Source organism: Dyadobacter pollutisoli, assembly GCF_026625565.1.
GTDB classification, from domain to species: domain Bacteria; phylum Bacteroidota; class Bacteroidia; order Cytophagales; family Spirosomataceae; genus Dyadobacter; species Dyadobacter pollutisoli.
Genome location: NZ_CP112998.1, coordinates 406,200 through 636,885, shown reverse-complemented (window position 1 = coordinate 636,885; position 230,686 = coordinate 406,200). Strand labels below are relative to the sequence as shown.

Genomic DNA, 230,686 nt, shown 5'->3' with positions numbered 1-230,686 from the left:
GGTTGATTCCACCAGGTCTACTTCATAGTCTACATAAGCATTCTTGCGCATCACGCCTACATTAAAGCCCGGTTCGATAAATTTGGTACGAACGATCAAAGTATAGGCCGCATCTGGTCTTCCCTGAATAGCCTGCAAGCCTTTGTCGCCCAGCCCCTTATTGAACAACTCTTCGAATTTCGGCTCGAAACGGGCTTTACGGTCTTCTACCCAGGCCTTTTTCCAGGTATCGCCTTTCCCTGCTTCCTTGGAATTGTACTCCGCAGATTTTTTGTCAAGATACTCCTGTTCGGTGGCAAACTTTCCTACTCCGAAGCTGGAATAGTCGTATTCGATATTAACTGTCTTCTGTCCGGACAAGGCACTTACATCTCCTGACCGGAGATCAACCCGTTGGGCAAAAGAATCGTCGTTGACGCCCAACGCGGCCACGGTTAACATGGATGCGTAAATAAAATTTTTCATTGTATTAATATGATTTTACGGTAATAGAGGCTTCAAATATAGATCAATTTTTCAGGTTTGCGTTTTTCCTGTTTGTATATTCTCAGCGAGAGTTCTTCAGCGGTTATAAACTCAAAAGTGGGCGTTACCCGAAGCCTCGATTTGAACAGAGAATGCAGCATTTCCCTGAAAACCTGGGTATCCAATGACGCGGGAATGAGTATCTTGATGTCATCATTTCCGTACTCATTTTTAGAGACCACTACCTGGTACAGATCTATTTCTTTGACCATATCCAGCACATCGAACAGCGCAGGCGGGAATATTGTCGTGCCCTTGAATTTGATCATTTGCTGCTTGCGGCCCACGACCGGGCCCAGCCGCGCACTTTTACGTCCGCAGGCGCATGGCGCGTAATATACATGACACAAGTCCCCGGTTTTGTAGCGCAGCATCGGCATTCCTTCCACGCCTAGTGTCGAAATGACCACCTCCCCCATTTCACCCTCCTTTACCGCCTCGCCATCCTCATCGACCACTTCGAGTATCAGCAGGTCTTCATTTAAATGTCCCCCCTTACCTTCGCCACATTCTGTAAACGCCGCGCCCATTTCAGTGGATGCATAGGTAGAGTACAATTTAACATTCCACTGGGAAGTGATCCGCTTACCCAATTCATTGTAGGTAAAATCCGGGTTACGGACCGGCTCGCCAATGCATATGACCGATTTGACGCTGGAAGAACTGAAATCGATACCATTGGCCTGTGCGTAGTCGATCAGGCGTGGAATGAATGAGGGGATGGCGATAATCACTGTCGGAGCAAAACGCTGAATGGACTCCCACTGCAAAAACGGCGCGCCAGGCCCGACCCGGATCATACCCGCACCCATTTTGCGGGCGCCCATCCAGTAAGCCAGGCCTGCCATAAACCGACGGTCAATGGTGGTCATCAGCTGGTAAATATCGTGTTCGCTGCCGTCCGCACACCGAAAAGAATCGCATTCATTGATAGCAAGCCTTTCGACGTCGGAATCAGTCAGGTAAAATGCAACGGGGTCTGCCAATGTCCCCGACGTGGTCACATAGTCGGCGATCCTGCTTTTGGGCACACACAGAAAATCATCATTGGCAGCCGCCAGATCATCTTTGGAGGTAAATGGCAGCTTGGTAAGGTCCGCACGGCTGACAATGGAATCAATATCGACACCGTATTCCCTAAAAACTCTGCGGTAATAGGGCGAATGAGCTGATACATAAGCCAGCAAATGTTTCAGTTTTTGCTCCTGCGTCTCACGGTTCATAGCAGAGGTCATTTTTCAGTCGGGTTATAAGTAAACATCATGAACTTCACTTTTTGCATTCTGAAATCCGTTCGCGAATGGCGTTTTCTTCATTGAGGGAAGCAACATCATGCTTTAATGCTTCCTGATAATAATGGATGGCTTTTTTAAAATTTTTGTTCTTTTTGAAATAATCGCCCAAGAACAAATAGGTCAGGTAACTCTGTGGATTATTGCTCACAAATTCCCTTTCTTGCTCAGGCGAAAGCTCAAAGGCAATGTCGAGCATCACATACCTGCTGATTTTTTGTTTGGTGGCTTTAAATGCTTCAAATTTCTTGTAATCGACAGAATTCAGAAAAGGGTCTTGCTTGATTTCCAATGAATCCACCGCCTGAAAGGATCCTTTGCCTGAAAAGACATCATTTAAATTATAGCAAATGAACTTGCCCAATTGGTAAGGAGGGGTGGAAATCCACATTTCCTTTTTTGCCGGTTTGAACAAAATTCCATGATGGGCAATGAGCTGATTTAGTGATTTGGAATTACCATAACCTATAAACTGATCGTTCAGGCCGCTTTTATCCCGTAAAATAAAAGCTGCCTCATTCACTCCGAGCGGGTAGGACCGGCTCATCAGCTGGTTCATCCGATCGAATCGCGACTTGGAATCCGTGTCTTTAATATTGTTGATATTGACTGAATCACGAATGAATGCATTGCCCTGATAATGGTTGGCACACACCAGATAGTCCTGGCCCGATTCAAAAACATCCATTTTCTGAGGTGACTTTTCAATGATAACCGCCTTGTCATCCGCAGCCGAGCCGATCAGCAACGACTCGGATACGAATGTTTCGCTTCGCTGAGCGATCCGGTTTGCTTCCTGAATGGTGCCGGCATACTGCAATATTTCCCTTGCCAAAATAGAAATAGGTTCTTTGGCCGCAAACGGAATGTCCGACTTGGAAGCATTCAACGTGACTGTAATGCCTTTCTCATTCATACCCGAAACCACGCCCGTAAGCCCTGCCCATGCGTAAGAGGCAAACTTATACCCTTTATCGGGCTTCATGAAAACGATCAGCTTATCTTCCGCGAAAGCATCGCCCATATAGAAATCAAAATTCCGGGCGATCAGCAGGGTCGAATCTTTGGAAAGCGAGTGGTTCACTGCAAAAGAAGTGCAGCCAACCATGTTCAGATCTGTCAACGCATGGCCAATGTCGTGGGCAGCATGGTAATTGAGTATCCGGTAGTACTTCGGTCCGATGTAATTGAACTGCTCGGAAAATGACTGCGAAACACCATAAATTTCCTGCTGGTTTTCCTGGGGAATGTACTTATAAATATCCCTGTTGAACCAGCCAACGAAGCCTTTGAGCACTTGCAAAAATAAGGCGCCCGGGATCATTTCCTTGATTTGTCCCACGAAATGCACCTCCTGCTTTTCCATCAGTTCTTTCGCCAGGATCCCATAGATCAGGCCCCTTTCGTAGGGAGCGCCTTCCAGATACATTTCCCAGATGCCTTCCTTATTTTTCCGGAGCCAGTTGTTGCCAACAGTATAATGGTTTTCCGCCACTTTGACCCGCTTGTAACTATCAACGGTTTTATTACTTTCAAGATTCGGAGCCGGCACGGTGATGCGCCAGATGAATAAACCGAAAAGTATGACGGTAATCAGCAGGAAAATACCGAAGAATTTGAGGACTGATCTGGTTACTTTATTTTTTGGCCACATATAGTATAAACAAACAGTTACCCGCAAATAGGGCAGCTCGTATAGGATCAAAATTAATAATAAATGGGTATCTCTTATATAAAAACCGTTTCACCGGATGCAGTATTGGGACTTTGGCACATTTCCGAGCCGTGGCAGGAGTTGAAGACAATGCTTGATTTGCCCGCCCAGGAGCTGGCGCCATTGAAAGAAAAAAAAACAGACCGCCGGAAACAGGAATGGCTTGCGTGCCGCGCTTTATTGCAGCAAATGACCGGTAGCCAGCCCATTATAAACTATGATATCAACCGAAAACCTCACATTAAAAACACCGATCAGCAGATTTCAATGTCTCACTCCGGCGAGTACGCATGCGTGTATCTGCACAAAACCCGGCCAGTCGGCGTGGACATTCAGCAAATGAAACCGAGTATCTCCAAAGGCTGCGATTACTTTTTAAATGAGGATGAAAAGCGCTGGGTTACTATCGAAAACAATGTGCAGCTTCACCTGATCTGGTCTGCGAAGGAATCGGCATTCAAGTATGCCGGGGATATGGATATGGATTTGAAAAAACATATCATTACAAATGCATTTAACAGCAACCAAAACAGCGTAATTCAGGTTTCTATCCTGAAAGGGAACATGACCGAAAATATTCTTGTGCAATCCGAGACTTTTGACGACTATGTACTGACCTGGACCATATAAAACCACCTTAACCTTAAAGCCGAATATGCTCAGATTTATTACGATCCTCTTTCTTCTTTCAGCTTTCAAACTTTCCGCACAAGTACCCACGCTGTCTTCCAGTGAAATTTTTCAGAACATTAAAAAATTGAATGTACTGGGTTCAGTCCTGTACATTGCCGCACACCCGGACGATGAAAATACATTGATGCTCTCCTATCTGTCCAAAGATCAGCTGGTAAGAACAGGGTACCTATCTTTGACCAGGGGAGATGGCGGGCAAAACCTGATCGGTGCCGAACAAGGCTACAATATCGGCGTGATCCGTACCCAGGAATTGCTCGGCGCACGCAAGATTGACGGTGCGCAGCAGTTTTTTTCAAGGGCCTATGATTTTGGTTTTTCCAAAACACGCGACGAAACATTGAATTTTTGGGACAAGGATAAGGTACTCGGCGATGTGATATGGATGATCCGCAAGTTTCAGCCGGACGTGATCATTACCCGTTTTCCACCCGATGCGCGCGCTGGACACGGCCACCACCAGACTTCCGCTTTCCTGGCTGAACAAGGTTTTGCCATGGCCGCGGATCCAAAATCTTACCCCGACCAGCTCCAATTTGTGAAACCCTGGCAGGCCAAGCGACTCGTTTGGAATACCTACACGCCCGGGTTCACCAATAAGCAGCCGCTGGAAGAGAAAAGTCCATTTATTTCCATTGAAATCGGCGGTTATAATCCTGTTTTGGGAAAATCCTACACCGAGATCGCCGCCGAAAGCCGCAGCCAGCATAAAAGCCAGGGATTTGGAAGCTCTGCGCAGCGGGGCGAGCGGATTGATTATTTCCTGCATAAAGTGGGGCAGCCCGCCGATAAAAACCTGTTTGACGGCGTAGACCTGAGCTGGAAAAGAGTAAAAGGAAGTGAGAAAATCCAGTCACTGATCAATGCAGCTATCAAGAATTTTTCTGTCAACAAACCCTCTGCGTCTATCGCTGATCTGCTGAAAATCAACGCGGAACTTAGCAAACTGGATTCGGCTGATTTATATATTAAAACCAAAAAGGAAGAAGTAAAAGACCTGCTGGTACAGTGCGCGGGGCTTTGGTTTGAAACCAATCCTGCCAACTTTTCGGGAGTTGCCGGTGATTCGGCTGCTGTGGTTGTTTCGGTTGTAAAACGATCTGACTATCCTGTAAAGCTGGTCTCGATGCAATGGACGGGGAAATCGCAGGACAGCTTGCTTAATCTGACGCTGGGCGACAATGAATTGAATTCGTTTGCCAAAAAGGCATTGCTGCCTGCAACATTGAAAATCAGCCAGCCCTACTGGCTTGAAAAACCCATTGATAAGGGCTTATTTCAAATCGACAAACAGCAAGACATTGGCTATCCGCAAAACCGTCCGGAGACTGTAACACGGTATACTTTTGAGATCGGCGGTCAGCGGTTTACTTTTGAGCGCCCCTGGATCTACAAGTTTACCGACCCTGCCGAAGGAGAAATTTACCGCCCGTTCGAGATCAGGCCGCTTGTGACGACTACGATTACTGAGCCTGTGTTTATATTTTCTTCTCTGGATCCCAAAACCGTTACCATGGTCGTGGAGGCTCAGCGCGCAAATGTAAAAGGTACATTGAAACCAGTGCTTCCCGCCGGATGGAAGTCGGTACCTGAAACTGCGGATTTCAATTTGGCTGGGAAATATCAGCAGCAGTATTTTTCATTTATCATCACACCGCCATCGGCTAACTCAGAAGTAACGTTAAAAGCAGTAGCCACAGTTGACGGCAAAACTTTTGACAAATCCATTAAAACCATTGCATACCGGCACATTCCCAGCCAAACCATCTTCCCCGTTTCGGAAGCCAAGCTTGCTCACATTGACGTTAAAACTTCGGTAAAAAATATCGGATACATTGCCGGAGCAGGCGATGACGTTCCCACTGCATTGCGGCAGATGGATTGCCAGGTTACAATGCTCAATGAAGCGGGACTGTCCAAAGATCTGAGTATGTATGATGCCATTGTGGTCGGCGTAAGGGCCTATAACACCGAAGATTACCTTGCCAACTACCAGAGCAAGCTCATGGATTATGTTAAAAATGGTGGAACCATGCTCGTTCAATATACCATTCCAGGCCAAAAAGTGAAACAGATCGGACCATTCCCGATTGAGCTGGGCCGCGAGAGGGTAACCGAAGAAGATGCTGAAATGAGGTTCTTACTGCCCGAACATTCATTGTTAAACTACCCGAACAAAATCACGCAAAAGGATTTTGATGGATGGATCCAGGAACGCGGACTATATTTCGCCCAGGATTGGGATAAGAAAAATTACCAGGCGCTTTTTTCCAGCAATGATAAGGAGGAAGGTAAAAAAGAAGGTAGCGTGCTTTATGCCCAATATGGCAAGGGACATTACATCTACACAGGCTTGTCGTTTTTCCGAGAGCTCCCAGCCGGGGTGACCGGGGCATATCGCCTGTTTGCGAATATGATTTCAGTTGGAAAGAAATAGGGTTTTGAAGCCCTATTTCACATTTTTTCTGCGGTTGCGTTGAAAATCTTCCAGTACAAAACCACCTAAGCCCTGCAAATTGCTGTAATAGGCACGGCCATTGTTGACCTGGGTAAAGTTTTGTACAAACTGTTTAAGGTATGGATCGGTAGCAATCATAAAGGTTGTTACCGGTATATCCAGCCGCCTGCATTGCGCAGCCAGTGTCAGTGTTTTGTTGATGATCTTGCGGTCGAGGCCGAAACTGTTTTTGTAATAACGGATCCCTTCTTTCAAACAGGTCGGCTTTCCGTCGGTAATCATAAAAATCTGCTTGTTACGCGTTTTCTTGCGGCGCAAAATGTCCATAGCAAGCTCCAAGCCGGCCACCGTATTGGTATGATAAGGTCCTACTTCCAGGTAAGGAAGGTCCTTGATCTGGATTTGCCAGGCATCATTGCCAAAAACAATAATATCCAGTGAATCTTTCGGGTACTTGCTTCTGATCAGCTCGGCCAAAGCCAGGGCTACTTTCTTGGCAGGTGTAATGCGGTCCTCTCCATACAATATCATCGAATGGCTGATATCGATCATGACCACCGTAGCCGTGGTCGTTTTTTGCTCGCGCTCCACCACTTCCAGGTCATTTTCCATCAGCATAAAATCTCCGATGCCGTGATTGACCTGCGCATTTTTAATGGATTCGGTCATCGCGATCTGATCCAATGTATCCCCAAACTGAAACTGACGGATATCGCTGCTGAGCTCATCCCCCACTCCCATATGTGGCGTATGGTGATTTCCTCCTGATTTGGAGCGCTTCAATTTTCCGAATATTTCGTCCAATGCACTTTTACGGATGCTTTTCTCCGCTTTGGGCGTCATAATGATCTTGCTCTCGCCATCCTGCTTTTCCTCTGTGATATAGCCTTTCTTTTTGAGGTCATCAAAGAAATCGCCGATACCGTATGAATCATTGGTGAGGTTATACTGGCGGTCCAGTTCGCTCAGCCAGGACATAGCCTCGCTGACATCGCCGGAAGTCATCAGAAGCAACTGCTGAAAAATATCAAACAGCTGCTCGAACTTACTGTTAGCGCCCTGCTCGGCCGGTATGAATTTGGAAAAACGATGTCCACGCATAAGAATTCAGCTAAAAATATCCCTAAAATGAGACGGCTACTTTCAAAGTTAATCGAAAGTAGCCGCATATTACTTACAAAATCTGGTCGAATTATGCCTCTTCTGCGCAGAATTCTTCGAATGCCATTTGCAAATGTTGTGCAATCATTTCAGCTGAACGGCCTTCAATGTGATGACGCTCAACGAAATGGATCAACTCTCCGTCTTTAAAAAGCGCTACTGCTGGTGATGACGGTGGGTATGGTAATGTATACTCACGCATTTTGGCAGTAGCTTCCAGGTCAGCGCCAGCAAAAACAGTCGCCAGATGATCGGGCTTGATTTCGCTGCGTGACAAAGCCGCTCTTACGCCGGGACGTGCCGCGCCAGCTGCACAGCCACATACTGAATTGATCACAACCAATGCAGTACCTTTTGTTGTTTGCATGAAGTTATCAACTTCTGCCGCTGTTGTTAAATCCTGAAAACCGACATTAACAAGTTCAGCTTTCATCGGAGCCACTAATTGTGGTGGATACATATTGTTTTAAAATTAAAGTTTATAAGATAGTTTACTGGCCGTCGGCAGTCAGCTTTCGGCCTTCAAATTTATTTATGTTTGACTGCCGATCGCCGACAGCCGAAGTTCTCTATAACTGACTGCCGATCGCCGACAGCCGAAGTTCTTTAATTGACTGCTGAAAGCCGACAGCCGAGGTATATTTACATGAACCCCAGTTCCAGTTTCGCCTCTTCGGACATCATTTCTGTGGAATAAGGAGGATCGAAGGTCAGTTCGAGACTTACATCGTTCACGCCCTCTACTTCCCTTATTTTTTGCTCCACTTCGCCAGGCAATGTTCCTGCCGACGGGCATGATGGCGAGGTCAGCGTCATGGAAACAAAGACATTGTTTACCGGGAATATCTTCAAATCGTAAATCAGCCCAAGCTCATACACGTCCACCGGAATTTCCGGATCATAAACCGTCTTGATCGCTCTTACTACTTCTTCCCTTAATTCTGACTCTGACATTTCAATTTATTTATGGTACGACGACTTGGCCTTATTCTACATTTACTGATTTGGCCTGATAGGCAAATCCGTAAGCTTTCATTTGTTTTAGCATCGCAGCTAGCCCATTGGATCTGGTTTGCGCCAAGTGCTGATGTAAACCGATCCGCTCCATGAAGTAAAGGTTCGCACTGGCAATCTGCTCCGGCGTATGCCCTGAAAGTACTTTAACCAGCATACTCACCAGCCCCCGAACGATGATTGCATCACTGTCGGCTTCAAATTTCAAAAGCTCCCCGTCCATGTAAGCATTCAGCCAAACGCGGGATTGGCAACCCTTGATAATGTTATCCTCTGTTTTAAACTGTTCTTCCAACGGAGGGAACTGCTTTCCAAGATCTATAATGTACTCGTACTTGCTTTCCCAATCATCAAACAATTCAAAATCAGAAATTAGTTCGTCCTGTATCTCGTTTATGGTCATTGTATCACTAATTTTTATGCATCTGCGGTTCTGGTTTCAACCCAATTGATGATGGATTCGGCCACTTCCAATCCTATTTTCGAAACTTCGGAAACTGGATTTCCGTCGTAACCCATAGCTAAATGAAGTGTATCGTAAGCTCCATTAAATGCGTTGAGTACCTTTTTATCCATCTTCGCTAACCGCTCTTTATACCAATCTACGTCTTTCCTACCCTTTGTTTTATTTTCAAACAATGCGTCCAGTGCCACCAAAACTCCGGTGTAGGCTGCATGTCCGGCTAGCTTTACATACTTTTTGTCCTGGTAATAGCCATCTTCCTTCTTAGCTTTTTCTCTTAAAATCTCCTTCGCATTATCCAGATAACGCTTTGCTTCCTGTACTGTACTAGGCATATGTGTATATAGTTTGGTTTCAATGAGGAGGCCCGCCGCGCCGGGTAAATTTAAGCAAAATTATCCGAGCATTTTCTTGACCTTATGCAGGCCTTTCACCAGCAGATCTATTTCTTCGAATGTATTATAAACAGCAAATGAAGCCCGTGAGGTTCCTGAAATATTGAAGCGGTTCATCAGTGGCTGCGTGCAATGATGTCCTGTTCGAACCGCAATCCCCTGCTGATCCAGCAGTACGCCAATGTCCTGATGGTGAATTCCGTCAATGACAAATGAGAGCACACTTACCTTTTCTTTGGCCTTACCGATAATTCTCAAACCTTCGATCTCACTCACAGCCTCGGTCGCGTACGTCAGCAATTCATGCTCATAAGCTGCAATGTTGGATTTACCCAAAGTATCGACATAGTCCAAAGCATACTTGGCCGCTACTACATCAGCAATGTTGGGCGTCCCTGCTTCAAATTTGTACGGAAGTTCATTATAAGTAGTCTTGGCGAAAGTCACTTCTTTAATCATCTCGCCACCGCCCCGGTAGGGAGGCATGGCATTGAGCAGGTCTTTCTTTCCATACAAAATACCCATCCCAGTCGGACCGTAAATCTTATGTAGAGACAGTGAGTAAAAATCGCAATCCAGGTCCTGCACATCCAGGTGAATGTGGGAACTAGCCTGAGCGCCATCCAAAAGTACCTTTGCTCCTACCCGATGCGCTTTTTCAATGATCTCCTTGACGGGATTGATCGTGCCCAAAGAGTTGGAAACATGTACTACCGATACGAATCTGGTCCGCTCAGTCAGCATCTTTTCATATTCGTCCATCAGCAACTCTCCATCATCATTGATAGGGATTACTTTCAGGATACACCCTTTTTCTTCGCATAGCATCTGCCAGGGCACAATATTGGAATGATGCTCCATGGTGGAAATGATCACTTCGTCCCCCTCTTTCAGGAATTTCCGGCCGTAGCTGGACGCCACCAAATTGATACCATCTGTTGTTCCATATGTAAAAATGATCTCTTCCGGGAATTCTGCATTCAGGAAGGTCTGTAACCTGCGACGCGAAAGTTCAAATGCAGAAGTCGCTTTCTCGGCCAGATGATGAATGCCACGGTGAATATTGGCATTGTAATGTTCGTAATATCCTGATAATGCATCCAGCACCAGCCTTGGTTTCTGAGTAGTGGCCGCGTTATCAAAATAGACCAGCTGTTTCCCGTTAATGATTTCATTCAGGATCGGAAAATCATTTCTGATTGACGCTATATTGAGATTGTTGCTCATTGTCATGGGTATTTAAGAAAAATACCCAACCCAAAAAATTGAAGGTTGGGTAGCAATAAGTTTGGTATCCTTTGAAAAAGCCTCGGGATATTATTTTGAAGCCAGTTTCTGCGCGATCACATTTTCCAGATATTCCCGAACTGAATCGATCTTGATCTGAGAAACTACGTCGGCGCAAAAAGCAAACATTAAAAGTGATAACGCTTCTGACCTTGAAATTCCGCGTGAACGCATGTAGAACAATGCCTCTTCGTCGATCTGGCCAGTGGTAGTTCCGTGTGAGCATTTCACGTCATCCGCAAAAATTTCGAGCTGCGGCTTGGTGTTCATCGTCGCCTCGGGAGACAATACGATATTTTTACAAGACTGGAAAGCATTGGTCTTTTGAGCATCCTGGCGTACAAATATTTTGCCGTTGAAAACTCCCTTTGCCTTGTCCCTCAAAATTCCTTTGTATAATTCATTACTTTCGGAATTAGGCTTGCGATGATCAGCAACCGTATGGTTATCAACGTGCTGCGTACCATCCGGGAAGTACAACCCGTACATATGTGCCTCACAACGCTCTCCATCCAAAACAATGTTCAGATTGTTGCGTGTAAAACGGCCATTTAATGTCACTGTCCCGGCGTAGAAATGCGAACGGTCCAGCATTCTCACCTGCGTGGTTCCAATGTGGTAAGCATTATCGCTTTCGTTCTGCACTTTGTAGTATTCCACACCTGCCTCTTCGCCCACATATATCTCGGTGACCACGTTTGTAAACGAACGCTGCTCACCCAGTGTACGGAAAGCTTCCGCCAGTTTTACATGTGCATTCCGGCCAACTGCAATGATATTTCTGGGCTGGCTGCCTACATCCTGGCTGCGTGCATCGCTCACAAAACGAAGGATCACAGGATGTTCCACCGTTTTATTATCGGCAACGTGGATAAAAATACCATCCTGGGCAAAAGCCGTGTTCAAGGCTGTAAAAGCATCTTCACCTTCTTTCGCAAGCTCGTTGAAATAATTGTTGACCAGCTCCGGATTCTTTTTGTAAGCCTCTGAAAGTGGTTCAATGGTGATCTGGTCCTGCGAAGAGATGAGTCGGGACAATGCGGCGTTATAATGTCCGTTGACAAAATAAACAATGTTGGCTTCCTGCTCAGGTATGTTCAGGTCCTCCAATTCAGCCAGGCTAAGCGTGCTGTCTGCATTAAAATTATAATTAACGCTGATCAGGTCCTTTACATTGGAATATTTCCACTCTTCATTACGTGGGGTCGGAAAGCCCAACTTATCAAACTGAGCCAGTGCTGCACGTTTTTTCTGGTGAAAATCCGAAGAAGCTTCACCATTCATAACGGATTCACGGGCATGAAAGTCCGTGATCAGCCTGGTTTTCAAATCTATTGTTTCGGTACTCATTGATGTAGTAATATGTACTTTTAATGTTAAGAATTACAGCAAGGCAAAACCTTCATTTCTTTCTTAACCAACGGCTTCAACTTCCGCTTTAATCCAGTCGTAACCTTTTTCTTCCAGTTCCAGGGCCAGTTCCTTTGGACCGGATTTCACGATGCGCCCTTTGTAAAGCACGTGTACATAGTCAGGCACAATGTAATCCAGCAAACGCTGATAGTGGGTTACCACAATCGCAGCACGATCCGGAGAGCGAAGCGAATTAACTCCTTCTGCTACAATACGCAACGCATCAATATCCAAACCTGAATCGGTTTCGTCGAGGATCGCCAGCTTGGGTTCAAGCACCGCCATCTGGAAGATTTCGTTACGTTTTTTCTCACCACCCGAAAAGCCTTCGTTCAAAGCACGTTTCAGCAAAGAGTCGTTCATACTGACCAGCTTGGCTTTCTCACGCACCATTTTCAGGAACTGAGCAGCGTCCAGCGGGCTTTCTCCTTTATATTTACGAATTTCGTTAACAGCAGTTTTAAGAAAATTGATGGTAGTTACTCCCGGAATTTCAACAGGGTACTGGAAAGCAAGAAAAATACCTTCCGCTGCTCTTTCCTCAGGAGCCATTTCCAATATGTCTTTTCCGTCAAAAACAACACTACCGCCAGTAACCTCGTATTCCTCTCTTCCAGCCAAAACAGATGCCAAAGTGCTTTTTCCGGAACCATTCGGCCCCATAATCGCATGCACTTCACCTGGCTTAACTTCCAGGTTAATGCCTTTTAATATTTCTTTGCCTTCAATTGAGGCACGCAAGTCATTAATAGAGAGCATAACTAATTAATACTTAATATATAGTTCGTGGTAATTTACCGCAAAAGTAACACGCTTTAAGCGTAAAAGAAAATGAATGCCAAACCCGGCAGACACCGGACTTATATATTGATTAACCTTTTTATAAGACGCCTTGTTCCCCGGAATTATATATTTCTCAGTGAAATACCCACATTATGAAGAGGTTGAAACGGGTGCTATTTTTAATTGGCAAAGAAAGATTTACTTTGCGACAAAGGCCTTTCAACACTTCGTTTATGATAACAGACGCTGCACCCGATAACACAATCAATGTCTCTTCCGAAACAGGCACCCTCAAAAGACTGCTCATCCACAGCCCCGACCGCGGTTTGGGCAAGGTAGTGCCCAGCAAAGCCCAGGACTGGCTTTTTGAGGACATTGTCCATCTGGATACCATGCGCCGAGATGAGTATGACTATTACGTAAAACTGTTGCTGTACTTTCTGGACCCTGATAAAATCAAAGGAAAACTAAGCCAGATTGATAATGATCCCACAAGGGCTTTCTACATCCCGGGAACCGATGAATATTACGATTCCGACCGCGTAGTGGACATTCAGAAGCTGCTCGGACAGATCCTTGAAGAAAATAATGTGCGGGTCAAGCTGACCGCGGCGATCTGTGGTATAGAAAGATGCTCTTATCGCATTCAGGAGGAATTGAATGCATACGATCCCCATGAGCTGGCCAAGATCTTCATTTCAGGCTCCTGCCCGGATAAACGAATGCTTTTCGCTCCCCTGCCCAACCTGATTTTCATGCGGGATATTGGTATCGTTATCAATGATCATATCCTGCTCAACAAACCCGCGAAGACGGCACGTACCCGGGAATCCATTCTCGCCCAATTTGTCTTTTTCTACCATCCTATGTTTGCCCATATCAAGGATAACCTCATTGAAATACCTGAAAATGAGCGGCATTTCCTCTTACCGGACGACGAAAAAGCCAGTGATTACCACCGCTGCACCCTGGAAGGTGGCGACGTGATGATGGTCGCTCCCAACCACCTGCTGATCGGCTGCAGCGAGCGAACCTCGATTTATGCTGCGCAACAGGTCATGAAAATCCTGTTTGATAAAAATGTGGTCGATAAGATTACCATCATTAAAATACCGAAAAAGCGGGACTACATGCACATTGACACTATTTTCACCCAGGTCAAAAAAAATGTGTGGGTACTGCTCGGTTCGCTGGCGAGGCTGGGCGACGAAGCCCGAAAAAAAGATGTACTGCATTTTTTCGCGCCGACTGCCGCCAATAAAGAGTTCAGGATATTACAATTTGTAAAAGGTAGTGAGCAACAGCCAAGAGAAATCGAAAATCTGGAAGATCTGCTAGCCGAAATCAGTGGAAAAGATCTGGGGTCGAACGAGCCTGTGCGTTTTATTTACTCGGGGGACAATGAATTTCCCTATGGCGAACGCGAGCAATGGACCGACTCCTGTAATTTGCTGGCGTTGAAAGACGGCGTGGTCGTAGGATATGACCGCAATGATAGGACATTGGATGCTTTCAGAAGGCAAGATTTTACGGTGATCAGCGCGAAAGAGCTTTTGGAAAAATTTGAAAATAATGAGCTGTCCCCAGCCACATTGGCCGATACATTCATTACACTGCCTTCTGCCGAGCTGTCACGGGCGCGGGGCGGATCGCATTGCATGAGTATGCCTGTATTGCGGGAGCCCCTGCTTAGTGAATTTTAATGTTGTAATCGACATATTTCGGTCGTAAATTGCATTAGACAACTTCAACATTTACTCCTATGCGCGTTATCACTTCATCCGCTCAAATTCAGCCACAATCTACCTCGCGGATCATGATGATCAGGCCGGTCAGATTTGGTTTTAATGAAGAAACTGCCGAAAGTAATGAGTTTCAGCAGGAATCTTTTGCCCAAAGTACCCGTGAGACGGCGCAGCAGATTGCAAAAGAGGAATTTGACCTGATGATCGATCAGCTAAAAAAGGCTGGCGTTAATCTGCATATTTTTGAAGATACTGATGATGTTTACAGGCCCGATGCGGTGTTTTCCAACAACTGGGTGTCCTTTCACCAAAGTGGCAAAGTGGTACTCTACCCTATGATGGCCGAAAACCGCCGTGCTGAACGAAGGCTCGATATTGTTGACAGGTTAGCCAACGATTTCAATGTAGAAGAAGTAATAGATCTGACCCATTTTGAAGCGCAGGGCAAATTTCTCGAAGGTACCGGCAGCATGGTACTCGACCGCCGCTACAAAATTGCATACGCCTGTCTTTCCCCGCGCACGCATATGGAGGTACTGGACGCATTCGCGGATGCGCTCGGGTACGAGGTTATTGCTTTTTCTGCTTCGGACGAAAACGACAAACCTATTTACCATACCAATGTTTTAATGTGTGTTGGCGATATATTTGCGGTGGTCTGCCTGGAAGCCATCAAAGATCCTGACGAACGCTATCTGGTGCGCTCGGCACTGGAAGAAACGAAAAAGGATGTGATTGAAATTTCGCTCGAACAAGTAAGGCATTTTGCCGGTAATATGCTGATGGTAAGGAATGACAAATCAAACAAATTTCTTGTCATGTCCACCCAGGCCTACGATTCACTGACCCGGCAGCAGCGGCAGGCATTGAGCGAGCACGCCCGGCTATTGCACACCGATCTGTCTGTAATTGAGGGAAATGGCGGCGGTTCGGCCCGATGTATGATGACTGAGATACATTTGCCAAGAAAGTAAAAAAAATGCTCCCCAAAAGAGGAGCATTTTTTCATCATTCGTAACCCTAATAAAATTCTCTTCTTAGTCTTTCAGGTCAGCCTTTGCTTTGGCTATCTTTTCCTTAGTTTCAGCTTTAAAAGTATCCCACTTGTCAGCGGTTTCGTCCTGAACTTCCTTCCAGGATGCTTTCAGGTCTTCTTTTTCGTCGTTCAACTCTTTTTTCCGTTCCTGCCATTTGGCTTTTTCTTTGTCGCTGGCCTTTTCGATTTTAGCGTCAGCTTCCTCTATTTTCTTATCAAGCTTGGCAACAGCCTCATCGATGTCTTCTTTGAGAGATGCTTTATCCTCTTTTATTTTGGCTTCAAAATCATTGCCGGCCTCTTTTATATCAGCTTTTGCCTCCTCGACATTCTCTTCCATATCATTTTTTGCTTCCGCAACCGTTTCGTTTGCCGAATCTTTGGTCTTTTCGGAACAGCTTGCGAATGTCAGCATTCCCAAGGTTAGCATTGAAGCTACCATCCAGGTGATCTTTTTCATATTTGAGGTTTTAATAAATTCATTTGATAAATAATCTCATTACAAAATACCATCTTACAAAAATCCTACCAGGCCGCCACGCGTATGATATCAATGGTTTTGTAGAAAATAATGCTCAAAAAAACGGTTGATCCGTTTCGGTTTTCACCGGAATGTTATGAACTACCTCACGATGTCACAGGTTATGACTGGTATATATCTTGACAGTCTTCCCTTTTATGATCAGATTTGTATTTTATTGATATCCATCTCACTCGTTATGCACAAATTTTATCTTCCTAGCCTCTTAATTTCTTTAACCGTTTTTATTAATCCTGGAAAATCACTGGCCCAAAGCGACAGTCTGAAAGCCCGGGACTTGCAGGAAATCACCATTAATGCCTTTGAGTCCAAAACTAACCCGCTCACTACTACCGCAACGGTAGGTTTGCTCAGTTCCAGGACTTTGAACAGGTTTTCCGCCACTACCTGGACCAATGCGGTCAATACCCTTCCTGGGGTGAGAATGGAAGAACGCTCTCCCGGCAGCTACCGGTTTTCGGTCCGTGGAAGCCTGATCAGGAGCCCTTTTGGTGTGCGTAATGTTAAATTTTACTGGAATGGCATTCCTTTCACGGATGCCAGTGGAAACACGCCGCTGAACTCGCTGGATTATGGCGCAGTACAAAGTATGGAGATCATCAAAGGGCCAGGAAGCAGCTTATATGGCGCGGGTACCGGCGGCGTGGTTCTTTTGCAAAGCCACGCTGAGAACGACTTTCAAAACCGTGCCGAACAAAGTGTCAGTTTGGGCAAATACGGCTTTCAGAGCAGGAATTCAACTTTGCAGATCGGCGATATTTCTATCCAGTACGGACATAGTGAGCAGGACGGTTACCGTGACCACAGTGCGATGAAAAGGGACGCGATCCGCTTTGCTTCGACATCTAAGATTGGAGAAAAAGGCACTCTGTCGTTGCTGGGGATGTATTCAGATCTATATTACCAGACGCCGGGCGGCATCAACATCGCCCAATATCAGAAGGACCCAAAGCTGGCACGTCAGTCAACCGCTACGGTACCGGGCAGCGAGGCCCAGCAGGCGGCGATTTATACAAAACTGGCAATGCTTGGCGGAAACTATGTTTTGCAACTTTCGGACAGCTGGACACAGTCTTCGGCCCTTTACGCGACATTCACTGACTTTGCCAACCCTTTTATTTCCAATTATGAAAAAAGGGATGAGAATGGCATCGGCGGCAGAAATATCTGGCAAAACCGGTCTCAAATTGGAAATGTAAAAACCAACTGGACCAGCGGCTTCGAATGGCAATACGGCAAATCAGCCCAGAGAAATTATGATAATATTGGCGGTCGGCCCGACAAACAGCAAACCGTTGAAGATATCAGAACTTCCAATTTGTCTGTTTTTAGCCAACTGGAAGCCGTCTTGCTCACAGACCTTACGCTGAGCGCTGGTGTGAGCTATAATACGTTCAAATACAAGTACGAGCGCTTTTTCGCACTTCCTTACAGCAAAGAACAACGCACGTTTGACGGCATATTCATTCCACGTTTTGCGGCAAATAAGGTCATTGCCAAAAACTGGGCAGTTACTGCTTCTTACAGCGGCGGCTTCTCCCCTCCTACCTTGCAGGAAGTACGTCCGTCGGCCGGCGGGTTTCGCAAAGACCTGGAAGCCGAAAGAGGTACCAATGTGGAAGTGGGCATCAGAAGAACCGGAAAACGCATTACCGGCGAGATCAGCGCATATCATTTTGGGTTGAAAGAAACCATTGTAAGAAGGACCAACGAAGCAGGCGCTGAATATTTTATCAATGCAGGAAAAACCAAGCAAAAAGGGCTTGAATGGACCATTGCCTACGAAATTCTTTCCGATCCACGGCTACCGGTGATGCTGAAAATCTGGAATGCAGGTACTTATACCAGATATACCTTTGACGACTTTAAGCAAGCAGACGTAGACCTCAGCGGAAAACTGATTCCCGGAATCCCGCGTTTTTCTCAGAATACAGGCCTGGATGCATTGTTCAAATACGGTCTTTCGGCATATGTCACTTATCAGCATGGCGACTCATTTTATTTGAATGATGCCAATACCGTTAAAAATACTGCCTATAATCAATGGATTGCCCGTATTAGCTGGAAAAAAAGCTGGGGACAACATTTTTACAGCGAGCTGTCAGCCTCAGCCGAGAAAGTGAATGCAGGTATTTATAGCCTCGGCTATGACCTTAACGCATTCGGGAACCGTTACTATAATGCTGCTCCGAAAAACAATGTTTGGGCCGGTGTGAAAGTGGGTTGGGAGTGGCAGAAAAATTCTAAATAATGCATTTATACCTTCATATTCCTTTTTGCCGGCAGGCTTGCCATTACTGTGATTTTCATTTCAGTACCAATACTTCCAACAAACGCGCTGTTGTGGAAGCCATTGCATCCGAGATTATACTGCGCAAAGATTACCTGCCGGAAAAAGCGATTGAAACCATATACTTTGGAGGCGGAACACCGTCCATGCTCGACGAAGCCGAACTTGGTTTGCTATTGGAAACGATCCACAAACATTTCTCGGTCCATAAGGATGCGGAGATCACATTGGAGGCCAATCCTGATGATCTCAATGCCGACAAACTCCGGCAGTTTTATGCTGCGGGGATCAACAGGTTGAGCATTGGTATCCAGTCATTTCACGAGCCTCATTTAAAATTCCTGAACCGCATTCATTCTGCTTCGGAGGCAGCTGAATGTGTGCGAACCGCGCAGGATATTGGCATTCAAAACATCTCCATTGACCTTATTTACGCCATTCCTGCTGAAAATCACACAATCTTGCGAGAAGACATGCAGAAGGCTTTTGACCTAAATATTTCACATATTTCAGCCTACTGTCTCACCATTGAGCCTCAGACTGCATTTGGGAGCTGGCTTAAAAAGAAGAAGATCCAGCCCATTGATGAAGAATTTGCAGCCCGTCAATTTGAAATCCTGGTGAAATCACTGGCGGAGAATGGCTACGAGCAGTACGAAATTTCCAATTTTGCAAGAAACGGACAGTATAGCCGTCATAATAGCTCCTACTGGAAGCAGCGCCCATACCTGGGCGTCGGCCCAAGCGCGCATTCGTACAATGGTGGTAGCCGGGAATATAATGTGTCCAATAATGCTCAGTATTTGAAAGCCATCCAGGGCAATGTTATTCCTGCTACCTTGGAGCAGTTGTCTGTGGCTGACCAAACTAATGAATACCTGCTTACCGGCCTGAGAACAAAATGGGGAGTAAACCGCGAAAAGCTGGAATTACTCTCGGGAGGAACCTTTGGCATGGTTCATGCGGAGGACTTAAAACGAATGTCAGCCAGCGGCTGGATATGGGAAGACACCCAATCCCTATACCTGACCGAGTCAGGAAAACTATTCGCCGACCGCATCGCAAGCGATTTGTTTATTGATTAGAAATCCCTTGTCTGAGCGCAGTCGAAGTGCAAATGCACACTGCAAAAGGCGTAATTCCAAGCTGGTAACGACCTTCGACTGCGCTCAGGAAGACAAATACTTTACTACCCAACCAACTCCGCATTCAAAGTAATCTCTGCATTCAATAGTTGCGAGATAGGGCATTCTTTTTTGGCTTTGTCGGCGATCTCGGCGAACTGCTCTGCGGCAACTCCGGGAACCTTGGCTTTCAGGTCAATCGCACTTTTCGTAACCTGACCTTTCGCCGGATCCAATGTAACTGTCGCGGTAGCATTCAATTCGTCCGCAGTGAAACCGGCAGCATTCAGCTCAAAGCTCAGTTTCATTGCAAAACAGCTGGCGTGTGCTGCTGCGATCAGTTCCTCAGGGTTGGTACCCTTACCTTCCGCAAAACGGGTATTGAACGAATATTGCGTATTTTCCAGAACGGTGCTTTGCGTGCTTACCGTTCCTGTTCCTTCTTTGCCAGTTCCTTTCCAGACTGCTGTTGCTTTACGATTGATCATATTTGTGGTTCTTTTAATTTTTAATTTGATTCAATTTTGGACTGTTTTGAGTGAAAAGTAACATCTATTGCTCTTCTACGCAAATTATTATATTATTAAAATACGCAATAAACCAGCATTTACCTCAGTTCCAGAGTATGCCGGTGCGGCTGCCAATTTAGTTAACGAAAGTTAATAGCCTATACCGATTTAAACTTTATTATTGCATTGTCATCTAATTTCAAAATTCATTCAAATCTCAATTTAATTAGCACAAACATGAACAAAAAACTCATTCCCCTACTGCTGGTACTAGTTGCGCTTTTTCAAGGCTGTACCGGACCGGAAGGCCCTCAGGGACCCGAGGGAGGAAGCATAGATGTAACAGGCACTACCTTTGACCTGGTTAATGTAAACTTTACCCCTGCTAATGAATGGCTGTATTCAATGTCTTATGCAGATGCAAAAGTGACGGTTTTGGAATCCGATGCTGTGCTAATTTATATACATTGGGGAGATGTTACCTCAGGTGGAGAAAAAGTGAAAGCGTTCAGGCTATTGCCGCAAACCGCATTTTTGGATGAAGGCATCCTGAGCTATAATTTTGACCAGACCAAAAAGGATTTCTCTATTTTCCTGGACGGCACCGTGAATCTGGCCAACCTTGCAGACGACTGGACCAAGAATCAAAATTTCAGGATAATAATCGTTCCTGCTGACTTCGCAGCCCGTAAAAGCGGTTCAGTGGATTACAATGACTACAATGCTGTCATAAAAGAATTCAATATTGACGAATCAAAAATCCGCACTGTTTCGGCACAATGATTGGCACGAATTTTTAATCAGTAGGGTTTCTGGAAAATTTTTAATAAAATCCGGTAATTTTTTACCGGATTTCCTTTTGTTTACTATGAAAGACATTATTAACACACTGTTTCTGCTGCTTATTGTCGGTTCTTTCGCATGCGCCCAAAATTTTAGGGATCAAACCGATGAATACCGCGATAAGTACAAGAAAGAATTTTTACACACTTCCAATTCTCCTTTAAAAGAGGGAGATCTTCCTTTTCTACAATTTTTCGACCCAGATTCCACTTACCGCGTGATCGCTAAATTCGAGAAAAGCAAGAGCGAATCTTTTGAAATGCCCACTTACAGCGGCGTTAAAAAGACCTATGTAAAATATGGCACCTTGAAATTCAAGCTGAACGGAAGGAAACATTCATTGAATGTGTATAGAAGCCTTAGTCTGCTCGCCGTTGCCAAGTACAAGGATTATCTCTTTATTCCTTTTAAAGACAAAACCAACGGAAACATCTCTTACGGTGGCGGCCGTTACCTGGATCTCAAAACCACTGATTTGAAGGACAACACCTACATTCTGGACTTCAACAAGGCATATAATCCTTATTGTGCTTACAGTGACGGGTACAACTGTCCGATACCGCCTGCTGCCAACCACCTGGCTGTCGAGATTAAGGCCGGCGAGAAAAAATTTGATAAAACACACCAGGAGGCTCGTTTAAGATAGTACTCTCGGCATTGCCTTCCATTCAATACATCAAAACGCCCGGCTTGTGGATCACAAACCGGGCGTTTTGATAACAATCAATGTTATTTCAGGCTTTCAATAAATCCTTCTGTTTGAGGATTCTTTCAAAAACTTTAATGTCGTGCTCCGAAGTAAAGATATTGAATGGAAGATGTACAAACTGTCCTTTTGAGATCACCAGCACGTACGCATCCTTGTCCTTATAGCCGTCCAGGATCTGCTCCCATTTCATAACACTACCTTCCTTCTGGTTCAGTTTCATCAGGATCTGGCGGTTGTCAATTTCATATTGAAACTTCTCAAACATCGGTTTGTACTGTGCCAGCTGCGTAATACCTGTAAACTGGATCAGCCAGAACAAAACGTAAAGGATCGCGCCGACAAATACGGTAATATAAATCCAGAGGTTAGGATACACGCCGGTCAGGTTCAGTATGGCGTTGATCAGGATCAGGGCCAACGGGATCAGTCCCCATTTAAGCTGCGTTTTGAAAAAATAACGCATGGCCAGGGTAATGTATTTCTTTGTGGGTAAGGCGTATTTTTTTGTACGGACCGCCGCTGGGTTCGTAGGCATTTGATAGACGGGCTGGTGTTTGTTCACCGAAACTTTGGCCATAATTCAATTTAAATTAACAATTCTGTTTTTCCGGGCGCAATATAAATGTTGGAATTGACGCACAAAAATGAAGTGCAAAGTTAGAAAAAACCAGTTGACATATCAGAAAGGTGCTGAAATAAAAAGTAGTTATGAGATTTTAGTGTAATTTGTCTTTCTTAACTACGTTGATCATTGAAATGGCTCTTCACAGGCCCATATCAGTCCCGACCTTTGAAACGATAATATCCAAAACTAAATGAGTTTTCTGTTTCCATCTTTTTTATGGGGTTTACTGGCTATATCTGTTCCGATCGCCATTCATATATTTAATTTCAGGCGAACCAAAAAGGTCTATTTTACCAATGTTGCATTTCTAAAAGCGGTTGAAACCAAAACCCGCTCCATCCGTCAGATCAAGCACTGGCTGATCCTGGCTGCCCGTATTCTGGCCATTGCCTGTCTTGCGCTGGCATTTGCACAGCCATTTCTCCCGGCCGAAAACAGGTTATCAGTCGATAAAAGAGGCATTACCAGCCTGTATTTGGACAATTCACTGAGCATGGAAAGTGAGCTGAACAATAAAAGATACCTCGACATCGCGACCAGCAAACTCAGCGATCTGCTGGGTATATTCAAAAACGCTACCTCACTGCAACTCGTTACCAACGATTTTTCGGCTCAGGAACAAGGCCTTTATCCCGCCGAAAAAGTCCGTGACCGGCTCACTACCATTGGATTATCTAATACGCCCCGAACGCTCGAACAGATTTACAAACGTCAGGAAAACCTGATGGCACGCCACGCTCATACCGGCAAAAACCAGTTCTTCTGGTTCTCCGATTTTCAAAAAAGTACCGTAGGCAACCTGTCTGAAATCAAGACTGACAGTACTAATCAGCTTTTTCTGGTGCCGGTACAGGCCGAGGCTGAGAAAAATGTTTTCGTCGACTCAGCATGGCTTAATACGCCGTTTATCCGTGAGCTGCAAAACAATATCCTCTTTGTCAAAGTCAGCAACTCCGGCAAGCAGGAGACAGGAAATGTGGTTCTTAAACTGAGCCTGGACAATACGCAGGCCTCCACGGCATCGGTGAATGTGCCCGCTAATGGCAGTGCGACTGCGAGATTTAATTTCAATCTAAAAGGCAAAGGCTTCAAAAAAGGACAGATTACATTTGACGACTTTCCGGTCACATTCGACAACAATTATTACTTTGTCCTCAATGCTTCGCCGCTGATCAGGATCCTGCATATTTACGGCCAGAAATTTGCTGGTAACTACATTGAGAATGTGTATGCCAATGACAGTCTGTTTTCACTGCAGAGTTACAGTGCGCAGAATGTAGATCCCGGCCTCATTAAAAACGCCGATCTGGTAGTACTGGAAGGTGTAGGTCAGCTCTCAGGCTCATTGCCTCTCGATTTACAGGATTTTGTGCGAAAAGGCGGAAGTCTTGCCGTCGTTCCTTCCACATCTCCTAATGGTGAGAGTTACGGCCGTTTTCTTTCCGGACTAGGCATCAATGGCCTGGAAGCATTCACCAATACCAGCCCGTCGCCCGTCGCTATCGCCCCTCCTGATCGGAACAATCCGTTTTTCAGCGATGTTTTCGAGGAGTCGGTCCGGCAGGAAATTAACCTGAACTTACCTTCGGCTTCGGCCGTGTGGACCTGGGCCAATGCAGGCCAATTGTTACTGGCACTACGGGATGGGCAAACCTATCTCAATCAGGCTACTTCGGGTACTGGCAAGATTTACATGTTTGCAGCACCGTTCATGCCTGAGTATGGTAATGTACCTCAGCATGCGATTTTTGTTCCGGTCATGTATAAAATTGCCGCATCCAGTGTACGGGCGCAGCGGACTTCGTACAAATTTGACGAAAACCCCATTGTGCTTTCGATGGGCAACTCGGAAAGCAATTCGGTTTATAAACTGCGTCGGGGCAAAGTGGAGATTATTCCATTGCAGCGCATCGCCGGCAACCAGCTTTTACTCGAAATCCCCGAAGGCGATCAGCTGGGCGAAGGCTTGGACGCAGGATATTTTGATCTCGTGCGGGATAATAAAGTGGAGCAGATCATTGCATTGAACCACAACAATTCAGAATCCAGGCTGCAATACTACTCCCCGGACGAACTGCGGGCTGCTTTTTCAGGACAAAAAAATGTACAGGTTTTTGACCGGATAGATGACGATGCTTTTTCGACGGCATTTCAGCAGCAGAACATGGGTACCAGCCTCTGGAAGTACTTTTTGTACGCCGCGCTATTCTTTTTGCTGACCGAAATTGCGTTGATCAGGTTTATGAAATAAGTGATCAAGCCTGTCGCGATTTCGGAACAAATTTTGTCGAAAGATTTTAATGGGGTTTTATGTTAGCGGTTTTTACACCAATTTTGCATCATACATTCTCTTTAATAAATGCTTTCATCCCGAATAGGTATTCTTGGCGGCGGCCAGCTTGGCTTGATGCTTTTGCAAGCTGCCGTGGACTGGAACCTTGACATTCACGTTCTGGACCCCGATGCCGACGCACCGTGCAGAAATATTGCCCCCCATTTCACTCAGGGTTCATTACAGGATTACGATACAGTTTACGAATTTGGTAAAACACTCGATGTCATTACCATTGAAATAGAAAAAGTAAATGTGGAAGCGCTCGAAGCGCTCGAAAAAGAAGGAAAACGGGTTTATCCGCAGCCTTCTGTGATCCGTCTGATTCAAGACAAACGCGTTCAGAAACAGTTTTATCGCGACCATAATCTTCCTACCGCAGATTTTATATTGACGGACAACCAGGAAGATGTTGCCCAACATACTTCGTTTTTACCGGCATTCCATAAGCTTGGCAAAGATGGTTACGATGGCCGCGGCGTTCAGCGCCTGGCCAGTGAAGCCGATCTCGACAAGGCATTTGACCAGCCAGGATTACTGGAAGAAGCAGTATCCTTCGACAAGGAACTGGCGGTAATAGTAGCAAGAAATGCCAGCGGTCAAATCACCACATTCCCGACTGTTGAAATGGTTTTTCACCCGGAGCTCAATCTGGTCGAGTATCTTTTTGCACCTGCTGAAATCAATGAAGACATTGAACGCAAAGCGCAGGAAATTGCCAAAAATACAGCCGAAGCTTTTGGTATTGTCGGTCTGCTGGCCGTGGAACTTTTCCTGACAGCAGAGGGCAAGATACTGATTAATGAAGTGGCTCCAAGACCACATAATAGCGGACACCACACGATCAGGGCTAATGCCACCTCACAATATGAACAGCACTGGCGCGCGATCCTAAACCTCCCACTGGGTAGCACATTGGCATACGGGCCGTCGGCGATGGTTAATTTATTGGGAGAGGCCGGATATGAAGGTCCTGCCGTATATGAAGGTATGGAGACGCTTTTGGCGACCGACGAGGTTTTTCCTTTCCTATATTGGAAGGCCATCACCAAGCCATTCAGAAAAATGGGGCATATCACCATTATGGATGCAGGTATTGACGCTTTAAAAGAAAAGGTTGAGTTTGTTAAAAAAAATATCAGAGTAATCAGTAAAGAGATTAAGCAATAATATAATGGTAGGAATTATCATGGGAAGCCTTTCGGACAGAAAGGTAATGCAGCAGGCAGCGGATGCACTTTCAGAGCTAGGTATTGCGTTTGAGATGGAGATCGTGTCTGCGCACCGTACTCCCGAGCGTATGCTGGAATACGCATCCTCGGCCAGAAGCCGCGGCTTGCAGGTAATTATTGCAGGCGCGGGCGGCGCGGCGCACTTGCCAGGTATGGTAGCTTCGCTAACCTCCCTTCCCGTTATTGGTGTGCCGGTACTGTCGAGCAATTCCATTGATGGCTGGGACTCAGTACTTTCTATCCTGCAAATGCCTTCGGGCGTGCCGGTAGCGACGGTAGCGCTGGACGGTGCAAGGAATGCTGGAATTTTGGCCGCTCAGATCATTGGAGCGAGCGATCCGGAGACAGGAAAACGCCTTGATGCATTTAAAGAAAGCTTGAAAGACAAAGTCGCGGCGATGAATGAGGAATTGAGAAATCAACTTGTAAAGTAGACGCTCTTTATTATTTTCGTGTAAAATTAACTCCACTAAAAAATTGAATCCCTGCCACGCTATGGAAGACGAATTCCCTAAAAAAAGAAACATCCGTCCTACTGAAAAGTCGAATTTACCGATTGTAACGCTCCTGGTACTAGTACTTTTGGTATTGGCAATGCTATACGTCGGATACGAATATATTTCTGACAGTTCGTCCAATTCGGGAGAGCTGACTTCTGTGGTCGTAGATTCGACATTGGAAGAATCCGCGGTGAGCGAAACGATTTCCGATGAGCCTGAAGCAGCCGAAGATGAGCCGGAAAAGAAAAAAGCGGAGCCAGAAAAAAAACCTGAAAAAGAGAAGAAACCAGCCATATCTGCATCCTCCCTGGGAGGAGAACAAATTACCCACACCGTTCAAAGTGGCGAAACGCTTTCCAGCATCGCATCTCGTTACAATCTGCAAACGGAAACATTACAAGGACTAAACCCTTCGGTTTCTGATATCAAATCCGGTATTACTAAACTAAAAATACAGGTTCAAGCAGTTCATACGGTGGGCCCTGGTGACGTGCTCCGCGTTGTGGCAAGTAAATACAACGTCAGCAAAGAAGCGATCATGAAAGCGAATGCAAAGACCAGGGATTTCTCCGAAAGAGGTGAAAAACTGATCATTCCTTTTTCCAACAGAAGATAAGACACTGAACGCATTAACATAAAAAACCCGGTCTGATCACTCATTCCGGGTTTTTCTTTGCACTGATTCGAAGGATTTAATATCGTAAGTTCTTAATTAAAGCCTCTGCCGCCGCGGTCGCCGCCCCCGCGAGGGAATCCTCCGCCCTCGAATTCACGTCTCCGGTTGTTGTCATTGACCGGCATCTTGCCGAAGTTTTTAAGGGTATAAGTGAATGTCAGCATTGCATATTGTGTCAAAACACGGCTGGTAACATCCTGCACATAGGTTTCAGTCACATTCCGGCTGATACTGTTGTTTTGTTTCAATATATCGAACACCGTCAGTTTCAGTTCACCTGCATTGTTTTTGAGAAATTTCTTGCCAATGCTCGCATTCCAGAGGGTGAAGTTTTGGTTATATCCCTGACCCAAACCACGATAAGACTGATTGTTGATATCGCTTTGCACCACAAATCCTTTTCCAAAAATCCAGTTCACCCGGCCGGTAATACCCTGAGTATAGTAGTTATTGTTCAGCTTAGGCTGTATCGTGTTCCGCACCACATTGTAATTACCTGAGTAGGAAACCGTAAAGTCCAGTTTCTCGCTAATGTTACTGCTGATCACCAGCCCCTGCGAAACGGCGTACGTATTGGAATAATTTGAAATATCATTGATCATCCCCGGCGATCTCACATAATTGAAACCAGTCGTCAGGTTAACGTTCAATTTCAATGGCGCTACCGGTTTTCCGTAGGCCAAAAACGTTCTGGCATTCCAGCTGCCGTCCACATTGATAGGTGTGGTAAGCTTCGAACCACGTTCCATGACAACGCCATTGGGCAAAGTAGTCGGCTCCTGGGCAATGAATGTCGAGTTAACGATCGCATTGTTGGTCTGGGTTACAAACACCATTGCATTGAAACTATATGGTCTGTTGGCACCGGCCAGCGCGTAGCGTACATTGAACATATTGCGATACTCCTGTTTCAAATCCGGATTACCCGCAGTCAGCGATAAAGGATCACTGTTGTCAATCACGTTTTGCAGCTGCGAAATCGATGGCTGATTCGTTGAGCTACGGAAAAACGTCCGGAACTGCGTACCTGATTTCGATCTGTAACTCAACATAAAGTTAGGCAGCACATTGGTAAAAGACTGATCAACCTTGGCGTTGTTAGGCGCAAGCTGCTGACTGTAGAGACCCGTGTTCTGAAAATCCAGACCCAGGTTGGCAGACCAGCTGTTTTTACGGTAGCGGTACCCTATTCCCGCACGGTTGGTAATGTAGCGGTTATCGAAATTGTTGGAAAGCAACGTGTCCAGATCTGAATAAGTGTTTGCGTCAAAGCTCATATTGTAAGTTTCTCTGCTCGAATTGCTGTTACTGACTGTCAAACCATAATTGAACAGCAACTGGCCTGTTGTACTGATCGGCTCGGTATAGATCAGGTTACCGCCCAAAGTGATCCCGTCGGATTTGGTAAAGCTGCGCTGGTCAATGGTGTCGCCGCGCATCGCCGTGTCCGGAAGTGTGATTCCGTAAAACATGTTTTTGGAATACAGATCACGAATACCATCGCGGTCATTCAGCTGCGTGTTGACATTCAAAGACAATGTGCGCCCTTTTTTGGCAAAACTGTGACGAAACAGCAGGTCATTGGAAAAGTTGTAACCCTTATTCTGGCTTCCCTGGGTATTATCCGAGCTGTTGACATTGCTGCCATTTGCCAGCGTGGTAAGCCCTGCTTTTACACTGCTCGAATGGTTGTCCTGAAAGCTCAACCGCGGCGTAACGATCAGCGAGTTATTGGCATTAATGTTGTATTCTACCCGGAAATTGAGCCGGTGATTGGAGTTTGTGCTCGACGTACGGCTGTTTTCATTGTAAAACTGGTTTCCGGTACCACCCGAGAGAAAGTATTCCTTTTCTGTGGTTTGAGCATTGGTATTGCCGGTGCGGTTATAAAAATAGCTTCCGGAAACATCCACTTTCTTGCCAAATTTGTTGGCGTAATTCAGACCAAATGAGTTGGTACCCGTAATCCCGCTTTGGTTGCCTACCAGAAAATTATTGGATGCACCTCCGCCACCACCGGCACCGCCTCTTCCGCCACCGCCGCCGCTACCGGTCACACCGAGCAAGTCCTGGCTGGAAAAATTCTGCACATTGATATTATTGCTCAGCCCAATGACCGAAATCCGTTGATTGCCTTTGAAGAAACTGATATTACCCCCTGCCTGGTAGCGGTTATCAAGGCCGTAGCCTGCGAAAACCTTGCCAAACTGCCCCATTTTGCGGTCAGCCTTGGTTACGATATTGATCGTTTTTTGCCCGTTCCCATCATCAAAACCAGTAAACTGGGCCTGGTCGCTGAGCTTGTCAAAAACTTCGATCTTATCGACGATTTCTGCTGGTAGTGACTTCAATGTAAGCGCCGCATCGTCTCCGAAAAAGGGCTTACCGTCAACCAGTACACGGTTTACCGTTTCGCCATGCGCCGTAACAGTACCATTCGTAACGGTTATGCCAGGCATTTTCTGGATGAGATCTTCCGTTGTAGCGTCAGGATTGGTTTTGAATGCGGCTGCATTGAACTGGGTTGTATCCCCTTTTTGTTCCATGGCAGTAATCTGGCCTACTACTTTTACTTCCTTCAAATTGGCGACAGCCTCGGTCAGCGTAATACTGCCCAAATCCTCTGAATCATTATGAAGCGTTACCACCTGGGTAGCATCTTTGTAGCTCAGGTATGAAACCTTTACCAGATAAGTCACTTGCTTGGTTAGCCCTGTAAACGAGAATTTACCGTTTACATCTGTCGTTACATATTCAGGCTTGGCCTCGGGCGTATTGCGGCTCACCGCTACATATGCTCCCACGACGGGGGCGCGGTTTACGCTGTCGAGGACAGTTCCGGTAATCTGCGCATTTTGTGCTTGTGCCAAAGCCGGAAACGCCAGAGTGGCAAGCAAGAGGACGATGGAAGTAATTCTGTTCATGATCTCTGTAAAGGTTTATTGCAGTTTAGAGCAACCTTTCCTTCAAAAGTTTAATCACTCTAAACAATTAACCCTTACAATCGACAGAAACCTATGCTTTCATAGATCAAGTCCCGCTTCCAGCCGACGAAAAAATGTACGCTAATCAATGCGCTTTTCCATTATTTCAGCCATTCTTTCAGCAGGCCTTCATAGTTAGCCAAAAATTTGGCATAAGCTTTTTCCAGTTGGGGAAGCGCCTCGGCAAGTGTGCTGGTATCGTCGGATTTTAAACGCCATTCAGCATCCCGGGCGATTTCAGCCACCTGGGATACCCCTACGGTTCCGCCGCTTCCTTTTAATGTATGCAAATTGCTTTTGACCGTCTTGATATCCCCATTGGCAAAAGCAGTAATTGCGCCCTCGACGAGCTCGTTGGATTCAGTTACAAAATCTTCAAAAACAGACCACACCAGGTCAGCACCGCCAATACCATTGAGCTGATCAATGATTTCACGATCCAAAATAGGAAGAATTGTTTCCTGGGCAATTTCCTTTTGCTTTGTTTCCAGCTTCCGGCCTTCTACATTGCTCATCAGGTCCTTCACTTTCGACACCAGGGTCTGCGCGCGGATAGGTTTGGCAATGTAATCATCCATTCCCTGGCTCATGAAGCGGTCACGATCTTCTTTCATGGAATAGGCTGTCATTGCGACGATCGGCCCCAACGCCCCCGGGAAACGCTTTTTTAGTTCCTGTGAAGTCTCCACACCGTCCATATCAGGCATTTGAATATCCATAAAAATGATATCATAACCCTTGTCAGCCGAAGCTTCCCTTGCCTCTACCATTTCAATTGCTTTGAAACCACTTTCCGCCAGATCGACATAGCAGCCTGATTTTTTCAAAATCTCATTCGCGACCTTCCTGTTCACCGCGTTATCATCCACCAGCAATATCACCGGATGGTAAGTGGCAAACACATTCTCTATCGGCGTTTCCTCTATCAATGTAATGGTGCTCACCTGCGCGATGGAAGTCTCTTTGGTTTCAAACGTAAACCAGAACGTACTACCCTCTCCCACAGTGGATTCCACACCAATTTCCCCATTCATCAGGGCACACAACTGTTTTGAAATCGCAAGTCCCAAGCCGGTTCCTCCGAAAGATTTGCGGGAGGAATTGTCCAACTGGGTGAATGATGTAAACAATATTTGCTTGTCCATCGCACTGATCCCGATCCCCGAATCCTGCACGTCCACCTTAATTTTATGGAACAAACCATCCTTTTTGATCAAGCTAAGCAGCACTTTCACCGATCCGTTTTCGGTGAACTTCAAGGCATTGGAAGTCAGGTTGGACAAAATTTGCAGCAGCCTGGTCTGATCCGCAATAATGAACTTCGGAATGTCCGGCGCAATGTGGTAGGTAAGTGTATTTCCTTTGCTTTTGGCTGTTTGTCCAAACAGTGAGACCAGTTTCAGCAATAATTCCTCCGTCGCAATCGGCGCCTCATGCAGCTCCATTTTCCCGGCCTCGATCTTGGAAAGGTCCAGAATGTCGTTCAGGATGTTCAGCAGCGTCTCCGATGAACGTTTGATGGTCAGTACGTAATCCTTTTGCTCGACATTCAGAGGCGTTTCGCCGAGCAGGTCTATCATTCCGATCACCCCGTTCATCGGCGTCCGAATCTCATGGCTCATGTTGGCCAGGAAGCCTTCTTTTACTTTTAGAGAACGCTCCGCATGCTCCTTCGCTTTCAGAAGTTCCAGCTCATTCCGTTTAAGTTCGGTAATGTCCCTGGCCAGAACCGCTACTTCTGTCGGCTTACCTTTATCATTGGTAAACATCAGCATGTTGATCATAAACTGACGTTCGGTACCATCTTTCCGGTTTAATGTAATTTCAAAGTTCCGAAGGCTTTTCGTCTTCCGAAGGCGGATCAGCGCTGAATGAATTCGCTTTTTATCCGAAAAGAACTCGGTGACCTTATGACCGATCACTTCTCCCGGCAAGTAACCCAACCGTTTCAGTACCGACTGACTGATCATCGTGATCGCTCCCAGCCTGTTGATACGACAATAAATGTCCTGAAGATTCTCAAATATCCCTCTAAAAAGTTCCTCACTATGCCGTAATGATAGTTCAGCCTCTTTTCTTCTGGTAATGTCGCGGGCAATACCAGACACTTCCTCAATCACACCATCGGCATAATGAATGGGGTTCAGGTAAAATTCCAGCCACATTTCACCCTGGTCTTTCCGGTCAATTTTGAACTCAAAATATTGCGGTTCGCCACGTAACGCCTGTCTGTATTTGGTCTCAAGGGTACGCCTGTTACTGTTACCCACCATTCGCCAGCCGAATTTCTCAGCACTCGATTGCAGCGAAGGCCTTACCCCGAGCTGGTTTTGGATCAAATCAGCGTAATTCCGGTTGAAGGAGGTAAGTTGCAACGATTTGTTGACAGACCATATCAAATGGGAGCTGCTATCGAAAATGGCGTTCAAACGAGCCAGGTACTTGCTCAGTTCCTCCTCGCTTTGCTTTCTGGCGATCGCCATCGCCACTTGCCCGGAAATAAATTCCAGCAGTTCCAGGTCCCTGGTATCAAACATATTGGCATCGTCATAAGACTTCACACCAATGATACCCGTCACCCTGTCCCCGATCCGCAGCGGCACACAGAGCAGTAATTTCGGCGTCACTCCATAAAGATACAGACTATTGGTTTTGGCCAGCTGTTCAATGTCAGTCCCCGAAAGAAACAGGGGCTTGTTGGACGCAATCGCGTATTCGGTCAACCCATTTCCAAGGCGTCGTTTGGTAAACCTTACATTGCCCTGAAAATACTGATCGACGTAGTAAGGGAAATAAATGTAACTTTTGCTGGGATCGTAAAGCGCAATGAAGAAGTTTTTCACATCAATGATCTTTCCGAGTTCCTCATGGATACTCTGGTAAAAATCATCGAGGTTCTGTGTGTTAACAGTCCAGTTGGCAATGCTATAGTAAAGGTTCTGCGCTTTTTCAGCTCTTATTTTTTCGGTAAAATCATTTAATATGCAACGAAATGCAGTCGGTTTGCCGTATTCAAAACGGCAATTGACGCTCCCCGCGACAAAAACCTTCTTCCCCTCCCTATTCAGGAATACCGCTTCAAAATTTGGATTCGAATTTCCCTGCTCGATCAGTTTCAGCTGCGCCAGTGCCTGCTCTTTGTGCTGCGGATGCAGGATATCCTCCATACGCATAGACGCAATTTCGTCCAGGCCATAGCCGAGTACTTCGCGCCATGCTTTATTAACAAATATGAATTTTCCGTCAATCGCTACGAGCTGGATCAGGTCACTGGTATTGTCGACCAGATCTTGCAATTGTGAGTTGGACTTCGCAATGGCTGATTCCATCCGTCGACGGCGGGTAATGTCATCACCGACCAATGTAACGCATTCCACTTCATCATGGTCACTATGCATCAGTACCGAGTTGATCGAGAATGTACGTAATGTGCCTTTTTGGGCTAAAAAAGGAATTTCCCTTTGTTCCAGCTTGCGTTTTCCCTGAATCCCCTCTTCCAGCATCTGCCTCACCTCCTCTTCCTCTTCTTTTGGAATGAGCTTATCGAATATGCTTTGGCCCACCAGATCAGATTCCAGCCAACCCGTTTTCATGAGCGCATGCGCACTGATATTCCTGATGATGAAATCCGGAGAAAATGTAATTCCGATCAGATTGAGATGCTGAAGTGTTGCGTGTATAGTCTGCCAGTCGGTATGGGACAAAATCATTTCCATAGTTTCAGGGTAATCGCACTTTTAAGGTTCCTCACAATTCTTTATTCGATAAATCTACGAATTAAGCCGTAATTTTGGTTCGTGAAAATAAATTATAAAAAACGGGATGATTCGAAGGTCAGGGCTAAAAAACATTTAGGCCAGCACTTTCTGAAAGACTTAAATATTGCTCAGCGTATCGTGGACGGATTGTCGGGGCACGGCGATTATGACCGGGTTTTGGAAATAGGTCCGGGGATGGGTGTACTCACTCAGTTTCTGCTTCAAAAAACCACATTCAGCACTTATGTCATCGAAATTGACACTGAATCGGTTGCCTACCTGCAAAAACATTACGAAGAACTTTCACCCAGGATCATTGAAGGAGATTTCCTGAAATTTAATCCGGAGGAATTCTTCCCGAAGCCATTTGCGATCATTGGCAATTTCCCTTATAATATTTCATCACAGATATTTTTCAGGGCATTGCAAATCCGTGACCGCATTCCCGAAATCGTTTGCATGCTTCAAAAAGAAGTTGCACAGCGCATTGCATCACCTCCGGGAAACAAGGATTATGGCATACTGAGCGTGTTGTTGCAGGCTTTTTATGACATTGACTACCTGGTTTCGGTGCCTCCTGGTGCATTCGATCCTCCTCCGAAGGTACAGTCGGGTGTGATCAGGTTGCGAAGAAATGCAGTTGCAGCGCTTGACTGTGACGAGAAACTGTTTTTCAGGGTAGTAAAAACTGCATTTAACCAAAGAAGAAAAACCCTGAGAAATGCGTTAAAACCGGTAGGTGAATTTCCGGACCATCCGTTGCTCACCAAGCGCGCAGAACAGCTGAGTGTTAGTGAGTTTGTAACGCTCACCCAACTGGCGGAAACGCTCGCAACGCAGATGTAAACTCCCAAAACGAGAGTATATTACCAAGCTAAAGCTATTTTGCCAATCGCCAAAAGCTAGTGAACGATGACGTTTGAATTAACCAAGCTATACGTAGACCACATTCAGGAATTAATTGAAAAGGAGGATTCTGAGGCGATCAGGTCGGAGATGGACAGCCTTTTTTCGGCAGATATCACCAGTCTTTTATCTGAGCTGGAAACCGAAAGTGCCAAATTCCTGGTCACTCAGCTCAATATTGAAACCGGCGCTGCTATTCTCGCGGATATGGAGCCCAACGAGCGTCGGGAATTTCTGAAAGTTTTTACTTCCGAAGAAATATCAAGGTTTGTCAATCTTTTTGATTCTGATGATGCCGTGGATTTGCTGAATGAACAGCCGATCCGCGTCCGTGAGGAAGTGATCGCATTGCTGGAAGATCGCGAACAGGCCCGGTTCATTCTCGATTTGCTACATTATGATGAAGATGTGGCAGGTGGTCTGATGCAGAAAGAGTTGGTGAAAGCCAATGTTAACTGGACTGTAAATCAATGCATTGAAGAGCTCAGAAAACAGGCAGAAGACGTAGGTAAGGTATATGCTGTGTATGTGGTGGACGATTTTGGGAAGTTGCTTGGGATACTTTCCCTGAAAAAAATTGTCCTGGCCCACAAAAACACCAGGATCGAAAGTCTGTACGACAAGGATGTAATTTTCGTGGAAACATACCGGCCGGCGGAAGAAGTAGCCGAGCTGATGCAGCGATATGACCTTGACGCCCTGCCGGTTGTGAACGTACAAAGCAAACTTCTCGGGCGGATCACCATCGATGATGTGATTGACGTGATCACAGACCAGGCCAGTTCCGATACCCTTGCCATGGCGGGTATTACCGGTGATGTAGAGGAAGATGACACGATCTGGCAACAAACCAAGGCTAGACTTCCCTGGTTGCTAGTAGGAATGATGGGAGGAATCCTGGCGGCCAAGTTTATCAGTTTTTTCGAGGGAGATCTCAAAATTATCCCCGCTATGGCCGCATTTATCCCCATTATTGGTTCAACGGGCGGGAATGTAGGTATTCAAACCTCCTCCATTATTTTACAAAGTCTGGCTGACAAAACAGGACTTGATACCACTGTCGGGCAGAGACTGATCAGGATGTTTGCCGTTGCCTTTATCAATGGGCTGATCATCAGCTGCATTGTCTTCGGCTTTAATTTACTGATCGGCAATGATGTGCAGCTAGCTCTGGTTGTATCTACCGCTTTGATGTCGGTGGTTTTCCTGGCCTCATTTATGGGAACAATTACGCCTATTCTGCTCGAAAGGATCGGCATTAATCCCGCTGTGGCTTCCGGCCCGTTCATTACAACTGCGAATGACCTGATCGGCTACGGCGTATATTTCGGCCTGGCGCACTTATTACTAAATCTCTGAGATTACATAAAAAACAGCTGCTAGCATTCACTCAAACTGATGGGAATGTTAACGGCAAGCCCACCTTCTGAGGTCTCCTTATAGCGATTATTCATGTCCAGAGCAGTTTCCCACATGGTTTTCACGACATTGTCGAGGGACACTTTTGCATTTTCAGGATTGCTTTGCAGAGCGAGTTGTGACGCGGTAATCGCTTTGATAGCGCCCATTGTATTTCGCTCGATGCAAGGTATTTGCACCAATCCTCCTACAGGATCACAAGTGAGCCCCAAATGGTGCTCCATGGCGATCTCAGCTGCCATTAGACATTGTTCGACAGTCCCTCCCGAAACCTGGGTAAGCCCGGCCGCAGCCATTGCCGACGATACGCCTATCTCCGCCTGACACCCGCCCATCGCGGCCGATATCGTAGCGCCTTTTTTGAAAATGCTTCCTATCTCGCCGGCCGTCAGCATAAATCTGAAAATATCCTCCTCGGTGCCGCCGCAAAATGTCATGTGAAATTGCAAAACCGCCGGGATCACGCCAGCTGCGCCATTTGTAGGGGCTGTGACTACCCTGCTGTAAGATGCATTTTCTTCATTTACAGCCAGTGCAAAGCAGCTTACCCAGTCCAATGTATAGTTGAATCCAGCGCCGCCACTACGAATCGAGTCGATCCACTCATCGCAGCCGCTGCATATCTTACTATTCAATAATTTCTGATTCAAAGAGGCTGCGCGCCTTTGGACATTTAGTCCGCCAGGTAATATACCTTTGGTCTGGCAGCCGTGAAAAATGCTTTGCTGCATAATGTGCCAGATATTCAGCAGGTCCTTGCGAATAACCTTTTCATCTTTCCAGGCCTTTTCATTTTCCAATACCATCTCCCAGATCGATAATCCGGAAGCCTTATGCCATTTGAGCAGATCACCAGCATGGTCAATCGGAAACGGTAACACCACAGACTCTGCCGAACTCTCACTACCGCTCCCCTCCTGCACTACGAAGCCGCCACCCACCGAGTAATATGTTTCTTGAACTACCCCCTGCGGACCGCAGTCGGCAATGAATGTCAGCCCATTGGGATGAAAAGGCAAGGATTCCGTAAAGTGAAAAAGGACGTCTGTTTTGGGAGAAAACGAAATCTTCATTTCGCCATGCAGCAGAATAGTTTCGCTCGAAGAAATTTCACTTAAAATCCGATCGATGTCCGCTGTTTCAATGGTTACCGGGTCGTATCCGCTCAGGCCGAGAATAACTGCAATGTCTGTTCCATGCCCTTTGCCGGTTTTGGCAAGGGAACCATACAAATGTGCTTTAACGGAGATAACCTGCGCTAATCCGATTGTGGATTGCAACGATTTTAGAAATTGTTGGGCAGCGCGCCAAGGCCCCAAAGTATGGGAACTGGAAGGGCCAATCCCAATTTTAAATATATCAAAAACAGAAATTCGTTCTTCTTTCATTGATGCGGGAATTCTCCCGAATTCCTAACTTGAAGTTACTTTTTAAGAGAAGATGGTAGCACAGCGCCCCTTTTTAGTGGAAGCGCGGCTTTCAAAAGTGTTGCTTTTGCAATTGCGGTTTTTACAGGAAATAGATCAACATTTTCCAGTTTGCCTAAGTCGTTCTTGTGCATTACGGCTCTGGGATCGGGTTTGGAAACTGAACTGTTTTTCATGGCAGTTACTTTTGATTCTGATAAAGTTATAACAATTTTGAAACCAGAAATGACTCATATCTTATATTTTTTCTAAATCTCTCCCAACGTTCATTTCTGAATCCGTAGATCTCAAAGTCTTCTTGCAGATCTTCCAAATTCATATTGATAATAATTTGGGAAAGCCTTGTTCTCGAATTTGTACTACCCGTCAGGAAAATTCCCGCATCCGGAAAACTTAGAAGGAACTGTTGGATGATCGCGATTACAGTTGCAAAAATCATTTCCATATCTCCATTGTCGGTGACCACTGTATCGTCGATCAAGCCAAGCTCATCGCTGAAATCTCCAAAACCGAGATTAAACACATTCGAGTGAATAAGTTTAAACTGAACTACTTTCTTGATTACACCTCGCTTACCCTGACTATGAAATTCGTAAAGTTTTTCTTCTCTCGCGTATTGGAAAGAATAGTGTGTTTGATTCACTTAAACTTATAATGCAATAATGTGTGTGTAATGCCCACAATGTACAAACGTTCGCCGAGTCGCACTAAATTTATTTTCGGGTCCGGTCGAAGACTCTCCTGTTTTTTTAATGTTCTGTCTAAATTGAAAATCCTGAAAAGCTTTTTGAGAGAATGGAGTGTATTACGACATTACATTTTACTTTTGATCCTGGTGGGATAATTCATTAAATAACCAATATGATTGCAGTGATCCAGCGCGTCAGCAGCGCATCGGTAACCATTGAAGACAAAGTTCATGGACAAATAGAAGCAGGTTTTTTGGTACTATTGGGAATAACACATTCGGATACGCAGGAAGATCTGGAATGGCTGGGCAGAAAGATCATCGGTCTGCGTGTTTTTGGAGATGAGGAAGGCAAAATGAATCTAGATCTCAAATCAGTGAATGGAGACATTCTGCTGATTAGTCAGTTTACTTTGCATGCCAGTACCAAAAAGGGGAACCGCCCCTCATTCATTGAGGCAGCCAGACATGATGTGGCTATACCGCTCTACGAAAACATGATCAGGTTCCTGGGAAAAGAACTCGAAAAACCAATTCAATGCGGACTGTTCGGTGCTGATATGAAAGTAGCATTGCTCAACGACGGCCCCGTCACCATTGTCATTGATTCCAAAAACAGAAGCTAGCATTCATCGCACCGGCACCCCGGTCATTAACTCATTAACTCATTAACTCTTAAAAAATGACAATCGAAGAAGCACAGCAGCAGGTGGACCAATGGATTAAGAGCTATGGCGTCCGCTACTTTTCGGAACTCACCAATATGGCGATCCTGACAGAGGAAGTGGGCGAGCTGGCCAGGATCATGGCCCGAACCTATGGCGACCAGTCTTTTAAAAAGTCTGATCTCGGTAAGGATCTTGGGGACGAAATGGCTGATGTGCTGTGGGTACTGATCTGCCTCGCCAACCAGACCGGCATTAATCTTACCGAGGCTTTTGAAAAAAATATGGCCAAGAAAACGGATCGCGACAAGGACCGACATAAGGAAAATCCGAAGCTTAGCTAGCCTGGGCTACAACAAAAACGAGAGCCTGATGACAAGCTCTCGTTTTTGTTGTTATTTATTTCCGAAATGATCTTACATATCAAGCAATAAGCGCATTGGGTCTTCCAAAAGCTGTTTCAAGCGAACCAGGAAGCTCACTGAGTCTTTACCATCGATCGTGCGGTGATCATAAGACAATGCTACGTACATAATCGGACGAACTACGATCTGACCATCCACTACTACTGCGCGTTCCACAATGTTGTGCATTCCAAGGATTGCAGATTGCGGTGCGTTAATGATAGGAGTAGAAAGCATCGAACCGAAAGTTCCGCCATTGGTAATGGTAAAAGTTCCGCCCGACATTTCATCCAGCCCCAATTTTCCATCACGTGCACGAACGGCCAGACGTACGATCTCTTTTTCAATCGCCGCGAATGACAAGGTTTCCGCATTACGGATCACAGGGACAACCAATCCGCGAGGTGTTGAAACCGCCACAGAAATATCACTGAAATCATTATAAACCAGCTCTTCGCCGTCAATGTAAGCATTCACTACCGGGAAGTCTTTCAACGCCACAGTAACTGCTTTTACAAAGAATGACATAAAGCCAAGTCCTACTTCGTGTTTCTCTTTAAACTTGTCTTTGAATTTCGAACGAAGGTCCATCACCGGCTTCATATCCACTTCGTTGAAAGTGGTAAGCATGGCCGTTTCGTTTTTCACTGCTACCAAACGGCGTGCAATAGTCTTGCGAAGTGATGACATTTTCTCTCTGCGCTGGCCTCTCGCTCCGGCTGGTGCAGCACCGACGGGTGCCGCAGGTGCCGCAGCCGCTGGTTTGGCGGCAGGAGCGCTGGCAGGCTGCGCTGCCGGTGCAGGTTTGCTGCCTGCTTTCAGAGCATCGTCCTTCATGATCTTACCTCCCGATCCAGAGCCATTTACGTCTTTCGGATCGATTCCTTTTTCAGCCAGTATTTTGGCAGCGACAGGAGATGCATGTTTTTCATTATAACCTTTATCCGCAGCTACTGCTGTTGGGGCCGTTGTTTGCGGTGCAGGGGCAGCCGCAGAAGATCCGGCGCCAGCTTCAATCGTGCATATCAATGCGCCGATCGCCAATGTATCGCCTTCTTTTCCAACGATTCTGAGCGTTCCGGCGGCTTCGGCAGGTAGTTCGAATGTCGCTTTGTCTGATTCCAGCTCGCAAAGGATTTCGTCCACTTCAACGTGATCGCCATCTTTTTTGCTCCATGAAGCAATGGTAACCTCGGTAATGGACTCTCCTACTGCAGGAACTTTCATTTCATATGCTTTACCAGGAGCGCTACCAACAGCGGCAGCAGCCACTGCGGCTGGTTCAGCTTTATCCTGTATTTTCTCTGGGGCAGCTTCCACTGGCGCTGATTCTTTTGGAGAAGCTGCTTCCTTTTTCGGAGCGGTTTCTTTCGGTGCACCATTTGACGCAGAGTCAATGGTCGCGATCAGGTCGCCAATGTTCAATGTATCGCCTTCCTGAGCTTTGATATGCAAAACACCTTCCGCCTCTGCGGTCAATTCAAACGTTGCTTTATCTGAATCAAGCCCGCAAATGACTTCATCCATTTTCACAAAATCGCCATCATTTTTGAACCAGTTTCCTATTGTAACTTCGGTAATCGACTCGCCAACGGGCGGTACTTTTATTTCAATTTCAGCCATTTTATCTGCAATCTTGTTATCGAATTAAGTGTCTTAAAATTATAGGAATAATCATTCAAAAGCTCTGTTCACGATTTCAGCCTGTTCCTTCGCATGGATTTTCGAGAAACCGGTAGATGGCGAAGCGCTTGATTCTCTTGCGATTACCTGCAACGGCTCCGCACCTTTGTACATTCTTAACATGAAAGTCCAGCCACCCATATTGAAAGGTTCTTCCTGTACCCAATATACTTTTGCATTTTCATATTGACTCAAATGCGCGTCAATCTGCTTTTGCGGGAACGGATGCATTTGTTCCAAACGAATGATCGCGACGTCGTCGCGTTTATCAGCCTGCTGTCTTTCATAAAGCTCATAATACAGCTTTCCAGTACATAGCAACACTTTTTTTACCTTTTTGGGATCAGCATAAGCATCTCCTATTGTCTCCTGGAATGATCCACTCACCAAACTCTCCAATGGCGAAACGCAAAGCGGGTGTCTCAACATCGATTTTGGCGACATTACCACCAACGGCTTGCGGAATGGGAACTTCAACTGCCTGCGTAGCAAATGGAAGAAGTTAGCAGGAGTCGTTACGTTGGCAACAATCAGGTTATAGTTAGCAGAAAGCTGCAAATAACGTTCCGGACGTGCATTCGAGTGCTCTGGTCCCTGGCCTTCATATCCGTGTGGCAACAACATTACCAATCCGGTCCAGCGGTCCCATTTGGTTTCACTTGATGTTACAAACTGGTCAATAATCACCTGGGTACCATTTGCGAAGTCACCAAACTGTGCTTCCCAGATTACCAGGGCATTCGGGTTGGCCATTGAGTAACCAAATTCAAAACCCAGCACCCCATACTCAGAGAGCAACGAGTTGTAAATCATGAATGGTCCCTGACCTTCTTCAATATGATCCAGATTGCTGTAAGCTGCATTGGTTTCAACGTCTCTCAACACCGCATGACGGTGAGAGAAAGTCCCACGCTGCACATCCTGGCCGCTCAACCTGACAATGTTACCCTCAGTCAGAACTGATCCGTAGGCCAGCAATTCAGCTGTCGCCCAGTTCACTTCTTTTTTATCAAAGATCATTTGCTCACGATCTTTCAGCAACTTATCGATTTGTTTCAATCGGCTGAAATTCTCAGGAGTACTGATCAGTGCTTTTCCAATTTTTTCAAGTACTTCAAGCGGTACGCCTGTTTCGGGCGACTTCTCGAAATCTTCTGGTTTGGATTTGCGTAAGCTGTGCCATTCCTGCTCCAACTTAGGCAATGTATATGGAAGCGCTTTTTGCTTCACCATATCCAGACGTTCCTGCAAAAGCTGCTTGAACTCTTTGTCCATACCAGCCGCCAGCTGCGCATCTACATCGCCGCGCTCTGCCAATGTCTTTTGGTAGATTTCGCGCGGATTCTGATGGTTTTCAATGGATTTGTAAAGGACAGGCTGCGTAAATTTCGGCTCGTCAGCTTCATTGTGGCCATGACGACGGTAGCAAACCATGTCAATAAAAATGTCCTTGTTGAATTTCTGACGATATTCCACAGCCAGACGCATACAGAATACAACCGCCTCAGGATCATCTCCGTTAACGTGCAGTACCGGTGCATCAACGATCTTCGCAATATCAGTACAATAGATACTGGATCTTGCGTCAATAAAGTCTGTCGTGAAACCTACCTGGTTATTAATTACAAAATGAATGGTACCTCCTGTATAGTAACCGTTCAGGGCCGACATCTGTGTTACTTCGTACACAATTCCCTGACCTGCCACTGCGGCATCACCATGGATTAAAACGGGCAGAACGCGGTCGTAATCACTATCATACATACCGTCGGCACGTGCGCGGATATAACCTTCGACAACCGGGTTAACCGCTTCCAGGTGAGACGGGTTGGGAGCCAGTTTCAAATGTACTTTTTCTCCGTTCTTGGTGGTGATCTGGCTTGCGAAACCCATGTGGTATTTCACGTCGCCATCACCCCAAACCTGGTCTGGCAAATTACCTTCAAACTCGTTAAAGATCTGTCCGTAAGTTTTTTGCATGACGTTGGCCAGCACGTTCAAACGTCCTCTGTGGGCCATACCGATCATCACTTCTACTACGCCCATTTCTGCCGCCTTGTTAATCATGGCATCCAGCGCGGGAATAGTTGTTTCGCCACCTTCCAGCGAGAAACGTTTCTGACCTAAATATTTGGTATGGAGGAAATTTTCGAAAACAACCGCCTCATTCAATTTGGAAAGAATATGTTTTTTCTCGTCAACTGAGAAAGTCATATTCAGGGCTTCCTTCTCGATTTTCTTACGCAACCAGCTTTTTTGTTCTCTGTCGCGTATATATAGGTACTCAAAACCAATGTTCCTGGTGTAAATCGTTTTGAGCGAATCTACAATCTCACGCAGTGTGGCAGGGCGTCCGAAAACTTCAACACCTGCTTCAAAAACCGAATCAAGATCCTCCGGGCCGAGGTTAAAGTCTGCAATGTCAAGTTGTGGCTGACGATCCTTGCGCTTCTGGATCGGGTTGGTAGTCGCAAGCAGGTGACCTCTCGATCTGAACCCGCGAATCAGGTGCACCACTTCCATTTCCTTGCGGATACGAGATGGATCAACCTTGCCGGGTGTGGCTACTTCCTTACCATTGGCAGCGCCATTTGCATGCCCGTTACCATTAACAGGGTACTTTTGAGAGAAGTCGAATCCTTCAAAAAACTTTTGCCAGCCTTCGTCTACTGAAGCTGCATCTTGCTTATAGGAATTGTACAATTCCTCTATGTAAGCGGCGTCGGAATTTGCTATATAGGTGTATTTATCCATCACTAAAGTGAGTATTTCATTTACGGCACAAAGGTACGAGACTTATGTAAACATTACGAATAAAATCTCCTTTTAACTTGGCTGAAAAACATTTTCCAACCCTTCAATCGCATCAATATTTCTGAAAACCTTTCGGGTTTGGAATAAATTTAAGCATCAGCTCGTGTATCCCTTTCGGGCCCGAATAGGATGCATAAATCTGTTCCACTTGCCGGGTACTGTAAAAGTAGCCCAGCCGCACATTTCTGCCTGCCTGGGCTTCGACGGATATCTGTAAATAATCCACATTTGCGGAAAATGAATTATATCCGCCACCAACCCTGTAGGAAGCCCCGATCCCTACCTTTTCCTTGAACCAGAAACGGGACCCAAAATCAACCCTGATTTTGTGGTCCTTCTCCTGAATGGCGAGGATGTGCGGCAGTAACATCACATCGGTACTGAGGTTGTAACTCCCGCCAGCCATGATGTACAACGGTCTCCTGTAAAAGTTATTGATTGCCTGATTTCCAAATTTTTGGGATAAGAGCTCAGGCTTGGAGATTCCCAGATACAACTTATCAGAGCGCAGCCACGCACCCAGCCCAAAACTTCCCAATGCCCGGTTGGTACTATTATAAAGGTCCGAAACAGGAAGTACATTAATACCGCCCTGCGCTCCCAACCCCAGTTTCCATTGATCTGACAAACCGAGGTGAAATGCGAAAGACGCGGAGAAACCGGTGGTGGTAAAATAGCTGGTCTGATCATTCAATGCCTGAAAACCGACGCCAAACTTACCGTTGGCAAAGGTTCCATCGGCCGCAAAGGTCTGACTGGAAGGTGAATTCTGGATATTGAACCATTTCCTTCTGAACATGGCTGTCATATTGAAATCTTCCCTCACTCCCGTGAATCCCGGATTGATCGCCATCGGATTTTGAACATATTGCTCATATAAGACTTCACGCTGGCCAAATGCCCCTGACAAGCCGGATAGTAAAAGAATGGCAGAAAAGTAAATTCTGACTAACGTATGATGTGTGTTCATTAAAACTGATTTTAGTACTTTTTGCTAGTGTTTATAAAAACTAAAAATGGCAGGAGAATCGCTCTCATGCCACCTTTATAACCGTATTTTTCGTTTTTATACTGATCGTTTTTCTCAAAAATCGTAACCTAGTGTTACATAAGGAATTGGTTTGTTGGTATATCCATTGTCAACTCCCCAGGCATAATCAAATTTGGCATAGAACCCAAACAATGTTGTTCTTACACCTGCTCCGTAACCCATTAAATAGGGGTTTTTAAAGTTGGTAACGGTTGCACGGAAGGGATCATCCTCACTACCAATGATCTGGGTATTCAAACTGTTATTTTCGCTAAACGGCCCTTTTCCTGTCCAGGCTGTACCAATGTCCCCAAACCCAACGATTTGGAAATTACGCAGGAAGCTGGAAGTGATAGCCCCACGGTAGAGGTATTTTACCAAAGGAATGCGTAGCTCTGCATTCAGCAACATATAGCTTGTTCCTGAAAGGCGGTTCAGATTGAAACCTCTTAGATTGGTCGCGAAATCGGCAAAGAAAATATCGCGGTTGTCTTTCTGGAAATTCAATGGATTGTCGCCTGTTCTGGTTTCTTTCCGGTTGCCGAGCCAGTTCTCCATGCCACCCAAAATGTTTTGCTTAGGTGCCTTACCGCCGGAATGACTTGCCGACGCACGAATCGCCAGGATCAGGTCACGGTGTATTTTTTGATAATGACGAAAATCAAGACTAACACGGTTAAAGCTTTCGTTACCATTTGACAGCCCCTGATGCATGTCATAGCGCAGTTTCACGCGGGTACCCTCCATCATATTCATACCATTCACACGTGTATTATCAAACACATATTCCGTACGCAAACCGCCATAGCTCGAAGCCAGATCAGGATTTGGCAAGATATATACATCGATCATACGGGTCGAGGTGAACATCGGAGACACTGAAAACCTGCTGGTAGTCGAGAAAGGATAGGATGCCGTAAAGATCAGCTGGTTGAACCTGTATTTCTGAGGCGCCCCTTCTGTGTCCACGTAGAGGCTCTTTCTATCGACACGAACCCCGAAATCAATGCGGTAGGTGTTGTTATTATATTCTGCAAAAAGATCGCTGTTTCTGAAATTGGACGAGATGAATAGGCCAGCCTTGATCACATGGTTTTCTAAAAGATCGTTCATTGAAATGGATTGCGCAAAACCAAATCCCCGGATCGGGTCAATGCGCCAGTCTGAATTCGCATCATTGGTGATAAACAATCCCTTGTAAGGATACGGACCTTTGACAGCAATATTTTCACGAGTTGTTTTGGACCTGGAAAGCGAACTTGGAGTTGTAGGGAAACTACCTCTGTTTCGGCGTGATTCGAAAGCTTTCAGAACGTCCTCGTCAAACTCATAATTATCCGTGTCTACTTCACCGTCTTTCAATGCCAGTTTCTGCGTGTCCGCGACCTGGGCAGCTTTTGCAGCCGAATCAGCTTTGACGGCCTGCGCTTTAACATCACCGCCAGCACTACTACCTGCTGCATTCAGCGAAGGGGTATTGACTGTTGCATTGATATCAAAACCGTTTTTGAATGCAGCAGTGTAATAGCCGTCATTCAAATAAGTGTAAGCAAGGGCCCCACCCGATTTGATGGTAATGTCTGCGTTTCTGATATTCTGAATGTAGTTGGTCAGCTGTGAGCTGCTGGTCGAGGCGCGGTTGTATTTAAACAAATTACTTACGCCTTTTTCGTTGGAAAGGTAAACCACGTCGCTTTCATCTGCATAGATCGGCAAAATCTTCGATTTCCCCTCTGCCTGTACCAGTTTGATCAGATTATCGGACTTTGGCGTACCGTCATGCTCAAATATGGTAAATGCAGACGATATGGATTTGTAATTTCCCTTATCTCCTGTTCCCAGCGAATCAAGCGGCCGATTAGAAGTAAAAACCACTCTTCTCGAAGAACCCTGTACAAAGCGGGGTGAAAGATCGTCGTAGAGGTCATTGGTCAACGGTAATGCCGAAGCTCTTGCGACGCTGATCAGGAATAAATCATTTTGTCCCCCCTTATCGGCACTGACCGCCAGCATGGTACCGTCGTGCGACACATCCATATCCACAATCTGATCCAGACCGCGAATGTTACGTTTCAGCTTAACCTTAACCTTTTTGGTACCAAGGTTTTCATACATATAAAAATTCTTGCGATCGTTTTCCGAAGCAAGGATCGACAATGTATTGTTTCTCGACCAGCCTAAAAGCGGTGGCTGCGTTTTTGCCCTTCCGCCAATAAAGTCCAGTTTTCCCTGACGCACTATTTTCTTGGAACCGGTTTCGCTATCGAACAGATACACTTTGTACCTGCCATTTTTAATTTCACTTACGGCCGTAAATTTCTTGTCAGGAGACACCTTAATAACCGCGCTGGCATCGGAAACACTGAATTCATTCAGCTTGTACTTCCATGTCGGACTAGGATCGGTATAAAATTGCTCTGCGTTTTTGTTCTGATTGAGATAATAAGCCCGCCAGTCTCGCAGGAATTTGTTATAGGATTGGATACCCAATGTACTTGTGATGCTGGTCTGCTCGGTGCGGATAATGCGGGTCAGGTTGAGAATGTCGGATATTTTGTCTTTTCCGTACCGCTCGGCAATGTAATTCCAGATTGAATGCCCGATCAATGTCGCGTCATTACCGGTCATCAATGTTGGTTTTCTGACATTACGGTTTTTGAAAAAATCACGCATATAATCATTCAGCTCTGGCGACCAGCCCTCGGCGATATAGGCCGCAGTACCTGACATAAACCATTCAGGAAGCGTCAGAAGCAACGAACTTTGTAATGCCTCCTTCATATTGCCTCCATAAAGCATGTCGTAAACGAACAAGAGACTGATGTCTTTTACCAGTTTTTTACGAAATCCGATCTGGTCTCCTGTGTAAGCAACCTCCACGCGTGACTGGGAAAGATCCAGCTTTTGCTCATTGAGATTGTCCAGCGTGGACAGTCCCATGTTACTTTGTTCGAGCTCAGCCGGCGAGTTGTACAGAAAGATTTTCACGCGGCTGTAAGGTGTCCAGCCGAGCACATCGGTTATTTTATCAAACTCGCTTTCAGCGTATTGGGCAGTTAGTTTGGCAAGCGCCGTGCCACCCTGATAATGGTATATTTCGAAGTTGGTGGTCCTAAAAATCTTCCAGTTGAAAGTTTTGTATTGCACCCTGTTTTTTCCAAAAGTCTCCTGAGAAGGATAGCGTTGTGCTAGTGATTCGGCAAATAATCCTAAAACTGCGATAAGGCCGACCGAAAAGGTTAATTTGTATATATATCTTATGCTCATAGTACTAGGGCTGACTTCAACGGAAATATAACGAAAAATACCTTTTAATATTAACTAACGGATTCAATTCTTTGCCGTTTTCAAGATGCTGAACAAGCTGATTCGCAAAAAATGGTGCCAACGTTACACCTTTCGTCCCTAACCCATTGAAAAGAATAACATTACTATGTTCGGGATGCACCCCAATGAGCGGTCGTCGATCCTTCACAGACGGCCTGATACCGGCCGTAGCCGAACAAATGCTATATGGTATCCTGATCAATGCTTTCAACTTGCTTTCCAACTCTTCGGTCGCCTGCTGCGTAGGCTCCCAGTCCAGCGGGTCCCACGAATAGGTGGCCCCTACCCTGCACGTATGCTCCGAAACGGGAAGAATAAAAATCCCCTGATTAACAATATACGGCTTTACAGCGCTTTCTGTGGCAATTTCAAGAATCTGTCCTTTGACCGGAGCAAATGGAAGCCAGTTGAAAAAGTCATTCTGCAAAGCCATAAAACCCTGACAAAAAACGACTTTTCCGAAGGTTATATTTTTCCAGGTTACCGAATCATTTTCAATGTGCAGATCTTCCAAATCGAAGTGCGCTTCCGTATACTGACCATTCCTGATAAAATAGTCCCTCGCCTTAGTCAGTAACAATGGCAAATCCACCCACCCCGACCGGATCACTTCCAGCCCGCCGAACTCAGCATGAATGTAGTCAGTGAGGTCAGCACCATTCGTTGCCTGTGAAATGTAGGGTGAGATCCCGGGGTCAGCCGTCTGAGCCAGATACGTATTCTGCTCTTCGATAGATCTGAATGGACGATAAATGGAGGCGGAATGAAGCACTTCACAATCCAGTTCCCCTCCTATATTCGTGTAAAATGCATTGGCATAAGGGAAAAGATCGTCCGCCAGCCAGGTTTTGACCAGTTTTTTTCCAGTCAATGGGTTAAATATTCCGGCTGCTACTTTGGAGGACGACGGCAGGGATGAATCCCCTACAATCAATATTTTTTTCCCAAGTTCCTTTAAATGCCAGGCCAGCGAGGTACCCGCAAGACCTTGACCTACAATGAGGTAATCGTAATCTATCGTAGCCATGCAGGTATTATTGGTGTTTGCGGCGAAGCGATAAACCGATCTGCTCGTCGGCAAGCCTCACTACGAGCTCCACCTGCTCATCAAGTGTCATCATTGAATTATCAACGTAGATCGCATCCTCGGCTTGTCTTAGCGGACTTTCGGCGCGGTGGGTATCAATGTGGTCCCGCATTCTGAGGTTTTCTGAAATTTCTTCCAGTCCTACTAATTCGCCCTTTTCCATTAGTTCCAGCTGCCGTCTTTGCGCCCTGATCAACGGGTCGGCCGTCATAAATATTTTCAGTTCCGCTTGCGGGAATACGACGGTACCAATGTCACGACCGTCCATGACGATTCCCTTGCTTTTACCCATGCGCTGTTGCTGGGCTACCATGGCGTGCCTTACCTCGGCAATAGCGCTCACGTCGCTTACCTTTTCGGATACATACATTTTACGGATCTCGTCCTCAACATTCAACCCATTGAGGTAAGTATCATTCCGGCCAAGCTCTGCATGCCTGCGGAAGGAGATCTGAATGTTACTCAGTGCCAATTCTATTTCTTTTGGATTTGTAAGCCCGATGTGATTTTGTACAAAGTACAGTGTTACAGCCCGGTACATGGCTCCGGTATCGATATAGGGGTAATTGAGTTGCCTGGCAACGAGTTTTGCAGTAGTGCTTTTGCCACAGCTGGAATAGCCATCAATTGCAACGATTATTTTGGGCATATAAGTAAGACGTGGTTTTTCGACAGGTTGTAAAAGTACATCCTACATTCCTGAGAAAATAGTAAAAGAGAACATTGCAAAAATAAAAAAGAATAAGCGCGGAAGGCTATTCAGGGAGGGTTTTTAAAGCCGCGGGAAGGAATTATTGTCGCGGAGTATTACAAACAAATGTTCGTCAAGCATTTGGCCATTTTTGGTAATGGCTTTGCGGTGAATCGCTTCCAAATGGTACCCTGCTTTTTCCAAAACCCGCATCGATGCGAGGTTTGTTTCAAATACCCCGGCAAAAAGACGATGGATACTGGTATTTTCAAAGACCCAGGACGTCATTTGTTGCAACGCCGAAGTCATAATATTCAGTCCCCAGTAAGGTTCTCCGAGCCAATATCCTATTTCTGCATTGTACCGGTGAATGTCCTCCTGTCGTAGCACGCCTATGCCTCCGACAAATTCGTCACCATAAAAAACGGCCCGGTGGAAGCTTTCATCGTTCCTCCTGCTGTTGCAGAAATCGATCCAGTAATGGGCGTCGGAAAGTGTATAAGGATACGGAAAGTTATCGCGGACCTGGGCAACAACATTTTCATTATTAGCGAGCATTGACAGTCGTTCTGCTACCTCTCGTTCAAATGGCCTGAGTGTTACCGTTCGATCCATTCTTTTGCTATTCTTCCTCTTCTATCAAAAAGATTACCATACTTCTGGCACCATGCGCACCAATCACCAGTGACTGCTCGATATCGGCGGTTTTGGACGGCCCGGCTATAAAACATCCCCAACCGGTAGTGTCCAACAGACGTTCATAAGCATCATGCATATTGTTGACCAATGCTTTTCTCGGTATTACAAAAGCGAGGTTCTGCGTAATAAATGGTAAAACCCGGTGGGACAAATATTTATCCGAAATCCAGACCGCACCATTCTCGGCCACACCGAATTCTGCTTGCAAAATAGCAATTTCGATCATTTCCAGCTCATGCGGGTCGGAAACATTAAGACTGAAATCAGCCCAGCCGCCCAGCTCGGGAATGGTAGTAGCACGATTGACAACCGCCCCATAAAGCTCTGCGGCCTTAGCCAGCAACGCTTCTTTATTTTTAACCACTATTACTTCTGTGTAAATGGCTGTCAGCGTTTCGATGAACTTGCTTTCTGTATTTTCAAAGTTGCTGTCAAACCGAAAATTCGATGGCAAAGCCATTTCAGAAGGCTTATTCAGTTTGATCTGCTGCAATATTTTTTCCCTGGAAGTCATTAGCTATTCTTTTCTGTTACGAACATACCAATCTCTGAAACTTTCCTTTGGCGGCTCAGGCATTTCCCGCTGCTTGTACCACGGGTTCATACTATTATTAACCATAAAAGGTATCGTGCGCATCACAGAGCGTCCAAGCCTGCCCGACCATTGATAAAACCGCGGCTGAGACAATACGATCGACATTGCCTTGATCCCTATTTCTTTCGCCTGCGGTACGTGTCCGCCTTTGACAAGCACCTGCCTCCATTTATACAGCTGGTCGTGAATGTCAATCTTCACTGGACATACATTGGAACAGCTGCCGCACAATGTACTTGCAAAAGGCAGGTCAGCATTCTTGGTCATATCCAGGTTAGGTGCGAGGATAGAACCGATCGGACCGGCGACAGCATTATGATAACTGTGCCCACCGCTTCTCCTGTAAACCGGGCAAGTGTTCATACAGGCGCCACAACGGATACATTTCAATGAATTCCGGAAATCGGCCCGCCCAAGCTGCGTGCTTCTGCCATTATCGACAATGATAATGTGCATTTCCTGACCTTCGCGTGGCTTTTTGAAATGACTGCTGTATGTAGTAATCGGCTGGCCGGTGGCGCTTCGTGCGAGCAATCTAAGGAAAACACCCAGGTGCTCCTGTTTTGGGATTATTTTCTCAAAACCCATGCAGGCAATGTGAATGTCAGCCAAATGCGCGCCCATGTCCGCATTACCTTCATTGGTGGAAACCACAAAGCCGCCGGTTTCAGCGATCGCGAAATTGACACCGGTCAATGCCGCCCTTCTTGTCAGAAATTTGTCTCTTAAATGTTGTCTTGCCGCCTCAGTCAGATATTGCGGGTCAGTGGCGCCGGCCTCGGTCCCCAGGTGTTCATGGAAAAGGTCACCAATGTCTTTCTTCTTTAAATGGATCGCCGGAAGCACAATGTGGCTTGGCGGCTCATTTCTCAGCTGCACAATCCTTTCTCCCAGGTCAGTATCGATCACATCAATACCGTTTCTGGACAAAAACTCATTCATGTGACATTCCTCGGTCAGCATGGACTTGCTTTTGACCATCTTGTCAATGTTGTGCTGCTTCAAAAGTCCAAGCACGATCTCGTTATGTTCCGCTGCGTCGGCTGCCCAATGCACATGAACACCATTTTGCTTCGCATTTTCTTCAAAAGCGGTCAGCAGCTCGTCCATATGAGACAAAACATAGTTCTTGATCCCGGACGCCGCCTCCCTCAAATGCTCCCATTCCGGCAACAATTTGGAAGATTTATCCCTTTTCTGGCGCACAAACCATAGGGTTTCATCATGCCAGTTAACGTATGGTTCGTCCTTATTGAATGTTTCCGAAGCAACTGAATGCTCAATAATTGCCTTAGACATAGTTATCTTAACAATTTGATAATAGTATTTTATAAAGAATAAGAATTGTACTTTTCACATTCGTAGTACTATTCCAAGTTTGCAATTTGTTTAATAAACAACTTTTTAAAATCCTTTAAAAAGCTATTTTATTGTAATGCAATATCTTATAATTTTGAATTACAAAGTTTTTCGATCGGGGCATCGGAGTCTGAAACAAGTTTATTTTAACTTTTTTTAGACACAATTAAATTTTAACTCCTATGAAAACCAAAAACACTCTTATTATCGCAGCCTTGACTGGCTTGCTTCTATCAGGATCCGCATTTAATTCAAATGCTCAGGACAACATCGCTACTTCAGATAAAACCGAAACAGCTTCTACCAAGCTGAACATTCTGCAAGTTAAACCTATGCAATTCCGCGTTTCATATAAAAATCCAATTTCAAAAACAGTTGTAGTTCGTATCCTGGATACTGACCACAATGTCTTGTTTTCTGAAAACAGACGTGTAGATGCAAACTATTTGAAGTATTTCGACTTATCGACCTTGATGGATGGTACTTATACCTTCGAAATCACGGACGGTAAAGAGAAGGCTGCACAATCGTTTGACATTTTGACTACAACCAGCCGCGTTGTTTCTTCAATCAACTAACGACGGGCTCTTCTCAGATTCTGACTTCCGTAAACTTTGTAAAATACCGGTGCTCACATAATGGGCTCCGGTATTTGTTTTTTAACAGCGCTGTTCAATATTTCTGCAATGTGTTTGATCTGCACATTGGAATTACCCCTTTTCAGAATCCCTCCCAAATGCATCAGACAGCTCATATCTGAACCAGTAATGTATTCAGCATTGTGACGGATGTGATCCGACACCCGATCTTTGCCCATTTTGACGGAAACCGCCTCTTCACTTACACAAAACGTCCCGCCGAATCCGCAACATTCATCCGTGCGGTCCAAATCAATCAATTCGAGTCCTTTTACTTTTTTCAGAAGTGTCACCGGTTTGGAAAATGGCTCCGCATTCAGCTCCGACATTTGCGAAAGATAAAGCCCACGCTGCCCGTGACATCCCTGATGTAACCCTACCCGGTAAGGAAACTCAGCCTGAATGGAGTCAATTTTCAATATATCGGTGATAAATTCCACCAGCTCGTAAACCCTTTTTCTCAGTACTTTGGATTCGTCGACCTTATTTTCAACTTTCAAATGCTCCTTAATATGCAGCACGCAGCTGCCGGAGGGGGAAACCACGTAGTCGCAGTCAGCAAACTGATCGTAAAACAGCCTGTCGCAGTCCTTCGTCAGGTGCTCAAATCCCGAATTAGCCATCGGCTGGCCGCAGCAAGTCTGGTTCAGCGGAAAAGTGACGGTACATCCCAGCTTTTCAAGCAATTCCAATGTCGCTATCCCAACCTGCGGATAAAACTGATCGACATAACAGGGAATAAATAATCCGATTTTCAAATTTGAGTAATTCATTGGTTTACCAAAATTCAATGGTGGCAAGTATGGGATAATGGTCAGAAACGGTCGGGTAATTCCTTACCACTTTGTAATTTTTGACGCGTACCTTATTATTAAGCAATGCAAAAATATAATCCAGCCGGTCGCCCGGTAAGCCTTCATTCCAGGTCCGCATTTGTGATCCTTGAGCTGCATCGTGCCAGTTGGTACGGAACGAGAAGTACGGCTGCTCATTGGGCCTGGCACCCATATCCATACCCAGCACCACTGGCTGTACGCTATTCACAAGCATTTGATTGATATAGGCCGCCTGCAATGCCCTGTCCATCACAGAAGCATATTCGAGTCTGGCATTACAAAACCTGAATGTCAATCCACGAGCAGGTTTGATCAGGCCACATAACAATATTTTGGGATCCGAACCAGCCGTTTTGGGAAGCTCAATAGTCTGTGCATTTTCAAATGGCCAGGCTGAAAGTATCCCCACTCCCTGCGATCCATTGTCCGATTTGTCGGCCACGCCATATAAATAATGCATGCCGGTTTGAACCGCAATCTGCCTTAGCTGGAACTGGACCTTGTTTTTATCAACCAGGCTGTCAACCGCCTGCAGTGCGATCAGATCCGGTTTATGTTCTTTAATGATCCTTAATATCTCAATCAGATTAGGCTGGTCCGCCATATTCAGGCCATGGCGGATGTTGAAACTCATTACCTTAATTTCAACGGCCCGCCGGGGCTGTGATGCAAGCAATGCGAATGAAAAACCAAAAATGAATACCAAATAAGCTAATCTACTCAACCTGATCGAATGCTAGTTCACGAATCCTTTCATTGTTCTTTGAGGGCGAATATTTGATCCATCAGCACCCACTTCTCCCCCGGCTTGGCCAGGGGGAATGCTTGCTGGTACTTCCACATCAGCTGCTCCCACTCCTGAACTTTCGGATTGGCAGCATCCATTTGTGCTTTATTTTCAAAACTGAAATCATCCTCCGTCTCCATGATCATAAAGAGGCGGTTACCGCTCCGGAAAATATCCATCCTGGTGATGCCTGCATCGGTAATGCTCTTCTGAATATCAGGGTGTACCCTTGTATGGTAATCTTCGTATTCTGCTATCATCACAGGATCGTCTACCAGATCCACTCCAAGGCAATACTGTTTCATATTATTAAGTCCTTATAAATCAAGATTATAAAAACGGATAGCATTCGTACCCATCACCTGTTTCATTTCAGAATCCGAAAACATGCTGAGATAATCGGTCAAGATTCCTTTCGCACCTTCATACTCCGCAGCTACGAGGCATGCAGGCCAGTCGGAACCAAACATCAATCTCTCCGTACCAAATGCTTCGAAAACCACGTCCAGATAAGGCCGGAAATCTTCCTTTTCCCAGTTTTGCCAATCCGCCTCGGTAACCATTCCGGACACTTTGCAATGTACATTAGGCAATTCTGCGAGTCTCCTTATATCGTCCGCCCAGGGCTGTATTTCTCCTTTTTTGATCAATGGCTTAGCAATGTGGTCCAGCACAAAATGTACATTGGGCAGCTTCACCGCAAAATTGAACGCCTCCCGGACCTGACGCTGATGGATGAGGATATCATAAGTAAATCCAAATGCAACCAGCTGGCCTACGCCTTTGATAAATTCGGGCTGCAATAGAAATCCGTCGGGTTCACCCTGCACTACATGCCGGAAACCCTTTAGTTTTTCGAATTGCGAGTACTTTTCCAGCTTACCATACAAATCGTCAGCACGCAAATCTACCCAGCCTACTACCCCTTTCACAAAACCATTCGCCTCAGCCTGTTGCAGCAAAAAATCTGTTTCCGACTCGGATTGTGACGCTTGCACCGCCACGCAGCCGTCGACGTGATTGGCTTTCAAAATCGGCCTCAGATCCTCAGCAAGAAAGTTTTTGCGGATAACCTGCATATCAGGAGTTATCCACGAATCCCGCTCCTCGTCATATATCCAGAAATGCTGATGCGAATCAATAACCATATTATAATGGCTTCCAGGCAATTGCTTCCTGCTTTTGAACGCCAAGTTTTTCAATTCCCAATTCCACTACATCACCTGGTTTAAGGTAAACCTGAGGCTTCATGCCCAACCCTACACCTGCTGGCGTTCCAGTTGTAATGACATCCCCCGGAAGCAAAGTCATGAATTGGCTTAAATAGCTTACTAAAAAAGGAATGTGGAAGATCATGTCGGAAGTATTACTATCCTGAATTTTCTTTCCATTCAAAATCAGCCATAAATCCAGCGCATTAGCGTCACCCACTTCTTCGGCTGTAACCAGGTAAGGCCCCAGCGGCGCGAATGTATCGTTACTTTTTCCCTTTACCCACTGTCCTCCGCGTTCCATTTGGAATGCGCGTTCAGAATAATCGTTATGGACTGCATAGCCCGCTACATAATCCAGCGCATCTGCTTCTTCCACATAGCTTGCTTTCTTGCCGATCACCACTGCCAATTCCACTTCCCAGTCTGTTTTTTCAGAATTTCTCGGAATAATGACCTGATCAAAAGGTCCGCAAAGCGCAGACGTCGATTTGAAGAAAATAATAGGCTCCTTAGGCAATTCCGTTGCGCCAGACTCGTACGCATGCTTCGCGTAGTTCATTCCAATGCATACGATTTTGGACGGACGAGCCACGCATGAACCGTACCTGAAACCTTCGGCTACTTTGGGGCAGCTATCCGCGTTGGTACCCAGCCACGTGCTCAGTCGCGCCAGGCCGTCGGTAGCAAAAAATTTCTCATTGTAGTCTTCACCAAATGCGGACACATCCAGTTTTGTACCGTCTGCAAGTTCTACGCCAGGTTTCTCCTGTTCAAATGCACCAAATCGAAAAAGTTTCATATTTTGACTTCGGCTTTCAGCTGTCAGCTTTCGGCCATTTTTTTAAGGTTACTTCGGCTTTCGGCGATCGGCCGTCAGCTTTTTTAGATATATTAATTTTTATAAAAACACCAAGCAAACAAATAACCGACTGCCGATAGCTGACGGCCTAAATCCTCTAATTATTCAGCTTCTCAAATCCTCCGTCAATCAGATAATCACATCCTGTGATGAAGCCCGCTTCGTCTGAGCAGAGGTATAATGCCAATGCCCCAATTTCTTCGGGCTTGGCCATTCTGCCGATCGGCTGTGTTTTGGAAAGTTTTTCAAACATTTCCTCCTCTTTTCCCGGATAATTTTTTGAAATAAAACCATCTACAAAAGGTGTATGGACACGGGCCGGCGAAATGCTGTTACACCTGATACCGTCTCCCAGGTAATCGCGGGCAACCGATAATGTCATGGAATAAACTGCCCCTTTGGCTGTTGAATAGGCAAACCGGTCGGGTATCCCCACCGTCGCTGCAATGGATGCCATATTAAGCACTACTCCACCACCATTCGCTTTTAAATGAGGAATGGTAGCCATCAGACAGTTGTAAACGCCTTTTACATTGATGTTAATGACCCGGTCGAAATCAATTTCAGCGGTAGTATCTGCCTTTCCAACGTGCGCGATCCCAGCATTGTTGACCAGGATATTGATCGGTTTTTCAGATGCAATGGCATTCACCACATTAACCACATCGGCTTGTTTGGAAATGTCCAGTGCATGTGCAGCCGCTTTTCCGCCCTCCGCAATGATTTCATTAGCTACCTGATTGGCGAGGTCAATATTCAGTTCAAGAATATGTACAAAAGCGCCTTGTTTGGCAAAGGTTTTGGAAATCGCCAGCCCGATTCCGCTAGCTCCCCCTGTTACCAATGCTGTTTTACCACTCAAATCAAACATGTACTTCGTATTATATGATTGTAAGAAAAGTTCTTTCCTTTCGGTGTTTACCCGTCTTGGGGGCTGATCTGTCCGCATCTCTATGCTGCGTGGATCTGCATCTCTGGCCATGACCAGGGGTCTCCGGTCTGGCCCCAGCATCTCCGGTCTCGCCTCAGTGTCTCCTGCCTGGCCCCAGGGTCTCCTGCCTGGCCCCAGGGTCTCCTGCCTGGCCCCAGGTCTCCTGCCTGGCCCCAGGGCTCATGCCTGGCCCTAGGTCTCCTGCCTGGCCCCAGGGCTCCTGCCTGGCCCCAGGGCTGAAGCCCTGGGTTATAGGGATACGCCTCGTTTCCAGGGGATGAAGTCGTCTTGGCCAAGTTGCTGGGCTTTGGTGAGGTCTCCACTGGCTACTTTGATAACGTATTCGAGCAGGGCTTCTGCGTTTTGTTCTATGCTTTGCGTACCGTCAACTACTGCTCCGCAGTCAAAGTCAATGACATCCGGCATTCTGTTTGCTAATGCTGTGTTGGTAGCTACCTTCGCAACCGGGCAAATTGGGTTACCTGTTGGTGTTCCCAAACCGGTCGTGAAGAGAATAATATTGGCTCCTGCGGCAGTTTGCCCAGTGGTCGCTTCTACATCATTACCAGGTGTGCAAACCAGTTGAAGACCCGATTCAGTCGCTCTTTCTGTGTAGTTCAAAACATCGGAAATGAATGCATTTCCTCCTTTTTTCGCAGCACCGGCTGATTTTATTGCGTCTGTGATCAAACCATCCTTAATGTTTCCCGGAGAAGGATTAAAAGCAAATGCCGAACCTACCGCTTCTGCTTTACCCGCGTAATCCCGCATGAGTTTTTCAAATTTGGCCGCTTTTTCTTCGGTTACACAACGGTTCAAAAGCTCTTGCTCCACACCATTCAATTCCGGAAATTCAGCCAGTAACGTTTGTCCACCAAGTCCTACTACCAGGTCAGACAAATGCCCGAGTACCGGATTGGCAGAAATGCCTGAAAATCCATCAGAACCGCCGCATTTAAGTCCTACCGAAAGTTTAGACAATGGTGCGTCACTGCGTTCAAACTCATTGATCTTGGTTAGACCCATGAATGTTTCCTTGATAGCACCTGACATTAATGAATATTCAGTCCCTTTCTGGTGTTCAAATGCAAAGAAAGGTTTGTTGAAATGCGGATCTCTTTTTTTGATCTCGTCTTCCAAAGTTTTCAGTTCCGAATTCTGGCAACCCAGGCTCAGAACCGTGATTCCAGCTACGTTAGGATGAACCGCATAAGCTGCAAAAAGCGCGCATAATGTATTCGCATCAGCCCTGGTACCGCCACAGCCACCTTCGTGGGTCAGGAATTTGATACCGTCGACATTTGCAAATGGCCGCTCTGGTTTCTTCCTAGCCACTGGACTTTCTATAAATGCTTCCAGGCTTTTGATTTTCCTCATATCCCCGGCCTGGTATAAATGCAAAAATTCTTTCACCTGCTCGCGATACATATCCGTTTGCGCATAACCTAGCTCACGCTCGAAAGCATCCTTCATGATCAGCACATTGCGGTTTTCACAAAATACCAGTGGTAGTACCAGCCAGTAATTGTAAGTCCCTACCCTGCCATCTTCCCGATGATATCCTTTGAAAGTCCTATTTTGCCACTTGCTAACGTCAGGCTGCGTGTAGGAATAAGGCTGGCGGTTTGCAGTACTGTAATCGCGCGAATCATGTTTCAGATTGAATGTCGTGATCGGCTCGCCCTTTTTGATCGGCTGGGTAGCACGGCCAACAAGCACGCCGTACATAATGATAGCGCCGCCGGTTTCGATGTCTTCCGTAACAAATTTATGTTTAGCCGAAACACCATACTGCAACGCATAATGGTTACCATCCCAGGCTACGTCCGCGCCTGCCGGCAGATCGCGTAAAGCAACAATTACATTATCGGAAGGATGGATTTTTAAAAGCTGGGACGCCATAGTTAACTTCTAATGATTTTATTTTAAAAGGATATTCCAAATAGAATATATCAACAAATGAACAGAATTATTTCAATACATCGAACTGGAATAATAGCAAATTTTTCAACTATATTGGCATATATTTCTCTTTTAAGGAATAAACGTGTAATTATTTGTGAAACCACAGCTTCTCAAAGTACCAAAAGGATTACAAAAGTCGTTCAGCATCAGGCAGGATGTGGTGCTTTACTTCTATAACAGATGGCACTATCATCCTGAATTAGAGCTCATTCACATTGAACAAGGCTCAGGAACACAGTTTGTCGGGGATAACATTCAGAATTTTCAGAGCGGAGACCTCTTGTTGATAGGCCCTAACCTGCCACATTACTGGCGATGTGACGAAAAATACTTCCAGCGCGAAAGCAAACTTTACGCACAAGCCACCGTCGTGCATTTTTCGGAAGATCTTTTTGGTAAAGCATTTCTCAGTCTTCCTGAAAACAAGGCGATTTCAGAGCTACTTTTTAAAGCAAAACTGGGAATGAAACTGTCAGGTGAAGGCACTGAAAAAGTGAAGGAGCTCTTGCGAAACCTGCTGAATCAGACGAGTGGTAACCCTGTCATATCACTACTTCAGATACTGGAAACCCTTGCTCAATGTGCCGAAGTAAAACTACTTTCGAATACGCAATACCAGCACGAGTATGATCAATACGATACGGATCGAATCAACCAGATCTACCAGTATTCGATCAGCCATTTTCAGAAAAAGATATCCATTGAAGAAATTTCGGAAGTGGCGAATATCAGTCCGCATTCTTTTTGCCGGTATTTCAAAAGTCGCAGTCGCAAAACTTACTCGCAGTTTTTGCTGGAATTGCGCATTGGACACGCCTGCAAACTGCTTTCAGAAACCAAATTACCTGTTGCGCAAGTGTGTTTTGAAAGTGGTTTCAACAATTTTGCCAATTTCAATAAATACTTTAAAGTACATACCGGCAAAAGTCCGTTGCTTTATCAAAAGGAATTCCGGAAAATCCCGATCAGTCATTTACCCAATCTTTCCCCCGTCACATGAAAGCCAATATTGTCGATATTCTTAATAAAACAGTTTATGAAGCGGAGTTAAGCATTGAAAATTCGCTCATTAAAGATATCGCGCAGCTCGGGCCGGAGAATCCCGCGTTACATTATATAATGCCCGGGTTTGTCGACGGGCACGTACATATAGAAAGCTCCATGCTTACACCCTCGCAATTTGCACGGTTGGCGGTTGTCCACGGAACGGTAGCCACGGTTTCGGACCCGCACGAGATCGCGAATGTGTTGGGAGTTGCAGGCGTGGAATTTATGATCGAGGATGGGAAGCGGGTACCTTTCAAATTTTGCTTCGGGGCACCATCCTGCGTCCCGGCAACCGTTTTCGAAACCGCCGGTGCTACCATTGACGCCGACGAAGTTGGAGCACTTCTTTGCAAACCTGAAATAGGTTACCTGGCAGAAGTAATGAATTTCCCAGGTGTGCTGCACGAGGACCCGGATATGATGGCCAAAATAGCTTGGGCTAAACATTATAATAAGGTAATAGACGGCCACGCGCCCGGTCTCCGTGGCGAGGATGCGAAAAAGTATGCATCTAATGGCATTGGCACTGATCACGAGTGCTTTACATATGATGAGGCCAGGGAAAAGATTGATTATGGTGTCAAGATCCTGATCCGGGAAGGTAGCGCTGCTCGAAATTTCGATGCATTGATACCATTGATTGCCAAGTTTCCGGATCGCATCATGTTCTGTTCCGACGACAAGCATCCCGACAATCTGGTGGAAGGGCATATTAATGTACTTGTCAAACGTGCCTTACGGTCGGGCTATGATCTCTGGGATATCCTGCTGGCGGCCTGCATCAATCCGGTGTTACATTATTCTTTACCTGTTGGCTTGCTGAAACCCAATGACCCGGCGGATTTTATCATCGTCGACAACCTGAATGACTTTAACATACTGGAAACCTGGCTGAATGGAGAGCTGGTAGCTCAGAACGGGCAGTCATTGCTCCCGGACCTCAGAAGCGCTCAGCCTAACCAGTTTAACTGCCAATTTAAGAAAGCGCAGGATTTTAAATATATAGTAGAAAATGCGGCAACCCAAGTAAGGGTAATTGAAGCATTGGAAGGTCAATTGATAACAAATGAACTGATCAGTGCAGCCAGATATCAAAATAATGAACTGGTCGCTGACCCGGACAAAGACATACTGAAAATTGTGGTGGTTAACCGCTATCATGATGCCAAACCGGCGATTTCATTTATCAAAAATTTCGGACTGAAAAAAGGTGCAATTGCATCTTCCGTAGCCCATGATTCCCATAATGTTATTGCTGTGGGCTATGATGATGAGCGTATTGCAGAGGCGGTCAATCTTGTAATCGGTGCAAAAGGCGGTGTTTCAGCAGTCGGTAATGGTGACAAACATTTATTACCGTTACCAATCGCTGGTCTGATGAGTGACGTGGATGGCTACGAAGTGGCCAAATCCTATACAAACCTGGATAGATTTGTAAAAGACGAGCTCATGTCCACATTGCAATCCCCTTATATGACGCTCTCTTTCATGGCGTTACTCGTAATACCATCATTGAAACTAAGCGACAAGGGGCTTTTTGACGGTAAAAACTTCAAATTTGTCTCATTAAGTATTTGATTAGTTACATTTTTTTAGAAATTGCATCATTAAACTTTGAAATATAATTTTCTGATGAAAATATTTTTTTAATACGTTTTTTTATAAATATATTTACAAGTGTAATAATGACCCTTATTAACATACATTCCTAACCCCAATCAAAATCCTTTCCAAACAATGGCTCACCTACGCTACAAGCAAGAAGAAGAACTCTGTTTTTGGGATCAGTTCAGAAAAGGCGATGAAAATGCTTATGCATGCCTGTACCGCTCTTACGTTCACATTCTTTACCAGTATTGTTCTCAGTTCACGATTGACAAACCTCTGATTAAAGACTGCATTCACGATTTATTCGTCGAATTATGGAGAAACCGAATGACGCTGGGTGACACCACTTCCGTTCGGTTTTATCTTATGGCCTCAATCAAAAGAAAGCTGGTCCGCCATTTAAATGCTCAGCAGAAGCATACGAGCAACGAAGATATTCCGGTAGAATATTGGCATATCAACACTCCTTCTCACGAAAATCACCTTATTTCGGAAGAAGAATTCGAGTCAACCAATCAACACCTGAATGTAGCGATCAACGGATTGCCACGCCGCCAGAGAGAAGCCATTTTCCTGAAATTTTACATGAACCTGAATAACCACGAAATCGCTGATCTGATGAAAATCAACATTCAGTCGGTTTATAACCTGGTATTTGGCGCATTGGGAAATCTCAAAAAACAAATGACACTGGAAAGGCTTACATTCTAAAACCTTCACCTTACGACATACGATTACAAGCGTGGCGAACTATGCCACGCTTTTTTTGTTAAATAACCATATCATTAACAAACAAAAATAAACCTATCTGCATGACGCTGATGTCAACTCCCCTCGCCGAACGTCTTCGTCCGAGAGTGCTGGACGATTTTGTGGGGCAGGAAAAGTTATTGGGAAAAAACGGCCCGTTGCGCCGTGCCATCTTGCAAAACACCATTCCTTCAATGATCTTCTGGGGCCCTCCCGGTGTTGGCAAAACCACACTGGCATTACTGATCGCAGAAACGACGAAGAGACAATTTTATAATCTCAGTGCGATTAGTTCCGGGGTCAAGGACTTGCGGGAAGTGCTGGCACGTCCGTCCGGCCTTTTCCCTGCCATTTTATTTATTGATGAAATTCACCGCTACAATAAAAGCCAGCAGGACGCATTACTGGGTGCAGTCGAAAAGGGCCAGGTTACACTTATCGGGGCAACTACCGAAAATCCCTCATTTGAGATCAATTCGGCACTTTTGTCCCGCTGTCAGGTTTACATTCTGGAAGCATTTGGCGAAAGCGAACTGAAAGACCTGATCGCCAGGGCGCTGTCAAAAGATCCGTGGTTGAAAGAAAAGAACATCAAATTCACCTCTTATGATGCTCTTTTGCGACTTTCCGGCGGAGACGGCCGAAAGCTGCTGAACCTGTTGGAACTGGTCGTTCTGGGCAAAGGCGAAGTTTCCGAAATCGAGATCACCGACGAATGGGTTACCGAGGTAGCCCAGCAAAATATTGCCCGCTACGACAAATCCGGAGAGCAGCATTACGACATTATTTCCGCGTTTATCAAATCGTTAAGGGGCAGCGATCCCAATGGTGCGATATACTGGATGGCCAGGATGATCGTAGCCGGGGAAGACCCGTCTTTCATCGCCCGCCGGATGCTCATTATGGCTTCGGAAGACATAGGAAATGCCAATCCTACGGCTATTATTATGGCCAATGCTTGCATGCAGGCTGTAAATGTGATCGGTTATCCCGAATGCCGCATTATCCTCTCGCAGGTAGCCATTTACCTGGCCACTTCGCCAAAAAGCAATGCGAGTTATCTGGCTATTGCGGACGCCATTGAAGCTGCCAAAAACACTGCGCACTTACCAGTACCCTTACACCTGCGCAATGCGCCTACGAAGCTTATGAAGCAGATCGGATATGGCAAGGAGTACAAATACTCGCATGACTTTGAAGGTAATTTTGCGAAGCAGAACTTTCTGCCGGACGAAATCAAAGGAAGCAAATTCTTCGAGCCAGGTTTCAACGCCCGTGAGGAAGAAATCCGCAAAAAATTACAAAGCTGGTGGGGTGATTGGTACGGTTACTGATCCTTGGTTCTTTTTAGCTTGTCAAGAAACTCTGAGAACGGCAGATTTGGAACCTGATCTTTTTTGGCTGGTTCATTCCATTCTTTGGCTAGCTTTTTAGCAAGTCTTTCGATATTTTCGTCTGTTTCCAGTTCCTCCGCGAGCGTGGAAAGCAAGGCAGGGTCCGGTGCCTGGTTTTCAGGTGGGTGTGATTGTTCCTGCTGGTCCTGCGAAGAAGATTCGGTCTTCATGCGATCTGATTGAGAGGAAAATAAGTAAGAAAGAGCATTGAGTTAAAACTTCTGCAAAGATGCGTTTATCCAATGATAAATTCAGAAATATTCCACACAATTATGCAGGGAAATTGAAATTTATGAAGTTAAATTGCTGTGCAACAGAACAACTAACCCCATGATCCCAGAAAGTATACCACTCTTGGAGCGACAGATATTGATCAATCAATGTAAGATCCTTTACCTCAGCAGCGACGAAAAAGAGCGCGAAGTGCTCGAAAGACGCATTGAAATTTTAGAAAAAGGATACACTGGTCTTTATCCCAAGGTTTTCAACACATTATACGAAGAAGTGCCCATTAGTGTTTATAATGAAATTTCGGATATCATGAGAATGTATAGCCGTATTAATGAGTCGATCAGGCTGCTGTCCGATGCCGACAAGGAACTGCTTGACCTCGCCTCGCTCGAATTCGAAGGATTTGACCAGGATAGTGGAATGCATTATTATATGATGTCATACCTGGTAGACCGGATGGATGAGCATGGCGACTACAAAGGACGGCAGCTAAAAGCCCACAACAGTTTGTGTATGATTAAATATGGGAAAATGCTATCCGTATTTTCAGAATATGAGGCGCAAAGGAAATTGAAATATTCTTCTTTGGATTTGCAAAAATTCATTGACTCTGTGACTTCCACAGCGGAGCATTTGCAAAGCTGAGTCGCCAATCAAAACCTTTAAATAAAAAAAACATTCATTTTAGCGATAAAAAATATTATTTGTCAAGCAAAAGCAGGAGTTATATAAAGAAATGATTAAATTTGTTATTGAAAACCAGTCAAATGGTTATCAATAACGTTGAGTAAAATCGAACATCCCGGCTACTTTGTATCCGGGATGTTTTTTTATGCTTATATCATCGATCAGTGTAGCTGCATTTTCCTCAGTCGCGTGGCATTGCGCTTCATATAAAGCCTGTCACTGACGGAAAAGTGTTGTGTAGTATTGCCGGACTTCCTCAATTGTAGCATCAGCCACACACCGCCAACAGTTGCGCCTATCAACACAAGAACAAAAAGATAAGGAGCAATAAGATAGAGATTTTGAAGGAGCTGTGTCATAATTTCCAATGTTTAGCCAGGTCTACCATTTTCTGACAACATTAGATAAAATAACCGTACCAGCACCCACTATCTTATTTAGTGGTAGAACTAATGCGTAAGCGGATAAATTTGTGGAATTGAGACAGTTAAATGTAGAATTTCGGCCACTAAACGCGGAGCAGCCAAAAGGCCAGCTCGCTAGATCGTAGCATTAACCACTTTGATATCACAGCCCACAACCGCATTGTTCACATATCCCACACTCACCCCGGAAACCTTGGTTGATTTCTTTGGTGGAAGCGGTGTTTTCAATGTAATGATTTTGGAAGTCAGGATAGATTGGGTATCAGAAAGATATTTGAATTCTACTTCAAGATTCTTGATGGTCTTGTCGGACATATTCTCGATAACCAGACTGTGAATCGCGATCCCTCCTACAGAGTGCCATTCGTTTTCAAGAATCTTGACTTTTCCCAGCAAAGTTGATTTGTCATTCCCCGGGATAGCACTTGAAGAATCGGCTCCACCGATGATCTCTGTTTTGGACTGCACAACCGCTTCGGGTTTCAGGAAATCAAACTGTTTGTAGTAATAAAGGATGTAAATAAATGCGCAAACCGGGACAATGGCGCTGATCCATTTCAATAAGGGTATAAGTATCTTCTTGAATTTGGCCTTTTTGCCTCTTCTTCCTGCCATAGATATTCTGTTAACGTTACTCTAAAGGTGCGAGATTAGGTTCTTGACGCAAATATACTACTCGCGAATACAAATTAACGCTAACTAAATGTATTTGACGTACTATTTAGACACAAAAAAACAAACCGCTGATGGCCACCAGCGGTTTGCATGTGTATCGTGTTGAACAGGACTATTGTCTTACAAACTTGTGAGTGCTGACGGAACCGTTGCTATGAATCATCTTCAGAATGTAAGTACCAGCGGAAAGATTTTTGGTATTGATTCCCGAGGATAGTGCGTTTGACGATTCAAAAACAGTTTTACCGGTCGCATTGATCACTTTCACCAGTTTAATTTTACTCCAGTCGGTCAAGTTGATGCTCAGGTTTTCATTACTGCTCACAGGATTCGGATACAGATAGTCTGAGATAGCGAATTTCACATTTTTGATCTGGCTATATGCGAAAGTTCCATCCAGATCCACCATTTTAAGACGATAGAAGTTCTGGCCATCCAAAGGTTTGCTATCACTGAAACTATAATACTGCAATGAAGTACTTTCATGATTAGACATTACAGTACCTATTTTAGACCAGTTTTTACCAGTTTGGCTACGCTCAATGTCAAAGCGGTCGCTGTTCGTTTCGGCAGAAGTAGACCAGGACAACGCTGTCGTGCTGCCCTCAGCAGCAGCATCAAATTTCACAAGCGTTACCGGCAGGTTGGTTTCGATGGTGACAATGAAAGCTGTAAATGCGCTCTGCCCAAATTGATTTGTCGCCAGTACGTCAAAATTATAAGTGTCGTTTTCATCCAGTTCAGGGCTTCCTGTCAGCTGACCTTCTGGGCTCAGAACGAAAGAGGGAGGTAAGCTTCCACCTAATGTCCTTGCAGACTGGTCAACTTCATATAGACTGTAAGTATGCTGCTCTGGGGTACTGCAACCAATGCTGAACCCAGCTAACGTTGGTGACGAGTTGGCCGTCGCTACTAAAATACTGCTGTTGACAGCTTCGCCAGCGATACTGCCCACGACACGACCGCCTGTAAATGCGACGGGGGGACGTGAACCCAGTTCATGAATACGCAAGCCGGTAAAAACATCCGCAACACCTGTGGAGGTAAAAACAATTCTATCAAAAGGTGCTCCTGGCGTAAACACTAAGTATGCCAGGTTGTTGTTTTGAAAATCGAGTAACTTGAGTCCTATCAGCACGCTCGAAATACTAACAGCGGCTCCTGCAGCAGTCGCCCCATTATAAGCCTGAATAGAAATTCCGGAGAGCACCGATAAATCAAGCAGCAACGCCGGCCTGGAAATTATAGCGACAACTTCATTAGTTCCCGGCGCTGTTTTACCCAGATAAATTGTCTGCTTCACTGTTGAGACAGCCCCAACATTTCCGTTTTGTAATAGAGAATAATTGCCTAAACTCACTATGCCATCAATCGCTTTTTCCGGATCCTGCAACGATTCTGAGAGTGTTAGCTCTATACCAACGGCCTCAGGGTCTATACCAGTAAAGGCATACTGACTTGCGTCACAAGGCGTGAAGCCACCGTTCTCATAAGTAACGACATGATAAACCTTCAAACTTAGCGTACCCAAAGCTAAGACTGATCCCAGCGAAGTAGTACTTCCGCCGAAATCCAAAGTCACTGTAATGCGATTGTATGCGAGTGTGGAAGTCACTTGCAGATATAAGTTACCAGAAGCATCCTTTACAAAGTGGCTTTGGGCTGTACCTGCGTTTGTAGTAACAAGTATGGTGTGGTTTTCCAATAAGCCCAAAACATTAACTAAACTCCCCAAGTCAAGGTTAATGCCCGTTTGGGTAGGCGCATCTACCCGCACATAGGAATGCTTGCCAGCTGCTACATTTGCGGGTAAAGTCAGGTTTATTATTGCCTTGCTGGCTATCGTCACCAAACTGGTCGCTTTGAGTCCTTCTGTATAAAGTGTCGCAAAATTCGCATCCGGCGCACCTACTGCGTTTGCTCCATTTGTAACAGAGCCCACTGCATCAAGAAGCAAGAAGCTGTCATCAACATGGCTGTTTGTCTGGCTGACCGCATACTCCTGTCCGTATGATACATTGCCAAGCGCGAGCAGCATTGCGACTACTAAAATAAGACTCCTATTTGTTTGACTTGTTAGACCTCGGATCAGATGGCTGATAGAACTTTTCATAGTAGTAGAGATTTTGAGATAAATAAAAAATCGTTTAAGTGATATAGAAAGTTTATAAACTCCTCGCGGAGCGTGATAAATAAACGGCTAACTGTTTATATACAGATAGTTAAAATCATTTCCAAACTGATAACCGGGCACAACGCTAATTTACCGATAGCTATATACGTCGGCATTCAGGATAATTTCCTAATTTTATTGTAGAGGTGTTTTCAGCATGCCAGCCAACCGAAGAGATGGGTTGTACCAGGTACTCGATAACTTAAAAATTAAGTAAAGTTGTCTCGTTTTTTAATGGTTTAGAACGTTAGATGAACCCCAAAATCTTGTAGTATTAGCTGGATCAGAAATGCCTTTTAGACACAACAGAATAGTACTTGTTGCAAATGTATCTATAAATATATCAAAACAAACCCACAAAATATTACTATTATTTGCCCCGCAATAATTGGTGGGTGTAGAATTAATTTTGGCTACATATCTTTTCCAGAGCGATGACGAGATTTACCGTTAAATAAGATTGGCACTTGTTTATAGTTGATTTTGATCGTTATTTCGTAAATAATTGCATTGATCAAAGAAAATATTAAATTAGAGGCATACTGTTTTTCAACGACCACACTTTTTTAGCAACCCATTGAACCCGCGCTAGTTTTGATAACCATCCAACTAGATGACGAATAGCACAAATTAGTTTTATGAATATAGTTTTAGTCGATGAACACCAGCTTTTAACGGATGCTCTACAGAATCTACTAGTCCTAATGCCGGAGGTAGACGATGTAGGTACTTATATAGACGGTAAAGAATTTTTAGCACACAGAAGCAATAACCCACCGGACATTCTGATCATGGATCTCATGATGAATGGTCTCAACGGACTTGAACTGCTTGACGTATGTAGAGCACGGTTCCCGAAAGAAATGAAGGTGATCATTCTCTCGGCCGTGGCAGACGTTCAGACAATCAAACACACGATCAGACGGGGAGCAAATAGCTTTCTATCCAAGTCGACCACATTTCAGGAATTCAAAGAATCCATTTTGCAGGTCAGTGCAGGCAAGCAATATATAGGACGGTCGATAAGAGATAATCTCATCAATAGCGTTTTTACGGACGAGCAAGTTGTTTTGCACCTCTCTCCCAGAGAAAAAGAGGTGCTTCAAAAGGTGTGCAGTGGACGCACGATCAAGGAGATTGCCTACGACCTGAAATTGAGTGCACATACTGTTCAGTACTACCACCGCAGCGTCATGGATAAGCTCAAAGTCAAACGTACCACCGATCTGATCGTTTATGCCATGCAGCACGGACTATATATTCCGGAAATGAAATAAGGGGGCCGAATCAGCTATCTTAGTTTTCCATAAAAGTCGGGAAGCGGATTCAAAGCCAAATTGTTGCGCTGGTGCCAATACGGATAAACGGGGGCCTTTTCGCTTGCAGTATCCAATTTCTTTATTTGCTCCAAAGTAAGGTCCCACCCTATTGCACCGAGGTTTTGTTTCAACTGCTCCTCGTTTCTGGCACCGATCACAATATTGGAAACGGTTGGCCTTTGCAATAACCAGTTCAATGCAACCTGGGCGACAGATTTCTGTGTTTCGGCAGCAATTTCGTCCAGGACATCGATCAGATTGTAAAAAAAATCGTCGGGAACAGCAGGCCCCTCTCCGCCTCCTTGCGCAATCCTTCCATCGGCAGGAATTGGCTGATTACGTCTGTACTTGCCCCCTAGCCGGCCTGCAGAGAGGGGACTCCAAACCAGCGTGCCGATTTTCTGATCAAGGCCTAGCGGCATCAGCTCCCATTCAAACTCCCGGCTCAGCAGTGAGTAATGTGCCTGGTGTGCTATATATTTCGCCCAGCCATATCGCTCCGAAACCGAAAGCGACTTCATCAGATGCCAGCCTGAAAAATTGGAACAGGCAATGTAACGGACTTTGCCGCTTTTGATCAGGTCGTTGAGCGCGCTCAGCGTTTCCTCAACCGGTGTATTGCCATCGAAACCATGCATATGGTAGATATCAATATAATCGGTTTGTAGCCTCCTGAGGCTATCCTCACAGGACCTGATGAGATTAAAGCGAGAAGAACCGAAGTCATTCGGTTTGTCTCCCATACGGAATGTCGCCTTCGTGGATAGCAGGATTTTATCCCTCAGACCAATGGTGGCTTTGCCTAGGATCTCCTCGGACAACCCCTGCGAATATACATTGGCCGTATCGAAAAAATTAAGTCCCACATCCATACAAAGACTTACCATCCGTGCCGCTTCGTCAACCTGGGTGTTACCCCAGGCTTTGAAAAAATCGCCGCCACCACCAAATGTTCCCGTCCCAAAGCTCAAAACCGGCACCTTTAAGCCCGACCCTCCTAATTGTCTGTGTTCCATTGTGATGATTAATTGACGTCAAGCTGGTTGACTTCGTATAATAAATATATAATAAATTCTACAATCTATAAGTAACATTTGATACCGTTTACTATATAGTTATTACCATTTGGTAATTGTTTTTGTGAATAAACTGAGTGTACATTTCCTTAGCAAATCCCACTTCAACAACTAAAAAAATGTATACCATGGTTTATTACAGCACCTCCATTCCACTACTAATCGTGACAATGCTTGTTATATTATCCTCCTTGCGAGCGTGTCTTGCGGGTGCAGGAATCCAACCCATTTGCCGTTACGGGGTTGAATCCGACGCGATAATATTAAGTATAGAACTTATAAAAGCCAAAGAGAGCGGATCATTGGGGAAAATTAAATTTCGCGTACAGGTCCAGCCCTACGACCAAAGAAACTATATAGCGGAATTTGATCAGGCTAGCGCCCGCTTTCAATTTAACCAACGCGATGTTGGAAGAAAGGTCAGGATCAGATTCGATCCTAAATGCCCCGAGCAGGTACTCCTCATCAAAAGGTTTTGAACAGACCCACATAAGAAAAAAAGGGCTGGGAAAATTTCCCATACCCTTTAAGCAACACACACCGTGTAACATTTAGTAGTCACATTGTTTAGACGCATTGAGCTGCGTTTCGTCACAAGATATATTTAGTCAGGTTTATTATTTCTTCATCAGGACAGAAAAATAACTCATTTATTGATAGTTAACAGCAATAAAAAAGCCTGTTAAAAAAATATCTTTCCTGAAATTTCAGGAAAGATATTTGCATTATTTACTCAACGTTCCTCTATTACTTAACCTCTAAACTTGAAGATTAGATTAAAATCTAATGCTTCGCCTAAGCCTCGGTTCAGAATATTAATCAAATGTGCACATTCCCTTTCAATCAAATGAAATGCGATGTGCAAACGGCGCTATTCGTTGAACCTTTGGAAAATCACCCCTAAAATTCACCGTATTAGCAGCCAATTTGATCGAAATAAATTAAAGTCGTGCTCCGAAAAGTGGGGAACTAGCTTTACCTGTCTTCTTTCTTGCTTAACGATGCGGTAAGAACCCCGATCATTATTATATTTATAAGTTTAATTGTAACATATTTCATTTCCTGACTTAAATCCTCGACCAATGAACCGTAGAGAAGCAGTTCAAAAAATAACCTTTCTGCTCGGAGGGACGATTTCCGCTCCCCTCATGGCAGGCGTGATGGGCGAAAAGCTAAATTTCGGGCCGTCCGTTACCATTTCCGACCAGCAGGAAGCATTACTGGCGGATGTAGCTGACGTCATTATTCCCACAACCGGTACCCCGGGGGCCAAAGCTGCTGGCGTTGAAAAATTCATTACCCGCATTATGCGTGATTGCTATCCACTGGAGGATCAGAAGAAATTCTATTCGGGACTGGAGAAAATCGATGCGCAAAGCAAAGAAGTGTATGGAAAAGGGTTTTCATCTCTGGACGCCACCCAGAAGAACGACATGGTTAAACGTACCACCGTTTCAGACAAACCATTTTTCCTGCAACTAAAAGGTCTTACCGTGACTGGCTATTTCACGTCCGAGATTGGAGCTACGCAGGCTTTGGATTACCTGCCGATCCCCGGAAGATTTGACGGCAGCTGGCCGATGCCCAAAGGCCAGAAAAGCTGGGCACTCTGATCTTGAAATGACTTATCCTCAATGAAATATTAATAGCACTCAAAATGGCGAATTTAAATATAGATGCAGTAAAAGAAATCACCTATGATGCGATCGTGATCGGTTCAGGGGTATCAGGAGGCTGGGCTGCCAAGGAATTGACCGAAAAAGGTTTAAAGGTGCTCATGCTTGAAAAAGGCAAAAACCTGGAACACGTTACAGGTTATGAAAATGCCCTGAAAGCACCCTGGGAATCGCAGTACAATGGCAGGCTGACCGTTAAACAAAAAGAAACACATCCATTCCTGTCCAGGGACTATCCGTATAATGAGATGACGGAGAAGTACTGGATGAATGACATGGATTCCCCATATGAAGAAAAGAAACGTTTTGACTGGTTCCGCCCTAATATCGTTGGGGGCAAATCCATTATGTGGGGACGCCAGTCGTATCGTTTGAGTGATATCGATTTTGAAGCAAACCTCAAAGACGGCGTTGCTGTCGACTGGCCGATCCGTTACAAAGACATTGCTCCATGGTACTCCTATGTTGAAAAGCACGTTGGGATCTCCGGAGAGAAACTAGGACTTCCCCAGTTACCAGACAGTGATTTTATTGCGCCAATGGATATGTACTTTGTAGAAAAAGAAGTACGTAAGAGACTTGAAAAAGAGTTTCCGGGACGGAATATGACTATTGGCCGTGTTGCGAACTTGTCACAGCCAACTAAAATTCAGCTCGAAGGAGGACGTTCTCCATGCCAGTACCGCAATCGCTGCTCGCTGGGTTGCCCTTATGGCGCCTACTTCAGCACCCAGTCCAGTACGCTTCCGCCCGCTGTCAAAACTGGTTTATTAACACTACGTCCTGACTCCGTCGTAAGAGAAATTATTTACGACGCGAAAAAATCCGGCGGCAACGGGGTTGGTAGTGGTCGTGCAACCGGGGTACGGGTTGTGGATTCTGTTACTTTACAGGAAAAAGAGTACTTCGCGAACATCATATTTGTTTGTGCGAGTGCATTGGCTTCGACAGCACTATTACTCAATTCTACGTCTGACCGTTTCCCAAATGGTATGGGTAATGATTCGGGAGAGCTGGGACATAACCTGATGGATCACCATTTCCGTACGGGAGCAAGTGGTGTTTGGGAAGGTGACCTCGACAAATACTATTTCGGACGTCGTGCCAATGGTATCTACATTCCACGTTACCGCAATATCGGTTCCGACAAGCGTGACTACCTGCGCGGATTCGGATACCAGGGTGGTGGCGGTCGTCAGGGATGGCAGCGTAATGTGGCCGAACTTGCTTTTGGAGCAGATTTCAAAGAAGAGCTAACCACGCCAGGTGCTTGGACGATGGGTTTTGGCGGTTTTGGCGAGACATTGCCATACCATGAAAACTATATGTATCTCAGCAAAGAGAAGAAAGATAAATTCGGAATTCCTACCGTAGTTTTCGACGCTGACCTGCGTGAGAATGAGAAAAAAATGAGGAAAGACATGATGAATGATGCTGCTGAAATGCTCGAAAAATCAGGCCTCAAAAATGTAAAAACCCACGACAACGGCTCTTACCTTGGAATGGCCATTCATGAAATGGGAACAGCCAGAATGGGACGCGATCCAAAAACATCGGTATTGAATGGTAACAATCAGCTGCACGCTGTGAAAAACGTATTCGTTACCGACGGAGCTGCGATGACTTCCGCTTCCTGCGTGAATCCATCGCTTACCTACATGGCTCTAACCGCCCGTGCCGTCGATTTCGCAGTAAAAGAGTCAAAAAAGAAGAATATTTAACAAGTACGGAAGGAAGACTTTCCAGGTTTTTGAAACCTGGAAAGTCTTTTAAAAAATCTCCAATAAACCAAATGTTTAGTATTCTCCTCACGGTTAGCCGCGAATGCAAGTGCTGCAAGAATATCCTCCTTGCTCAAAGCTGGAAAATCTTCAATCACTTCATCATAGGTCATGCCACTGGCAAGCCATCCCAGAATATCCCAAACGGCTATCCTAGTACCCGTAATACAAGGCTTCCCGAAACGAATTTCATGATTGATATTGATTCTTTGCTGCCAGCTTTGCATAGACTCTTCCCGTTTTACTCAAATTCACAATTTTCACAGAACTTTCACTCCAAGCCTTTTAAAACCCTCGAACTTTTTATCGGTGGAATCCACTTCAGTGACGATGTAGTCCAGGCTTTCGATGGGGCACACCCGGTATAACTCAAATGTCCCTACTTTTTCGAATGTGCTCAACGCGACTGCTGTTGCCGAATGTGCCAGCATAGTCTGCTTCAATTCCGCTTCTTCCAGGTAGCTAGCAGTAACCCCTCTTTCCGTGTCCAAAGCACAGATCCCCATCATATACAAGTCGGCCTGAAAATTCTCAACCATTCTGATGGCCTGCAGCCCCACAATAGTCTCAGATTCCTTCAAATAGGTTCCACCTAAAATGATCAGTTTGATGCCATTGTAAGCCGAAAGTGCAGGAATAATAGCAGTATTATTGGTAATGACCGTCAGTTTAATATCTGCTGGTAAAAGCGAAACCAATGTAAAAACCGAAGTCCCACCGTCCAGAAAAACAGTCTGTCCATTCTTCACCAGGGATTGCGCTTTCAAAGCAATCACCTCCTTGTCGTCCTTCAGGTATCCGATCCGCTCTTTGAAACTGAGCGGATTATGTGACCGAGGAATGGCCCCTCCCCTGATTTTCAACAGCAAACCGCTGTTATTCAATGCGTCAATGTCCCTTCTTACCGTATCCTCCGACACTTCCAGTTCGCTGCTCAGTTGCGCAAATCCGACTTCATTTGAATCCCGAAGCCTTTCCAGTATATAGGCGAATCGTTTTTCCTTTACCATTCCAATTTCTTTTTTGCAATTTTATGCAAATTTGCATTTATTTGCAAATCTAATGATCTCAATTTATTTGAATGCATGGAAGAGAAACTCAAAATAAGCGCCGCACGCAGGGCTACTTTACTTATTTTTCTGGTCTGCGGGATCGGGCTCTCAAGCTGGGCGCCTATGGTTCCTTTTGCCAAAATAAAACTGGGACTCAATGATGCCGATCTCGGCATTGTATTGCTTTCATTAGGTGCAGGCGCCATTTTTACCATGCCGGTCACCGGACTATTGATCAATAAATTTGGCAGCCGTCGTATGGCGCTTATTTCCGCGCTGATCATTGCATTCGTACTTCCGTTGCTTTTAATGGCCCCTACTTCCTATCTGCTGGCAGTTGCGCTATTCATATTTGGAGCAGGAATTGGATCTGTTGATGTCGCCATGAATGCACAGGCCGTACTGGTCCAGGAGCGTCATGGCAGCCACATTATGTCGTCATTTCACGGAATGTTCAGCGTAGGCGGGCTTCTTGGCTCCATTGGCTTAGGGTTTCTGATCAAAGCCGGATTGTCCCCCACGGTAGCCGCTGTGAGCATTTCCGGGTTGCTGATTCTGATTACCGTTACGCAGTTCAAATACCTGCTACCACATGCCGAGGAAGCCAAAATGGACAGTACTAATTTCGTACTACCAAAGGGTGCGGTACTGGTTTTGGGACTAATGTGCTTTATATTGTTTCTAGCAGAAGGCTCATTGTTGGATTGGAGCGCTGTATTTTTACAGTTTTCAAGAGGTTTTGATCCATCACTTTCGGGTGTAGGGTACGCTGCATTTTCTGTTGCAATGGCAATGATGAGACTTACCGGGGACGGCCTCATTCACCGCCTGGGCTCCGCAAAAGTGGTATTTTACGGTACATTACTGGCCGGCTCCGGCTTCCTGATCGCTGTCCTGACGCCCTGGGCCGCAGTAGCCATTGTTGGGTTTGTATTAGTGGGACTTGGTGCGGCGAACGTAGTGCCAGTATTTTTCACCGCCGCCGGAAGCATTCCCAATGTCCCTCCTAGCATAGCCATATCCGCAGTTACCATTCTGGGATATTCTGGACAGCTTGCCGGCCCCGCATTAATCGGAATTATCGCAGAATTTACCTCTCTTTCTCTTGCGCTGGGCCTTGTAGGAGTAATGCTGTTCGTGGTCGCAGTCACCTACCGGCACCGGGAATAATTTGGGCAAAAAATCAGAAGTTTCTCCATGTTCCTATCCCGGTACCTGCTCTAGCAATAGCCGACATGATCGTTAACGGGTATGAGAACCTCACGTCCATATTAATTCGCTGAAAATTGAAATTGCTCCCGAGCTAAGGGCCGAACTTCAGAAAGGAAATTTCTCCAAAAATCCCTTCCGGACATTCAAAACATTATGACGATTGTCATATTGATGTCTATTTGGATAGCGAACTATCTTTTGAGCCAATACAAAAAACTGGCGTTTAAAAGCCTTCATTCCATTCAGTAGAACCCAATTACTTCCTCACTTTCCCCTTAAACGACCTTCAATCAGAATGAAAAAGTTATCTGCGCTGATTTGCCTTCTTATTTTTACCCAAAATATTGTTGCTCAAAAGCCTGCTGGAAAAGACTTCTGGTGGAAAAGAAACAATCTCCGGGTCATTCAAATGAACCTGCCTTCCTACGAGGCTGCGACGATCAATGCGGATTCGATTGTGACCGACCTCGTTCATTTTTCGGCCAATACATTATTGATTAATGCAGGAGGTATCATGGCTTTTTATCCTTCTAAACTGGATTTTCATTATATCAATCCGTATATGAGGCCGGGAGTGCTGGCCGATATCGTCAAAAAATGCCACGAAAAGGATATCAAAGTAATCGTTCGCTTCGATTTCAGCAGGGTACACGAAAATATATACAAAGCGCATCCCGACTGGTGTTACATTTCTCCAAAAGGCGAACGGATCATCAACACCGATATGTATGTAGTGTCGATCAATGCGCCTTATGTGCAGGAAAAGGCATTCAAGATCATTGAAGAAGTGATTGACCTGTTTCCTATAGACGGGATTTTCCTCAATATGCCTGGCTACCAGGTCAATAATCCATACGAAGGCAAGTACCACGGCATTGACCAGAATGATTACGATAAAAAACGATTTGCCGAATTTTCGGGTGGACAAACTCTTCCTACCGAGGAGAACAAAGCGGATCCTTTGTTTCAAAAGTATCTGGAATTCAAAAAAAGTACAGTGGAGGATTGGTCGGAGCGATTACATAAGCTGGTCAAATCAAAAAATGAACAAATAGCGATCTGTACGTATTCCGACAAATTCGTTGACATTATCAGGCACGAGTCGCAGAGCATGACAACCCTGCCCTACTGGCCCTACACCGCTTCGGACAATGTCGGGAATGCCGTCAATTCATTTCCTGATCACATTGTCAGCAATGCAAGTATCCAGCAGATTTCATTCCAGTCGCGCTACAATGCTGTTGAGCCTCAGGAAGTTCAGATCCGGCTCTACGAGAATATTGCCAATGGCTCGGGCCTGGATATGAGTATGATGGGTGACATGCGGGGCTACGAGGACGAGCGTAATTATGAGGTTTTCAGAAAAGTTTATGCATTTCACAAAAAGCACGAGCCCTATTTTGGTAAATATAAATCCGTTGCAAAAATTGCCATTGTCGCCCCCGGCGCGTGGCCAAATGGCGAGCCCATGCAGGAGTACCGGGGCGTCCAACTGATGTTACGGGAAGCGCACATTCCTTTTGATATCATTGAAGACGGGCAAATCGCCAATCTGGCTGATAAGGTCAAGGCCTATAAGTTGTTGATACTTCCCGAGATCACGTATTTGAAACCCGAGTCCATTGAGATACTTAAAGAGGCCTCCAAGCTGGGCACCAACCTTATAGCCACGAACAGAACACTGTTTGATAATCCTGAAACACTGTACCAACTGTTCGGTGCGAAGATTGAAAAGAAAGATAATGATGGCGCAGGAAATTATCTGGTGCCCGATAACCGTCAGATCTTCAAGAGCTTTCCAGGCCAGTCAATGCTTTTCTGGAAGTTTAACCTCGGCTTGTACGACCTAAGCGGAACCGACGCAAAATATCTCCCAATATTAGCGAAAGGTCGGCCCGGACCTCCCGAAATCATAGGTGGCCACGACCCTACCGGGTATTATGCCATGGGCATTAAAAACCACGCAAAAAGTAGAGGGATTATTTTCCCCGTAAATCTCGGTCGCATTTATTACATGCATGGCTACCAGGAGCATAAAAACCTACTCTTGGATGCTATCAACTACATTTTACCGGAAGCTTCGCAAACCGTACAAACGAATGCCCCGGCAAGAGTTGAAACTATTTTAAAGGAATTTACCCGCAATACCGTCATCAATAAAGAGAAGACTTCGAGCGACGGAATGATCCTGCATTTGGTGAATCTGACGGGTTTTAGTGGCAATACTTATTTTGAACCACTACCGCTTTACAAACTGACATTCAGGGTCCGGTCGGAAAAGCAGCCTAAGAAAGTATTTGGTCTGACAAACGGGCAACCGGTGAAATTTACTTACAAAGGCGGTTTCATTGATTTGGAAATACCAAAACTCGAAGGATTTGAAGGTATCGTAATGGATTGGAATTAAAGCTGTCGACCAACAAAAAACATCACCATGGAAAATGATCTAAACAAAATCCCCAGCCTCTACGAATGGGCAGGTGGTATGCCGGTATTTGAAAAACTGACCGATTTATTTTATAAAAAAGTACTATCTGACGAGCTTCTGGAACCGGTTTTCAGGCATATGTCGCGGGAACATCAGTTGCACGTCGCCCACTTTATTGCCGAAGTTTTCGGAGGCCCTGAAATGTACAGTACCAGTGAAGGAAGTCATTTCAAAATGATTCAAAAGCATTTATCCAAACACCTCACGGAACAGCATCGCCAGCGCTGGGTTTCGTTGTTGCTGGAAACGGCCAATGAAATAGATTTGCCTGCTGACCCGGAATTCCGTTCTGCATTCGTCGCCTACATTGAATGGGGTACCCGCATTGCCGTCATCAATTCCAATGTCGATGATCTCGCCATGAATCCCGGCGAGCCCATGCCAAAATGGGGCTGGGGCGTACCGGGCGGGCCTTATTTGGGATAATTTTGATTGCTGGCTATACTAGCTCTTCGAATATGTATTTTTCATCGAAATCAATGTCCCTCTCTTTCAGCATTTTCATAAATTCCCCTCTGAATTGAATGTTTTGATGATGTTGATCCTGGTTGAGAATGTATTTGACATGCCGGTCAATGTCTGACATGCTAATTGAAAAAGCACCATAACCACTTTGCCAGTGAAATTTGACAGGTGTAAATTTATTTTTGTTGATAAACTCCGAACTGTCTCCTTTCACCAGTCTCATCAATTCAGCTACGGCCTGTGTAACATTGTAACCGACCAGCATATGTACATGATCCGGCATCGAATTGATTGCCATCAATTTGTGCCCGTTGTTCTGAGTAATTCCGGTAATGTATTTGTGAAGAGATTCCCGCCATTCCGGCGAAATAGTGGCATTTTTAAATTTTACAGCGAAGACGAAGTGAATGTAACATCGGGAATAGATATCGTTCATCTGAAATTACGTTTAAATGGATGCCATTTAGACGCGGATTGAATAAAACCGTCACATACGTTAAAAATACGTGCAATGCGGTAGCCCCTACGGGGCATCAACAACCACGATATTCATTTTTTTCTAGTAACGGGTAGCCGCTCTGCGGCATTAATTTTGCCGCAGAGCGGCTACCCGTTACTGGAAAAATGTTTGTGATTAGGATTAAATGCCCCGTAGGGGCTACCCTGTTTCAGCGATGCGATTGGAAAATTTGCCGTTATTCACAATTTGGGCGCATCCGGTTTGTTCGGCACATCCCAGTTATTGGCTCCTCTCACTTTCAGTTTTCTGCGATAGACTTTATCATTGGCAGTAACATAGATCACGTCAAAGTCCTTGCCGCCGAAAGCAACATTGGAGGCAGCACCGTTGGGTGTGGGCAGGATCGCATTCACTCGCCCTGTCTGGTCGAGTATTTGTATTCCGGCACGTGTTGCCACATAAATACGCCCGTCGCGGTCACAGGTAATACCGTCGGCCCATGCGTTTTCTTCGGTATCACGCACGTGCAGCCACCCGAATTTTTGTTTGTTGGTCAATGTCCCGTCCGGTTTGATCTGGTAGGACCAAACCCAGTGAGAGGTTGACTCAGTTACATACAAAAGTGTTTGGTCGGGAGACAATGCTGCACCATTGGCATAAAGAATTCCCTGATCCGCAATGACCTTTTCCCCGATGGGTTTGATCAGGTAAATCGTACTGGGTTTTTCCTTGCCGTCCGGAGATGTAACGTAAATATTGCCGCTATTCGAAACAGTCAGATCATTCCCGGAAATTTCTTTGACGATATCCTCCTTTTTGTTTTTTGAATCATAGCGAGCAATTGAAAGTGATTTTTTGGCAACCTCCAACCGGTTTCCATCTTTGTCAAACTCAGTTCCGCTGGCATTCTGCGAATCCTCATTGACGATAACTGGTTTCCCGCCAGCCGCTACCTTGTATGTTTTGGAGTTAGGAATGTCCTGGTAAAAAATTTCACCTGCCTGATTGGCTGTTGGACCTTCCGTAAATCTATAACCCTCTCCTACCAGCTCCCAGCCTTCCCCCGGAAGCATGATCGTAGCAAGTACCTGATTTTGTGAAGCGCCGGACTTGATACTTTCGGGCCACCCTTTCCATAAATAACGCATCGCCTCGGGAAACAATGCTGTTCCCTGCTTACCATTGTGACCGCCCTCTCCCCATTGGTGCTTTACTTCATACCCCGCAAATGTCAACGCACGCAACATAGTTTGATTGGCCATCCACCAGTCGCCTGCATAAATATTGAGGTCATTGGCACCGTCCTGCATGTAGATACGGATCGGTTTGGGCTCGTACTTTCTGACCAGTATCGGGTAACGGTCGGCGCCACGCAGTCCTACATACGTTCCTATCGCGCTATACACGCGGGAGAATGCATCCGGGCGCTCCCACGCAGCCGTGAATGCACACACAGCCCCGCTGCTCGATCCTCCGATAGCGCGGTCGTTACCATTTTTCGATAACCGGATCGCCCTCCCGTCGCTGGTTTTCTGCTTTTCCACTTCCGGCAATATTTCATCGAGTATAAACTTTGCATAACTATCACCAAGCCCGTCAAATTCAAAACTGCGGTTAAAACGGTCATTCGCTTCGGTTGGGTTCGCCGCTTTTACCCTGCCGTGCATCACGAAAACACCAATCGTGACGGGCATTTCATTTTTATGAATGAGGTTGTCGAACACCACAGGTGCATTCCATTGAATGCCGTCCTGGTTCACGTACACGCAGGCCGGTTTGTCGGGCTTGTACTGTGCCGGCACATACACCCAGTATTCGCGCCAGGTGCCGGGGAATATTTTGGACTGATCAAATGTAAATTTCAAAACTTCACCTTTCGGAACACCTGCCTGTTCAGTGGAAGCGGGATCAACCGGGTAGCTCTCGACCGGGGCCTGAGCGGAAAGTTTTTGGACAAAAATGCAAAGCGCAATCAGTACAATGTGTTTCATAAAACAGTCAGAAAGGATTTTATAAATAACTCAGCCACCATTGCTTAGCCCTGGCCCTGTACGCACCAAACCATTTACAGGGAATATAAAGAGAAGCCACGATCAACAACCAGATCACATAAACGATACCCAGCTCGTAGCCAAAATCTAACGGCCGGAATTTAAAAAACAGTTTATCGTCCGTAGCCTGCTGCCAGGTGTACCCGGAAGAAAGTACCGCGATCATGATGAGGATATGGATCAGGTAAAAATGCAGCATGAAGTAAAAAAATGGTACTTTTCCGTAGACCGTGAATATCCTGGCCAATGCATTATCGGCTTTTTCAGTAAATGCGAGAATAATCAGGATTGGCCCCTGGGTCATCAATGTAAACAGCAACGACGGCGGGTATTTACTTACATTCATAAATGAGAGAAATGTCTGGAAACCCGTCTTTTGCACGGCCCAATGGGCGGTGTCGCCGTAACCGTTTATGAATCTTAAAACGATAAAAAGAATGGTCAACACGATACCAGAGGTCAGTAGCATCTTCCTTCTTCTTTCCTCCGGGAAACCTCTTTTATACAATGTCCCCAGTCCATAACCGGCCATCATGATCCCCGACCACGGCAGAATGACGTATAAAAACCCGATCGTACCGCCATCACCTCTCGGCAGGAATGTTCCTCGGCCGGTGAAGAATATGCGCATTACAATGTCCAGCGTCGAGTTTTCCGCCACCTTCACATAGTTCAGAAAATTGTGCCCAAAAATCAGAATGCAACCTACTACCATGATGGTTTTAGGAGAAACAAAGCGTACCAGCAAGCCCAGGACGATCATACTACATCCCAGCGCCCAAAGTACCGCGAGGAAAATCGTTTTGAATGTAATGTCGAAGGAAAAACCGAATGTCATGAAAACGATTTCCACGAAAATAAGCCAGAAACCGCGTTTGATCAGAAACGAAGAGGTATCAGTAACCGTTTTATTTTGTCCTGCCAGATAGGCCGAAATGCCGGATAGCAACATGAAAGAGGGAGCACAGAAATGAGTGATCCATCGTGTAAAGTAAAGTGCAGCGGTTGTACTCTGAGGATCGAGCGGATCGGCGGTGAATGCGGTAATGTGAAAATAATCGCGAACATGATCGAGAGCCATAATGACCATGATAGCACCACGAACTATATCAATAGATTTTATGCGGTGGAGTGTACCGGCTGTTGTCATACCGCTTGGCTAGGAATTCAATGTAATTTACTCACTAAGAAGTGACTTAAAACATTGATTTACTGGCTAATGACCCACTATCAGTCACAAATGCATAAAAAAGGGATGACTAGCATCCCTTTTCTGGTTCAATCTTATCTTTTTCTTCGAAGGTCCATTACAGTAACGCCGCCCCGAACACGCCCGCACTATCGCCCAGTTTCGGTTTAAGGATCGGAGTAGTCACAACGCCTTTGTTGAAAATGTACTTCCTGATTCGCTCGTAACCAGCCGTGTATAGCAGCTCTACATTACCTACTCCTCCTCCAATCACGATCAGCCCCGGATCCAGCACATTGATAAGTGTCGAAATAGCTCTTCCGTAATATTCCAGCAACCGCTCGATGGTAGCATTGGCATGTTCATCATTACCAAGGTGAAAACGTTCCAAAATCACTTTCATAGACACTTTTTCGCCGCTAACACGCTCGTAGTAACGTTCCAGCGCCGGGCCGGAAATAACTTGTTCCACGCAGCCTGCCTTGCCGCAATAGCACGGCTCGCCACCTTCTTCAAGAATATTATGGCCCCATTCCCCTCCAATTCCGTGATGTCCGGCGATGATCTTATTGTTCACTACCAATCCTCCGCCAACACCTGTCCCCATGATCACTCCGAAAACAACCTCGGCAGTCGGATGCTCTTTACCGGCTCCGATCAATGCTTCCGCTAGTGCAAAGCAGTTGGCATCATTTGCAAGCTGACATGGCACACCCAGTATTCTTTCAAGATCCGCTTTCAATGGTTGCCCGTTCAGACAGATCGTGTTGGAATTTTTCATGAGGTGGGTATCCGGTTCCAGCACGCCCGGCGTCGCAAAACCTACCTTGTTCGGCCTTTCGCCAACTTGCTCGGCTACCATATCGATCAGTCTTTTAATCTGATTCAGGATGTGGTCATAACCGTTCGCAGATTCTGTCGGAAGTCTCATTCGAACCACTACTTCCAGGTTCCGGTCTGAATCCAGTACCGCGCATTCTATTTTTGTACCTCCTAAGTCAATTCCCCAGAGTTTCATATTTTTTGGCAATCGGCTGTCGGCAATCGGCTTTCAGCTTTCGTTTTAATGATTTTATTAACTAATTATGGCCTTTCGGCCCTCGACATAACATGCTATGTTACTCAACTTTGTAAAATTTGTAGCCGAACATGAAAATCACCGCGTAGCAAATGATTGGCAGATAGTAGGCGTGCGCTACGTTTGTTTCTGCTACTGCACCCATTGCAAAGGGGAAAAATGCTCCTCCTACTACACCCATTGAGATAAATGACGATGCTTGTTGCGTATGAGCACCCAGGTTTTTTAATCCAAGACTAAAAATAGTAGGGAACATGATACTGAAGAAGAAGTTTAGCATCAGCAATGCGATAAATGATGGCCAGCCCAGGCTTTGCGCGATGATGAGACACATTACAATATTGCAGGCAGCAAAAATCGCAAGCAGGGAATGAGGCGCAATAAAACGCATCAAGAATGTGCCTACGAAACGGCCAGTAAGCATCAACACGAAGAAAATGATCATGTAGTTGCCAGCCACAGCGTCGGTGAAACCCATTTTTTCGTGACCGTAGTTGATAAAAAACGCCCAGGTACCTGCTTGTGCAGCTACATTGAAAAATTGCGCCAAAACAGCCCATTTGAAATGTCTGTGCTGGAAAAGGCCTTTTTCAGGATGCGTATCCACATTGGCAGCAGCAGGATCAACGGCTCCGTGTGGATCAATCAGAGCTGGTACTTTAACAAATGAAAACAAAACTGCGATCGTAGCGATCACACTTCCGATGACGATGTACAATGTTTTGACAGAAGTAAGGTCTGTACTGCCTTCCACATTATTTCTTAGCAAAAAATAAGACCCAACCGCCGGTCCGATAATGGTACCCAATGCATTGAATGCCTGGGCAAAGTTGATACGCATATCACTGGTACGCTGGTCGCCAAGCGAAGCAACAAATGGGTGAGCCACCGTTTCCAATGTGGAAAGACCGCAGCCCAGAATGAACAATGCTCCTCCAAAGAATGGAAATGAAGCCGCAGCAGCAGCCGGCACAAACAAAAACGACCCGATTGCAAACAGCGTCAGTCCAAAAAGTACACCGTTTTTATACCCGAACCGCTTCATGAACAACCCCGCAGGGATACCCATGACCCCATACGCTCCGAAAATCGCGAATTGTACGAAAGCAGACTGGGTTTTAGTCAGACTTAAAACGTGTTGAAAGTGCTTATTTAAAACATCTCCCATCGTAATGGCAATTCCCCAGAACATGAAAAGCGAGGTCACAAAAATCAGTGTGATGAGATACTTATGCTCTGTAAATCGGGGGGGTGTTGTGTTTACTGTGCCGGAAGACGGGATGTTGCTCATTTAGTTGAATAGTAAAATTAAATATTAGGTCAGGTCTATTTCTGCAAATGTAAATCAGAGAAAGTTAAAAACTGTATCCAGTCGAACATTTTAACGTCGTGCCCGCCGGGGCGAATGTGAAAGCCTATTTGGCCGAAAACTGGCTCATTCAGGGCTGGAAATGTGGTTCCGGCAAATCCTTTGGTACCTAAAAACTTATAAATGCCGTCAGACGCCTTCGCAGTTTCGAATTCCCCGGCAGGATCAGCATTTCTATCTTCCTCAGCAGTAGCCAGATAAACCGGTCTCGGAGCGATCAATGCCATCACAAAATGCTGATCGAAGGGTAGCTCCGAATCTTTGTCCATATATTTTCTCAAACTTTTGGCATACCAATGCGGAAACACGGTGCAGAGCCTGGTGATATTTTCACCGATACCCCGACGAAACTGTTTCCCGCCACCCGCTCCTGACTCATTGCTCAGCACCATTGCAAAGCGCTGATCGGTCGCACCGGCCCAGAATGCGGCTTTTCCTAATCTAGAAAAGCCAAAAACCGCTACCCTCTTTGCGTCAATGTCCTTGTCCGTTTCAATGTAATCCATCCCGCGACTCAGTGCCCACGCCCAGGCGGCCATGGTACTGAAATTATCTTCCCGGTTTTGCAATTCGGGATAAAGTGTATGGACGCCGGTCTGGAACATGGTTTCCTTTCTGTCCGAGGCAATTTCCTCCCGGTACATCGTCACCAATGCATAACCTCTGTCCAGAATGCTGTCCACCGCCCATTGACTGGCATTGACGCCCCGACATGTCTCGGTTGCCTTTCCGTTTTCACCACACGGGAACATTTTGCTGTTTTCTACCCAGGCGGTTGTCAATTTCACTCCGGGATCAGCAATAATGGCCTGATTACCAATAAAATTAATACCGATAATGGCAGGTACAGGATGCTTTGCTTTGTTGGGAATGTATATCAGAAGATCAAACTGCGCCTCTTTGTCTTTTTCTTTAATGTGAACGGTGACCTGCTTGCGGGTAGCTTTTCCACCTAGCGCCTTGGGATCATTGTCAAAGACTTCGAAACGCATATTTTTCGGGCGGCCGGGTGAGGTGCCGTACATTTGCGTTGTCATGATTTCAAGGATCTCTTTCCTCCGCGCAGGCCATTGTTTTACGGATTTCACCTTTTGACCATTGTTAAATAGTAATGGATCAGGTAAAGGATTATTCTGGGCGGATACTTCGTTCAAGCCAGCCAGGCAGATTATCAAAAACAACCGAAATAGCTTCATAATGTAATTGGAGAAGGCTTTTGTATTGAATCCTAAATGTTATTAACCCACTAGTCCCAGTGTTGGACCCGCTTTTTCCAGCCAGAACCTGGCCATCAGCTCGTGGTCGGCTGGCATAGGGTGAATGCCGTCCCAGATCCAGTATTCCGCCGGTGCTTTTGCCAATGCATCATTAAATGCGGACTGAAATGGAATGTAAACCGTGTTAAATTCCTCCGAAAGCAGCTTCACAATTTTCTGACGCTTGGCAATTTCGGTCTGGTATATTTCAAGGTTTTCTTTCACTCTTCCTACCGGCAGCAAAAACGGTTCGCAAAGCACCAGTTTCACGTCCGGGAGCTTTTCCTTCGTCAGTTTTAGTAATGCGCGGTAATCATTTTCAAACTGTTCGGGCGTGCAGGATGCATTGCCTTTGATGGCAGCTTCCGTATCATTGATGCCCACCAAAATGTTGATTACATCGGGTTTCAGGTCAATCGTGTCGGTCTGCCAGCGTTCGGCCAAGTGTGTGATCCTGTTTCCGCTAATGCCGCGGTTGAAGAAATGCAGTCCTTTGGCCGGAAAATCATACCACAGCCGACTGGCGATAATATAGGCAAAGCCATGCCCCATCGCGTGGTTCCAGTCCGTATTTCTGGTCCGGTTTCCATCCGTAATGGAGTCTCCCTGAAACAGCACGGTCAGGTCCCCTTCTTGTTTATTTAGTTGCCCTAATGAGCGTGAAAACAATTTTTCCGGTACCATTGCCGATATAGTCGCGCCGGCAAGAGCATTGAGCAAAAACTTCCGTCGGTCGTTCATCAGCGTTTTGTAAACGTTATTTTTTATTGAAATAATTACTCATAAACAGGAGCTGATACTGTACTGCATTGGTCCAGTAAGGCCAGTTATGTCCGCCGGGACGGGTAAGATAGTCGTGTGGAATGTTGCGGTACAAAAGCTGTTTGTGCAAATTTTCGTTGACTTCATAAAAGAAGTCCTCCGTTCCACAATCGATGATGAGAGCCAGATTATTGGGAGTCAGCAGGTGCAACATATTGACGACGGTATTTTTCTCCCAGCGTTCCGGCTGTTCTGCCAGTTTGCCAAGTCGCTTGGCCATATCCCAATTGTTTGGAAAAGGACGGATATCCACGCCGCCGCTCATGCTACCCGCCGCACCAAAGACATCCTGATGCTTGAATGCCAGGTACAATGCGCCGTGGCCACCCATGCTCAGCCCGGTTATAGCCCTGCCTTTGCGGTCCTTCACCGTTTTATACTGAGCATCCACAAATGCCACCAGTTCTTTGGAAATGTAAGTTTCATACTGCGACTGGGCATCCACCGGGCTGTCCCAGTACCAGCTGCTATATCCACCGTCGGGGCACACGATGATCATATTATGCAGGTCAGCCGCTTTTTGGAAACCCGCAGCCTTGGTAACCCACCCTGCGTGGTTGTCGCTATATCCGTGCAAGAGATAAACGACTGGTAATGTGGTGGCTGAATTGTAATTATCGGGCTTGATAATGACTGCTTTCAACTTCTTTTTCATGACATTACTGTACACTTCTACCGTATCAACAACCGATGCCTGAGCCCATGAATGGATAATGGTGAAAAGGAAAATGGTAAGTAAAACGCTTTTTTTCATTGGTAATCAAAAATATGCTTTGAGAAAATTTTCTACAACTTACAGTTTTAAATCATATCTGCATCGCAAATATTGTAGAATACGGGGAATAAAAAGGCCTCATTCCCGTGCCATTGCGCTGGCACTTAAATTGATATAATCCTGGTATATATAAAATAACTCTAACTCAAAATATCAAGACAATGGGAAATCTTCTTTATACAATAGCTGTCATCCTGGTTATACTTTGGCTGATCGGCTATTTCGGCTTCGCAAGCTTTGGACTAGGTAACATTATCCACATTCTTTTGGTGATTGCAGTAGTTGCAATAATTCTTCGGGTGATACGTGGCGACAGGGTTGTGTAGAGAGTATCCATTCAATAAGAAAGGCCCGTAACTTGTTTTTATAACAGGTTGCGGGCCTTATTTTTTTGTAATTTAGAACCAAATACCAACCTCCTCCATATATGCACATACTTCTATCTAAAACATTCCTATACCGCCAGCGTACCCTTTTATTGATTTCAGCTTTTGCACTCGGCAGCCACTTTGTCGTTGGGCAAACCTATTTGGGAAACGTGGAATTCACCAGCCAGAACGCGCTCAATTCGTGGAGTTCAAGCTGGAAATCGGTTTCAGGAAATGTATACATTACCAGCCTTGTCGATAATGTGATAACCAGCCTGTCGCCCCTGCAAAATCTTGAATCCGTAACCGGTTCGGTTATCATCAGTGAAAATCATAGCCTGACCACATTAGCTGGTTTGGACAAGCTGAAAACGGTCGGTGGCCTTGAAATTTCCTTCAATTCAACGCTGACGAACATCAATGCAATCCAGATGTTGACGACTGTGAATGGTTCCGTCAATATTCTGGGCAATCAAAACCTTACCACTTTGAATGCATTAAACAATGCCCTGAGCATAACCGGCGACCTCACCATTAAAAACAATCCCAAACTTTCTCAATGCAATGTCAATGCAATCTGCGAGTTTCTGAACAATCATTCATCTTTTACTTATCTCAATGTTTCCAACAATGCCGGTAGCTGTTTCAATGAAGCATCCCTCAATACCGGCTGCAATGGAGCTTTGCCCGTAGTACTTGCAAACTTCGAAGTGATCGTTGAAGGAGCGACTGCGCTGCTGCGCTGGGCTACCTCACAGGAAACCAATATTCGCGATTTTGAGATTGAAAGCAGTAATGATGGCACTCAATGGCATTGCGACGGTACCGTCAAAGCAAATGGTGAAAGCACCGCCTTACTCCAATATATGTTTATAGATTCATCGCCGGGAGAAGGAAATCACTACTACCGGCTCAAAATGAATGATTTGGACGGCTCATTTGCGTATAGCCGAGTGCGTTCCATCCATTTGGGCAAATCGGGCATTTCACTATACCCTAATCCTGTCGCCGATCGGCTGTATATCCGGGGTGCCGGCACATTCAATTTGCTTCAGGTATTCGATTCACAAGGGCGTTCCGTTCTGACAATGAGAGAAAATCCGGCCAGAGGGATTCCGGTTGCTACCTGGAAAAAAGGTTTTTATATGATCAAAATAGTCGGCCAGAAAGGGTCTTCTAAAAATTTCCGGATCATCAAAAACTAGTAATTTTAAAGCAGTCCTTGAATTTTCTCCCAGACATTCTCGGCCACGATTTTGTGGCCTTCTTCGGTAGGGTGGATTCCGTCCGGCAGGTTCAGTTTGGCCTCGCCGCCTACGCCCTCCAGTAAAAACGGTATGAGCGTCAGATCGTTTTTCGCGGCAATGTCAGCGTAAACAGCCCGGAATTCGGAGGCGTATTGTTGTCCCATATTGGGCGGGATCTGCATGCCGGCCAGTACCAGCTTGGCATCCGGATACTTGGCATGCACCTTATCGAGAATGGCTTGAAGGTTCTTTTTAGTTTCCGAAACAGGAATACCGCGCAGGCCATCATTCCCCCCAAGTTCGAGTATGAACACATCCAGGGGTTGTTTGAGAAGCCAGTCGATGCGGCTGTTACCACCCGAAGTAGTCTCCCCGCTCACGCCTGCATTGATAACTTTATAGTTGAGCCCCAGCGAATCGATCCGCTTCTGGATCAGGCCAGCAAATGCCTTCGACGGGTCATCCAGGCCATATCCTGCGGTGAGACTGTTGCCAAAGAATACAATGGTTTTCTTTTTGGCAGCGGGCTTTTTGGCAGTAGTTGCGACGGAATCGGGCTTGCTTGTGGCGTCTTCTTTCTTTTCACCTGAACAAGAAACCAAAAAGGATACGGCTATCAGGTACAGAAACAATAATGGGGAGCGGTTCATATTTATATCAAACTAAAAATCAATACAGGTAGCGGGTGTAGCCACGGTCTTTCCCATTCATTTAGTTTTAAACGCCGTTTACACTATATTTATGTGCAACAGAAATCGAAAAGAACCAAATTCGGATAAATGCAGTTGCCCAGACTTAGCACCACGCAAACATAAAATTAGAAACAATTGATGGATACCATACTCGATCTGCAGCAAGTAAGTAAAATTTATAAAAGCGGAGACCGTTCCTTGACTGTTTTAGATCATATTAATTTCTCAGTAGAGGCCGGCTCGACCATGTCGATCGTAGGCCCATCCGGAAGCGGCAAAACGACATTGCTTGGCTTGTGTGCAGGTCTGGACCGGTCTACCTCAGGCGTGGTGGAGCTTCACGGCACCAAATTGAACGGCCTTAGTGAAGATCAGCTGGCTGCCGTCAGAAACTTGTATGTAGGCTTTATATTTCAAAATTTCCAGTTGCTTCCGACACTCACAGCACTGGAAAATGTAATGGTCCCATTGGAATTAAGGGGAGAAAAAAACGTCAAGCCAAGAGCCCTGGACCTGCTCGACAAAGTAGGCCTCTCGGAGCGAAGCCACCACTACCCTACCCAGCTCAGCGGCGGTGAGCAGCAGCGCGTTTCCCTTGCCAGGGCTTTTTCAAATAAACCTCAGATCCTTTTCGCGGATGAACCCACGGGAAACCTCGATGCAGAAACCAGCGAAAAAGTGGTCAAACTGCTTTTTGACCTGAATAAAGAGGCCGGAACGACATTGGTAGTCGTGACCCATGACCTGGAACTGGCTGCGAAAACACAGCGCATTATCCGTATCAAAGGCGGCAAACTGGTTGAATAGCAAAAAAGACTTACCAAGTCTTGAAGACGGGGACGCCTAGTCTTGGTAAGTCTACATCCGAACTAACATGCAACAAGATAAACTGAATTTTCCCTGGCTGCTGCAAATGGCGTGGCGCGATAGCAGAAAAAACCGCTCCCGTCTGGTACTTTTTATTTCCTCCATTATTCTTGGAATAGCGGCGCTGGTGGGCATTTATTCGCTTGGGGACAACCTGCGGGAAAATATTGACGAGCAGGCGGCAACATTGATTGGCGCCGACCTCGCATTGTACGGAAACAAGGCGGTAGAGGGCAAAGCGAAAGCATTGGTGGATTCATTAAGCAAAACCCGGTCGGAAGAACGCAGCTTTGCCTCAATGGTTTATTTTACAAAAAATGGCGGAAACCGCCTTGCCCAGGTAAAGGCATTATCGGGCGAGTTCCCCTACTATGGCAAGCTGGAAACCATTCCGGCAACTGCTGAGAAGACATTTCGAACTGGTAGGGAAGCATTGGTAGATCAGACACTTATGCTGCAATACCAGGCCAAAGTTGGTGACTCGATCAAAATCGGAGAAGTAACATTTGCTATCGCGGGCATTCTGGAAAAAGCACCGGGATCAACCGGCCTTACCAGCACAGTAGCGCCTTCGGTGTACATTCCAATGGCTTACCTGAAACAAACCGGGCTCATGCAAAAGGGCAGCCGGGTCGGGTATCGTTATTATTTCAAATATCCGCCCAAAACCGACATTGAAAAGCTGGTCAAACAACTGGAACCTCAGTTTGAGAAGTATGATCTGGACTATAATACCGTGCAGGGCCAGAAGGAAGATACCGGCAGGTCGTTTCAGGATTTGACGCGTTTTCTGGCATTGGTTGGCTTCGTCGCTTTGCTGCTCGGCTGTATTGGCGTGGCCAGTGCCATTCATATTTACATCAGGGAAAAACTCAATTCTATCGCAATTCTGAGGTGCCTCGGCGTGAAAGCCAGACAGGCATTCCTCATTTATTTGATCCAGATCACCGGAATCGGCATCATAGGGTCTGTTTTGGGTGCATTACTGGGAACAGCCATTCAGCAATTTTTACCCATTGTAATTAAAGACCTGCTCCCTTTTGAGCTTACCACCACTATTTCCTGGCCAGCCATCGGCCAGGGCCTCGCAATCGGTGTGCTGATATCCGTATTGTTTGCATTGCCTCCATTGTTATCGATCAGGAAGGTTTCGCCATTGAATGTACTGCGCGTGTCACTCGATTCTACCAAACTTGAACGTGATCCGCTGACCTGGGGATTGTACGGGCTGATCGTCTTGTTCATTTTTGGGTTTGCCTTTTTACAAATGCGTACCTGGATCGAAGCATTGGTATTTACGGTCAGTATTCTCGCCGCATTTGTCGTGCTATATGCGATCGCTAGCCTGCTGATGTGGCTGGTACGCAAGTTTTTCCCTACTTCATGGAGTTACCTCTGGCGGCAGGGACTGGCCAATTTGTACCGTCCCAACAACCAGACTTCCATCCTGATCGTCTCCATTGGCCTGGGTACCTCACTGATATGCACGTTGTTTTTTGTTCAAACGATCCTGCTCACCAGGGTAAAACTGTCCACCAGCGGCAACCAGCCTAACATTGTACTTTTCGACATTCAGGGAAACCAGAAAGAAGGTGTACTAGCCATTGCCAAGGCGAGAAATGTGCCGGTTAACCAAAGTGTGCCCATAGTAAATATGCGGCTTGAAGAAGTAAACGGACGCACAGCCGCTGATTTTGAAGGCGATACCACTGCGGAACAGTCGCGACGGATATTTGGAAGAGAATATCGGGTCACGTTCCGGGACTCGATTACCTCGTCCGAAAAAGTCGTGAAAGGCAAATGGCAGGGTGTTTATAAAAAAACAGATACGCTGATACCCGTTTCATTAGAGAAAGGTTTCGCAGACAGAAGCCGGATCGAATTGGGCGACACGATGGTTTTCAATGTCCAGGGTACATTAATGTCCACAACGGTTTCCAGTTTCAGGGATGTGAACTGGGGAGAAGTGCAGACCAACTTTCTGGTCGTGTTTCCCACCGGCGTGCTGGAAGATGCGCCGCAGTTTCACGCGATGCTCACCCACGTACCCAATCCGCAGGTTTCCGCCGAGTTTCAGCAAGATATCGTAAGACAATTTCCGAACATCTCCATCATTGATCTCGCGCTCGTTTTGCGGGTTCTCGATGATATTTTCAACAAAATCGGTTTTGTAATTCGTTTTATGGCAGGTTTCAGTATCCTCACCGGCCTTATCGTGCTCATTGCGTCGGTACTGATCAGCAAGTATCAGCGATTGCAAGAAAGCGTTTTGTTGCGTACGCTTGGTGCGAGCAGGAAACAAATATTTGCGATTACCGCGCTGGAATACTTCTTTCTGGGCTCGCTGGCAGCTTTCACCGGAATACTAATCGCACTAGCCGGCAGCTTTTCCCTAGCCAAATTCAGTTTTGAAGCAGAATTCAAACCTGAGCTCCTGCCCATTGTGGCGGTTTTCCTTTTTGTATCACTTATGACTGTTTTCATCGGCCTCGTCAACAGCCGTGGCATCCTATCCCGCCCACCACTGGAAGTGTTGAGACAGGACGTCTGAAATAATTATCTTTACCCAAAATTGACTATCAAATTTTAAAATGAATTGATTTGGAATTTGACAATCTTGGTAATTTGAGTCCTTATACTGTCATTAAAACAGATTGGATGACGTTTGAAGCAAATTTTGTTCATCGTTTCCCACAATCGATAACACGGAAAAATCTATTTGGGGAGTTTTCAGATTATCTAATTTCATTGAAGAATATCTTGGGAAATGATTTCTTTCAATGGGTCGACGGCAGTTTCGTTACCAATAAATTAAACCCAAATGATATCGATCTGGTGACATTCGTTGATTGGGAAATTTATGCAGCCAATGAAAGCAAGATAGACTCACTACGAGATTTCCGAAACAACACAGATGCCCGAATTGACGGTTATTTTGTTCCAGTTTATTCAGAAAATCATAAAAAGCACGTTCTTTACCAGGCAGATAACCTCCAATGGCTTTATCAATTCAGCAGATCAAGGACTGATCGAAAAAAAGGATTTATTCAACTAAATCATTGATCATGGAAGAAAAAGAATTACCGCAGCTTCACGAATGGGGACTCAAAGTGTCTCGCTTATTGGAGCTTATCGCATTGACAAATCGTACATTACAGCTCCACCAGGAGCATGGAGATTCCGTAGGCCAGATCAATGACTATCAGCAGCTATTGAAAAAACATCAGGCTGAGCTCAATACACTCATGCAAACTTATGGCTTGTCTGTGCAAATCGATCGTTTAGACAGCGCGGCATAACATTTCCCCCAGCTCCGGCTAATCAGAGTATAACTTCTACAATTCAGGACGCCTGAAAAGCCATCCTCTACTTGCTTCTACTTCGATTTAACAATTCCTTAAAGTCCAATACTGCGTTTATTGGTTGTGTATCCTACACTTTTGCTTATCAAAAGTGGTTAATGCTTCTGTTTCGGAGTAAATTTTAACTTTTAAATGAACACAAATTACTATTCCAATACACATTGAATACCTTCTCATTTTCATCCAATTTAATCCTAATATTTTTTCAAACGTTTGCATAAAATTTCAAACGTTTGCATTGGGTATTGGCTATTTTCTATTATTTATTTTAAAAATACAATCGGTAATCTTGTATGTGAAGACCTTTTACCATCCTCTCCGATGGTCCTCCATTCGATGGCCGCCATTCGATGGCCGCGATTCGATGGCGCTTTAATTCAGTTTTTTACCATTTTTTTAACAGTTCAATCCATTAATCTACGATTATGAGAAAAATTTTGACTCTATCAGTCAGAACCGGGATGATTCGAAACTGCTTGTTGCAGGCAACCGCCGTTTTCGGCTTGCACGCAATAGCCGCAGCCGAAGTACCGGTTCCGGAAAGCCAACCCAGACATGTTGAAAAACACATGAATATATTGAAGGAAATCACTTTGACCGGTAAAGTCCTCACCGACGGTACCGCAGAAGGGCTTCCAGGCGTTACGGTGGTCATCTCGGAAGTGACCGGCAGCAACAAGCAGGGCACAACTACCAATGAATCCGGTGCGTTTACGTTCAATAATTTACAAACAGGAACCCGGTACAATCTTGAATTCAGCTACATTGGTTTTGAAAAACAGACACTGGCCGATTTCCTTCTTACTGAATCCAACAACAACTCCATTGAAATTAAGCTGAAAGAAGCGGTTTCCAATTTGGGTGAAGTAGTGGTAGTAGGTTACGGCAGTACTGTAAAAAAAGACATTACCGGCTCCGTGAAATCACTGAAAAGCTCCGATTTCAACACCGGGATCATTAACTCCCCCGAGCAACTTCTGCAAGGAAAAGTATCAGGTGTTAACGTTACGTCGGCAACAGGTGAGCCAGGTGGTAAAACCAACATTACCGTTCGTGGACCTGGTGGTGTGCGGACAGGCAGCACACCGCTTTTCGTTGTGGACGGGATGGCACTGGACAATAGCGGAACAGGTGGAGATACCAACCCACTAAACTTCCTCAATCCACAGGACATTGAGTCGATGGACGTTTTGAAAGACGCGTCAGCGACAGCAATTTACGGTGCGAGGGGTGCCAATGGTGTAATTTTGATCACCACCAAAAAAGGCAAATCCGGCCAGGCAAGTGTTACCTACTCCGGAACATTGGGTATTTCCACGATGGCACGTCCATTGGATGTTCTTTCAGGGCCGGATTTCGTTTCCGAAGCTGCCAAATTGGGCGGTACCGTAGTTGACGGCAAAGCGAATACCGATTGGCAAAAGGAAATCTCACGTTCTGCTACTACGCATAACCATAATATTTCCATTGGTGGCGGCACGGATAAAATGACTTATTACGGTTCATTCGGAACGCAGAAGCAGCAGGGAATTCTTAAAGGCAGCCAGCAGGACCGTTATACAGGACGTGTTAACCTATCCCAAAAATTGCTGAACGACCGCGTCACACTGGATGTTAACCTGAATGCGACCAATACGAAAAACAAAAGACCGAACATTCAGGGTATGATCGGCGGCGCTATCACGGCAAACCCAACTTATGCTCCTTATGACGCCGACGGAAATCCATCCAGATATCAGGATGGTACAAACCCGCTGATTTCTCTGATGCTTTACAAAGAACTTTTGAGCACTAACAGGGTTCTCGCAAGTATTTCTCCTTCGGTAACAATCATTAAGGGTTTGGTTTACAAACTGAACTTCGGGCTCGACAACTCTACTGCGATACAAGACAAGCAGACCTTGCCTAATACAGTTCCTTTCGAAATCGGACGACTTGAAAACTATCAGCTCAAAAACTCCAACCGTCTGATTGAGAACTACCTGACATATACTGTTAACAACAAGCTGCATAGTTTCAGCGCATTGGTAGGTCACTCTTACCAGCACATTTCACTTTCGGGTAAAAATTTCAGCATCAACAAATTCCCAATTTCGGACATTGAGCCTATCTACAATCCTGGCCTTGGACAAGACCTGACATTGGTACTGAACCAACCTGGCGGTTTTGCCACGATCAACGAGCTTCAATCGTTTTTTGGACGTGTTAACTATGCTTTCAAAGACAAGTATCTCGCTACTGCAACGCTGCGGGTTGACGGATCTTCGAAATTTGGTGCTAATAATAAATATGGTTATTTCCCTTCATTCTCATTGGGTTGGAGAATTTCTGAGGAGCCTTTCATGAAATCGTCCCCTTTCTCCGACCTGAAACTTCGTGCAGGCTGGGGATCAACCGGAAATCAGGAAATTCCTTCGAAAATTACCCAGGCACGGTTTACTTCGGCTGTTTCGGGAACTACGAGTTATCCGATCGGCACGGGCGCTTATCCTGCCGGTACTACCAACACAAGGCTCGCGAATCCTGACATTCAATGGGAAGTTTCCAAACAAACTGACATAGGACTTGACTTTTCTCTGTTCAAAGGCGCATTGAGCGGTGAGATTGATTACTTCACCAAAACATCTGAAAAGATTCTGCTTGAAGTCATTCCTTCCGATCCTATTCAGCCAGCCGGAACATTCTGGACCAATGTGCCGAATATGAAAATCAAGAACCAGGGCCTTGAAATCGACCTTAATTATAGAAATGCGCTGGACAACGGACTGCGCTACTCGTTTGGCGGAAACGTTACTTTCATTAAAAATGACGTTACAGGCTCACCGTATTCTGTAATCCCTTCGGGCGCAGCGCAAGGTTCAGGTTTGACGTCGGCGACGATCAACGGATACATTAACAACCAGCCAATCGGAACATTCTTCCTGAAAGAATTTATTGGTTTTGATGAAAAGGGGATCAGCAAATTCAGGGACGTGGATGGCGACGGAATTATTACCGACAAGGATCGCATTGCCGCAGGAACAGCGCTTCCTACCCGGATGTATAATTTCAACGGTAATGTTTCTTTCAAAGGATTTGACCTGACAGCAAACTTTAATGGTGTTGCCGGAAACAAGGTTTATGACAACACGGCCAACTCCAATTTCTACAAGCTGAAACTATCAAAAGGTGTAAACGTAACGCCGGAATCTTATGCAGATGCTGCGGAATCGGTCAATAACTCTGCTCCGGTTTCTACCAGATATTTGAAAAATGGTGCTTACCTGAGATTGAATAACCTGGTTTTGGGATACAATCTGAATACGACCAAGCTTGGTATTAGCAAATGGGTTCAGACAGTTAGGTTGTCGGTTACAGGTCAGAACCTGGCTTTGTGGACCAAGTACAATGGCTACGATCCGGAAGTGAACAACGACCGCTCGATCAACGGTATTACTTCTTATGGAATTGACTATTTAAGTTATCCAAAGGCTAAAACAATCCTTTTTGGTGTAAATGTTGGCTTTTAATATTTAAAACATGAAAAAGAAATTATCACTCATATTTACGGTTGCCAGCTTATTATTTTTAGCACCGGGCTGTACCGATCTGGAAGAACAGGTTTTAGACGAAACGCTTAAAGCCAACTTGTCCCCGGAGGAAACTGCGAATGGTCTTATAGCACCCGTTTACGCGCTCCTTCCGAACTTGTTCCAGCATACCACCTACTTTGCTCTTAACGAAATTTCCACAGACGAGGCGATCCTGCCTTATCGCGGCGGAACGGACTGGGGCGACAATGGTATCTATCTCGCTTTGCACCAACATAATACGACCAGCACAGATCCTAACGTGAACAGTACCTGGAACACATTGGCGCAGTCTATTTCAAGGTCGATCACGGCTATCAGCGGATTGAAAAACTCCACTGCGACGACAGCAGCGTTGTATAGCGCAGAAGCAAGAGGGATGAGGGCTTACTACAACCTGATCATGCTTGATATGTTCGGGATTGTGTTTGTAAAAGATGATCCGAATGTGGCTTCTGTCATTATCAGAGGCGACGAAGCTGTGAAATACATTGAAAGCGAGCTACTTGCAGTTGAGCCGCTTGTACAGCCTAAGTCCGTTGTTGGACCTGGAAGATTGAACCAGGCAGCCGTATGGGGACTTCTGGCGCGCTTGTATTTGAATGCGCCTGTGTACCGTAACATTTATTCGCCTACATTCACTTTCCCTGCCGCTGACATGGACAAAGTGATCCAGTATACAGATAAGGTCATTGCCTCCGGCCAGGCTAAATTGTCATCGGATTACTTCGCCATTTTCGGAAACAAAAACCATACAAACGAAGAATTGATATTTGCGGTGGATCAGCGGGCCGATCTGAACGGACATAACCGTATGGCTTACTTTTCTATTTCCGGCGACCAGTTCCCGCTAGCCGCATTCCCGGCAGCAAACGGAACCGACGGACCAGGTATTACATCTGACTTTTACCAGTCATGGGTGCAGGCTTACGGAGCAGTTGACCCAAAACGTGACCCCCGTTTTTATCAGGAGAATATGTCTGTTTATTCCAATCAGGCCGATACCTGTATTAATGACGCAGATTATAAAATCAACCGCGGAATATTGAGAGGCCAGCAGTACGGCGCATTGCGTGTGAACGGAGCATTTGTAAGATGTCCTGATGGCAAACTGAAAGTTGGAAAACTCTCTTATGTAACGCGTAATAAAGCAAATCTGGCCGTAAACTTCTCCGAGCTGATCGATTTCACAACGGCGGGCAGCAATTATAACACAGGTTTCCGTGTAGAAAAATACGAGTTTGGCAGTGAGTCGAACACAGGACGGAACAAAGGTGATGCGGACATCGTAATCCTGCGTCTTGCGGACATATATATGATGCGCGCAGAAGCTAAATTGCGCAAAAGCAATGATGCGGCAAGTGCATTGGCCGATGTAAACCTGGTAAGAGCTTCCAGAACAGCTACAATGGCGCCGCCAGCATTAACGGATATGGACCTGGATCTGCTTTTCCGTGAAAGAGGATTCGAATTTTACTGGGAAATGCTTCGCAGGAGCGATATGATCCGTTTTGGCAAGTATGAAGGAAAATGGACTGAAAAGACTAACTCCGACGTAAAGAAAAGAATCTTCCCAATCCCACAAACTGCTATCGACGGTGCCTCAAACGTTCCGGGGTATTTGAAGCAGAATGACGGGTATTGATCTGGTTTGATTCCAGTCATCATAACCCAGGGTTTAAACCCTGGGTTATGATGACTGGAATTTTTTACTCAGCCCGCAAGCTTTTAACCGGATTACACAAAGCGGCTTTAATGCTCTGAAAACTTACCGTCAGCAGGGCTATGAGCACCGAAAGGAAACCTGCAACAGCGAAAATCCACCATTCAACTCCAATCTTATAAGCGAAGCCGCGCAGCCATATTTGCATAATATACCAACCAATGGGCGCGGAAATGACGATCGAAATAATGATCAGTTTGATAAAATCGGTTGACAATAATGCCACTACGCTCGCAACCGATGCGCCTAGTACTTTACGCACACCAATCTCTTTCGTACGTTGTTCCGCGGTAAAAGTAGCCAGACCAAACAATCCCAGGCAGGCAATAATAATGGCAATCCCGGAAAATGCGAGAAATAAATTACCTTTTCGCTCGTCGGCGTTGTATTGCCTGGCAAATGTTTGATCCAGGAAAGCATATTCAAACGGTTGACCCGTATTAACCTCACTGAATGTATGCCTGATATAATTCAGGGCAGCAGGTATATTGTTTCCTGAAACACGTATGAGCAGGTTAGCTGCCTCTCTTTTCTTTAAAATCAATACCAAAGGCTCGATCTGTGTGTGAAGCGACCGCAAGTGAAAATCTTGGATCACACCCGTTATCTGAACTCTTCTTGCATCGACCTCAATTAAACCTGCCTTGTGATCCTTCCAACCCAATCGTTTCAGCATTGCCTGATTAACCAGAACCGCATCTGAGCTGTCATTGTCCAAGTCTGATGTAAAATTCCGGCCTTCCAGTAAACGGATTTGCAGGACATTCAGAAAATCAGTATCAACATTGAAATATTCCGAACTAACTGGTATTTCCGCTCCTTTTGCGTAGAAAGAAAAAGTCGATTTGTTATTCAAACCATCGCCGATGCTGCCATTGGTCAAACTAGCGCTGGCAATGACGGGGTTCTGCAATAATTTGCTTTTTAAAACTTCTGCCGACTGTAAAACCGACTGGCCTTTTAACGGTATGAAAATGACTTGCTGCTGATTAAAACCCAACCCGGTTTGCTTCATATATTGCAGTTGGCGGTACACGGTAATCGTCCCGACAACCATGACCATTGAAATGGAGAACTGCAATATTACCAACGACTTTCTCAGAAATATTCCTTTGCTATTTCTGGCGATGGCACCTTTCAGTACTGCTGCAGGCTTAAACCGCGACAAAATAAAAGCAGGATAAATGCCACTGATCAGCCCGGTTACCAGCGTCAATCCGACAAACAATGCAGCCGTTCTGAAATCGGTTATATCAAAAGTCAGAGTTTTATCAGCGATCTGATTGAAGAAAGGGAGCAACGCATAAAGCAGCACCAGGCCCAAAACCATTGCCAGAAAAGACATCAGAATGGATTCAGACAGAAACTGGTTTATCAGCTGGAACCTTTGAGAACCGGCGGCTTTCCGTATGCCAATCTCTTTGGCTCGCCCCATTGAACGAGCCGTAGCCAGATTAATGTAATTAACCATGGCGATCAAAAGAATGAACAAGCCAATCACCGAAAACGTGTACACATAACTCATGCTGCTGCCATTCTCCTCACCCATTAAATGAGAAGACTTAAGGTGAATATCTCCCAGCGGTTGAAAAGCAATATGAAAACTTACCTTGGAATCGTTGGTATCATTGATCGCCTTGGCAATGTATTTTTTGTAGAAGGCGGGCATTTTGCTTTCCAATTTACCCGCAGCCCCCGGGTCGTTAAGCATCACATAAGTCATGGAATTAAAACTATCCCATTTGTCAAGGTCAATGCCGCTTACTTCCTGATTATAATAAGGCAAAATGGCGTCGAACTTCAGATGGTGATTGGCAGGAACTTCCCGGATAATGCCCGAGACCGTAAACGGCAGATTTTCTTTTACGGTAACAACCTTACCAATAAGTCCCGAGGTTTTACCAAACAAGAACAAAGCCAACTTCTCCGTCATAACGAGGCTGTTACGAGTTGATAATGCTGTTTGAGGATTACCTTCTATGAATTTGTGATCAAAAAAAGAAAACAATGAAGAATCTGCGTAGATCATGCCCTTCACATTGATAGACTTTTCACCTACCTTAAACTTCTGGTCACTTTTTTTGACCCTCAACGTATTATTGATTTCCGGAAACTCCTGTTGTAGTACAGGACCGAAAGGTGAAGACGTGATGCCCATTTTGTACTCATTACCCGACCATTTGATGTCAAGGTTTATTCTGAAAATACATTCCGCATGCTTATGATAGCGATCATAGCTTAATTCGTCATGAACATAGAGCCATAATGCAGCCGCACAAGTCATACCCGAGGCTAGTCCTGCTAGTATGAGAATGCTGTAAGTTTTGTTTCGGATGAGGTTTCGCCAGGCGATCTTGAAATAGTTTTGTAGCATAGCAATAACAAAGCAAGTGATGCGAATAAGACATACTTCTAAATTATGTGCCACATTCTCAAAACCTCACTAAAAAGCTACTAAGTGGCATTTCTATTGGAGTTTCTGTACGATTTCGGACATAACTTGTCCGGTTTCAATTGGAAAATTATTTCAAATCCCTAATGATGCATCCATGTCTAAACTGGGAGACATATCGGTCTTAGAACTCTATTTGTATTTTCACTTTCCCCCCCAACCCTTTCTCAACAATTTCATAAAGTGTTCTTAAAGTAAGATTGCTTCCGTCGTTTTCAACTCTGGATATATATTCCCTTTTTTTATTGACGATCTCACCCAACTGTGCCTGAGTAAGCGACTTATCTTCACGGGCTTGCCTTAAAAGCAATCCGATTTTGAAACTTTCAAATTCTCTATCCAGACGATCTCTCTCTTCGGTTCCTTTAACACCGTAAACTTCGTCTTTAATTTGACTCCAGCTTTTAATGTCCATTATCGTTACGTTTAGATTCTAAATATTCTGTCATTAGCCTTAAAGCTCGCTCAATTTCGTTTTTAGGAGTTCGTTCCGTTTTTTTCTGAAATCCATTAAGAAGAATCACAACTTTGTCATCGTCAAAAAAGCAAAACACTCTCCAAATATTTGAACCCAGCATTATTCTTGCCTCGTAAAGTCCTTTTGTTCCTTGCAAATGTTTGATAAACGTGGACGGAATGTGTTGCAATGTTTCAATGGCTTCAATAACCCGAAAAATTTTACGCCGTACTTGTTTTGGTTGTTGTTCTACAAAGTCATCGAAATAGTGTTTGTACGCGACAACTTCTCTAATTCTAATCATGATAAAGGTAACTTAAAAGTTACTATGATGCAATGGCGCATCCTCTATCAGACGTAGTCTTCAACCAACGGTCACAACCTATTCTCAAAAAACTCAAATTTTTTACCTGAAAGACAAATCATACCCCTCCTACTAACCCGGGGGTTTTAACCCTGAGGCGTCCGCAGAGACGACTCCCTAATAATCAACTCCGAAGGCAGCACAATGCTTTCGTGCAGGAAGTCGCCGGAAGCATTCACCTGATTTAGAAAAAGCCGCGAAGCCTCCATTCCTATTTTCCGGCCGGGCCGGCTCACTGTGGTTAATGAAGGAAAAGTGTATGCTGAGATAGGCGAATTATCGAACCCTACCAAGCCCACATCCTGAGGAATTCTGAGCCCTTTGTCCTTCACTACCCGCATTGCTCCGATCGCCACCTGATCGTTGACTCCGAAGATAGCATCGGGTGGAGAGGTCATTTCCAGTAATCGCTTCGTCGGAACAATGGCGCTTTCTACTTTGAAATTGGTGTTAATGATCAATTCTTCCTGAACTGACATGTTGTATTTTTTGAGACAATCGATATAGCCTTTCAGCCGCTGCTCGGAAACGGTAAGACCATTCGGGCCTTTTAAATGTGCAATTTGCTTGTATCCGATCGTGATCAGATGCTCTACCGCTGCGAATGCCCCATGGTAGTCATCCACGGTCGCCCGGCTTGTCTCAAAGTCCTCATACTCACGGTCTATAAAAATCAGCGGTGTTTTTCGCTGGATTACGCTTTCCAAATGTTCGTAATATCCCGAGTCGTAGGTTTCCTGGGATACCGATAAAAATATACCTTCCGTCCTATTTGACAGCAACTTGGACAGGTACTCCTTCTCTAACAAATAATTCTCATTGGTCACGCAGATATTGAGCGTGTAACCCATCGGCTGCAACACCGTATGAAGGCCTTCAATCACCGCAGTTTCGTAGTAATTGCTGATTGTGGGCACAACCACACCCAACGATGCAGTTTTCTTGTTTAACAGACTGAGCGATACCTCATTTCGCTGGTAACCCACCTCTTTTGCGTATTCCTGGATGTTTTTCCGGGTATCTTCATTGATGGCGGGATGGTCGTTGAGCGCCCGCGACACGGTGGAAGGAGAGCAGCGAAAACGGCGGGCAATGTCTTTAATAGTAACAGGTCGGGAGGAATTCATTTGTTGAATTATAGCAATTAAATCTTTGAAATTTTTTCAAACGTTTGCATTCAATATAAACATATTTACATTTTGTGTTTAATTTATACAACGCTATCATTGTGCAAATGTAATTGAATTACCACAATGAGCGAGCTGCTGATCAAACCCAAACCTGACAATAAAACGTACCATTCACTCACCAGCGAGCAAGCCGGATGGACGTATTTGAACTTCGAAGCTAAAGTACTGGAAGTTGATGAACAAATTTTGGGCAACACAGCGGAATATGAGTACTGCATTGTTTTACTGAGCGGGAATTTCAAAGTAGAAGCCGCAGGACAGACCTGGGAAACCAAAAATGGCCGCAAAAACGTGTTCAGCGGCATTGGTCACGCGATGTACCTGTCCAGAAACACAGCCTTCACGCTTACCGCTCAATCTCCCGGAACAGATATCGCCATTTGCTGGGTAGCTTCTGATGAAGATCATCTACCGCGAATGAAACGGCCGGAAGAGGCTGCCATAGAGTATCGCGGAGGTGACAATGCAAACCGTCAGATCAACAGCTTACTCGAACCAGGTTTTGACTGCCATAAAATTGTTTGCGTGGAAGTCTATACACCCTCGGGCAATTGGAGTTCCTTCCCCGCTCATAAACACGACGAACGCAAAGTAGATGCCGATGGTAATCTCATCGAAGCTAATCTGGAAGAGATTTATTTTTATAAAATCGACAAGCCGCAAGGCTATGCTATTCAGCAGGTTTACACCGAAGACAGATCACTCGACGAAATCGTAAGAGTAAAAAACAATGAAGCTGTACTGGTTCCGAAAGGATACCATCCGGTGGTGGCAGGACATGGCTACAATGTTTACTATCTCAATTTCCTGGCAGGAAGCGATCAATCCCTGGCCAACACTTCCGACCCCGACCACGACTGGATATACGGCTCCTGGAAAGGTTCAGATCCAAGATTACCGATCGTAACGGCGGAGATGAACGGCTAGGAAGCAATCGGCTGTCAGCCATCGGCTGTCAAAAGATTTGTCTACTGAAATTTTATAAAAAGGCCGAAAGCCGACCGCTGATTGCCGAAGTAAAAAAATTCCCGCAATGAAAAAATACGACTTATTAACCCTGGGCCGCTCTTCGATTGACTTGTATTCAGCCAACGTTGGCAGCCCTTTTGAAAAAATAGAAGCTTTCAACGCATTCGTTGGCGGGTGTCCGCTGAACATTGCTACGGGAAGCCGACGGTTAGGATTGGAAACCGCCATATTAACCGGTATAGGAAATGATCAGGTCGGGAATTTTATCAAACATTTCCTTGATCAGGAAGGGATTATCACGGACTGGGTACCCACCATTGAGGGAACGCGCAGCTCGGCGGTTGTACTTGGCATAGAGCCGCCAGACCGCTTTCCGCTGGTGTACTACCGTGAAAATTGTGCTGATATCAATCTCAATATTGATCATGTGGCGGCTATACCATTCGAAGATTTCAGAGCGGCGGCATTTTCAGGCACTGCATTCAGCAAAGATCCTAGCCGTACTGCAATGTTCTATGCTTTGGAGCTAGCGAAAAAGAATGATGTAATCCGCTTGCTTGACATTGATTTCCGTGCCGATCAATGGTTTGATCCACGAGCTTTCGGTGTCACGATCCGGGCGGCACTGGGAAGTTTCAATATTGTGGTCGGTACCGAAGAGGAGATCCTCGCGACATTCCTTACTGACAAAGAACAGTTGCTGATCAAACACCAACAAATATCAGCTCCTGAGATCAGAGGCAACATTGAGAATGCAATTCAGGAAATTCTTGCGTCAGGAGTAGAAACATTGGTGGTCAAAAGAGGAAAGGACGGGGCCTCTATTTTCCAACCGGGTAAAGAAGAAGTGAAAGTACCCGGCTTCCCGGTCGAAGTACTGAATGTATTGGGTGCTGGCGATGCATTTTGTGCCGGCTTTTCCTTCGGGCTGCTCAGCGGCTGGGATCTTTACAAGAGCGTACGCATGGGCAATGCCTGCGGGGCCATTATCGTCACGCGGGAAGGTTGCGCGAATTTTATGCCGACCAATGAAGAAGTTACCGAATTCGTCACAAGTTATGGCGGACTCTAGACGGGGTCGCCTAGACTTGGCAAGTCTTGAAGACTTACCAAGTCTTTCTTAAACAAGTATAAACGCAGACTTAGCAAGACTAGGCGTCCCCGTCTTAAAGACTTACTAAGTCTCAATATCAAATAAAATGGAAAAATTACAGAATTACATCAATGGTCAGTGGGTTGACAGCCATGCCGATCATTTCGTAAATGTGCTGAACCCTGCAACCCAGGAAGTATTGGCATTGGTACCCTACGGAAACGAAAAAGACGTGGAAGATGCCGCAGACGCAGCTTCGCAGGGTTTTCTCGAATGGAGAAGCACGCCCGTCTCCAAACGTGTTCAATATTTATTCAAGCTAAAAACCTTATTGGAAGATAACCTGGACGATATCGCGAAAACAATCGTGCTCGAATCAGGAAAGACGTTTCTGGAAGCCAAGGCCGAAATGATACGTGCCATCGAAAATGTAGAAAATGCCTGCGGAACACCCACGCTGATCCAGGGAGAGTTTTCGGAAGACATTGCCAAAGGTATCGATGAGTATATGATCCGTCAGCCGCTGGGTGTTTGTGCGTGCATTGCGCCGTTCAACTTCCCCGGTATGATCACGTTCTGGTTTTTGCCTTATGCATTGGCTTGCGGTAACAGCTACATTATCAAACCTTCGGAAAAAGTACCGCTTACCATGACCAAAATCGTGGGACTGATGCATCAGCTTGACCTTCCGAAAGGCGTGTTGAACCTGGTACAGGGTGCCCGTGAGGTGGTAGACGGTATCCTCGAACATCCTGCCATTAAAGGCATCAGCTTCGTGGGCTCTTCCAATGTTGCCCGCTATGTGTATTCCAAAGGTTCGGCCTACGGTAAACGCGTGCAGGCCCAGGGCGGTGCTAAAAACCCCGTAATCGTGCTGCCGGATGCAGATATTGACATGACCTCCCAGATCGTCATCGACAGCGTATATGGCTGTGCGGGTCAGCGTTGCCTCGCCGCTTCTACGATCATTACCGTGGGTGAGCACAAGGATATTACCGAAAGTCTGGTGGAGTCTGCGAAGACCAGAAAAACAGGTTTTGGCCTTGACAGCGACGTATTAATGGGCCCTGTGATTACGGCCGAAAGTAAAAACCGCGTTCAAAGCCTGATCAATCAGGGTGAGAAAGAAGGAGGACGTGTACTGGTTGACGGACGCAATCCAAATGTAGGCGGTTACGAGCGAGGTAATTTCATTGGCCCGACGATCATTGAAGACATTCCGCTGGACGGCGAGCTCGCTACCACCGAAATTTTCGGCCCGGTACTAAGCCTGGTACATATTAATACCATCGACGAGGCGATCCAGTTTATCAACTCCGGCAGATATGGTAACATGGCTTGCATTTTTACAAGCAGCGGACTCAATGCACGAAAATTCCGTCATGAAGCAGAGGCAGGAAATATTGGTATCAACATTGGTGTAGCTGCTCCCGTGGCCCAGTTCCCATTCTCGGGCTGGAAAGACAGCTTCTATGGCGACCTGCATGGTCAGGGTAAGCATGCTATTGAATTCTTTACCCAAACCAAAGTGGTGATCGAGCGCTGGTTGAAAGAGTGGAACAGGAAGTTTTAATGGCAGTCGGCAGTCGGCTATCGGCAGTCAAAAAAGACCGAACCCGACTGCCGATAGCCGACTGCCGAAGTAAATATTAACCATTATCACAATAAGAGAAATGACTAAAAAATTAAAAACCGGTGTGATTGGACTGGGCCGCATTGGGCAGATCCACCTTAGCAACCTGGTACTCCACATGCCGGATGCCGAGGTCGTTATCGCTTCCGATTTGTCCGAAGCGTCCCATGCTTTTGCCCATAACCTAGGCGTTCCCAATGTAACAACCGACGCCTATGACGTGATCAACCACCCGGATGTGGAGGCTGTAATTATCTGCTCGCCTACGCCATTCCATGTTCCGTACACAGTGGCAGCGGCTGAGCAGAAAAAGCATATTTTCTGTGAAAAACCTCTTGACGTAACTTTGGAAGCCATTCAGGCTGCTGAAAAAGCGGTGAGTGACAATCAGGTTAAATTAATGCTTGGCTTCAATCGTCGTTTTGATGCCAATTTCAGCAACGTTCGCACTTTGGTAGAAGCCGACAAAATCGGTGACCCGCATATCCTGCGCATTACCAGCCGTGACCCAGCGCCTCCTCCGGTAGAATATCTGAAAGTTTCCGGCGGCATTTTCCTTGACATGTCCATTCACGACTTTGACATGGCACGTTACATCGTCGGCAGCGAAGTGAAAGAGGTATTCGTGAAAGGCGATGCCCTCATTCATCCGGAGATCAAGGATTTCGGAGATATAGATACTGCGGTTATCGTCCTGACATTCGAAAACGGGGCAATCGGCGTGATCGATAATAGCCGTAAGGCAGTTTACGGCTACGACCAGCGTCTCGAAATTTTCGGTTCAAAAGGAATGGCGAAAGCAGAAAATAATACTTCTGATACATTGGTGCATTTTGACAGCAATGGTGGCCACATTTCCCTGCCGCTGCATTTCTTTTTGGAAAGATATGAAACCGCCTACCGCGTTTGTCTCAAATCATTTATCGATTGCGTGCTAAACGACACACCGTCTCCGGTCAACGCACATGACGGGTTAATGGCCACTGCGATCGGCATTGCAGCTATGAAGTCTCTGACAGAAGGCAGAAGCGTTAAAATGGAGGAAGTTTTGCAGTATGCTGTGGTTTAAGAAGTTCATGGATTGCAAGGGTTTTGTCATCAATGGTCAGAAAATGGTCATTTATAGTCATTGTTAGTCAAGACGTAGTAGTTGTTAAAAATGTTACGAAAGTTTATATGTTTGGGACTAATTCGGTTTCTGATTCAATTAAAGACTTAATATACCTGACCATGAATGACCATGCATGACTAAAAATGACAACGCATGACAACACTTAAAATTACCGTTACCAAAAAACTTTCATTACTCATTAACTAACCCTTCATTCGAATGTCCAATACCGGTTTGCAATCGCTGGATTATATTGTATTCTTTATTTATTTAATAGGCGTCTCTGCTTATGGTTATTGGATTTACAAGAAAAAAAGCGCCAAGGAAGTAAGCTCCACCGACTATTTTCTGGCCGAAGGTTCGTTGACATTCTGGGCGATTGGCGCTTCTATTATTGCTTCCAATATCTCGGCCGAGCACTTTATCGGTATGTCGGGATCGGGGTTTGCGATCGGGCTGGCCATTTCTTCCTATGAATGGATGGCCGCCGCCTCGTTGATCGTCGTTGCATTGTTTATCCTGCCGGTTTATCTCAAAAATAAGATCTATACCATGCCGCAGTTTCTCAGGCAACGGTATAGTCCCACGGTAGCAACGATTATGGCCGTTTTCTGGCTTCTGTTGTATGTTTTTGTTAACCTGACCTCGATTTTGTACCTCGGCGCACTGGCATTGGAAGTGACGGCGGGTATCAACTTTAACTACGCCATTATCGGACTTGGCGTTTTCGCAGTGGTCATTACGATAGGGGGAATGAAAGTGATCGGGTATACGGACGTTGTGCAGGTGATTGTGCTCGTTGCCGGGGGTTTAGTGACTACCTACCTCGCATTGGACCTGGTATCAACGCATTTCAACAAGCCGGGGATCTTCAATGCATTGGGCTTGCTGCGCGATCAGGCAGACAGTCATTTTCATATGATCTTGCCAAAAGAGAGTCCTTTTTACAAAGACCTTCCGGGGTTGTCCGTGATCATTGGTGCGATGTGGATCAATAACCTCGCCTACTTTGGCTGCAACCAGTACATTATCCAGCGAAGCCTAGGCGCCGATTTGCCGACTGCCCGCAAAGGGATTTTGTTCGCTGCATTGCTCAAATTGCTGATTCCAATTATTGTGGTTATCCCGGGTATTGCAGCTTTTGTATTATACCAAAACGGAATGTTCCAACAGGAAATGCTGGATGCAGCAGGAGTTGTTAAACCTGACCATGCCTACCCGGTATTGCTCAATCTTTTGCCAGCTGGTTTAAAAGGAATGGCCTTCGCCGCACTTACAGCAGCTATTGTAGCGTCACTCGCGGGAAAAGCAAACAGTATTTCGACGATTTTCACCCTGGATATTTACAAACAATACATTGCCCCCCATGCCAGTGAAAAACAGCTCGTACGTGTGGGCAGGTACACTATATATGTAGCGATGGGCATAGGCGTGATCCTTGCGCCGCAGCTGCGTGTGCTCGATCAGGCGTATCAGTTCATTCAGGAGTACAGCAGCTTTATCACGCCGGGTGTATTTGCGATTTTCATATTAGGTATGTTCTGGAAAAGGACTACTTCTGCGGCGGCACTTACAGCGGCATTGCTTACCATTCCATTGTCAACGGCAGGTAAGTTTATGGCTCCCGAAGTTCCGTTCCTGGACCGAATGGGTATCATTTTCGTGATCCTTTGCGCAGTTATTGTAGTAATGACTTTGGCCGATCCAAAAAGCAAGCAAAATCCCAAAGGTCTTGAAATCGATGGCTCTATGTTCCAGCCGGGAAGAGCTTTTGTAGTAGGGTCTATCATGATTTGCGGAGTCATTGCAGCACTTTATACGGTATTTTGGTAGACTTCGGCCGTCAGCGATCGGCTGTCGGCTTTCCTTAACTGCTATTAAAATAAATGGCTGAGTGCCGATAGCCGAAGTAAATAAAAAAACTGACGGCTGATTGCCGAAAGCCGAAGTAACTTAAAAATGGCCGAAGGCTGATTGCCGAAAGCCGAAAGCCTCAAAAATGCTTCTCACAACCAAACAACTCTTTCAGAAATGCTACGGCCGGTATGCTATTCCGGCGGTGAATGTGTTTTTTATGGAAGAAATACATGGGCTATTTGCTGCTGCTCAGGAGGCCAATGCGCCTTTTATCGTGCAGACAACCCCTTTTGCAAGAGACTACGCGCATCCCGATATGCTGCTTTCGATGATTGCAGCGGCAGCCCGGATTTACCCCAATGTGACCTTTGCGATCCATATGGACCACGGTTACGAATCCCACATTTTCGAGGCCATTGAAACAGGCGGCTACACGTCGGTGATGATCGATGCGTCCCATGATGACTTTGAAAAAAATGTAGCAAGAACCCGCGAAGTAGTAGCCAGGGCGCACGCGAAAAACATGAGCGTGGAAGCCGAATTGGGGGTTTTGGCTGGTGTGGAAGACGATCTGACTGTTGATGCTGCCCATTCATTTTATACCAATCCGCAGCAGGTTGAAGATTTTGTAAAAGCAACTGACTGCGACAGTCTGGCCATTGCCGTCGGGACTAGCCACGGTGCGTACAAATTTTCAGGAGGCCAGGGATTACAATTTCACATTCTGGAAGAGATTCAGAAGCGTTTGCCCGGTTTTCCATTGGTACTACATGGCGGCTCCAATGTGATTCCCGAAGTAGTGGAAAGGATCAATGCAGCTGGTGGAAATTTAAAAACCGATGCAAAGGGCGTTCAGGAAGAAGAAATTCGCAAGGCCATTCCGCTGGGAGTTTGTAAAATCAACATTGCGACTGATACCAGGTTACTTTGGACAATGGTGAACCGCGAGTTTTTCAGGGACAAGCCCGACGAATTCGCCCCTACCACGCCTGGGAAGATCTTTATGGAAGAATACAAGAAATTTATGTTGAAAAAATTCGATCTCTTCGGATGTACCAATAAAGCAGGCGATTTCAGCCTGGTCGATGCCTGATCGTTTCATGCAAAATCAGATGAACACAATGACAAGACGACTCACAGTAGCACAGGCTACCATAACATTTTTAAAAAATCAGTTTATTGAACGGGATGGCATCGAGCAGCCTTATTTTGGAGGCTGTTTCGGTATATTCGGGCATGGTAATGTCGCAGGCTTGGGCCAGGCATTGCAGGAAAATCCGGATTTCCGTTACTATCAATGTCGTAATGAGCAGTCGATGGTACATACTGCGGTGGCTTATGCCAAAGTCAAAAACAGGCTGGGCGCATTCGCCTGCACGACTTCCATTGGCCCCGGTGCTACCAATATGATCACTGGAGCTGCGCTGGCTACCATCAATAGACTGCCCGTTTTGCTTTTGCCAGGCGATATTTTCGCGACGCGTGAGCCAAATCCGGTTTTGCAGCAGCTGGAAAGTGCGTCCACTCAGGACATTTCAGTGAATGATTGTTTCAAGCCCGTATCTAAGTACTGGGACCGCATTAACCGGCCGGAACAACTGATTTACGCTCTTCCCGAAGTAATGCGGGTGCTGACCTCACAGGCAGAAATGGGTACGGTAACATTATCCATGCCGCAGGATGTTCAGACGCATGCGTACGATTTTCCGGAGTCATTATTTCAGAAAAAAGTATGGCATATCGGACGTCCGAGACCTGATGTTACTACGCTTGAAAAGGCTGCCGAATGGATCAGGGCTGCTAAAAATCCGGTCATAGTATCAGGTGGCGGTGCTATATACAGTGATGCCTGCGAGGTACTACACAATTTTGCAACAAAGACCGGTATTCCTGTCGGTGAAACATTTGCAGGCAAAGGTTCGGTACGCTACGATGCTCCGTATTGTGTGGGTGGATTAGGCGCTACCGGTACGAAATATGCCATTGAAATAGCCAACGAAGCTGATGTGGTGATCGGGATCGGGACGCGGTACAGTGATTTCACAACTGCTTCGAAATCCATTTTCAAAAACCCGGATGTAAAATTTGTCAACATCAATATCAGCGAATTTGATGCATTCAAGCATGCTGCATTACCTGTAATCGGAGATGCAAAAGTGATTTTGGAAGAACTATCGGCTATTTTGGGTGACTTCGAGGTAGACCAAAGCTACCGCGAACGCATTGCGACCATGAACAAAGCATGGGATGATGAAGTGACGCAGATCTATGCGGAAGGAAATAGTACTGTCCCTCCTATCGATCAGGCGGTGGTAATCGGAACACTGAATTCATTTATGGACGACAGGGATGTGATGATCAATGCTTCGGGAAGTGCGCCGGGTGACCTGCACAAATTATGGCGTGCGACTGATCCCAAAAACTTCCATTTGGAATACGGTTTCTCTTGCATGGGCTATGAAATCGCGGCAGGATTGGGGGCCAAAATGGCTGATCCTACCCGTGAAATATATGTGATATGTGGTGACGGGGGTTACCTGATGAACAATCATGAAATCGTAACGTCCATTCAAGAGGGCGTAAAATTCACGATCCTGCTGTTGAACAATAATGGCTATGCCAGCATTGGTGGACTTTCGGAAAGCATTGGTAGCGAACGCTTTGGAACGATGTACAAGTACCGAGAAGAAAATTCCGGACAGTTATCCGGCGGCTTTTTACCGGTTGATCTGGCCAAAAATGCAGAAAGTCTGGGTGCTATCGTCATTAAAGCGACAGATCGCGCATCGCTGGAAGCTGCACTGGCGCAATCGAAAACCAGTGAACGGACAACAGTCATTTACATTGAAACAAGTCTTTACCGCACAGTGAAAGGTTACCACGCATGGTGGGAAGTACCGGTTGCGGAAGTTTCCACGTCGCCAACCGTGCAAAAGGCTTTTGAAACCTATAAAGAGAATAAGAAAACACAACGGATATTTTTGTAAAAGGAAATTGTCAGAAGTTGTCATCTTTTGTCGATTGTTGTTCAGTCAACAGATTAAAGAAAACCTCAATTTATGACTATCAATGACAATATCTGACCACACCGAATTCTTTACGTTCAATCGATACATTAAATATGAACTTCGAAAACATTCAATTGGGCGTTGCTCCAATCAATTGGACCAATGACGATATGCCTGAACTTGGAGGTGAAAATACCTTCGAGCAATGCATCAGTGAAATGGCGTTGGCCGGCTTTACCGGTTGCGAAGTAGGAAACAAATTCCCGCGGGAAATCAATGTGCTAAAAAAAGCTCTGGAATTGCGCGGCTTGCAGATCTGTAATCAATGGAACAGCTACGAACTGACTACCAAAAGCTTTGCAGAAAACCGGAAAAACTTCACCGAACTGCTGGATTTTCTAGAAATAATGGGTGCGAAAGTGATTGGCGGCGGCGAAACAGGCAATAGCTGTCAGGGGCAAATGGAAGTGCCCGTTTTTGAAGGCAAAGGAATGCTGAACAGTAAGGCAGAATGGGACAGCTTTACATTCGGGTTAAATGAACTAGGAAAAATCGCGCGCGATCGGGGTATGAAGCTCGCGTTTCACCATCATATGGGCACTTGTGTGCAGACTATCGCTGAAACTGACAGACTCCTCAATGAAACCGATCCCGAAAATGTGTACCTGAATTACGATTGCGGACATTTCCACTTCGCAGGCGAAGACCCGTCAGTTGCCCTTCAAAAATACATTGGCCGTACTGCTCACATTCATTTAAAGGATGTACGTCCCAATATTTTGCAAAGCGTTCACGACGAAAGGCTTAGCTTTTTAACAGCTGTAAAAAAAGGCGTTTTCACAGTTCCCGGAGATCCTGAGGGCTGCATTGACTTTCCTTCACTTTTTTCAATTATCAAAGACAGCGATTACCAGGGCTGGATCGTGCTCGAAGCAGAGCAAGACCCTGCCAAAGCCAATCCGCTAGAATACGCTATCATTGCAAGAAACTTTTTCCGCGGGCTTACCGGGATTTAAAATATCATTTTTATTTGCTAGAAACAGGAGGCCCCGCTGGGGCCTTTTTTGTTCGATACTCGCCACACTTCCCCGACAACACACGTAATGAAGGTATGATTCGTTAATGAACATCCATTTAAACACGCGTCTATGCAAAAGCAGTTTACTTAAAATTCATAAACTGACTAATATGTTACATTTTAAAAAGCTAAATCTTCTTTATGTTCTGATTTTCGGGGTGTTGGTTGTGGGGTGCAAGGACAAGAACGTTGATCCGGCCGTAGAAACCACACTCGATTCCACCACTGCTTCCAACTACAAAGCGATCAATAGCTGGCTTTACGAAGTAATGGATGACGCCTATTTCTGGTATAAAAATATGCCGACAGAATCCAGTCTCGATGCCACCATTAACCCTTACGACTACTTCGAAAAGCTTGTATATCAACGAGAAACGGTAGACAGGTTCTCCGCCGTGACTGATGACATTGATGCCTTGCAGAATGAATTCAACGGGATCAGCAAAATTTTCGGAATCAGCTACGCGCTCTCTTATATCGACGACGGAAAATCCAATATTGGCATCTTCCTCAATTATGTGGTCAAAGGCAGCCCGGCCGAAACAGCAGGGCTAAAACGTGGAGATATTTTGTTAAAAGTAAATGGTACCCAACTGACTGCGAACAATTACAGCACATTGCTTAGTGGTATCGAAACGGCCACATTTACACTTGGAGCGTTGGAAGGGAGTAAGATTGTGGCTACTTCAACAACTATCAGCATGACCAAAGCGGAGGTTAGCGAAGATCCGGTGGCTTTTTCCAGCGTAATCACCAAGTCGACGTATGGCAAAACGATAGGTTACCTGGTGTACACGCAGTTTGTACCAGGCACCACCGCCGACGCGGCGAAATATGACAATGAATTGCGCCAGGTTTTTGCCAATTTCAAGAGCAAAGGCGTTAATGAACTTGTTTTGGACCTCCGTTTTAATCCCGGCGGTTACCTTAGTTCTGCCGAAACATTGGCCTCACTCATTGGTAAGAATGTTTCTGCCTCCAAAATTTTTTACAAAGAACAATGGAACGATAAATACATTGCCTACTGGCAGAAAACCAAGGGCGCCGAGGCATTGAACTACCCATTTTTGAATGAGGCCAACAATATCGGAAGCAACCTGAGCCGTGTATTTGTACTTACTTCCAATGGTACCGCTTCGGCTAGCGAGCTTGTAATCAATGGCTTGAAACCCTATATGGACGTGATCACGATCGGCGAACATACCGCTGGTAAAAACCTTTTCGGTTCATTGATAGACGACGATCAGGGACGATGGAAATGGGGCGTATATGTGATGCTCGGCCAAACAGCCAATGCCAATGGGGAGTCGGATTACGGAACTGTGAATGGCATGACGCCCGACTACCTGGTAGAGGACTCGAAGGTTCCTTACAAACCTTTCGCCGACGAGAACGAAACTTTATTCCGAAAAGCATTGGACGTCATGGGTATCCCTGCACCAGACGGATTACGGATTGCGGCATCAAAAACTGTGGATACTTTCAAAAAATCATTGCGTGACGATCTGAAAACACGTAAAAACCTTATGATCAAAAAAGGAACAATCCCGTTGATCAATCAGTAAATTCTCTTATATCAATGAATGTTAAAAGGAGGTCCTGGATCAGGGCCTCTTTTTTGTGGACGGCCCGGTGCATCAAAAAACTAAGGTACCGTCATCAAATTCACCGGATTTGCCGTAATTTTATTTAATAATCGACATGATACTCACGTTAAGACTGTTTAGGGCTGTGGCTGATATATGAAAATAAAATCTTTACTTCTTCTCCTTTCTTTCCTTTTTTACCTGACGAATGCTTCCGGGCAAACTGTCAGGCATACCTATCGTTTTTACAAAGATTTCGCGGTTGCAAAACCTGAATGCGGGCCAGATCTTATTCCGTCAAAAGCACTTGGCATTTGCCCGATAGGAGCCAGTCCGGGCAGCTTTGAACAAGATGTCCTGCCTTGCGGCGTGCGAAGGGATGTTTATCACAACAAACTAAATTGGGGCTTCATGTACCCCAACTCGGAAGGCGCAATCACGGATACCTACACCATTCAGATGTATATTAAGGTGACTGACTGGGGCGAGACCTGGGCCAGGATCATTGATTTTTCAAACGGAGCACTAGATCAGGGTATTTATTTCAAAGACAATAATGGCTCAACCGACCGCTGTCTTGATTTCTATCCTTACGGTCGCGCTGGCGCCTGCCCATTTTTCAATACTTCAACTTATTATCTGCTGACTTTTACACGTAACGGGCAGACGGGTATCATGAATGTGTATGTGGACAATGTATTGTTCGCTACCTATAATGATTCGGAAGGAAGATACGTCGGCAAAGCAGGAACACCGATCTATATTTTCCGTGACGACAGTTCCGTTGCCTGTGAGTCTGGCGAGGCAAACTTTGCATATTTGTCATTTACCAACCAGTATTACGGTCAAAAGGAGGTGGAAAAGGCATTTTCAGAAGTCTGTTTTGTTGCGAATATCAACTCTTACGCGGATTTCTCAATATCGCCGAACCCCAGTTGTGGTTTCCCAAAAGACATTGACATTAAATACACCGGAAGCATACCATTACCCGGCACAGGTTATAAATTCGAATGGGTCTTTGATGGCGGCAAAATTGTGTCAGGCAGCGGAGTGGGGCCATATGTGGTAAACTGGGATACTGGCGGCACAAAAAATGTAACATTGACCGTCACGGGCATAGGTTGTGATAACCCATTGACCAACCGCAAACAGGCTACGATCAGCAACCTGAACCTCGCAACCGCCGTGGAATCCGGAAGCTGCGAAACCGGTAAAGATGGTACGCTCACATTAACCGCCACAGACGGACTCCCACCTTATCAGTACTCGATAGATTCAGTTAATTACCAAACTGATAACATTTTCAAAGTACCCGCCGCATCTTACAAAGTATATGTCAAAGACGGGAACAATTGCACGGTCGGCAAGCCGGTGAATGTCGTTTTCAACAGTGACATTGTTGTGAATACCATAGCTGATACTACGATTTGCGAAGGCCAGACTGTTGGACTGAATGCCACCGGTAATGCGCAAAACTTTTTGTGGTCACCCCAGGCGGGTTTGAATGATGCCACAGTAAAAGATCCGGCTGCGACTCCCGAGGCAAGTACTCAATACATCGTGACGGCCGTTCGTGGATTTTGCTCTCAGTCGGACACTGTCAACATTGATGTTGCTCCCAAAATTGAAGTAATGGTAACGCCCGACGCGGTTGTGGAGGCGAATGTACCTTACCAGCTCGCAGCCTCGTCACCGCAGGTCCCCGATATGCGTGATGCAATGTTTATATGGTCACCGGCGATCGGCCTGAACAATCCGGCCAGTCCGAGCCCCATCGCCACATTGCAATCCGATCAGTCCTATACCGTCGAAATTACGTCAGGTATGGGTTGTAAAGGAACAGGGAATGTAAATCTTTCGGTCAAAAGGCATGAGAGTATCAATGTACCCTCGGCTTTCACCCCCGACGGAGATGGCAAAAATGACATACTGGTCCCGCTGATCAACGAAATTGTGTCCATCAGCTATTTTAAGATCTTCAATCGCTGGGGGCAGGTCGTATTTTTTACGGATCAATTAAACAGTGGCTGGGACGGTTGGTTCCAGAACAAAAACCCGATTACCGGGATCTATGTCTGGGAAATAGAAGGAAAATCCCAGAAAGGGACCACGATCAGAAAGAAAGGATCGGTGGCTTTGATCAAATAAAAAATCGTCCCCGTTTTGCGGCGGAGACGATTCAAAAATCTCTATAATAATATCTAGTTAATCCAGCTAAACTCGTATTGCAGTTCAGGAACGCGGGTACGGTCTGCTATTCTTAGTAGTCTCGCAGGTAATGCCATCAGATAGTCGCGTGCTTTTTCTGCCTTTTCGTTAATGTCGCGTACCGCTCCTATCTCCCACTCCACAAGAAGGCTGTCGAGAATTTCAATGTAATCCTGTGTTGTATAAACGCCTAATCTTTGTGCGGCGTCGGAAAAGTGTGAAAAAGTCACTCCCATCTTCACACCAGTTTCTCTCATAAAATGTGCCGGCATAACGATTTTTTTCCTCATCATATCTTCCAAAGCGATGATCAGTTCGGAGGGGTCCACTGCCAGGATACGGCTCACAAATGCCTTGTATGCCTTGGCATGCCGCATTTCATCAGAAGCGATCACGCCACATATTTTGGACAAATGTGGATTACCGAATTTTTTTGCCAACGTAGCTGTCCGGCGATGCGACACATTGGTTGCAAGTTCCTGAAAAGAAGTATAGATAAAGTTTCTATACGGATCGCGGTCAGTACCGATGTCAAAACCATCCGCAATCAGGAATTGGGTAGACACTTCCATGGCGCGCATATTTACGCGTCCCGACAGGTACAGATATTTATTTAACAAATCGCCATGACGGTTTTCCTCCGCTGTCCAGGCACGTACCCATTGCGACCACCCGGAAGGATTATCGACCTGATCTACACCGATCACGTCCATCAACCAGGATTCGTAAGTAGGCAGAGCTTCTTCTGTTATGGTATCTCCAATCAAAACGGCAATGTAATCGTAAGGCAGGTCACGGCAGCTTTCCTGCAATAATTTAACCTCACTTACAAAGTTTTCATCACTGAAATCCGGCAGAAAATCAGAAGGTTGCCAGTTCTCTTCGATCGGCTTTAAGTATTCGGACATGAGCACATTCAGGTCTTTACCTATATGTTGCATGACTTCAAGTCTTTCTGCTGAAAGTGCGGTCTCCATTTTTATAATATTTTAAACGCTAGTTACTATTGCACAAATTACGTGAATTTAATGTAAGTTTTGAATGATAATTGTCATTTCGAACTTCAAAAATTAGTATAACCAACCCTCTTTTAAATTACTTTTGCAAAAAATATAAGAATGAAAAAGATCCTCGATTACGTGCTGAGCAGTATTTACCTGATTCATTTTGGACTAACATTATTGGTTTTTCACATTTTACAGGTGGTTGCTTTCAACGTTTTTGGTAAAAAAGCACATAAGGTTGTCGTAGATTATCTCAACTTTACCCTCACCTTCGGACTCTACCTGACCGGTGCCCGCATTAAGCTTCTCAACCTTTCGAACATTCCCGACAACCGTACGATTATTTTTGTTGCTAATCACCAGAGCACGTTTGATGTTCCGGCTATTTACTGGTTTCTCAGAAAATACCATCCCCGCTTTGTTTCGAAAATAGAACTTGCAAAAGGTGTTCCAAGCATTTCATACAACCTGCGTAAAAGTGGTGCTGCGTTGATCGATCGCAAGGACGGCAAGCAGGCTATCACTGAAATCGCCAGACTTGGTAAACTTATTTCGGAAGAAAAATCATCGGTCATCATTTTTCCTGAAGGTACCCGCACGGCCAGCGGGAACATGAGACCATTCGCTCCCGGCGGTGTCGCCACACTCCTCAAACGCGCCCCCGACGCACTCATCGTTCCGGTGGCCATCAATGGAACCGGCGCTTTTAATCCGAAAGGCACATTTCCCCTCAAATCATTCTCCAACCTGTCCTGGACAGTACTGCCAGCTATTGAGCCAGCGGGAAGAAAAGCAGAAGAAATCCTGGCCGAAGCTCAGGAAGCGATCCGGAAAGTTATTTCGTGAGGAGCTCGCAAGCTACCCTCCATTGCATTTACGGCCGCTCAAAAAGTTATTGAGCATAACCTACTGAAAATCAGAAGTCTCAATATCTTCTAAAAATGCAATTTTTTCACTTAACAATCATTAACAACCGCATTTTAAACCTATCTAGCCGGCATCCCTCTAACCCATGAACTTTAAAATTTATGAGTTATGAAAAAGATACTTTTTGCCGCCGCGATTCTTGCTCTTGGATTTACATCAGCATCCGCGCAATATGATTCCCGATATAACGATCGTGACCGCAGCCATAACGAATACCGCGACCATGACGGCCATCGTGGCGGACGTATGTCAGACATTAATTTCCTGCAAAGAGAAGCACGTCAGCAAATTGCAGCTGGTGTTCAGAGAGGTACACTTACTTCCCGCGAGGCGAATGCGCTGATGAATGAGTACGACAGAATTGAAGCAAGAGAAAGACGGTACAGCCACCGAGGCAGAGTATCGCCACGTGAGGCCCGTGTACTTCGTGAAGACCTGGAAAGATTAATGGCCAACACCCGTAGAATGAGTGATCGTCGCGGCGACCATTGGGCTCGCGACCGCAGAAACAGATATTAAATGGCAGTTGAAGGTTTAGGGTAGTGCAGAAAGCACCGGGTCGCTGACCTGGTGCTTTTTTATTCCTTGTTGAAATAGCGCACCAGTTTGACGTGCGACTTTTCAAAACCTTCACGTTGATAAAAACGGTGCGCCTGTTCGCGGACATTTCGCGATGTTACTTCCATTTGGATTGCGCCGTTGGCCTTGGCGAAGTCAACCACATGGGCGATCAATGCTTTTCCAAATTGCTTCGACCGATGCTCCGGCTCCACATACATTTCCTGAATTTCGGAAACCAGGGCCGCATGATGCAATAAAGGCTGAATGTGGCAGCTCACCATCCCCACAGGTTTCCCTAGATATTCACCCAGGAAGTAACTGATATTGGCGCTTTTCAAATTCTTTTTGAAAACAAAGTCGAAACCATCGGGGTCCATTACCATGTTTTCCAAACCGCATATCATATCATAAACAGTATCGCGGTCATGGATCGTTGCTTCGCGAATGGATAGCTGGATGTCTTCTGTCATATCAGGTCTTTTGGCCAAAAATAATTATTTCTGGGGCCAAAGAATGACTTTATTACCATCCTCTTTAAAAATTTCATCCCGGTATTTCACGAGTTGTGCCTGTGTATACTTGCTCATATCCATGCGCGAGCCATCGTTCACATTCGGGAAAGTTCGAATGCCGTGAGATAGCCGAAAAAGGTTCGTTTGTAGAAGCAATAGTCCGCCATTCGGGGAAAATTACGGGAGTAGAAAGGGTATTTTACGCGTAGGTTCACTGATATTCTGAGAGTTAAATTTGTACATGCCGAGTAAATAAGGAAGCCTACCGCGGGTAGCGTATACACACAATCGTTAGATATCGCACGTAAACCTACCTCTATCGAATGAAAAATCTACCAGCGCAGCCCATTTCAAGTCATTGGTACCGGGAGCAGCCACTTACCACCCGGTTGCAGCAGGAACCGACCGACACCTACGATACCAGCTTTCACCTGATCAATTCCAGCCTTGCGGCGTTGCTCAACCAGTCGCCCTGCGTGACTTGGATACTCGATATCCGGACACAGCAGTTTGATTTTATCAGTGAAAATACGAGGGAATATTTCGGTTATGGTTATGAAAATTATTTGTTAAATGGGTATCGGTTTCATCAGAAAACCAAACATCCCGACGACATTACAAACACCAGTAAATTAATGGATTGCGTCTGGAACGAGCTGAGCAAATGTCCGTCCAACCAACGCAAAAACTACAAATTCAGCTTCGACTACCGCATTCTGAAACCCGACGGAAAAGCGATCCGTATCCTGGAACAGAATACAGTTTTTCAGAATGATGCATCGGGCGATATTACCCATTTGCTGGGCACGTGCAACGACATTACACAATGGAAAAGAAACGGCACGCAGCTCGCGTCGCTGGCGTCGAGCATTAATCAGCAATATTTCCTTTTCACAGCGGAAAACACCGCAGCCGCACGCCCGCAATCACTTCTCAGCAAACGCGAACTAGAAATCGTGAAACTCATTTCCGAGGGCCGCAGTAGCAAATACATCGCCGACAAGCTCTTCATCAGCTTCCACACAGTAAACACCCACCGCCAAAAAATGATCGAAAAAACCGGCACCAAAAATACCGGTGAGCTGGTTCAGTACGCGGTTTGTAATGGGTTGGTTTAGAGGAGAATACTGAAATTTCAGTATTGTGGGAGGTAGGGTTGGGGTGTAGTTTTGAGGTGAGAATATCCTATATCAAGCAAGATCGCCTGTCAATTCCAAGTTTCAATTCTAAAAGAAGACCTATTATGAAAGAAGAATGGTTTACAAATTCATATAGAAATTGGTTCTATAAGTTTGGCTCTATCTTTATTGTATTAATAGTGACATACGCAGTCTTACATGCATTCAGAATATACGAAGGTGAAGAAATTGTAAACTTCACTGATCAGGAAAAAGCAAGTATCACCACTCTAGTCGATAATTATATCTCGAGCGATTCCACCAATCCTGACAAAAAAAATATTCCAGAGAAACTGAGAGATAATATTGTCACTAACCTCGAAAAGTTTGTAACGGCTAGATACAAACTAGACTCCTCTAGTAAATCTGATTTAAAGCAATTTCTAGTTCAGTTCGCCAATTCCGGATTTGCACCATCGCTTCTGATCGAATTCAAAATTCGAGTACATTCATACTTTTGGCTTACGGAAGACGGTGTCTTTTTGGAAATTATCTTTTGGAGCTTATTCGGTGTCCTTTGTAGTCTTTTCTTTTATGTTTCTGAGTCTATGGCGAAAAATGAATTCAAGACAAATCAGGAATACATTCACGCCGCAAAATTATTTTACGCCCCGATCACAACCCTAGTTGTCTATTTCAGCATAAACGCTCTGGTTTCGAATGGTGAAGTAAACCTGAATAACCTTAAACATGGATTGATCATCTTGTCCTATGTCCTAGGTTTCTTTTCTGGCAGAACCATTGATCTTCTCAGTCGCATAAAAGACCTTATACTGCCTGCCGGAAATCAAGAAAAAAAAGAAGGAGCAACTGATGATGATTTTGAAAAGTTAGATGAAGAGTCACAACATCAACTGATTGTACAAGCAATTGAGGTGAACGATGAAAAATGGAGAACGACATTACCAAACATTCAATCAATTGGAAGTGGTAAAAAATATATAAAGGACAAGAAAACTGCACTCAATGCAATTGTATTTGAAGTTAAGAAGAAAGAACTGAATATAGACGACGAAGATAAAGTGCCCACCGAAATTGAATTTCAAGGATATAGAATCCCGACTGACGTACAGGAAAGATCTTCACTAGTTACTACTCAGGCCAGAAGAGGACCCGGTAGCAGCGTTTCTCGAATTGAACTCGATGATGGCGGAACCATAGGCTTAAAGGTTTTCAAAAAAATTGACGATAAAGTACAGCCGTTCCTGCTTAGCTGCTATCATGTCCTTTGCCTATCCGAATTAAGAGATAAAATACTTCGAGTTGAAAAAGGCGTTACCACATCCGACCCGAAGGTGGTATCACCGGCACGAAGAAAAGACGATAAAGATGTGAGTCACAATATCGTTGGTACAGTCGAGGAGGGAACTCTAAATACGTTTTTAGATGCTGCAATAGCCAGACTTACTAGTGAGCATGCTATTGAACTAACAGTGGGCGGAAAGCTGCCTAGTCAAATTTACGATCTTAAAAAAAGTGATGAGGACAGCAGCTTTGTTGTGCAATCATGGGGAGCAGCTTCGGCACAGCCATCGCCTTTTAAAAAAGTATTAAAGATAAGCGACAATCCAAGCATAATTTATGATGGAATTGGATCCAAAGTAATGAAACATCTAATTCAGACTGAGAAGATTTCACAGTCCGGTGATTCAGGAGCTCCCGTATTTACGATGGACGGAAAAGTAGTAGGAATAATAGTGGGAGGTGATGAAGTTTCAGTTAGCTATATTCTCCCAATTCGCAGAATACTCAATACTCTATCCGTACGATTAACAACGAGTTAAAACATTGAACAACATGAAAACCACAACTCTGATATTTCTATTACTGACTCCTTTGTTCCATGATAGCTTTGGGCAAAATGGAGATACCGTAAGGTTATCATTTAGTGACTTCCCATTTAAATCGAATAGTCTAAGCTTTAATGCAGATTCCTCCGGTTCACTTACTGTCACAATCGATAATATCGACAGTCTAAATCTGGGGAATATCAGTTCTTGGAAATTCTTTGAAAAAAGTAACCCTGAGCCGATACAGGAAATTTCTGCTGATGTTAGCAATGGTATAGCCAAGTTTAAGCTGTCAGACTTAAATGGAATCTTGATCGATCAATCTTTGAATTTACAAATTCGTGGCGATCTTAGCAAGATTATCGATGGCCTAAAAGTAACAGCCGATACACTCCTCTGGGAGTTCATTGTTAACAAAATAGAATCAAGCGACACAACAACTGCTCCCGAGGTTGAATCGACGTCAAATGATGATGAAAATGCAAAATCACTAACAAAAGCATATCTCGATAAAATAACCGAGTTATATCCGAAGTTTGAGCAGGGTAAAATATTTAGAGAAGACAACACGATATTCTTGTTCATAGGTGAAGATTTATCGCGTATTCCTGGGACAGAATTCCCAGATTGTATAATCCCAAATGTGACCTATATAATTCAATATCTATCAACTAAAAAGGACTCCAAAGTCTCTTTCAGAGGCGAGCCCAAAAGAGGGCCTGATATTGTAATTAATAAAGCACAATCCGGTACAAGCTCCATTGAAATCACTCCATATACCTCTCAACCCTTTGGTCCTTTTGAAGAAGGTGCAGACTTTTTCATCCAGGTTGACTCTCGTCCTGTAAAAAACTTCTCCTTCAATTCCTGCTCGCAAGCCTACCACGTAACAATCTCAGCCGGTTTTTTTGGATCGTCTCTAAATAACCCAGAGAATATTACCCAGAAGGCCAAAGACGAAACGCTGTACGCAGACAACCAAACAAGTCAAAAGGCATTAACTATTATGGCAATGTTCTATCCAATTCCACGAGATCCTTTCTATAAATACAAAGAGCTGGATTTCTGGCAAAAATGGAGTTTCAGCTTTGGAACCAAATTGAGTGAAAATCTATTCGATGATTTTTTACTGGGCCTAAATTTCGAATTTTCTAAGGGAGGCAATTTTACTGGTGGTATTCACTACGGGCAACATCGGGTAATACGAGGATACAAAAAGTTCCGATTCGGGAAAGACACGTATGACGGAACATTCGACAATACACAAACTAACTTGCGTTGGGACTTAGGAATTTTTCTTGGTATTACACTTGATTTGAGAATTGTGAACGCACTTCGCTCTAATGGACAGGATCAGAAAAAAAGAGCCACTGCCAGTACTGACCAAAATAATTGACTAACATCATGAAAACGAAAACCGCTTTATCTCTAATTTTTATCTTCTATTATTCCTTACTATTTGCCAAAAGTCAGTCTAAAGGTTCTCTAGAATCTAATCCAGACGGCGACTGGAAAAGTGAGAAAGAGGTTAATTTTTATTTTGGTGACTACTTCTTTTCCCCGACGAAGTCTAACAATTTTTACGGGTTTGTGCAGTACAATCACTTTTACTCGTATGGAGACGGAGTCAAAAGTCCTAAAATTGGATTGCTGTTGAACCCAGCAATCTGTCTGGGTAGTGGCCTAAAAAAGAACGAAAGCCCATTTAATAATTTTAAGCCACTGCAACACGGGCGAGTAAGCCTTATTCCTACACTAATTGTTTCGAGCTACGTTGACAACGATACAAAAAAAGATATTAAAGTTTTTGCATTAGTTAAAGCCGGCATAAACTACTATCCATTGATAAAGAATACAGGATCGCCAAAATATGGTCTCAATGGTTATGAACAGTGGCAGATTGGCCTTGGTGGTGGAATAGAAGTTTCATCGTTCTTGAAAATAGAGGGAACTTACTATAGAGCTGGATACGATTTGAATAGAAATTCCCGCAAATACTTTGAAGCCAACATTAATGATGTTTCCTTCTTCAATGCCGTAAGATTAACAGCTAGTTTTAAAATATATGACAATTTAAGTGCACTTTTTGACTGGCACGGATTCGCAAATTCATACAATAATGAGAAATACTACTCCGTTGGATTGAATTATGCTTTGCCAGTTTTCAAAAGAGAATTTTCAAAGGCTTACAAAGAACAAAATACAGATAGTAAAAACAATTTCACTACACCAATAAATATAAACTCCCAATCCACAAATAAAAATAGCACTTTGATCAAGGATCAAAGCAATAATAAGAGGAATAGTGAATCGATCTCTACACTTAAGACGCACGAAAACATAAAACCAAGTTCAAATAAAAACATCGAAACCATGCTACCAGAATTGGTTCTTTCCAAAGTCGCCCATTTCAATGGAAAGAAAATGGAGTCAATTGAACTTAGTGGAATGGCGTTAAATAATGGTAGACTCTATTTTGTCTCTGACAATAAAAACGATATATATGAAATTCAGATAAACGATGGAAATTTCCAAATAATCGATACAATCACAACTAATTTACCGAAAAATAGAAATAGTGTATATAATTTCGAAGGTATCGATGCATGTGACAACAAATTTTATGTCATTGACGAAGGTATAAATTCAACCGTCTATCAATTTAGTCTAGACGGAACAAAACTGAATGAAGATTCATATGCAGGGAAAATAGTATACAAGAAAAACGATGGACTGGAAGGTATAGCAATAGATTGTAAAAAGAAAATGGTATTTCTTGCTAAGGAACGAGACCCAGGGTTTATTTACAAGGTAAATATGAAATCCGGAGAAGTCCCTTCCGTATTCTTTACGTCAAGCGATCCATCGGATGATTTTTCCGATTTAAAGTTTTACTCAGATTATTTGTATGTTTTGGAAAGACGCAAGCACCGGATTTCAAAGATCGATTCCAATGGTCAGATTGTCAGCCAGATTTCTTTTAGGAAAACTACAACATCTTCTTTTGGTACAGAAAAGCAGATGTATTCAAAAGGCAACGGTAATGAAGAATTTGGCTTCTCCGAAGCGCTACTCATAACAAAAGATAAAATTTTCATAGGTATGGATAGCGGAAGTAACACAGAGGTTCGTCCTTGGTTTATCGAAAATTTTGAAAAAAAAGGTGCAAAGAAAGGAGCTCATCCGGCGGTCATCTTAATATTTGAAAGACCCTTAAGCTTCTAGCGCAGTGAAAAATTGCACAATAACTTTTGGAGAAATCAGGAGAAGTATTCTGGATAATACTAACGTTCTAAATAACAAAACCAAAGAACAAGCAAACCACCACTACTCAACAACCTAAAAACCAAGCAACTACCATTAAATAACAAAACCTCATCAACCACTCATTTCCCAAATAAAAAACATAACTTCAATACCCCAACCCGCCCGTAACCTACATTTTCCCCTTTCTGAAATATAACCCACTTGATTTTATTGCAGTGAAATTAATGAGCCATTTGGTGGCTTCATAAGCATTGACGTATACACACTTTCGTTCGATTGCATTTCACATCATTTTCACATTTAAAATCAAAAAACATGGCACCTGTTGATCCGCATGATTTTAAGACTGACCGTATCCTGAAAAACCTCCAGGGCAATACCATCAAAGGCCACGGAAGAGAACATACGACGCATATTTTTATCCATTTTGATGCAAACAAAATCGTTGCTGCCAAGAAATGGATACGCACCTTTGCCGAGGATACGCTTACCAGTGCAAAAACGCAGTTGGAACAACGGGAAAAGTTTAAAAAAGAAAAAATTCCCGGCGGAATGTTTGCCGCCCTTTTCCTGACTGCGAAAGGCTATGAAGCACTTGGATTTGCGGATGTTGACGCAAAATTCGCTGACGATGCTTTTAAAAGTGGTCTTAAAACAAGACTTAACATTACCAATGATCCCAATCCCAGCCAGTGGGAAGAAGGTTTCCGTGATGAAATACATGCAATGATCCTGCTCGGTGATGATGAGTTGCGTCGAATGGGCGAGTTTACGAAAGGGCTACTAGATATCCTGGATGCATTTAGTCATATCAACGTCGTGGAATATGGTAATGCCATTCGTAACTCCGCCGGTGCCGGAATCGAACATTTCGGATATGTCGACGGCACCAGCCAGCCGCTGTTTCTTAAAGACGAGATCGAAAGCTATGAAAAGGATCATGGCGTGGTACTTTCCGCTCCTACGGATGCCTTGAAATTTGATCCTTCTGCCGATAAGGAGCTGATACTAATTCCTGACCCTTATGTAGCCGTAAATCTAGAAAAACCTGCTTTCGGCAGCTATTTTGTTTTCCGAAAACTGGAACAGAATGTGAGGGCTTTCAAGCTGGCGGAAGAAGTTGTCGGTGAGGCATTGTTCCCTAACATTGGAGAAGAATCGAAACGAGAACTGGCCGGTGCCTACCTGGTGGGACGTTTTGAAGATGGCAGCCCGGTCGTGATGGATGATGAAGATGCCGTTCCAAACAGTGCCGGTTTCAACAATTTTAACTACGCCGACGATCCCTCAGGCGGCAGGTGCCCTCACTTTGCTCACGTTCGTAAAACTAATCCGAGGACCGGTGCTTTCGATCAGTCCAAAAGAATGGCCCGTCGTGGGATTCCTTTTGGCCATCGCAATGTCGATACGGAGCTGGATCCCATTGCTTCGCAGACACCGGAAGGCGGCGTCGGTCTGCTTTTTATGAGCTATCAGGCCAGCATTCAAAATCAGTTTGAATTTATCCAGCAGTTTTGGGCCAATAGTGTCAACTTTCCTGGCGCTGCCACGGGTATCGATCCCATCATTGGTCAGTCCGCGACTGGCAATCCGGCAGACCGCATCTTCGCACTTCCACAAGTGTATGGGCATGCAGTACCGGCCGTAACCGCTGATTTTGAGCAATTCGTGACGATGAAAGGGGGAGAGTACTTTTTTGCACCGAGCATCACGTTTTTGAAAGGTTTGGTCTGACCTATCAGTATAGCAGCAGTCAGGTTAATGCAAAAAACACCAACAGCACTCATCAGATGGACACATATTTTGATCGGCTCCGCATTCGGTTCTTGCAGATCACAACCCGCTCTTTCCTGAAACAGATCAGCAAGAGCTTCTGGGTTGTCGCCCGGCATATCTCTCTTCTGATGCTGTTGGTCGTGTTATATCTTTTTATCATTTTCAGCAACCAACAAGGCATAGATATCATTGGAGCCGTTATTTCCAGTGGTAACTATTCCTTCTGGACGTTTGTTTCCGTCATTCTTTTTGACGTTTCGCTCTGGTTCTGCGCCAATTTTATCCTGCAACTGAAACAGATCTCTTTTGACAACCACTTTGTAAAAAAGAACGAAGATGGGATAAAATTTTTGGTCAAAAACCTTCCAACGTTATTGGGCATTTTGCCGATAGTAGCGCTTCTGCTCAAACCTGAATTTTATAATCGGCAAAGCATCTGGTTTGTAATCCTGTTATTTATTTTTACCATTCTCCTACCCATCGTTTTCCGCGCAAACTCCTCTTTTTTAAGCCAAACATTTCGAAATATCCAATGGCTTAATTCGATCAACCTTCAAAGTCAGTCGATACAGTCTTTGTTGTATTTCAGAAGTGCGAGAATTGCATTCTGGACATTTACAGGAATAATTGCCGGGCTATTTATTCTTTCACTTACTTCCATTGAAACAGGCTTCGCAATATATGTAGGCCCATTTGCCATACTCAATTTTGGCCTGTCATTTTTTGCAGTATTAATGTCGTTGATACTGTATATCAATATTCCGGGAAGAAGACCCTTTGCTATCTTCTTCGCAATGCTTTACGTGGTATTCAGTCTTTTTAATGACAACTCCGAAATCCGGACCCTGCCTATTAAAAATAAGAGAGATAGCCTGGAAACTGATTTCACAAAGTGGATTGGAAGAGCATTACGGAAGGATTCGACTTACCGTGATAAAAAAAAGATCGCAACGGTATCGACCATTCCGGTGATCTTTATCGCCACAGAAGGCGGCGGAATCCGGGCCCTCAGCTGGACCGGCCTGATCCTGGACGAACTGGAAAGAATTTACCCCGGGATCCATAAAAATATTTATGCAATCAGCGGCGTTTCAGGAGGTGGGGTCGGCGCCACATTTTATGTCAGCTATCTCTACGACCATCTTAAAAGCGGGAGCAAGCTGAGTACCGACAGTTCCGGATTCCGAAAATCGGTTAGCCAGGACTTTCTCTCTGACTTGCTCGCCGCCTATTTATTTCAGGACAACCTTCAAAATTTTCTGCCGGTTTCTATTCCAAGTTTCAACAGGACCAGACGGTTGGAAGATACGTGGAGCAAATCTTTTTTGAAAAATAATAACAGCCAAACGTTCGAATTGCCGTTTACGGATCTATACAAGGATACCACGATCCAGCTTCCCAGGCTTTTCATTAATGGAGTACTGGCAGAAAGCGGACAGAAAACGGTTGTGACCTATCCTACGCTGACCGGAGGGAAAGACAACATTTTCCGGGACGACATCGACGTAATTTCCACGATAGGAGAAGACATTCCCATTAAAACAGTTGCATCCCTTTGCTCCCGGTTCCCCTACATCACCTCAGGCGGAATGATCAAGCAATTTGGTGGAACGAATATTGGCCATGTCATTGATGGGGGTTACAAAGAAAATACGGGTTTGGAAACCGTATGGCAGCTTATTCTCCGTTTGAAATCGCATTGGCAAAGGCTTCAAAGACAGGAGTCCGACGACAAGACAGTGAAATGTATCAAATTTCAACCCATTGTCCTGTTTATCAAAAATAGCCTGTCCGTCGAATCCAGTGACATTAAGCCGTCCAGCTTTTTGTATGATCTGCTTACCCCGATCAATGGTTTTAGCAAAGCTTCTGACCGTAGAACGCCGATTATCGACGCATTGACCAAAAACGTTTTTGAAGACTACATTGACAAGGAAAATATGCTTAAAACCTGTCTCTATTATAAAATTGACCTGGACAGAAAAAGCAAAGCGGGCAACAAACTTCCCCTTGGCTGGTACTTTTCCAACCAGTCGTTTCAATTCGTGAATAGCGAAGCTCAGAGATTTCTGAATGATACGGTCCAGTTCGACAAACCTTCGCCGATGCATCTTGAATTGCGTAAATATTTTAAAAAATAACCTATGGAAGGCTTAAACTCATTTTTACAGATCGGGGCCTTTGTTATTGCGATGATGTCGCTTTACAAAGCACTGTCCGAATATGGCATGAATAATTCTTTCAAAAGAGCAGAAGTATTGGAAAAACTGATTGCAAAATTTAATGATAAGGAAATCTATGCTGCTAAAAGGTTACTGGATGATTTCGAAAAATATCATTTCACCGGCATAGATCCTGCCAATTCAGAGGCCAATGAGAAAAAACTGCTGAGGAAGTACAAAGGTCGCGTAACTTTCGTGCACAACAGTTATGATCACGAGTTGGTGGTGGCAACACGCGGTGCGAATCAGAGCTTCGATCTCAAAATATTTATCGGCAAAATTGCATCCAATGAGGCGGGATACATTCCTAATCCCAAAAGTGTGCTTTGTGAAGTTGCCAAAGAACATGCGCACATCAACGAGTTCAAAATCATTAATCTGAAAAGAGTCCTGAGAAGCCACATTGGTGACGTGATCTATGACGATGAGGTTTATTTCCGCGACTCATTTGACAAGCTCTTGGACTTTATATTGTTACTGATTTACTACCTGAGAAATGAAATTATTACCATTCAGGAGGTGCACGCGCATTTTCTCTTCACTTTACAGCAAGTACGGAGTTACAGACCGCTCAACAAATACATCAAACTATATTACAACGAGGCTGACTTTGAATGGCTGTACGAACAGCTGCCGGAATCGAAAATAACATCGGGTACCGGCGATAATATCGTTGCGATTTAAAGGATGTCACTTATTTTATTCATCCCGCAGGAACGGAAATTGCAATGCATCATCAGACAACATATATGATGATGAAAACACAATCAAAAGCGAAACATGAGGAAGGCGGCACTCCCTCGCATGGTGGCCCGAAAGGTGGCATAAAACAAAAAGATGATAGTCTGAAACCCGCAAGAGCACTAAAAAAAGAGTCGATCGCGAAGTCGGAAAAAACTAATATGACGGGCAAAAAAGGTTACAACGAAACACCCCCGACCGTACCCGTCAAATCGACCAAATAAGAAGATTTTTGGGATTTTGCAGTCCGGGATTGTATTATTTTTTAGCCATAATAGCCTCTATTGCAGCGGCCAGGTAAACCAATGGCGCATTCCAGTTGATCGCGATTTCATTGGACGCATATGAACAATCGTCGTCTGTAAACGATTCGTCCGCAAATTTGCTGGCGTAAGTCGTGCATTTGTCCTGTTGTCCCGGATTTGGTCCGCCAGACAAAAGGCCCGGTATCGGATCTACAATTCCGTCAGCAATGGATGGTCGGTGGTGTGGATGCATTACCCGTTTTGAACCAAAACCCGTCAAAAAACAATAACCGGTTGCATTACGTCCCAACATGTAGTCCAGGTTACCTAATGCGGCCCGAACATATTTCTGATCAGCACTGATTTTGAATGCATACAACAATGCGATCCCCTGGTTGGCGGCGACCGAGCTGCTTCCCCATGCGTAATCTTTGGAATTTTTGCCCATTACCGTGTGATATGGCTGTTTTTCGAGATCTTTTAACAATTCGTCTGCATAGGTCGTGACACTTGTTTTGAGTTGTTTCTCCAACTGCGCTTCCAATTTCAATGTCTCCGAAAACCTGATCAGCGTGTAGTATCCCAATGTCCTTACCTGGCTCCAAGTCGGCAACGCCATGGGTTCATTCGTCCGGAAAGGAATGTCCTTGATATACCCCGGCTTTCCCGTCGACGCATACATCTCAGCCGACGCCCATACCCACTCATCGCTCGCGTCTCTGTCCCCATAGGCACCCGTAACAATGTCAGGATCAAATTTTTTGTTCAATTCCTCCTGGTTGTAAAAAATAGCCGGGTTCTTTTTTGCCCATTCCCAGGCTTTCACAGACGCTGTCATGCACGAGTCGGCCAGGCCGGGAAATTTACTTTCAAAAGCTCTGAAAATACGGCCAGACTGTGCCATTACGGCGACAAAATCTAATGTTGCAACCGTATTTTTCTGAACTACATACCGTGGATTCTTTGCGGCATCCGGCATCACCATTCCGTCGAAACGAGGATTGGTCAGTTTATGGTAAACACCTCCATCAGCCGGGTCTTGCATTGTCAACATCCACCTCAGGTTCCATATCACCTCGTCCAGCAGATCGGGAACAGAGTTATTGCTTTCCGGAATGTTGACATTGAAATCTTCGAAATAGGAAGGAAAATCTTCATACAAAGACAGCAGGGTACCCATTGTAATTCCCGAGTTCACCACGTACTTATTATAATCCCCCGCATCGTACCAGCCTCTTGTTGAGCTGATTGAAGTATTTTCAGGCCTACCCTCCGAAATCGCGGAAGCATGGACCAGAATTTTGTCATCGGGATGACCTGCCGGGCGCGCCCATTTACCTGCAAATTTTTCCGGTAACCCCACTGAGGCACGTTGGTAGTAAAACCCTTTCAATGCTGCTTCTGCGACTTCGCGGTGTATATTTTCTTTTATTTCAAATGATGCCGATTTCCCTAGCCCGGGAATTTCAACAATGTATTTCCCTTTCTTCTGAATGGTCGTAAAATCGGCGAAACGGCTGATTTTGCCCGAGTGCTGGTTCGATCGCGGTTCACTTAGTTTGCCTTTCAAAACCGTTTTTCCACTGGCTGCGTCTTTAATTTCAAACACTTGACTCTTCTCTCCTACTACCACGGCCAACTTTTGCCCTTTCGGATAAAAACCAACTTGATTCAGGCGGATATCCGTAGAAATCTGTGCCGAGGAATAAACAGAACACATTACGTTCAAAATTACGGCGACGAAAATGGCCGGGTATGCTTGGGAAAAAGACTTTATATTCATGAACAGAAGGAATGAACATTGATGCTTACAAAGTCTAAAATATTGAAATGATCAAAAATACTCGTTTTTGAAGATGCTCATAATCTCTTCCATCATATCCTCATAGCTATCATACCTGCTCTCATCGTAACAACCGAGCGGATCCACCAGCACATGAGCGAGGCATTTGTTGCAATAGCTGCAAGGTTTCGGCGCCTGATCAAGCCCTGAGGCAAACATCAGCGGTAATGTAGGATTGGCCATCAACGGACGGGCAATCGTCACGCCATCACAAAAATTATTTTCAAGTGCATTCCTGATCAGCGACGCAGTTTGGAAACCTCCGGTACACAACACGGGGATAGAAACCGCATCCATAATGGCCTTACATTCAGCCAGGTTTATTCCTTCCATGATCCCCGGCTGTTTCCTCCGCCAAAGCCACTGGATCAGCGGCCAGAATATTTTGTACCTGAACGTGAGGTAATTCCAAAACGATAAATGTCCGCTCGGGATCATCGCCGGATAAGTAATAGCAGCATTTTCAATGGGTAATGGCCCCACCGGGTTACGAGGGTGAGGAAACTGGCTGCCCACCGACACATGCAGTGCGTCTACACCTGCCTTTTCCAGCCAGCGGGCCACGGCGACACCTTCATTGAGTGTATTCCCTTTTCCAAAATTCAGAAAGTAGTCGCTATGATGATCCGCAGCATTCATTTTAACCTGAAAATGATAATCATCCCCAACTTTCTCCCGAACAGCCCACACTACCTCCATTAAAAATCGCGCCCTGTTTTCCAACGCTCCTCCATATTCGTCTTTTCTGTTATTAATCGCGGAACTGAGGAATTGCGTAAACAAATAACCATTGGAGGCGTGCAATTCAATCCCATCCATTCCGGCTTCCCTCGCCCGGCTGGCTGCTTCCGCAAACTTGCGGACTGCGTCGCTAATCTGGATTTTGGACATTGCTTTGCCCTTGATACCGTGGAAATGCTCCGACCCATCCACCGGGCTTAGTGGCAGACGGTGCCTGTTTTCAACACCTCTAATGTCCTGCTGATGCCCCGACATCGACAGTTGCCCGATAAACTTGCAGTCATAGGCATGGACACTTTTTACAACCTCCTTCCAAAACGGGATGAGGTCATCGCGGTCTATCATAGCGTAATTCGGCAGTATCCGCTGTGCCGGGTCCACCGGGATGTGCGAGCTGATAATCGCCCCTACCCCTCCACTGGCGAATTTCTTTTCCCAATTAATCCTCGCCTGCGTCCCCGACCCATCGTAATGATCAATCCTGCCCGAAACACTGGACCGGAATAACCTGTTTTTAACGGTTAAATTCCGAAACTGCAAAGGTTGAAAAATGATATCATGCATGAACGGAGCAGGGTTGCAATGGCGGAATCGAATTACAAAAGCGTATCGGATGTATGATAATTACTATCAGAACTATGAACCAGTGGTTTGCCAAAACTATGATCGGGAGCCAGGCCAAAACCAAGGTGCGCATACTTGTGAGCCAGCTTACTGATCTCTTCGGCTTGCCGTAATGTCGGATTTCCAATCGAGAAATCGTGTTGGTAATCGTCCATGGCCAGCAGCAATGTCTCGGCCAAACAAGCAAAGGAAATGCCTTCCGGCAATCCAAAACGACCAATGGTGTTTGTTTTCAAATGAGTGATCGCTGTCAGGCCGCCGTCAATGATCGTTACATCAGGCCGCTCCTGATGCAGCGCAGCGCTCGTATTGCGTGGCTGGGTAGCATCGAGAATGATCGCATTCGGTTTCAAATGCCTCGCCTGAATGAGGCTTTCCGGCGAACTTGTGACGAGTACTACCATGTCGGCCTTCACGGCATCCTCCATATCAGTGGATACCACCACGACCACATTTTTACTGTCAAGGGCCATTTCGTCTGCCAGTTTATTCATACGGCGATCGTTGCGGGCTATCAGCAGGTATTGCGCGGCCGGATTGTACCTCGCCAGCATCATGCACACGAGAGAACCTACGCTCCCGGTAGCTCCTACAATGGCAATAACCGGTCGGCAGGAAGGAAATCGCTGGATCAGCTGCACAATTTTGGAATGCAGGATAACCGCGGTATAAGCATTGCCATTGGTGATCGAAATATGCGGATTGTCCGCTATGAGCTTTCCGCCCAGTGTCACAGTAGAAGTCAGCGCGCCCAGTCCCATGATCTTTGCCCCTTTTTCGGAGGCGAGCCTGGCCGCCTTTTTGATCATGACTAACATTTGCTTGGGTTGCTCGACTACCTGCCTGCCTGAATATGGCAGCATGATAATGAAACCCTCAGGCTCGGTCGCACCTGGTGTCACCGTTACTTCACTCCATATAAACGGAGGCAGGGGGCGCTTGTTGAGGATAAACCGGTAAACGGATTCCGGTAGCCACCCCAAAGGCCTGGCCAGGCCACCCAAATCATCACGATAATCACGTAAATGCACTAGAAAAGCGAATTTATGCATGACATTGTACATTAGATGAAATGGATTTGATACCGCAAACTGAGTTTGCCAAACCACTGCGAATTAACATTACACTACCATAACCCAAGGCCTTTTTTACCTGATACTTCATAGAAAATTAAAGATTATAACATTTCAGATGCTCTTTTCAGGTCATCTAAATTAGAGTTATACCCTTTACGTCTCTTGCAAAGTGAGGGAATGGCGTATAAAAATTAACAAAAGGCTCGAATCCTGAGCGAATTCGAAATAACAGCACGACACTAGTACAACCTACTGAAAGATTGGCATTTAAATACTTACATGAACTACCGGATACTCATTTACATGAGTATCCGGCAATCCCCCAAATAGTATCAGCGGCAGATCAGAAATAATTGAGCAAGGCTGGCAGTTACTTCAAACCCCGCATTCGGGCGGCTAATCCACCTTTTTCGGTCCAATTGAATCATAGACAACTACTTTTTCCCAAAGACCCGAGTACTCTTTTATAAAATCAAGGTGTATAGGGTGCGTCTGATAAATCTCCTCTTCAATGATATTTTTGAAAAAACACATCCATGAAAATGAGTAGTCCTTCACTATGACGGATCTGTTAGTCATGGCCGGCCTGCCGATATGCACGTATTCAATCGTGGGAACCTTTGCGAGCTTATGCAATCCTTCCAGCAGTTTGGCCTCGTGCTGGGCGTTGTTCGGCTCTTTCAGATAAAAAAATACATGATGGATAAAAAGCTCTTTGATCCTTTCCGGTTCTGCTGAGAGAGGCAAAATGGTGGCTGAAGCAATGGCGGCCAGTCCGGTGTTTTGGAGAAATTTACGTCTCGATTTGTCTTCCATGGTTATGAAGCGGGTACAATAATTAATTGCCAAATGGCTGTAATTTGAAAGTATTTCCTGCCAAGAATACAATTTCTTTACTCATTATCAAAGCATCAGGTTTGAGCTGCCAACTCCTCTCCCAGTCGCACCAGTTCGTTCACTGTCTTCCAGTTTCTGGTAGTAGCATCGAGTTTAAGCTTACTTTCAAAGAAATTATTGTGCAGCTTCGTTTTGCCATATCCATTCGGGCAAAATAAGTACAGCGATTTAGCATCCAGAATAAACTCGTCAGGCAGATATTTGTCAATTTCTATTTTTTCAAACCTCTCCTTTTCCGGTTCTTTTACAAGAAATGTCACATGTAGCTTGGTAATATCTTCCTGGCGGCTTTTCAGGAAAGGATTGCGTTGGAGTACTTTTTTGAGATCTTCTAATTCCAGTACAAGTACGGGCACATCAGATCCGGTTCCCTCTTTGATTTTCTCCCGGACATGTTTAGCCATCTCCTCTTCATTCGACTTTTTTTGGTTAAAAAGCACATTACCGCTTTGTATATATGTTTTCACATTTTCATAGCCGGCATCCTCAAATATTTTCTGCAAAACCGGCATTTTGATCATATTACTGGCGCTTACATTGATCCCGCGCAGTATGGCGATGTACGTTTTCTTTTTCATTCTGTTTAAATCTAGTGGACAAGTATTCCTTACTCTTGTTGATTGTAGAGGTAAACCGATGACTATGCCGTCTTTACTGTAAAGAACTCATTTTCAATCGCGATGATAACCAAAAGAGACCTAATCGTGGCAGGAGTAACGGCCTGTTTTACATTGACCTGCATTTTTGCCAATTCCAAGACTGATGCCCTGGACTCTTCCATTTTCGACTGGAATGACATTGCGGTCAAAAATACAAAAACCGGCGCAGTGAGAACATTTTTCCGATCACAAACAGCCACGCTGGACGAGCTGGAATGTCACGTTACGACATTAAATCCGGGAGAGACCTCGCATCCTCCTCACAAACATCCGGAGGAAGAAATTCTGATTATTAAGGAAGGAACTGTGGAGGCGTTGGTCAATGGGCAAATGAAGCAAGTGGGAGCTGGTTCAGTGATATTTCAGGCATCCAATCAAATGCATTCCATTCGCAATGTTGGAACCACGCCCACAACTTATCACGTATTCAGCTGGCATTCGCCGGGGACTATGAAGAAGTGAGAGCCTGTCAAATCTGATTTGGTTTGCTTTTGAGCAACTCAGCGGGCACAGGACTGGCTTCTAAAATCGATCTCATCCTTTCTAACTTTTGTTGTAAATAAGAAGAATGCTCCATTTTGTCAGTTTGTACACTGGCGACTTTCTTGCTACCTTTTCCGGTCTTTTCTATTATAGAAGGCATAACAATTCAGGTTTGAAGATATTCGAAGTTAGTAAATCATTTGACATAAATCAAAAAGCCATCATAGTTAACACCTTTCTGAAAAACGGACCATTCACCACTAAATTCTGACATTTCGGGATGATCGTTCGTTTCTGAAAATTTATGAGCAATAAAACCCAACACCTGGTGCCGTTCTCTGATATATGCCAAATTCTGATTAATCCCCATTTGATATTTCCGTGTTCTGGACGCCGAACTGCCCGTGGCAAAGACATACGCACCAGGGTTGTTCACGAGGAAGTCTATCGTTACCTGACCAACAGTGGTAAGAACACGATCCATATCGCCATTTCGGACTTCCACAAGGTCATCTATTTCTCCAAATTCTTGATTCCAAACCCCAAAGCAGAGATTACAAAATCGATCCCTATCGAATGTAAAAATAACCCTAATTTCAATTTTACCTCGTGGGCCTTCGCTAAAAAATTGGTAGCTCGTGGCATCTAGTCTTCTTGCTTCATATTTTTCTCTTTTCATCTAAAATAATGTGTGTCAGAATCATCCCAATATAACAAAATAGCCCCGGAGGTTCCGGGGCTATTTATCAAATGGTTACTTTATTTATCAATAACTCGTCTTGCCATAAGCTGCTGCATAATCATTCAATGCGGCGTCTTTTAAGTGTTCCGAAGCGATGACGAGCCGGTAGCGGAAAGTAGTGGATTCGCCTTTTTCAAACAGCCACGCTGGACGAGCTGGAATGTCACGTTACGACATTAAATCCGGGAGAGACTTCGCATCCTCCTCACCAACATCCGGAGGAAGAAATTCTGATTATTAAGGAAGGAACTGTGGAGGCGTTGGTCAATGGGCAAATGAAGCAAGTGGGCGCTGGTTCAGTGATATTTCAGGCATCCAATCAAATGCATTCCATTCGCAATGTTGGAACCACGCCCACGACTTATCACGTATTCAGCTGGCATTCGCCGGGGACTATGAAGAAGTGAGAGCTTGCTATTGTATTATCGCTATATTGTTGGGTTACAAGTCAAGATTTAGTTTTCAAATTCGACGGAAACGGATATTTTTCCAAAGTTTCCTTCATTTGAGCCAGCTTTTTTAGAATGACCGGCGAGTTCCGGGTTTTTCTGGCCTCTTCTAGTTTCTCGGCATCACTGAGATCACGACGCACATGCTGAACAGTGTTGTATACGCTCATAAACTTGTTGTTAGCTTAGTAACAAATATATCAATCATTTTTAAACAAAGCGAATGCCCGGTAGTTCTTTCCAGATCTGATATCTTCCCACTCAAATCGATCTGATTCGTTTTGGACCGAATTGATAATTAAACCTTTTACATTAAAATGCGCTCGGATCTCAGAAAAATATTTTGAAATCCCCATTTGATATTTTCGTGTTCTTGCCAAATTACTGCCCTCTGCATAAATATATCCTCCCGAGGGTGAATCCAAAAATACTAGTGCGATTTCTGCAACGGTCGCCAAAATTTGATCCATATCTCCATTTCTGGTATCTGCAGTATCATTAATTACCTTCAAATCATCGTCCCAAACTCCAAAGGCAAGATTGTACCCCTGATAGGCATCTTCTCCAAAAAACTCTGAAATGACAACCCTCAGTTCGATGATTCCTTTGGGCCCAAAACTGTTAAATTGATAAGTATATTCATCCAGCTTTGACGTGGTATATTTTTCAATATTCATTACATAATGTGTGTGTCAGAATCACCCCAATATAGCAAAATAGCCCCGGAGGTTCCGGGGCTATTTATCAAATGGTTACTTTATTTATCAATAACTCGTCTTGCCATAAGCTGCTGCATAATCATTCAATGCTGCGTCTTTTAAGTGTTCCGAAGCGATAACGAGCCGGTAGCGGAAAGTAGTGGATTCGCCTTTTTTCAATTTGAAATTAAGCGTCTCTTTACCATCGCTCAAAGCTTTCATACCCAATGGATTCACTGCGAACAGACCATACCCTCTGGCATGCCAGTAAGCCGGGTATCCAACATTTTTAGGGTGGTCAATCATAGCCACACTGATGTTTTCATCCTTGATCTTACCGGTCAGGTTACACCAGATAGCACGTTTGCCCCACACTGCCTCACCTTCTACTCCGTTACTATTGCGGTAATTTCCAGTAATCCCTTCATTGTTCAGCGCAGGCACCTTGGTTGCGATACCAGCAGCGTCAGTAAAAATCTCGGGCTTGTTGGATGGCAATTCCAACTCGCGGGCCACTCTAATGGCAAACATTCCGTCTTTCACGTCAGGCATTGCTACCTCGTCCATTACTGCCGTCAAAGTCGTGGAACGGTCTATGATCCGGGTATCTCCTTTTCCGCTGAAAACGTACGTCGTCGTTTCCTTCAATGTTAGTTTACCGTCTTTATCGACCCAGTCAGCCGTTACTTTCAGCTCACCTTTGTCTTTTCCGCTTTTTACTGAGGTGATGCCAGTATGAATAATGGTCCCATAAGCACGTTTGGCATGATTCACTGCATCCGAATTGTTCCAGTAATCATTTCCGTTCACATCCTCGTAATTCAGCCAGATACCTACGTGGTGCGGATGATCTACACGCTCGCCCGGACGAGGATCCAACGGCCAGCCGCGCGTTATAGTTGTACCTCTGGCTGTTTGTACCGGATACAAAACTGCCTTTTTCAGTACTTTCTCTCCGGGATAGAAATAAGAAGTAAATGGCTTTCCATCAATAATGACCTCGACCTTCTTCTCTTTTTCATTCTTGATCAAATCAACTTTCTGCGCTTGAACAAGGCCTGTGATGGCCGCCAGGGAAAGAGTAGCAACTGCTATGCCGGTATTTTTAAGATTCACTATGATCTGATAGTTTATGATTTTTAATTGAGATGCAGGCCAAAGGCCTGCATCTTCGTCAGCTTAAAACGATTTCCTTTTTCTTAGTATCCCAATTCACCCTTTTACCGGTGTGCAAAGCCTGAGTCGCCATAATGTTCGCTACCGAATGGTTAAACCCAACTCTCGCCGGCGCATTGGATTCCTTGCGGCTGCGGATGCAGTCCATCCAGTTACGCATGTGCAGGGAAGTCATCGGGTCAGATCCTGTATTGGCATCTGTCGCGATTTTGTCGCCTGCTTTCAATGACATTTCAGGAAGCAAGTTTGCCTGAAGGCCCATTGATTTGGCATCTTTTGCCTGCAAGCCTCCTTCCGAACTGATCTTGTTGGTATCCAGGTTGATCATTCCGCCATTGGAATAGTAGTATTCCTTCACGCCCCCGGCTTCATTGTTGAAACGGGAAGAATAGATCACCTGGAAGCCTTTGCTTTTGTCATCCACAGGGCCGTATTCGAACGCAGCGCTAAAAGTGTCCACATTGGTACGCCCATCTTTCCAGGTATAAATACCGCCGTTTGCCACCACATTGCGCGGCGCGTCCAGGCCTGAGAACCAGTGTACCGTATCGATCTGGTGTGCCATCCATTGTCCCGGGATACCTGATGAATAAGGATAAAACAACCGGAATTCAAGATAGAAGCGTGGGTTCCATGCTACTTTTGGACGGTTCATCAGGAAGCGATCCCAGTCAGTGTCTTCTTTTCTGATCTGTGACACGAGCTCCTTACGTCTCCAGCGTCCCGGCTGGTTTACATTCCAGGTCATTTCCACCGTGGTAATGTCACCAAATTTGCCTGATTTAATATATTCGTAAGCCGCCCAGTAGTTTGGCGCACTACGGCGCTGGGAGCCTACCTGAACAATTTGCTTGGAGCTTTCAACTGCTTTCAAAGCGATTTTAGCGTCTTCAATCGTTTCTGCAAATGGTTTTTCCACATACACGTCACGTCCCGACTTTACTGCTTCCGCACAATGTAATGCGTGCTGAAAATCAGCAGTACTGATGATCACGGCATCCACATCTTTGCGTGCCAGCAGTTCTTCGTTATTTCTTGCTTTTATAAATTCGTTGGAAGCATAAGGTTTTCCTTTCATGAACGCCTCTGCTTCATCACGACGACGGTTCCAGAGATCCGACACGCCCATAAATTCAAAATTCATCTCTTTGGCATGCTCAGAAAAACTGGGAGCAAGTGAACTGCGGAAACGATCGGAAAAACCGATAATCCCTACCCGCACCCGGTCATTCGCACCCAGAATACGACGGTAACTTGCAGCTGAGAAAGCATTGGAACCAACGGCTATCCCGGCAGAAGCCAAAGCCGTATTTTTTAAAAAATCCCTCCTACTGGTCATGATATAAATGGTATAAAAGTTAATTTTTTGAATTTCAATGCCCGGTATTCGCGGGCAATCAGTTGTAAAAAACCAATGCGGTATGATCTACTGTAAAAAAAGATCTTTTTTCAGACCTCCCGTTTATTTGATCTCTTTAACCTTCAAACTTCTGAAGGAAACATTGTCGCCATGGTCCTGTAAAAGCAGATTTCCTTGCCTGGACATACCAAAACCTTCAAATTTTTGAAATTTAGATCCTGCCACCAATTCCTTAAACTGAGGTGAGCCACGCACATATTCCACGACTTTGTAACCATTCAGGAAATGCTGAACTGTTCCGTCCTTCTGCACCACGATCCTGCCCTGATTCCATTCACCGATTTTCTTTACAGCGTTTCTAGGACGGTCTGCGGGGATTACATCATAAAATGAAGCAATCGTCCGGTTACCATTTTTGCCAAGCTTAGCATCCGGATGTTTTTCATCATCCAGCACCTGGTATTCGCATCCAATACCCGACTTCCCGTTTGAATTAAACTTCTGATCTACAAAATACTTCACCCCGCTGTTCGCACCTTCCGTTAGTTTGAAATCAAATTCGAATTCGAAGGCAGGGCCGTAAAGTTTGCGGGTAACAATGTCATTGCCTGTTTCGGAGCCGTCCGACTTGGAAATGGTGATGGTACCATCACTATAATTCCAGCGCTTAGATGGGAAATCGGTACCGCCGTAAGAACGCCATTGGTCTGCCGATTTGCCATCATATAGCAGCGACCAGCCCTGCGACTTTTCAGCTGCCGTAATGGAGTTAGGTACCAGGTTCACGATACGGATATTAGCAGCCGGGCTTGGCTTTAAGTTAGTAGTTTTAATGCGGACGTTTTTCCAGCTTACCTGCGTTCCTTCGAGGTCTTTGTTGCCGATCGCGTGTACTTGCAGACATATAAACCCACTAGGCGTCATATCATCGATCACGTGCGCTACCGGTACGCCATTGAGGAAAGTACGGATCGAATTTCCAATTGCCTCAATGCGGTACTTGTTCCAGGCGTCCTTTTTAAATGCTTTTTTACCTTCCGGATTGAGGTCCAGCGGATATAACCATCCTCTGCGCGCTTCGTCATAAATTCCCGCTGAATAAGCACGGTCACTCGGGTCGATCTCTACCTGATAACCATGTACGCGGCCATTCTGATATTCCGGAGTGGAGAGGCTTCGGATCTGAATCCCTGAATTGAGCTTGTTGTCAACTTTTACATCGCATTCAAATATAAAATCACCATAATTCTTTTCTGTCGTCAGAAATGAATTCGGTGTTCCCATCACGGAAGTACCTACAATGGCACCATCTTTCACTTCGTAAGTAGCTTTTCCGTTCAGCTGTTTCCAGCCCGTAAGATCTTTTCCGTTGAACAAGTCCTGCCAGCCGTCTTTCGATTTTTGCGCACTAACCTGGCCAATGGTTACAGCCAGTAATAAGCAGGCAAGCGATAATCTGTATTTCTTCATTTTGATGGATTGTAATGTGTTTTTTGACAAGGGTAATGCGGTAATGCAAAGGCAGCACGCATTATTGGTAATAACGATTAATTAATGTTATTACCCTTACAAATGCGATTCAGGCTAGTAATAATGTATGATGAATTTGACTTTTTACAGCGGATACTTCAAGGTTTCAGTAATGTACTTTTTATTGATCTCCGCACAGATCAATGGTGACTTTTCAGGATCGGGCACACCGTCGAGCTCAATAACCGCCCAGCCTTTAAATTTGATCTTGTCCAGAGAGGCAAAAACTGCCGGAACATCTACCCTTCCCTGCCCCAACTCCACGAATTTATATCCGCTCTTGGTTTCAGCAGGTTTGGTATCTTTCAAGTGAAGTGAGTGAATGATATTTTTGTATTTCAAAACAGCTTCCTGCGGTTCGCCGCCGCCTTGCTTGTAATGGGCAATGTCCAAAAGCAGTTTGATGTAGCGCGGATCCATGGCCTGCACGATCACATCCACCTCTTCCGGGGTTTCGCCTAACTGGTTCATATGGTTATGATATACCGCCTGCACACCCTGATCGGCAGTTTGTTTACCGATCTCATTCATGACCTGCGCCAATTTTTTTAATTCTTCCACGGACGGTGCACGATCTTTCGGACGCAGGCTGTTGGTGAGCTGCAATGCACTGCCACCCAGCGCTTTTACAAAACTGGCATGTGCCACGTGCGTATCCACGGTACTTTCAAACTTAGCCGGATCGATTTCTACATTACCGCTTGAAAACATGGCCAGCGTCAGGTTATTTTTAATCAGCGCGTCTTTCAATTCAGAAACCTTGTTACGATAAGGTGCAAAAGTGTTTGCCCGCAGCTGGATGCCTTTGAAACCAAGGCCTGACAGGTCGGTCATCGCCTGCTCATCTTTTCCACCCCACGTAATCGCGGAATAACCGATCTTGATGTTTCCTTTTTTGATGAGAGAATTAGCCCACAAATCTGCCGATGCGAGCGATGCACCACCAATAGACAGCATTTTTATAAAGTCACGTCTTCCGGTCAATGTATTGATATTCATGTTATTCTGGTTTGGTTCAGTTTTGATTTCATTTAAACTAAGAAAGTCTCTGAATCAGAGACTTTCCTGCTTTTGCACTCACTATTTATTATTGCGGAATGGAAGTCAAGGGCGGTACATTCTTTTCATAACCGGAATACCCTTTATTCTGATTAATTATTCCCTTCGAATTACCCTGGATCGTAGCCGAAGGTATCGGCCACAAAACATGGTACGGGCTGATCAGGTACTCGTCTCCGTGGCGGGTTTTGACACCTTTGTTATAAAAATTGTTCTTTTCCATAATCCGGTCGTAGAAGAAATTATTGTCTGAAAAGTTAGCCAATGTGTAAGTCTTACCATTGTAGGCCGGCTTCCCTGTCATTGCCAGAATATAAGAGATCCTGGTAAGTTCCGTCTTACGCGGTTCTTCATAATACAGCTCTCTCGCTCTCTCATCCAGAATCGTTCCGATGTTGATTTTGGCACTTGCGATCGGCGCAGCCCCGGCTCTTTCCCGCACTGCATTAAGATCCTTGGCTGCATTAGCGAGGTCGCCTTTCCAAAAATACGCCTCAGCACGCAACAGATGGGTCTCCGCCAACCTGAACACATACCAGTCCGTGTGACCGCCGGCCGCCTGAACCCGCTCCGGGTCCGGGATAAAGAGCTTATAATGTGGCCAGTCGAACCAGCAACGGATCGTATCGATCGTCAGCAATGCACCAGCATCCGTTCTTAACCTTAAATTTTGTCCGTAATAAGTGTCTTTCCCCTTAATGGCCGGGTTGTTATAGACCAGGTCCTGCATGCGCATCCAGTTGCCAGGCGCATGGCGTAAGTCGTTCTTATCATCCCAAACGCTATGGGTCGAATACCAGGTAGGACGCAACCTTCCAATCCCACGGCCGTATTTGTTAACCTGGTCGATCTCTATATTATAGGTATCAATGGTTCCTCTGTTGCCTGTGGGCGTATTGACGTTGTTATGCCAAAACGGTACTGCATTCCGCATGCTCTGGATACCACCGTCAAAATTCCCGTCGATCAGAAGCCGGTCTATCACAAGGAACAATGCTTCGGTATTTGTGGCGAGCGATTTGTTTTCAGGCCGGTGCAAGTCCCAGATCACATTTTTCGTCGCATCACTTTGATTGATCCCAAATCGGTTCGTCATCAGTTTATGCGGGCCGCCGTCAATTACATTGTTTGCCGATTTAATAGCGTCGTCAAATAGCCCTAGTGCGAGATTTACTTTTGTCAGCAGGTGGCTCACGGCGCCGCGTGTCACAGTACCTTTGTCGGTAACCACAGGCACCCACTTTTCGGCAAATTCGAGGTCCTCCTTCATTTTTTGAAGAATAACTTCTCGTTTAGTGGAGTAAAAGTCAAGCTTAGGTTCTACAACTTCGTCCAAAATCAATGGTACGTCGCCAAACTGGTGCACAAGGCGGTAATAGCGGAATGCCCGGTGAAAATAGGCAGCACCCAGTATTTCATTTTTTTCCTGTTCACTGGAGTACGTCGGCTGATCGATCCGCGAAATGGCTACGTTGGCATACTTGATCCCTTTATAGCCTTCCAGCCAATACCAACCGATTTTGTTATAATCGGTACTGTTCAATTGCGCATCTGGCGTAATCTGTAAGTTCATGTTTTGCGCCGGGCCCGACTTGTCGGTCGTACCTTCCACGGCAATGTCCGAGAAAATGCTTTCTGTAACGATCGGTGGATTATCGCCATACCATTCATAGCGCATGTTACGCTCGCACGCGATCAGCGTAGCGCGTAATCCGTCCGGATCATTGAATGTATTTTCCGGGGCAAAGAATGATAATGGTTTCGGTTCAAGTCTGGATTTATCGCAGCTGAGCAGTGTCAGGAAAAGAGCCGAGAAACCCCATAATCCACGTTTTTTGATTGATCTATATGTGACTTTCATGATTTTAATGTCTTCGTTTTTTAAACAATTACAAAGTAATATCAACCCCCAGCGTGAGAATGCGCGGAGTAGGAACATTATTACCTTCATCGTCAGGCTCTGCATCCCAATAATCCCAGTTTGGAGCATAATACCCTAAGTTCTTGGCTGAAAAGAAGAATTTCAGATTTTGCACATTGATCTTCTGCACCAGCTTTTTAGGAATCGAATAACCCAGTGAAATGTTATCCAGACGAATGAAAGACCGGTCGCGATAAACGCCAAACCCGGTTGCCCCACCTTCGCTGGAATAGAGGCGCGCCCATTCGTTGGATCTGTTTTCTTCTGTCCAGTAGGGGAATCGGTAAGAGCTGGTTCTGTCGAGGAAGCCATCCCTGTTTTTCATTTGGTTAAAGCCTGACTTATGTCCCCAGTAAGAGTAGATCGCGATACCTACATCAAGCGTCTTAAACAGTTTGAAGTCATTCCTCAATGTCCATCTGAACCGCGGATTGGTATACCCCTGAAACTCTTTATCCGCATTGGTGTATTTTCCGTCACCATCCACATCCTTGATTTTGAAATCACCCGGCTTGACACCATATTTCGCAGCCGCATCTTTCTCTTCTACCTGCCACACACCATCCACCTTGAAATTCCAGATCTCATCCAGTGCGTGACCGATAAACCGCCTGTTCGCCACGTCGTCCTTTTCCTTTCCATTTTCGTCAAGATCTCCGTAAAGTCTGGCGATTTTGTTCCTGTTCAGCTGAAAATTCGCAGTAGTCCTCCATGAAAAGTTTTCATGATTAATATTGACCGAATTGAGACTAAATTCAACACCTCTGTTCTGAACCTCTCCAAGATTGTCCCAAACAGAGCTGAAACCCAGAATATCGGGCAAAGCACGTTGAACGAGAAGGTCGGTTGTTGAAGACCGGTAGACTTCAATGGAGCCGTCCAGCACATTATTGAACAATCCAAAGTCCAGTCCGATGTTAAAAGATGCTGTACGTTCCCATTTCAGGTTAGCATTTTGCATACGGTTCACATACAGCTGATTAGCCAGGTATACGGTACCATCTGGCTTCACGTGAAGGTATTTCCCGGTACTCAAATCGGATATCGCATTGTATAACCCAATGTCGCGGTTACCATTGCTACCCCAGGTCAGGCGCAGTTTACCGTAATTCATCCAGCTGCTTTCCCAAAACTTTTCATCGGTAAACACCCATCCCAAGGCAGCAGAAGCGAAAGTCGCGCGTGGATTTGACTGCCCGAAAGCCGAGTAACCATCGCGGCGGGTCGATAAGGTGACCATATACCTGTCTTTCCAGGAGTAAAACACCCGCGCCATCAATGCGTCCCCGGTACTGTATTCGTCATAGCTTGATACCGTTGGATTAATGCCGGTACTGATGCCGTGGTAGCCCAATGCATCCGTTGGTAAAAATCCCTTGTTGTTCATGGTATTGTCCCAGCGCTGATACTTTTCTGCATTGGCGAGCAAGGTCACATCGAAGTTATGCGCTCCGAAAGTTTTGTTCCATTTCACAATGTTATCAACCTGCCAGTGGAAAGTTTTGCGGTTTTGCCTGCTGGCACTTCCGCCTGTGGCCGCCCATTCCGCGTGCGCCGCTGACTCGTGGTTGTACCGGTCGTAATATTCGTATCTTGGCGTATAGTTTACACGATAGGAAAATCCAAACGGCAATGTAACCAGTCCATAAAGCGTGGTATTCAATGTGGTAGTTTTGTATTTTCTGTCAATGAACTGACGGGCATAGTATGGATGGTTTCCTCCGCTCGCCTCATTATTGGGGCGCCATTTGTAAGTACCATCTTCATTAAATTCAGAACCCCAGGGAGAAAGAATCCGCGCGAGACCGTAATCCACCGGCACCTGACTTTCGTCTTTGTCCGCAAATTGGGTGTTGATGCCGACAGACAGAAATTTACTGACCTTACCTTCCAGATTAACCCTACCTCTGACAGTACTGAATTTATCGCCATAGATAATACCATTGTTATTCAGGTAACCCAGCGACATAAAGTAGTTAACCGCGTCTTTTTTCCCGGAAAGACTTACTGTATGATCTTGCCTCACACCGGTTTGAAAAACCTTTTTATACCAGTCAACACTCCTTCCTGCTTTGTAATTTTCTATCTCAACCGGCTGCATTCCAAGCCTCTGCAGCCATACTGTTGTAGGATCTCCCGACGAGCCGTCGTACGCCAGCCATTGTTGCAATGAAATGTCCGTGGGAAGGTTGGCCGGGTTATCAAACTGATGTGGCTTGAAGGTGGAGTTAATGTTTTTCATCACATCCCCACGCCAGGTAATAAACTCATCCGGCCCGAGAACCGGCTGATTTTTCGAAACGTTTCCTATGCCGGCGTTGGAGTTGATATTGATGATCGTTTTTCCCTCCTTACCTTTTTTGGTGGTAATCAGGATTACGCCGCTCGCTGCTTTCGACCCAAAAACTGCCGCAGAGCTGGCGTCTTTCAAAACATCAATCGTCTCAATGTCATTGGGGTTCACATCAGATAGCTCACCGTAGTAAATAGCGCCATCCAAAACGATGAGCGGACTTGTAGCCGCATTGATGGAGTTTCTTCCACGTACCAGCAAGCTACCTCCACCCTTGGCAGAAGGCGACATACCCACGTTAAGACCTGCCACATTTCCACGAAGAATATCCTGTACCGAGTTGGGATTTTCGTTTTCCAGTTTCGTCGTGTTAATCTGAGAAACGGCGCCGGTAAGGTCCCTTTTTTTTCTGGGTACCATACCCAACTACGACTACTTCGTCCAATGTTTTTTGATCGGATGCCAGCGAAACGTCTAACACACTGCTGGTCCCGACTACCTTTTCCTGGGTCAGATACCCGACGGCGGAAAACACGAGCACTGAATTGTTTCCAGGGACATTGATCTGATACTTTCCGTCTACATCGGTGGTGGTTCCCGTTGTTGTTCCTTTCAAAACAACAGTTACGCCGGGTACAGGGGAGCTGTCCTCAGCAGACAGAACTTTGCCGCTAACAGATTTGTCGGGGGCGGATTTTTCGTTTTTGGCCAAATTGGCGGGGCCGGGCGCTGGCAAGCTGATTCATCATGAACATGAATGCAAGCATACTTGCCGTCACCAGTCGCAAAAGGCCCTTGGTAGATCCTTTTTTCATGAATTGGTTAAGGTTAGGTGAGTAAATTAATATCAATTTACCCAGACGTAGTAGTACCTTTCCTTCCCCTACATGAATAAGTTCTATTTCTTTCTACAAAAAGTAACGTATGTCACCGTACGTCACCCTGAAATTGCACTCATATGAGGCACATTTCTCCGCCCCTACTTCATTTTCAATGATTTATAATTAATCCGATAGTATTTATAAAAGTTAAAAATCAGCGTAAAAAAAATCACGGATTAAGTCAATTTATCATTCTGATTATCGAATGATGAGGTTGACTTAATCCGTGAAATTGGCTTATATCCTATTCGGATTTTTTACATTAATACCCTGGGTTTTGTGGGAACACTGATTTTCCATCCGTGGTTTTCGCGCTTCTGTCAATCTGCGTCTGTGGTATCGGACGCAGTGCATGGAACGCCTGAATGTTAGCAGCCTGTGGATTGTATTTTTTTACACGTTCTACCAAAAGCCCCCAACGTTTCAAATCCAACCAGCGGGTTTGCTCACCTGCCAATTCTCTCGCACGTTCTTCAATAATTGACTCCATAGTCACATCTTTTGCAGCAAGCATCATTGCGTCCTTTTTACCCGGCCATCCGGCACGGTATCTTACCATATTCAATGCAGCTGCTGCTTCAGTTTGGTTGCCACTTTGTATCAGGGCTTCGGCAAGCATAAGATAAACATCTGCCAAACGGAAGGCAAAATAGTCGCGACTACCCGCTTCATAGGTCAAATCCGGACGTTTTGTATCAAAAAACTTCTGTAATGTTGGAAACAAAGCTTCGGAATATTTGCTTGGTACAAGTACCTGATACTTCTTCTGCGCCCGTTCAGCAGACGTCATTTCGTAGCCTGGAATAAAGATCGCTGTATCTCCGGCAGCAAAAGTCACCTTCGTTTTTGAATCATCAAAAGAAGCTGCATTGTAAGTACCCGGATTGTTTGAAAGCCAGGTATCCCTGAACGTCTTTTTATAACGAGAATCGTTGACCCGGTCAGCAAAAATAGTCTTAATCAGGTATTCAGTAGGTCTGAGTCGTTTGAAAGGACGCCCCCAGTAAGTATCCCGTTTCATTCCCGGCTGGACGTCATATTGCATCCCAAAATACAGGTGAAGGCTATTCCCGCTACCATTAGTCAACGGATCACTTGTGTATTGGACGGCAAAAACAACCTCGCTGTTTAACTGATTATTTTCATCAAAAACGCTGGCGAAATCATCCAGCAATTTGAAATTATACTTGGTTGCTACATTTGAGCATAATTCAGCTGCTTTTGAAAAATCATCGGCCGCCTTTACACTTGAATAAGCTTTGGCTAGGTATACCTTGGCCAAAAGTGTCTCAGCGGCGGGCTTAGTTGCACGTCCGTAGTCAGAAGATTGCGCTTTTACTTCCAAATCCGCTATGGCTTCATTCAAATCTTTGATGATCGCCGTATACATTTCAGCATCAGTGGCCCTTGTTGTCTCCTTCGTAGGAACCAATGTTTCCGACATACGCAAATCCACACCACCATATTGCTGATGTAAAATGTAATAATAATGCGCCCGAAGAAATTTGGCTTCCGCGATTCTAAGCTTTTTTACGGCGTCGGAAATACCGACCACATTGGGGGCACGCTCAATCACTGCATTACAGGTGTTAATGCCCTTGTAAAGCTCATCCCAAGTAGTAGCGAGGTAATCGACCGTCGGGTTTAGCTGGCCATCGTAAAAGTGAAACCCTTTATAACCACCATCCGCACCTGTTGCATAGATATCTGTTCCATACTCGCTGAGTGTAAGCCCCTGCTGCGTACCATAGTAAAACCTCAAGGATGAATACGCCGCCTTTACCCCATCTTCAAATCCTTTGGCGCTGTTCATATAGTCGTTCCCGATTCCAGAGATAACCTCTTCATCAAGAACATCCTTACATGCCTGGCCCGTCATCATTAAGGCTGCCAGGCTGCATATCAATACGGATTTTTTTATTTTCCCAATTTTCATTTTATCAATGTCTTTTAAGCTTGTTTAACATCCCACTTTTAGAATTTAACATTCAATCCTACAGTAATTACCATCGTAGCGGGGGTAACACCTGTTCCACCAGCGGTAAGTCCCGTTGCCTCAGGATCGACACCATTGTATTTCGTCCGATATTTAGACCAGATAGCAGGTTGCTGAATGCTTGAATAAAGCCTGAAAGACTCCATATTCAACTTTTTCGCCAACGTCGGAGTGAACGTGTAACCGAAATTGATGTTGCGCAGCTTCACAAACGTACCGTCGAAGTAAGTGAGGGTACTTCCATAAACCGGGAATTCCTGGTTGCTTTTTGGGCGAGGAAATTCGTTGGTAGGATTATTTTCGGTCCAGTAATCCACTTTGATTTGCTGATAGCGACCAGCCAAAGCGTTGTTGCTGTTATGGAACTGGCTACGGATCAGGTTACCTACGCGTGCAAAGAAGAAGAACGATAAGTCAAAGCCTTTATAAGTAAAGCGGTTTGTAATACCGGCACTGAAATCAGGTACGTCAGAACCAATGATCACGCGGTCGTCGGCATTGATTTTCTTGTCATTATTGGTGTCCTGAATTTTGATCTGCCCCACTTCACTGGCGTAAGACTTAGCCACATCAGCCTCCGATGTTTGCCATATCCCTACCTTTTTGTAATCATAAACAGTGCTCAAAGCACGTCCAATAAACCAGCCGTTACCTACGTCATCCACTTTGCCATTGTATAGAGAAAGAATGGCTTCTGTATTTTTAGTAAATGTAAAGTCAGTGGTCCATTTGAAGCCCGATCCCGAATTCATGTTGATCGTCGTAACACCCAGTTCAATACCGCGGTTACGTGTTTCACCTACGTTACGGGTCACAGCGTTGAAACCGGTAGAGCCCGGAAGCTGATCAGACAGCAAAAGGTCGGTTGTGTTCGTTTGATAGAATTCAAGAGAACCTTGTACCTGACCTCTCCAGAAGCTGAAATCAACTCCGATGTTAGAGGTAGCAGAAGATTCCCATCTCAAATCAGGATTTCCGATTGAGTTCGGACGGTACCCATAAGCAGGTGTACTTCCCCATGCATAGGCAGTTCGGCCAAGCAATCCCTGCGTTTGATAAGGAGATACCCCTTGGTTACCCACTTTACCCCATCCTGCGCGTACTTTCAGGAGATCAAGCCATGTCACGTTCTTCATGAAGTCCTCATTGCCCAAATTCCATCCTACGGCGATACCCGGAAAATTACCGTATTTGCTGTTTTCTCCAAACCGGCTGGAACCATCACGACGCAATGTCATGGTTAAAAGATACTTATCATTGAAATCGTAGTTGATACGGGCCATATAAGAGTTGATCGTCCATTGAGACAGGTTACTTCCCACAGCAAGAATAGAAGTAGCAGCACCCAGGTTATAGAACGATTGTGTTTCTGCGGGAACGCCTTGAACGTTAGCCAAAAAACCTTCGAAATTGTCTCTCTGAATAGAGTGAAGCAATGTAACATTCAGGTTGTGCTTAGCTGCAAACGTCTTGTTGTAATTAACAATGTTCTCCAGCGTCCAGTTAAAACCGAAGGTATTTGCCATATTCGCTTGCGCATCACCCCCTTTTCTGGCGTTGGTTTGGGCACCGATAAAGCGTCCCCATCTCGTAATGGTCATATCGGGACCAAAATTGACACGGTACTTTAATCCTTCCATAATCTTGAATTCAGCGAAAAGGCTGTTGAAAATCCTGTAACGCTTCATTTGATCAATCTGCGCGCCGGGAACAATTTCCGCCAGCGGGTTGGTCAGCAGTGCATCGTTTGTGGGCGAAAAGCGAATATTACCATTGTCGTCATAGGGTGTCGCCAGTGGGTTTTGATTAATCGTAAACCCATATGTATTAAGGTTTTCACCATTCTTAATACTGTACATGCTGTAAGATGACAACCCCACTTTCAACCAGCTATTTACATTGTGGTCAATGTTGGCGCGCAATGAAGTTCTTGTGAAATCAAGTCCTTCTACAATTCCTTTGTCCTTGAAAAAACCTCCTGATATATAAAACTGGGTCCTCTCATTGCCACCCTGCACACCTACCGAATGGTTGGTCATGATACCGTTTTTTAGGATAAGGTCCTGCCAGTCCGTATTCGTGCCATTTGCCAGGCCTTTTGCCACGTTAGGATCTCCACCCAAAACCGCAACCTTTGCATCCGCAGCTGCATCTGCCTTTCCGGTAGGTACCGGATTTCCGGCAGCGTCTTTATAGCCACCCGTCGCGCGGTAAGATTCACGAACAAACTCCGCAAACTCTTGTCCGTTAAACAATTCAACTTTGTCAAGTGCTTTCGAAACACCCACATAAGCGTCATAGCTTACGGTAGTCTTTCCTTTAACAGCACCTTTTTTGGTAGTAACGATTATTACACCGTTCGCACCTCTGGCACCATAGATCGCTGTTGCAGTTGCATCTTTAAGAACCTCCATGGATTGAATGTCATTCGGGTTCATATCTTCATATCCTGCCGAAAGAGGAATCCCGTCCACTACATACAACGGATCATTGCCCGCATTAAATGAACGACGTCCGCGGATCAGTATCTTTGGAACCGAGCCTGGTTTTGAACCAGACTGCGTTACGTCCACACCCGCTGCACGTCCCTGTAATGCCTGACCAAGGTTAGTAATAGGCATTTCATTAATTTCTTTGGAACCCACAGAAGAAATAGCACCGGTCGTCTGGCTCTTCTTTTGTGTACCATAACCCACTACCACCACTTCCGTAAGGGTTTTCAGGTCACCTGCCAGCCGAACTTCAAAAGTACTTTTTGAACCTACCTGAACCTCCTGGCTAACAAATCCCACCGCCGAAAACACAAGTACCCCATTGTTATCAGGCACTTCCAGTTTAAACAGACCATCTGCATCAGTGTTGGTACCGCTTTTGCTACCTTTTAGTACAACCGATACACCGGGTACGGGAAGATTATCCTCTGCTGCAACTACTTTTCCTGATACTGTCCTGTCAATTACTTCGATCGTCACGCTTACCGGTCTCTCCATAGAAGAAGCACGCTCAGTAATTCCCGTGACAATCACGCCCATCATGGTCCAACGCATGATGCAGTGACCGACACTCGTAAAGTTTTTTTTCATACGCGTTAAAAGGTTACCATTAAAAGTTCTTAAATGTTACATGCTTGACGACATTACCACCTCCAACCCCTACAAAATATTGATATATTTTCTATGAATAATTAACAGTGCTTTGGCGGTTACACGCCAGAACTCGTTGTTTTGAGCCATCGAAAATTTATAACTGATAGAGGAACAAGGGTGACTTGGCGCACGACCCCCAAATTGTACTACCTATTTGAATAATTCCAATAAGTATATTATTTGTATATATAGTACCATTTGAAAATCGGTTTGAGAATAGAGATTCGGGCAGATAATCGGAAATTATTAGCTGAATTTATTTATGCAATCGATGTCGGGAACGTTGCCAACATAGGCTTCATCAAATAAAATATTGTAACATCTTTACATTCAAACGCACAAAATCGTTTTCAGAAAAGGTTCGTATTTCACAAAAATTTGGATTATAACAATATTCGGATGAAGTACGAAAGGTACTTTCGTTGGCAATAAGCTAGTTTCGAAAAGGGAAAATTAAGCGTGAGCGAGCAGCAGTTTTGTTACGCAACCTTATTGATTACCGAACAAAAAATACAATAAAAAAAAAAGAAAGGTGACCGACATCAGGATCAAAATGATACTCCCGATCATGCTGCTATTCGGCGATGAGCCCGTCGAAAGGTCCTTGGGGTCTCTGTCTCCCCTGATTTCCAGTGTGCTCCTGATCCTGCCCCATATCGAATTAACGTCCTGGCTGGACAGCATTTCTGGTTTCCATTCGGAGGCGATCAGAACGAGTTCTCTGGCTTTTTCCACAGTCTCTTTCCTGGAAGGATATTTTATTATCCAGTTTTCCCAAAAGGAACGAATGGGTGGATCATCCGGGAACCGCACCCACCTTATGAACAGGTTTTCCATCGCCAACTCCTCTGCCGATAACTCTGAAAACGGTTTCATTTTTTAGCGCGTTAATATTACTGCCTTACCTGAATTACCGGAATCGCAATGAATCCCCATGTTAATTTTCAGTTAAGCTTTACTCATAAAAAAGAATGCTCATTCGCGTTTATACTCACCATTCCGAAAGGCAAACCGGATAACATTTCAGTAGCACGGGCGATCTCTACTTTTAACTTTTGACATTTTTTCGAAGCTTATGCCTCCACTATATGGTATCCTTGAAAATTGTCGAAAAGATCGCCAACGGTAAGTGGCTGGCAGAAAATAATTGGAAGAAAGCGCTCATTAGGGCACACGCTCCCTGGTCCGTTTTTCGGTTCGAAGAAACCGGGGAAGTTCTGAAAAATGTCAAATGGGACATCAATGCCGGAATGCAACGAGCGCGACAGAATATAGGGAGATTTTGAAAAACTGCTTGCTGACTGAGGAAGATCAGCTCGCCGATAAATCACCGGCAGTCACCGATTGATGGTTAGTTTGCGCTGTTTCGTGAAAATTGGTGACCTATGTCTAAATTCATTACGTCACATTTCGAAATTCCCTCCCGAAACCGATGAAGCAAAAAATTTACAACTTGATATTTTTAACATCACTAGCGGGTTGCATGGAAAAAAACATCAATTCTCCATTGGTAACCATCCATCAGCCTTTAAAGAATCAAATTATTAACAATGCCGATAGTCTGATCATAGATGTTGACATCACACCAAAAGGTAGTTCCATAGGCGACTATCAAATCAAAATTATGAACAAAAGAGGTGAAACTGTGTATGAGAGCCTTTCACCTTGTCAATGTGCTGACCTTCATTTTGTTCAGACCAAGCAATCATTTATCTACGAAAGCGCCGGTGATACTTCCAACAATTCTGAATTCGTCCTGGAAATTTGTGCCTTTTTAAACAATGGCGATCAAATCTGCAAAAGCGTGCCATTCAAAATGTCTTAATTTAAAAGCAAGTCCGTACCTTTGCGGCCTATTTTCACAACGAAATAAGCAGCAAAATACATCCAATGACCTCGCATCAAATACGTCAGGCTTTTCTTGATTTTTTTCGCAGTAAAGAGCATTTAATAGTCCCGTCAGCACCGCTTGTCGCTAAAAATGACCCTACCCTGATGTTCAACAACTCAGGTATGGCCCAGTTTAAGGACTTCTTTTTAGGTAACGGAACTCCTCCTTCACGGCGGATCGCGGATACTCAAAAATGCCTCCGCGTTTCAGGAAAACATAATGATTTAGAGGACGTTGGCTTCGATACATACCACCATACCATGTTCGAAATGCTGGGCAACTGGTCTTTCGGCGACTACTTTAAAAAGGAAGCGATCACCTGGGCATGGGAACTGCTGACAGAGGTTTACAAATTGCCAAAAGACCGGTTATATGTGTCTGTTTTTGAAGGAGATTCTAAGGATGGCGTACCCTTTGACCAGGAGGCGTGGGATCTTTGGAAGCCGATTGTTGGCGAAGACCGTATCATTCTTGGCAATAAAAAAGACAACTTCTGGGAAATGGGCGATACCGGCCCATGCGGACCGTGTTCCGAAATTCACATTGATTTACGCCCGGCTTCGGACGTAGCAGAAGTTTCCGGCAAGTCACTGGTTAACAATGACCATCCTCAGGTAGTGGAAATCTGGAACCTGGTATTCATGCAGTTTGAGCGGAAAGCCGACAGCTCGCTTGTGCCACTACCATCTACCCACGTGGATACAGGAATGGGCTTCGAACGGTTGTGTATGGCTGTTCAGAATAAGACTTCGAACTACGATACAGACGTTTTCCAGAATACCATTCAGGTTTTGGAAACTTTGTCCGGTAAAAAATATGGCGCCAACGACGAGCCGTTTGCTGACATTGCCATGCGGGTTATTTCTGACCACATCAGGGCTGTGGCATTTGCCATTACCGACGGCCAGCTGCCATCCAATGTGAAAGCTGGCTATGTGATCCGTCGGATTTTGCGCCGCGCGGTTCGCTACGGTTATTCCTACCTGGGCTTCCAGGAACCATTCTTTTACAAACTGGTAGCTGTTTTGGCTGATCAGTTTAAGGATGTTTTTCCAGAATTGAAATCGCAGGAAGAGTTTGTAACCCGCGTGATTTTGGAAGAAGAAAAAAGCTTTTTGAGAACATTGGAATCAGGCCTCAAACGTCTGGATGTGATCATCGCCACGTTGAAAGAAAAAGGGATCAATACCATTGCTGGCGATGAAGTTTTTGAACTCAGCGACACATTCGGTTTTCCGGTTGACCTTACGGCATTGATCGCGAGAGAAAAGGGTTTTCAGGTGGATGAAGTCGGTTTCCAGGACGCATTGGCTGCTCAGAAAAAACGCTCGCGTCAGGATGCCGCCAAAGAGGCTACTGACTGGATCGAACTGCGTGAAGCTGACGGCGTGGAGTTCCTGGGTTACGATTTTGAAGAAACGCATAGCCACATTGTCAAATACCGTAAAGTAAAGACCAAAGCGGGGGATGAATATCACATCGTTCTGGACCGCACTCCTTTTTATGCTGAAATGGGTGGACAGGTTGGAGATACCGGTACTTTGCGCTGGGCTGTCAATGGTGAGCCGCAAGTGGCTACCATTGTTGATACCAAAAAAGAAAACGATCTTTTTGTTCATATTTCGAAGGATAGAAACCTGGACAATGCCCTGCAAAATGCGGGTATTGTTGTAGCCAGAATTGACGAACACCGTCGCAACAGGATCAAGGCGAACCACTCTGCAACGCACTTGATGCTTTCCGCTATGCGTGAAGTCCTGGGAACGCATATTGGTCAAAAAGGCTCTTTCCTTAATGACGAAGTTTTACGTTTTGACTTTTCACACTTTTCGAAGGTGACCGACGAAGAGCTGGAAAGAATTGAAGACCGGGTGAATGAAAAGATCCGTGAAAATATTGCGCTGGAAGAAAGAAGAAATGTACCTATTCAGCAGGCACTGGACCTTGGCGCTACCGCTACTTTCGGCGAGAAATACGGCGATTTTGTTAGGCTGATCATTTTTGACCCTTCTTTCTCTTTCGAGCTTTGCGGGGGTACCCACGTGCCTTCAACTGGTAAGATCGGCGTCTTTAAATTCATTTCGGAAGGCTCTGTGTCTGCCGGGGTGCGCCGGGTAGAAGCGGTTACGGGCGAAAAAGCGCTTGAACTTATGCGTCAGCAGGAAGAAACACTGGGCACGATCAAGGATCTTTTGAAAAACCCGACTGATCTCGTGAAAGCCATTGAAAATCTGCTTGAAGAGCGCGGTTCTTTGCAAAAAAAGATCGCTGCCCTTGAAAACGAGAAAATCCAGACATTGAAAGCGACTTTGCTTGCTAACCTGGAAACGCACAGTACATTCAGTCTGATTGTCGAAAAAGTGGACGTTCCGAGTGCTGATTCATTGAAGCAGCTATCTTACGAACTGCGTGACCAGGTCGAAAACCTGATCGCCGTGTTCGGTACTGAGATTGCCGGCAAGCCGCAACTGTCTGTTTTTATCGCTGAAAGTATCGCTCAGGAAACAGGTTTGAATGCAGGCAAAATTGTGAAAGACCTGGCCAAAGAAATTCGCGGCGGCGGCGGCGGACAAGCATTTTTTGCGACGGCGGGTGGCTCTGACGCCAGCGGCCTTGATGCGGCGCTGGAAAAAGCGAAAGGCTTATTCTAAATAATCTTTCTTGCTAAATAAAGATAAAAAAGAGCGGTTCCGTTATGGATACCGCTCTTTTGCTATTGAATGATTGCTGTTACTCCTCAGCTTTCAATTGGCCTCTGATCTCTCCGTTCGGATATTTCGCCGAGTGGATGTTAACATAATACAAACCTGCTTTCAGATCCGCTACTTGTGCTTCCGTCAAAGTGTCTTTGAAAGCAAAAGGAGAACTGAATGTGGTACCGAAATCAATTACTACCGATCCTGTCGAATCAGCTGGCGCTTTGTGTATATGCCATGCTGTGGGGGTGAAAGTGGAATCGGTAGACGATGAATCCGCAGAAGCGGAATCGCTGTACATAATGTTAAGACTCAGGATTCTGCTTTCCTGGTCTAACGTCCCATCTACCGAACCGGTTGCTGTTGATGGATTAGCTGGTACTTCGTTTGCCCCGGAAAGCGTAGTAGTTACTTTCAACTCAGGCAATACGGGAGTTGGATCTGTTGGGTCATCGTCATCATTACATGCTGCTACCATCCCGGCGACTAAGAACACACCCACAAATGCTAATTTTCTCATAGTGCTTTGTTTTAGTAAATAATTGGTTTGACCGCCACGCCGTAAAATTATGGTTCCGCAAATTCAATTTTTACATAAACAATTCATTATTAAACAATTACAAAAACGTATAAGTTTTTTCAAACTGTGGAGAATGTCCTACCCTTTGCTGAATTTTACAACAAATTCCTCTCATTTACCGGTTTCTGCCCATGCCGTGAGCTACCCTTCCGCGGGTTATGGGACCAAAAGCATAACTCCGGACGCCTTTTAATGGTGGTTTCCAGTGCTTTATAGTACTGTTCCATGATACCAGCCTCCCCTTTGCCGTGCCTCGGACGCGATCAGGCTGAACCGGAACCGGTACGCATTCCGGTTCATGGCTATACGCACTGCGCCGGATTGGATAAATGTTTTCCTGTTCGTAAAGTCCAGATAATATTTACCCGATTCCGGTGGTCGCTGAATCTGGTCATTTCCACTATAAAATGATTTGAATACCGGTATTGAACCCGAAATACGCACCCTGGAAGTCTTTCGATTTATTGTTTTTCCAGATATGTTTTTTGATAAAATCAAAGTCATCGTCGCGCCCGTAGCTGACGTGATTGATTGTGGGCCCTGCAAAAATTTCGAGCCGCTGTCCAATCTTTAATGCTGGTAACACGCGCAATGAATTTTTGAAATAATGACTCCCTTTAAAATCTGTCAGCGAGTGACTTACTGCTTCCACATTCAATCTTAAATTTTTAACCAATGCAATGTGTCCGCCCAATCCCGCTTCCACTGCGTAAAGATCTTTACGGTCGTCCTTGAAATTATAACCCACACCCGCAATACCATACAGCACGCGACCACCTGAACGGAATGAAGCAATGGTTGTCATCGTTTCGTCAAGCGTAACGGCAACGGATTTCTCTCCGCTTTTAATGAAGTTAAAAATTGCAATGGGGTAGTCACTGCTATCGGCAATGTTGATCATACCAGCCAGCTGGATGCCTTTTACATTCCCCGCGACATTGGCAAAACCCGAAACCTGGGCATTGACATTCTGTGCTTTGTTCAGGAACCCTGCAATTTGGAGCCCTTTTGCATTGCCTTTGGTGATGTTAGTAAATCCCGCCACTTGCGCGGAACCGGCACTACCCGTCAGGTTCATGAATCCGGCAATCTGTGCACCATTTGCCTGGTTTTTGATAACATTTGCAAATCCAGCAATTTGTCCGCCGCTGGCGTTGTTACCAATCACATTGGCAGCGCCCGCTATCTGTACGCCGGTTGCCGAACTTCCAATGACATTGGCCGCACCGGCAATCTGGATCCCCGATACATTTTGGCGGACAACATTGGCGGCGCCAGCAATGGCCAGGCCGGTTTCGCCTTTGGATAATCCGGCAATAGCATGCAGTGAAAAGTGGTTCGTATATTGTACAGCGTGTCGCCCGTTAGTGCTCAGTGGGAAAATAAATCCAACATGAGCAACTGTCGTGCTATCTCTCTGGCCGAACGAAACGAAAGAAGAACCTAGCAGAAACAAGCTGATGAAGATTGACTTAGCATTGCAAAAAGCGTAATTTTTCATGGGTATTGTATTTAAAATAAACAAGTTTAAATACATACAGGCACCAAAAACCAAGTTTGCAGGCCTACAAGCCGGGTCCGTCTGCCGTATGTGATTAGTCGACAACGTGACCTGGCCTTACCCTAAATTTTATTCAAAAAAGATCTGTAAAATCTGGCAAACTACCTTTTATGTAGTTGCAATTCTAAAATAAACTAAAAGTAGCGAAAATTCTACACTACAATTACTCCTATTTTATAGTATTTTAATCCAACTATTTACATACATTTAGTTGTTTTTAACTATAACTGCTCTGTCTTATGAAACGTTATTTACTTTTCTGCCAATTGGCACTGCTTCCTACCTTCTGTGCCTTCGGGCAAATGTCCGCCGGAACCGACGGCTTTTTTGTCGCCGCAAATACGCCGGTCGCCATTGATGGCCTGACCCTGAACCCAACTGCTGATTTTTTCATTGATTCGCGAACGTTGGTGATTTCGCCGACGGCAATTCCAGGCACCCCTCCCAGCATCACCCGTGTTTACAATTTCAGCACACCCGTCGATTTCGTAGGGAATGTGGGTTTGTTTTTTCAGACACCCGAATTGAATGGCAATACCGAATCAACATTGCAAGTAGCGTATGGCAGTCCTTTTGTAACTACCACGGGCAGCACCGTGAACACGATTACACATTATGTGTCCAACAACCTGGCCGCCCTCACCAGCCTCACATCCGTGACTGCGGCTCAGCCAGGCGCGCTGCCGGTTACTTTGATCGGGTTTCGCGTTAACCGTGTTGAAAACACCACAATGCTTTACTGGCAAACTTCCGAGGAAAGAAACAGTGATTTCTTTGAGATCCAGCAGAGTGCAGATACCCGAAAATGGAATTCATTGGGAACCGTGAAAGCCGCAACCGAAAGTAGGGCGCAAGAAGATTATTCCTTCCAGGATGCTGCTCTGAGGAAGGGTATCCAGTATTACCGGCTCAAAATGGTGGACGTCGATGGCAGCTTTGCATATAGCGCCATCCGAAACATTGACCTGGGCTCAGCGGAACTGATCAGCGCATATCCCAATCCGGTAGTGGACAAACTCCGTATCGGTGCCAATGTGGAACTGGTCAGCCTGAAAGTGACCGACCTGTCCGGAAGATCATTACTCGAACTGTCCAGGCCTAAGCCCGGTCAGGAATTTAGTCTAAAAAACTACGCCGCAGGCACCTATCTGGTTCAGATCAAAACGGCAGATGGTAAAAGCCAGATTGTAAAAATCGTTAAACAATAAAATCCGTACTCACATGAAAAACATATACTTATCCAACGTGCGCGGTCCTTTTCAAAAAGTGAAAAGAGCTATTTTGATTATCTTTTTTGCCCTGTTCGCTCTCACTGTCCACGCACAAGTAGGTATCGGAACCATTACGCCCCATGCCAGCGCACAACTCGAAATCCAGGCAGTTAACAAGGGTTTACTTATACCTAGAATGACAGAAGCAGCAAGGACTTTGCTTATCCCTAGCCCAGCCACGGGTCTGTTGGTGTACCAAACCGACGGAGTAGCGCCCGGCTTCTACTATTTTGACGGGCTTGCCTGGCAGCCTTTGAAAGCCCCAGCATCGTCTGGTGGCGGTGCAATTATCCCGTATGCATCTGGTAATGCTCCTATCGTTATGACAACTCTCCTGGGAGGATTTGCCGGCACAGGAGCCGCAATCGGATTCGGAGATAATCTTGCGGGCTTGTCAACGGCAATACCCTTTTTAGATGGCGCACTCCTTCCCGGCAATATGGCATTCTCAGTGCCGCGAGCGGGCGTGGTATCCAGTATCTCTGCAACCTTTGTTAGTACAGTAGCTGTGGCCCTTTTTGGCACTGCTACGGTTAAGGCACAACTATATTCAGCACTGGCGGGAACCGACATGTTCCTTCCGCTTCCGGGCGTGGAGGTTTCCCTGCCTCCATTTGCGGCTATCGCAATCGGGTCGATAGGACAAGCCACGCTTTCCGGGTTAGCCATTCCTGTAGTCGCGGGCGATCGCTTACTGCTGGTATTCTCCTGCTCGGAAGCCGGTGGTCTAATTCCTTCCAATTTTGTAGGTCATGCCAGCGCTGGCGTCGAAATTAAATAACAGGTTAATATTCGTCCAAAAGGCCAGAAGCCGCTCAGTTCCTGGCCTTTTGCTTTGGTTTAAAGTCGTCCATACCGCCAACTAATGCCGCCCTGCCAGCCAAACCAGGAAGTGAGTTTATCGCTTAAATCAAATCCGGGATAGCCTTTGACGGGAAAGGTCTTATAACCTTGACGCGCCTCAAAAACGTCGGGATGGTAAACGGAGAAAGAAGGTCCGGCAAACAATAGAAAACGCTTGTTGAGCTTCCAGGTTGCAGCTGCTTGAAAACGGTACATGAAAGGGGTATTCTCCCAACTTCCCAGATAGAGGTTCTGGCTGGTGATCTCGGTGAAGAAACCTACTTTTTTGAACGGGAAAAACTCACGTCCAAACCCCGCCCCGATCACAAAAACTTTATTATTAGCTCCCGTCGTACTCCCTGCCGACAGAACGCTGTAAAATTTATGCGTTCCCATTTTCAATGCGACGTTCCAGGGCACTACTTCGCTGGCAAAAACAGAAATATTGGAAGTACTTTTTCGGATAAAATTAAAAAGACCGAGGCTCAACCCTGCGGAACTATCGGCGATATTAATAACCCCAATCTGGATACCGTGCAGCTTTTTGGCATAGTTTAATGGAGCGAGCTGGAAGCCATGTACCTCACCAGCACCGATATTGGCCCCACCGCTAATTTGCCCGCCTTCCATATTGCTTTTGGTAAAATTGGCCGCGCCAGCAATCTGCACCCCGTAAAAGTTACCTTTCATATGATTGTATGCGCCGGATAGTTGTACCCCATCGCCCGTCCCACGGACAATGCCCAATGCGCCTGAAATTTGTGCACCGTGCATATTCCCTGCCGCCCGGCTTAGAAAACCACTCAACTGCACACCTTCCACGTTTTTTTGTATGTTGCCGCTAAAACCCGAAACTTGTACCCCACCAAGCGTATCCAGGATTTGATTCAAAAAACCGGCTACCTGAACACCTCTGACGGTTCCGGAAACGACATTGAACGCTCCTGCGATCTGAACGAACCGAACGTCTTTTTTGGAAATATTAAAACCACCGGCAATCTCGACACCATTGACACCGGCTGTGTAGCCTCCCAGCAAATTGAGCGAAAACTTGTTGACTACCTGCGAGCTCATCCGTCCGTGTGTACCCAGACCCGGTGTGAGAGAAGCCTGATACGGCAAGGCCACAAAGAACCTGCCAATGTTCCTGCTCTGTGCCCGCAGTCGGGCGGAAAGAAACAATCGCCCCAGCCATGTCGCTTCACCTTCGGAATATCGGACAATGAGAGGGTCCAGGTCAATGGCTCGTGGATGGATGAACAGCCGCAGATCTGCATCCCCATAGTTTACAACCACCGTAGTATCGCCATAACCTACCTTGCTGATCGTCAGGCTGACGGAGGACTTATCCTTGATCCTAAGCCGAAAATGACCATCATCTCCTGAAAGTGTGGAGATTAGCATTTGCCTGGAATAGACGCTGGCATAGTCTACCGGGGCATTGGTTTCCTGATCAAAAATATGCCCATTGACATAAAAAACCTTCTCCTTGGCAGCCGGGAGAATAATGACGTAATCGCCTTTTTCCTTGTATTGGTAACTGGTCCTGAACAAAAGTTCCAGTACTTCCCTCACACTTTTTTGAGATACATTAATCGTCACCAGACTGTCGCCGGGGATCAGGTCGCTATTGTATGAAAAGTAAAACTTCCCCTGCTCGCTGATCAGTTTCAAAACGCCTGAAACCGGTTGCCCTTTCACAGAAACGGTAACCGGTTTTTCAAGAAGCTGCTGCGAATAGCCGTAAAAAGCGATCAGGACAAATACAGCAGCCAGTTTTAAGGTTTTGGACAAGATAAAAATCTGATTCATTCCGAAAGATAAGTGCTATTTCAAAATGATCAGCTCTCCGCGATGTTCTACTTTAATTGTTAATGTTTCACCGACAATGTTCAAAGTGCTGTCCAGCGATTTCTGATCGAATGTCGTATTGATGGTGAGATTTTTGATCTGATCATTTTCAATCACAATATTCGCGTCATACGTTTCATTCAGGATCTCGACCAGCTTCCAGAGCGGAGTACCTTCGCAGACCAGCTTCCCGGTACGGTAATAATTGTAGAAGTGATCTTCCACGTTTTGCCTCACCAGTTCCGGTTTTGATTTCAAAACAGTAGCCTTTTCCCGCGGGCTGACTTTCACGGATTGATCTTTTTTTGCTACCTCCACCAATCCTGTTTCAACGATAACCTCCGTCTTTTCCGCATTATCCTTCACATTGAATGATGTACCTACTACCCTCACAGTAACATCATTGACCGAAATAATGAATGGTTTGCTTTTATCAGGAGTTACATCAAAAAATGCCTCGCCCGTCAGTGTTACCTGCCTGGTACTGCCTGTAAAATGCGCTGGATACGAGATCGTCGACCTCTTATTCAATGTAACAATGGAGCCGTCCGGCAAGGTATCAACGAGTGTCCGGGTACCTGAGCTAGTTACCAGCTGCTGACTGTTTCCGGGATTCAAAAGCACGTATGCGATCCATCCCACGCAGGCTGTAACAAACAACATGGCCGCTACTTTCAGAAAATTGAATGCTGGTTTGGGATACAACGGTATCACCGGCGTTTCTTCTCTGAGGGTTTGCGTACGCTTTTTGAACCGCTTCCAGGCCGCTTCCTCATCCACATTACTATGCGCGGCGAGGCGTTTGCTCTGTATCCATATCAGTTCAAAATGTTCAAAATACCGCTGGTTATCATCGCTGTCGGACAGCCATTGGTTGATCTCCATTTGCTCGGCCACAGTTGCCTCGTCCAGTAATGACTTCACCAGGAGGTCGTCGATATTATAATTCAGTTCTTTTTTCATGACTGCCACTGATTAGCTGAGGAAAAATAAAAGGAAGGAAGCCGGTAAGAAATCAGCCAGTTTGAGCCGAAGCAGCCGCAGGGCCTTACCCATTTGGTTTTCGATCGTTTTAACCGGTAGTTGAAGCCGGTCGGCAATTTCCTGATATTTCAATTCTTCAAAACGGCTCATCTGAAATATCGTGCGGCATTTCTCCGGAAGTTCTTTGAGCGCAAGTTCAAGGCGGTCTTCCAGCTCCGAAAGTTCCAGATTGTAGGAAGTGTTGTTACTGTGTTCCATTTGGTTGGCTGCGTACGTTTGATAGGCGTCCCTGACTTTTAGATGTTTGAGGTAATTAAGGCTTTCGTGGTAAACGGAGCGGTACAAATAGCCGCTCACCGACTCCCGTATTTCTATATGGTCTGTTTTTTCCCACAACCGGCAAAAGACATTCTGTACCATTTCCTCTGCCATGATATCATCTCTTAATATCGTGCAGGCATAGGAATGCAGCCCTTTGAAGTGTTTTTTAAAAACAATCTCAAATTCCGACTCTCTGTCCCTGCTCAAAAATGTGACGTGATCCGCTATGGCTACGTTCATTGCATGCTATGGTTACTGATAAAAAATAAGCGCCCGACTTGGGTTGTACATTGGAATGACAACCAGTCAGGCGCTTACCCTAATTTTTCAGTAAAATATTTTTGCAGTCTACTTCCGCCCGTGTTACTGCTTTTTGGCGGGTTTCGGCGATTCCTCCTTTTTAGCAGTTTTATATCGCTTATCCGGTGTACCGTCTTTTTTCAGGTTTTTATTTTCGCTGTAACGTTTATCAGGTGTACCGTCTTTTTTAAGCTTTTGGTTTTCACTGTAACGTTTATCCGGCGTGCCGTCTTTCTTGGTTTTGACGGTAATGGAGGTTTTATCCTTTCCGGTCTGCTTGGTAGCAACTGTGGTTTTAGTGGTCGGTTTTGCGGGAGTAGCGGTTTGCGAAAAAACAGGAGCCGTCAACGTCAAAAACGCCAGGGCAATAAGTGCTTTCAGATTTTTCATTGTTTTCAGATTAATGTGAGCGATAGCTGCAATTTGCAGGCTAATGTACAATTAACCTATAAAAAACCAGGCGTCAAATCATCAAATAACAAAATTTAATAAAGATTTAATACAAGATTCAGTGTGGCAGGTACAGTAACTTTTTAATGTTACTGAATTCGGTAACATTAAAATGACAGCTTTGCAAGGTCGATCAATCAAACTTATAGTTATTATATTTGCATAAATAAAATCTATTCGGTCCGACGATTTTCTAAATCCAGGCTCGGCAAGATGGGGGCTGCATCAAACAATTATACTACTCAAATATGAATATTCAGCAGTTGGAATACATTGTTGCCGTTGACAATCACCGCCATTTCGTTCAGGCGGCGGAACATTGTAATGTTACACAACCTACGCTTTCGATGATGATCAGGAAGCTGGAAGAGGAATTATCGATCAAAATTTTTGACAGGACCAAACAGCCCATTGTACCGACTAGTATCGGCAGGGAAATTATAGATCAGGCCAAGACCATTTTGCGCGAAGCTTCGCGGATGAACGAGATCGCAAAACATTTTAACGGTGACCTTTCCGGTGAGCTAAGGATCGGGATCATTCCGACGATCGCACCTTATTTACTGCCGCATTTTGTCAATCCATTCATCGCCAATTATCCTGATATCAAACTGCACGTTTCTGAAATGATCACGGAACGCATTATCAGTGAGTTGAAACTCGGAAACCTGGACGTTGGGATCATTGCTTCGCTGTCGGAGGAAAGCAGTTTGCAGGAAATACCGATGTACAAAGAGCGTTTTTATGCGTACGTTTCCGAAAATACCGATCTGTATGCCAAGCAATACATTTTACCCACCGATATCGAACCAAATGAATTGTGGCTTTTGGAAGAAGGACATTGTTTCCGCACACAAATTCAGCGGCTCTGTGAGCTGAGCAGAAATAGTCAGTTTGGAAGCAGTTTTAGTTACCGGTCGGGCAGCATTGAGACGCTGATCAGGATGGTGGAGCGAAATGGCGGGATCACGATTTTACCGGAAATGGCGGTAATGGAGTTGTCAGAGGAACGAAAAAAACACATTCGGCATTTCCAATATCCAGAGCCTGCGCGTGAGGTTTGCCTGGTTGTAAACAGGGAACAAATGAAAACCCGTTTAATTGAGGCATTAAAAACAGGAATTATGGCATATTTGCCGTCCGAAATTTTTGAAAAAAATACAGAATTACGCCTTTTATAGTATGAGCACATTAAATACCAGACAAGCCTACAACAGGTGGTCGGAACAATATGACACCAACCAGAATAAAACGAGGGATTTGGAAGCGCTGGCATTGCGCCAGATTTTAGCAGATAAAAATTTTGATAATATCCTTGAAATCGGCTGCGGTACTGGGAAAAACTCGTTGTATCTGGTCACAAAAGCCCAAAGTCTGGTCGCCGCAGACTTATCGGAAGAAATGCTGGCGAAGGCCAAAGAGAAGCTGGAAGGCTGGAATGCCGAATTTCACCAGGCAGACATTAATCAGGAGTGGGATTTCGTCAACAGAACATTCGACCTCGTTACATTCAGTCTGGTACTGGAACATATCGAAAATCTCGATTTTATTTTCGGTGAAGCAAGCAGGAAATTGCTACCGGGCGGCATGGTATATCTGGGAGAATTGCACCCATTCAAGCAATACTCGGGCTCCAAAGCACGATTTGACACAGAAGAAGGTCAAACCATCGTCCCATGCTTCACCCACAACGTTTCAGACTTTGTAGAAGCCGCCAGAAGACACGGCTTCAAAATCGAAGACATTTTCGAATTTTTTGATGACAATGACAGGGCGGGTATTCCCAGGATACTGGCGCTGACGCTGGTGAAATATTGATGTAGGCAGAGGCTTGTTTTACCTACCAAGCCTCGCCTTCAAATACTCCTCCATCCTTTCCAGCGAAAACGCATTGAATGTCATATCCTTCGTCAAACCGCCCTTTCTGGCATTGGCAACTCCGTAATGCATGTCGAGATAGCCCTCCATGGCGTGGGCGTCGGGGTTGATGCTGAGTAGCACGCCCTTTTCCATACAGTAGGAAATCCAGCGCCAGTCTAAGTCAAGGCGCCAGGGGGAAGCATTGATTTCCACGACTACCTTATGCTCGGCGCAGGCGTCGATGATCACTTTGTGGTCAATCGGGTAGCCTTCTCTGGAAAGTAGCAAACGTCCTGTTGGGTGACCGAGAATGGTTGTGTATGGATTTTCAATGGCTTTTAGAAGCCGCGCAGTCGCTTTTTCCTGCGTCATGGTCAGGTTACTGTGAACCGACGCGACAATGTAATCGAACGATGCCAGAACTTCTGTCGGGTAGTCGAGTGAGCCGTCGCCGAGAATGTCGGACTCGATGCCTTTGAGGATTTTGAATGGTTTCTGCGGATTCTCAGAGGCAAATCTTGCATTCAATTTCGCGATTTCTTCGTGCTGGCGACCTACTTCTTCTATCGTCAATCCTTGTGCATAAACAGCTGTTTGTGAGTGATCTGCAATTCCCAAATACTCAAAACCCAGATCACGGCAGTACACCGCCATTTGTTCCAATGTATGCTGTCCGTCGGAGTAGGTGCTGTGATTATGCAAAATACCCTTCAAATCGTCCCAGGTAACAAGCTGGTCAGCTGTGTGGGTTTCGGCCCAGGCAAATTCCCCCGCTCCTTCCCGCATTTCGGGAACAATGTAGGGTAACCCGGCTTTTTGATAAATAGCTTCTTCATTTTCGGCCTCTTCGTAGTATGCCTGACGCCAGATCGTAGCACCGGAAGCCGTTGAATATCCGAGATGCTCGACGTCTGCTGTTTCCAAAAACAGCTCGTTGACCAGCCTTTCCGGTTTCACAGCCACAATTTCGATGGCTACAGCTACCTCCTGCACATTTCCCCGCCAGATAAATGGTGATGACTGCTTTTCGTCCTGTACCAAAAATTCTATTTCACCAATACTATTCTGCAAAAGCGCAGGGGAATCGGTAGCCACCACGATCCTGATCGTATCTATCGTCTCTGACTTCCTTCTGATACCTCCCGCCGCTTCCACTTGTTCAAAGCTCTTTTTCAGTTCATTAATGATCAGGTCTGCTACTGCTTCGGCTTTATCCATTCTCAATTTGCCTGCCTGATCTTTCAAAAACGCAAGCGAATCAATGATCTTTTGCTGGATACTTCCTCCAAAACCTTTCAGCTTGGCCACTGCTCCGTTCAAACAGGCGAGTTCAAGCTCGTGTAGGTTATCAATCCCCAGTTCCTTCCACAATACGGCTATCTTTTTGGGGCCAATGCCTTTGATATTGAACATTTCCATTACCCCTAGTGGCGTGTTGTGGAGCAATTCTTCCAATTCCGGGAATGTTCCTGTCTGGGCAATCTGAACAATTTTGCCGGCAGTACTTTTGCCAATGCCTTGCAGCTTGGTCAGTTCCTGCTCGGTCATATTTTGAAGCTCACCATCCTTGTACTTGTCCAGATAGAACGCCGCTATGGAATAACCTTTGATTTTGAAAGGATCAGCGTTATGTAGTTCCAACAATTTGGCGGTTAATTCAAGGATCTCGACAATTTCAGGATTGCTCATGTTGACTCGTGTTAAAAGATATCTGCGAATTACGAAGTATGTCTCAGCATTTGCAAATGTTCAACGGCTGATCTGCCCTCAGACGCTAAGTAGTTATGATATTTGATTGACTTACCTAAAAAATAATATGTGGACATTCAGATTTTAACTATAAAAACTTCCATCAAATAGCCAATAATTCCAATATCGCCGTAGTATAGCATAAGGAGTAGATATTGATTTCAACCTAAATCCATTTTAATACCAACCATGAATATTGAACAATTAAAAAGTTACCGAAACGAAATACACAATCACTTAACAACAGAACTTTTACCATTTTGGGAAACCCGTTGTGTTGATAAAGAAAACGGCGGTTTTATCACCCATTGGGATAATGCTGGAAATGATTCCGGCGAAGATGAAAAGTCATTAATAGCCCAAACCCGGACGGTTTACACGTTTTCATCCGCGCATCGTGCAGGTTACGGAGACGGACGTTATGCCGATGTTGCCAAACACGGCGTCGATTTCCTGATCAATAAAATGTGGGACAACGAAAACGGTGGTTTTTACTGGCTCATGGATCGCAAAGGCAATGTAACGATCGATGAAAAGATAGTCTACGGGCATAGTTTCGCCATTTATAGTTTGGCTGAGTACACATTGGCTACCGGTGATCCGATCGGGCTTGAATATGCTGAAAAAGTTTTTGACCTGCTTCAAAAACACGGTGCGGATACTTACTACGGAGGTTACTTCGAAATGTTCCACAAAAATTGGGAACTGAAAGGGCCGGGATCAGCTGGTGGCGACCGCAAAACATTGGATGCTCATATGCATTTGATGGAGGCTTTTACTACGTTATATGAAGCAAGCCAGAAGCAGGTTCACAAGCGGAAGCTGTTAGAGATCATTCAATTGTTGATCAACAAAATCATGCACCCGGTGTACAAAACCGGTATTCCGCAATTCTGGGCTGACTGGACGGTGGCTCCGCAGATCAAGTTCGACATAATCTGGGGTTGGGACCGTTTTTCGGAAGACGGAATGAAAAGTTCTGCCGAGGATAACACCAGTTACGGACACAATGTAGAGTTTGCCTGGCTGCTGATGCATGCGCTCGACATTGCTGGCATACCCTACGACGACTATCAGGGTCAGCTGCTCGCTTCTTACGACCACGCCGTCGAGTATGGTATCGACTGGGAGTATGGCGGCGTTTATGTAGAAGGTTCACACGCAGGTGAGGTGTACGACCGTGAAAAGGAATTCTGGCAGCAGGCCGAAGTGATTATCGGGATGCTGGATGCGTACCGTGTTTATGGTGATGAAAAATACCTGAAAGCATACGACGCTACCCACCGTTTTGTCTTTGATCACATGATCCATTCAAAAGTTGGGGAATGGTTGCCGCTGCTGACACGTCAGGGAGAGCCGATATGGAAACATATGAGCCATTCCTGGAAGGTCAATTATCACTCGGTGCGCTCCATGGTGCAGGGAATAGTGCGGCTGGACAAGCTGATTGCGCTTGCTTGATTTCAGGGAGGATAGAATGGGACAGGTCCGGGAAAAATATTACTCAAAGATTTCGTTTATCAGCACACCAGGCTTTGTGAGGCAGATGGTATGATTGTTGATCATTGTTATTTTATCGGATGCTTTTGAAAGCGTCTTTTTTACAAATTAAATAGCAAATATCATGAGTGCTTTCACACAACAAGTAAAAGGAAATTGGAACGAATTGAAGGGAAAATTTAAGCAACAATATGCAGATTTGACTGACGATGACCTGTTATATGAAGATGGAAAAGAAGACGAGCTTCTTGGAAAAATTCAGAAAAAACTAGGCAAGACCCGTGAAGAAGTGGAGAGTGAAGTAGATAGCTGGTCGAGGTAGTTTCTTAACTAGCAGGCAATATGAGCCCTGAAATCAATTGATTTCAGGGCTTTTTTTGTAGTAAGAAAACCTGTCAGTGTCCTTTTAAAAGTGATATTCCTTTAATCTAAATCCTTTTTGAATATGAATCCAAATGAAATACCGGTCGGAATCGTTGGCCTCGGGCTGATGGGCTGCAGCATTGTAACTTGCCTTCTCATCGCGGGCCACCCGGTGGTAGCCGTCGCACCGATCAGCGTCGATATGCTGCATGCTGAAAAGCGTATCCGGGAACATCTTGAAAATTCATTTGAAAAAGGGCTCATTGTTCATCAACCTGAATTCTATTTAAAACATCTGATCATTACCGAAGATTATAGCCAGCTGAAACCATGCAGACTGGTGAATGAGTGTACCATTGAAAATATTGAAATCAAGGAATCCGTTTACAAAAAAGTCGAAGCGGTGATCGATGCGGATGCGCTGTTGTCCAGTAACACCTCCGCCATACCGATCAGCACATTGCAAAAGCTGACGCAGCACCCCGAACGGTTTTTAGGGTTGCATTGGACCGAGCCTGCCCATACGACCCGGTTCTTGGAAGTCATTTGTGGCGATGATACCGATATCAAAAACGGCGAATATCTCTATGAACTTTCTCACAAATGGGGCAAGGAGCCTATTTTGGTGCGGAAAGACATTGCCGGATTCATCACCAACAGGCTGATGTATGCCATGTACCGGGAGGCGATCAGCCTGGTCGAAAATGGTTATGCGACTATTGAAGACGTGGATCGCTCGTGCCGTAACAATGCGGGATACTTCATGACATTGGTCGGTGTATTTCGCTGGATGGATCTGACTGGCGTCCCCGCCTATCACATGGTGATGAAGAATTTGCTGCCGACATTAAACAACAGCACCGAAGTACCGGAGCTGATAGACAAAGTGGTCCGTGAAGGAGGCAAAGGAGTACTCAATTCACACGGATTTTACGCATACGAACCAGGAGAGGCCGCGGTCTGGGAGGAGACTTTCAAAGAATTCACCTATGAAATAAGGGAACTGGCATTGAAGTACCCCGCCGATATCGTCAAAAAAAGGTTAGCCGAAAAGAATAAAAATACTGATTAGTTAGGGTCAATTAGTTGGCTTAAAATCAACCATGTAGGTGGTTGAGGCTGAGATATTATTACTGTCTTTGATATAAAAGAACCCATATTTAAAGCCGCTTTTAGGTATGGGGAAGGTTACCTTATTATTATCGGGATCCGATTTCCCCTCTTGCATGGTCCAGACCCGCTGCTCGTTGGTGGACTCGACGTCATTGGTGTAATAAAAAGCTGCAGTAGTCAGTGATGCGGTGTAAGGCATTTTGTAGACCAGAGAGAATTCGTCTTTCTCCACGGAAACATATGTAATATTTGGGAACGATTTGCCCGGATTGATGAGGGTTTCAAAGAAGTACCTGATCTCAGGAGGTTGCCAGCCCCATTGGTGACTATGCTTCATATCGGGTATCACGCAGACTATTTTGCTGGATTTGACCAGGGAATAGGTTTTAATGTAAGGCTCCACATTGTAATGCTTGTCTTTGTTTCCATTGATAAAAAAGAAACTTGGTTTTGCATACCGTAAGTAAACCGACGGATCAAAATACTGCATCCAGCGCTTTTTGTTGTCAGCGGAAAGTTGGTTGAGCGGTACTTTGAAAACATCAGATTCGTCATAGTATGCACACCCATAAACTGGTACTGCTCCTAAAAATCGATCGTCAAGGCTCGCAACAATGCAAGTCAGGTATCCGCCCCAGCTAATGCCGGTCACGGAAGTTTTGGAAGTGTCGACTTCCGGCATGCTAAGCAACAAAGAATGCGCAAGGATGGAGCTGGCGACGGCGTGGTAGGTCCATACATCTTTGAGGCTGCCCTTTTCTATTTTTTCAAATTTGTTTTCATTAGATTGATCAGGGCCCGGATTAGCAATTTTCTGGCCGTCTGCGCCATTTCCTGAAAGATCCATCGCAATCGCCGCGTAGCCTTCCGAAGCCCATTTCTCAACCCATTCTTTAAAAGCTTTCCCGCCGCCACCGTGGATCAACACTACGCCCGGAAACTTTTGGGTACCGGCAGGTTTTCCTGCAATTATATCCGGGTTGGAATAGTATGCAAAAACCTCGGTCTTCTTGCCTTCATAATCAACACTTTTGTAGAGTAATGAACGCACCGGACCTGTTTCAGTCAACCATTTTACCTCGGGGGCAACGCTAAGCGCTTTGAGGTCCCAAAGCAGACTGTCGCCTGTTATTTTCTCAGTTTTGATGAACCTGGTTTTGGAATTTTGTCCATATGAAAATGAAACAAACAGCAGCAATATGATCGTCAGTTTTTTCATAAATATCCCTGAAAAATGGTTCTTATGATAAGACTTGATTAGCTTTGAACTACCCGCTTTTCGGTGGCTGAATGCCTTGGGAAGCGTCCTATTTTTCAGTAAAATAATTCCAAATGAATGACTTCATAGCCGCCAGATCGCAGATGGCCCTTTCGCTGGGATTCCATATTGTATTTTCTTGTATAGGCATGGTTATGCCTTTTTTTATGGCCGTAGCGCACTATTATTGGCTCAAAACCGATGAGATTGTTTACAAAAATGTGACCAAAGCTTGGAGTAAAGGTGTCGCCATTTTCTTTGCAACCGGTGCCGTTTCGGGAACCGTACTATCATTTGAACTAGGCCTGCTCTGGCCCGGATTCATGAAACATGCAGGACCGATTTTCGGGATGCCTTTTTCACTCGAAGGGACCGCCTTTTTTATCGAAGCCATCGCGCTGGGATTTTTCCTCTATGGCTGGGACAGGTTCAATAAATGGTTTCACTGGTTTACGGGTGTAATTGTAGGAGTAAGCGGCCTCGCCTCCGGTATATTGGTGGTAGCCGCCAATGCCTGGATGAATAGTCCGGCCGGATTTGATCATATCAATGGCCAGTATCTGAACATTGACCCGATCAAGGCGATGTTCAACGATGCCTGGTTTTCACAGGCATTGCACATGACCATTGCGGCATTCGTGGCAACCGGTTTCGCGGTAGCCGGTGTGCACGCACTGATGATCCTGAAAGGCAAAAATGTGCTTTTTCATACCAAATCATTTACCATTGCCGCAGCATTCGGATGTGTCGCGGCCATTCTTCAACCATTGAGTGGCGATATTTCGGCCAAAGATGTTGCGATACGCCAGCCCGCGAAACTGGCCGCAATGGAAGCGCATTTTCATACCGAAAAATCGGCTTCCCTGCTGGTAGGCGGCATTCCCGACGAAGAGAAAAAAGAAGTGAATTACGCCGTCAAATTGCCCGGATTTTTGAGTTTTCTGGCACACGGCGACTTCCAGTCCGAAGTTACCGGCCTTGACAAAATAGCGCCCGAAAACCATCCACCTGTCGCTATCACACATTATGCCTTCCAGATCATGGTGGGAATGGGCATGGCGATGATGCTGGTTTCTGTTTTGTACTTCCTGGCTTTGTGGAAGCAAAAGCACTGGCTCAACAGTCCCTGGCTCTTGAAATTGTTTGTAGCCGCCACTCCGCTAGGTTTCATTGCGGTAGAGGCTGGCTGGACGGTCACAGAAGTTGGCAGGCAGCCGTGGATCATTTACGGGATCATGCGTACAGCCGATGCCGTTACTCCCATGCCCGGCATTGCTTACTCATTCTACCTTTTTACGGCTGTGTATGCGTCACTGGCTGTTATTGTGATTTTTATGCTTTATCGTCAGATCAAAATGGTGGGAACGCTTTACGACAAAGCCTAGCCGCATTTTTGAAATATTTACCTTCACTCATTATGCTATACGTAGTCATAACATTTCTCTGGACCTCTATTTTGCTATACCTGCTGCTGGGTGGCGCCGACTTCGGTGCGGGGATTATCGAGCTTTTTACCTCCAAAGGGAATAAAGCAGTCACCCGCAAAACCCTCTATTCCGCCATTGGGCCCATTTGGGAGGCCAACCATATGTGGCTGATCATTGCGATCGTAATTCTATTTGTGGGCTTTCCCGTTATTTACTCCACAATGTCTGTCAATCTTCATATCCCGCTCACCATCATGCTGTTGGGGATTATTGCGAGAGGTACTGCCTTCACATTCCGGCACTATGACGCCGTGGTAGACGATATGCAGCACGTTTACAATTCTATTTTTGCCATTTCAAGCTTTATTACGCCATTGTTTTTGGGAATTATTGCAGGAAGTGCTGTATCCGGCCACATTGATCCTCAGGCCGATACATTCCTTTCTGCCTATATTTTTAGCTGGCTGCATTGGTTTTCGGTGAGTGTAGGTTTGTTCACGGTTGCCATTTGTGGCTTTCTGGCGTCCGTCTATCTCATCGGTGAAACCCAAAATGAGCATGATCGGCTGCGTTTTGCGCACAAAGCACAGTTTTTTAACATCGGAGCGGTGATTTGCGGAATTCTGGTATTTACAGCAGCGTATGTTGAACAAATCCCGCTGATCGAGTGGGTATTCGGAAACTGGGTCGGACGGATCGCCATTGTTTCGGCAACATTATCGTTGATATGGATGTGGTACCTGCTATATCAGGGCAAAATAGGGCTGCTACGCCCCCTTGCAGGTTTTCAGGTAACGATGATCCTGCTCACGACCACTTATCGCCATTTCCCCAATATTGTTTTGTTCAAAGGCGGGGGTTATCTCTCGCTTCTGGAACACAGTGGGCAAGAAAAAACAATGCAGGCATTGGGGCTTGCATTGTTGCTGGGCAGTGTTTTTATACTTCCTGCCTTGTTTTATCTCATTTACAGTTTCCAAAAAAAACCGCTGGAAGCCGGTTCTGCCGATCACTAGGCATCCTGGCTATCTCCAATTGGGCTTGGTCACGACAATGACGATCATATAAATCGCGAAAAAGACAAACATCAGAAATAACGGGGCGGCAGGTATCCAAAGCAATACATTGGCGGTGGATAATTTGCCGCTGCTTTTTAAGCTGAACGCGATCAGTACAATAACGCCCAGCACCAGGCCGATGAGGTTGACGAAAGTATTGTGCCCCGTAGCATATTTCAGGGTAAAAGCATCGTAAAGTGCATTGCCTATTACGCCCAGAATGGCGATTCCATTGATACAAACACCAGCAATAAACCAGAACATAGTATAGAGATTTAAGTTAAAATAGCTGAAAAACGAAAAGCACCTTCAAGTCACTAATTTGTCCGGATAATAATCATTGCCAGCACAAAAAATACGACTCCAAGACAGATCGGGGCTGCCGGAATCCATAAGAGCCTGGTTGCTAAATTGATATCGCCCGAGTCCCTCAGGCTGCGTGCTACAAAAATGATGATCAGCACTAATACCCCCGCGATATTCAGCCAGAGATTATATCCCGTCGGATACTTGGCAATAAAGGATTGGTAAAAAAAATTGCCGATCACAAATAATACGGCGGCTACGTCAATATAAAGCGCGGCAGAAAACCAAAACATAGCGGCAAATTTTAAGGTTGAGACAACTCGTAAAAATTAACGAGGTTGTAAAATTAACAACTGTCAGACGAAGGAGTTAAATAATTTATTATTAGGCATTTACCAATTACTAACAGATAGAAAAAACCCCTTTGATCAGCGCCAAAACTCCCTTCATTTTCATCATCCACTATGTTGCACCGTTAGATAATTAAATGTCGCCAGTTGTTCATTCAAAACAAATTTCCTACCGCATTCATTTACTTTTAGATTGTTCCTCTGCCAGATATTCATTCAGCATATCCTCCTAAAAATCTAATTGTAACACATTATGGTAAAAGTATTGATCATTGATGATGAGCCAAAAGCGAGGACTGTCCTGCACCATTTCATCCGCGACTTTGTACCTGAGATCACAGAGGTCAGGCAGGTCGGGTCCGTCAGGGAAGCAGAGAATATGCTCAAATATTACCGGCCGGGAATTATTTTTCTGGATGTAGAAATGCCCCACCAGAGCGGATTTGAGCTGTTGTCGAGCAATGAAAACCCTCCTTATGACATCATTTTTACCACGGCGTATAACCAATATGCCATTCAGGCCATTCGCTTTTCTGCATTAGATTACTTGCTAAAACCCGTTGATCCCGACGATTTGCGCGCCGCTGTACACAGGCACATGAACAGGCAGGAATTCGCAAAACATAAAAAACAACTTTACAATAACCTCGTCAATAACATCGAGAAGAAGGAAATCAAGGATTTCAAACTGGCCGTACCTTCCAGCGAGGGCGTCTATTTTTTCTCAATTTACGAAATTCTCAGGCTGGAAGCGGACAGGAACTATACCGTCATTCACCTGGAAGGTAAGAGGCCATTTGTCGCCAGCAAGACCTTGAAACATTTTGAAGAAATGCTGGATCAGTTCAAATTTATCCGCACACATAAGTCTCACCTCGTTAACGCCGCCCATATCGTGCGGATCAGTAATAACAATGAGTACCTTATCCTTACCGACGGTTCGAGAGTGGAAGTTTCACGCCGAAAAAAAGATGAGGTCCAGCAGAACCTCAACATACGATGACGCTCATTGCTTGCCGGCGTGAATAAAGGCATGCCGGTAGCCTTGCGGACTCTGCCCTGTTACGGATTTGAACCGTTTATGAAAGCAGCTGAAATTCATAAAACCGCTTTCAAAACAAAGTTGCTTAATGCTGATATCACTTTCCATCAGCAGCCTGCATGAGTGCCCTACCCTGATCTCTGTCAGAAATTGTGAATATGTTTTGCCCGTTCGCGACTTAAAATAGCGACAAAATGCATTGGGCACCATTCCCGCCACCCCGGCTATTTCACTCAATGTGATCTTTTGATTAAAACGGCTCAATGTATAATTGTAAATCGCATTGATACGGTCGCTGTCCGACTCCGAAAGATCACTCTGATACCCCATTGACGATAACTCCGAGTAATCATCTGAACGGGAAACACACAACAACATTTCAAGGAGAACTATAATCCGGTCCGTCCCCTCCGCACGGAGGATTTTGTCCATTAGCAAAGCAACTTTTTGATGCAACCCGCCCGATAGCAGCAAGCCTCTCTGCGCTTTTTCCAGAATTTGCCTGATAGGCTTATTCTCAGCCAGTTCCAGGAAGCGATCGCCCCAAAAATCAGGGGAAAAATGGATAACTGTGGAATATGGCGACTTGTTGAGATCCTGCTCATCGTCGCGCCAGTAATGCGGCAGGTTACTACCCACCAAAACAATGTCTCCTTTCCCAAAACGCTTGATACTGTCTCCGACAAACTGCGTTCCCGAGCCCCGGTGAAAATGGATCAGTTCAATTTCAGGGTGGTAATGCCAGCGGTTGTTGAGGTTTGGAATCTTATCCTGACGTACGCTGAAAGAGTAAGCCGGAGCAGTCGGAACCTTTAACAATTGTGGCTTCATGCAGAGATTTATACCGTAAAAATTACTTACTGAGGAAAAACATGTTAATATATCTTATTACTTGGATAAATACTTAGACTATCTTCATAAAAAAATATAATTCCTTTGCATTGTAACATTCGTAATGTGTTTATTCCGAAAAACTCTTAATTCCTGAACCTCTATGACCGATCGTAAAACGCGGCTGGCAATTATTCTGATCACTTCTCTATTTTTTCTCTGGGGTTTTGCCCTCAATCTTAACCCGATCCTAATTCCACACCTTAAAAAAGCCTGTCAGCTCAGTGACTTTCAATCGGCCCTAATCGATTCTGCCTCTTACATTGCGTATTTTCTGGTAGCACTCCCGGCGGGGCTTTTTATGAAAAAGTATGGATACAAGGCCGGTATCACACTTGGACTGATCCTTTTTGCATCCGGTACATTTCTATTTTACCCCGCAGCGGAAATGCGGCATTTTGGCTTTTTCCTAATTGCATTGTTCATTATCGCCAGCGGACTGACCATGCTGGAAACCGCCGCCAATCCGTACATTACCGTTCTCGGAGACGCCGATTCAGCAACCCAGCGACTCAATTTTGCACAGTCTTTCAATGGCTTAGCAGCATTTCTGGCCCCATTAATGGGCGGGACCTTTATTCTTTCCGGGAAAACACTTTCGGAACAGGAGCAGCATGCAATGTCCGGCGAACAGCTTGACAGCTACCTCAATGCAGAAGCTGCCTCGGTACAAATGCCTTTCATCGTGATCGGGCTGGTTGTACTTTTTGTGGCGATTATGATCTGGCGTACAGCACTTCCGGAAATTAAGGAAGAAAAAGAAACCGGAAACAAAGTGAGCGGCTCCATTTGGGAAGAAAAAAACCTGATCCTCGGTATCGCAGCGCAGTTTTTCTACGTCGGTGCGCAGGTTTGTATCAGCAGTTTTTTCATTCGATTCTCCGATAAAGTCGCAGGCATTGATGAAAAAACGGCAGCATACTTGTTGTCCGGAGCATTTCTGAGCTTTATGATAGGCCGCTTTATCGGCACCTATCTCATGCGCTTTGTCGCCCCACCCCGTTTACTTGCTATTTATAGTGTTGTTTGTGTTAGTTTGCTCATCATTGCAGTGCTTACCAAAGGTATGGTGTCGGTATATTGTTTGGTTAGCGTGCAGTTTTTCATGTCCATTATGTTCCCTACAATTTTCGCTCTGAGCATCAGAGGATTGGGCGAAAAAACTAAGATTGGCTCTTCAATGGTCATTATGGCGATAGTCGGTGGAGCGATTTTTCCAGTAATCATGGGGCAGGTTTCAGACGTTTCGTCCATACAAACAGCTTACATTGTTCCAGCCGTATGCTTCCTGGTGGTTTTGTATTTCGCGGTGAAAAACAATTCAATCAAAACGGTTACGCTGGGTACTGCCCATTAAACCGGCATTAATCATATCAAGACGCTTTTCAATTTTCAAATAACATGGATTTACAACTTCAGAATAAAATAATTATCGTAACCGGCGGTGCGAAAGGCATTGGAGAAGGTATTGTGCAGGTACTGGCCTCCGAAGGTGCAATACCTGTGATCGTTGGACGAAATGCAGCAGATAATCAAAAAGTAGTGGACGAACTGGCTGGAAAAGGCTTCGAATCTTTTCAGGTGGCCGCCGAATTAACCCAACCGGAGGAGTCTGAAAAAGCAGTAGCTGCGGTTCTTAAAAAATATGGACGTATTGACGGCTTGGTCAACAATGCGGGTGTGAATGATGGTGTAGGATTGGAAAGTGGAGATTATGAGCGCTTTATAGCTTCTCTTCACAAGAATGTGGTGCATTATTATCTCATGGTACATTATGCTTTGCCAGCATTGAAGGCTTCGAAAGGAGCTATTGTCAATATCAGTTCCAAAACTGCCGATACAGGTCAGGGAGGCACTTCTGCTTATGCTGCTGCCAATGGAGGACGCAATGCATTGACCCGTGAATGGGCTGTTGAACTGTTAAAATATGGTATCCGTGTGAATTCCGTGATCGTAGCCGAGTGCTGGACGCCGCTTTACGAGCGCTGGATCGAAACTTTGCCTAACCCGCAGGAAAAGCTGGCTTCCATTACCGCTCATATTCCGTTGGAAAACCGAATGACTACCGCGGAAGAAATTGCTAATATGACTGTTTTTCTATTATCTCAACGTTCAAGTCACACCACTGGCCAGCTGATTTATGTTGACGGCGGATACGTCCATCTGGACCGGGCGCTTGCTAACTCTTAATTTTTGAAATGAAAATCCTTGTTTGCAACACACCAGGCACGCTTTCCTATCAGGAAGCAGAGAAGCCTGTTTTGGAAAAAGATCATACGATCATTAAAATAAAGCGTATTGGTATTTGCGGCACCGACCTTCATGCATTTGAAGGTACCCAGCCATTTTTCAATTATCCAAGGATTTTGGGCCACGAACTTTCAGGAGAGATCGTGGAAATGGATGGCGCACCGGGTTTTTCAGTCGGCGAAGCTGTCACATTTATTCCTTATTTCAACTGCGGTACCTGTGTTGCCTGCCGTAATGAAAGGCCAAATTGCTGTACGACCCTCAAAGTTTCCGGTGTACACATTGACGGAGGTATGTCTGAATACCTGTCGGTGCCCTCCTACTCGCTCGTACATGGTGACGGGCTTACTTACGATGAGCTAGCACTCGTGGAGCCGCTCGCAATCGGTGCACATGGGATCCGCCGCGCGGACGTACGTAAAAATGAAATGGTGCTGGTGGTTGGCGCAGGGCCCATTGGCCTGGGCGCGATGGAATTTGCCCGAATTGCCGGAGGCCGCGTCATTGCACTCGATATCAATGATTCAAGACTGGATTTCGCCCGGGAAAAGATCGGCGTCGAATTCACTGTCAATGCATTAACAGACAATGTCGCCGAAAAGCTGGCCGAGATCACCAATGGGGATATGCCGACGGTTATTGTGGATGCCACGGGCAATCTTCGGGCCATCAATACAGCATTCAGCTACCTGGCACATGGCGGACGATATGTACTTGTGGGGCTGCAAAAGGGAGAAATCAGTTTCAGCCATCCCGAATTTCACAAGCGCGAGGCTACGCTGATGAGCAGCAGAAACGCGACGCGGGCTGACTTTGAGCATGTCATTCAAAGTATGAAAAATGGTTTGGTAGACCCTAAAACCTACATTACCCACCGCGTCACATTCCCTCAGGTTAAAGAACAGTTCGAAAGCTGGCTTGATCCTGCGAATGGTGTGATCAAAGCGATGGTGGCAGTTGAGTAACAGTTAGTTTGTCTTCTTATAGTTCAGGATGGCCCAACCATTTAATAGGACGGCCATCGCTGAAACTGCTCCCAAATGAGGCAGCACGTCCATGAAGCCGCTGCCTTTGAGGATTACCATTCGCATGACCTCGATCATATAGCGCACGGGATTGATCCTCGTGATGAGCTTAGCCCAGTCGGGCATACTGTCGATGGAAGTAAAAAGCCCGCCTAACAGGATGAAAAGCATCATAAAAAAGAACATAATGAACATCGCCTGCTGCTGCGTATCGCAATAAGTGGAGACCAGCAGCCCGAAACCCAGCACGGTCAGCAGGTAAATGGAGATAAAAAGATACAAAACCAGCAGACTGCCGATTGGGACGATTCCGTAGATCAAGCGTGCCAAAAGTAACCCTATCGTGAAAACGATATTGGCCAGTACCCAGAATGGGATCAGCTTACCGAGAATAAAAATATGCTTTTTGATCGGCGTCACGTTGATCTGTTCAATGGTACCGATCTCCTTTTCCTTCACAATATTGAGGGCCGATAGAAACCCTCCTACCATCGTCACCAGAATGGCGAGAATGCCAGGGACAATGAAAATTTTGTAGTTCAGGACAGGATTAAACCAATTCGAAGCCACGACTTCAATGATCGGAAACTGGCTGAACCGCGGCTGCTGTACAAGCTGCATTCGGATGTCTGCATTGAAACTACCAATGATGCTGCTGAGGTACGAACCGCCCAGATTGGCCTTGGTACCATTAATCGCATTCACGGCCACGAACAGTTTCTGCTTATCCTCGCGGATCAGGTTTCTCTCAAATCCATGCGGAATTTCCAGTATCAAATCTGCTTTATCGGACTCGATGAGCGTAAATGCTTCATTGAAAGAATCGTTATAACCCTGCAAACGAAAGTACCCCGAGGCGATCACTTTGGAAATAAGCTTCTGAGAATAGGATGACTTATCATTGTCGACCACAGCCAGATTAACATTACGCACCTCATAGTCAGCAGCAAGCGGCATAATGATCAGCTGTATCATGGGCATAATAAAGATCAGTGCGACGATGGATTTGTCACGAAAAATCTGCCGGAACTCTTTACGCAATAGAAATTTCAATGTTCTCATTGCAAACGGATTTTAAAACTTTTTAAACTGATGGTCAGTAAAAACAATGTCATACCCAGCAAAATGGAGGTTTCCTTCCATAGTGACTGAATCCCCAAACCCTTGATCATGATGGATTTGACGATGATGTAAAACCATTTGGAAGGAACAATATTGGAAATGACCTGCAACGGATAAGGCATATTTTCGATCGGAAAAAGAAAGCCACTGAAAATCATCGTCGGAAGCAGCATACCCATCAGAGAGATCAGCATCGCGATTTGCTGCGAGTCGGTTTTGATGGAAATGAAGATCCCCAGGGCAAGGCAGGTAATGATAAACAACGTGCTCTCTGCGAATAGTAGCAGCAGGCTACCTTTCACCGGAAGTTCCAGCGCGAAAACACTCAGGAATATAATAGCCGACACATTGATCAGCGATAAAAATAGGTAAGGTAATGCCTTGGCAAAGATCACCAGGACAGGTTTGAATGGCGAAACCAGCAGGATTTCCATAGTACCTGTCTCCTTTTCGCGAACAATAGAAATCGCGGTCATCATCACGGAAACCAACATTAACACCAGCGCCATTACGCCCGGTACAAACCCGTGCGCGCCTTTGAGCTGCGGGTTATAAAGCATTCGTGTTTCGGCAATGATCTGGTAGGGCATCTCGATATTTACATTGATCTGATTCTGATAGTCCAGCAGGATCGCAGACAGATAATTGGTGATCATATTAGCCGTATTAATGTCGCTGGCGTCGGTAATGATCTGCACCTGCGCTTTATTATTATGCCGCAGTTCGTCATTAAAATTAGCCGGAAACACTACCACCGCTTTGATTTTCCCCTTTTGAAATGTCGAAAGGATTTCGGTATGCGTCAATGCAGCTTTGCGGATTTTAAAATATCGGCTTGCCGCGATCTTCGTAATGATTTCCTGCGAAGCATTATCCTTCGCATAATCCACCACCAGTATTTCCGAATCCTTGACCTCGTTGGTCAATGCAAAACCGAAGACGAGTATCTGGGCAATGGGCATTCCGAATAGGATCAGTAATGTCCTTTTGTCACGCAAAACGTGATAAAATTCTTTCCGTACAAATGCGATAAACTGTTTCATAATGCTAGTCCCCCCTCTTGGCGCCCCTCGCCAGCTGATAAAAAACTTCGTCCATGGTCTTCACACCAAAACGGCTTTTGAGGTTGGCCGGTGAATCCAAAACCTCCATTCGCCCATCCACCATGATGGATATACGGTTGCAATATTCGGCCTCATCCATATAATGCGTTGTCACAAAAACCGTAATGCCACGATCGGCAGCTTCGTAGATCAAATTCCAGAACTGACGCCGCGTCACGGGATCTACACCGCCCGTAGGTTCATCTAGAAAAACGATCTTGGGCTCGTGCAACACGGCTACCGAGAAGGACAGCTTCTGTTTCCAGCCCAACGGCAGAGAAGCCACCAGTTTTTTGCTCTCGCTTTTCATCCCCAGTCTATCCAGCAGCTCATTGGTTTTGGTCTCAATCTGCTCGTCGGGCAGGCCGTAGATCCCTCCAAAAAATTCGATATTTTCAAGAACCGTCAGGTTTTCATACAAAGAAAATTTCTGGCTCATGTAGCCGATGTTCCTCTTGATGTCCTCCGTTTGAGTATACACGTCGTAACCTGCAATACTCGCCTTGCCGGATGTCGGCGCCGACAGTCCGCAAAGCATTCGCATGGCAGTAGTCTTTCCTGCGCCATTTGCTCCCAAAAAGCCGAAAATCTCACCTTTATATACTTCAAACGAAATTTCGTCCGTAGCGGTAAAGTCACCAAAACGCTTCGTCAGTTTCTCGCAAACGATCACTTTCTCCGCCTGTATATGCTGTCCGGTCATGTGATTTCAGTTTAATAGTTTAATGAAAGAATCTTCGATCGTAGCCTCAATGGCTTTGATATCGATCCCCGAAAGCTTTTGTGCGGTCAGATATTTTTCGAGTTCCGAAACACCTTCCGCACTTTCCAAAGTGATGTGCGCGTACTCTCCGAATGCATAGCTGTTCAACCGGGCAGGAAAACTTTCCAGCGTCTTCAACAATGGATACATTTCATTCGCTTTCACGGCAAATAATCGGTCAGGGAATGCCTGTACTATATTTTGCGGCGTGTCGATAGACAAGATCTTACCGCCCTGGATCAGTGCAATGCGGTCGCAAAGCGAAGCCTCGTCCATGTAAGGCGTAGAAACGATGATCGTGATGTCTTGTTCTTTGAGCCGGCGAAGCATTTCCCAAAATTCCTTTCTCGAAACCGGGTCCACGCCGGTAGTAGGTTCGTCGAGAAATAATGTCGTCGGCTTGTGAATTAACGCGCAGCATAATGCCAGTTTTTGTTTCATACCACCCGACAGTTTCCCCGCCCGGCGTTTTTTGAATGGCTCGATCTGTACGTAAATGTCTTTGATCAAATGGTAATTCTCTTCAATTGTCGTGCCAAAAACGGTCGCGAAAAAATGCAGGTTTTCTTCAATGGTCAGATCCTGGTACAATGAGAACTTCCCGGGCATATAACCCACTGTATTCCTGATCTTTTTGAAATCCTGAACAATGTCGAAACCATCGACAGAGGCCGCACCGGAATCAGGCAACAGTAATGTTGTCAGTATCCTGAAAATGCTTGATTTGCCCGCACCGTCAGGCCCTATCAATCCAAAAAGCTCGCCTTTTTGAACCGAAAAAGATACATTGTCGACCGCCAGCGTCTTTTCCTTGCCGTAGGTTTTGGTGAGGTTTTTAACAACAACTGCTTCCATTTTTACAGAATTACCTCGCCATACATCCCGATTTTCAAAAACCCGTCATTTTTCAACCTGATCTTAACGGCATATACCAGGTTAGCCCGTTCGTCCTTAGTCTGAATGGTTTTTGGGGTAAATTCCGCTTTGCTGCTGATCCATTCTATCTGGCCTTGCAGCCCACGATATTTTCCGTCCGCCGAGTCCACCAGTACCTTCACATTCTGGTTCAATTTCACTTTCGGCAACTGGTCACCCGTAATGTAGGCCCTCAAAATAATGGTCGACAGGTCAGCTACTTTGTAAAGTGGCTTTCCCGCCACAGCCATTTCATTGGTCTCAGCATATTTGGTAAGCACGCTGCCATTCACCTCATTAATAATTTTGGATTTGGCGAGCTGGTCATTGATCTGCTCAATCTGCACGTAAAGCGGTAATACATCGGCTCTTAGCCCCGAGGTTTGCGTTTTCAGTACCGACGCCTGCGCAGCATCTTGCTTGCGGATCACTTCCAGCTGTTTTTGCAGCTCCGCGATCTGCGCTGTAATGTCATCCAGTTGCTTTGGCGTAGCGGCATCTGCTTTCAGCAGGTTCTGGATTCTTTTTTGTTCATGAAGCAAATTGTCGAGCCTCACCTGCGATACCGCCAATTGCTGTTTGTACACATTGGTTTGAGCCGCAATGTCGGGCAACTTGCTGCCTGTGGCTTTGATCTGCGCTTCCAGCTGCTTCTTTTTGAGGAAAAGTTGCAGGCTGTCAATGTAGCCCACAATTTGGCCCGCTTTTAACTCCTGGCCCTCTTCCAGGTCCAGCTTTGTGATCCTGCCGGTAACCTCAGCGGACACGATCGTTTCGACAGCTTCGAAGGTGCCAGACGCGTCATATGGGTTCTCCTTTCCTTTGCAGCAGGTTAGTAATGTGGCGATTATCAAGACGAATAAGGATGTTTTCATGCTTTCTGAGTGTTATTCCTGATCATTAATTCTTTTCATTATGGAGGGGCAATTCTGTTACTCCACTTCTCTGCCCAATGTAGTTTGCAAATTGTAGCGTGACATGAGCAGTTGGATCTCATGCAGAATCCTGTTCAGCCTGGCCTGATCCTCTGCATTTACTTCCCGGAGATAATCATTGGTATTGATGACGCCGTTTTCAAGCTGGGCTGCGGACGTGATTTTAATGTTCTCTCTCAACGCAATGATCTCATCGTCAGTATCCAGTAGTTTTTCAAGTTTAGCGAGATCGGCATTTTGCTGTTTCAGCGTCAGATTGGTGTTATATAAAAACGTCTCTTTTTGAAGTTGTATCGCCTGCCGGTTGTTCCCGATGAGCAGCCGGTCGTTTTTGCGGGTGTATAGCCCGGACAATGACCAGTTCAAACGCACGCCCGTGATGTAGTAAGGGTCAAAACCGTTGTTCAGGATATTGAGCGCAGGGCGACCGACACCTCCCTGGAAAAAGAAATTGAACTTCGGCCTGTTCTTAACATCCAGTAACTGGTCCTGAATGTCAAGGCTTCGGCTCTGATAATCATACATCCGCAGTTCCGGCCGGTTGATCTGCCCCGATAATGTGAGTGACTGAGGTTTAACGAGTTGTACATCATCCAGACTCTGATTAACCAGCATACCCAGCATATCGAGATAAGCCTTACGGTTCGCGTTGAGCTCAATAGTCCGCTGATCCGCTTTCAGCTGCTCGGCCTGTAAAGTGTAGCCATTGCTTTTAAATGCAGTTCCATTGTCAATCAATGCCTTCACTTTGGTGATTCCCAGCTGAATGTCTTTTTTCAAAAGTTCGTTTTGCCTGATCTGTTCATCCAGCATTAGTATCCCGAAAAAAACCTGGTTAACCCTCTCATTCAGCCGATACAGCTCTACTTCCAGCTTCTGCTCTTCCACCAAAGCATTCGCCTCGTGCGATTTGACTTGCGTGCGCACCGCACCGCCATCGTAAATTGCCTGCGTTACTTCGCCGTACACCTTATACTGGTCCTTGCTGATACTCGGGAACTCAACACCCGGAATGGCTACGGGCAGTTTAAATTCCGTCACCGCGGACTGGTAAGTGGCCTGTCCGAGCATATTTACCTGTGGCAAATAACCCTTCGCAGCATTCTCGACCGAGAAATCCTTCGTTTTGGAAATCAATTCCCGCTGACGGATCATTGGATAATTTTTCCTTGCCAGTCCGTAGCATTCATCAATCGTCAACAGTCTGCTTTGCGCATTGACCTGCGAAATCAGCATCCAGAAGCAGAGCGCTAAAATCAGGTTATGAAATAGTTTAATCATTTTATTTATTCGATTTATTTAATCATTTGATTAATTGATGGTCAAAAAAATTTACTCCGTTTCCAGCATCATTTTGATCCAGCCCGGAATCAGCTTTTTACGCTGCTCCATGATCATCCGGTAATTATCTTCTCCGCCGATGATCGGCTGCAACACAGGCTTGGCGATAAATGGAAACAAAGTCATCCCAAGCAAATTCATCAAAAAATGAAACGGGTGAATATCGTTTCGTTTGGCTTTCAGCTGCTGAATAAAAACCGATTCCGTCAAATGCTTTCTCGCCTGCAGCCGATTCGCCAGTTGGTCGGGATTAGACCGGATCTCACTCAAAACAAAAATCGGCAGATCAGGATGTTCAAGTAGCATCGTAATGTAGTTGTCGGTAATCTTGTCCAGCTTTTCTTCCAATGTTGTGGACTCATCATTGAGTACCGGCGCAAGCACACCGAAAAGCTTATCGATCCGCTCGGCCATCACAATGTTGAACAGCTTTTCCTTGCTCCTGAAATAGTAATTCAGCAAAGCCAGGTTAATCCCCGCCTCCTCAGCAATGTCTCTCGTGCGTGCATTTCCGTACCCTTTTTTGGTAAATACAATACCCGCCGCTTCCTTGATTTTTTCTTCGGTTGAGAGATCTAACTCCGCTTTTGCAATCTTAGCCATTCCAGTCATATTCTTTGAACGCGTCAAAGCTAATGCCGATTTTTGATTTATACAAATTATTTAATCAAATGATTAAATAATTTGTATAACAATATTTCAGCGACGTTAAACCATGTCAACACTCATACAAAAGCCGTCTTGCTCGTTCAATTTCACGAATCGCCTGGGCGAAACGCCGGTATAATATTTAAAATCCTTGATCAAATGACTCTGATCGTGATATCCATAGCGTTCCACCAGATCGGCCCAGTCCACGAGGTAGCTAGTCAGCGTGAGAATGTGGTATAGCACTTTTTTGAACCTCAGAAACCGCAGCAGTTCTTTGGAAGAATACCCTACATAGCGTTTGAAGCGACTTTGAACCGTCCTTTCAGTCAGTTCAGCTTTGTCTGCGATCGCTTTAACCGGGCTCACCTGGGCGCTGTGAAAGTAAGAGGCCGATTCCAGCAGGGGCAATGTTTCGGGATCATTTTCCCTCAAATCACTCAACAGGTATTGTGTCATCAGCTCAATGCGCTGCGTAGCAGATGGAAGCATCTTCATCATTTCCCACATTTTGTCAAGCCTGTTTTTCTGCATCAGCAGATCAGGATCAAGCACGTGCTCGTCCGAAAAATTCTCCATCGGCACCGAGAAGAAGCGATAAAAACCATTGAGCGTGAAATTCAAGACCAGCAGGTCATTTCCCGGTTTCAGATGATAGTTCAGCATCTTGCGCATTGGGCCAAAAATGCCTATTTTGTGGATCGCATGCCGTGTGATCTCTTTTTCACCAAAAGAGTAAGATACCGGCGTCCCGAAGTTAAAAACCAGCATCATTTCAAGGCTAGGCGACAAGTGATGCAAACTCCCCTCTTTGCCTACATCAGTTTTAATGATATAAAAATGACTCAGTATTCCTGTCAGCCGCTCGTCAATTTCTTTCCTGTACCCGGTTTCCATTTTCAGTAAATCATTAAAATTTCCTGCTTCTTTAATAAAGTTAAGGTAAACAGAAATTTGAAAAAGACATCAATTTCTCGCCATTGTTATGACAAATTCAGGGATTAGGAAGTGGATACCCGGACTGATTTTTCTCTTTGCCCAAATTGGCAATAACATTTACGAGCTTAGCCAGGACACGAGGACCCTTGCCTGGGCCCCGCACACCAAGCAGATACGCTATCATATCGCTGCCTTTAAGAATGGACTGGAAATGCCAAGGGAAGCGGTTGAAGCCCGTTATGGTGTAAGTGCTACCGAATGGGAAGTGCATGCGGCAGGAAATCTGAAACGGTTGGTTGAAGCAGCGGAGGCCAGCAAAAACAACCATCCCGACAGCGTCCGTATCCGTTATTCTACTAACAACCATCCTGCTCAAACGTACCTCTGGACTCAAAACCTCCAAAAGAATGAAGGATCTAAATCCTCTTTACCTGCTCAATAAACACCTCATTCCGGAACTTGTATTAATGGTAAGGCTCCTCGCTATGTACCTGATTGCTTCCAACGAGTCCCCTTTTTTGGGAAATCAGGGCGGCGGCCGGTTCTTGCCGGTCATCCGTTTTCTGGAAGATATCGGCACCGACAGCGAGTACAACCTGGTCGTTCGCCTGATCTTTTATGCCGGAGTGCTGATCTTACTATTTTCTTCTTTTATACGTTTAGGCAGCTTATTGGCTGGTTTATCCTTCGTTATAGGCACGATCTCCTGCCAGACATGCATTTCTGTTGCCCATCTTTTTGTCGCAAGTTTGTTTGTGTGCACGGCGCTGAGTAATCGTGTCACAGGGAGTGGACTCATTCGTTATCAGCTCATTGTCTTATACCTCGGTGCGGATTTGAACAAAGTGATTGACCGCGATTGGTGGAATGGTGCAAGTATGGAGACATTGCTGGTCGTGAAACATCAGATACCTGCTTATCTGTCGCTTGCAGGTTTTTTTCCGCCAATGTTTCTATCCCAGGTCATCGGTATAGGAGTCATTGTGCTGCAATTCGGCATTGCCGTCACATTGTTCAGGAAAAACTGGCTTATTTCTGCGATGGTTATGGCTATTATGCTTCATTTACCAATGGTACTCCTGATGCGAATGACTTTCGGGCCATTCGTGGTGGCTTTGGTACTGGCGTATAGTTCACTTCTTACCTGGCCACAAAAGCTGCGCTATCAGGCCGGGATTCACAGCAGCTTCCTCGTCAATGTGCTTAAAATGCTGGATTTCAACGATCAGGTAGTCATTTCAAAACCCGAAACTTCCAATGAATCTTTCAAAACCTGGTTCAGGACACTGCTCGATTTCCTGACACATCCGGCTATTTTATTGTCATTGACCGTATTGTCGGCGGGTTTGATACGGTATGGCTTGACCATTGTATTGGTGGCGGCCGTTCTTTTTATTTTTTATATCAAAGTGTGGAAAAACCGTTCCCGGATCCAGCAATCAGGAGCTGCACCGCTTCTTTTTCAATAGTGTATCCTCTTTAAGTTCCAACTTCCAAAAGAAAACCTGTTGAAATATTAATTACCCTCGTAATTTTGTGGATGCTTTGGTCCGAACTTATAAAATTCAAAGCATTCGAATAGTAATTACATTCATGAAGAAAATCCGTAATTTTTGCATTATTGCCCATATTGACCACGGGAAGAGCACATTAGCAGACCGTCTGCTGGAATTTACCAAAACGGTATCTCACCGCGACATGCAAGCACAGCTTCTGGACAATATGGATCTGGAACGTGAAAGAGGGATCACGATTAAGAGTCATGCGATCCAGATGAACTATGTGTACCAGGGAGAAGAATACATATTGAACCTGATCGATACACCGGGACACGTGGATTTTTCCTACGAAGTTTCAAGGTCTATCGCGGCCTGCGAGGGGGCACTTCTATTAGTAGATGCTTCACAAGGTACTGAGGCACAAACGATTTCGAATTTATACCTAGCGATCAATCACGACCTGGTGATCATTCCGGTACTTAATAAAATTGACTTACCTGGCGCAATGCCGGAAGAGATCAAGGATGAAATGGTGGAACTGCTGGACTGCAGGCGGGAGGACATTATTCCAGCCAGCGGAAAAGAAGGAATCGGGATTGAGGATATTCTGAATGCAATTATAGAACGTATTCCTGCACCAGTCGGCGATCCGGCAGCACCCTTACAGGCATTGATATTTGACTCTGTTTTTAATTCTTACCGCGGTATTGAGGTTATTTTCCGGGTTAAAAACGGAAGTATCAGAAAAGGTGACCGTGTAAAGTTCATGGCTACTGGCAAGGAATATATCGCCGACGAGATCGGAACATTGGGTTTGGTTCAAATCCCGAAACAAGTTGTAGAATGCGGTGACGTAGGTTACCTGATTTCCGGTATCAAAGTCGCCAAAGAAGTAAAAGTAGGTGATACTTTCACGCATATCGACAGACCTGCTTCCACTGCCATCCAAGGCTTTTCGGAGGTAAAACCAATGGTATTTGCAGGTATTTACCCCGTTGATACCAGTGAATTTGAAGAGCTTCGCGAGGCAATGGAAAAATTGCAGCTGAATGACGCCGCCCTGGTTTGGGAGCCTGAAACTTCGGCAGCTCTTGGATTTGGTTTCCGTTGCGGCTTCCTGGGCATGCTGCACATGGAGATTGTACAGGAAAGGCTGGAACGCGAGTTCGATATGACCGTGATCACGACCGTCCCTTCGGTACAGTTCCGGGTTTTGAATACGAAAGATAAACTATTGAACATCAGTGCGCCGTCAGAAATGCCGGACCCTAGCTCTATCAAAACCATTGAAGAGCCTTATATCAATGCACAGATCATTACCAAGTCTGACTACATCGGACCGATCCTGAATTTGTGTATGGACAAACGCGGAATCCTTAAAAACCAGATCTACCTGACCTCAGAACGTGTAGAGCTGCAATTCCTGATCCCGCTAGCCGAGGTCGTTTTTGACTTTTTTGACAAACTCAAAACGATTTCAAGAGGATATGCTTCTCTGGATTATGAACTGGCAGGATACCAGGAATCGGACATGGTGAAGCTGGACGTGATGCTCAATGGCGAGGCCGTAGATGCACTTTCGGCGATTGTTCACCGGTCTAAATCATACGAATGGGGCAAAAAGCTTTGCGAAAAACTACGCGAGCTGATTCCACGCCAAATGTTCGAAATTGCGATCCAGGCGGCGATCGGACAGAAAATCATTGCCAGGGAAACGGTGAAGGCAATGCGGAAAGACGTTTTGGCGAAATGTTACGGTGGTGATATTTCCCGGAAGCGCAAGCTTCTTGAAAAGCAGAAAAAAGGTAAAAAGAGAATGCGTCAGGTTGGGAATGTAGAAATTCCGCAGGAAGCATTTATGGCTGTTTTAAAGATCAATTAAAAAACTATAAGGTATGAAGGCAAAATATCAGCAATTCCATAGCATCGGGGTTGTTTTGATATTTTGCCTTTATCATTTACCGGGTTTGCTGCTTGGCACCAAAGCATACTTCAACGCTTTCGATTCGCTGGATTCTTATGTGGTCTGGTATCGCATGGTGGTTCAGCAGGGTTACGCCTGGGCGCCTTCGTACACCATTGTAGAGCCGTTCATGGGTGGCGTACCCAAGTTCACGCTCGTCAGCACTTACAACTTTTATTACTGGCTAAATCTGTTCCTGCCGACGTTTGAAGCGTATCAGCTCCTGATCGTGTTCATTAGTGCCGTTGGGGTACTGGGTATGTGGCTTCTCTCGCGCCGCCATCTTGGAATGGACTCATTGTCAGCTGCTTTTTTGTCCTTATCGTTTGGCTTTACTCCTTTCCTACCTACCTGGGGGCTTAGTATTGCCGGCCAGCCGCTGCTGCTCTACGCGATTCTGAATGTCCGTAAAAAGGAAAAGGGGGTTTGGAACTGGCTGATTATCGGGGCTTTTCCATTCTTTTCCAATTTCCAGTCAGCCGGTGTTTTCTTTCTCTTCGCCCTGGCCATTCTCATCATTTATGATTCCACTCAAAAACGTGCGGTACTTCCTCTGATAGGCGCTTTTGCAGTTCTGCTGGTAATTTATTCTGTTACCAAGCTGGATTTGCTGGCCAATTTGCTGGGGGGAAAAGGGTTTGTATCACATCGAATGGACATTCTCCGGTTCTCAACCTCGCTGCTGATTTGCGTCAAGGTTATGGCCCGTTATTTTCTGCTGGGCAATATTGACGTCGCATTGTCGCTGCATACATTTATACTGCTGCCGTTCGTACTGGGTACTTATTGTTATCACGTTTTCAAAGTCAGGTCCATTCCTTTTGGGCTTACCGCCACGCTGGGCATTATCGTTTTGATATGCATATATATCGGAGCGTTACAATGGGACCCTGTCGTCAATCTGCGAAACCAGTCAGATCTTTTGCGGATGTACAGTATGGAGCGGTTTCATATTTTCCTGCAACTATTGTGGCATTTGGCCACGGCACAAGCCATTCTTTTACTGCCGGTCGTTCGCAAAAAACTGATCGTTTCGGTGCTTCTGGTGGGTCAGCTTGCTATTTGCTTCGCTTACCAGCCTACCTACTATGCCATGTTTTTTAGCAAATGGATCAAAATCCAGGCGTACCACTACATTTTTACCTACCGCGATTATTATGCGGAAGGTATGTTTGAAAAAATTAAAACCTTGATTGGAAAGCCTGTGGGCACTTATCGCGTTGCGAGCATTGGCATCCCTCCTGGGATCGCGCAATACAATGGTTTATGGACAATCGACGGCTATTCAAGCAATTACCCGCTTTCTTATAAAAAGGCTTTCCGGCCCATTATTGAAAAAGAATTAGAAAAAAACGAGATCAACAAAGGTTTTTTCGACTACTGGGGAAGCCAGTGCCTCATTGTGTACGACCAGGGTACCGGCTACTTTGATACCCATATGACCAAAGGGTTGGCACCGGAAAAAAGGGACATTGTGCTGTCCGGGCCTGCATTGAGGCAAATGCATTGCGATTACATTATTTCAACAGAAACGATCGCCTATCCCGAAAAATCAGGCCTGAAAAAAATTGCCGCATTCGACTCACCTATCTGGCATATTAACTTATATTCGCTGATAACAAAATAGCACTACATTATCTTCCTATATTCCAATGGCTTATTGCGCTTGATAAATGAAGTCCATTTATGTTGCTTGTAGTAACAATTTCTCATATATTAATAGCACCTTACATTCAACCCGTTGCTTATGAGCATTGTAGTTTCAAATATCAAGTTTCATAACAATCAGCAACTTGATTACTTCGGGCATAAGATCAAGAAAACGATGATCCCTGCTTACTCGCCTTACGTATTAAGGCATGTTCGGGAGGTAATCGGGTTCGCCGATATCAAAAAGACAGACCGGATCATCGACGTGGCCTGCGGGATGGGAAAGTACACGCTCAATTTTTTGGCGCAGGGATACAAAGTAGAAGGCCTGGATCTTTCTCCCTTTCTGCTGCAACAGCTTTTGGTGCATAATGACAACAAATTTCCGGTGAAACTGCATGCCGCGGACATCCTGGATGCGCCGGAGGAGCTGGATGAGCAATTTGACGTGGTGATGGGTTTTATGGCATTGCACCATTTCCACAACCTGCATGCGTGTTTCCAGGCAATGTACCGCATTGCAAAGCCGGGTGCTAAACTGGTTTTCCTGGAACCCAATGCATACAACCCGCTCTACTATGTGCAGATAGCACTAACGCCGGGTATGTCGTGGCAGGGAGATAAAGGCGTGGCGGATATGACCAAAACCAAACTCTTCGGAGCAATGGAATATGCAGGATGGAAAAACCTGAAAATCAAACGGTTTGGATTTTACCCTCCATTTGTGGCCAATACAAAGCTGGGACAGAAAAGCGAACCCATACTTGAAAAAATTCCGGGCTTGAATTCATTCCTGCCTTTTCAAATTATCATGGGAGAAAAAATATAGCAATGGAACAAAACAGGGAAAACTGGCTTGTTTCCTATCCTGACGATGGGAATTCCGTTTGTTTCGAAATGGAAGATATGTCATTCTGGTATCAGCACCGGAACGAATGTCTGGTACAGGCACTAAAAGCCAACGATTTCCCAAAAGAGTTTCATGATATTGGCGGGGGCAATGGCATTACTGCGTTTGCAATGCAGCAAGCCGGTTATGATGTGACTTTGGTGGAACCATATCTCGCAGGAATTCAGAATGCTCAGAAGCGAGGTATCAAAAAAACCATTCAAAGTACCCTTGAAGACTACGCCCCGGAAGTAAACGGGACAGTACCGGCAGCCGGTTTTTTTGATGTCATGGAGCACATTGAAAATGACCTGGCATTTCTGGAAAAGATTAATCGTCTGCTGGCAAGCAACGGCAAGATCATGCTGACCGTACCTGCTTTTACCAGTCTTTGGTCGGATAACGACGTGCAGCTTGGACATTTCCGACGGTATACGCTGGCCGGTTTGGAAAAATTGCTTTTTCGAGCGGGATTTGAAGTCACTTACCAATCCTATTTCTTTTCGCTGGTGTGGCTGCCTATGTGGCTGTTCCGGGTGGTACCAGAGAAATTTGGGTTAAAAAAGAAGAACACGCCGGAAAAGAAAAAGAATGAGCATATGGCCGGTAGGCCTACTACCGCACGTTTTCTGAGAAGGCTGCTGCATTGGGAAATCAATGCGATCAAAAATAAATCCCGAATACCATTTGGAACGAGTTGTTTAATAGTCGCGAAGAAAATAAAAAGCATGTGAATTTAACTTCTACATTCTCAACCGAATTTCATCTGTTTCTTTTCTCAAACGACCAGGCAACGGTCAGGAAAGCTATTGCGGCTGGTGTCGACGGAATTATTGTGGATTGGGAAAATCAGGGGAAAAAGGCGCGTCAGGAAAGCTTCGACACGCAGATCAACTATGATACTTACGATGACTTGTGCCGGGTTAGGGAAGTAACTCCTGCGGGCAAGCTGATTTGCAGGATCAACGGTTTCTCGCCCGGGCATACCCAAAACGAGATCGAACTTGCATTAAAAGCAGGGGCCGACGAAATATTCCTGCCCATGGTCGAGAACTGTGAAGAAGCTCAACAAACTTTTGATATGATCGCCGGACGGGCAGAATTCAGCATACTGATCGAAACCGTTGCTGCGCTTGGTTGTCTCGATGAACTTTCTCAACTTTCTTTGAAAAGGGCCTACATTGGTCTTAACGACCTGCACATCCAGCAAAACAGCCGCAATATTTTTATGCCTTTGATGAATGGTACCGTCAAGACGATCCGTGGGCAGTTCGACATTCCGCTCGGTGCGGGAGGCGTAACTTACCCGCCAAATGGCAAACCCATCGCCAGCAAATACCTGATCAATGAGTATGCGAGACTGGGGATCAATTTCAGCTTTTTAAGACGTACATTCCTGAGAGACCACGAAAATCATAGTATGGATTATATGGTTCAAACGATCAAAAAAGCATACGCCGATGCCCGACTGCGCTCTCCTGACGAAGCCGAAAATGACTTTCGTGTGTTCCGGGACCAGGTGGAAAGCTGGACCACAAATCCTTATCACGTATGATTTTGCTCATGTACGAGCCGGTGCCGGACCATTTACAAAGCCTGAAAAACATTGCTCCGCAGCATGAAATCGTCATGGCACACTCCGAAGAAGAAGCACAACGCCTGATCGAAAACGCAGAGATCGTTCTGGGCAACCGTTACTTTTTGCAAAGCCTGCCATTTGCCCGGAAACTGCGCTGGATGCAGTCCAATTCCGTAGGCGTGGACCTGATTTTAAAAGCAAAACAATCTCTTATTGATAAAAATATAACCCTCACTTGCGCCAGAGGCGTGTATGATGCTGAGCTGGCCGAACATACCATTGCGCTTCTCTTGAGTCTTTTTCGTTCCCTGCCCAGTTTGAGGGACGAACAAAATGAAGGCAGCTGGCAGCGCCACCGGCTTTCGACTTTGCACGGTAGCAGTTGCCTGATACTAGGCTGGGGCAGTCTGGGCAAAAAAATTGCTTCCTACATTAAAGCCCTGGGTGGAAAAGTTGCAGGAGTAAGAAATCAGCCTGATGATTCGCTGGAAGGTGAAACTATGCTTTTTGGAAGCAGCAACTGGCGAAACCAGCTTCCATTGACCGACGCATTGATCATTTGTTTACCCAAAACACCCGAAACCTATCATTTCATTGGTAAAAATGAGCTCCGCGCATTGCCATCCTCCGCATTCGTAGTAAACATCGGGCGTGGCGGGACATTGGACGATATGGCACTTTTGGAAATGGTGCAAAGTGGGAATGTGGCCGGAGCTGCCCTGGATGTATTCGAACAGGAACCGTTGCCGGCTGGTCATCCGATCTGGAAAGAGCCTAAAATTTTCGTCAGCCCGCATGTAGGAAGAAGTCTGGAAGGCCCTGTTTTTCGCTGGCAATCGCTTTTTGAGCAAAATCTGGAACGTTACCTGCGCGGCGAGGCGTTGCTGAATGTAGTCAATTACCAAAAAGGATATTAATGATCAGCATTGTCATACCAGTTTACAAAAGCGCATCGACACTTGTTGAATTGCACAGAAGGCTGAGTGATATTTCGGCAGCGGAAAACTGGAAATGCGAGGTTATATATGTCAACGATGCTTCACCGGACTATTCGCTGAACGTTTTGGAAACATTGACACACTCCATTGATTTTCAAATCATTAATCTCAAAAATAATGTAGGACAGAGCAGCGCATTGCTGGTAGGAATGCTGTTTGCAAAACACGATCTCATTGCTACCATGGATGCCGATTTGCAGGATGAGCCCGAGAAGCTGCCTGAGCTTGTACGTTCATTGAAGCAAAGTACAGATGTGATTTTTGCCAAAAGAAAAGGGTCATATGAGTCAGGCGGACGGCTTTTTACCTCTTTTCTATTTAAGGGCCTGGTACATGTTTTCTCCGGCCAAAGAATCCCGATGAATGCAGGCTTATTTATGGTCATCAGAAAAAAAGCCGCATTGCTATTACTGCCATTTTTGCCCCAGTCCCCCTACCTGATCGGACTTATCGCCAATGCCAAACTCACATGTGACAGTATTGTGATCGATCGCAGGGAAAATCAGTTTGGTGAATCTTCCTATACATTCAAAAAACGGCTGGTGGTGGCGAAACGCTTTTTCGGGACATTGAAACTCCGGCCAACCATAAGCCTTTCGGAAGTAACCGAATGGGTCAATTTGAACCTTTTAGCCTAAGATCACGCCATTACGTAACCTCAAAAATGTCACTTCATGCGCACATTAAAATCAATGTTGTTTGCTTTCAGAATGATAACATGAGTATATTCTGTTGATTATCAGCAGTAATTAACCGTACCGAATTACTTAAATCCGTAGCGGAAGCTGTTTTGGTCAATTTTATGATGTGAAAGGCGACACCTATTCACCTTTTGTTGTAATTTTGACTGAAATCTAATTTTAGACCAAGAAACTAAAATACCTTAACAAGCGATATGGCAGAAGTAATTCGTATGCCCAAAATGAGCGACACCATGGAAGAAGGTGTTATCGCAGAATGGCACAAAAAAGTAGGTGATAAAATCAAGTCCGGTGAAGTGATTGCAGAAGTCGAAACTGACAAAGCAACCATGGACCTGGAATCTTATTATGATGGTACTCTTCTTTACATTGGTGTTAATAAAGGCGATGCTGTCCCTATCGACGGGATTATGGCAGTAGTGGGAGCGGAAGGTGAAGACTATAAATCTCTTCTTGACGGAGGAAATGGTAATGGAAGCGCAGCTGCACCTGCAAAAGAAGAAGCAAAACCTGCGGAAGCTGCTCCGGTGGCTGCGGCAGAGGCCGCTCCGGCACCTGCTAAAAAACCGGCTGCCCCAGCTGAGAAAATCAATGCGGCTGTGGTTCGTATGCCTAAAATGAGCGATACGATGGAGGAGGGAACATTGGTTTCATGGCAAAAGAAAGTTGGAGATAAAGTAAAATCAGGAGATATACTGGCGGAAGTCGAAACCGATAAAGCCACAATGGAACTGGAAGCATACGAAGACGGTACGCTCCTTTACGTTGGAATTAAAGAAGGCGAAGCAGTTCCTGTTGACGGAATTATTGCTGTAATAGGTGAAGAAGGATCTAATGTAGAAGCATTACTTGCCCGTGAAAACGGCGAAGGTGGTGTTGAGGAAGCCAGTGCTCCGGAAGAAGCGAAAGCTGCCGCTCCATCGTCAAATGGCGCTGAAAAGGCTGTTTCAGTTGCTGATTCAGACGCACGTATCAAAGCTTCTCCTCTTGCAAAACGTCTTGCTGACGAAAAAGGCATTAACCTGAGCCAGGTAGAAGGCAGCGGTGACAATGGCCGTATCGTTAAGCGCGACGTGGATGAGTTCAAACCAGCGGCCAAAACCGAAGCGCCTGCGGCAGCTCCTGCACCTGCGAAGGCAGCGGAACCAGCAGCCAGCGCGCCAGCTACGGCAGCACCGGCAAGCGGAGATTTCACAGACCTGCCTATTTCGCAAATGCGGAAAACCATCGCACGCAGACTAAGCGACAGCTTGTTTACGGCACCACATTTCTATGTGACCATGGAAATCGTGATGGATAAAGCAATGGCGTTGCGTCCTCAATTGAACGAAGTAAGCCCTGCGAAAATATCTTTCAATGATATGGTCATCAAGGCTTGTGCGGTAGCGTTGAAACAACATCCGGCGGTTAACTCGGCCTGGTTGGGAGACAAAATCAGAAGATATAATTATGTCAATATTGGTGTAGCCGTAGCCGTGGACGAAGGTCTGCTGGTACCGGTTATCCGCGACGCTGACAAGAAAACGCTTTCTACCATTTCCAGTGAAGTGAAGGACCTGGCTGGAAAAGCAAAAGATAAAAAGTTGCAGCCAAAGGATTGGGAAGGAAATACATTCTCTATTTCCAACCTTGGAATGTTCGGTGTAGACGAATTCACAGCGATCATTAACCCACCGGATTCTTGCATCCTTGCCATCGGCGGTATCAAAAAAGTGGCTGCTTTCAAAGAGGACGGAACGGTGTATCCTACCAACATCATGAAAGTAACAATTTCAGCTGATCACCGTGTGGTGGACGGAGCGCTGGCAGCAGCATTCTTAAATACGGTTAAAAAACTGTTGGAAGAACCGATGAGCATGCTGGTTTAACCGATCCAAAAATCGATATAAGTACAAAGTGTCAGGTTTTACGACCTGGCACTTTTGTTTTATAGCCAACTATCACAGCAAATTCAAGATTTAATTAAAAACCAATTCATGGAAAAAATACACGCAACAACCGTACTTGGTGTACTACATAATGGTACCGTTTCCCTCGGAGCCGACGGCCAGGCGACAATGGGCAATACGGTGGCAAAAGGTAATGTTAAAAAAATCAGGGTGCTGATGGGCGGAAAAATCCTTGCCGGATTTGCAGGCTCTACCGCTGATGCGTTTACCCTCATTGAACGCTTTGAAGAAAAACTGAATGCTTATGGTGGCAATATGAAAAGAGCGGCTATTGAACTGGCAAAAGACTGGCGCACTGACCGTTACCTACGTAAACTGGAAGCCATGATGATCACCGCCAGTAAAGATGAAATCCTGGTTATTTCCGGAACTGGCGACGTTTTAGAGCCTGAAAATGGTATTGCGGCCATTGGATCCGGCGGAAACTTTGCATTGTCAGCAGCCCAGGCATTGAAAAAACATGCCCCACACCTGACGGCAGAGGAAATGGTGAGGGAAGGCCTGACGGTAGCAGCTGACCTTTGCATTTACACCAATCACAATTTTGTAATTGAAAAAGTGAATGGATAATACTAATAGCTAACGACTAAAAGCTTTTAGCCGTTAGCTATTAGGTTCGTTACAATTCTGCCATTAATGTCATCAGCTTCACGAGCGAGTCGGAAATGAGGCGGTTACTGCCGGGCAGGTACTTATGAGCGATAATTGAAAAGCTGAGCAGCGCACCTGACTTGGCAGTCACATAACCGGCATAGGCGCGGGTACCCTCGATCGAGCCACTCTTGACGTGTAAATTACCTGCCGCCTTTGTCCCTTTTCCAAGATTCCGTACTGTTCCATTCAGGCCGAGTACTGCGATACTTTTATAAAAATCGTTGAAACTGGCGTCTTTATTAGCATAATTGAGAATGTCGGTCAGGCTGTTGGTACTAATGGAACCCGAGGGGGAAAGCCCGCTGCCGTCTTTGATATAAAAACCCCGCAGATCCGCTCCCTTGCCTGACCAGTAACCAGTGATGGCCGTCGCGGCATTGTCGTAGTCAGATTTGCCGCCGAGTCTCTTACCCGCCTGTTTGAAAAAAGTATCGGCATATAAATTAATGCTCCAAAAATTGGCCTGTTGGCAAAGCTCTCGCAACGGCGGTGATTTGTACTCATCCAAAATCACTTTCGGATTAGGTGTCGGGAACGCAACAGGTGGAAAAGGGGCAGTTCCTTCATAAACAGTTACCCCAGTGCTTGTCAAACCAGCCTTTAATGCAAAAGCTGCGTATTCGGCGGGATTGGGAATAGAACCTTTTACTGAAAATACTGATACTCCCGCAGGTATAGTCCCGGTCAGCAGCACATTGGTACCTAATGGATCGCTGTAAACAATGGTTTGATCGCCGGAGCCACGTTCATTTGTCGTGACCTGGTTTACAAACGACAAATAAGGAATAGCAGGCTCTATACCGAGGAAAGAAGTGGGGTCGCCAAATTCAACACCTGGTTTAAACTTAATTCTATACAGATTTTCGTTGAAATTAAGTCCTTGCACACCGGCTCCATAATAGTTTCCAATGTCCCCCCAGATCCACGTGCTGGCTAGCATCTCACTGTCGAAAAACGAAGCGTCTGGTAAAACTTTGCCTTTAATATGCTTAATACCAGCTTTCTTCACCGCTGCAGTCCAGCGTAATATCAGTTCGCTAGCGGTCGGATATCCTTTGAACCTGTCGCTTCCCAGCGAAGGATCACCGGTACCGCGAATGTAGAGATTCCCTGATAATGTGTCACCTTTGATCACGCCGTCATGTTCGAGGAATGTCTGAAATTTAAAATCCCCGCCGAACAATGCCAATACCGTCGCTGTCGACACTAGTTTGAGTGTCGATGCGGAGGGTAATGAACGTTCCTGGTTCAATGCAAAGACATTATTTCTTTCTTTGACGGATTTAATGCTTATTGCCAACGAACCGCTGCGCATTAGTTCGCTGTTTTGCAGTTCCAGCACGGCGTCGCGGAAATTGTTCAGTGCGACACTATCGATGGTTTGAGACTGGGAGGCGTGGAATAAAAAAAGGCAAAAAACGAACGGAGTGAATTTCATATCAGTTTACAAGAGTGATTTTGCGCAAGAAAGTGTCGATACCAAATCTAAACTAGTAAGTAAAGTCCAAATCTCAGTCTGTTTTTTGGTACTTTTGTCAGATATTAAGCAGTTCTTTGATTGAACAGATAAAAGAAGATACAATAATGATATTGATTTTTCCGAATGATAGAAAAATCCCAATATAGCCATTCACCCCATATTTAAAGTATGAAATTGACATTTTGGGGAGCTGCTCAACAAGTTACCGGTAGTATGTTTCTTTTGGAATCAGATGATTACCGGATTTTGATTGATTGCGGCTCTGATTTTGACTTAGATGAGATTGGTAGAAAAACCAGGTATGAGGAACAAAAAAGTGTCTTTCCGTTTGACGCGAGTTTAATAAACACAGTACTTTTAACACACGCCCACATTGACCACTCCGGCAATATTCCCAATTTATACAAAGAGGGATTTGAAGGACGCGTGGTATGTACCGAACCGACGCTGGCACTGACTTCCCTCCTGTTGAAGGATGCTGCCAATCTTCACCAAAAGCGCCTGAATGCCCGCAACGGAGCGTCTTCCAAGAAACGTGGTAAGAAAAAGAAGGATGTGCCGATGGATTATTATGTTGAAAAACATGTGATCGAGGCATTGGATAACTTTGTGCCTGTCGCTTTCGGGCAACGTTACCGCATTGCTGACAATGTAACCATCACTTTTTACGCAGCCGGCCACTTACTGGGTGCCGCGCATATCGTGGTGGAAGTATACGAGGACGGGCAGAAGAAAAAGATCTGTTTCTCGGGCGATATTGGCCGCAGCAATTACCCGTTACTCACTGATCCTCAGGAAATTCCACAAGTTGATTACCTGATATGCGAGTCTACCTATGGTAACCGCGTGCATGAAGACCAGGGAACACCGGCAGAAGCACTGGCAGACGTGATCAAACGTACCTGCATTGACATTCCGGGCAGACTGATCATTCCTTCATTCAGTGTCGGCCGTACGCAGGCGTTGCTTTATACGCTGAATAAAATTTACCTGGATCGTGCATTTCCTTACCTGAAAGTGTTCTCGGACAGCCCATTGGCGCATAGTAGTACCAAGGTTTACCAGCGGCACGTGAGGCTCCTGAACAAGGAGGCACGAGCCTTTCAGGAAGACAATGATATGTTGTTTGATTTTGACAACCTGATCTATCTGGAAAGCTCTGATGCCAGCCGTGCCGTGTCGAACTATAATGAGCCCTGCATTATTATTTCCTCATCGGGAATGGTCCAGGGCGGGCGCGTAGAGCAGCACGTGGAGGCGAACATCGGGAACCCGTACGCGACGATCCTGATGATCGGATATGCTTCCGAGGGAACGCTGGGATGGAGGCTTTTAAATGGACAGGATACCATTTCAATCCGCGGAAAGCAGCTGCCGGTCTTGGCTAATATTGAAAAAATTGACGTATTTAGCGGCCACGGAGATCAGAACGATTTAATCAAATTTGTGAAAACACAAGATCCGGAAAAACTGAAACGCGTTTTTCTGGTACACGGAGAACAACAAAGCATGGCTGACTTTCAGCAAAAAATTGCAGATCATGGCTATAATTCCGTAGAAATACCTTTAAGAGGGCAAACCTATGAACTTTGATAGCCCCTTAGCCCACAAAAAAGAACCTAAATATGAGAACATACCTGGATTTCGAAAAACCTATGTCCGAGCTCGAACGTAAGCTCGAAGAAATGAAAACATTAGCAAAGGAAAATAATGTAGATGTTTCCGATGCCATTTCCTTACTGGAAAATAATATTACAGATCTTCGAAAAGAAATATTTGAAAATCTTACCCGCTGGCAGCGCGTGCAGCTCTCCCGGCACCCCGACCGTCCCTATACCCTCGACTACATTGAATTGATCTGTGATGAATTCATCGAATTGCACGGCGATCGACAGGTACGGGATGATCCGGCTGTTATTGGCGGATTGGCCAATGTCGGCGGACAGTCATTTATGCTGATCGGACAACAAAAAGGACGTAATACCAAGCAGAGACAACATCGGAATTTCGGTATGCCCAATCCCGAAGGTTACCGCAAGGCGCTACGCCTGATGAAACTGGCCGAAAAATTCAACAAACCTATTGTTACCCTGATCGACACGCCGGGCGCGTTCCCGGGCATGGAGGCAGAAGAGCGCGGACAAGGTGAAGCAATCGCCCGCAACCTGAAAGAAATGTTCATGCTGAAAGTACCTGTGATCTGTATCGTGATCGGCGAAGGAGCTTCCGGTGGTGCATTAGGTATCGCGATCGGTGACAGGGTATTGATGCTGGAAAATACCTGGTACTCGGTTATTTCTCCTGAAAACTGCTCGGCAATCCTTTGGAGAAGCTGGGATTTCAAAGAGCAGGCTGCCGAAGCGATGAAGATAACGGCCAAGGATATGAAGAAAAACAACCTCATTGACGGTATCATTGCCGAACCACTGGGCGGCGCCCATCTGGATCATAACTGGATGGCGGAAGAATTAAAAAAAACCATTTTAGAAAACATTACCGAGCTCTCTGCGATCAGCGAGCAGGACAGGATCGACCAGCGGATAGACAAGTTCTGTGCAATGGGTGTAGTTGTTGAATAAAAAAGGACAATGAAAAACGACAAAATAAAGAATATCATTTTTGACCTTGGCGATGTAATTCTCAACATTGATGTCCCCATTGCATCGAAATCTTTTGCGGCGCTCAGCGGCAAAGAACAAAGTGAAATCCTTTCGATTTTCAAAGAAAATGACCTTTTCAGGCAGTTTGAAACCGGTAAGCTTAATGAGGCCGGTTTCAGGAATTATGTAAGAGAGCTGCTTGGACTCTCCGACCTTTCCGACGAGGCCATCGATACAGCCTGGAACAGTCTCTTGCTGGACCTGCCGCCGGAAAGAGTGGAACTTCTTCAAAAATTGGCCGGGAATTACCGTTTATTTCTGTTGAGCAACACCAGCTCCATTCACATTACACAGGTCAACAAGATCCTGGAAGCTTCCACCGGAATCGAAAAACTGGACGATCTTTTTGAAATTGTGTTTCTTTCCTATGACATGGGCCTTATGAAGCCAGACGCGCAAATTTATCTGAATGTGCTGGAACAGGCCGGACTTAAAGCCGAAGAGACATTGTTCCTGGACGATAACCTGGACAATATCAACGCAGCTTCAAAATTAGGTATTGACACCATTCACGTTCAAAAGCCGTTAACCATTCTGGAATATCTCAAAGACTATGCAGTCTAGCACACGTACTTACATCATTCAGGCCGTCCTTTTTATTGTCACAGTGATCACCACTACAATGGCTGGCGCGGAATGGATGTACGGTAATATTTTTTCGTTTGTTTACGACTTCATTTATTTCCTGATGGGTTCCAATGCCGACAAGGCTGAGATCCCGGAAGCTGCCAAAGCATTGAGCTGGCCACAGTTCGTGCAGGGTTTTCACTTTTCCATTCCGTTTCTGCTGATATTGACGATCCATGAATTTGGTCATTATTTCGTCGCCAAGATCCATCAGGTAAAGGTGACGCTACCCTACTACATTCCATTGTGGTTCGGAATTTCCAATAGCATCGGGACTATGGGCGCTTTTATCAGGATCAAATCCATTGTTCGCTCCCGCCTGATATTCTTTGACATTGGCATTGCAGGGCCGCTTGCCGGTTTTATTGCAGCATTGGTGGTTCTTTGGTACGGTTTCACACATTTGCCCCCGCCTGATCACATATTCAGCATCCATCCCGAATATGCGCGTTACGGGCTGAGTTATCCGCAATTTGTTTACGAGAATGCATCGGGTAACATTGCTTTGGGCGACAACATTCTGTTTTGGTTGTTCAAAACCTATGTTGCTGATCCTTCCCGGTTGCCCCATGCTTACGAAATGATCCACTACCCTTACATTTTCGCGGGGTATCTGGCGCTTTTCTTCACTTCTCTGAACCTCATTCCTATCGGCCAGCTGGATGGCGGCCATATTCTTTACGGGCTGATCGGAAAGAAAAAATTCAATGTCGTAGCGCCGGTCCTCTTCGGGATCTTCGCTTTTTATGCAGGTTTGGGACTTTTTCGCACCGAGTCATTCGCGATCGGAAGTGACCAGATTTTTTACGAGCGACTGTTTTACCTCGCGGTTTACATCTATTTCCTCTATATCTGTTTCAGAAGGTTAAGCGACAATCCGTCTACCGGACTTATGATCAGTCTGATCATAGTAGTGGGACAATTTGCTGTTTCTTATATCAAACCAGACTGGAATGGTTACGGTAATTTTCTACCATTTGTTTTTCTCCTCGGCAGGTTCCTTGGTGTGAGGCACCCGGAAACGGATGAAAACCAACCTCTCGACGCCCCCCGGGTCATTCTCGGAATTTGCGCCTTGATCATTTTTGTCATCTCATTCAGCCCTACCCCGTTTATAATTATTGAGTAGTGGGGTGATCTACTACATCCGATGCCATGTTAAACTTATTATTGTAAATTAGTAGCCTATCCGTCCTGTTTCGACTTAGTAGTAGCTACAATGATCCAATTTTTTCACAAGATCACCAATGTGCTGAATGACCACAATATACCCTATATGCTTTCTGGCAGTGTAGCTATGAGTTTGTATATTGTGCCACGAGCAACCCGGGATTTTGATTTTATAATTCACCTGCTGCCAAAGGATATTGACCTTTTTGTAAGCAACTTCAAAGACGGGTATTACTGTAACGAAGAATCGGTAAAGGATGCGGTGAAAAATCATGGCATGTTTAACATTATAGATCACCTTTCCGGATATAAAGCAGATTTCATAATTTTAAAAAATGATTCTTTTCGAAAAAAGGAGTTTGAAAGAAAAATTCAAATGGACTATTTCGGCAAGGTTATTTATGTAGTAACTCCCGAAGATCTATTGATTTCCAAACTGATCTGGATTCAAGATCTTCAATCCGCCATTCAATCAGAGGATATTAAGAATTTGTCCTCATTGAGAAATTTGGACTGGAATTATATAAAGCAATGGGTATACCTTTTGAAATTGAATACTTTTAATTTGCTTCTGACATGACCGACACTCCTGACCATATCAAGGAAATTCAGCTTCAATTGTGGCTTTCTAAATCTCCAATGGAAAGGCTCAGACAAATGATGGTTGATAATGAGTCCTTGTTTTCATTTTGGAGACAAATGGGCAAGAAAGACGCTGATGGGGGGCTGGATGCAGCAAGTTCTTCCAAAGTTGATTAGCGAGAATGGATAAACCCCAACATTCAATCTCCCGCCGGCAATTCGTAAAAACGTGTGCTGTTGCGCCATTGCTTTTACAGTATTTTGGCTCCAAAGAAGACTTCACTTACTCGGTTAATGGCAAGATCAATGTTTCAGAACTCGGTACCACGCTGATTCATGAGCACGTTCTGGTCGATTTTATTGGTGCGGACAAAATTACCCCCGATCGCTGGAAACATGAAGAAGTGATTAAGAAGGTGCTCCCCCACTTGCTCGAAATCAAGGCAAAAGGCATTAAAACCATCGCGGAATGTACACCTGCATTCATTGGGAGGGACGTATTATTGCTTCAAAAATTATCCAGACAATCCGGGCTGACTATCCTGACCAATACCGGCTACTATGGCGCGTCGGATAACAAGTATCTTCCTAAATGGGCATTTACAGAAACCGCCGAACAATTGGCAGCACGCTGGATCAGGGAATTTGAGAATGGAATTGACGGTACCGACATTAAACCTGGCTTTATCAAAACCGGCGTCAATGGTGGCTCGCTCTCAGAAGTACATCAAAAGCTCATTAAAGCAGCCGCCATCACCCATTTGAAGACCGGCCTGACCATCTGTTCGCATACAGGCCCTGCACTACCCGCACGGGAAGAAATTGAAATACTAAAAAAAGAAGGAGTAAATCCCGCCGCATTCGTTTGGGTACATGCTAATGGAACCAACGAAGAGTTTACAGAATTAGCCCAGGCCGGTTGCTGGATCAGTCTCGATGGCATTAGTGAGGGAAGCCTGGATAAACATGCAGATCTGATTGTGTTCTTAAAAAACAAAGGATTTCTCAAACAGGTGTTGATTTCCCACGATGCAGGCTGGTACCGTCCGGGCGAGCCCAATGGTGGCGATTTCAGAAGTTACACAACCATTTCGGACAAACTGCTTCCATTATTAAAACAAAAAGGCATTACCGACGCCGATATCAGGCAATTAATGATCGGTAACCCGGCTAATGTCTTCACAATCCGTGTTCGTAAGCTTTAAATCAGGAATTCATATCAATAGTAAAGGCAGTCCATCCATCCGCGCCTGTTTCCAATGAAAATGCGAAGCCGTGGTTGATGAGGATTTCTCTGGTCAGCGTCAATCCTATACCCTGCCCGTCACGCTTGGTGCTGAAAAACGGATTGAAAAGTTGCATACCCGTTTCTGCGTCAATGGGTTTGCCATTATTCCGGATAATCACTTTTCCATTAGCTACTTCCGCCTGGATCTGATAACCGGCTTCACAAGCTTCAATTGCATTTTTAAATACATTCACAAAAACATGCTCCATTTGTCCGGCATCCAGGTTTTTAAAAACTGAATGTTCCGAAGTGACAATCTGAATAGCGACCCCGCTTTGCCGTGCCGCAGGTTCCATGAATATCGCCACATCCCGAACCAGTTTTACAATATCGGTTTGTTCAAATGCAGGCATAGGAAGCCTCACCACATCTGCGAAATTCCGCATAAATTTCGTCAGTTTCTGATTACGGTCCGAAGCGATCTGCAATGCTTCGCGAACATCCTGAAACGATTCGTCGGACAAGACGCTGCTGGTCGTCTGCAAAATAGAGTCCGTCGCCCCTAACGTGTTATTCACTTCGTGCGCCATCATTCGGATCACTTTTCCGTAAGCATTCTTTTCCGATTCCAGTATTTCATTCGTCAATTCCTCGATCATCAGAAACGACCGGCGAAATCCCTGATCCATAAAATGAGAACGCTGTACTTTGAAAGTAACGACTCCATTCGTTTTCACAATCCGCGATTCTCCATCCTGAACATCAGCGAGTTCCGTTAACAATGGCAGACCTGATTCGTTCAATTTCTTACCGGTTAATGAAATGGTTTCGTCATGAAATTGTTGCTTGGCTTTCAGGTTTAGCGACTCAATTTTATCATCAAAATCAAGGATTATGATACAAATCGGTGAGGCTTCAATGAGTTTTTCCAGAAAAAAATGCTGCTCATGGAGTTTGGTACGCTCTTCCCTTAGCTGATCGATCATCAGATTATAAACCTCGATCAAAGTATCTACCTCTCCTTTTCCGGTAGGTACAAATTTGATCGAAAAATCCTTGTCCTTGATCGCTTCAATCCCGGATCTCACAAATTGGATAGGTTGCATAAAATTTTGATATAACTTAATGGAGGCAATGGCAGAAAGCAGCAGAAAAACCTCAGAGCCAATGAAAATCACTTTGTCATGAAAAAGGATCTTATACACCAAAAACACCAGGACAGCGTGCAATGCCATGATATAGAGGATGTACTGAACTTTGGTAGATAATCTCATACGTCTTCGGAATCGTAAGAAATTCCGTATTTTTCAAGCCTGCGGTAGAGAGCGAAACGTGTGATACCCAACGATCTCGCCACTTTACTCACCTTATTTTGGTGAAAAAGCATCGCTTTCGCGATCATCTGATACTCCATTTCTTCGAGGGTAATGGTGCCGACCTCGGGCAGATTTTTGCGGGCCGAGACCTCCTTGCCGGCAGTCATATTTTTTTGAAAATCAACGATATCCAATGTATCCTCGCCCGACAGCAGCACCGTTCTTTCGACGAGGTTTTTGAGCTGGCGAATGTTTCCTTGCAACGACAATGTCCGAAGCCATTTCATCGCAGCCGGGCTAAGTTGCAGGTTGGGGCGCTGGTAAATGGTTTTCAGGTTATTGACAAAAAATTCAGATAAGAGAGGAATGTCGTCGGGACGTTCGCGCAGGGCCGGAAGCTTCACAGTGATCAGGTTGATCCGGTAGTACAAATCCTCCCGAAATGTACCCTGGGATACCATTTCTTCCAGGTTCCGGTTCGTAGCACATATCACCCGCACATCCACAGTTCTGCTTTTGCTGCTGCCTAATGGTTCAAATGTGCGCTCCTGTAACACACGCAGCAGTTTCACCTGACTCGAAAGATCCAGCTCCCCGATTTCGTCAAGAAAAATAGAGCCTCTGTGCGCCATTTCGAAGCGGCCAGCGCGGTCCGTTTTTGCATCAGTGAACGCGCCCCGCACGTGCCCGAATAATTCGCTCTCAAACAATGTGGAAGATATACCGCCGAGATTTACTTTCACAAACGGCCTGACTTTGCGTTTGCTGTTCAAATGGATCGCTTCCGCAATTAGTTCTTTTCCGGTACCGCTTTCTCCCGTAATCAGCACCGGGGCATCCGTGGAGGCTACCCTGCCGACCGTTTCAAGAATATCCAGCAGCTTAGGGTCCTGGCCTACAATGTTGTCAAACTGGTATCGCTGATCCAGTTTTCGCCTGCTGCCCGACAGCGATACCTGCTGCGAAAGGTTCAGAATGGTCTTTACGGATTGCAACAGGTAATTGTTCTGCCAGGGTTTTGTAATAAAATCAATGGCGCCTTCCTTCATTCCTTTCACGGCCAGATCGATCGTTCCCCAGCCGGTAATAAGGATCACAGGAACGGCCGGATAGCTCATTTTGATCCTTTGTAGCAGCTGCATACCCTCTTTCCCTGATGTTTCAATAGAAAAATTCAGGTCCAGCAGGATCAATTCAGGTGTTTCTGCTCGCAATGCTTCAAAAGTTTCGTCCGGCGACCCCACTCCTTTTACAGAATAACCCTCCTTTTTCAAGAGCAAGGTTAATGAAGTTCGTATTGCTAAATCGTCGTCAACTATTAGGAGCATTGGGGGGATTTATTTACTTCGGCTGTCAGCTTTCGGCTGTCAGCTTAAAAACATTCATCGCATCGGCGACCCGGTCATTCGTTCCGTCATTCACTCATTCACTCATTCACTCATTCTTCATGAAGTGCCAGTGAAGGAGCATTATTTCACAAGCGTTCGGAACGAAAAATCCGATAAAATTCAGAAATATTAACCACCTTGATTTTGGGAAAATCCAGTTTTTTTACCACGTTAAAATGATTGTCCTCGGTCACCAGGTATTGCGCTCCGGAGGCTACAAAACAATCAACAAATTTGTCATCATCGGGATCGGACTTAACTGCCAACCAATGATAGTAACGTGTGATAAAGGATATATTAGAAAGATTGTCAAAAGTACTCAACACGGCCTCTGATACATTATGTCCCAACTTTCGGTCCATAATTTCCGCATACTCTTCTAAAATCTCAGTGGTTACACATAAAGTAAGTGTTCCATCCAAAATAGCTTTGAAAATCCAGTGAGACGTGGAGCGACTTGAAATCGACACCCAGAGAACGTTCGTGTCAATTACCACTTTCACAATCGAATGGGTTTTCGATTGTGTTCCTGAGACAATTTTTTAGTATCCTCAGCCTTCCATCCATTTTGATCCCAAACGTTATCAGCCATTTCAATTGCTTTTTTCGCAAAATAATCAGCAAGAATTTTACGAATTGCTATCAAATCTTCTTCTTCCACCTCACGGGAATAGACTTTGAGCAGTTCAAGTTGCAGATTAGAAAAAGATTGTGTTTCCATGACTTTCAATTATTAATAAACGTACACGACCATTTTAACAAAAATACACCTGTCTAACAAATTCCACTTATTGTAAGTTACACAATTGACCGAATACTGCAATTGGATCCGCTGTCACTTTGTCCTTTCCTCCACTCTCTTTTTTGTCCTTTTACTACTCCTCATACAGCGCCAGCGCGGGATGGATCCTCGACGCCTGATGGCTCGGAAACCATGCGCAAAGTGTGACAATTATATAAATAACCACAATGGATGCAAAAATTGCGGTAATGTAAATTTCGCTGTCCAGATCAAAAACGTGCATAAGCGGAAACTGAATGGCGAACAAAAGACCAATAATAAGACTGAAAGTGGCGATTACCCATATTTCGCCCAGAAATTGGATCGTAACCTTTCCTTCGGTAGCACCCATTGCACGCCGCAAACCTATCTCATTTTTTCTTCTGGCAATGTTCAGGTTTAATATTCCAAATAGCCCCAAGGCGACATTGGTAAGCAAAAAGCCACTTACGATCAGAAATATAATAACCGGCACGAGCGTCAGATTATGGCGGTTTATGCGTGAGTCTTTCAGGTAACTTACCTCAATTCCCCAGCCGGGCACCATCAATGCAATATCCCTGACCAGCTTGGCTTCAAAATTAGCATCAGTACCAGGCATCGTTTTCACCAGAATGTTCGAATTCCAGCGATCATCTTTGGCAAGCATCTGAAACAGAGCCGGATGATCATTCATAAACTCACCTTTGGCCTTAAACTTATCCACCACGCCCACCACTTTGTAGGAGCTCTTATCATCCAGTTTGATGACCTTGTTCAAAGCTGATTCCTCCAAAAACAGTTTATCCTCCATCTTTTTATTGATGACGATCGGAATGAATTTGGCGACCAGGTCACCCTCCCGGTACCAACGTCCTTTTTGGAGCGGCAGGTCTAATGTTTTGCTAAAGTCCGTGTCGGTGTAATAGAAATCACCGCCTACTTCTACCTTGTTGTAAGTCACAGAATTGCCTATCTGGTTAGCCGAAAACGGTGTATTACTGCTCGTCCGCGTGGCCGACTGCACTTCCTTGTACGACTTGACACGCTGCAATATTCGTTGGAGCTTCCCACCTACGTCGGTCGTATCCTGGTTACTCGCCAGGTCCAGGTTCCAAACCTGCTCATATTCAAAACCTATCGGTTGCAGGTAATTCCTTACATTGTAAACAATGAGCGAAAGCACACCGAAGAGTACCAGAAAAGAAGCCCATATCTCGATAATCAACAGAGAATGAGTACCCTTTTTATTCCATATTAATTTAAAAAGATGTCGTAACATAGTTTTTCAATGATCGAATTAATGAATGAGTGAATGAGTGAAGGGTTGACTTGGTCGATAGCCGAATGCCGACGGCCGACAGCCAAATCCTACGCCTTCAGCGCCTCCGCGATCTTCAACCTCGACATTCGGAATGCCGGCAGCACGCCAGATAGCAACCCAAACACCAGGCACACGGCCAGACTGATTAGGAAAACGGGCACATTGATCGTCAGATCGGCATAGGCAATCCATCCGCTGGAATTAATGAAATGGATGATGACGTACGACAACACCAGCGCAAATGCGCCCCCAATGAATGTAATGAAGACATTCTCGATGATAAATTGCCAAAGCAACGCGCTGGAAGGTGCGCCAAATGCTTTCCTTACCCCAATTTCAGAGGCTCTTTCCAGAATCCGGCTCACGTTTACATTCACCAAATTAATCGCCGGCAAGCCCATAAACATCAATATCACAAAACTTGCAACCGTGTAGAACAAAAGCTTCTGAGTACCATCTCTCGCGAACGTGCTCAGAAAGTGATCGAAGTACTTCTCTGCCCGAACGATCAAAACTGTAAAACTCTGTCCATCCTTAATTTCAGCAAGCGAAATCTTCGAGATGTTATTGTCAAATTCCGACTGGATTGATGGAATGTCGGAAGTGGTTTTGGCAAGCGCAATCGCCAGAAAACGGCCCCTCATTCCCTTGTTTTCGTAATTGCTTTTTGGAGCGGTATAGGGGAAATATACATCTGAATAAGTGTACAACCTGGTCGGCGGGCTGCCTTTTACCACGCCTATCACCTTGTAATGAATGTTTTCTATCTCAATGTTCTTCCCCACGACCGGACCTCCGCCGCTTTCAAAATACTGATCGCGCAACGCGTCCGTAATCACGACCACCAGATCTGAATTCTGGATATTTGTCTCATTATAGGGCTTGCCTTCGATAAAATCGAAACCCGTTACATCCCAAAAATCAGCATCAGTATATTTCGTGTTCAGCTTGATCTTCTTGCCATTGATATAAGTATTGGAAAAACTAAAATTCGACATAATCGACACTTTTTCAGCCGATTTGAGCGATTTGGCATGTTTGACCAGGAATGGAAAACTAGCCGGTCCCGTCGACATGGAAGTTCTGGTCGAATCGGTTTGTATCACCGTCGCAATGTAAAGCGACCGGTCACGATTTACTTCAGGATAATGGGTACCAAACAAATGGTCCAGAAACGAAGTCAGTACCATCAGTACAGTCAGCGTCAGACTGATGCCGAACAAGGTAATGAATGTATAGAAAGGATGCCGAAGCAGTACCTTCCAGGCGATTTTTATGTAGTTTGAAAGCATTTCAATGATTGAATTAGCGAATGAGTGAATTAGTGAATTAGTGAATTAGTGAATGAGTGAATGAGTGAATGAATGATCGAATGAATCGGCTGTGGTACTAGAATTAGTGAATCTGCCGTTGGAGGTGTTTGACCGGGTCGGATGGTGAATGGATAAGTCATTGATCAGCAGTTAGCGTTCGATGGTCTAAATTCATTCAGTCATTCGCTCATTCAAAATTATAACACCTGCGTCCCATCAAACAGCCTGATCAGCCTGTGGGTACGTTTGGCCATCGCGTCATCGTGGGTCACCATCACGATGGTAGCGCCATCTGCATTCAGTTTCTCCAAAATACTCAGGATCTCGTTCCCCATCGCACTGTCCAGGTTACCGGTAGGTTCATCGGCCAAAATGATCTCCGGCTTTCCTACAATTGCCCTCGCAATGGCCACACGCTGCTTTTGCCCGCCCGACAATTGTTTCGGAAAATGCTTCATACGGTTGCTCAATCCCACTTTTTCCAATGCTTCCTGCGCAAGCTCCCTACGCTCTTTCGACGAAGTGCTACGATACAAAAGTGGAATTTCCACATTATCGATCACCGACAGGTCATTGATCAAATGGAAGCTCTGAAAAATGAAGCCTAGTTTCTGGTTTCGTAAATGTGCGAGCTCCTTGTCGCCGTATTTCTCAACCTTGCTGCCATCGATCTCAATATGACCTTTGGAAGGCTCATCGAGAAGCCCTATAATGTTCAGCAATGTGCTTTTGCCGCAACCGGAAGGCCCCATAATGGACACGAACTCGCCTTTTTTGACGTCCAGGTTAATGTTGTTGAGTGCAAGCGTTTCAATCGAGCTCGTCCGGTAAACTTTTTCTACGTTTTGTAATTTGATCATGGCGCTTTTTAATTTTGAATGATTGAATGAGTGAATGCGATGAATGTTTGACAGCCGAGTGCTGACCGCCGATTGCCTATTAATAACTTATCTTTTCATTTTTTTCAAAGTCGTATAATGTCAGGAGCCTGATGCTGTAATAAGACTGCCAGTAGTCTCGCAATGCCAGTATATAATCGCGGCGGGCAATGTCCTTTTCCTGCGTCGCAATGCCCAGATCGGTCACGCTCAGGTCACTCAGGATAAACCTTTCTTTGGCGATCTGATACCTTTCGGCGGCGATATTATCGGCCAGTTTCGTCAGTTTAATCTGCTTCTGCAACATTTGTAAAAGAGTTACCTGTGTGAAGATCTCCTGCTCAAAAGTAAGCTTGTCCTGCTCCACCGACTGTTGCGCAAACTCTTGATTAGCCCTGGCGACCTCCGTCCTGGCCTTGTTGCGTCCCCAGGTCATGATTGGCAAATTCAGCTGCAACTCTACAAATTCGCGGTCTTGCGGACTAATGTAAATATCGCCTGGCCGTGAACCCTGGTTCGATAATCCAAAAGTCGCAATCAAAGATGCGTTCAATCCGTTTTCTTTTTTTGCAAACTGTACATCCCGCTCAGCTTCAAGCAGCTTTCTGCGAAAACCAACTGCTGCGGAACGATTTGCAAAAGCCTCATCCAAAGCTATTTGAGTGTCGACAGCAAACTCTCTGGTCTCCATTGGAATTTCGAGTTCCAGCTCCCTTTCGTCTCTGGTACCCATGTATAATTTCAATTTCAGCGAAGCCACAGCCGCAGCCTGTTGCGCAGAAGCAAGGTCTTTTTGAGCGGTTAATAAGCCCATTTGAAGTTGCAGAAGATCATTTTGCGAGATTTTCCCCAATTCCAGTTTGTGCCCCGCGATCTTGTAAAGTGTGTCATTGTTGCTCCGGTTCTTCTCCGCAATCTGTAAATTGACCTGCGCTACCAGCAGTTCAAAATAATATCCTGTGGCGTCCAACGCTACCTGTTCCAGAGATTGCAGATATTGCTGATTACCCTCCTGGTATTTCAACGGCTGGATCTTACGGTCCCACTTCAAAGCATTAAACCTGAACAGTGGCTGTTTGAGGCCTATTTCAAAAGGGATACCATTGTAGCGCGTGTTATTTCTGGCAAAATCGTCAAATCGCTGAATTTGTTGCTGCACAGAAATGGTGCCGCCTGTGAGCGCAATGCTCTGGCTCAGTGACAGGCTGAGCAACGAATTATTGTATGAAACCGGCTGAAAAGAAATGGACCCATCCGGCTGAACGACTTCAATGTAGGACCTCGTAAAACCCGGCACCGTACCATTCAGACTTAATTGCGGCTTATAATCGGCCAGAAATGACCGGTACTGCCAGAAATTCGTCTTCTTTTGAGTTACGGCCTGTTTCGAAGCGATCGATTGCTCTTTGGCAAGGTCAACCACCTCGCGTAGCGCCAGTGTGCGTATCTGCGCGGAGACATTCAGGCTCGCGATCCATATAAAAAGCAGGGTGGAAAAGTATCTCATCATCGTCATTTATTGGATTGAAATCTCTTCCAGATGCTCATAACCATTCATATCCGTCACAATTACCTTCTCCCCGGTTTTTAACCCGCTCTTGATTTCGATAAAATCAAAATTGGAAAGGCCCGTTTCAACTTCGCGGCGGTAAGCAATCTTGTTTCGCAGAACATAAATGAACTGTTTTCGTTTTCCTGTGAATGCAGGCCCATTCGCCACACGCAGGGTACGCGAGCTTTTGTTAGTCACCACATACACCTCTACCTTCATATTAGGCCGCAGAGACTCATTTCTGGCATTATCCAGTTGAATGACAAAACTGATGACACCATCCTTCACTGCAGGCTTTACCTGGGTAATTGCCCCGCGTAGCAACACTTCATTCATTTTTACGATCACCGAAAGCCCTGTTTTGACCTGATCGGCATATACGTCCGAGCAGCTACCTTCAACACGGAAACTTCCCAGATCCGCCACCTTCGCCAGCATTTCTCCCTCATTCACCGACGATCCTATATTTTCGTTCACCCAGGTCAGTACACCCTTTCTATCAGCAACGATATCGGCCATTTTGAGCTTATGCTGTAATTCTTTAAGATTCTTGCCTTCGATTTGTGCGCCCAGTTCCGTTTCTTTCAAACTGGCACTCATTGATTCCCGGTTGTATTTCAGATCATTTTCAAGCTGCTTTTTTTCCAGCTCAGCGATTTTCAATGCATTTTCGGCACGGGTAATGTCCTCCACCGTTCCTCCCCCGACTTTCTGAAGACGTTTTGCATCTTCAAAATCCGCTTTCAGTTTATTGATGTTGAGGGACTTAATCCTGTCGTTAATTTCTGCATCATACAAATCTTTGTTAAGCCGCATTCTCAGCTGTTCAATGCTGTTCAGTTTCAGGTCAAGCTGGTCCTGATAACGCTCGGCTTCAATCTGGGTCAGCGATTTGTCAAGCTCCACGATGGGCTGGCCGGGCTGCACCCTCGTTCCGGGTGTTAGCAAAATCCTTTTAATGCTTGCCCGGATCGGGCTGGTAAAGATCTGTTCGTACGCCGGGATAATCTCCCCGGTGGCTGTCAATGTGTTTTCAACATCACCGATCTCGACGGTGGCTGTTCGGATTCTTGAACTTTCCAGCGTACTGCCCAGCGACCTCCTGAAAACGTACAGCGCTGCAACCACCCCTACAACCACCACAGTTATAATGATCCAGCGTCTGTTTCTGGTGCTTTTAATGTAATCCGGCGCGACTTCGCGATCCATTGTATTTTTGAGTTAGGAGGTAAATGATTTCATGGCTAATTCATACCATATAAATACATTATCATGCCAATACGCAACATATTGAAATACAAATGCTTAACTCAAATATAAAAACAAAAAACCGTGCGATGTCGCACGGTTTGTGTGGTTTGGAACAGTTAATGGATATGACCCTGCGCTAAGTTTTAAGCTTTTTCTTTTTAGCCGCAGGAAACAGGATATTATTGAGAATGAGACGATATCCGGCCGAATTGGGATGCAGGTTCAGGTCGGTAGGCTCCTCACCTACCCTATGCTGGTAATCCTCCGGGTCGTGACCTCCATAAAACGTAAAAAAGCCTTTTCCGTGTGTACTATGAATGTAACGCGCTTCTTTTGCAGACTTGTTTTCGGCAAGAATAATCACTTCCGGCTTGATCAGTCGGTTTTTGAATGCGGTGGTTTGCCCCAGAAAGCCTTTGATCATTGTTTTGTGATTTTGGGTCAGCATACTTGGAACAGGGTCCCATTTGGCAGAAAACTGAAACAATGAAAAAAAGTCGTTGGCTTCTGTCATCCCGCGTTCATCGGGCTGATTATCAATATCGGAAAACTCAATTTCGTAGGGATAGGGAAGCGTTTTAAAACCGGTAAAAGCAAATGTGTTGTCGTAATTAAGCTTGCCATTCGCAGTAGGATCGGCAGGCGTCCCGTCGTACATCGACTCCACAATATCCAGCCCGTCCGCAGCCAGTGCAATGTCGAATGTGTCGGTTGCATTGCACATGGCAAACATATATCCTCCGCCGCTCACGAATTCAGAGATTTTTTTTGCGACCGCAAGCTTCATTTGGGGGACATTGGCAAACTGGAATTTGTTCGCGGTTTCCTCCGCCTCACGTTTCTGCTCCCGGTACCATGGATAGTCTTTATATTGAAAAAACTTACCAAACTGACCCGTAAAGTCTTCATGATGCAAATGCAGCCAGTCGTACTCCGGCAACTTGCTATTAAGCACCTCTTCATCGTAAATTACATCGTAGGGAATCTCGGCGTAAGTGAGCACCAATGTTACGGCGTCATCCCACGGTAATTTCGATTTGGGTGAATAAACGGCGATTTTAGGCGCTTTTTGCAGTTTCACAGCATCCATATTCACATCCGGCGCATTGATCTGGCTTAGTATCTGTCCTGCCTGTCCCTCCGATATTACTTCAAAACTTACCCCACGCACCGTCATTTCAGACGCAAACTGCTGATTATAAGCTACCATAAAACTTCCGCCGCGGTAATTGAGTAACCAATCCATTTCCATTTCATAGGTTTTCAATATCCAGAATGAGATGCCGTACGCTTTCAAATGGTTTTTTTGGCTCTCATCCATGGGTATAAGAAGCCTGTTGGCCATACCATTCAGGGATACAGCAAAAAAAATGATAAGCGGGATAAACAGCCGTGTCACTGGTTTGATTCTTTCACGTTTCATGTGCAGCTTTACGTATTGTAATGATTAAATATATAAAGAATTTATACCGTTTCGCAATTCTAACGACAGAAAGCCCATTATGGTGCATAAGCAATACTTCATATGAATATTCGTGAAAATGTTGACGAAGGCCTGCGATCCATTCAGAGTAATCTGCTCAGGACGGTGCTTACAGCCATGATTATCGCCATCGGGATCACCTCACTGGTAGGGATCCTTACCGCCATCGAAGGCATTCAAAACTCAGTAAATGCAAGCTTTGCCGACCTTGGAGCTAATACATTTACCGTCAAAAACCGCGAGTACGACGACTGGCGTAACGACGGCCGGAAAAACAAACAATACCCGCCCGTCAACTACCGTCAGGCGCTGACATTTGCAAACAAATTCAAGGCTGATTACAATGCAACAGCTTCTCTTTCAGCGGGAATAGGCGGCGCTGTTCAGGTCAATTATTTTTCAAAAAAGACCAATCCCAACAGTAGTGTCATCGGTTCCGACGAACAATACCTGGGGATCAACGGATATAAAATTGCCCTCGGCCGTAACCTGGACCGCAATGACATGGAAAACTCTTTGAATGTCGCTGTTCTGGGTCAGGAAATCGCCCGTAAGCTTTTTGAGCGGATTGACCCGATCAACAAGGAAATCACCTTCATGGGCAGCAAATATAAAGTCGTTGGTGTGCTGCAAAAGAAAGGTTCGCTAGGCGGAAACAACGATTCCGACCGGATCATCCTAATTCCGTTGGAAAACGGCCGTGGGCTGGCTGCGAACCGTGCATTGACCTACAACATTACCGCATCAGCTCCCAACATTGCCGATGGCGACATGATCGTGGAAGAAGCCAGGGGTATCATGCGCCGGATCAGAAATGATGAACTGGGCAAGGAAGACTCATTTACGATAGACCGTGCCGATGAGATCGCCAAAGACTTCGCCAATGTGACCGGCTACCTGCGTATTGGCGGTTTTGGAATTGGTATCATTACATTATTGGGCGCATCCATTGCATTGATGAACATTATGCTGGTATCCGTTACGGAGCGTACCCGCGAGATCGGTATCCGCAAGTCGTTGGGTGCAACACCGAAAGTGATCCGTTTTCAGTTTTTGATCGAAGCGATTGTAGTGTGTATTATCGGCGGTGTCGGAGGGCTGTTCCTTGGCATTATTATCGGGAATGTTATTTCCAATTCCATCAGTTCAGGCAGCTCGTTCGTGATCCCGTGGCTGTGGATGGCGATGGGTATTGCGGTATGCGTGTTTGTGGGAGTACTTTCCGGTATTTATCCTGCCATCAAAGCTTCTCGGCTAGACCCTATCGAGGCATTGCGCTATGAATAAACAAGTTAGCTGCCGGCCACAATAAACATTAAAATTTTCATTAATTTTTTCAGGCAGGAAACTTGCTTAATCTGTTTTTCTGTCTACTTTTGCACTCCCAACAAGACAAGATCAATGCCCAGATGGCGGAATTGGTAGACGCGTTGGTCTCAAACACCAATGAGGTTACACTCGTGCCGGTTCGACTCCGGCTCTGGGTACAAAAGCCCTTCAACGCAAGTTGAGGGGCTTTTTTGTCCCTATCTTATCCCCTTCCCAACCCATGACACCAGCATGATGGTCCCAGATTGCATCCTACCTCGACGCTACACCGGAATTTCTCAGTAAAATCCGAAAAGATATCGCACGCAACGACTACCCCTTAAACTACATTAAGAGTATTTCTTAAGATTGTTTATGGGTCGGCGCGGGGTTAAGGGCGTAATTTTGCCAGTATTCAAAGACAAGCAGGGGCCTTTTTGTTCTTCAAAAAGGGCAGCAGTTACGGAAGACCTACTGCTACATGTTCAATAACCAAGAGTAGAACTGCTCTCGACCATAAAACACCATTAAGATGACAACAGACACAAACAACCGCACCATGCAGCGTTTTGTTACATTCATTAATTCTGCCAGCGAATCACTGGCCATAGAACTCATTTCCCCTGATGCAATATTTTATGTACCGGGCCAACCCGATCCTATGCAAGGCCCTGCCGGGTACCTTTCAATCATTGCCATGATGCGAAGCGGTTTTCCCGACATCCTGTGGACATTGGAGGATATGGTTTCTGATGGTGATAAAATTGCTGCCCGCTTCACGATGCGCGGTACACATCAGGGCACCTTTTTTGGTGTACCTGCAACAGGAAAATCTATCCAGGCGCAGGCAATTAATTTTTATCATCTTTCTGATGGCCGGTTTGTCAAGGAATATGGCCAGCCCGATATGCTTGCTATTATGGCCCAGATTGGAGCGGCACCTTCAAGTTAACCTAGAAAGTATTTCTCCCGCTAACCCCATGCCCTCCATGAAATCAGCCGTGTACAAAGAAGAAGAGTTTGGAAATAGTTTACAGTGATACCACCGAATTTTTGGCCAACTAAAAGCGGTTACATATAAAAATAGGTATAGCCCTCTTTAGTACATACAGCTGAGTTGGTCACATTCATTTCAATCTAAAACGCGCCGTTCAAATTCCGACGACCGTTTGACAAACACACGGCGTATAGCCATACTTATAAATTTGTAGGGATGGTGATATTTCCATCCGATTGTCAACGCTTGATCAATCCCGTCGACTATATCAACACGCTGATCCGGATTAATACGTATGGATAATTCCCTGAGTTAAGGCATGCTCATAAACTTCCTTCTCAAACTGATACAGATAGGGCGATCGATGCGCACCAATCGATCGCCGCTCCGACAATCGTTTAATCAGTCCCAGATTCACCAACTTTTTGCCAAAATTCCACGGGTCCAGCTTTTTGCCTAAAATGGTCTCATACAGCGAGTGGATTTCAGGTAGGGTAAATTTCTCAGGTAATAGGTTATACCCAATCGGCTGGTGATACATCTGGAGGCGAAGGGTAGCTAAGGCCTTTTCCACTACTTCGTTCTGGTCGAATAAAAGTTGTGGGATTTCCTTAACATCACACCACTGATAGGCTTCGGTAAAAAAGTCGGTGGTGACCGAAACCCGGGCGTAATCGACCAGGGCAAAATAAGCTATGGACAAGGTCCTCTCGAAAAACCAGTGCCCGCTGTCTACCTCCACTTCAAAGACATCCGCAATCTCCTCCACACTCCGCTCCCGGAGTCGGTAAGGCGAATCGCCAAACACATGAAACTGTTGAAGAAAGATATTGTCCAGACCGGTTCGCTCCCTTAAGATACGAAGGGCAGCCTGACTTAAGGGTTCTCGTCGCTGGATAAACCCGCCTGGCAACCCCCAACCATTAAGCCCTTTCCAGCGAAGAAGTAAAATTTTGAGTTGTTGATCGTGGTAGCCAAAGATCACTGAATCAATGCTTACATGTGACAGGTACTGTTTATGACCATTCTTTAGGAAGTCATCAAGTTCTTCTCGGGAGTTCATAGTTCAAAACTAAAAAAATTATTCAGTAAATTTTACAGAATACAAAAAAGTCTCATTACCTTTATTCAGTAAAATTTACATAATAAAGAGAATAGCTCTTTATTATCATCACGCCAGTTCTTTTAGCTTTCGTATTACGTTTAATTAATCAGCATTATGAAAAAAACTAGTTTATTCTTGTTCATTATTTTGCTGGGAATGGCTTTTGAAAGCTACTCCCAAACGGCGGCCGCAACGCCAGCGTCAACTGATTTTTTTGCCGGTAACTGGGAAATTACCATTTTTGGCACGCCCGATGGAGATGCTAAAATGATAGCCGAGCTTATTCGTAAAGACGGTAAACTGACAGGCGAATTAAAAGACCCGGCAGGTACCCGGCCTGCTGTCCCCCTCAGCAAGGTGGAGGAAGGAAACGAAAATATTTTGCTCTATTTCGTCGCCGAGCAAGCAGGCGAAATATCCATTGAGTTGACAAAGGTGGATAGTGACCACTTGAAAGGGCAGCTAATGAGCATGTTTGACGCCACCGCCCTCCGGGTCAAATAGTAAAAGTCACTCAAAACCTAGACTCACCATCAACGAAATGAGTTTCGGTGGTCATGGGCAGCGATGCTAAATTCCTGGATTGACTTTATCGCTTACCCCACGGCAAGTGACCCAATTCATTCAAAAGAAAATGAAGGCCCTTGGTATGCCTTAACCCCTATATCCATGAACAAATTAATTGGTTTGGTACTCACTTTTTTAGCTCTGCTCGTTGCAGTTGCGACCCATGGGCAGGATTCCAAAGCTGTGCTGTTTGACGCCGGTTGGCGCTTTCAACAGGGTCATCTGTCCGGAGCAGAGCAGCCGACGTATAAGGATACTCGTTGGAGAAAGCTTGATCTGCCTCATGACTGGAGCATTGAAGACCTGCCCGGTCAGCTTCCCGACAGTATCGTAGGCCCTTTTCATAAAGGAGCCATATCGGGACGTGATGGGGGCTTTTTAGTGGGGGGTACGGCTTGGTATCGTAAGCATTTTAAGCTGGATAAGGCGTCAGCCAACGGTAAAGTCTTTATTCAATTTGATGGAGTGTATATGAATGCCGATGTGTGGATTAACGGGCATCATCTGGGCAATCATCCTAACGGGTACACAACGTTTCAATATGAACTAACCCCCTACCTGCACCCCTCGGGCAGCGATAATGTCATCGCCGTTGAAGTAAAAAATGAAGGGCTCAACAGCCGGTGGTATTCTGGGTCGGGCATTTACCGGCATGTCTGGTTAACCACGCTCAACCCGTTGCATATTGACCGGTGGAGTACTTTTATTACCACGCCATCGGTTTCTGATCAGCTAGCCACGGTCTCTCTGGAAGCCACCATCCAGAATCCGTCAAAAGGAACCTTTACTGTCGTAACCGAACTCTATTCCCCTTCTGGGAAACTTGCCGGAACCGCTCAGCAAACCGTGAGGGCATCTGGGCCGGACAATATCCCCGTTTCTGAAAGTATTTCGATTAGCAATCCGGCGGTTTGGTCGGTGGAGAAACCCCAATTATACCGTGCCAGGATGCAAATCCGACAAGGGGGTAAACTCATGGATGAGACGAGCACGCCTTTTGGCATCCGCACCATTCACATAGATGCGCAAACCGGTTTTAGCTTAAATGGCCGGCCAATTAAACTAAAGGGCGGATGCATTCACCATGATAACGGACCGCTTGGGGCAGCCGCTATCGACCGGGCGGAGGAACGTAAAATCGAATTGCTCAAGAAGCAGGGATACAACGCCGTGCGCACGAGCCACAACCCACCCTCACCTGCGCTTCTGGAGGCCTGCGACCGGCTAGGTATGCTGGTGATCAATGAAGCCTTTGATATGTGGGTCCAACCCAAAACACCCCAGGACTATCAT

204 protein-coding genes and 1 tRNA gene (2 of these 205 only partly in view) are annotated in these 230,686 nt (G+C 45.3%); 97 read left to right on the top strand and 108 right to left on the bottom strand.

Going from position 1 to position 230,686, the window contains the following annotated elements:
* The 3 genes in view from ON006_RS02800 to ON006_RS02790 are tightly spaced (at most 34 nt apart) and all read right to left on the bottom strand, a layout consistent with a single transcriptional unit that may run on beyond the window.
* Positions 1 to 465, bottom strand: partial view of a hypothetical protein gene (locus tag ON006_RS02800; protein WP_244823593.1) — the 5' portion only. The gene continues 153 nt to the left of window position 1, outside the view; 465 of the gene's 618 nt are visible here — the first part of the coding sequence; its start codon is at positions 463 to 465; its stop codon lies beyond the left edge, outside the window.
* 32 nt (positions 466 to 497) lie between these two features.
* Positions 498 to 1,760, bottom strand: a complete 1,263-nt coding sequence (gene flxY / locus ON006_RS02795) for a flexirubin biosynthesis putative acyl-CoA ligase FlxY (protein WP_244823592.1) — start codon at positions 1,758 to 1,760, stop codon at positions 498 to 500.
* 34 nt (positions 1,761 to 1,794) lie between these two features.
* The gene (locus ON006_RS02790) at positions 1,795 to 3,471 is read right to left on the bottom strand and encodes a C45 family autoproteolytic acyltransferase/hydrolase (protein WP_244823591.1); all 1,677 of its coding nucleotides are present in this window, start codon (positions 3,469 to 3,471) and stop codon (positions 1,795 to 1,797) included.
* A gap of 63 nt (positions 3,472 to 3,534) precedes the next feature.
* Here ON006_RS02790 and ON006_RS02785 point away from each other — a divergent pair, with 63 nt between their 5' ends.
* Positions 3,535 to 4,161 (top strand): 4'-phosphopantetheinyl transferase family protein, encoded by a 627-nt coding sequence (locus tag ON006_RS02785; protein WP_244823590.1) that lies wholly within the window; start codon positions 3,535 to 3,537, stop codon positions 4,159 to 4,161.
* A gap of 25 nt (positions 4,162 to 4,186) precedes the next feature.
* On the top strand, positions 4,187 to 6,661 hold the full coding sequence (locus tag ON006_RS02780; protein WP_244823589.1) for a PIG-L family deacetylase: 2,475 nt from the start codon (positions 4,187 to 4,189) through the stop codon (positions 6,659 to 6,661).
* A 12-nt stretch (positions 6,662 to 6,673) separates the two neighbouring features.
* Here the strand turns inward: ON006_RS02780 and ON006_RS02775 are convergent, their stop codons facing one another.
* The 8 genes from ON006_RS02775 to sufC form a co-directional block, all read right to left on the bottom strand.
* Entirely contained in the window at positions 6,674 to 7,783 is a 1,110-nt protein-coding gene (locus ON006_RS02775) for a vWA domain-containing protein (RefSeq protein ID WP_244823588.1), read from the bottom strand.
* A gap of 91 nt (positions 7,784 to 7,874) precedes the next feature.
* On the bottom strand, positions 7,875 to 8,303 hold the full coding sequence (locus tag ON006_RS02770) for a BrxA/BrxB family bacilliredoxin (protein ID WP_244823587.1): 429 nt from the start codon (positions 8,301 to 8,303) through the stop codon (positions 7,875 to 7,877).
* A gap of 182 nt (positions 8,304 to 8,485) precedes the next feature.
* A complete protein-coding gene (locus ON006_RS02765) occupies positions 8,486 to 8,797 on the bottom strand; it encodes an SUF system Fe-S cluster assembly protein (RefSeq protein ID WP_244823586.1) in 312 nt (103 codons plus the stop codon).
* 31 nt (positions 8,798 to 8,828) lie between these two features.
* Positions 8,829 to 9,260, bottom strand: a complete 432-nt coding sequence (locus ON006_RS02760) for a SufE family protein (protein WP_244823585.1) — start codon at positions 9,258 to 9,260, stop codon at positions 8,829 to 8,831.
* Between the two features lie 14 nt (positions 9,261 to 9,274).
* On the bottom strand, positions 9,275 to 9,655 hold the full coding sequence (locus ON006_RS02755) for a DUF5618 family protein (protein WP_244823584.1): 381 nt from the start codon (positions 9,653 to 9,655) through the stop codon (positions 9,275 to 9,277).
* Positions 9,656 to 9,715: 60 nt separating this feature from the next.
* Positions 9,716 to 10,942 (bottom strand): cysteine desulfurase, encoded by a 1,227-nt coding sequence (locus tag ON006_RS02750; protein ID WP_244823583.1) that lies wholly within the window; start codon positions 10,940 to 10,942, stop codon positions 9,716 to 9,718.
* Between the two features lie 90 nt (positions 10,943 to 11,032).
* Positions 11,033 to 12,352 carry a Fe-S cluster assembly protein SufD gene (gene sufD / locus ON006_RS02745; protein ID WP_244823582.1) on the bottom strand — a complete coding sequence of 440 codons (1,320 nt, stop codon included), beginning with the start codon at positions 12,350 to 12,352 and terminating at the stop codon, positions 11,033 to 11,035.
* Between the two features lie 63 nt (positions 12,353 to 12,415).
* The gene (sufC, locus tag ON006_RS02740) at positions 12,416 to 13,174 is read right to left on the bottom strand and encodes a Fe-S cluster assembly ATPase SufC (RefSeq protein WP_244823581.1); all 759 of its coding nucleotides are present in this window, start codon (positions 13,172 to 13,174) and stop codon (positions 12,416 to 12,418) included.
* A 257-nt stretch (positions 13,175 to 13,431) separates the two neighbouring features.
* Here sufC and ON006_RS02735 point away from each other — a divergent pair, with 257 nt between their 5' ends.
* Both ON006_RS02735 and ctlX read left to right on the top strand, forming a co-directional pair.
* A complete protein-coding gene (locus ON006_RS02735) occupies positions 13,432 to 14,901 on the top strand; it encodes an arginine deiminase family protein (protein ID WP_244823580.1) in 1,470 nt (489 codons plus the stop codon).
* 59 nt (positions 14,902 to 14,960) lie between these two features.
* On the top strand, positions 14,961 to 15,917 hold the full coding sequence (gene ctlX, locus ON006_RS02730; protein WP_244823579.1) for a citrulline utilization hydrolase CtlX: 957 nt from the start codon (positions 14,961 to 14,963) through the stop codon (positions 15,915 to 15,917).
* Positions 15,918 to 15,980: 63 nt separating this feature from the next.
* Here ctlX and ON006_RS02725 read toward each other — a convergent pair whose 3' ends face one another.
* Positions 15,981 to 16,439: a hypothetical protein gene (locus tag ON006_RS02725; protein ID WP_244823578.1), complete on the bottom strand. Its 459-nt coding sequence runs from the start codon at positions 16,437 to 16,439 to the stop codon at positions 15,981 to 15,983.
* Between the two features lie 259 nt (positions 16,440 to 16,698).
* Here ON006_RS02725 and ON006_RS02720 point away from each other — a divergent pair, with 259 nt between their 5' ends.
* Together ON006_RS02720 and hemW are read left to right on the top strand one after the other, a co-directional pair.
* Entirely contained in the window at positions 16,699 to 18,771 is a 2,073-nt protein-coding gene (locus ON006_RS02720) for a TonB-dependent receptor (RefSeq protein WP_244823577.1), read from the top strand.
* Positions 18,771 to 19,895 carry a radical SAM family heme chaperone HemW gene (gene hemW / locus ON006_RS02715; protein ID WP_244823576.1) on the top strand — a complete coding sequence of 375 codons (1,125 nt, stop codon included), beginning with the start codon at positions 18,771 to 18,773 and terminating at the stop codon, positions 19,893 to 19,895. Before ON006_RS02720 ends, hemW begins: the two co-directional genes overlap by 1 nt.
* A 104-nt stretch (positions 19,896 to 19,999) precedes the next feature.
* On the opposite strand, the gene ON006_RS02710 is transcribed toward hemW, so the two are convergent.
* Positions 20,000 to 20,422, bottom strand: a complete 423-nt coding sequence (locus ON006_RS02710) for an OsmC family protein (RefSeq protein ID WP_244823575.1) — start codon at positions 20,420 to 20,422, stop codon at positions 20,000 to 20,002.
* Between the two features lie 258 nt (positions 20,423 to 20,680).
* On the opposite strand from ON006_RS02710, the gene ON006_RS02705 reads away from it, so the two are divergent.
* Together ON006_RS02705 and ON006_RS02700 are read left to right on the top strand one after the other, a co-directional pair.
* A complete protein-coding gene (locus tag ON006_RS02705; protein ID WP_244823574.1) occupies positions 20,681 to 21,226 on the top strand; it encodes a hypothetical protein in 546 nt (181 codons plus the stop codon).
* Between the two features lie 85 nt (positions 21,227 to 21,311).
* Positions 21,312 to 21,932 carry a DUF1684 domain-containing protein gene (locus ON006_RS02700; RefSeq protein ID WP_244823573.1) on the top strand — a complete coding sequence of 207 codons (621 nt, stop codon included), beginning with the start codon at positions 21,312 to 21,314 and terminating at the stop codon, positions 21,930 to 21,932.
* A gap of 88 nt (positions 21,933 to 22,020) precedes the next feature.
* Here the strand turns inward: ON006_RS02700 and ON006_RS02695 are convergent, their stop codons facing one another.
* Positions 22,021 to 22,572, bottom strand: a complete 552-nt coding sequence (locus tag ON006_RS02695) for a YcxB family protein (protein ID WP_244823572.1) — start codon at positions 22,570 to 22,572, stop codon at positions 22,021 to 22,023.
* A gap of 238 nt (positions 22,573 to 22,810) precedes the next feature.
* Between ON006_RS02695 and ON006_RS02690 the strand changes: the two genes are divergently transcribed.
* From ON006_RS02690 to ON006_RS02675, 4 genes are all read left to right on the top strand, one after another.
* The gene (locus ON006_RS02690) at positions 22,811 to 24,871 is read left to right on the top strand and encodes a BatA domain-containing protein (protein ID WP_244823571.1); all 2,061 of its coding nucleotides are present in this window, start codon (positions 22,811 to 22,813) and stop codon (positions 24,869 to 24,871) included.
* A gap of 108 nt (positions 24,872 to 24,979) precedes the next feature.
* A complete protein-coding gene (locus tag ON006_RS02685) occupies positions 24,980 to 26,122 on the top strand; it encodes a 5-(carboxyamino)imidazole ribonucleotide synthase (protein WP_244823570.1) in 1,143 nt (380 codons plus the stop codon).
* A 4-nt stretch (positions 26,123 to 26,126) separates the two neighbouring features.
* A complete protein-coding gene (gene purE, locus ON006_RS02680; protein WP_244823569.1) occupies positions 26,127 to 26,618 on the top strand; it encodes a 5-(carboxyamino)imidazole ribonucleotide mutase in 492 nt (163 codons plus the stop codon).
* 61 nt (positions 26,619 to 26,679) lie between these two features.
* Positions 26,680 to 27,300 carry a LysM peptidoglycan-binding domain-containing protein gene (locus ON006_RS02675; RefSeq protein WP_244823568.1) on the top strand — a complete coding sequence of 207 codons (621 nt, stop codon included), beginning with the start codon at positions 26,680 to 26,682 and terminating at the stop codon, positions 27,298 to 27,300.
* Between the two features lie 92 nt (positions 27,301 to 27,392).
* Here ON006_RS02675 and ON006_RS02670 read toward each other — a convergent pair whose 3' ends face one another.
* Positions 27,393 to 30,284: an outer membrane beta-barrel protein gene (locus ON006_RS02670; protein WP_244823567.1), complete on the bottom strand. Its 2,892-nt coding sequence runs from the start codon at positions 30,282 to 30,284 to the stop codon at positions 27,393 to 27,395.
* Between the two features lie 161 nt (positions 30,285 to 30,445).
* The gene (locus ON006_RS02665; RefSeq protein WP_244823566.1) at positions 30,446 to 34,060 is read right to left on the bottom strand and encodes a PAS domain S-box protein; all 3,615 of its coding nucleotides are present in this window, start codon (positions 34,058 to 34,060) and stop codon (positions 30,446 to 30,448) included.
* An 87-nt stretch (positions 34,061 to 34,147) separates the two neighbouring features.
* On the opposite strand from ON006_RS02665, the gene rsmA reads away from it, so the two are divergent.
* Both rsmA and mgtE read left to right on the top strand, forming a co-directional pair.
* A complete protein-coding gene (rsmA, locus tag ON006_RS02660; RefSeq protein WP_244823653.1) occupies positions 34,148 to 34,948 on the top strand; it encodes a 16S rRNA (adenine(1518)-N(6)/adenine(1519)-N(6))-dimethyltransferase RsmA in 801 nt (266 codons plus the stop codon).
* A 66-nt stretch (positions 34,949 to 35,014) separates the two neighbouring features.
* Positions 35,015 to 36,367 carry a magnesium transporter gene (gene mgtE / locus ON006_RS02655; protein ID WP_244823565.1) on the top strand — a complete coding sequence of 451 codons (1,353 nt, stop codon included), beginning with the start codon at positions 35,015 to 35,017 and terminating at the stop codon, positions 36,365 to 36,367.
* A 20-nt stretch (positions 36,368 to 36,387) separates the two neighbouring features.
* Here the strand turns inward: mgtE and ON006_RS02650 are convergent, their stop codons facing one another.
* Genes ON006_RS02650 through ON006_RS02640 form a run of 3 tightly spaced genes read right to left on the bottom strand, consistent with a single transcriptional unit; the run spans position 36,388 to position 38,497 of the window.
* On the bottom strand, positions 36,388 to 37,815 hold the full coding sequence (locus ON006_RS02650; RefSeq protein WP_244823564.1) for an L-serine ammonia-lyase: 1,428 nt from the start codon (positions 37,813 to 37,815) through the stop codon (positions 36,388 to 36,390).
* A 35-nt stretch (positions 37,816 to 37,850) separates the two neighbouring features.
* The gene (locus ON006_RS02645) at positions 37,851 to 38,030 is read right to left on the bottom strand and encodes a hypothetical protein (protein ID WP_244823563.1); all 180 of its coding nucleotides are present in this window, start codon (positions 38,028 to 38,030) and stop codon (positions 37,851 to 37,853) included.
* A gap of 26 nt (positions 38,031 to 38,056) precedes the next feature.
* Complete coding sequence (locus tag ON006_RS02640; RefSeq protein WP_244823562.1) at positions 38,057 to 38,497, bottom strand: DUF6934 family protein; 441 nt, start codon at positions 38,495 to 38,497, stop codon at positions 38,057 to 38,059.
* Positions 38,498 to 38,715: 218 nt separating this feature from the next.
* Here ON006_RS02640 and dtd point away from each other — a divergent pair, with 218 nt between their 5' ends.
* Positions 38,716 to 39,168, top strand: coding sequence for a D-aminoacyl-tRNA deacylase (gene dtd / locus ON006_RS02635; RefSeq protein WP_244823561.1), 453 nt, complete (start codon positions 38,716 to 38,718; stop codon positions 39,166 to 39,168).
* 56 nt (positions 39,169 to 39,224) lie between these two features.
* Positions 39,225 to 39,551: a nucleotide pyrophosphohydrolase gene (locus ON006_RS02630; protein ID WP_244823560.1), complete on the top strand. Its 327-nt coding sequence runs from the start codon at positions 39,225 to 39,227 to the stop codon at positions 39,549 to 39,551.
* 72 nt (positions 39,552 to 39,623) lie between these two features.
* Here the strand turns inward: ON006_RS02630 and odhB are convergent, their stop codons facing one another.
* The 9 genes from odhB to ON006_RS02585 all read right to left on the bottom strand — a co-directional run bounded on the left by odhB (position 39,624) and on the right by ON006_RS02585 (position 52,836).
* The gene (gene odhB / locus ON006_RS02625; RefSeq protein ID WP_244823559.1) at positions 39,624 to 41,234 is read right to left on the bottom strand and encodes a 2-oxoglutarate dehydrogenase complex dihydrolipoyllysine-residue succinyltransferase; all 1,611 of its coding nucleotides are present in this window, start codon (positions 41,232 to 41,234) and stop codon (positions 39,624 to 39,626) included.
* Positions 41,235 to 41,285: 51 nt separating this feature from the next.
* On the bottom strand, positions 41,286 to 44,048 hold the full coding sequence (locus ON006_RS02620; protein ID WP_244823558.1) for a 2-oxoglutarate dehydrogenase E1 component: 2,763 nt from the start codon (positions 44,046 to 44,048) through the stop codon (positions 41,286 to 41,288).
* A gap of 112 nt (positions 44,049 to 44,160) precedes the next feature.
* Positions 44,161 to 45,078: a PorP/SprF family type IX secretion system membrane protein gene (locus ON006_RS02615; protein ID WP_244823557.1), complete on the bottom strand. Its 918-nt coding sequence runs from the start codon at positions 45,076 to 45,078 to the stop codon at positions 44,161 to 44,163.
* 114 nt (positions 45,079 to 45,192) lie between these two features.
* Positions 45,193 to 48,405: a hypothetical protein gene (locus ON006_RS02610; RefSeq protein ID WP_244823556.1), complete on the bottom strand. Its 3,213-nt coding sequence runs from the start codon at positions 48,403 to 48,405 to the stop codon at positions 45,193 to 45,195.
* A 16-nt stretch (positions 48,406 to 48,421) separates the two neighbouring features.
* Positions 48,422 to 49,492, bottom strand: a complete 1,071-nt coding sequence (locus ON006_RS02605; RefSeq protein WP_244823555.1) for an NAD(P)/FAD-dependent oxidoreductase — start codon at positions 49,490 to 49,492, stop codon at positions 48,422 to 48,424.
* Between the two features lie 7 nt (positions 49,493 to 49,499).
* Positions 49,500 to 50,201 carry a (d)CMP kinase gene (cmk, locus tag ON006_RS02600; protein WP_244823554.1) on the bottom strand — a complete coding sequence of 234 codons (702 nt, stop codon included), beginning with the start codon at positions 50,199 to 50,201 and terminating at the stop codon, positions 49,500 to 49,502.
* 123 nt (positions 50,202 to 50,324) lie between these two features.
* A complete protein-coding gene (locus ON006_RS02595) occupies positions 50,325 to 50,858 on the bottom strand; it encodes a GNAT family N-acetyltransferase (protein WP_244823553.1) in 534 nt (177 codons plus the stop codon).
* Positions 50,859 to 50,865: 7 nt separating this feature from the next.
* On the bottom strand, positions 50,866 to 51,456 hold the full coding sequence (locus ON006_RS02590; RefSeq protein ID WP_244823552.1) for a LutC/YkgG family protein: 591 nt from the start codon (positions 51,454 to 51,456) through the stop codon (positions 50,866 to 50,868).
* A 3-nt stretch (positions 51,457 to 51,459) separates the two neighbouring features.
* Entirely contained in the window at positions 51,460 to 52,836 is a 1,377-nt protein-coding gene (locus ON006_RS02585; RefSeq protein WP_244823551.1) for a lactate utilization protein B, read from the bottom strand.
* Between the two features lie 242 nt (positions 52,837 to 53,078).
* Here ON006_RS02585 and ON006_RS02580 point away from each other — a divergent pair, with 242 nt between their 5' ends.
* The gene (locus ON006_RS02580) at positions 53,079 to 53,474 is read left to right on the top strand and encodes a hypothetical protein (protein WP_244823550.1); all 396 of its coding nucleotides are present in this window, start codon (positions 53,079 to 53,081) and stop codon (positions 53,472 to 53,474) included.
* A 53-nt stretch (positions 53,475 to 53,527) separates the two neighbouring features.
* Here the strand turns inward: ON006_RS02580 and ON006_RS02575 are convergent, their stop codons facing one another.
* The 8 genes from ON006_RS02575 to ON006_RS02540 form a co-directional block, all read right to left on the bottom strand.
* Positions 53,528 to 54,307 carry a (Fe-S)-binding protein gene (locus ON006_RS02575; protein WP_244823549.1) on the bottom strand — a complete coding sequence of 260 codons (780 nt, stop codon included), beginning with the start codon at positions 54,305 to 54,307 and terminating at the stop codon, positions 53,528 to 53,530.
* A gap of 4 nt (positions 54,308 to 54,311) precedes the next feature.
* Complete coding sequence (locus ON006_RS02570) at positions 54,312 to 55,004, bottom strand: endonuclease/exonuclease/phosphatase family protein (RefSeq protein WP_244823548.1); 693 nt, start codon at positions 55,002 to 55,004, stop codon at positions 54,312 to 54,314.
* Positions 55,005 to 55,123: 119 nt separating this feature from the next.
* The gene (locus ON006_RS02565) at positions 55,124 to 55,462 is read right to left on the bottom strand and encodes an L-rhamnose mutarotase (protein ID WP_244823547.1); all 339 of its coding nucleotides are present in this window, start codon (positions 55,460 to 55,462) and stop codon (positions 55,124 to 55,126) included.
* Positions 55,463 to 55,474: 12 nt separating this feature from the next.
* Positions 55,475 to 56,305, bottom strand: a complete 831-nt coding sequence (locus ON006_RS02560) for an amidohydrolase family protein (RefSeq protein ID WP_244823546.1) — start codon at positions 56,303 to 56,305, stop codon at positions 55,475 to 55,477.
* Position 56,306: 1 nt separating this feature from the next.
* On the bottom strand, positions 56,307 to 57,170 hold the full coding sequence (locus tag ON006_RS02555; RefSeq protein WP_244823545.1) for a fumarylacetoacetate hydrolase family protein: 864 nt from the start codon (positions 57,168 to 57,170) through the stop codon (positions 56,307 to 56,309).
* 157 nt (positions 57,171 to 57,327) lie between these two features.
* Positions 57,328 to 58,101 carry an SDR family NAD(P)-dependent oxidoreductase gene (locus ON006_RS02550; protein WP_244823544.1) on the bottom strand — a complete coding sequence of 258 codons (774 nt, stop codon included), beginning with the start codon at positions 58,099 to 58,101 and terminating at the stop codon, positions 57,328 to 57,330.
* 80 nt (positions 58,102 to 58,181) lie between these two features.
* Positions 58,182 to 58,457 (bottom strand): hypothetical protein, encoded by a 276-nt coding sequence (locus ON006_RS02545; RefSeq protein WP_244823543.1) that lies wholly within the window; start codon positions 58,455 to 58,457, stop codon positions 58,182 to 58,184.
* Positions 58,411 to 60,063, bottom strand: a complete 1,653-nt coding sequence (locus tag ON006_RS02540) for a UxaA family hydrolase (RefSeq protein ID WP_244823542.1) — start codon at positions 60,061 to 60,063, stop codon at positions 58,411 to 58,413. The genes ON006_RS02545 and ON006_RS02540 overlap by 47 nt, the downstream gene beginning before the upstream one ends.
* Positions 60,064 to 60,220: 157 nt before the next feature.
* Here ON006_RS02540 and ON006_RS02535 point away from each other — a divergent pair, with 157 nt between their 5' ends.
* The 4 genes from ON006_RS02535 (at position 60,221) to ON006_RS02520 (ending at position 64,865) form a co-directional block, all read left to right on the top strand.
* Positions 60,221 to 61,126: an AraC family transcriptional regulator gene (locus tag ON006_RS02535; protein ID WP_244823541.1), complete on the top strand. Its 906-nt coding sequence runs from the start codon at positions 60,221 to 60,223 to the stop codon at positions 61,124 to 61,126.
* Entirely contained in the window at positions 61,123 to 62,751 is a 1,629-nt protein-coding gene (ade, locus tag ON006_RS02530) for an adenine deaminase (protein ID WP_244823540.1), read from the top strand. The genes ON006_RS02535 and ade overlap by 4 nt, the downstream gene beginning before the upstream one ends.
* A 159-nt stretch (positions 62,752 to 62,910) precedes the next feature.
* Positions 62,911 to 63,492, top strand: coding sequence for an RNA polymerase sigma factor (locus ON006_RS02525; RefSeq protein WP_138481917.1), 582 nt, complete (start codon positions 62,911 to 62,913; stop codon positions 63,490 to 63,492).
* A 101-nt stretch (positions 63,493 to 63,593) separates the two neighbouring features.
* Positions 63,594 to 64,865, top strand: coding sequence for a replication-associated recombination protein A (locus ON006_RS02520; RefSeq protein ID WP_244823539.1), 1,272 nt, complete (start codon positions 63,594 to 63,596; stop codon positions 64,863 to 64,865).
* On the opposite strand, the gene ON006_RS02515 is transcribed toward ON006_RS02520, so the two are convergent.
* Complete coding sequence (locus ON006_RS02515; protein WP_244823538.1) at positions 64,859 to 65,095, bottom strand: hypothetical protein; 237 nt, start codon at positions 65,093 to 65,095, stop codon at positions 64,859 to 64,861. The two genes, ON006_RS02520 and ON006_RS02515, sit on opposite strands and share 7 nt — an antisense overlap.
* A gap of 160 nt (positions 65,096 to 65,255) precedes the next feature.
* Here ON006_RS02515 and ON006_RS02510 point away from each other — a divergent pair, with 160 nt between their 5' ends.
* On the top strand, positions 65,256 to 65,801 hold the full coding sequence (locus tag ON006_RS02510) for a YfbU family protein (protein WP_244823537.1): 546 nt from the start codon (positions 65,256 to 65,258) through the stop codon (positions 65,799 to 65,801).
* A gap of 581 nt (positions 65,802 to 66,382) precedes the next feature.
* On the opposite strand, the gene ON006_RS02505 is transcribed toward ON006_RS02510, so the two are convergent.
* Entirely contained in the window at positions 66,383 to 66,883 is a 501-nt protein-coding gene (locus tag ON006_RS02505; RefSeq protein WP_244823536.1) for a hypothetical protein, read from the bottom strand.
* Between the two features lie 172 nt (positions 66,884 to 67,055).
* Positions 67,056 to 69,056 (bottom strand): T9SS type A sorting domain-containing protein, encoded by a 2,001-nt coding sequence (locus tag ON006_RS02500; RefSeq protein WP_244823535.1) that lies wholly within the window; start codon positions 69,054 to 69,056, stop codon positions 67,056 to 67,058.
* Between the two features lie 698 nt (positions 69,057 to 69,754).
* Between ON006_RS02500 and ON006_RS02495 the strand changes: the two genes are divergently transcribed.
* On the top strand, positions 69,755 to 70,393 hold the full coding sequence (locus ON006_RS02495) for a response regulator (protein WP_244823534.1): 639 nt from the start codon (positions 69,755 to 69,757) through the stop codon (positions 70,391 to 70,393).
* 14 nt (positions 70,394 to 70,407) lie between these two features.
* Here ON006_RS02495 and ON006_RS02490 read toward each other — a convergent pair whose 3' ends face one another.
* A complete protein-coding gene (locus ON006_RS02490) occupies positions 70,408 to 71,451 on the bottom strand; it encodes an aldo/keto reductase (RefSeq protein ID WP_244823533.1) in 1,044 nt (347 codons plus the stop codon).
* Positions 71,452 to 71,810: 359 nt separating this feature from the next.
* Positions 71,811 to 72,002, bottom strand: coding sequence for a hypothetical protein (locus ON006_RS02485; RefSeq protein WP_244823532.1), 192 nt, complete (start codon positions 72,000 to 72,002; stop codon positions 71,811 to 71,813).
* Positions 72,003 to 72,593: 591 nt separating this feature from the next.
* Here ON006_RS02485 and ON006_RS02480 point away from each other — a divergent pair.
* Both ON006_RS02480 and ON006_RS02475 read left to right on the top strand, forming a co-directional pair.
* Positions 72,594 to 73,124, top strand: a complete 531-nt coding sequence (locus ON006_RS02480; RefSeq protein ID WP_244823531.1) for a gluconate 2-dehydrogenase subunit 3 family protein — start codon at positions 72,594 to 72,596, stop codon at positions 73,122 to 73,124.
* Positions 73,125 to 73,168: 44 nt separating this feature from the next.
* On the top strand, positions 73,169 to 74,908 hold the full coding sequence (locus ON006_RS02475; RefSeq protein ID WP_244823530.1) for a GMC oxidoreductase: 1,740 nt from the start codon (positions 73,169 to 73,171) through the stop codon (positions 74,906 to 74,908).
* On the opposite strand, the gene ON006_RS02470 is transcribed toward ON006_RS02475, so the two are convergent.
* Positions 74,905 to 75,195, bottom strand: coding sequence for a DUF433 domain-containing protein (locus ON006_RS02470; protein ID WP_310590214.1), 291 nt, complete (start codon positions 75,193 to 75,195; stop codon positions 74,905 to 74,907). The two genes, ON006_RS02475 and ON006_RS02470, sit on opposite strands and share 4 nt — an antisense overlap.
* 33 nt (positions 75,196 to 75,228) lie before the next feature.
* Positions 75,229 to 75,978 (bottom strand): DeoR/GlpR family DNA-binding transcription regulator, encoded by a 750-nt coding sequence (locus ON006_RS02465; RefSeq protein WP_244823529.1) that lies wholly within the window; start codon positions 75,976 to 75,978, stop codon positions 75,229 to 75,231.
* 75 nt (positions 75,979 to 76,053) lie between these two features.
* On the opposite strand from ON006_RS02465, the gene ON006_RS02460 reads away from it, so the two are divergent.
* The 3 genes from ON006_RS02460 to ON006_RS02450 all read left to right on the top strand — a co-directional run bounded on the left by ON006_RS02460 (position 76,054) and on the right by ON006_RS02450 (position 80,146).
* The gene (locus tag ON006_RS02460; RefSeq protein ID WP_244823528.1) at positions 76,054 to 77,190 is read left to right on the top strand and encodes an MFS transporter; all 1,137 of its coding nucleotides are present in this window, start codon (positions 76,054 to 76,056) and stop codon (positions 77,188 to 77,190) included.
* Between the two features lie 337 nt (positions 77,191 to 77,527).
* Positions 77,528 to 79,639 carry an alpha-amylase family protein gene (locus ON006_RS02455; protein ID WP_244823527.1) on the top strand — a complete coding sequence of 704 codons (2,112 nt, stop codon included), beginning with the start codon at positions 77,528 to 77,530 and terminating at the stop codon, positions 79,637 to 79,639.
* 27 nt (positions 79,640 to 79,666) lie between these two features.
* Positions 79,667 to 80,146, top strand: a complete 480-nt coding sequence (locus ON006_RS02450) for a group II truncated hemoglobin (RefSeq protein ID WP_244823526.1) — start codon at positions 79,667 to 79,669, stop codon at positions 80,144 to 80,146.
* 13 nt (positions 80,147 to 80,159) lie between these two features.
* On the opposite strand, the gene tnpA is transcribed toward ON006_RS02450, so the two are convergent.
* The 8 genes from tnpA to ON006_RS02410 all read right to left on the bottom strand — a co-directional run bounded on the left by tnpA (position 80,160) and on the right by ON006_RS02410 (position 89,164).
* Positions 80,160 to 80,621: an IS200/IS605 family transposase gene (tnpA, locus tag ON006_RS02445; RefSeq protein WP_244823525.1), complete on the bottom strand. Its 462-nt coding sequence runs from the start codon at positions 80,619 to 80,621 to the stop codon at positions 80,160 to 80,162.
* Between the two features lie 263 nt (positions 80,622 to 80,884).
* A complete protein-coding gene (locus ON006_RS02440) occupies positions 80,885 to 82,636 on the bottom strand; it encodes an SMP-30/gluconolactonase/LRE family protein (protein WP_244823524.1) in 1,752 nt (583 codons plus the stop codon).
* A 19-nt stretch (positions 82,637 to 82,655) separates the two neighbouring features.
* On the bottom strand, positions 82,656 to 83,846 hold the full coding sequence (locus ON006_RS02435; RefSeq protein ID WP_255773001.1) for an acetyltransferase domain-containing protein: 1,191 nt from the start codon (positions 83,844 to 83,846) through the stop codon (positions 82,656 to 82,658).
* A 157-nt stretch (positions 83,847 to 84,003) separates the two neighbouring features.
* On the bottom strand, positions 84,004 to 84,903 hold the full coding sequence (locus ON006_RS02430) for an ROK family protein (RefSeq protein ID WP_244823522.1): 900 nt from the start codon (positions 84,901 to 84,903) through the stop codon (positions 84,004 to 84,006).
* Positions 84,904 to 85,003: 100 nt separating this feature from the next.
* Complete coding sequence (gene fucP, locus ON006_RS02425; protein WP_244823521.1) at positions 85,004 to 86,254, bottom strand: L-fucose:H+ symporter permease; 1,251 nt, start codon at positions 86,252 to 86,254, stop codon at positions 85,004 to 85,006.
* Between the two features lie 35 nt (positions 86,255 to 86,289).
* A complete protein-coding gene (locus ON006_RS02420) occupies positions 86,290 to 87,486 on the bottom strand; it encodes a glucuronyl esterase domain-containing protein (protein ID WP_244823520.1) in 1,197 nt (398 codons plus the stop codon).
* 84 nt (positions 87,487 to 87,570) lie between these two features.
* Positions 87,571 to 88,329, bottom strand: coding sequence for an SGNH/GDSL hydrolase family protein (locus tag ON006_RS02415; protein ID WP_244823519.1), 759 nt, complete (start codon positions 88,327 to 88,329; stop codon positions 87,571 to 87,573).
* 16 nt (positions 88,330 to 88,345) lie between these two features.
* Positions 88,346 to 89,164 carry an alpha/beta hydrolase gene (locus tag ON006_RS02410; RefSeq protein ID WP_244823518.1) on the bottom strand — a complete coding sequence of 273 codons (819 nt, stop codon included), beginning with the start codon at positions 89,162 to 89,164 and terminating at the stop codon, positions 88,346 to 88,348.
* Between the two features lie 182 nt (positions 89,165 to 89,346).
* Between ON006_RS02410 and ON006_RS02405 the strand changes: the two genes are divergently transcribed.
* Both ON006_RS02405 and ON006_RS02400 read left to right on the top strand, forming a co-directional pair.
* Positions 89,347 to 89,511, top strand: coding sequence for a lmo0937 family membrane protein (locus ON006_RS02405; protein WP_019944387.1), 165 nt, complete (start codon positions 89,347 to 89,349; stop codon positions 89,509 to 89,511).
* Positions 89,512 to 89,612: 101 nt separating this feature from the next.
* Complete coding sequence (locus ON006_RS02400) at positions 89,613 to 90,758, top strand: T9SS type A sorting domain-containing protein (protein ID WP_244823517.1); 1,146 nt, start codon at positions 89,613 to 89,615, stop codon at positions 90,756 to 90,758.
* Between the two features lie 5 nt (positions 90,759 to 90,763).
* Here ON006_RS02400 and ON006_RS02395 read toward each other — a convergent pair whose 3' ends face one another.
* The gene (locus tag ON006_RS02395; protein ID WP_244823516.1) at positions 90,764 to 91,450 is read right to left on the bottom strand and encodes an arylesterase; all 687 of its coding nucleotides are present in this window, start codon (positions 91,448 to 91,450) and stop codon (positions 90,764 to 90,766) included.
* A 180-nt stretch (positions 91,451 to 91,630) separates the two neighbouring features.
* On the opposite strand from ON006_RS02395, the gene ON006_RS02390 reads away from it, so the two are divergent.
* The 6 genes from ON006_RS02390 (at position 91,631) to ON006_RS02365 (ending at position 100,935) form a co-directional block, all read left to right on the top strand.
* Positions 91,631 to 92,299, top strand: a complete 669-nt coding sequence (locus tag ON006_RS02390; RefSeq protein ID WP_244823515.1) for an ABC transporter ATP-binding protein — start codon at positions 91,631 to 91,633, stop codon at positions 92,297 to 92,299.
* Between the two features lie 67 nt (positions 92,300 to 92,366).
* Positions 92,367 to 94,910 carry an ABC transporter permease gene (locus ON006_RS02385; RefSeq protein WP_244823514.1) on the top strand — a complete coding sequence of 848 codons (2,544 nt, stop codon included), beginning with the start codon at positions 92,367 to 92,369 and terminating at the stop codon, positions 94,908 to 94,910.
* Between the two features lie 50 nt (positions 94,911 to 94,960).
* Positions 94,961 to 95,422, top strand: coding sequence for a DUF6932 family protein (locus tag ON006_RS02380; protein ID WP_244823513.1), 462 nt, complete (start codon positions 94,961 to 94,963; stop codon positions 95,420 to 95,422).
* Positions 95,423 to 95,424: 2 nt separating this feature from the next.
* Entirely contained in the window at positions 95,425 to 95,658 is a 234-nt protein-coding gene (locus tag ON006_RS02375) for a hypothetical protein (RefSeq protein WP_244823512.1), read from the top strand.
* A 524-nt stretch (positions 95,659 to 96,182) separates the two neighbouring features.
* Positions 96,183 to 99,230: a SusC/RagA family TonB-linked outer membrane protein gene (locus tag ON006_RS02370; RefSeq protein WP_244823511.1), complete on the top strand. Its 3,048-nt coding sequence runs from the start codon at positions 96,183 to 96,185 to the stop codon at positions 99,228 to 99,230.
* Between the two features lie 10 nt (positions 99,231 to 99,240).
* Entirely contained in the window at positions 99,241 to 100,935 is a 1,695-nt protein-coding gene (locus tag ON006_RS02365; RefSeq protein ID WP_244823510.1) for a RagB/SusD family nutrient uptake outer membrane protein, read from the top strand.
* A 64-nt stretch (positions 100,936 to 100,999) separates the two neighbouring features.
* On the opposite strand, the gene ON006_RS02360 is transcribed toward ON006_RS02365, so the two are convergent.
* The 4 genes from ON006_RS02360 to ON006_RS02345 form a co-directional block, all read right to left on the bottom strand.
* The gene (locus ON006_RS02360) at positions 101,000 to 103,387 is read right to left on the bottom strand and encodes an ABC transporter permease (RefSeq protein ID WP_244823509.1); all 2,388 of its coding nucleotides are present in this window, start codon (positions 103,385 to 103,387) and stop codon (positions 101,000 to 101,002) included.
* A gap of 202 nt (positions 103,388 to 103,589) precedes the next feature.
* The gene (locus ON006_RS02355; RefSeq protein ID WP_244823508.1) at positions 103,590 to 103,880 is read right to left on the bottom strand and encodes a helix-turn-helix domain-containing protein; all 291 of its coding nucleotides are present in this window, start codon (positions 103,878 to 103,880) and stop codon (positions 103,590 to 103,592) included.
* The gene (locus ON006_RS02350) at positions 103,870 to 104,226 is read right to left on the bottom strand and encodes a type II toxin-antitoxin system RelE/ParE family toxin (RefSeq protein ID WP_244823507.1); all 357 of its coding nucleotides are present in this window, start codon (positions 104,224 to 104,226) and stop codon (positions 103,870 to 103,872) included. The genes ON006_RS02355 and ON006_RS02350 overlap by 11 nt, the downstream gene beginning before the upstream one ends.
* Positions 104,227 to 104,372: 146 nt before the next feature.
* A complete protein-coding gene (locus ON006_RS02345) occupies positions 104,373 to 105,413 on the bottom strand; it encodes a LacI family DNA-binding transcriptional regulator (RefSeq protein WP_244823506.1) in 1,041 nt (346 codons plus the stop codon).
* A 126-nt stretch (positions 105,414 to 105,539) separates the two neighbouring features.
* Here ON006_RS02345 and iolB point away from each other — a divergent pair, with 126 nt between their 5' ends.
* The 10 genes from iolB (at position 105,540) to ON006_RS02295 (ending at position 119,959) form a co-directional block, all read left to right on the top strand.
* Positions 105,540 to 106,403: a 5-deoxy-glucuronate isomerase gene (gene iolB / locus ON006_RS02340; protein ID WP_244823505.1), complete on the top strand. Its 864-nt coding sequence runs from the start codon at positions 105,540 to 105,542 to the stop codon at positions 106,401 to 106,403.
* Between the two features lie 106 nt (positions 106,404 to 106,509).
* Positions 106,510 to 107,517 (top strand): 5-dehydro-2-deoxygluconokinase, encoded by a 1,008-nt coding sequence (gene iolC, locus ON006_RS02335; protein WP_244823504.1) that lies wholly within the window; start codon positions 106,510 to 106,512, stop codon positions 107,515 to 107,517.
* 127 nt (positions 107,518 to 107,644) lie between these two features.
* Positions 107,645 to 109,111, top strand: coding sequence for a CoA-acylating methylmalonate-semialdehyde dehydrogenase (locus ON006_RS02330; RefSeq protein WP_244823503.1), 1,467 nt, complete (start codon positions 107,645 to 107,647; stop codon positions 109,109 to 109,111).
* Between the two features lie 100 nt (positions 109,112 to 109,211).
* Positions 109,212 to 110,240 (top strand): inositol 2-dehydrogenase, encoded by a 1,029-nt coding sequence (iolG, locus tag ON006_RS02325; protein WP_244823502.1) that lies wholly within the window; start codon positions 109,212 to 109,214, stop codon positions 110,238 to 110,240.
* A gap of 261 nt (positions 110,241 to 110,501) precedes the next feature.
* Complete coding sequence (locus ON006_RS02320) at positions 110,502 to 112,115, top strand: sodium/sugar symporter (protein ID WP_244823501.1); 1,614 nt, start codon at positions 110,502 to 110,504, stop codon at positions 112,113 to 112,115.
* A gap of 166 nt (positions 112,116 to 112,281) precedes the next feature.
* Positions 112,282 to 113,232 (top strand): class II fructose-bisphosphate aldolase, encoded by a 951-nt coding sequence (locus tag ON006_RS02315; RefSeq protein ID WP_244823500.1) that lies wholly within the window; start codon positions 112,282 to 112,284, stop codon positions 113,230 to 113,232.
* Between the two features lie 28 nt (positions 113,233 to 113,260).
* Complete coding sequence (iolD, locus tag ON006_RS02310) at positions 113,261 to 115,126, top strand: 3D-(3,5/4)-trihydroxycyclohexane-1,2-dione acylhydrolase (decyclizing) (RefSeq protein ID WP_244823499.1); 1,866 nt, start codon at positions 113,261 to 113,263, stop codon at positions 115,124 to 115,126.
* Between the two features lie 134 nt (positions 115,127 to 115,260).
* Entirely contained in the window at positions 115,261 to 116,163 is a 903-nt protein-coding gene (gene iolE / locus ON006_RS02305) for a myo-inosose-2 dehydratase (protein WP_244823498.1), read from the top strand.
* Between the two features lie 172 nt (positions 116,164 to 116,335).
* Positions 116,336 to 117,790, top strand: a complete 1,455-nt coding sequence (locus tag ON006_RS02300; RefSeq protein ID WP_244823497.1) for a S41 family peptidase — start codon at positions 116,336 to 116,338, stop codon at positions 117,788 to 117,790.
* Positions 117,791 to 117,967: 177 nt separating this feature from the next.
* On the top strand, positions 117,968 to 119,959 hold the full coding sequence (locus ON006_RS02295; RefSeq protein WP_244823496.1) for a T9SS type B sorting domain-containing protein: 1,992 nt from the start codon (positions 117,968 to 117,970) through the stop codon (positions 119,957 to 119,959).
* Positions 119,960 to 120,012: 53 nt separating this feature from the next.
* On the opposite strand, the gene ON006_RS02290 is transcribed toward ON006_RS02295, so the two are convergent.
* The gene (locus ON006_RS02290) at positions 120,013 to 120,996 is read right to left on the bottom strand and encodes an acyl-ACP desaturase (protein ID WP_244823495.1); all 984 of its coding nucleotides are present in this window, start codon (positions 120,994 to 120,996) and stop codon (positions 120,013 to 120,015) included.
* 141 nt (positions 120,997 to 121,137) lie between these two features.
* Between ON006_RS02290 and ON006_RS02285 the strand changes: the two genes are divergently transcribed.
* Together ON006_RS02285 and ON006_RS02280 are read left to right on the top strand one after the other, a co-directional pair.
* The gene (locus ON006_RS02285; protein ID WP_244823494.1) at positions 121,138 to 121,869 is read left to right on the top strand and encodes a lysophospholipid acyltransferase family protein; all 732 of its coding nucleotides are present in this window, start codon (positions 121,138 to 121,140) and stop codon (positions 121,867 to 121,869) included.
* A 189-nt stretch (positions 121,870 to 122,058) separates the two neighbouring features.
* Positions 122,059 to 122,469, top strand: a complete 411-nt coding sequence (locus ON006_RS02280) for a hypothetical protein (RefSeq protein WP_244823493.1) — start codon at positions 122,059 to 122,061, stop codon at positions 122,467 to 122,469.
* A gap of 59 nt (positions 122,470 to 122,528) precedes the next feature.
* Here ON006_RS02280 and ON006_RS02275 read toward each other — a convergent pair whose 3' ends face one another.
* Positions 122,529 to 122,981 carry a GNAT family N-acetyltransferase gene (locus tag ON006_RS02275; protein ID WP_244823492.1) on the bottom strand — a complete coding sequence of 151 codons (453 nt, stop codon included), beginning with the start codon at positions 122,979 to 122,981 and terminating at the stop codon, positions 122,529 to 122,531.
* Positions 122,982 to 123,346: 365 nt separating this feature from the next.
* On the opposite strand from ON006_RS02275, the gene ON006_RS02270 reads away from it, so the two are divergent.
* The 8 genes from ON006_RS02270 (at position 123,347) to ON006_RS02235 (ending at position 134,221) form a co-directional block, all read left to right on the top strand.
* Positions 123,347 to 124,141, top strand: coding sequence for a LuxR C-terminal-related transcriptional regulator (locus ON006_RS02270; protein ID WP_244823491.1), 795 nt, complete (start codon positions 123,347 to 123,349; stop codon positions 124,139 to 124,141).
* Between the two features lie 125 nt (positions 124,142 to 124,266).
* Positions 124,267 to 125,985 (top strand): trypsin-like serine protease, encoded by a 1,719-nt coding sequence (locus tag ON006_RS02265; RefSeq protein ID WP_244823490.1) that lies wholly within the window; start codon positions 124,267 to 124,269, stop codon positions 125,983 to 125,985.
* A gap of 13 nt (positions 125,986 to 125,998) precedes the next feature.
* Positions 125,999 to 127,387 carry a hypothetical protein gene (locus ON006_RS02260; RefSeq protein ID WP_244823489.1) on the top strand — a complete coding sequence of 463 codons (1,389 nt, stop codon included), beginning with the start codon at positions 125,999 to 126,001 and terminating at the stop codon, positions 127,385 to 127,387.
* Between the two features lie 8 nt (positions 127,388 to 127,395).
* Positions 127,396 to 129,216 (top strand): SdiA-regulated domain-containing protein, encoded by a 1,821-nt coding sequence (locus tag ON006_RS02255; protein ID WP_244823488.1) that lies wholly within the window; start codon positions 127,396 to 127,398, stop codon positions 129,214 to 129,216.
* A gap of 357 nt (positions 129,217 to 129,573) precedes the next feature.
* On the top strand, positions 129,574 to 130,992 hold the full coding sequence (locus ON006_RS02250; protein WP_244823487.1) for a Dyp-type peroxidase: 1,419 nt from the start codon (positions 129,574 to 129,576) through the stop codon (positions 130,990 to 130,992).
* Positions 130,993 to 131,048: 56 nt separating this feature from the next.
* Positions 131,049 to 133,175, top strand: coding sequence for a patatin-like phospholipase family protein (locus ON006_RS02245; protein WP_244823486.1), 2,127 nt, complete (start codon positions 131,049 to 131,051; stop codon positions 133,173 to 133,175).
* A gap of 3 nt (positions 133,176 to 133,178) precedes the next feature.
* Positions 133,179 to 133,940 (top strand): hypothetical protein, encoded by a 762-nt coding sequence (locus tag ON006_RS02240; protein WP_244823485.1) that lies wholly within the window; start codon positions 133,179 to 133,181, stop codon positions 133,938 to 133,940.
* Between the two features lie 65 nt (positions 133,941 to 134,005).
* The gene (locus ON006_RS02235; protein ID WP_244823484.1) at positions 134,006 to 134,221 is read left to right on the top strand and encodes a hypothetical protein; all 216 of its coding nucleotides are present in this window, start codon (positions 134,006 to 134,008) and stop codon (positions 134,219 to 134,221) included.
* 34 nt (positions 134,222 to 134,255) lie between these two features.
* Here the strand turns inward: ON006_RS02235 and ON006_RS02230 are convergent, their stop codons facing one another.
* From ON006_RS02230 to ON006_RS02210, 5 genes are all read right to left on the bottom strand, one after another.
* A complete protein-coding gene (locus ON006_RS02230) occupies positions 134,256 to 136,025 on the bottom strand; it encodes a glycoside hydrolase family 9 protein (protein ID WP_244823483.1) in 1,770 nt (589 codons plus the stop codon).
* A gap of 51 nt (positions 136,026 to 136,076) precedes the next feature.
* Positions 136,077 to 137,390, bottom strand: coding sequence for an NADH:flavin oxidoreductase (locus tag ON006_RS02225; protein WP_244823482.1), 1,314 nt, complete (start codon positions 137,388 to 137,390; stop codon positions 136,077 to 136,079).
* Positions 137,391 to 137,422: 32 nt separating this feature from the next.
* Positions 137,423 to 138,502, bottom strand: a complete 1,080-nt coding sequence (locus tag ON006_RS02220; RefSeq protein ID WP_244823481.1) for a shikimate dehydrogenase — start codon at positions 138,500 to 138,502, stop codon at positions 137,423 to 137,425.
* A gap of 420 nt (positions 138,503 to 138,922) precedes the next feature.
* Entirely contained in the window at positions 138,923 to 139,342 is a 420-nt protein-coding gene (locus tag ON006_RS02215; RefSeq protein ID WP_244823480.1) for a Dabb family protein, read from the bottom strand.
* Between the two features lie 95 nt (positions 139,343 to 139,437).
* Complete coding sequence (locus ON006_RS02210; protein ID WP_244823479.1) at positions 139,438 to 140,001, bottom strand: DUF1697 domain-containing protein; 564 nt, start codon at positions 139,999 to 140,001, stop codon at positions 139,438 to 139,440.
* 102 nt (positions 140,002 to 140,103) lie between these two features.
* Between ON006_RS02210 and ON006_RS02205 the strand changes: the two genes are divergently transcribed.
* Positions 140,104 to 140,544 carry a cupin domain-containing protein gene (locus tag ON006_RS02205; protein WP_244823478.1) on the top strand — a complete coding sequence of 147 codons (441 nt, stop codon included), beginning with the start codon at positions 140,104 to 140,106 and terminating at the stop codon, positions 140,542 to 140,544.
* Positions 140,545 to 140,551: 7 nt separating this feature from the next.
* Here ON006_RS02205 and ON006_RS02200 read toward each other — a convergent pair whose 3' ends face one another.
* Positions 140,552 to 140,725, bottom strand: coding sequence for a hypothetical protein (locus ON006_RS02200; RefSeq protein WP_244823477.1), 174 nt, complete (start codon positions 140,723 to 140,725; stop codon positions 140,552 to 140,554).
* Between the two features lie 36 nt (positions 140,726 to 140,761).
* Positions 140,762 to 141,244: a DUF6934 family protein gene (locus ON006_RS02195; protein ID WP_244823476.1), complete on the bottom strand. Its 483-nt coding sequence runs from the start codon at positions 141,242 to 141,244 to the stop codon at positions 140,762 to 140,764.
* Between the two features lie 185 nt (positions 141,245 to 141,429).
* Between ON006_RS02195 and ON006_RS02190 the strand changes: the two genes are divergently transcribed.
* The gene (locus tag ON006_RS02190) at positions 141,430 to 141,714 is read left to right on the top strand and encodes a cupin domain-containing protein (RefSeq protein WP_310590216.1); all 285 of its coding nucleotides are present in this window, start codon (positions 141,430 to 141,432) and stop codon (positions 141,712 to 141,714) included.
* A 41-nt stretch (positions 141,715 to 141,755) separates the two neighbouring features.
* On the opposite strand, the gene ON006_RS02185 is transcribed toward ON006_RS02190, so the two are convergent.
* The 12 genes from ON006_RS02185 to ON006_RS02130 form a co-directional block, all read right to left on the bottom strand.
* Entirely contained in the window at positions 141,756 to 141,926 is a 171-nt protein-coding gene (locus ON006_RS02185) for a hypothetical protein (RefSeq protein ID WP_244823475.1), read from the bottom strand.
* Positions 141,927 to 141,956: 30 nt separating this feature from the next.
* The gene (locus ON006_RS02180; RefSeq protein WP_244823474.1) at positions 141,957 to 142,433 is read right to left on the bottom strand and encodes a DUF6934 family protein; all 477 of its coding nucleotides are present in this window, start codon (positions 142,431 to 142,433) and stop codon (positions 141,957 to 141,959) included.
* A gap of 87 nt (positions 142,434 to 142,520) precedes the next feature.
* Entirely contained in the window at positions 142,521 to 143,549 is a 1,029-nt protein-coding gene (locus ON006_RS02175) for a DUF6807 domain-containing protein (protein ID WP_244823651.1), read from the bottom strand.
* Between the two features lie 79 nt (positions 143,550 to 143,628).
* Complete coding sequence (locus ON006_RS02170; RefSeq protein WP_244823473.1) at positions 143,629 to 144,969, bottom strand: Gfo/Idh/MocA family protein; 1,341 nt, start codon at positions 144,967 to 144,969, stop codon at positions 143,629 to 143,631.
* A 123-nt stretch (positions 144,970 to 145,092) separates the two neighbouring features.
* Positions 145,093 to 146,460, bottom strand: a complete 1,368-nt coding sequence (locus ON006_RS02165) for a 3-keto-disaccharide hydrolase (protein WP_244823472.1) — start codon at positions 146,458 to 146,460, stop codon at positions 145,093 to 145,095.
* Between the two features lie 144 nt (positions 146,461 to 146,604).
* Positions 146,605 to 147,519, bottom strand: a complete 915-nt coding sequence (locus tag ON006_RS02160) for a sugar phosphate isomerase/epimerase family protein (RefSeq protein ID WP_244823471.1) — start codon at positions 147,517 to 147,519, stop codon at positions 146,605 to 146,607.
* Positions 147,520 to 147,607: 88 nt separating this feature from the next.
* Complete coding sequence (locus ON006_RS02155; protein ID WP_244823470.1) at positions 147,608 to 149,440, bottom strand: RagB/SusD family nutrient uptake outer membrane protein; 1,833 nt, start codon at positions 149,438 to 149,440, stop codon at positions 147,608 to 147,610.
* Between the two features lie 28 nt (positions 149,441 to 149,468).
* Positions 149,469 to 152,213, bottom strand: coding sequence for a SusC/RagA family TonB-linked outer membrane protein (locus tag ON006_RS02150; protein WP_267609947.1), 2,745 nt, complete (start codon positions 152,211 to 152,213; stop codon positions 149,469 to 149,471).
* Positions 152,164 to 152,505 carry a carboxypeptidase-like regulatory domain-containing protein gene (locus ON006_RS02145; protein ID WP_267609946.1) on the bottom strand — a complete coding sequence of 114 codons (342 nt, stop codon included), beginning with the start codon at positions 152,503 to 152,505 and terminating at the stop codon, positions 152,164 to 152,166. The genes ON006_RS02150 and ON006_RS02145 overlap by 50 nt, the downstream gene beginning before the upstream one ends.
* A gap of 431 nt (positions 152,506 to 152,936) precedes the next feature.
* Complete coding sequence (locus tag ON006_RS02140) at positions 152,937 to 154,610, bottom strand: RagB/SusD family nutrient uptake outer membrane protein (RefSeq protein WP_244823468.1); 1,674 nt, start codon at positions 154,608 to 154,610, stop codon at positions 152,937 to 152,939.
* Positions 154,611 to 154,648: 38 nt separating this feature from the next.
* Positions 154,649 to 157,705, bottom strand: coding sequence for a SusC/RagA family TonB-linked outer membrane protein (locus tag ON006_RS02135; protein WP_374760236.1), 3,057 nt, complete (start codon positions 157,703 to 157,705; stop codon positions 154,649 to 154,651).
* Positions 157,706 to 158,305: 600 nt separating this feature from the next.
* Positions 158,306 to 158,692, bottom strand: a complete 387-nt coding sequence (locus ON006_RS02130) for a hypothetical protein (protein WP_244823467.1) — start codon at positions 158,690 to 158,692, stop codon at positions 158,306 to 158,308.
* 212 nt (positions 158,693 to 158,904) lie between these two features.
* On the opposite strand from ON006_RS02130, the gene ON006_RS02125 reads away from it, so the two are divergent.
* From ON006_RS02125 to alaS, 3 genes are all read left to right on the top strand, one after another.
* A complete protein-coding gene (locus ON006_RS02125; protein WP_244823466.1) occupies positions 158,905 to 159,102 on the top strand; it encodes a hypothetical protein in 198 nt (65 codons plus the stop codon).
* Between the two features lie 197 nt (positions 159,103 to 159,299).
* Positions 159,300 to 159,641, top strand: coding sequence for a hypothetical protein (locus tag ON006_RS02120; RefSeq protein WP_267609945.1), 342 nt, complete (start codon positions 159,300 to 159,302; stop codon positions 159,639 to 159,641).
* 65 nt (positions 159,642 to 159,706) lie between these two features.
* On the top strand, positions 159,707 to 162,358 hold the full coding sequence (alaS, locus tag ON006_RS02115; protein ID WP_244823464.1) for an alanine--tRNA ligase: 2,652 nt from the start codon (positions 159,707 to 159,709) through the stop codon (positions 162,356 to 162,358).
* A 79-nt stretch (positions 162,359 to 162,437) separates the two neighbouring features.
* Here the strand turns inward: alaS and ON006_RS02110 are convergent, their stop codons facing one another.
* Positions 162,438 to 162,923, bottom strand: a complete 486-nt coding sequence (locus ON006_RS02110) for a CHRD domain-containing protein (protein ID WP_244823463.1) — start codon at positions 162,921 to 162,923, stop codon at positions 162,438 to 162,440.
* 460 nt (positions 162,924 to 163,383) lie between these two features.
* Positions 163,384 to 164,484 carry a hypothetical protein gene (locus ON006_RS02105; RefSeq protein ID WP_244823462.1) on the bottom strand — a complete coding sequence of 367 codons (1,101 nt, stop codon included), beginning with the start codon at positions 164,482 to 164,484 and terminating at the stop codon, positions 163,384 to 163,386.
* 299 nt (positions 164,485 to 164,783) lie between these two features.
* Here ON006_RS02105 and ON006_RS02100 point away from each other — a divergent pair, with 299 nt between their 5' ends.
* Entirely contained in the window at positions 164,784 to 165,752 is a 969-nt protein-coding gene (locus ON006_RS02100) for a T9SS type A sorting domain-containing protein (protein ID WP_244823461.1), read from the top strand.
* Between the two features lie 13 nt (positions 165,753 to 165,765).
* Positions 165,766 to 166,596 carry an exosporium glycoprotein BclB-related protein gene (locus tag ON006_RS02095; RefSeq protein ID WP_244823460.1) on the top strand — a complete coding sequence of 277 codons (831 nt, stop codon included), beginning with the start codon at positions 165,766 to 165,768 and terminating at the stop codon, positions 166,594 to 166,596.
* A gap of 59 nt (positions 166,597 to 166,655) precedes the next feature.
* Here ON006_RS02095 and ON006_RS02090 read toward each other — a convergent pair whose 3' ends face one another.
* From ON006_RS02090 to ON006_RS02075, 4 genes are all read right to left on the bottom strand, one after another.
* A complete protein-coding gene (locus ON006_RS02090; RefSeq protein ID WP_244823459.1) occupies positions 166,656 to 168,470 on the bottom strand; it encodes an STN and carboxypeptidase regulatory-like domain-containing protein in 1,815 nt (604 codons plus the stop codon).
* 15 nt (positions 168,471 to 168,485) lie between these two features.
* Entirely contained in the window at positions 168,486 to 169,472 is a 987-nt protein-coding gene (locus ON006_RS02085; RefSeq protein ID WP_244823458.1) for a FecR family protein, read from the bottom strand.
* Between the two features lie 12 nt (positions 169,473 to 169,484).
* Positions 169,485 to 170,054: an RNA polymerase sigma-70 factor gene (locus ON006_RS02080; RefSeq protein WP_244823457.1), complete on the bottom strand. Its 570-nt coding sequence runs from the start codon at positions 170,052 to 170,054 to the stop codon at positions 169,485 to 169,487.
* A 123-nt stretch (positions 170,055 to 170,177) separates the two neighbouring features.
* Entirely contained in the window at positions 170,178 to 170,504 is a 327-nt protein-coding gene (locus ON006_RS02075) for a hypothetical protein (protein ID WP_244823456.1), read from the bottom strand.
* A gap of 308 nt (positions 170,505 to 170,812) precedes the next feature.
* On the opposite strand from ON006_RS02075, the gene ON006_RS02070 reads away from it, so the two are divergent.
* Both ON006_RS02070 and ON006_RS02065 read left to right on the top strand, forming a co-directional pair.
* Positions 170,813 to 171,745 (top strand): hydrogen peroxide-inducible genes activator, encoded by a 933-nt coding sequence (locus ON006_RS02070; protein ID WP_244823455.1) that lies wholly within the window; start codon positions 170,813 to 170,815, stop codon positions 171,743 to 171,745.
* Between the two features lies 1 nt (position 171,746).
* Positions 171,747 to 172,382, top strand: a complete 636-nt coding sequence (locus tag ON006_RS02065; protein WP_244823454.1) for a class I SAM-dependent methyltransferase — start codon at positions 171,747 to 171,749, stop codon at positions 172,380 to 172,382.
* Positions 172,383 to 172,400: 18 nt separating this feature from the next.
* Here ON006_RS02065 and ON006_RS02060 read toward each other — a convergent pair whose 3' ends face one another.
* Positions 172,401 to 174,113: a DNA polymerase/3'-5' exonuclease PolX gene (locus ON006_RS02060; protein ID WP_244823453.1), complete on the bottom strand. Its 1,713-nt coding sequence runs from the start codon at positions 174,111 to 174,113 to the stop codon at positions 172,401 to 172,403.
* 249 nt (positions 174,114 to 174,362) lie between these two features.
* On the opposite strand from ON006_RS02060, the gene ON006_RS02055 reads away from it, so the two are divergent.
* From ON006_RS02055 to ON006_RS02045, 3 genes are all read left to right on the top strand, one after another.
* The gene (locus ON006_RS02055) at positions 174,363 to 175,634 is read left to right on the top strand and encodes a beta-1,2-mannosidase (RefSeq protein ID WP_244823452.1); all 1,272 of its coding nucleotides are present in this window, start codon (positions 174,363 to 174,365) and stop codon (positions 175,632 to 175,634) included.
* A 163-nt stretch (positions 175,635 to 175,797) separates the two neighbouring features.
* The gene (locus ON006_RS02050) at positions 175,798 to 175,995 is read left to right on the top strand and encodes a CsbD family protein (protein ID WP_244823451.1); all 198 of its coding nucleotides are present in this window, start codon (positions 175,798 to 175,800) and stop codon (positions 175,993 to 175,995) included.
* 123 nt (positions 175,996 to 176,118) lie between these two features.
* On the top strand, positions 176,119 to 177,108 hold the full coding sequence (locus tag ON006_RS02045; RefSeq protein WP_244823450.1) for a 3-hydroxyacyl-CoA dehydrogenase family protein: 990 nt from the start codon (positions 176,119 to 176,121) through the stop codon (positions 177,106 to 177,108).
* A gap of 6 nt (positions 177,109 to 177,114) precedes the next feature.
* On the opposite strand, the gene ON006_RS02040 is transcribed toward ON006_RS02045, so the two are convergent.
* Positions 177,115 to 178,368, bottom strand: coding sequence for an alpha/beta hydrolase family protein (locus tag ON006_RS02040; protein WP_244823449.1), 1,254 nt, complete (start codon positions 178,366 to 178,368; stop codon positions 177,115 to 177,117).
* 113 nt (positions 178,369 to 178,481) lie between these two features.
* Here ON006_RS02040 and ON006_RS02035 point away from each other — a divergent pair, with 113 nt between their 5' ends.
* Together ON006_RS02035 and ON006_RS02030 are read left to right on the top strand one after the other, a co-directional pair.
* A complete protein-coding gene (locus ON006_RS02035; RefSeq protein WP_244823448.1) occupies positions 178,482 to 179,792 on the top strand; it encodes a cytochrome ubiquinol oxidase subunit I in 1,311 nt (436 codons plus the stop codon).
* 32 nt (positions 179,793 to 179,824) lie between these two features.
* A complete protein-coding gene (locus ON006_RS02030; protein WP_244823447.1) occupies positions 179,825 to 180,850 on the top strand; it encodes a cytochrome d ubiquinol oxidase subunit II in 1,026 nt (341 codons plus the stop codon).
* Positions 180,851 to 180,859: 9 nt separating this feature from the next.
* On the opposite strand, the gene ON006_RS02025 is transcribed toward ON006_RS02030, so the two are convergent.
* Positions 180,860 to 181,156 (bottom strand): hypothetical protein, encoded by a 297-nt coding sequence (locus tag ON006_RS02025; RefSeq protein ID WP_244823446.1) that lies wholly within the window; start codon positions 181,154 to 181,156, stop codon positions 180,860 to 180,862.
* A gap of 53 nt (positions 181,157 to 181,209) precedes the next feature.
* Positions 181,210 to 181,491: a hypothetical protein gene (locus tag ON006_RS02020; protein ID WP_244823445.1), complete on the bottom strand. Its 282-nt coding sequence runs from the start codon at positions 181,489 to 181,491 to the stop codon at positions 181,210 to 181,212.
* 310 nt (positions 181,492 to 181,801) lie between these two features.
* Here ON006_RS02020 and ON006_RS02015 point away from each other — a divergent pair, with 310 nt between their 5' ends.
* Positions 181,802 to 182,551: a LytR/AlgR family response regulator transcription factor gene (locus ON006_RS02015; RefSeq protein WP_244823444.1), complete on the top strand. Its 750-nt coding sequence runs from the start codon at positions 181,802 to 181,804 to the stop codon at positions 182,549 to 182,551.
* 3 nt (positions 182,552 to 182,554) lie between these two features.
* Here the strand turns inward: ON006_RS02015 and ON006_RS02010 are convergent, their stop codons facing one another.
* The gene (locus ON006_RS02010; RefSeq protein WP_244823443.1) at positions 182,555 to 183,421 is read right to left on the bottom strand and encodes an AraC family transcriptional regulator; all 867 of its coding nucleotides are present in this window, start codon (positions 183,419 to 183,421) and stop codon (positions 182,555 to 182,557) included.
* Positions 183,422 to 183,584: 163 nt separating this feature from the next.
* Here ON006_RS02010 and fucP (ON006_RS02005) point away from each other — a divergent pair, with 163 nt between their 5' ends.
* From fucP (ON006_RS02005) to ON006_RS01995, 3 genes are read left to right on the top strand one after another with little or no spacing between them, the layout of a single operon-like run.
* Positions 183,585 to 184,838: an L-fucose:H+ symporter permease gene (fucP, locus tag ON006_RS02005; protein WP_244823442.1), complete on the top strand. Its 1,254-nt coding sequence runs from the start codon at positions 183,585 to 183,587 to the stop codon at positions 184,836 to 184,838.
* Positions 184,839 to 184,882: 44 nt separating this feature from the next.
* Positions 184,883 to 185,671 (top strand): L-fucose dehydrogenase, encoded by a 789-nt coding sequence (locus tag ON006_RS02000; protein WP_244823441.1) that lies wholly within the window; start codon positions 184,883 to 184,885, stop codon positions 185,669 to 185,671.
* An 8-nt stretch (positions 185,672 to 185,679) separates the two neighbouring features.
* Positions 185,680 to 186,696, top strand: a complete 1,017-nt coding sequence (locus ON006_RS01995) for a zinc-binding alcohol dehydrogenase family protein (RefSeq protein WP_244823440.1) — start codon at positions 185,680 to 185,682, stop codon at positions 186,694 to 186,696.
* 3 nt (positions 186,697 to 186,699) lie between these two features.
* Here ON006_RS01995 and ON006_RS01990 read toward each other — a convergent pair whose 3' ends face one another.
* From ON006_RS01990 to ON006_RS01955, 8 genes are all read right to left on the bottom strand, one after another.
* A complete protein-coding gene (locus tag ON006_RS01990; protein WP_244823439.1) occupies positions 186,700 to 187,818 on the bottom strand; it encodes an ABC transporter permease in 1,119 nt (372 codons plus the stop codon).
* Positions 187,815 to 188,921 (bottom strand): ABC transporter permease, encoded by a 1,107-nt coding sequence (locus ON006_RS01985; RefSeq protein ID WP_244823438.1) that lies wholly within the window; start codon positions 188,919 to 188,921, stop codon positions 187,815 to 187,817. The genes ON006_RS01990 and ON006_RS01985 overlap by 4 nt, the downstream gene beginning before the upstream one ends.
* 4 nt (positions 188,922 to 188,925) lie before the next feature.
* Positions 188,926 to 189,684: an ABC transporter ATP-binding protein gene (locus ON006_RS01980; RefSeq protein ID WP_244823437.1), complete on the bottom strand. Its 759-nt coding sequence runs from the start codon at positions 189,682 to 189,684 to the stop codon at positions 188,926 to 188,928.
* Positions 189,685 to 189,690: 6 nt separating this feature from the next.
* Positions 189,691 to 190,599, bottom strand: a complete 909-nt coding sequence (locus ON006_RS01975) for an ABC transporter ATP-binding protein (RefSeq protein ID WP_244823436.1) — start codon at positions 190,597 to 190,599, stop codon at positions 189,691 to 189,693.
* A 2-nt stretch (positions 190,600 to 190,601) separates the two neighbouring features.
* Positions 190,602 to 191,534: an HlyD family secretion protein gene (locus ON006_RS01970; RefSeq protein ID WP_244823435.1), complete on the bottom strand. Its 933-nt coding sequence runs from the start codon at positions 191,532 to 191,534 to the stop codon at positions 190,602 to 190,604.
* Positions 191,535 to 191,591: 57 nt separating this feature from the next.
* Positions 191,592 to 192,875, bottom strand: coding sequence for a TolC family protein (locus ON006_RS01965; RefSeq protein WP_244823434.1), 1,284 nt, complete (start codon positions 192,873 to 192,875; stop codon positions 191,592 to 191,594).
* A 51-nt stretch (positions 192,876 to 192,926) separates the two neighbouring features.
* Complete coding sequence (locus tag ON006_RS01960) at positions 192,927 to 193,538, bottom strand: TetR/AcrR family transcriptional regulator (protein ID WP_244823433.1); 612 nt, start codon at positions 193,536 to 193,538, stop codon at positions 192,927 to 192,929.
* Between the two features lie 105 nt (positions 193,539 to 193,643).
* On the bottom strand, positions 193,644 to 194,480 hold the full coding sequence (locus ON006_RS01955; RefSeq protein WP_244823432.1) for an AraC family transcriptional regulator: 837 nt from the start codon (positions 194,478 to 194,480) through the stop codon (positions 193,644 to 193,646).
* A gap of 88 nt (positions 194,481 to 194,568) precedes the next feature.
* Between ON006_RS01955 and ON006_RS01950 the strand changes: the two genes are divergently transcribed.
* The 11 genes from ON006_RS01950 (at position 194,569) to hslV (ending at position 206,320) form a co-directional block, all read left to right on the top strand.
* Positions 194,569 to 194,964: a hypothetical protein gene (locus tag ON006_RS01950; protein ID WP_244823431.1), complete on the top strand. Its 396-nt coding sequence runs from the start codon at positions 194,569 to 194,571 to the stop codon at positions 194,962 to 194,964.
* Complete coding sequence (locus tag ON006_RS01945) at positions 194,930 to 195,991, top strand: HTTM domain-containing protein (protein WP_244823430.1); 1,062 nt, start codon at positions 194,930 to 194,932, stop codon at positions 195,989 to 195,991. Before ON006_RS01950 ends, ON006_RS01945 begins: the two co-directional genes overlap by 35 nt.
* 124 nt (positions 195,992 to 196,115) lie before the next feature.
* Entirely contained in the window at positions 196,116 to 197,903 is a 1,788-nt protein-coding gene (gene lepA / locus ON006_RS01940) for a translation elongation factor 4 (protein ID WP_244823429.1), read from the top strand.
* A 13-nt stretch (positions 197,904 to 197,916) separates the two neighbouring features.
* Positions 197,917 to 199,611 carry a DUF6044 family protein gene (locus ON006_RS01935; protein ID WP_244823428.1) on the top strand — a complete coding sequence of 565 codons (1,695 nt, stop codon included), beginning with the start codon at positions 197,917 to 197,919 and terminating at the stop codon, positions 199,609 to 199,611.
* A gap of 120 nt (positions 199,612 to 199,731) precedes the next feature.
* Complete coding sequence (locus tag ON006_RS01930; protein WP_244823427.1) at positions 199,732 to 200,463, top strand: class I SAM-dependent methyltransferase; 732 nt, start codon at positions 199,732 to 199,734, stop codon at positions 200,461 to 200,463.
* 2 nt (positions 200,464 to 200,465) lie between these two features.
* Positions 200,466 to 201,257, top strand: a complete 792-nt coding sequence (locus ON006_RS01925) for a class I SAM-dependent methyltransferase (RefSeq protein ID WP_244823426.1) — start codon at positions 200,466 to 200,468, stop codon at positions 201,255 to 201,257.
* Positions 201,254 to 202,078 carry an aldolase/citrate lyase family protein gene (locus ON006_RS01920; RefSeq protein ID WP_244823425.1) on the top strand — a complete coding sequence of 275 codons (825 nt, stop codon included), beginning with the start codon at positions 201,254 to 201,256 and terminating at the stop codon, positions 202,076 to 202,078. Before ON006_RS01925 ends, ON006_RS01920 begins: the two co-directional genes overlap by 4 nt.
* On the top strand, positions 202,075 to 203,019 hold the full coding sequence (locus tag ON006_RS01915; protein WP_244823424.1) for a D-2-hydroxyacid dehydrogenase: 945 nt from the start codon (positions 202,075 to 202,077) through the stop codon (positions 203,017 to 203,019). The genes ON006_RS01920 and ON006_RS01915 overlap by 4 nt, the downstream gene beginning before the upstream one ends.
* Complete coding sequence (locus tag ON006_RS01910) at positions 203,019 to 203,738, top strand: glycosyltransferase (protein ID WP_244823423.1); 720 nt, start codon at positions 203,019 to 203,021, stop codon at positions 203,736 to 203,738. The genes ON006_RS01915 and ON006_RS01910 overlap by 1 nt, the downstream gene beginning before the upstream one ends.
* Positions 203,739 to 203,995: 257 nt before the next feature.
* A complete protein-coding gene (locus ON006_RS01905) occupies positions 203,996 to 205,669 on the top strand; it encodes a pyruvate dehydrogenase complex dihydrolipoamide acetyltransferase (RefSeq protein WP_244823422.1) in 1,674 nt (557 codons plus the stop codon).
* Between the two features lie 108 nt (positions 205,670 to 205,777).
* A complete protein-coding gene (gene hslV / locus ON006_RS01900) occupies positions 205,778 to 206,320 on the top strand; it encodes an ATP-dependent protease subunit HslV (protein ID WP_244823421.1) in 543 nt (180 codons plus the stop codon).
* Between the two features lie 49 nt (positions 206,321 to 206,369).
* On the opposite strand, the gene dacB is transcribed toward hslV, so the two are convergent.
* The gene (gene dacB / locus ON006_RS01895) at positions 206,370 to 207,842 is read right to left on the bottom strand and encodes a D-alanyl-D-alanine carboxypeptidase/D-alanyl-D-alanine endopeptidase (protein WP_244823420.1); all 1,473 of its coding nucleotides are present in this window, start codon (positions 207,840 to 207,842) and stop codon (positions 206,370 to 206,372) included.
* 210 nt (positions 207,843 to 208,052) lie between these two features.
* On the opposite strand from dacB, the gene ON006_RS01890 reads away from it, so the two are divergent.
* From ON006_RS01890 to ON006_RS01860, 7 genes are all read left to right on the top strand, one after another.
* Positions 208,053 to 209,477, top strand: a complete 1,425-nt coding sequence (locus ON006_RS01890) for an MBL fold metallo-hydrolase RNA specificity domain-containing protein (RefSeq protein ID WP_244823419.1) — start codon at positions 208,053 to 208,055, stop codon at positions 209,475 to 209,477.
* A 32-nt stretch (positions 209,478 to 209,509) separates the two neighbouring features.
* Positions 209,510 to 210,463: an acetyl-CoA carboxylase carboxyltransferase subunit alpha gene (locus ON006_RS01885; protein ID WP_244823418.1), complete on the top strand. Its 954-nt coding sequence runs from the start codon at positions 209,510 to 209,512 to the stop codon at positions 210,461 to 210,463.
* A 9-nt stretch (positions 210,464 to 210,472) separates the two neighbouring features.
* Positions 210,473 to 211,108: an HAD family hydrolase gene (locus ON006_RS01880; protein ID WP_244823417.1), complete on the top strand. Its 636-nt coding sequence runs from the start codon at positions 210,473 to 210,475 to the stop codon at positions 211,106 to 211,108.
* Positions 211,098 to 212,300, top strand: coding sequence for a site-2 protease family protein (locus ON006_RS01875; RefSeq protein WP_244823416.1), 1,203 nt, complete (start codon positions 211,098 to 211,100; stop codon positions 212,298 to 212,300). Before ON006_RS01880 ends, ON006_RS01875 begins: the two co-directional genes overlap by 11 nt.
* Positions 212,301 to 212,390: 90 nt before the next feature.
* On the top strand, positions 212,391 to 212,921 hold the full coding sequence (locus ON006_RS01870; protein ID WP_244823415.1) for a hypothetical protein: 531 nt from the start codon (positions 212,391 to 212,393) through the stop codon (positions 212,919 to 212,921).
* Complete coding sequence (locus tag ON006_RS01865; RefSeq protein WP_244823414.1) at positions 212,918 to 213,100, top strand: hypothetical protein; 183 nt, start codon at positions 212,918 to 212,920, stop codon at positions 213,098 to 213,100. Before ON006_RS01870 ends, ON006_RS01865 begins: the two co-directional genes overlap by 4 nt.
* Positions 213,101 to 213,105: 5 nt before the next feature.
* Positions 213,106 to 214,128 (top strand): phosphotriesterase family protein, encoded by a 1,023-nt coding sequence (locus ON006_RS01860; protein WP_244823413.1) that lies wholly within the window; start codon positions 213,106 to 213,108, stop codon positions 214,126 to 214,128.
* A 1-nt stretch (position 214,129) separates the two neighbouring features.
* On the opposite strand, the gene ON006_RS01855 is transcribed toward ON006_RS01860, so the two are convergent.
* The 10 genes from ON006_RS01855 to ON006_RS01810 form a co-directional block, all read right to left on the bottom strand.
* The gene (locus tag ON006_RS01855; RefSeq protein ID WP_244823412.1) at positions 214,130 to 215,425 is read right to left on the bottom strand and encodes a sensor histidine kinase; all 1,296 of its coding nucleotides are present in this window, start codon (positions 215,423 to 215,425) and stop codon (positions 214,130 to 214,132) included.
* Entirely contained in the window at positions 215,422 to 216,795 is a 1,374-nt protein-coding gene (locus ON006_RS01850) for a sigma-54-dependent transcriptional regulator (protein ID WP_244823411.1), read from the bottom strand. Before ON006_RS01850 ends, ON006_RS01855 begins: the two co-directional genes overlap by 4 nt.
* A gap of 146 nt (positions 216,796 to 216,941) precedes the next feature.
* Positions 216,942 to 217,358 carry a putative toxin-antitoxin system toxin component, PIN family gene (locus tag ON006_RS01845; protein ID WP_244823410.1) on the bottom strand — a complete coding sequence of 139 codons (417 nt, stop codon included), beginning with the start codon at positions 217,356 to 217,358 and terminating at the stop codon, positions 216,942 to 216,944.
* The gene (locus tag ON006_RS01840; protein WP_244823409.1) at positions 217,355 to 217,576 is read right to left on the bottom strand and encodes a DUF8507 family protein; all 222 of its coding nucleotides are present in this window, start codon (positions 217,574 to 217,576) and stop codon (positions 217,355 to 217,357) included. Before ON006_RS01840 ends, ON006_RS01845 begins: the two co-directional genes overlap by 4 nt.
* Before the next feature lie 154 nt (positions 217,577 to 217,730).
* Complete coding sequence (locus ON006_RS01835; protein ID WP_244823408.1) at positions 217,731 to 218,897, bottom strand: ABC transporter permease; 1,167 nt, start codon at positions 218,895 to 218,897, stop codon at positions 217,731 to 217,733.
* Positions 218,898 to 218,986: 89 nt separating this feature from the next.
* Positions 218,987 to 220,231, bottom strand: a complete 1,245-nt coding sequence (locus tag ON006_RS01830; protein ID WP_244823407.1) for an ABC transporter permease — start codon at positions 220,229 to 220,231, stop codon at positions 218,987 to 218,989.
* Positions 220,232 to 220,449: 218 nt separating this feature from the next.
* Entirely contained in the window at positions 220,450 to 221,112 is a 663-nt protein-coding gene (locus ON006_RS01825) for an ABC transporter ATP-binding protein (RefSeq protein WP_244823406.1), read from the bottom strand.
* Positions 221,113 to 221,191: 79 nt separating this feature from the next.
* A complete protein-coding gene (locus tag ON006_RS01820; RefSeq protein ID WP_244823405.1) occupies positions 221,192 to 222,646 on the bottom strand; it encodes a TolC family protein in 1,455 nt (484 codons plus the stop codon).
* Entirely contained in the window at positions 222,647 to 223,891 is a 1,245-nt protein-coding gene (locus ON006_RS01815; protein ID WP_244823404.1) for an efflux RND transporter periplasmic adaptor subunit, read from the bottom strand.
* 178 nt (positions 223,892 to 224,069) lie between these two features.
* Positions 224,070 to 225,356, bottom strand: coding sequence for an asparagine synthetase B (locus ON006_RS01810; RefSeq protein ID WP_255772999.1), 1,287 nt, complete (start codon positions 225,354 to 225,356; stop codon positions 224,070 to 224,072).
* Positions 225,357 to 225,458: 102 nt separating this feature from the next.
* On the opposite strand from ON006_RS01810, the gene ON006_RS01805 reads away from it, so the two are divergent.
* From ON006_RS01805 to ON006_RS01795, 3 genes are all read left to right on the top strand, one after another.
* On the top strand, positions 225,459 to 226,703 hold the full coding sequence (locus ON006_RS01805; RefSeq protein ID WP_244823403.1) for an ABC transporter permease: 1,245 nt from the start codon (positions 225,459 to 225,461) through the stop codon (positions 226,701 to 226,703).
* 116 nt (positions 226,704 to 226,819) lie between these two features.
* Positions 226,820 to 226,903, top strand: a tRNA-Leu gene (locus ON006_RS01800).
* Positions 226,904 to 227,256: 353 nt separating this feature from the next.
* Positions 227,257 to 227,676 (top strand): ester cyclase, encoded by a 420-nt coding sequence (locus ON006_RS01795; protein WP_244823402.1) that lies wholly within the window; start codon positions 227,257 to 227,259, stop codon positions 227,674 to 227,676.
* Between the two features lie 331 nt (positions 227,677 to 228,007).
* Here ON006_RS01795 and ON006_RS01790 read toward each other — a convergent pair whose 3' ends face one another.
* Complete coding sequence (locus tag ON006_RS01790; protein ID WP_244823401.1) at positions 228,008 to 228,784, bottom strand: NUDIX hydrolase; 777 nt, start codon at positions 228,782 to 228,784, stop codon at positions 228,008 to 228,010.
* Between the two features lie 156 nt (positions 228,785 to 228,940).
* Here ON006_RS01790 and ON006_RS01785 point away from each other — a divergent pair, with 156 nt between their 5' ends.
* Positions 228,941 to 229,330 (top strand): hypothetical protein, encoded by a 390-nt coding sequence (locus ON006_RS01785; RefSeq protein WP_244823400.1) that lies wholly within the window; start codon positions 228,941 to 228,943, stop codon positions 229,328 to 229,330.
* A gap of 165 nt (positions 229,331 to 229,495) precedes the next feature.
* Positions 229,496 to 230,686 carry the start of a glycoside hydrolase family 2 TIM barrel-domain containing protein gene (locus ON006_RS01780; RefSeq protein WP_244823399.1) on the top strand. Its footprint extends 1,284 nt past the window's final position, so 1,191 of the gene's 2,475 nt are visible here — the first part of the coding sequence; the start codon lies at positions 229,496 to 229,498; the stop codon falls past the right edge of the window.

Bases quoted from the DNA above. Each gene is read 5' to 3' on its own strand.
- purE (WP_244823569.1), top strand. From the start codon at position 26,127: ATGGTAGGAATTATCATGGGAAGCCTTTCGGACAGAAAGGTAATGCAG.
- ON006_RS01910 (WP_244823423.1), top strand. From the start codon at position 203,019: ATGATCAGCATTGTCATACCAGTTTACAAAAGCGCATCGACACTTGTT.
- ON006_RS02775 (WP_244823588.1), bottom strand. From the start codon at position 7,783: ATGCGTGGACATCGTTTTTCCAAATTCATACCGGCCGAGCAGGGCGCT.
- ON006_RS02720 (WP_244823577.1), top strand. From the start codon at position 16,699: ATGCACAAATTTTATCTTCCTAGCCTCTTAATTTCTTTAACCGTTTTT.
- ON006_RS02375 (WP_244823512.1), top strand. From the start codon at position 95,425: ATGGAAGAAAAAGAATTACCGCAGCTTCACGAATGGGGACTCAAAGTG.
- ON006_RS02785 (WP_244823590.1), top strand. From the start codon at position 3,535: ATGGGTATCTCTTATATAAAAACCGTTTCACCGGATGCAGTATTGGGA.
- ON006_RS01840 (WP_244823409.1), bottom strand. From the start codon at position 217,576: ATGGAAACACAATCTTTTTCTAATCTGCAACTTGAACTGCTCAAAGTC.
- ON006_RS02130 (WP_244823467.1), bottom strand. From the start codon at position 158,692: ATGAAACCGTTTTCAGAGTTATCGGCAGAGGAGTTGGCGATGGAAAAC.
- ON006_RS02500 (WP_244823535.1), bottom strand. From the start codon at position 69,056: ATGAAAAGTTCTATCAGCCATCTGATCCGAGGTCTAACAAGTCAAACA.
- ON006_RS02400 (WP_244823517.1), top strand. From the start codon at position 89,613: ATGCACATACTTCTATCTAAAACATTCCTATACCGCCAGCGTACCCTT.
- ON006_RS02285 (WP_244823494.1), top strand. From the start codon at position 121,138: ATGAAAAAGATCCTCGATTACGTGCTGAGCAGTATTTACCTGATTCAT.
- ON006_RS01925 (WP_244823426.1), top strand. From the start codon at position 200,466: ATGGAACAAAACAGGGAAAACTGGCTTGTTTCCTATCCTGACGATGGG.
- ON006_RS02260 (WP_244823489.1), top strand. From the start codon at position 125,999: ATGAAAACCACAACTCTGATATTTCTATTACTGACTCCTTTGTTCCAT.
- ON006_RS02025 (WP_244823446.1), bottom strand. From the start codon at position 181,156: ATGTTCTGGTTTATTGCTGGTGTTTGTATCAATGGAATCGCCATTCTG.
- ON006_RS01835 (WP_244823408.1), bottom strand. From the start codon at position 218,897: ATGTTACGACATCTTTTTAAATTAATATGGAATAAAAAGGGTACTCAT.
- ON006_RS02015 (WP_244823444.1), top strand. From the start codon at position 181,802: ATGGTAAAAGTATTGATCATTGATGATGAGCCAAAAGCGAGGACTGTC.
- ON006_RS02330 (WP_244823503.1), top strand. From the start codon at position 107,645: ATGGAAAAATTACAGAATTACATCAATGGTCAGTGGGTTGACAGCCAT.
- ON006_RS02685 (WP_244823570.1), top strand. From the start codon at position 24,980: ATGCTTTCATCCCGAATAGGTATTCTTGGCGGCGGCCAGCTTGGCTTG.
- ON006_RS02220 (WP_244823481.1), bottom strand. From the start codon at position 138,502: ATGCATAAATTCGCTTTTCTAGTGCATTTACGTGATTATCGTGATGAT.
- ON006_RS02440 (WP_244823524.1), bottom strand. From the start codon at position 82,636: ATGAAACACATTGTACTGATTGCGCTTTGCATTTTTGTCCAAAAACTT.
- ON006_RS02540 (WP_244823542.1), bottom strand. From the start codon at position 60,063: ATGGCGTCCCAGCTTTTAAAAATCCATCCTTCCGATAATGTAATTGTT.
- ON006_RS02205 (WP_244823478.1), top strand. From the start codon at position 140,104: ATGATAACCAAAAGAGACCTAATCGTGGCAGGAGTAACGGCCTGTTTT.
- ON006_RS02045 (WP_244823450.1), top strand. From the start codon at position 176,119: ATGAATCCAAATGAAATACCGGTCGGAATCGTTGGCCTCGGGCTGATG.
- ON006_RS02245 (WP_244823486.1), top strand. From the start codon at position 131,049: ATGGACACATATTTTGATCGGCTCCGCATTCGGTTCTTGCAGATCACA.
- ON006_RS02395 (WP_244823516.1), bottom strand. From the start codon at position 91,450: ATGAACCGCTCCCCATTATTGTTTCTGTACCTGATAGCCGTATCCTTT.
- ON006_RS01890 (WP_244823419.1), top strand. From the start codon at position 208,053: ATGAAATTGACATTTTGGGGAGCTGCTCAACAAGTTACCGGTAGTATG.
- ON006_RS01995 (WP_244823440.1), top strand. From the start codon at position 185,680: ATGAAAATCCTTGTTTGCAACACACCAGGCACGCTTTCCTATCAGGAA.
- ON006_RS02710 (WP_244823575.1), bottom strand. From the start codon at position 20,422: ATGATCAATCGTAAAGCAACAGCAGTCTGGAAAGGAACTGGCAAAGAA.
- lepA (WP_244823429.1), top strand. From the start codon at position 196,116: ATGAAGAAAATCCGTAATTTTTGCATTATTGCCCATATTGACCACGGG.
- ON006_RS02765 (WP_244823586.1), bottom strand. From the start codon at position 8,797: ATGTCAGAGTCAGAATTAAGGGAAGAAGTAGTAAGAGCGATCAAGACG.
- ON006_RS02520 (WP_244823539.1), top strand. From the start codon at position 63,594: ATGACGCTGATGTCAACTCCCCTCGCCGAACGTCTTCGTCCGAGAGTG.
- ON006_RS01860 (WP_244823413.1), top strand. From the start codon at position 213,106: ATGGATAAACCCCAACATTCAATCTCCCGCCGGCAATTCGTAAAAACG.
- sufD (WP_244823582.1), bottom strand. From the start codon at position 12,352: ATGAGTACCGAAACAATAGATTTGAAAACCAGGCTGATCACGGACTTT.
- ON006_RS02780 (WP_244823589.1), top strand. From the start codon at position 4,187: ATGCTCAGATTTATTACGATCCTCTTTCTTCTTTCAGCTTTCAAACTT.
- ON006_RS02125 (WP_244823466.1), top strand. From the start codon at position 158,905: ATGGTATCCTTGAAAATTGTCGAAAAGATCGCCAACGGTAAGTGGCTG.
- ON006_RS02230 (WP_244823483.1), bottom strand. From the start codon at position 136,025: ATGAATATAAAGTCTTTTTCCCAAGCATACCCGGCCATTTTCGTCGCC.
- ON006_RS02275 (WP_244823492.1), bottom strand. From the start codon at position 122,981: ATGACAGAAGACATCCAGCTATCCATTCGCGAAGCAACGATCCATGAC.
- ON006_RS02090 (WP_244823459.1), bottom strand. From the start codon at position 168,470: ATGAATCAGATTTTTATCTTGTCCAAAACCTTAAAACTGGCTGCTGTA.
- ON006_RS02515 (WP_244823538.1), bottom strand. From the start codon at position 65,095: ATGAAGACCGAATCTTCTTCGCAGGACCAGCAGGAACAATCACACCCA.
- ON006_RS01970 (WP_244823435.1), bottom strand. From the start codon at position 191,534: ATGAAAACATCCTTATTCGTCTTGATAATCGCCACATTACTAACCTGC.
- ON006_RS02550 (WP_244823544.1), bottom strand. From the start codon at position 58,101: ATGTTTGATTTGAGTGGTAAAACAGCATTGGTAACAGGGGGAGCTAGC.
- ON006_RS02595 (WP_244823553.1), bottom strand. From the start codon at position 50,858: ATGGATCGAACGGTAACACTCAGGCCATTTGAACGAGAGGTAGCAGAA.
- ON006_RS02470 (WP_310590214.1), bottom strand. From the start codon at position 75,195: ATGCAAAGCTGGCAGCAAAGAATCAATATCAATCATGAAATTCGTTTC.
- ON006_RS02450 (WP_244823526.1), top strand. From the start codon at position 79,667: ATGGAAAATGATCTAAACAAAATCCCCAGCCTCTACGAATGGGCAGGT.
- ON006_RS02575 (WP_244823549.1), bottom strand. From the start codon at position 54,307: ATGAATTACTCAAATTTGAAAATCGGATTATTTATTCCCTGTTATGTC.
- ON006_RS01815 (WP_244823404.1), bottom strand. From the start codon at position 223,891: ATGGATCGCGAAGTCGCGCCGGATTACATTAAAAGCACCAGAAACAGA.
- ON006_RS02160 (WP_244823471.1), bottom strand. From the start codon at position 147,519: ATGAATATCAATACATTGACCGGAAGACGTGACTTTATAAAAATGCTG.
- ON006_RS02485 (WP_244823532.1), bottom strand. From the start codon at position 72,002: ATGTGGGTCTGTTCAAAACCTTTTGATGAGGAGTACCTGCTCGGGGCA.
- ON006_RS02750 (WP_244823583.1), bottom strand. From the start codon at position 10,942: ATGAGCAACAATCTCAATATAGCGTCAATCAGAAATGATTTTCCGATC.
- ON006_RS01905 (WP_244823422.1), top strand. From the start codon at position 203,996: ATGGCAGAAGTAATTCGTATGCCCAAAATGAGCGACACCATGGAAGAA.
- ON006_RS02460 (WP_244823528.1), top strand. From the start codon at position 76,054: ATGGAAGAGAAACTCAAAATAAGCGCCGCACGCAGGGCTACTTTACTT.
- ON006_RS02760 (WP_244823585.1), bottom strand. From the start codon at position 9,260: ATGACCATAAACGAGATACAGGACGAACTAATTTCTGATTTTGAATTG.
- ON006_RS02415 (WP_244823519.1), bottom strand. From the start codon at position 88,329: ATGAACGACCGACGGAAGTTTTTGCTCAATGCTCTTGCCGGCGCGACT.
- ON006_RS02065 (WP_244823454.1), top strand. From the start codon at position 171,747: ATGAGCACATTAAATACCAGACAAGCCTACAACAGGTGGTCGGAACAA.
- ON006_RS02605 (WP_244823555.1), bottom strand. From the start codon at position 49,492: ATGGCTACGATAGATTACGATTACCTCATTGTAGGTCAAGGTCTTGCG.
- mgtE (WP_244823565.1), top strand. From the start codon at position 35,015: ATGACGTTTGAATTAACCAAGCTATACGTAGACCACATTCAGGAATTA.
- ON006_RS01785 (WP_244823400.1), top strand. From the start codon at position 228,941: ATGAAAAAAACTAGTTTATTCTTGTTCATTATTTTGCTGGGAATGGCT.
- ON006_RS02510 (WP_244823537.1), top strand. From the start codon at position 65,256: ATGATCCCAGAAAGTATACCACTCTTGGAGCGACAGATATTGATCAAT.
- ON006_RS01805 (WP_244823403.1), top strand. From the start codon at position 225,459: ATGAATATTCGTGAAAATGTTGACGAAGGCCTGCGATCCATTCAGAGT.
- ON006_RS02490 (WP_244823533.1), bottom strand. From the start codon at position 71,451: ATGGAACACAGACAATTAGGAGGGTCGGGCTTAAAGGTGCCGGTTTTG.
- ON006_RS01810 (WP_255772999.1), bottom strand. From the start codon at position 225,356: ATGAAACGTGAAAGAATCAAACCAGTGACACGGCTGTTTATCCCGCTT.
- ON006_RS01870 (WP_244823415.1), top strand. From the start codon at position 212,391: ATGATCCAATTTTTTCACAAGATCACCAATGTGCTGAATGACCACAAT.
- ON006_RS01830 (WP_244823407.1), bottom strand. From the start codon at position 220,231: ATGCTTTCAAACTACATAAAAATCGCCTGGAAGGTACTGCTTCGGCAT.
- ON006_RS02565 (WP_244823547.1), bottom strand. From the start codon at position 55,462: ATGAAACAGTATTGCCTTGGAGTGGATCTGGTAGACGATCCTGTGATG.
- ON006_RS01850 (WP_244823411.1), bottom strand. From the start codon at position 216,795: ATGCTCCTAATAGTTGACGACGATTTAGCAATACGAACTTCATTAACC.
- ON006_RS02060 (WP_244823453.1), bottom strand. From the start codon at position 174,113: ATGAGCAATCCTGAAATTGTCGAGATCCTTGAATTAACCGCCAAATTG.
- ON006_RS02315 (WP_244823500.1), top strand. From the start codon at position 112,282: ATGCTTCTCACAACCAAACAACTCTTTCAGAAATGCTACGGCCGGTAT.
- ON006_RS02650 (WP_244823564.1), bottom strand. From the start codon at position 37,815: ATGAAAGAAGAACGAATTTCTGTTTTTGATATATTTAAAATTGGGATT.
- ON006_RS02665 (WP_244823566.1), bottom strand. From the start codon at position 34,060: ATGGAAATGATTTTGTCCCATACCGACTGGCAGACTATACACGCAACA.
- ON006_RS02670 (WP_244823567.1), bottom strand. From the start codon at position 30,284: ATGAACAGAATTACTTCCATCGTCCTCTTGCTTGCCACTCTGGCGTTT.
- iolB (WP_244823505.1), top strand. From the start codon at position 105,540: ATGAGCGAGCTGCTGATCAAACCCAAACCTGACAATAAAACGTACCAT.
- ON006_RS02080 (WP_244823457.1), bottom strand. From the start codon at position 170,054: ATGAACGTAGCCATAGCGGATCACGTCACATTTTTGAGCAGGGACAGA.
- ON006_RS01880 (WP_244823417.1), top strand. From the start codon at position 210,473: ATGAAAAACGACAAAATAAAGAATATCATTTTTGACCTTGGCGATGTA.
- ON006_RS02705 (WP_244823574.1), top strand. From the start codon at position 20,681: ATGAACAAAAAACTCATTCCCCTACTGCTGGTACTAGTTGCGCTTTTT.
- ON006_RS02265 (WP_244823490.1), top strand. From the start codon at position 124,267: ATGAAAGAAGAATGGTTTACAAATTCATATAGAAATTGGTTCTATAAG.
- ON006_RS01960 (WP_244823433.1), bottom strand. From the start codon at position 193,538: ATGGCTAAGATTGCAAAAGCGGAGTTAGATCTCTCAACCGAAGAAAAA.
- ON006_RS01875 (WP_244823416.1), top strand. From the start codon at position 211,098: ATGCAGTCTAGCACACGTACTTACATCATTCAGGCCGTCCTTTTTATT.
- ON006_RS02095 (WP_244823460.1), top strand. From the start codon at position 165,766: ATGAAAAACATATACTTATCCAACGTGCGCGGTCCTTTTCAAAAAGTG.
- ON006_RS02675 (WP_244823568.1), top strand. From the start codon at position 26,680: ATGGAAGACGAATTCCCTAAAAAAAGAAACATCCGTCCTACTGAAAAG.
- ON006_RS02250 (WP_244823487.1), top strand. From the start codon at position 129,574: ATGGCACCTGTTGATCCGCATGATTTTAAGACTGACCGTATCCTGAAA.
- ON006_RS02185 (WP_244823475.1), bottom strand. From the start codon at position 141,926: ATGAGCGTATACAACACTGTTCAGCATGTGCGTCGTGATCTCAGTGAT.
- ON006_RS02270 (WP_244823491.1), top strand. From the start codon at position 123,347: ATGAAAAATCTACCAGCGCAGCCCATTTCAAGTCATTGGTACCGGGAG.
- ON006_RS02100 (WP_244823461.1), top strand. From the start codon at position 164,784: ATGAAACGTTATTTACTTTTCTGCCAATTGGCACTGCTTCCTACCTTC.
- ON006_RS02105 (WP_244823462.1), bottom strand. From the start codon at position 164,484: ATGAAAAATTACGCTTTTTGCAATGCTAAGTCAATCTTCATCAGCTTG.
- ON006_RS02215 (WP_244823480.1), bottom strand. From the start codon at position 139,342: ATGGAAGACAAATCGAGACGTAAATTTCTCCAAAACACCGGACTGGCC.
- ON006_RS01865 (WP_244823414.1), top strand. From the start codon at position 212,918: ATGACCGACACTCCTGACCATATCAAGGAAATTCAGCTTCAATTGTGG.
- ON006_RS02580 (WP_244823550.1), top strand. From the start codon at position 53,079: ATGAAAACCAAAAACACTCTTATTATCGCAGCCTTGACTGGCTTGCTT.
- ON006_RS02280 (WP_244823493.1), top strand. From the start codon at position 122,059: ATGAAAAAGATACTTTTTGCCGCCGCGATTCTTGCTCTTGGATTTACA.
- ON006_RS01945 (WP_244823430.1), top strand. From the start codon at position 194,930: ATGAAGGATCTAAATCCTCTTTACCTGCTCAATAAACACCTCATTCCG.
- ON006_RS02035 (WP_244823448.1), top strand. From the start codon at position 178,482: ATGAATGACTTCATAGCCGCCAGATCGCAGATGGCCCTTTCGCTGGGA.
- ON006_RS02180 (WP_244823474.1), bottom strand. From the start codon at position 142,433: ATGAATATTGAAAAATATACCACGTCAAAGCTGGATGAATATACTTAT.
- ON006_RS02385 (WP_244823514.1), top strand. From the start codon at position 92,367: ATGCAACAAGATAAACTGAATTTTCCCTGGCTGCTGCAAATGGCGTGG.
- ON006_RS01955 (WP_244823432.1), bottom strand. From the start codon at position 194,480: ATGGAAACCGGGTACAGGAAAGAAATTGACGAGCGGCTGACAGGAATA.
- tnpA (WP_244823525.1), bottom strand. From the start codon at position 80,621: ATGAACGATATCTATTCCCGATGTTACATTCACTTCGTCTTCGCTGTA.
- ON006_RS02480 (WP_244823531.1), top strand. From the start codon at position 72,594: ATGAACCGTAGAGAAGCAGTTCAAAAAATAACCTTTCTGCTCGGAGGG.
- ON006_RS01915 (WP_244823424.1), top strand. From the start codon at position 202,075: ATGATTTTGCTCATGTACGAGCCGGTGCCGGACCATTTACAAAGCCTG.
- ON006_RS02495 (WP_244823534.1), top strand. From the start codon at position 69,755: ATGAATATAGTTTTAGTCGATGAACACCAGCTTTTAACGGATGCTCTA.
- ON006_RS02700 (WP_244823573.1), top strand. From the start codon at position 21,312: ATGAAAGACATTATTAACACACTGTTTCTGCTGCTTATTGTCGGTTCT.
- ON006_RS02170 (WP_244823473.1), bottom strand. From the start codon at position 144,969: ATGACCAGTAGGAGGGATTTTTTAAAAAATACGGCTTTGGCTTCTGCC.
- ON006_RS01975 (WP_244823436.1), bottom strand. From the start codon at position 190,599: ATGGAAGCAGTTGTTGTTAAAAACCTCACCAAAACCTACGGCAAGGAA.
- ON006_RS02645 (WP_244823563.1), bottom strand. From the start codon at position 38,030: ATGAAAAACAGTTCAGTTTCCAAACCCGATCCCAGAGCCGTAATGCAC.
- ON006_RS02350 (WP_244823507.1), bottom strand. From the start codon at position 104,226: ATGATTAGAATTAGAGAAGTTGTCGCGTACAAACACTATTTCGATGAC.
- ON006_RS02345 (WP_244823506.1), bottom strand. From the start codon at position 105,413: ATGAATTCCTCCCGACCTGTTACTATTAAAGACATTGCCCGCCGTTTT.
- ON006_RS01820 (WP_244823405.1), bottom strand. From the start codon at position 222,646: ATGACGATGATGAGATACTTTTCCACCCTGCTTTTTATATGGATCGCG.
- ON006_RS02505 (WP_244823536.1), bottom strand. From the start codon at position 66,883: ATGGCAGGAAGAAGAGGCAAAAAGGCCAAATTCAAGAAGATACTTATA.
- ON006_RS02050 (WP_244823451.1), top strand. From the start codon at position 175,798: ATGAGTGCTTTCACACAACAAGTAAAAGGAAATTGGAACGAATTGAAG.
- ON006_RS02135 (WP_374760236.1), bottom strand. From the start codon at position 157,705: ATGATGGGCGTGATTGTCACGGGAATTACTGAGCGTGCTTCTTCTATG.
- alaS (WP_244823464.1), top strand. From the start codon at position 159,707: ATGACCTCGCATCAAATACGTCAGGCTTTTCTTGATTTTTTTCGCAGT.
- ON006_RS01885 (WP_244823418.1), top strand. From the start codon at position 209,510: ATGAGAACATACCTGGATTTCGAAAAACCTATGTCCGAGCTCGAACGT.
- ON006_RS02195 (WP_244823476.1), bottom strand. From the start codon at position 141,244: ATGAAAAGAGAAAAATATGAAGCAAGAAGACTAGATGCCACGAGCTAC.
- ON006_RS01965 (WP_244823434.1), bottom strand. From the start codon at position 192,875: ATGATTAAACTATTTCATAACCTGATTTTAGCGCTCTGCTTCTGGATG.
- ON006_RS02150 (WP_267609947.1), bottom strand. From the start codon at position 152,213: ATGGTACCCAGAAAAAAAAGGGACCTTACCGGCGCCGTTTCTCAGATT.
- ON006_RS02725 (WP_244823578.1), bottom strand. From the start codon at position 16,439: ATGAAAAAGATCACCTGGATGGTAGCTTCAATGCTAACCTTGGGAATG.
- ON006_RS01855 (WP_244823412.1), bottom strand. From the start codon at position 215,425: ATGAGATTATCTACCAAAGTTCAGTACATCCTCTATATCATGGCATTG.
- ON006_RS02355 (WP_244823508.1), bottom strand. From the start codon at position 103,880: ATGGACATTAAAAGCTGGAGTCAAATTAAAGACGAAGTTTACGGTGTT.
- ON006_RS01980 (WP_244823437.1), bottom strand. From the start codon at position 189,684: ATGACCGGACAGCATATACAGGCGGAGAAAGTGATCGTTTGCGAGAAA.
- ON006_RS02300 (WP_244823497.1), top strand. From the start codon at position 116,336: ATGTTACATTTTAAAAAGCTAAATCTTCTTTATGTTCTGATTTTCGGG.
- ON006_RS02430 (WP_244823522.1), bottom strand. From the start codon at position 84,903: ATGAAACTCTGGGGAATTGACTTAGGAGGTACAAAAATAGAATGCGCG.
- flxY (WP_244823592.1), bottom strand. From the start codon at position 1,760: ATGACCTCTGCTATGAACCGTGAGACGCAGGAGCAAAAACTGAAACAT.
- ON006_RS02570 (WP_244823548.1), bottom strand. From the start codon at position 55,004: ATGAGTTTCAACATCCGCCATGGCCTGAATATGGCGGACCAGCCTAAT.
- ON006_RS02235 (WP_244823484.1), top strand. From the start codon at position 134,006: ATGATGATGAAAACACAATCAAAAGCGAAACATGAGGAAGGCGGCACT.
- ON006_RS02610 (WP_244823556.1), bottom strand. From the start codon at position 48,405: ATGAGCATAAGATATATATACAAATTAACCTTTTCGGTCGGCCTTATC.
- ON006_RS02210 (WP_244823479.1), bottom strand. From the start codon at position 140,001: ATGAAAAAGAAAACGTACATCGCCATACTGCGCGGGATCAATGTAAGC.
- ON006_RS02000 (WP_244823441.1), top strand. From the start codon at position 184,883: ATGGATTTACAACTTCAGAATAAAATAATTATCGTAACCGGCGGTGCG.
- dacB (WP_244823420.1), bottom strand. From the start codon at position 207,842: ATGAAATTCACTCCGTTCGTTTTTTGCCTTTTTTTATTCCACGCCTCC.
- ON006_RS02055 (WP_244823452.1), top strand. From the start codon at position 174,363: ATGAATATTGAACAATTAAAAAGTTACCGAAACGAAATACACAATCAC.
- ON006_RS02020 (WP_244823445.1), bottom strand. From the start codon at position 181,491: ATGTTTTGGTTTTCTGCCGCGCTTTATATTGACGTAGCCGCCGTATTA.
- ON006_RS02390 (WP_244823515.1), top strand. From the start codon at position 91,631: ATGGATACCATACTCGATCTGCAGCAAGTAAGTAAAATTTATAAAAGC.
- hslV (WP_244823421.1), top strand. From the start codon at position 205,778: ATGGAAAAAATACACGCAACAACCGTACTTGGTGTACTACATAATGGT.
- ON006_RS02465 (WP_244823529.1), bottom strand. From the start codon at position 75,978: ATGGTAAAGGAAAAACGATTCGCCTATATACTGGAAAGGCTTCGGGAT.
- ON006_RS02155 (WP_244823470.1), bottom strand. From the start codon at position 149,440: ATGAAAGTCACATATAGATCAATCAAAAAACGTGGATTATGGGGTTTC.
- ON006_RS02200 (WP_244823477.1), bottom strand. From the start codon at position 140,725: ATGCCTTCTATAATAGAAAAGACCGGAAAAGGTAGCAAGAAAGTCGCC.
- ON006_RS02070 (WP_244823455.1), top strand. From the start codon at position 170,813: ATGAATATTCAGCAGTTGGAATACATTGTTGCCGTTGACAATCACCGC.
- ON006_RS02615 (WP_244823557.1), bottom strand. From the start codon at position 45,078: ATGAACACACATCATACGTTAGTCAGAATTTACTTTTCTGCCATTCTT.
- ON006_RS01825 (WP_244823406.1), bottom strand. From the start codon at position 221,112: ATGATCAAATTACAAAACGTAGAAAAAGTTTACCGGACGAGCTCGATT.
- ON006_RS02240 (WP_244823485.1), top strand. From the start codon at position 133,179: ATGGAAGGCTTAAACTCATTTTTACAGATCGGGGCCTTTGTTATTGCG.
- iolD (WP_244823499.1), top strand. From the start codon at position 113,261: ATGACAAGACGACTCACAGTAGCACAGGCTACCATAACATTTTTAAAA.
- ctlX (WP_244823579.1), top strand. From the start codon at position 14,961: ATGCGCGTTATCACTTCATCCGCTCAAATTCAGCCACAATCTACCTCG.
- ON006_RS02410 (WP_244823518.1), bottom strand. From the start codon at position 89,164: ATGAAAAAAAGCGTTTTACTTACCATTTTCCTTTTCACCATTATCCAT.
- ON006_RS01930 (WP_244823427.1), top strand. From the start codon at position 199,732: ATGAGCATTGTAGTTTCAAATATCAAGTTTCATAACAATCAGCAACTT.
- ON006_RS02525 (WP_138481917.1), top strand. From the start codon at position 62,911: ATGGCTCACCTACGCTACAAGCAAGAAGAAGAACTCTGTTTTTGGGAT.
- ON006_RS02010 (WP_244823443.1), bottom strand. From the start codon at position 183,421: ATGAAGCCACAATTGTTAAAGGTTCCGACTGCTCCGGCTTACTCTTTC.
- ON006_RS02690 (WP_244823571.1), top strand. From the start codon at position 22,811: ATGAGTTTTCTGTTTCCATCTTTTTTATGGGGTTTACTGGCTATATCT.
- ON006_RS02475 (WP_244823530.1), top strand. From the start codon at position 73,169: ATGGCGAATTTAAATATAGATGCAGTAAAAGAAATCACCTATGATGCG.
- iolC (WP_244823504.1), top strand. From the start codon at position 106,510: ATGAAAAAATACGACTTATTAACCCTGGGCCGCTCTTCGATTGACTTG.
- ON006_RS02225 (WP_244823482.1), bottom strand. From the start codon at position 137,390: ATGCATGATATCATTTTTCAACCTTTGCAGTTTCGGAATTTAACCGTT.
- sufC (WP_244823581.1), bottom strand. From the start codon at position 13,174: ATGCTCTCTATTAATGACTTGCGTGCCTCAATTGAAGGCAAAGAAATA.
- ON006_RS01790 (WP_244823401.1), bottom strand. From the start codon at position 228,784: ATGAACTCCCGAGAAGAACTTGATGACTTCCTAAAGAATGGTCATAAA.
- ON006_RS02585 (WP_244823551.1), bottom strand. From the start codon at position 52,836: ATGTCTAAGGCAATTATTGAGCATTCAGTTGCTTCGGAAACATTCAAT.
- ON006_RS02085 (WP_244823458.1), bottom strand. From the start codon at position 169,472: ATGAAAAAAGAACTGAATTATAATATCGACGACCTCCTGGTGAAGTCA.
- ON006_RS02255 (WP_244823488.1), top strand. From the start codon at position 127,396: ATGAAAACGAAAACCGCTTTATCTCTAATTTTTATCTTCTATTATTCC.
- ON006_RS01985 (WP_244823438.1), bottom strand. From the start codon at position 188,921: ATGAAACAGTTTATCGCATTTGTACGGAAAGAATTTTATCACGTTTTG.
- fucP (WP_244823442.1), top strand. From the start codon at position 183,585: ATGACCGATCGTAAAACGCGGCTGGCAATTATTCTGATCACTTCTCTA.
- ON006_RS02140 (WP_244823468.1), bottom strand. From the start codon at position 154,610: ATGAAAATTGGGAAAATAAAAAAATCCGTATTGATATGCAGCCTGGCA.
- ON006_RS02120 (WP_267609945.1), top strand. From the start codon at position 159,300: ATGGAAAAAAACATCAATTCTCCATTGGTAACCATCCATCAGCCTTTA.
- ON006_RS01990 (WP_244823439.1), bottom strand. From the start codon at position 187,818: ATGAGAACATTGAAATTTCTATTGCGTAAAGAGTTCCGGCAGATTTTT.
- ON006_RS02590 (WP_244823552.1), bottom strand. From the start codon at position 51,456: ATGACTTCCAGGGAAAAAATATTGCAGCAGATCAAACTGAATAAGCCT.
- ON006_RS02735 (WP_244823580.1), top strand. From the start codon at position 13,432: ATGATAACAGACGCTGCACCCGATAACACAATCAATGTCTCTTCCGAA.
- ON006_RS02165 (WP_244823472.1), bottom strand. From the start codon at position 146,460: ATGAAGAAATACAGATTATCGCTTGCCTGCTTATTACTGGCTGTAACC.
- ON006_RS02435 (WP_255773001.1), bottom strand. From the start codon at position 83,846: ATGACAACAGCCGGTACACTCCACCGCATAAAATCTATTGATATAGTT.
- ON006_RS02075 (WP_244823456.1), bottom strand. From the start codon at position 170,504: ATGAAAAATCTGAAAGCACTTATTGCCCTGGCGTTTTTGACGTTGACG.
- ON006_RS02360 (WP_244823509.1), bottom strand. From the start codon at position 103,387: ATGCTACAAAACTATTTCAAGATCGCCTGGCGAAACCTCATCCGAAAC.
- iolE (WP_244823498.1), top strand. From the start codon at position 115,261: ATGAACTTCGAAAACATTCAATTGGGCGTTGCTCCAATCAATTGGACC.
- ON006_RS01950 (WP_244823431.1), top strand. From the start codon at position 194,569: ATGACAAATTCAGGGATTAGGAAGTGGATACCCGGACTGATTTTTCTC.
- ON006_RS01795 (WP_244823402.1), top strand. From the start codon at position 227,257: ATGACAACAGACACAAACAACCGCACCATGCAGCGTTTTGTTACATTC.
- ON006_RS02405 (WP_019944387.1), top strand. From the start codon at position 89,347: ATGGGAAATCTTCTTTATACAATAGCTGTCATCCTGGTTATACTTTGG.
- ON006_RS02110 (WP_244823463.1), bottom strand. From the start codon at position 162,923: ATGAGAAAATTAGCATTTGTGGGTGTGTTCTTAGTCGCCGGGATGGTA.
- ON006_RS02455 (WP_244823527.1), top strand. From the start codon at position 77,528: ATGAAAAAGTTATCTGCGCTGATTTGCCTTCTTATTTTTACCCAAAAT.
- ON006_RS02365 (WP_244823510.1), top strand. From the start codon at position 99,241: ATGAAAAAGAAATTATCACTCATATTTACGGTTGCCAGCTTATTATTT.
- iolG (WP_244823502.1), top strand. From the start codon at position 109,212: ATGACTAAAAAATTAAAAACCGGTGTGATTGGACTGGGCCGCATTGGG.
- ON006_RS02030 (WP_244823447.1), top strand. From the start codon at position 179,825: ATGCTATACGTAGTCATAACATTTCTCTGGACCTCTATTTTGCTATAC.
- ON006_RS02555 (WP_244823545.1), bottom strand. From the start codon at position 57,170: ATGAAACTTTTTCGATTTGGTGCATTTGAACAGGAGAAACCTGGCGTA.
- ON006_RS02560 (WP_244823546.1), bottom strand. From the start codon at position 56,305: ATGGTTATTGATTCGCATCAGCATTTCTGGATATATGACGAGGAGCGG.
- ON006_RS02290 (WP_244823495.1), bottom strand. From the start codon at position 120,996: ATGGAGACCGCACTTTCAGCAGAAAGACTTGAAGTCATGCAACATATA.
- ON006_RS02695 (WP_244823572.1), bottom strand. From the start codon at position 22,572: ATGGCCAAAGTTTCGGTGAACAAACACCAGCCCGTCTATCAAATGCCT.
- ade (WP_244823540.1), top strand. From the start codon at position 61,123: ATGAAAGCCAATATTGTCGATATTCTTAATAAAACAGTTTATGAAGCG.
- cmk (WP_244823554.1), bottom strand. From the start codon at position 50,201: ATGCCCAAAATAATCGTTGCAATTGATGGCTATTCCAGCTGTGGCAAA.
- fucP (WP_244823521.1), bottom strand. From the start codon at position 86,254: ATGAGCAACATCCCGTCTTCCGGCACAGTAAACACAACACCCCCCCGA.
- ON006_RS02755 (WP_244823584.1), bottom strand. From the start codon at position 9,655: ATGCCTAGTACAGTACAGGAAGCAAAGCGTTATCTGGATAATGCGAAG.
- hemW (WP_244823576.1), top strand. From the start codon at position 18,771: ATGCATTTATACCTTCATATTCCTTTTTGCCGGCAGGCTTGCCATTAC.
- ON006_RS02790 (WP_244823591.1), bottom strand. From the start codon at position 3,471: ATGTGGCCAAAAAATAAAGTAACCAGATCAGTCCTCAAATTCTTCGGT.
- ON006_RS02320 (WP_244823501.1), top strand. From the start codon at position 110,502: ATGTCCAATACCGGTTTGCAATCGCTGGATTATATTGTATTCTTTATT.
- ON006_RS02630 (WP_244823560.1), top strand. From the start codon at position 39,225: ATGACAATCGAAGAAGCACAGCAGCAGGTGGACCAATGGATTAAGAGC.
- dtd (WP_244823561.1), top strand. From the start codon at position 38,716: ATGATTGCAGTGATCCAGCGCGTCAGCAGCGCATCGGTAACCATTGAA.
- ON006_RS02295 (WP_244823496.1), top strand. From the start codon at position 117,968: ATGAAAATAAAATCTTTACTTCTTCTCCTTTCTTTCCTTTTTTACCTG.
- ON006_RS02040 (WP_244823449.1), bottom strand. From the start codon at position 178,368: ATGAAAAAACTGACGATCATATTGCTGCTGTTTGTTTCATTTTCATAT.
- ON006_RS01935 (WP_244823428.1), top strand. From the start codon at position 197,917: ATGAAGGCAAAATATCAGCAATTCCATAGCATCGGGGTTGTTTTGATA.
- ON006_RS02620 (WP_244823558.1), bottom strand. From the start codon at position 44,048: ATGGATAAATACACCTATATAGCAAATTCCGACGCCGCTTACATAGAG.
- ON006_RS02370 (WP_244823511.1), top strand. From the start codon at position 96,183: ATGATTCGAAACTGCTTGTTGCAGGCAACCGCCGTTTTCGGCTTGCAC.
- ON006_RS02770 (WP_244823587.1), bottom strand. From the start codon at position 8,303: ATGTATCCACCACAATTAGTGGCTCCGATGAAAGCTGAACTTGTTAAT.
- odhB (WP_244823559.1), bottom strand. From the start codon at position 41,234: ATGGCTGAAATTGAAATAAAAGTACCGCCCGTTGGCGAGTCGATTACC.